Consider the following 230,686-nt stretch of genomic DNA (forward strand, 5'->3'; position numbering starts at 1 on the left):
CTTCGTCAGCAACTGGGGTTCCGCTGGATTGGCATGAATGAACCTTATGAGGAGTCCTCCACTTGGCCAAAAAATCATATCGTCATCGCAAACTTTAACGATGATCCTTTAATTGTGGATGTGGAAGCACCGCACTCTCCCGTATATGCCGCTTTTACAGGTGGAGAACCAAACCGTGTTGCCGATTCGCTGTCTGACTTTTTCAATGCACTAGCCATCCTCATTGAAGCGGCACGGAGCTATGCCGGAGAATTGAAAGATGAAGAAACCTATGAGACCAAGCCAGAGGTTCTGGAACAAGTGGAGCCTTTATTGCAGGATCTGTTGGGAGAAGAATATACTGCTCATCTCTTCGAGTATCTGTCATTTTGTTAAACCGTTGAATTGAAGAAATTGGAGGGGCATCCCTATGATCTATGTAGCCTTGCTGCGAGGTATTAATGTAGGCGGGAACAATAAAATGAACATGAAACAGCTAAAAGAAACGTTTGAACAAGCTGGCATGCTGGATGTCGTTACATACATCAACTCTGGCAATATTATTTTTGCTGATCATCAAGAACGTGCTGATGCGAATAGGGAGATATCCCTTACGTTGGAACAGGCCATCGCCGCTGATTTCGGCTTACAGATCAAGGTGATGGTGCGGAATATGGATGAAATCCAAAGCGTTATCGAAGCGCTCCCAGCGGAATGGGTTAATGACGACACGGCCAAAAGTGATGTGATGTTCCTCTGGGATGAGATCAACGAGCCCTCCGTGCTGGATCAACTGCCCATCAAACCCGAAATCGGCACACTGATGTATGTTCCCGGTGCCATTTTGTATTCAGTCAGCAGAGAGGATGCATCCAAAAGTGGCATGAACAAGCTTGTGGGTTCCAAAGTCTATGCTTATATGACCGTAAGAAACGTGAATACCACACGTAAGATATATGCGCTCATGCAGGCAGCGACCGAGAAATAAAGGAATCAGCAAAATGGATATTCAATCTGATGTTCAACGATCCCTCTTCTAATTCAGTCTAAATTAAAACATGCAGAAAACATCCTTATGGATGTCTCCTGCATGTTTTTCATCATATAAGGAAACAATTGATTTCAATTCTCTATGGTTTAGTCAATTTGAATGCGTCTGCGAGATGAATCATCACCAGGGCGTTTTGGAATCTCAAGCTTCAGCACACCATCTTCCAATCTGGCCTTGATATGCTCCTCATCAATATGATCTACATAGAAACGCCGGATAAATTCGCCTGAACGACGCTCCTGCCGAATGATCCGATTGGAGTCATCCTTCTGTTCCACCAGCTCATTACGTTTGGCACGAATAATCAATTCTTTACCTTCAACTTGAATGTCTATATTCTCTTTGGCAATGCCCGGAAGCTCGGCTTCTACCCAATATTTGTCTTCATCCTCACGAATGTCGGTGCGAAATGGCTGCGAGCCAGTCCCAAACGGGGAGAGAAATGAGTTCTCAACCATGTCATTGAAGGATTTCAACATGTGTCCGAACGGGTCTTCATTTCGTTTACGAAACGGAATCAGATCAAACATGAAAATCAGCTCCTTTTGTGTGGTTGGTTTATTGGTGTTGCTTACATTGATTATTATAATACTCGTGCAAACAAGGCTCAAAGTCCGTAAAAGACGAAAAAAACCGATCTTCTTTCACCATGGTTCATTATTATAAAATAGATCCTTTTTTCTTTTATTTTGACCTTCTTTGACTTTCTGACTTTGTCTGACTATAGCATATGAATGTTTTACATAACTTGCTGGCTTCTCTTATTTCTTTTTAACATTTCACCCCTATACTAGGCCATGTCTGAAAACAATTGCACACACCATCACAACACGAAACGATAAAGGGGATCTGGAACATTGAAAAAGAGAAATCAATGGCTTGCCGTTCTGTCGATGACCGCCATTCTTAGCGCAGGAGCAACCAGCTACACATCCATGATTCATGCCGCTGATGCAACTAAACCTGCCAACGATCAAGTTGCACTGCGTACAGCCATCCAAAATATGCAAGGTACGGTCACCTGGAACGGAAACAGTCGCAGTGTTGATATCCAGGTCGCAGATACTAAAGTCCAACTTCCTATAGGAACGTCCTCAGCAACCATTAACGGGGTAAAAACGCCTTTGGACAGTAAAAGCTACATCACCAAAGGTACAACGTATGTATCTTCCCAAACGCTAAAATTAATTACGGATCAACTGATCCTGAAACAAAATAAAACCGGTTTTGAACGAACCGCATCGTTTCAGATGCCCGGTGGCAAAGCAGAAATATCAGCCTCTACGCCAGATGGACAGCGCCTGCTCGTAACCGAAGCGGACAATGGCAGCATTTCTGTATTGGACATTGCTGACTTGAAAAATATCAGCGTATTGAAAACAGTCAGCTTCCATGAGCTCTCTGCCAAAGCTGAAGTCACCAGTGTAACCGTGTCCAAAGACGGCAAATACGGTCTGGCTGTTATTCGTACCGGGGATACGGACAGTGAAGCAAACAAAGGATTGCTTGCCATAGTGGATCTGACAACCTACAAAACTGTAAAAACATATGAACTCGGTATTGGTCCTGACTCGATTGCCCTGTCTCCTGACGGTCTGCATGCCGTGATTGCCATAGAAGACGAAGAGCTGAATAAAGCTGCCGATGAAATTGACTATGCCAACGCCAAACGTCCGGGTAGCATTATGGTTGTATCTTTTGCTGGTGGGAACGTATTGGAAGGTGAAATCACGAACTTGCCAGTATCTCTGGACCATGTTGAAGGCGCCATCTATCCGCATGATCCACAACCGGAGTATGTTGCCATTAGTCCGGATAGCAAAACTGCAGCCATCACGCTACAGGAGAACAACGTCGTTGCCATCGTAGATTTGGAGACCAAAAAGATCAGCTCCATCTTCGCTCTCGGTACCACCTCACATCAAGCGGATCTGAAAGATGATGGCTTGGTTCAGTTTAAAGAAACATTGACAGCTCGTTATGAACCGGATGGGATTGCTTTCTCAGCAGATGGTAAATACCTGCTGACAGCGAATGAAGGAGATTTGGGCAAGAATGAATTTGAGGATGGGGTAAAAGCAGGCGGACGTAATATTGCTGTCTGGGATCTGCAAGGCAAGCGGATGTACGATAGCCAAAACCTCATTGACACGGCAACCGCCATGGTTGGTTTGTACCCGGATGATCGCAGTCCCAACAAAGGCAGCGAAGTGGAGAATCTGACCGTGGCTACGGTGGACGACACAACGTATGCAGCGGTCGCTTCCGAACGGGCAGATGCCATTCTGTTCTTCGATCTTGCTGATCCGGTCAATCCGAACTATCTGGGTCTGATTCCTACAGCCGGAGAGTCACCAGAAGGCATTCATCGGGTTAACGGACGCAGCCTGTTTGTGAGTGCTGATGAAAGCACCGGAACACTTAGTTTTTTTGCCAAGAAATAGATGACGCATACGTGGCCCGCTAAGGCTGAAATAAACAGTTTCAGGCTGTATTGAGTAGGAAGGGGCAAAGAGCCCCTATCCTCTCTTACTATTGAACACGCTAATCCACGTATCTAGATATAGTACGTACAGACGGTTAACGAGACTTTATACTCTCCAATTCCCGCCTGTTCCGCTCTACTTCCTCTTGTAACACTCGCACTTCCATCCTTAATGCGGATACTTCCTCTTTCACGCCAGACCGCTTCATCACAAGATAGAAGATCAGATATAATACAAGACCCATCATGATAAAGAAAATTAATAGCGTTATAATCCCAGCAATTCCTATAGAGCTAGCTCCATCCATAATGTACACGTCTCCCCTCTCGATGTTATTAATTTATATTTACAACAATACCATATTTAAGCATGACGAACAGTACAAAAAGCCAAGAGAATAGGCTCCCTTGGCTTTCAATTTATCTATATACCTTTTATCTATATATCCCTTCCTACCCGGTGATCCTTATTCCCAGAAGAAACGGCCTGCAAACACTTTTTCCGTCAACAGTTTGTATGTTTCTTCAGACAATTCTTTTTTCATCTTCGCCATTACGGCTTCTTTGCCTTGATTATATTGTGTGGACATGCCAATCTCTGCCGTTGTATTACTTGCATCCAGACGCATGATCGGTGCTTGTGCATCTTTCGTCCAAGGTGTCCATGCCGCAAGATTAGGGGAACCACCCGTACCTGGATTGCCTGTGTACAGGAACTGCTTCAGGTATGCTGCCATCGCGATGGACAACTCATCACGTCCTGGTTTGTTCGTCTCGCTAAAGTATCCCTCAGGGAAATAGGCAGCAATGCCATCGGCGTGCCCTGTATAGAAGTCCATATCCGCACCATGTGGTGCGCCCAGTAACGTGAGCAAACGCTCAGAGATGACCCCAGGTTGTGTACCCCAAGCAAAACGATAAGCATATACCGGCGGCTGACCGGCTTCACTGGTCAATTGCTCCGCGACACGCTCTGCATTAAAGCCTGCATAAGCTTCACTACCGTATTTCAGAGCAGCAGCATATTGCTCCGCCTTGGTTTCATCGGTGAACAGCGTTCCATCCGCAATAGCTGGAGCGAAGTTTGGATCACCAAAGGCAAATCCGGAGAACTCCGTTTCCAGGCTGCCCAGTAATACAGGAACTTTCGTGTAATTGCCGTTCTGGATGGCTTCAAAGCCTTCTTTTGGAATCACGGTGCCGTCCCGGAACAGATGCGGGAATGGCTCCATACGGATTGCGGTTGCACCAAACGCTGTGACCAGCTTGTCCGCCGGCAGTGCACGCAGGTAGCTCTCCAGCTGTGCCGGAGATTGCTTGCTTATCCAGGCTTTTGCCTCTTCTGCATTAGCCGCTTTCCCCTCTTGTACAAGCAGCTTCACGAGTACATCCTGGGATTTTTGCTCACCTTCTCCCGGTGATGCTGTCGTCAATCCTCCGCTGAAAGCAACTGCTTTTTGATACAGCCCTTTGCTAAGCGGAGAGATCAGTGTTGCCAGCACATCACGCGCACCAGCAGATTGTCCGGCTAATGTAACTTTGCTTGTATCTCCGCCAAACCCTGCAATATTATCCTGTACCCACTCCAGTGCACGGAATGCGTCGAGCAGACCATAGTTACCGGAGTCATCCAGGGCATTGCCGGTTTTCAGCGCTGCATTCTCGAAGAATCCGAGGGCCCCCAGACGGTAGTTCACGGAGATGATGATACTGTTGGTGCTCCGCGCAAGCTGTTCACCCTGAAAATCTTTACCTGATCCGGTCATATTCCCGCCACCGTGCAGGAACACCATCACCGGAAGTTTAGAACTGGTTGTGTCAGGACGCCAGATATTGAGGTACAGTGAATCCTCACTGCCTACTGTATTCTTGCCGGAGATCTGCAAGCTGTTCGCTGCAAATTCCTTAGCCGATCTAGTTCCTGCCCAAGCTTCAGGTTCTTGTGGAGCTTTCCAACGCAGTTCACCTACCGGAGGTGCGGCGTATGGAACACCGAGCCAGCCGAGCGTGCCATATTGCTCATATTTTTTGCCCTCAATCGCACCATATTTGGTCTGTTGCAACGTTTGAGGTTTGAACGCGCCAGCTTCTTTATGTTTCAACCAGCTCTGCTCCAAGGTTCCATTGCCGTTCTTAAGCTGTGTTTGCAAAGCCTGTGCAGTTGCTTCGGCCATCAGTCGATTGGTAAGCTCACTCGCTCCCTTCCCTTGAAGTGCCTTGATTCCTTTCCCAGCCGCATAGGTGGAAGCCGCCCCTTGCTCATAATCCGTACCTACTTCATATCCAAGCACCTTCAACAGCATTGTGGCATAATCTTCCGCTGTAAGGGGTGCATTAGGCTCAAATTTCTCCGTTCCCGTTACGATCTCAGCCACATACGGATGCTGCTTCAAGTAGCCAACGACCGGTTGCAATACTTTTCCTGCCTGAGCCGCATCGTCATACGTTACCGATCCCTGATAGGTGAGTGCTTCTTTCTCCAATCCGGACAAACGCAAGTACAGTACTGCGGCTTGAATGCGTGTAGCTTTTTTATTCAAATAAGCCGCATTAACACCTTGACCGCTGCCACGAATAAGCTCCGATTGGATCAGCTTGTCCATCGCTGCTGAAGAAGAGGTTGCTGTATTTCCTGCTGCATATGCCGGTAACCCGGATACACATAAACCCAGAATGGTTGCTATGGCAATCGAACGTTTAATGCTTTTCATGTCAACAATCTCCTCGCTGTCAAATAGTGTGTGATGGGATAATTGCATTGGAAATGTGCATCTTTGAATCAGTATTCCAATGTCTGGATGAGTCTATTTCTCTATTTCAGAAAACTTAATCTGCCGCACTCCTTTCTGCTCGAAATATCCGCAACTGCGCTTGCGGTCATGCCTTCAGGCATTTTTTGTATAAAAAAACCTGAACCGAAGGCAAACAGACATCGCTTTAGCGTGATCTGCTGCCCTCAATTCAGGTTTTGCCTGCAATCAGTAACAACCCTGAGGAATGAGGCTCATTCCATATGATAATGTAAACGCAATCATTCATCTGATGAACAAAGAACCAACGAATGAACTGACACAGGTATTGCCCTTAACACGGTTACAATCCTGTTGTTATGGTGATGTTAGCACATAATGTAAGCGTTCGCAATATCTTTTTTATCATCTTCTTATTCTCCATACAAGGGCTAACCAGAAAAACCCGCACTTTTCATGCGGGCCTGAACTTAGCTTCCATCCTGATGATCCAGACAGCTAACTCCTAGTCATGAATATCGACCATCCTAGAGATCTGTTGTTTGCAGGGTACGTGCCAATTTCTCCAGCAGTTCCACCGCAGGGGCCAATACCGCTTCATCAATATCAAATTCGGGATGATGATGCGGGGCAGGTAACTCGCTGCCAACAATCATATACGTGGCTTTGCCACCTTGCTCTTGGACTCGCCGGATCATATAACTGGCATCCTCGCTGCCGAGAGCAGCACTATCCGAAATAGCCTCCGCATGGGTGAAACCAGCGATGCCTTCCGCTTGCTGAACCGCAAGCTCTGCAAGTTCCATATCACATCGAATCGGGATGGCACTTCCAACCACTTCAACGGAAGCGGTTAGTTCGTGCATGGCTGCGCTATGCTCAATGATGTTCCGCACGCGGCGCTCCAGCTCTCGATTCGTTTCTTCACTGGTCGAACGTGTCTCAATAACCATGCGGGCATGCTCAGCAATAATATTGGCCCCTGTTCCACCTTCCAGAATGCCTACATTAATCCGGGTATCTGCTGAGCTGAAGCGGGGAAGTGCATGAATGTTGAGCATGGCGGTCGCTGCGCCCAGCAGCGCGTTCCGGCCTTCCTCCGGTGTAGCCCCTGCATGGGAAGATACACCGGTGAAATGTGCTTCCAGCTTGGTCGTTGCCAGGAATCCGGCAGACGCACCTCTAATATGACCGGATGGCACACCGGTACCCAAGTGCATACAGAACAGGCGATCCACCTGTTCCAGCATTCCTTTTTCAACCATGGCATATGCTCCGCGCACACCTTCTTCGGCAGGTTGGAATAACAGCCGAATCTTGCCGGCAAACTTCCGGTTACTCAACCGTTCTGCAAGCGCCAGTCCGATCGTTGTATGCCCATCGTGTGCACAGGCATGCATAATGCCTTCATGACGGGAACGAAATTGTGCTGCTTGCGGTGCATGTTGTTCCAACTTGCTCTCACGGATCGGCAATGCATCCATATCGAAGCGGAACGCTGTCGTTGGCCCCTCCTGCTCCCCTTGAATTTCAGCAACTACGGCGGTGAATCCTCCTCGCATCTGTTCCACGATCACCGGATCTGCACCTTCACGGAGGGCACGCTGATATGCATCTTCCAAGACTTCGGGCTTCGGCAACCCGCGCCGTGATGTGTCATCAATTGCATCTTTTCCGTAAGTGACGCTATACCCCAGTTCCGTCAGGATTTGCACCACTTTGGTCGCCGTACGAAATTCCGTAAATCCCAGTTCAGGATGTGCATGCAGGTCCCGGCGAAGTGCGATAATATCCATCATATGTTATTTCCCCTCTCTCCAAGCTCTATCTATTTGATCGTGTATTCAGACCTACACGACTCATTCAACGTTATACGTCACTAAGCTTGCTCTGCTGATCCCCTACAATCTTGCGTTTACTCCCGGACCAAGTGGCAAGTTGAAGGCGTACCATAGAATGACCATAACCACCCACACCGAGAAGAATGCAATCGAATATGGCAAAATCAGTGAATAATACGTTCCCAGCTTCGCATCTTTACGGTACTCCTGCAGAAATCCTACGAACAGCGGTACAAAAGGCGATACCGGAGCCAATGGAATAACGACCGAATCCGATACCCGAAAAATAACCTGAGTGAATGCCGGATGGAATCCAAGCAGCATCATCATTGGAATAAATACCGGGGCAAGAATGGACCAGATCGCTGATCCACTTGCGATGAACATCGTCAGCAATGCCGACAGGAAAATCAATCCGATCACCACCGGAATGCCATTAATGCCTGTCTTTTCTAGCAAATCGGTAATTGTAAGTGCCAGAAATTTGCCCATGTTGCTCCAGTTGAACATCGCCACGAATTGGGACAACGGGAACACCATCACGATAAAACCAGCCATCGTTTTGATCGGTTCAATGAGCAGTTTTGGCAGATCGTTCTGATTTTGGATCACTTTCAGTTTAATGCCGTAAGTCAGCGCTACGGTAAAGAAGAACAGTAAAATGACAGGAACAATCCCGGCCAGGAAAGGCGAACCCATGACACTTCCCGTTTCCGGGTTACGAAGAACGCCATTCGAAGGGATCACCAGGAATGAAATGACTGCGATAAAAAGCAATGCAGCAATCCCCGATGCACGTAATGCCCGGTTTTCTTCAGGTGTCGGTGCTTCGAGCTTATACACTCGCTCCCCTTCGTAACGGCCCAGACGTGGTTCAAGGAATCTGTCCGTCATGAACCCGGCAACGAGAGTCAGCACAATAACCGAAGCGGACATAAAGTACCAGTTATCCAGAACCGTAACGCCCACATTGGGATCTACAGAGGTTGCAATCTCAGTACTAATACCTGACAGCAATACATCGGTGGTCACAATGAGCATATTGGCTGTAAAACCTGCGCCAACCCCTGCAATGGCGGCAATCAATCCGGCAACCGGATGTCTGCCTACCGCGAGAAAGATCAGCGCTCCAAGCGGAGGCATGATCACAAGCGCCGCATCCGAGGACACATGGCTGAAAAAAGCGATGAAAATGACGAGATAACTGGCGTAACGCGCAGGTACCCGAACAGCCATTTTACGCATAACCGCTTCGAGAAGACCCACCTTCTCCGCCAGACCAATGCCCAGCACCAGAGCCAGGATGGAAGCCAGTGGTTTGAAATCAGCAAAGTTCTTGACCACATTCGGCAACAGCCACTGAATTCCCTCCCTGCTCAGCAAGTTCTTAACATGTACCTGTTCCCCATCAATCGGGTTATGTGCCATCGCATTAAAGAGCGATAACACCAGTGTGGCAACCATCAGGGCGACAATGAGATAGATAAACAATAAAAACGGATTGGGAAGCTTGTTCCCTACTTTCTCTACCCAACCAAAAAGTCCTGTGTTCTCCTGTCTGTCCGCTTTGACCATGCAAACAACCCCCTGACTGTGTTGGAACTGCCTCTGGATAGACTGAACAAGTCTGATGAAGGTCTTGTCCCCGTTAGCAGATCATTAACGTACATTTAACGAAAATGTCGTAATTTTAGGACATTATATAATTATCCCTGCACAAAGTTCAATACCTGTGTTATGTATTTTAACACTTGAAATAAAAAAACCGCTGAGCCGGCCTTGTCATCTTGTCCTCTCCACACGGACAAGAGACATAAGGTTGCATCATCGGTTTTAGTAATTTGTTCTATGTTCGCTAACCTAACGCAAGAGACGATAACGGTTACTAGGCCTTCCGCGCCTTGTATTCAGCTCATTGCCAGCAATTTCGGCCAGTGCAAAAGCAGTAAGACTGCCCATAATACGTTGTACGTGCCTGATGGTCATGGAGAGCCCTGAAGCCAACTCACCGGCTGTAAATTCTTCTTTGCCCATTCGGCGTATGTAGGCCTTTATTTTCTGGAATGTACGAATACTGACGCCTGCCTTGTTCAATTGTTCCAGCAATTCAATATCACTTGAATAAGTTTCGTAGGATAATTCGTGGTCTTCTCCTGCCGCCTCGACAATGGTTCCATCCGTCTCATAGATAATAATCCGTCCAGCCTCATCATCCTTGGCGTACTGAATAGCTTTACGTGCATGTCGTTCGGCATCAAATGCCGTCTCCCCGAACCCAATCCCGCCGAAGGAAGGCAAGTCTGTATCCAGCTCCAACTGTTGCATGGTCGAATGCAGTGAATCCATACTACGGGCCATCACACCTCTCGAACCATACATCAGGTACCTTCCGGTGCCGTCCTGATGAAGTGATCCATCAATTTGTTCACAGTGTCGCAGCAGCACTCCCTTGATCTTCAGCTCCATATACTGCAACTGATACCGCTCCGTCGACAGTTCTCCCGCTTCATGTAATCGATCAATCTCAATCATGAGCACACCTATCTGACTATCCTTGAACGCTGAACTGCGAATCTGTTCTATTAACATACGTACGGCTTGAACCGTTTCCTGCTTGGTTGAATCAATTTTGAAGACGGGTACCCCGCGTTCCACCAGACCTTCATACACCGCGTACAGACAGGTAATCGCTGCTTTGGTAATCCCCTCTTGCCAATGCCGCACGTGAAACCCGATCATTTCTTCCACATCGTAATCGATGGAAAACACGTATTTACGTAATTGCTCCTGTGAGATATTCAGCTCTTCCAGACTGTCCATCAACCCCCAGCTCTCGTTGTCCGTCATATCAATGGAGATATCTTTCACCGGACTGTCCAAGGTGTAAATGGCCTGAAGCATCGCCTTATACAAGCTGGCCCCAGTAGGAGGGCAGTATATCGCATGTTCTTTTTCCGAAAGTTCAGCCTGAGCACTCAGATAAGGAATCGGCCCCGTAAATACCCATCCGTGTACATTCTCCCGATTTCGTCTAATGATGTCTCCCGTTTCTCTTGCATGTTCATAGGCATATGGCTCGTAGCTCGCCCCCAGATCGTGTCCCTGCAACGCACGCATGGTTCGCTCAATGGATGGCCTCGGCCCTACGATTCCGATTCGATACATCTACACCCCTCCTTCTCTCACACCACAATTCAACATAGATCATATCGCTCCGAATGTTCCGTGGGTTATAAGTTTTAATTATATACAGAACCGACGATATAACAAAACAGATTACAGTTCGCTTAAAATCTATCTTTTTTCATTTAATCGTAAATTTTACATATAGTTAATCCATTTCATACATTGGTTTAGCATTGGTTGTATACACTGGGCTCAGGATACAAAACAAACTATACATATATTCTAGGAGGATGCATTCATGTTAAACCGTTTTAATGTCCGTGCAGCCAAAATGATGCTCGCGGTGACAACAATTGTTACAGCTACACTCGGAGGAGGAAGTGCAGCGTGGGCTGTGGAAGACACCACCTCAACGACATCAGCATCACCGATTAAAAATGTGATTATTCTCATTCCCGACGGCATGGCTAACGATGCCACTGCTCTGGCTCGTTGGTATAAGGGCTCGTCCCTGACGCTGGATTCCATGGCAAGCGGCATGGTTCGTACACACTCTGCAGATGCGCCGATTGCGGACTCGGCTCCTGCTGGAACTGCTTTTGCAACAGGCTACAAATCGCATACCGGATTCGTCGGTGTACTGCCGGACAAAGCTACGATGCCTGGGCAAAAGGCGATTGCGCCTGGAGACGCAAGAAAACCGGTCGCTTCTGTACTGGAGGCTTCCAAACTAGCTGGCAAAGCAACCGGTATTATATCCACATCCGAGATTATGCACGCCACACCCGCGGACTTCTCTGCTCACTACCCGGATCGGAAAAACTATGATGCCCTCAGTAAACAACAAGTCTATAATGGCATGGATGTTGTGTTGGGCGGAGGTAGCAAATACCTTGAGCCTGCGGGTCGCCAAGACGGCGAGAATCTGGTTTCGTCCATCAAAGCACTGGGTTACGATTACGTCACTACACCGGCTGCAATGAAAGCATCCGATTCGAACAAGCTGTGGGGGATGTTCGCACCAGCGGGCATGGCTTACAATATGGACCGTGATCCAGCGAAGCAACCAAGTCTTGCTGAGATGACATCCAAAGCGATTGAAGTTCTGTCCAAAGACGAAGACGGCTTCTTTCTGATGGTTGAAGGTAGTAAAGTAGACTGGGCAGCTCATGCCAATGATCCGATTGGTATTATCAGTGATGTGCTGGCTTTTGATGATGCCGTAAAAGTAGCCATGGATTTTGCCAAAACGGACGGAGAGACTGCGGTTGTGGCTGTAACTGACCACCAGAACGGTGGACTCACAATCGGTAATACCTCCACAACTGGAACATATGATAAAGAGCCGTTGTCCACATTTATCGGACCTTTGAAAAAGGCCAAACTGACAGGTGAGGGTGTTGAAGCGAAGCTGAATGCCAAGCGTACAAACATCAAAGCAGTGATGAAACAATACTATGGCATTACCGATCTGACTTCCGAGGAGATTGCCACAATTAAAACGGCTGAGCCGGGTAGTCTTAACTATGCAATCGGTCCAATGATCAGCAAACGCGCAGGGATTGGTTGGACAACCGGTGGTCATACAGGTGGAGATGTCGTACTTTACACGTATGCTCCCAACAATGACCGTCCATTCGGGGTAATCGACAACACGGATGTCGCCAAATATATGGCACGTGTACTGGATCTCGATCTGGACAGCGTGAACAAACAATTGTTTGTACCTGCCAAACAGGCATTTACAGCCAAAGGCGCAACATATAAGCTGGATCTCACTGACGCCAAAAATCCAAAGATCCTCGTTACCAAAGGCAACACCAAGCTGGAACTGCAAATCTATAAAAATATTGCACTGGTGAACGGCAAAAAGAAAGCTTTGGAAGGTGTCATTGTCTATAACGGTGTAGAGGCATTTGTACCACAAGGTGCAGTGGATCTCATTCAATAATTGATAGAACCAACGGAACGAACGGAGATTACACGATTTGGCTGCCGAATATCTCGGCAGCTATTTTATTGTTTACTGATAAGGAGTAGGTTCCTGGTAGCACCTATCGTATAATGAACGTAACCAAAATACATATCATGCAAGAAAAAGGAGAAATTCACCCATGTTGATCAAATTAAACTGGATCACGCTGAGGGTCAGTAGTTTGGAAGCTTCGCTCAGGTTCTATCACGACATGCTCGGACTTCCCATTCAGCGCAGATTCGAAAGCCGCGGAAGGCAGATTGCCATGCTCGGCATGGAGAATGAAACCAAGCTGGAACTGATTGAGAGCAGTGAATCCGTTCTTAAACCAGAGGCTGGCGTGTCGATCGGGTATGAGGTGAACTCGCTGGATGAAGCGATGGAACGACTGGCAGAGCTAAATATTCCGATTGTACGCGGCCCCATCCAGCCCCATCCGCATCTACGGTTTATTTACATTACAGATCCAGATGGCTTCGAGGTGCAACTCGCAGAGCATGTCTAATTTAGGCGATTGTGATAGGAGTGTGCGTATCACGATAACCAGTTGTTTGTACATGTGTGCAGTCAAACCTGTATGCCCCCCTCCTAGGGCAGCGTAAAACGTTATTGTGTCTGTTTACAGCTTCATGCGGCGCATCAGCGGCACACCTATGCGATTCAGCAACCGATCAAGCAGCATCCAGCACCAGCGTCTGCCCCATGGAAGGTGGCGCTCATACACAGCCGAATACTCAAAATCCGCCACAGCACCCCGATTGCGCTTAAACTGAGCTGCTCCCGCGCTCTCATGCAACAGATGGCCGTTCTCCCGAGCCTGTCTGATCAGACAGGCGGATAACATGCGGTATAGTCCGACGGACTGGGACACCGCTGTATCGTAACCGAACAACGGTGTTGTCATGATTCCATTTCGGCAGAAATAACCCATGACCGCGTCCAAGCGCCCCTCCTTTCGCAGTCCATACAGCCTGAGTGTTCCTGATGCCATCGCAGCAGCAATGAACCGTTCGGTGAACTGCGGATTGTGATAGGAGTATTTTTCGAGATATAACCGCTTGTACAACTCCACGATTCGCGGAATATCTGCATCTGTCATTTCTACTTCGGAAACAAATTCATACTCGTGCTTGGCCAACAATTCGTAATCCCTCTTCAAGAGCCAGCGTGATTTTGAGTTACCAAAATTCGGATCATTCGCTTGGTACAGATAGATCTGTCGGCTCGGAATCAGTCGACACCCCACTTCGGTTAGCCTCGCCGTCAGATCGGGATGAAGTCCCGGACACAAGGAGCGAAATACAATGACGTGCTCCGGGTATCTCTCTTGTACTACTGCAAGCAAACATTCTGCCTGTTCACCGGACAGGGCTGGATAGAGATTGGTGGACAACAGCCAGTTGTTCACATGCACGACTTTGTTAATCTGTGATTGCTTCATTCCCCAACCGATTAGACTGAGCAGCGCACTAAGGCCTTTTTCCAACACGGGTTTCTGCAACATGCTCAATTCCTGCTTCGCGTAACTCACGTAATGCGTATATGGCGAACAGACGTAAGCATTATCATACTCTGCATCATTCACCGTCAGTGGAATAACGAGATCGTCGATCCGGGCGAGCAGCACTGTGGTCTCCACGTTGGACATATAACTCCGGGACCCTTGCTGCATGATGGGTTCCAGATAAGCTCTGGCATATCTGCCGTCCTCCGTATCGGGCCAGTCCATGTCTTTGAACGAATGCTGATCATAGAGACGCACACGTTCGATGCAATTGTCATTCCTAACCTCATATGTATGTACATCGCAACCCGATCTGTCGTTCCCTGCTTTATTCTTCAACCTTTTACTCCCCCATAAGGTAACATCATCTGTACACAAACCATATAGCTATTCATACTCCTTTTCGGTCGACAGAGCTGCTTCCCACTCTCAATCATATAGAAATGTTCGATACTTCCAGCCTGCAACTGATCCACTCTGGCTCTCTGGCTTATATACCTTTTACTCCATTGAATTCACTACTCAACCTTGGATTCTCTCATCTAGCCTCTTTGGGATAATCGCTCTGCCAGCTGACGATAAGCCAGACCATCTTCTCTCTCGTTGACTTCATCTTCATCCATCTTAAGCCAGTAGTCCGCATCCAGCAGTTCTGCCATGTCTAACCGCGTAATCTCTGCACATTCGGAATGTTCACACACTGCAATCATCGGCTCAGGACTGTCGTCCCAGTTGTACCCGTTCACGATGGCATGAAGGAGTACAGCTGAATTCAGTGCACGGATTTGGGCAGCCGCCTTGTCTGGAGACTCCTCGTACAAAATTTCATCGACAACACTTTGTTCCGCCTGGGTCAGCTTGAGTCTGACTGCTCCTTGAGTGTCCAGTAACATGTCTGCGATATCCGGGTTACGTCTGGCTGCGTTCCAGGCACTAGCCTGAATTCCATGGGGAGCATCCAGTTTGACTCCATGTTCAATCAATAACGGAATGGCTTCAAGCTGCTTGAACTTCACCGCTTTTTTCAGCGCGGTATCCCCAAGTTTGTCCTCTAGTTCCAAGTCAGGACCTGTTTCGAGAAGACAACGGATCGCTTCAATCGGCATACGATTTGTCAAAAAGAGCATCAGCGGTGTACGCCCGCGATCATCCTGTTCGTTGATATCCAAGACACCGACAGCTTCTCTGACTTGCTCCACATCTTTGGATTTGCTAATCTCCACCCAATTCATAGTTCGTTCTCCACCATCCTCTTCACACTCTACACAACACTGTATCGGAAAAAATTGTCGGCATCAACTTATACTCCAGATGAAAAAAGCCCGTCCAGCACGATAAATACGCACAGACGAACTTTCAACAATCTGGTATTAAAGTTTATTCTCCACGGAAGATGCCTGATGATCCGAGACTAACTCATTCAGATTCACAATCAGCTGCTCCAGTTCTCCGAAGCTCTCCACCATCTTCTGTGTTAAGTTACGCTGTTCTTCCATGCTCGCCAGGATCTCTTCTGCCGCTGCACTGGATTGCTCCGTTACACTCGAAATCTCGGAAACCTCATTCACTACTCTAGTAGAAGATTCCTTCATTGTTGCCGAACTCGTCTCAATATCTGTCGCTTGATTCAACACATGCTGAGAGTTGCTGTTGATCGTACGGAACACTTCGTCTGCCGTCTGAACGCTGTCTCTACCTTGTTGTAAGGATAGACGAATACGTTCGAAGCGATCTGTCAGTGCCTGCGTTTGTCCTTTTAACCGAGACAGGATGGTTGAAATATCACTCGCGGATTGACCCGAGCTCTCGGCCAGCTTGCGCACTTCCTCGGATACAACCGCAAATCCGCGTCCATGCTCGCCTGCACGAGCCGCTTCAATGGCTGCATTGAGCGCAAGCAGGTTGGTCTGAGTTGCGATATCCGCTATACTGTTCAGCATAAGCGTCATGGATTCACTTTCCTCATTGAACTTTTGCATGTCACTCGCCGTTTGATTGATCGTTTTATATAAGTCTTGCATCTGACTGTTCAGTTGGTTCAGATGTTCGCTTCCTGTTTGCGTGCTCGTTGCCATACTTGCAGACACCTCTTTCATCTGCTGGGAATACAGCGCAACATCCTTAATATGCTGATCCGATACGGATAAGGATTCCGAAATTTCCGCCACACTGGTCGCCTGGAACTCCACACCCTTGGCAACCTCACTGAATCCCAGGGTCACTTCATGGGTAATGGAACCTGTTGAATCCACCTTTTGCTTCAATTGATCTGTATAACGAGACAGCCCGCCAACAGACTCCTTGACCCGTTCAAGCATCGTTTCCACCCGGGTCCGCGACGCTTCGACCTCGCTCCATCTTTTTTCACTTTCATGAAAGAGCTTTTGGTTCAGATAGGACACCATCAACAAGATTCCACCCGCAACGGCGAATAGTCCTACATTAATTGCATTAGTTACGAACTGATCCTGAGTTGTTGTAGGAATAATCCAAAGTTGAAAAATATTGTTCGCGAGCATAACCGAAAATCCGATGATAAACCATTTTTTGTTTGGATAAATAAGCAAGATTGAAGAGATAAGCATAGCAAGCAGCGGTTCAACGCTTCCCCATCCGGCGAATACCCCGCACAACGAGATGAGCACCGTGTTCACCCAAGGAATGAGATGAATATGCTTCTTTTTGGCGTTTGCGTATGCGAGCCAGATTCCATACAAGATCACAATACCGTTGGAAATAAATAATTTGGGCTCAATTAAAGCTACTGAAAATCCTACAATTAACACAACCCACAAAATGATGCTGATGATCTTGTTCCGTTTCCATATAATTTCGTCAATACGATTCATGCATACCCCGTCCTTTAGATAAAATAAGTTTACGATTGTAGGGCATACTCGCACTCACATCGGCCTCTTAATGGTTTGCTTCCGTGCATATTTCAACGCAACGCTCAGGCCACCGCCATAGTACAATGTTACTTCACAAATATGAAAGCAGCGCTACATTATGTATATCGGTATTCCGAATACAAAATTAAATATTAACTTTTATTTAATACGCTTCCGTATAAAAAAAACATAAAAAGCCCCTCTTATACGCTGTTACGTACAAGAAAGGCTTCTTGGTTAATCGCTAATTAATTATCAAGATAATTTCTTATTTACCGAACACAAGTGTCGTATTGGAAGAGCCTGCATACTTGGTGACGAACTCACGCGCGTAGCTGGCGCTCTCTACCTGATAACTGTAATTGGAGCTTGGTCTCCAGTTCGTTTTAGGAGAAATCGGACTTGTCAGGGCTGGCGTACTGCCGCTATCCGTGAACTCCCCATTTCCCTTGTCATCCAGGATGCCGCCCTTTTCAGCGCCTGCACCAAAGTAGTTGTTTTCGGAATAAATCCGTGCTTTTTCACCAATGGTGATGGACTGATTAAAGTTGTTGGCATAGTTGTTTTTGAGATGGAAGTAACCGTATCTTAAAAGTCCAGGACCACGTACATACAAGTTTTCGAAGTAATTGTTGGACATCGTCACATGAGGGACGCCATTGTAACTGCTGTTACCATCATTCGGATGACCGAGGATAACGCCATACTTATGGTTTGCAAATTTGGAATTGCTAATCGTAATATAATCGGCGCGGTCACCGATATACAGCAGTTTGTCCAGATCACTACCGCCAGAGCTGTAGCTGTGACCAGCAAACGTTACATGATCGATCCAGTAATTGGAGCCTGAAGTGATATACATCTGGATATCATCATTGGCATTAATATTGGAAGCGTGTTCAAAAGTCAGATTCTGAAAAATTACATTGCTTGAACTGCTTGTGGATCTGAAATGAATATTCGTTAATGTATGTTTGCCAAAGGAACCTACCAGTGTCTTGTTCGCTCCAAACTCAACCTTTTGCAACGTAGAAGAGGAAATATTCTGTTCAACGACGACAATTTTGGCCGTAGAGCCCGCCATGTGTGTTCTCAGGTCATTGAGATTACTAACATAAACCACCTGACCGTTTTTACCACCTGTCGTAGCTGACTTGGATACACCATTTTCATTCTTGGCACTGCCTGCAAAACCAGTCAATCCGTTTGTACCTGTGTTTGGATAACTGGCCGCACCATATGTAGACGGGGCTGTGAAGACAGTTATCAACAATAGAGTTATAGCGAGTAACAGCATCGAAAATTTCTTCAAAATTTCACCATCCTTTATAATATTATCCTCAAAGACAAATCGATTATATCGTGTAACTTCGGCTGTGACAATACAAAAACTGCAAAAAGACAACAATTCTCACTTTTATGCAACAGCAGATCAGATATCGTGAAAAAACAAAAAAATGAGATGAAGTCATAACCATTGCCATGACTTCATCTCAACCATCGATCCTATTTTATTTATTTGATTTTGATCTCCAGTTCATCCTTCTGGGCTTCCTGTAAATCATCATAGACCTTATCTGGTTTGCCACGAATTTTTAAAACCATTGACTCCGGATTATCCAGAAAATTGCTGCTGAAAGAATACATCATTCCGTCTTCCGTTCCACTCCCGAATGTCGTGGATAAGTTGGTCTGCTTCCCGTCTTTAGCGGTAGTTACAATCTCGATAGGCTGGACGACCTCACTGATCAACAATTTCGTTTTGTAATCGATCTCTTGATCAGGTGCATAAACAAGCCTGACCCGAGTTAGAAGTGGAGATACTTCAACCTCGGACAACATGACCTCATAACCTCCAAGCGCAAAAGTCCGATTAACGTTAATGATTTCCGTTTTGGGGATAGAAAACTTGGGATCCAGTGGAAAAGAAAGATTCATTTTTTTGGAAAATTGATATTTTCGTTCTTTCTCCCCGTTGTCTGCATGATTCACCACATCTGGTACAACTGAGGACAACTGGAATTGTAGATTTACTTGCTTAGGTAATGGTTTGTCTCGATCTCGATCAATTGTACTTCGGCCATACACGATATGTTTATCCTTCGAAAAATACACACCACCTGAGCTGCCGTTGTCAAGCAAAACACCTGTCGATGCGTCCGTCATCTTCATATTGACAGTCGAATACATTTCCTGTGAAGCATCCGTTTGGGCAGTATACAATACCGTTATTCGATTCTCATCCGCCATAACTGCATTCACCGTAAACGTATATATGCCCGATGTAACCGTCTGATCTACAAGTTGCACATAACCGTTATTGAGCGTTGAAGTAATCGTAGCACTGTCCATATCCGAATTTAGCAGGCCACGAAAGGGTTCAAGTACGCCCCAGTTGGCTATAGGCTCAGTATATGTTGCCTGTTCTTGCCCATAACTCCCAAGCGGCCCCACAAGAAACCATCCTGCTACCAGGACCGTAACCAGAGCTCCCGTAATCCATTGGATACGAACGCTCCGACCTGATCGTCTGGTTCTGGCCTTCGCGAGACCACGTTGAATTGCCGCAGTTGTATCCGCCGAATTCCAGTGCTGTTTCTCTCTTTTCACCTGATATGCGTCTGCAAGAAGTGCTTTCTCCTCCGGGTTAGTGGTCATGCCAATCCCTCCTGTTCTTCATCAACTTGCGCAACTGCTGGAGTCCCTTGTGCTGCCAGGTCTTGATTGTCCCTTCCGGTTTGCCTAGGATGGAGGCAATGTCTGTCAGTGTCATGTCGTTATAATATTTCAGCAATAATACATGGCGATATTTGGGTTTCACCTTTTGCAAAAGAGATTCCATCGCAATTCGATTATCATCAACACTGATCATCCAAGAGGCCGGAATGCTGTCCTCCAGTTCCTCCTTGGCGAGAGGTGTCGCCCGCTTGCGGCGCCTCTGTTCATCGATGCAGACATAGATCAGTATCCGAATGATCCACGACTTGAACGCCTTCTCATTGTTCAGCGTACGACGTTTAACCCAAGCACGGCACGTCATCTCCTGCACAGCTTCCAGCGCATCTTGCCGATTACGCAGGTAACTGTAGGCAATGGAAATGAGCGTATCTTGATGTTCCATAATGGATTGCACAAATACCGTCTCATCTTCGGTCTGTACATAGATCCTCTGGTTCAGCTCTGCTTTTGTTTCCACCCCGCATCCCTCCTTCTCTCTCTTTCTATGGTATAAGACGGGTGAGTGAAGCAAACGGTTTTATTATTGGCTCATCAAAAAAAGCTCCGCCATCACCTGAGGGAGCTTTTTACATAAGAGTTTCAACGTCTAAATACCGAATGATGTACACGTATGAACAATACAAACAAGATTAACTCTTTTACAAATTACCGATTATGTATAAAGGGGATAATACAAATCCCACATTTCGCTGCGGACCCCGATACGGATAGATGAGCGATTGTTTAGCCATAGGATCACGCCTGTTCATGCAATTTCACTACTAATTAGACTTCAAACCAGGTTAAACCGCCATCTACCTGCCTGGTTTCTCGCTCCATCTGTTGCATCCAGCTCCGTGCCTCTTGGCCCCACACATGAAACAAACAGTAGATATACGACTCCCCGTCCGCAACCTCTTCCAACCCGGATGCCTCTTCTATCCACACTTCAAGGGCTGTAGGCCAGGACGAATCTTCACGTTTCAACACAAAGCCGTTGATTTGGTGTTCCAAACTATATACTTCGGTAAACGTTAGTGCACTTGCCAGACGTTCCACAACTTCAGGTAAAATCGCAGGTTCCGTTGTTCTTATCCCATATTCCCAGCCCATATGTACAACCTCCTTCAGACTTCGTTTGCTCCAGATGATTGCTTTTGTTCGTGCATTTGCTGGATCGAACGATCCAACCACAACTCGTACCAGTCCAGAAAATGCAGTCGATTCGTATTGCCCCAATACTGATCAGGATAAATTCCATTGCGGTTAGCCCGGTCATCAACCCAGATCTCTCCGTAGGAGGCTCCCTTAACGATCAGATTCATGGAGATGCCACAACCAAAATCACTGATGCGCAGCATGCCTGCCGACCATTTTGGATCAAAATATTCGTGTTCCAGAGCATACCATTCCTCTTCTTCCTTGCTGTCATCGAACCAGTCATAGTTCCAGTTCCATGCTTCCGTGAATTGAAAAGGGTCCGAGATCGCATTCAGCTCATCATCATAACCAAGCATAGCGTATACACCGTCATCCGGGTTCTCCAGACCATAATAAGGCCCTGCACCACTCGTCCCCATATGTAGAAGCCATACCTTATAGTCCTCCGGCAATTTAATTCGCCATTTCTGCTCGAACTGTGCAATATCCTCCTGTGTCCATACAGCTGACATCTCATATGCATGGCTCTCTGCGCCGAACAAGTCCAAATCCGAATCCAGACTTCGGAGATTGATTAACTTTTCACGCATACGTTCTAACTGTTCAGTGTACACGGCCTACCTACCTCCTTTGCTACTCCATCACGTTCGTTCCACGCCATACCCGCGGTGCTGCAACTCATCCAGTGCGGCTGCCACATTTCGTTCAGGACACAACTGCTTAATCAGGCTGGCAGTCACCGGTTTTTCTTCATATATCTCAGCTACAGCTTCCAACGGTAGGTCTGGCATATCATAGTACCCTTTGGCCCAATCCACGTAATCTTCCGAGTCTTTATTCAAGTACTCCAGCAAAAATTCTGCACCACCTCTAGCGTCCGCTTCACCTTCCTCGGCTATCGCCATCCGAATCCAGTTACCAACCTTCCATGACAAGTCGTCCCCTTCCTGCCATAGGCAAAAGGTCACATTCTCCAGATCCAATGTCTCCTCATGATCCCGCAGAACAGTCATCAATGTCTTCGGCGCTTCATCGTACATGCCCGGGTAGATCTCTCCATCCTCACGAGCATGCGGACTTAAAGGTGACTCATGATCAAATCCCTTGATCAATGTGCCTGAATTCGTAAATAATACATGCAGATGATCACCTGCGCCATTATCGATGCTTCCCCATGCCACACCTGGCTGAAGTTCTTTTTCATAATGATGTACACGCAGCCAGTCTTCCTCCGAAAATATGATATCCAGTGCGGCAAGTATTCTCATCCGTTGACGCAGGGTATCTGTGTCCAATAAGGGTGTCTCGTTCCAAACCTGCATATGAATCCCTCCTGTTCACCTATGTACATTAAATCCGGATTAATTCAGCCAACGTGTTCTTCCCCTGAATACTTGGAGTCATGACAATTGCGATCCGACTGGCTTCTCTGGAGATGATACAAGCATAGTTTCCGGGATTTAGCTGAAACATGACCCCTTCACACGTCTCATCCGGCTCCAGTTCCCCGCCAGTAACATCATCAGCCGCTCCCAGATAGACGTGCCCAGACGGAACTTGCAGATGATATACCTTTTCCCGTTTCGCTACGTCATCTGAATCTGATTCCACCTGTGCATCCTCCAAGCTCCACTCCACCTCATACACTCCATCCGCACCCAGATTCAGGAACAGACAATGGCCTGCATTCACCTCACTCAGCTCATCTTCCGGTATGGACCACCAATCCGAAGTATCCTCGAAACGGTGCTTTAACGCTGCCAGATCATACAGGCACAATGTTGCCGTATCTGTAACCATTTGAAATGTTCCTCTCATATTCCCCGTCCCTTCTGTGAGATTAAGACCTAACCTCAGAAATATATTCCATCATTATATCAAGCCTGATACACGTGTAAAAGGAACCTTGGACCATCTCTGCTTTCGCAACTCTTCATTTCTCGCTCCAAACGGTCGATATAAGCATAACTGACTTTTTTGAACTTGATGGAGGAAGCCAAGCCATGTCGATGAATAATAGAAAAGAACCCTTTCGCTACACACTAAAGGAACCAATCAACTTTGAGATCTATATTCTCAGCATCAACGGGGTCACTGCACCACCGAAACCCATTCAAGCTGAGTTATGTGATATCAGTCGGTCCGGCTGTCAGCTATCATTTCCACTATCCCTTCCTGTCGAGAATAACGATATTCGGATTGGCATGAATATGCTGCTATTCGAAGACCCTCTATATATGGAAGGCACTCTCCGCTGGGGTCAAGAAAAAAATACCTCATGGCACTACGGTGTCCAACTCGAAATGCAGGACGGTAACCAGGACCGACTCTCCCGAGAGATGCGAATGCTTGCAGGACAAGGCAAAATTATTGTGAAATAGCGAGTGGCCATATAGGTTGGTAACCAAAACAAAAAAACAGCCCAATCAAATTGGACTGTTACGAGATAAAACACATTATGCCGCTTTACTGACTGTCACTGGTTGTTCCATTTTGGACCAGTTCACGGTTTTTTCGAGAAGTAATGATACCACTACACCAATAACGAGACCATTGCTTATAATCGGAACTAGATACATGGGCAAGTTTTGAAAGGCTTCAGCAGGAATATTCATTACAGCAACTCCAGTGAGTACCGGTAACGCTACACGATAGATCGTTTTAGAGTTAAATGTCGTGCCCTCAAGTGTTCTTAATGCTGTACCGAACATCTGCAGATAGGCTACAAACAGAACAGCACTGCCTACGCTTGGTGGTATTTGTGCAAAAAAGGCAGTAACCGAAGGTGTAAGCCCCATCATACATAACAACCCCGCTCCAATAATAAAGGCAGCACGACGCAGAATGCGAGTGCTCTCCAGGAAGCCGATCGATGATGCAAATAAACCAAATGGCAGCACACCTACACAGGCCGACAACATCGAGAACAGACCCGTTAGCACGTATGAGCGTCGGTACTGCTGACGGGTCGTCTCTGCCTGATAAAGTTTCTCGACCGTGCTTAATGTGGTAATCGAATTCGTCATATTCACCAGTCCCACAAAAAATGCAGTAATGACGATTCCCGGTTCCCATCTTGGTGCTCCCCATGGAAACAGCGTTAGGCCTCCTACTATGTGGTTGGGCTGTCCACCATGTTGTCCCGGAAACAATAGACTATAGGCAATCCAGCCTGCCACAATTCCAATTAAGATCGCGTAGTTCCCCAGTTTCCCCTTACCCTTTAATTGAATCCATGCCACCAGAAATGCAATGACAACGGATAACGCGGCAACTGGCAGATCGAAGCGACCAAACTCCGTATATCCAATCATACCTTTAAAAAAGTTCATGGTTAATTGAATGGTCATCAGAAACAGCATGGCACTCTTCACCATCGGTGTAAACAGCTTCTGCAGCACTTGCGCCGCGCCTAGCCAGCCCAATATCATCATCGTCAGACCCGCTAACAGAAAACCTGCAGCCAGGCCACCACCAATGCGCTCCAGGCTCATACCTGCTGAGGAAGCCGATACAGTCAAGCTCAGCGTCAATCCCCACCATAGTCCTGAAGGACCATCCATGACTGCATAGCGGTGACCAAATACTGCTTGAAGAATACACACCGCTCCAGTAAGGATAAATGCGTGCTGCATGGTGGCAGCAATGGCATCCGGGGACAGATGAAAATTATGTCCGATAGATAGCGGAACCACAACAGTATTGGTAAACAGGAAGAAAAACCACTGTATGCCCGCTAAAATCATTGAAGATACGTCTTTCATATTCTTTTGTAAAAAATGCTCTTGATGTCTATTCATTTGTTAGCAATATCCTTTCACTCTTCTGTATCATAAACACATAAGTGCTTTTAGACTTCGGTTAATAACCGTTCCATCTCCGCATATTGATGCTGACGCGCATGTACGAGCGGTGTAATTCCGTCCCGATCCGCGATCTTTGGATCTGCACCATATTGCAAAAGCAAGGCAACAATCTGCTGATGTCGTGGACCGCCATCTCCCAAAATGACTGCTTCCAGCAAGGCTGTCCATCCCAGATTGTTGATATGGTTCACATCTACATCACTGCGTGTCAGCAGAAGCTCCACAATGTGCACATGGCCCCGATCAGCTGCTGGAATAAGGGCGGTACCGCCAAAACGATTTGTTAACCTTGTATCTGCACCTGCTTCAATGGCCAGTTCAACCATGTCATACATGCCCTCGGCACTCGCGTATAACAGCGGATTATCCAATCGTCTATCCTGGAGATTAATGTCTGCTCCGGCGTCCACTAGCATTCTTGCCGTGTCTATCTTATTACCGTGCACGGCAGCCATCAGAGTTGATCGCCCCAATGCATCCCGTTCATTCAACTGGCTACCCTGGGTGATAAACCGAATGACCTCATCGGTATGCCCTGCTTGAGCGGCGTCATGTATTGTTCTAACCACGTTATTTCATCCTCCAATTCAACGTCTTCTCATGCAGTAACTTTCATAGAAAAACCAAGCACTTTAGTCAGGTGTGCAAATCTAATGTATGTTAACATAAGAACGTAGTATATTAAAAATACATGTTTTGTTGGCTTTCCATACGAATTACATATAGTTTGAAGGCAAAGGAGACAACCACTTGGATATCAAACAATGTCGCTATTTCATTGCCATTGCTGAGGAGAAACAGATTACAGCAGCAGCCCGAAGACTTCACATGGCTCAGCCCCCCTTAAGCCAGCAGCTTAAGTTAATGGAAGAAGAGCTAGGCGTGATGTTGTTTGAACGCAAAGGGCGCATGATGGAACTAACGCAGGCTGGCCGTAGCTTCTACGATTATGCAGTCACCTTGACCAAATATATGGAGGAAGCTGTAATGGAGATGCAAAGTTTCCAGCACGGCATACGGGGTAAACTCGCCATCGGCATCAATACCATATCAGATCGCCTGATCCCGCAAGCACTACAGCAGTTCCGTACTACCCATCCACAGGTGACCTATAAAATTCAGCAAAATGAATCGGCACAATTATGCCGATTGCTGGAAGATGGCAAAGTTGAGCTTGCCTGTGTACGCATGCCTGTCCAGACCGCACGCTATGAGGTGCTGCACCTGCCACAGGAGCCCCTTTTCTATATCTCTGCAACACCGCTAGTTAACTCGACAGACCTGCTACCAGAAGCGGAGATGGGGACTTGTTTTGAGCAGCTCACAGGAATTCCTCTTTTACTTCCAAGTACAGAGGGACTCGGTATGTTCGAGTTAATTTTGGACAAATTCCGTGAGCATCAAGTCACCCCCTCCATCATGGGCGAGTGCTCAGACATTAATATGTTGCTGGAGCTGGTCCGACTCGGCTTCGCCAGTTCCATCGTGCCTCATACCGTTCTTCAGTTATACCAAGAGCACCCTTTCCATGTATACCGCCTTCAGGATCAGCATTCAACTGTCGGATCAGCGCTGGTCTGGTTGCAGAACCGTTATCTGTCCAAGCCTGCACAACACTTTGTGCAATTGGTACAGGGTATGCTTCCTGTGGTGTAACACAAGTAGAACAAAAAAAAAGCAGCAACTTCCCGGGTTTGAATCCGGCAAAGTTGCTGCTTTATTCTTTTGATTAAGCTTTCGCTGTGAACAACAAGTCTTTTTCTTTGATCGTCGTGCGACCAGCAGACTCAATGGACTCATATTGATGCATGTTTGTAATAATAACGGGTGTGATCGTTGTATAACCGGCTTTTTCGATCTGTTCCCGGTCGAACTCCATCAGGACATCACCTACAGCAACCTTTGCACCTGCTTGAACTTTAGGCGAGAAGAATTGACCTTTCAGCTTCACCGTATCAATCCCAATATGAATCAACATCTCTGCGCCTGTATCACTTACCAGACCAATAGCATGTCCGCTCTTTGATAACGAGAACACAGTACCGTTAATTGGAGAAACCACACGTCCTTCAGATGGTTGAATCGCAAATCCTTTACCCATAATCTCTTCAGAGAATGCAGGGTCCGGCACTTCGCTCAGCGGTTTAACTTCACCCGTGATTGGGCTGAAGATTTGCTCATCTTGTGCTTTTGCGTCTTCAGTTACACCAGCAGAAGTTGTTGCTGCTGTTGCAGGCTCAGCTACTGGTGCAGCTGGCTCCGATGCATTTTCTTCTTCGAATCCAAGAATATATGTCAGAACTGCCGCAGCTATGATAGCAATCAGACCACCAGCCAGTGCATAGAGCAGTGTGCTAATTGCCGGACTGATAAATGCTGCGATACTTGGCAGACCCACTAGACCTGTAAGTACATATGCTTTAACATTGACGATCCCCATGAATCCGCCTGCGATAGCTCCACCAATAAGAGCTGCAATAAACGGTTTTTTGAACTTCATGTTGATACCATACATCGCTGGTTCCGTAATCCCCATAATAGCCGTAAGACCTGTGGAATAGGCAAGGGATTTGGTTTTGCTATTTCTCGATCTGAGACCTACACCAAATGCTGCACCACCTTGTGCCAGGTTAGCTGCAAACATCAGTGGAATAATAAAGTCGTAACCCAGTGTTGTCATTGAACCGACAATGATTGGCAACAGTGCATAGTGCATACCTGTGATGATCAGCAGTGACATCGTACCACCAATCAGGATACTTGCGAAGATGGACATATTGTCGAACAACCATGAAATACCACCGGACAAACCATTACCAAGAACCGTACCCAATGGTCCAACAGTCATCAACGTCAGTGGAACCATAATCAACAGGGTAACCGTCGGAACAATCAGAAGTTTCAATGAAGCATGTGTAACACGATCAACAGCTTTCTCGACATAAGAAGCAATCCAGATGGCGAGAATGATCGGAATTACCGTAGAAGAATATGTCGCTGCTATAACCTTAATTCCCACAAATGTGGTGTCACCATTGGCAAGCAATGCTGTAATCGTCGGATGCATAATACCCGCTGCGAGCGCTGCAGCAATATACATATTACTACCCAGCTTACGTGCAGCACTAATTGCTAGAATGATTGGCAGGAAGTAGAAGGCACCATCCCCGATTGCAGACAAGATGATATAGGTTGAGCTGGTATCAGACAACCAGCCCAGGGCTACAAGGATCGCCACGATCCCTTTGATCATACCTGCACCCGTAATGGCTGGCAGGATTGGAGTAAATACTCCTGAGATGAAGTCGAACAGCGCACTTATTGGATTTCTCTTTTTCTTTTCTCCAGTTGAAGCAGCTGATGATGCATTATCTGCGGTTGGTGATTTGGACATGTTGCCAACAAGTGCGTTATACACGACAGGTACATCGTTACCGATGATAACCTGGAACTGTCCGCCGTTCTCCATCACGCCCATCACGCCTGGTGTATTTTTTAGCGTCGCTTTGTCCGCTTTTTGGTTGTCATTCAGGTTAAATCTGAGTCTTGTCATACAGTGAGTGACTTGATCGATATTCTCTTCGCCACCAACAAGCTTCAAAATATCCTTGGACAATTGTTGTTTATCCATTGTGTTTTGCTCCTTTTATGTGTAATGAAGGTTAAAAAAAACCTAAACACTGAATAATGACAAAGCAGAAGAGCTTATCATTATTCAACGTTTAGGTTTTGCCTTTTTAGCAGTAACAATCCTAATTTTATTCAATTGTTTGTTCATTTCTGACAATTCGTTCAATATGAATGGTCAGATACAGTATTTCTTCCTTGGACAACACCCGATTATAGATCTTACGCGTATAGTCACTGATCCGTACTGCACATGCGTGTGCTTCGGGATACTGCTTGCTCACCAAGTCATGAAGCGGATTATCTTCTTCTTTATCTTCAATTGCCGTCCCTTGTAACACACGTTGGGCAAAGAACTTCAGATGAGTTAAAAATCGATAATAACTCAATGAATCTTCATCAAGTTCAATCACAAAGCTGCGTCTTACGATATTAAGAATGTCCTTAACGATGTTTGTAATACTGATCGTTTCCCTCATCTCACCGTTCATCTGGGCATTAACCAGATGCATCGCAATGAATGCGCATTCGTCTTCGGGAAGCAGGACACCTAATGTTTCCTCAATGATCTGTAGCGCCTTGAGTCCAATGGCATATTCCTTCCGGTACATGCGCTTGATCTCCCAGAACAATGCGTTACGGATCTGCAATCCTTGACGATGTCGATCAATGGCAAAATGAATATGATCCGTCAGTGAAATGTAGATGCTCTCATGCAGCTTCTCACCTAACACCGTCTCGGCATAACGGATAATCTCATCCGAGCACTCGACATATTCAACCGGGATATCTGACAGAAGCGTTTTAAGTTTCTGTGATACTTCCTTACTTTCAAGCGAGAATATTTTTTCGACGAGACTCTCGTCTATCGATTCACCAGTATGCTTTTTGAAGGCAATTCCACGCCCCATAACGACCAGTTCGTTTCCTCCCGGATCAATTACGGTAACTACGTTGTTGTTCAGCACCTTCTCAATTTTCATTTCTTCACATCACCTTGCACCGTCAAAGTAGTAAAAGGCAAAACCAAAGCAGGTCACGAAATATGCCCCGCCTCTGGTTTTGCCTGATTGAACAGTAACAATCCAGTATTCATTAGCCTTAGGCCCATCTTACCATATAATTATCCATCTGACAATGTTTTTGTGAAAGCGGTTAATGTGCATTAATATGACATAAGAAGGTGCATAACAACCCTGCCTTAAGAACTACTATTTACTTATTGTTACGTTTAAGACTTGCGCCATTTGTACCAATAACTTCTTTGTACCAGTGGAAAGATTTTTTCTTGTATCGATCCAGAGTTCCTGAACCATCATTGTTGCGATCGACATAGATGAAACCATATCGTTTCTTCATCTCTGCTGTTGAAGCACTCACCAGGTCAATACAGCCCCATGACGTATAACCCATCACTTCCACGCCATCCTCAAGAGCTTCACCCACTTGTACCAAGTGGTCATTCAAGTATTGAATACGGTAATCATCGTTCACCGTTTTATTGCCATTTTCGTCGGTGATCAGCTCATCTACTGCGCCCAGACCATTTTCGACAATAAACAATGGTTTTTGATATCGGTCCCAGTATTTGTTCAAGGTTACGCGTAGTCCTTGCGGATCGATCTGCCAGCCCCACTCGCTCGCTTGGAGATAAGGGTTTTGTACCCCTGCAAACAAGTTGCCTTTTCCTTCAATACGTTTCTGGGGATCACCTGTCTCACAGATACTTACATAATAGCTGAACGAGATAAAGTCTACGGTATGCTTCAGAATTTCAGCGTCGCCGTCTTCAAACTTGATATTGATATTATTTGCTTTGAAATAACGATTAATGTATTTCGGATAGTAACCACGCGCATGGATATCAGCAAAGATATCATTGCGCTGTTCAGCATGCATCGCTGCAACCACATCATCCGGATTCGGAGTCAGCGGATACGTAGGCATGCTCAGTACCATACAGCCAATTTTGGCTTCAGGCATAATTTCATGTCCCAGTTTCACTGCTAACGCACTGGCTACCAATTCATGATGGATTGCTTGATACAGATCCTGTTTGGACAGTTCTGCTTTTGGCGTATAGATCCCGCCGCTCATGAATGGCTCCTCCAGAATGGAGTTAATTTCGTTGAACGTCAGCCAGTATTTCACTTTGCCTTTGAAACGGTTGAAGAGCACCGTTACATAACGCTCGTAGAACTCAATCATTTTACGGTTAACCCATCCATCATAAGTTTTGGACAAATGTAGCGGTGTCTCATAGTGAGAGATGGTTACGAGGGGTTCAATGCCGTACTTATGGCACTCATCGAACAGATCATCATAGAATTGCAGACCCTTCTCATTTGGTTCCAATTCATCACCTTTAGGAAAGATACGGGACCAGGCGATAGATGTACGGAACACTTTGAATCCCATTTCAGCAAACAGCTTAACATCTTCTTTGTAACGGTTATAAAAGTCAATCCCGATCAGTTTCAGGTTATCCTCAGTAGGTCCTTCCGTTCTGGGCGTTGTAATCCCGTGCGGCATTACGTCTTGAACAGAAAGGCCCTTGCCATCTGTATTATAAGCTCCTTCAAGTTGGTTGGCTGCTACAGCTCCGCCCCATAGGAAATCCTTCGGAAATGGTGTTGTCATGTCAATCCTTCCTCTCTAAGTAACGGTATTTTCATTCTTTGTTTAAATGCTTACCTCTATCCTTTTCCGACAGGAAAAAGCGGACAATCTCCAACCAAAAGGGCTGACAGGGACATTGGATTCCCTGCTTGCCAACTTTCGTGTTAGGTTTTGCCCGCTTCCTGTGCGGTAACAATCCTGTGAACGAGCGAGTTACAGTTGCTCACCATTGCTGGAGATTACGTTTTTGTACCAGTCGAATGAATCCTTCTTGGAACGTTTCAGTGTTCCGTTACCTTCGTCGTCCAGATCCACGTAGATGAAACCATAACGTTTGGACATTTCGGAAGTGGACATGCTCACCAGGTCAATCGGACCCCATGCTGTAAATCCAATCAGATCCACACCATCTTTGATGGCTTCTTTCATTTGTTCGATGTGTTTTTTCAGGTAATCCACACGATAGGAGTCATGGATCGAACCATCTTCTTCAACTTTATCATAGGCACCCAAACCATTTTCCACGATGAACAATGGTTTCTGGTAACGATCCCAGAAGTTGTTCAGGGTTACGCGCAGACCGATCGGATCGATCTCCCAGCCCCAGTCGGACGCTTCCAGATAAGGGTTTTTCACGCCACCAGTCAAGTTGCCGGATGTCTCTGCTTCGTTGGCAGAAGCAGATTTGGTCACGGACATGTAGTAACTGAAGGAGATGAAATCAACTGTATTGTTGAGCAGAATTTCATCATCGCCCGCTTCTTTTTGAATGACAATGTTGTTCTCTTCAAAATAACGAGCCATATAGTTCGGGTACTTACCACGAGCATGCATGTCCGTGAAGAAGAGGTTAATCTGATTCTCATGCTGAGCCAAACGAACATCTACCGGATTACATGTGGCTGCATAAGTTTCCATACGAGCAAGCATACAGCCGACTTGGGAACCAGGGATAATTTCGTGTGCAAGCTTCGTTACCATGGCACTTGCTACAAATTGATGATGAAGCGCTTGATACGTCGTCTGCAACTTGTTGTCCACTTTATCGATCAGAATGCCGCCACCAGTGTACGGGCTGAACAACATTACGTTAATTTCATTGAACGTCAGCCAGTATTTCACTTTATTTTTATAACGGTTGAACACCGTTTCTGCATATCTAACATAGTGCTGAATTACTTCACGACCAGCCCAGCCATTATATTTTTGCGTCAAGCCAAGCGGAGTCTCGTAGTGAGACAATGTAACGAGTGGCTCGATACCGTATTTCAACAATTCGTCGAATACTTCATCGTAGAATTTCAAACCTGCTTCATTTGGCTCTTGATCATAACCGTTCGGGAAAATGCGTGCCCAGTGAATGGATAAGCGGAATACTTTGAAGCCCATTTCAGCGAACAATGCAATATCTTCTCTAAAGTGATGGTAAAAATCAATACCAAAACGTTTCGGGAAACGTTCTTCAATTTTGCCGGAGAGAATCTCTTCAATTCGGGAAGAGGAAATTTCCATGGCATGTCCGCCTGTACGCTTCTCTTTGGGAACATGAGCAATCATGTCCGCTGTGGAGAGGCCTTTGCCGTCCTTATCGAATGCACCCTCCAATTGATTGGCAGCTGTAGCGCCGCCCCATAGGAAGTTTTCGGGGAATCCTTTTTTTGCCGTGGTCATGAACAACAACCTCTTTTCGAAATTTATTTTGGTTTTTCCAGATGAAAAATGGTGTGATTTAGAGCAGAAAACAAGAAAAACCTAAACTCAAGGTAAAATAGCACCAAAAAAAGGGGCCTTCATTTCACCATCAGTTTAGGTTTTGCCTGTCTTCACAGTTACAATCCATCAAAAGATGTTATTGCATATTCTGTTGTGTTTGCTCTTGTAATGTAAGCGTAACATATCTATTTTGCAAAATCAACTTCACTGGATCATAGGATCGCTCACCCATTCTTTCCATAACAAAAATTAACGTGGCATATGCATAATGGCTGCCCTTAATGCCTGCGCTCCCTCCTCGGTTTCCAGGTATGTAGCAGGACTTTGGTCCCCTAAAGCCGGGATATCTTTCATGATCCATTCAAAAGTGTACTCCCCCATTTCATACAAAAGTACCCGACTTATGTCCGCCGGAATCCCATGTATTCGCGCACGTTTTACCCACGCAGGGTCCAGTTTATTTTCAAATTCTTCAAACAGTTCGGAAAATGAGTCCCAGCTTGCCTGCTTAAACTCTCTGAAATACATATCTTTCATACTCATGTAAATTCACTCTCTGGATTGCTATTAATAACACCGAAGTCCTATCTGACACAATTCATCCTTAAGCCGCTTGAATCCGTTTCTGTAACAGGTAGACTTAATTTTAAATGTTTTTCGGGGGAAAGACTAGTACAGGAGGATTCAACAAATGACTTATGAAGAAAACACATCCGGTTGGGATGCAATTGATAAAACCATCGGTGAGCTATACGGTGAACAGGAGCCGCACCATTATGGAACATCCATTCCTTACATGCTCGGAGGTCCGGACCCTCTCGATGGCATCAGTGTTTATGCAGTGAATACACCCATGCCCCACTGGCATTTTGTCACATATGGTTTCTCTGAATTATATGAAAAAGAGATGCAGGATGCATCCAAAAGCGGGTATGGTTTTGAACTCACATTTCGCCTTACACGCAGTGAAGGAGAGACTTCTCCGCCAGCCTGGGCGCTGAATCTGCTTCAAAATGTAGGACGTTACGTGTTCACTAGCGGAAATATCTTTCAGCCAGGAGATTACATGGACGCCAATGGACCCATCTGTCTGGAGTCCGATACTTTGTTGACTGCTCTCTCATTTATTGAAGATCCGGATCTACCGGCGATCTCTACGCCTAACGGTTCCGTGCAGTTTATTCAGATGGTTGGTATTACAGGTCGGGAGCTGGAAATGATTCAAACATGGAATGCGCGCGGCTTCCTCTCGGCCTGCTCCAATTTCATGCCCAAATACGTGACCGATCTGATGAGAAATTCGTACGCAGATATTCCTTCTGTTGTACAAGCGGTTGAGCATGGAATGGAACAGGACGGATCGAGCACAGCATTTTTATTCATACAACAACTGGGCTGGGAGTCCCCGCGTAAAAAAATGCTGATAAAGACTGTTCCGGGCAAACTCCAGCTTGGAGCCAAACAGGCTATATTAGTCGGAACCATCCTTCGTAGCCGAATTTCGAAAGGCGAATCTCTGTCCTTGATCGGACCTGAGACCAATATTCTATTCGAAGCTGGAGAAGCTCCAGCAGTCGTGGAATCCGACAAACAAGTTACCCTGACGGTGAACACACAGATTGTTGAAGAGCTGGTGCAGAATCTTCGTCCGGTTGAAGGCACATTCGAGATCGCTTCATTGGATCATATGCTTGTTCAGATTGTTAAAACAGAAATTAAAAACCAGGAAGGGCACGTTATCAAAACGATTGGATGACGCACCTCAGATTCAATCAGATCCTACGCTTACTAGCGACTGTGCAGGAAGGAGGAATCAAACATGCCTGCCATTACACTTGCCTCACGGCACAAGGAGCCCGCCATGTGCAAGCATCTAACAGAAACGGCTCCGTTCGATTATTTACCTAAATCTCAACTGGACAGGCTTCGCAAAAGCAATCATTTCCTGATTCATGCATTCCAGAACAGCCTCTCACATATTAAAGAGAATTTAACGGGCACTTATCTTTTTCTACTCACAGATATGGACGGTGTGCTTCTCTCCATGGATTATAGTCCAGATCTGGAAACGGTAGTAGAAGGTTCTCCCATTCGTCCGGGCATGATCTTCACTGCACAGAGCTGTGGAGTCAACGCCATTTCTGTAACGATGGACAGCAATGAACCTGTGCTTCTGTTGCCCGAGCAGCATGAAAGCCCCTATTTTCAAAGCTGGCATTGCTACGCTGCCCCTCTATCCATGGAATCGCAGCATTTCGGCTATCTGGATGTGTCCACCATTAACGCGGATATGCAGGGCGAGCTTATTGCTATTGCCAAGCTGATTCCTGCATATATGCAGAACAGTTACCAAAATCAGCAGGCTACTGAAGCTTGTGACAAACCAGCGGTGGAGTTCACAGCGCGTCAGTTAACCATTCTGGAAATGATCGCGAAAGGGTTCACTGTGAAAGCTATTGCTTTGAAATTGAAAATCAAGGAATGCACTGTGAATCATCATAAAAAAGTGATTTTCAACAAATTAGGTGTGCAATCCAGCACGGAAGCTGTTTCAATTGCCAGCCGATTGTCTTATTTATAAAGGACCCCTATAGATTCCTATAGGTAGTAAATGGGAACGTTTGTGCTACAATTTAGGAAACAAGCAAGATGTAGAGAGAGAAAACACACACACACATTTCAGGAGGGTAATATGACAATTCCAAAGAAAGCTTCTTTATTCGCAATGCTCATGATGATTATGCTGGTTGCAGCCGCTTGCGGTGACAAGGCAGATAACACAGCCGCAACAAAAGAGCCTGCCGCAACTGAAACAACGACTGGCACTGATTCTGAGACAGCCAATACAGAAGAAACAGAGAACACTGAACCTGCAAGCGAAGAGTCCAAGGAAACGGATAATTCCCAAGACGTTGAGCTGGGGACTACACAAAAAGGCTCTTACACCAATGACTATTTCGGCGTATCTCTGAAATTCCCGGAAGCTTGGGAGTTCCAGGATGCTGCGGGTATGAATGAACTGACAAGCGCATCATCCGAAGCGATTGCTGGTGATGATGAAACGAAGAAAAAACAAATTGAACTGTCTCAAACCAAAACATTGAATCTGCTTATGGCTTCACAGTATCCATTGGACGGAGGTCAAGTTGGTCCTTCCGCTATGGCCATTGCTGAGAAAGTAAGCTTGTTGCAAGGCATTCGTACAGGTAAAGACTACCTGGAAGCAACCAAAAAATTCATGGTGGATAGCCAGTTCCCTTATGATTATAAAGAGATGACAACGGAAACCATCGGTGGTAAAGAGATGGATCTGATGCAAATTACGATGGATGCAGGTGACGGTTCAACGATTACTCAGGACTACTACAGCACCATTATTGAAGGATATGCTTTTAACTTCATCTTCACTTACATGGATGATGCAACCAAAGCAGAGATTGATACCATCAAGAAATCCGTTCAATTCAAATAATCGCTTTTGAGTATTGCCATCATATTAATAAAATCAAGTACATCCAACACAACCCCGACAACGATCTATAGTGATCATTGTCGGGGTTCTTTTTAGCTAAATTGAGTCACATCACTCTAGCTTGACATGGCCACCCAGTGGCCTTCCTTAACTTCTACCCACTTGGAATGTTCCAGATTATAACGGTCCTCTGCTTCAACAGGTGTTTCTTTGACAACATGCCTCTTTTTCTTCGCTTCGATCGCCGGATCAGGCACAGGAATAGCTGATAGCAATGCCTTGGTGTAGGCATGTTGCGGGTTGGAATACAGTTCTTCACTCTCAGCCAGCTCCACAATTTTCCCGTTATACATCACAGCCACTCGATCACTGATATGTTTAACCATGGACAAGTCATGCGCGATGAACAGATACGTCAATCCGAGTCGCTGCTGCAACTCTTCAAGCAATTGTACGATCTGAGCCTGGATCGATACATCCAGTGCAGACAATGGTTCGTCACATACGATGAATTCCGGCTCCACAGCCAGAGCTCGCGCTATACCGATCCGCTGTCGCTGTCCTCCCGAGAATTCATGTGGATAACGCTGCGCATGGGCAGGATCAAGACCCACCATCTCCAGCAATTCCTCCACCCGTTTCTCCCGCTGAGCGGCATTGCCTGCAAGTTGATGGATATCAAGCGCTTCTCCAATGATATCCATTATCCTCATTTTGGGATTCAGAGATGCATAGGGGTCCTGGAAAATAATCTGCATATGTCTGCGCATCGTTTTCATCTCCGAAGCGGACAGACGATTGAGCGGAACTCCCTTAAACAGCACATCCCCACCTGTTGGCTCATGCAATCGAAGAATGGCGCGCCCCGTGGTCGATTTACCACTGCCGGATTCTCCCACAACGCCGAGTGTCTCTCCTTGCCGAATATGGAAACTGATATCATTCACAGCCTTTAAAGTGTTGCCTTTGCCCAGATTAAAATGTTGTTTGAGCGACTTCACCTCAAGCAATGGCTGATCGTCTTCCAGATCTCTCGGAACCATGGATACCCGTTTTGGCTTTTTCTTCTGATCCAAACGTGGTAATGCATTCAGAAGCCTGATCGTATACGGGTGTTTGGGATTAGCAAAAATCTCCGCCGTCGTCCCAGTTTCCACAATCTGTCCTTCTTTCATCACAACAACCCGATCACACATGCCCGCTACTACGCCCAAGTCATGCGTGATCAGGATAATCGATGTGCCCAGTTGCTCTTGCATATCTTTCATCAAATTCAAAATCTGTGCCTGAATCGTAACGTCTAGAGCAGTTGTCGGTTCATCGGCAATGAGTAATTCAGGACGACAAGCGAGTGCAATACCGATCATGACCCGCTGACGCATGCCTCCGGAGAATTCGTGCGGATACTGGTTGTAGCGTATTTCGCTGCGAGTTATCCCCACCCGCTCCATCATGGCTATCGCCTGCTTCTTGGCTTCCCTTTTGGACACCTTCTGGTGTTTGATTAGACTCTCAGAGATCTGTTTCCCCACTTTAATTGTCGGATTAAGGGAACTCATCGGATCTTGAAAGATCATACCAATATCACGCCCACGGATGCTCTCCATCTCTTTCTGCGTTTTATTGGCAAGGTCGACACCCTTAAATAGAATTTCTCCCTTTTTCATCTGCGAAGGAGGCGATGCAAGCAGTCTCATAATGGAACGTGCGGTTACACTCTTTCCACTTCCCGATTCGCCTACAATGCCTAGTGTCTCCCCTTTTCGCACTTCAAAACTTACTTCTCGCACTGCCTGAAACTCACTCTCTCCGGAGTGAAAAGAGACAGATAACTCATTAACTTTCAGTAAAGGTTCCATGCAATCACCAGCTCTCATCCGTTTTTCTCATTCACTCATATGTATACCATTTAATTCCTTGACAATTGTTTAGACCCTAAATAATATATACTATATCAATCGGAATAATGCAATTTAAACCTGAATGAAAGGAGGTACACTTGGTTTGAATCTTGCAGATGGCAGTAGAATCTCACGGTTGGTACACAATTTAAGCTTTATTTATGGCAAAATGCTGCTTCATCCTTCCTATCGATACGTTCTGTTCATTCTTGGATTACCGATCAATCTGGTCGTGTTTCTAATATGGCGTTCGAATCGAAAAAATGACGGCTGGGTAGCTGCCAGACAGGCGGCTGAGCAAGAACTGCTCGCTTCTTCCTACCGGGACAGACTGAAGTTGGAAGTGGAAGAACAACTGCGTCGCAAACATCGTTTTTTCCAGCAGCAGGTCAGTGAGGGAGAATTCAAACGTCAGACCGAGGAATGGTTGGAGGAAAGCGTTCAGACGGAATTGAAGGAGCGGACATCCCGCATACTTCAGGAACAAGGAAATCAACGTCTTACAATGGCCGATACGTTCCACTCACTGATCGATAAACCATGGTTTTTGGCGATATCCATTATTCCAGGCTGTCTCATGTATAGCATCCTGTTCTTGTATGGTAATCCTTATCTAAAGTACATATTTGAAAGAATACTGATGACGGTATTTGTCATTCTGGGCGTAGCTACACTCGTATTTACAATTTTGTATCTGTCTCCGTTCAACCCGGCAGCTAACATTCTGGGAGAGACAGCAACGCAGGAACAGATTGCCGCGTTCAATCAGGTGTATGGCTTGGATCAGCCTTATCTTACACAGCTTTGGAACAATATCAAGGGCGTCGCCTTCTTCGATCTTGGCAAATCTTTTGCAGGAAATGAAGACGTAACAGCCACGATTGCAAGGAAGTTTCCCATTACCTTGACGCTTGCGGTCATTTCCCTGCTGTTAGCACTTGTCATTGCATTACCCATTGGCATTATCTCAGCAATTAAGCCTAATTCGTGGTTCGACTACACCTTCATGTTTATTGCTCTGATTGGATTATCCATCCCGAATTTCTGGCAAGGGCTTATTTTCATTCTGAACTTTTCGATCAAAATGCAGTGGCTTCCCGCCACCTTCAACCCGCAGAACTGGCTGTCGATCATTATGCCGACCATTGTGCTGGGTACGGGTCTCACGGCCGCGGTGGCTCGGATGACCCGCTCTTCTACACTGGAAGTCATTCATGAGGATTATGTCATGACCGCCCGTGCCAAAGGATTAAGCGAACGCCAAGTCATGCTGAAACATGCTGTGCGCAATGCATTAATCCCCATCGTAACGGTAGTTGGACTTCAATTCGGAGCCATGTTGGGCGGAGCAGCGGTAACGGAGAAAGTGTTTAATATCAGCGGTCTCGGCAGCTACATCGTGGATAAACAATTCATCCCCGATATTCCGAGTATCATGGGCGGAGTAATCTACACAGCCATTACAATCTCCATTATTAATGTAGCGGTTGATCTGCTGTATGCTTTTATTGATCCAAGAGTGCGCTCCAAGATGAAACAATATTAATGTGTGAACTTTTTGAACTACCTCTTAAAGCAGGTGTACTATGACAAACTCGTCTTTAACACAAGAAATGCGTTTCCGGCTTAAGTCTTCTCGCGAATACAGCCAGGCGAGCTTCGCCTGGGTCACGTCTCTTCTCTTGACTGCATTGCTGTTGTTCAACAGTTATGACTGGAGCGAGCAGACGTTCAAACCATTTCTGCTAACGATCCTTGGGATCTACGTATTCTTCACACTAGTGCAAACTGTCATTACGTTTCGGATTCGAAAAGACTTGATCCGCACCGGTACAGTCTCTGCTCTGACTCGCAGGCTTGCCTGGGTTCAACTACTTGCTATCATTTCAGGCAATATATTTATCGTAACGGCAGCCTTTCATCTGATTCGAAAATCCAGGAACGTGGAGTATACCTTTGCGGTGTACATGTTGTTAACCCAACTGTTCGTGATCGGTGTATCCGCATTAAATATCTTCAAACCTTATGTGGCTGACAACTTCCTGCCTGCCATGGCGATGCTGATCTTTATTCTGGTCATCGACCTGGTCGTTCTAATTATCGTATCCCGTTATAACGCGACCTCGATCCTCCCTCGCTGGATGATCGGTGTAAGTGTGGTACTGATTCTGACCTCGATCACAGGTAATGTATTCGCACTATTGCTCGGCATTTCCATTATTGGACGCATTCGCAGACAGGGGAAACAAAAATCAAACTTCTGGAACGATCTGTGGGAGCGCCTTGCTCCGAATATGACTGCGATGTCCGGTTTGTTTTTTATCATTTTTCTGTTCTCGATATCGATCTGCAGCTTCTTTACCTTTGACTACAGCATGGCTGTGGAGAATAACTATTCCGCTCTGCTACAATCGCCTTCCCTCGCGTATCCCTTGGGAACGGATGACTTCGGACGATGTTTATTTTCCCGGATTGTATTCGGTGCCCGGATCTCCTTGATCGTAGGTTGCATGTCGACGATCATTCCTGTGTTAATCGGTGGAGTCCTTGGAGCGCTCTCTGGCTTCTACGGTAGGCATACGGATAACATCATCATGCGACTGCTTGATATTCTCTATGCCATTCCGGGCATTCTGCTTGCCATTGCCATTATTGCGGCGTTCGGAGCGAATACGGTCAATCTTATTCTGGCGCTTAGTCTGGGTTCCATTCCAACGTACGCCCGTACGATGAGAGCCAGTGTACTCTATGTATCTACATTTGAATTTGTGGAAGCTGCACGTGCACTGGGGTACAACAATCGTACGATTATTTTCAAACACATTATTCCCAACTCCCTTGCGCCCATGATTATCAAGTCTACTCTCACGATTGGTGGAGCCGTTATTGCTACCAGCAGTCTGAGTTATCTGGGACTCGGCGTGGAGCCGCATATTCCGGAATGGGGTAACATCCTGAAGCTAGGCAGTACATACCTGGAGACTCACTCTTATCTGGCGATTTATCCAGGCTTGGCTATTATTCTGCTGGTTCTTTCTTTTAACTTTCTCGGTGATGGTCTGCGTGATGCGCTCGATCCCAAGCTGGAAAAGGCCTAAATGATTCGTTGAAATGAATGATATAGAAAAACAATCACACATCACACATTCAAGATATGGAGGGTAATCCCATGAAAAAACGGACACTGATCTCATTGCTATTAATTCTCGTCATTGTGATATCCGGCTGCAGTGTAAAAACGAAAACCGAATCACAGGCGGAGACCGCACCATCAGACACAACAGAAATCGCACAAAAACCGGCAGACATTGAGCTGCTTGCCATGAGTTCTTCCGAAAATGACGTGAATATTATCCGTGACCAGCTGACCAAAAACGGCTTTAATGTGAAGCTGAACCTGCAGCCAGATTACGGCAGCTTCAAATCCCAGCAGGATGCAGGGAATTATGATATGGCCTTGTCCAGTTGGACAACGGTAACGGGAAATCCCGATTATGCCGTACGTTCTCTTTTTAAAACAGGTGGAGATTACAGTATCCTCGCAGATGGGGAGATTGATAAGCTTATCGATCAGGCAGCTACCCAAACACCAGACCAATACAAAGATACGTACAAACAATTGGAAGATCGCTTGGTAACGGATCAGGCTTATATCGCTCCTCTGTACATTTCCCTGAAAAGTCAGGCTGTGAACAAAGAGATTCTGAATGTCGAAACCGTGCGTCTCTCCAAATCCCGCGCGATGGCTTGGGAACCGATTGAGTTCAAGGACAGCTCCAAGAATGCCAAAGATCCGTTGATTCTGACGCAGAGCGCATCCGTACTGACTTCCCTTGATCCAATCAAAGGAAACGACGGTTCCATCAACCAGTTGAACACCAATATGTATGTACGTCTCGTTAACTTGACGGATGACGATCAGCTGACAGCAGAAGGATCACTGTCCCATAATTTCAGCATTGCTGAAGGTAATTCGGACTATTACTTCATTCTCAGAGACGACATCAACTTTGCGAAGATTGATAACAAAAAAGCGGTAGATACAGGCGAACGTGTGGGTGCAGATGATGTCATTTTCTCCCTGGACCGTGCGAAAAACAAAGATTCCGTTCCGGATCACCGGACATACAGTCTGCATGAACACATCAAAGACGCTGAGGTTGTAACGGATCTGAATGCTTTGCAATCCATTAAACAATCCAGCGGTAATGGTACAATCCTTGAAGCATTGGAACAAGGACTTGGCAGCAAAATTACAGAACTCGTGACTGACAAAACCAAAGCAGATAATAGTGCAGGTAAATATCAGGTCGTTAAATTGACAACAACGGAACCTTTCCCGCAAGTACTGAACTACCTGGCTCACCAATCAGCCGGGATCGTGTCCAAAAAACAGGTGGAGAGCATCAACACTTATGATGTAGCTTCCTTTGACGTCAACAAAGATATTCCTTACGGTGATCAGAACACGGTGACTGAAGGCGCATCATACAATAACACCCTGTATACGAGCGGACCTTATATTTTGTCATATAAAAATGACTATGAAGCTGTATTCTTGCAAAATCCGGGATACCGCAAAGGCACTGAATATGCACCGAAAATTGCTCAGGTCAATGTCCGGTTCATCGCGGATGCAGACAGCGCCCTCTCTGCTCTTCGCAGCAGTGAAATTCATCTATACTACGGTGTGCCTGAAACCAAGTATGACATCATCAAAAATGACAGCAAATTGCATCTGCAAAGCATTCCGAGCAACGCTGTTTCTTATCTCTTGTTCAACACGGCCAACCGTGATGTGGCCAAGAGCAGTGATTTGAGAAAAGCCGTACTGTACTCCATTAATCAGGATGAAATTTTGAGCTTCTACAAGAATAACAAACTCAAAGCATACTCCACAGTAAGCCCGCTCGTTCCGACCGGGAATGAATTGAAAGCTGATCCTGCAAAAGTAAAAGAATTCTTGAGCAACTATAACGCCTCCAAATAAACGTATACCAAAAAAAGGCTGTCACTGGATCATCTACCAATCCTGGTGACAGCTTTTTTTATTCTTCCAGCACACGGCAATCTGCCAAAACATAGGGGTAATTGAGCATGCTGTCTGCTTCAGTAATTTTGCGAATCACCTTACACGGAACGCCTGCTGCAAATGAATGCGGTGCAATATCACGAGTCACGACACTCCCAGCTCCAATGACACATCCATCTCCAATGGTTACACCTCCGCACACCGTGACGTTCGCCGAGATCCATACATCGTTTCCAATCGTGACAGGTTTGGCATAACATAGCGACTTCACATCACCGTTCTGATCCACCATCTGTCTCCGCTCGCTGGCAATCATGGGATGAATGGGAGTAACAATCGTAACGTTGGGACCAAAACTGGTATAGTCCCCGATCGTCACTGGTGCATCATCTTGTATCGTCAGATTGTAATTACCGAAGAAGTGATCGCCTATCCGGGTATGCACACCATAATGAAAGAAGATGGGGCCTTGCAGGAATCCACCTTTACCGATCTGCCCCAATAGCTGTTGCAATATTTGTTCCCTTTCCTGCGTCTGTTCCTCAAATGTCTGACTGTAACGCTGACTGAGATTATGGGCCCGCCTTTTGATAGTCTTTAATTCCGGATCACTTGGACTAAACAATATGCCCTTCATGATTCTCTCTTCTTCACGCATGATGAATCCTCCTCTTCAACGCCTTAAGAACCATTCCCCTTAACCCAGCATCAAAATCATGTTGAAACGAGTCCTGATGTACGATCTCGGGCAATGCCGGCATGGGATGCTGCTCCCCGTACTGTTTCCACGCCAAGTCCAGTTCTTCTCTCTCCACACGTTCCTGATAAATGACAATCTGGTGCGGGGCGACGACGGCATTGATCGTTTGCAGAATATGACATACCTGCAATACAAAGTCGTTTTTGCTCATGTCACGTCTCCAATCTGGTGAATAAGGAAGATACTTAACCTCACCAAACATCCCGTTTTTCCCGCGGATCATCTGTCCATTCAACATCATGCCCATACCCGGCGGGTATCGGTTAGGAAAATAAATTCCTGCTACACTCTGTTCTTTCAGATCAGCATGCTGTGCACAGTACCCGCTAATCGCTGCATTCACATCATTCTCCACGAGAACGTTCAGCTGGAACTCGCTCTCGATCTCCCGTATCAGATGGGAATGAATAAGCTCTTCATGACTGCTCACCGTGATATTCCCGTCCACGGCTTGTCCTGGAATTCCGATGCCAATCATATCAATGGAGGGGTACTCCGCAACGAAACGCGCAATAAGTTGCAGCACATGTTGTTTATCAAAAGCAGGCAGGATGCTCTCTTCCTTCAACACAACCTTATTCTCCAGATTCATGACCGTTGCCGAAATCAACTCTTGGCCTTTCATCTCTTTGATGTAAAGAACCAAAGCAAGCTTGTAATTATAATTATATCGATATGCCTGAGCAGGACGCCCGCCATTCGAGGGAACCACTTTATCCTGGAACAACTCTCCGCCATCACATAATTCCTGGATCAGCGCATTGATCGTAACCACACTAAGATTGGTTAATGAGGCTAATTGCGGTTTGGTTGCCGTCTCGATCTGCTGCATGACTTCACGCACATTATTCAAATTGATGTATTTCATCATTGTAGCATTGGCTTTTTTCATAACCCTCTCGTTTCCACTCTGGTTCAATGGAGCCAAAGCAATGGTATGGATGTCATTTCACTCCATATCATAGCACAACGTAATACCTTACTCGAACCCACGAGTTCCTTCGTGCTCGCCAATAATCGGAATCGCCAAAGTTGCTCTGTTCACTCAAACAAATCATCCATCGACTTCACAGGTTTTACTTCAATCGGCTGTTTTGACAAGACCATATTTGCATAGGCACCAGCCCAAATTATAATTGCCATAATAACGTATACCATCCATGCACACCTCCCTGTTTCCTGCAAATTATGATTTTGCGATATTCATACATATGCTTATTCCTCATTAATAAATATACTTTATAAAGTTTATTACGTAAGTATGCGAGGATATCCGTTCTTTGTCAACTACAACAACATGTTTCCGCTCGAGGCCCATAACAAATAGCCGGCGAAAAAATCATTCAACGATTCTTTCGACAGCCGTTTGTTCCATATACAAGCAGTTTATTTCGAATATGTTCGCTGTACAGAAGGTAATAAAGTCACAACTTGAATACCCACTCCCCATGCAAAATAGACCAAGTGAATGATAGAGACATCCTGAATCCAATACACCTGCGCCATAATCCAGATGATGAGGGCAAACCCCGTGTATAAGGAAAAAGTCCAGGCCCAGTAGCGGTCAGGATAGAGATTCAGCCTTTCACCCAGCGCCCAAGGAGTGCAGCGTATGAGTGCAATAGCAATCATTATAGGCATCACACCAAGAACCAGCAATAGGATGATTCCCGGAAACAAAAAACTGGAAAACGGAGAATTCAGCAACAAAGATTCAGGCAAATTCACCATATTTCCAGTTGGGTTGATGATTAACATGCTTCCTCCAACGATCGCCCCAACCCCCAGAATTCCATGCATCAAAATGAGTAACCACGATCTACCTTCACTTTGCTTCATCATGAATTGCTCCTTTCTTCCTCTCGTTTCTCAGCCTCATACAGTCAATCTTAGAAGGATGATGATCGCCCCCTCTAGTACCATTCTCACACATGCCGTGCATTGTTCCTGTGCTTCTTTTCACTATATTGATCTCGAACATCATTCATAATGGTAAAACTTGATAAAAGAACGTACGTTCGGTATAATGAAATTATCCTGAATAAGCGAGAGGCAGATATGGACGACAAATTTATTAAAGAATTACGCGAGATTGGTCGGGATGACAGACGAAGATCGGAATTTATGATTCAAGGCTTGAAGGAGACACTGCAAGAACGCAAAGAAGAAGGTGTACTCAAACGCTGGATACGGCGTAAGAAAACAGAGAAGAAAATCTCTCAAAGATTTAATCAAGATCCTCATTCGGATCAAAAGTAACAACATAAAAAAGGAGGCGTATTGCGCCTCCCATGCTACTTACATATGTGGATCAGTTAATCTAGTTAATACCTGATTGATCTATTAGTGCGCGTTCAAAATGGTCGGTTTTCAGTATCAAGAAGATGGAATGATGCTTGGATCTACCCCGTTTCACGGTAGAATAGCAAAGGATCGAACCGGGAAGCCGGAGGCTTTCTCCGCCTTGGGTACAATATTGAAGATGACCGCGCCTTTAGCTGGCACCTGATCCAGATTCGTTAACAGCTCAACCTGGTATGTATCCTGAGCAAGCACATAATATTCTGCCAGGAGTGCCCCATTCTTCTGATAATCTACGGCTGAATCCGTGTCAAAGGTTTCGTGCCCAATGGCCTTTATTTTTCGTTCCTCAAATAAGAACATAAGTGCACTCACCGACCATCCAGGTGCATGACTGTTGCCCTCATCATCCTTGTTATCAAATGCTTCATGACTCGGCCAACGTTTGCTCCAATCCGTACGTAAAGCTACGAAGCTTCCTGCTTCAATCATGCCATGTTCTCTTTCAAATTCATGAATATGCTCTACATCCAGTGTAAAATCCGGGTTATTCGCCACTTCGGCTGACTGGTCAATGACGATAAGCGGGAGCACAAGCTCCTTCAAACCTAGTTCATCCAGATACCGGGTATCCCGAACAAAGTGAATCGGGGCATCAAGATGTGTACCATACTGACCAGGGAACTTGAAGCTCTGAGCAAAGAAACCTTGATCGTGATTAAACAGCGTATCAAATTGGGCTTCTTCAAAAGCTGAGAAATGTGGGGATTCCGGTCCAAATGTATGGGTCAGATCCACCCATTTCTTTTCTTTTAACAATTGAATGGCTTGAATGAGTTCGTTGGACATCCGTATCACCTCATGCACAGAATGGAATAAATTTCCCCTATTATATCTTATTACACCAGAAAATAAATGATTGATTAATCTCTGAGGTGAAATTAATGTCTAAGCTGGATAATATGTTGGCCATCCTATGGCTGCTTAACTCAGGCCGAAAAATTACAGCCCATCAAATATCTGAAAAATTAGAAATGAATATACGAACCGTTTACCGTTATATGGATGCACTTTGCGCCAGTGGTGTACCGATAATATCTGACACGGGTCATCATGGCGGGTATACTCTCTTGAATCAATTCATTAAAAGTCCTCTTCTTTTGGATGTAGGAGAGAAAACGACATTACTTCATGCTGCCATATTCGCCAAAGAAGCTGGGTATTTTTTAGGAGAGGCATTAGATAGCGCAACTTCAAAGCTTATGATGCACTCCAATCAAGAACAGGAGAATATGATAAAGCAACAATTTGAAGGGGTTGAAGTGATCGGTTCCCTTGGGAAGCCAAGAATAGAGCCCAGTACTGAGATCATATTAAAGACATTAGAGCAAAGTGTACTCCAAAAGTCGTCTGTAGAAATCGATTACCTAACCAGTCACGAAGAGCAATCCAAGTGTAGAATCGTGGACCCCTATGGAATAATCTATTGGAATCATCATTGGTATGTTATAGCCTTTTGTCATTTTCGGAATGACATTCGCAGTTTTAGAGTGGATCGAATCATTTGTGCTAACCAGACAGAAATGATGTTCAACCGACCACCTCATTTTTCGGCAAGTGAATTTTTCAGAGGCAGCCTCCTTCCGGAAGCACAAAATCCGACATCATTTATTCCTCTGGTGCTTACAGGTAAATCAAGCACACTGGATGGCCTATGCCTGCATTGGTTTTTGGGACACCATCTCCAAGAACGGACTGCTGAAAAAGCAACATTCTCACTCGACAAAGAAGACATCCTTCAATATGTTCCTATCTTGCTTTTATCCTATGGCAGATCTGTTCAGGTCATTGAACCTATAAGTTTGAAGCAAAGAATGGTTGAAGTTCTGCATGATCTCATTGATCATTATCAGGTTTGAAAACTTCACTGACGGTAAATGTCAGTGAAGTTTTTTTATAATACAAGAGTAATCCAACCAATCATGAATAACAAAAGGGGTGTGTATGATGCAAAAGAAGAACATATATCTTTATGTATTTAATACGATGTCAGACTGGGAGGTAGGTTATTTAACTGCGGAACTGAATTCGGGAAGATATTTTAAGAAAGATATTGAGCCTTTACAGGTTGTAACCGTAGGTGTAGATCAACATCCGGTAACTACCATGGGCGGATTGAACATCCTTCCCCATATTTCGATTGATGAATGTACGTTGAATGGTAACGACGTCATCATTCTTCCGGGAGGAAATACCTGGATGGACACCATCCATGATCCCCTATTAAAAAAAGTTACTGACGCTATAGAAAAAGGTACGGTTGTTGCGGCCATTTGTGGTGCCACAGTTAGACTCGCAAAGATGGGGTTACTGGACTCCATACAGCATACAAGCAATGATCTGCAATACCTGAAGATGATATGTCCAGATTATACCGGAGAAACTTATTATCAAACGGAGCCAGCAGTAACCGATGGAAATGTAGTTACTGCATCTGGAATAGCTCCGTTAGAATTTACGATGCATGTACTGAAGAAGCTGGATGTCTTCACACCAGAAACTTTACAGGCCTGGTACAATCTGAATCGGACTCAAGAGTCCACATACTTCTATGAGTTAATGAACTCTATTGCACCTGAATAACGAGTTTTCCACGCGTATGATGGGATTCACTTTTCTCGTGTGCTTCCCTTAATCCCTGCTCAGTTAACGGGTAGGTTCCATCAATAACCGATTTGAGTTTGCCTTCCGCAGCCAGTTCAGCCAACTGATCCAGTTGATCCCCTTTGGGCTCCATCATGAAGACGTTGGCCGTCACTCCAGCTTCCTTGGCAAGCTTCTCATCCGGTTGTTCCACCAAGGATACCAGATGCCCGCCGGACTTCAACACCTTGAAGCTGTCGCGCTGAATATCACCACCCATGGTGTCCAGTACAACATCATAACCGGAGAGAATCTCCGAGAAATCTTCTTTTTTATAGTTGATAAAATGATCCACACCTAGCGATCGAAGTAACGCTTCGTTTGAATCACTGGCCGTAGAAGCCACTTCAGCGCCGAGGGACTTGGCAATCTGAATGGCATACGTTCCCACACCACCTGACCCAGCATGGATGAGTACCTTCTGCCCTTTACCTAGACGTCCATGATCTACAAGAGCTTGCCAAGCCGTCATCGCTGCCAGCGGGATCGCTGCCGCTTCCTCGAAGCTTAAATTCTCCGGTATACGGGCAATAATGTCTGCATCAACTGCAACATATTCTGCATAGGTTCCGAATTCGCGCGGACGTGCAAATACCCTGTCACCTTCTCTGAACCTTGTAACATTTGAGCCTACTTCAGCCACAGTACCCGCAACATCTCCGCCCAGAATCAACGGAAAATTATCCGCTGCTTCTTTCATATAGCCTTGCCTAATCTTAAAATCCACCGGATTGACCGACGTGGCATGCGTTCGGATCAACACCTGATTCACTCCACATGCTGGCTTGGCTACTTCTTGTTCCTTCAATTGTTCCGCTCCACCAAATTCCTCAATCACAATTGCTTTCATTAGAGATCCCAGCCTTTCCATTGGATTATCTTTATGCTCTCTCTCCCTTCATTACCCTTTCCCAGCAGTCACTTGACCTATTCATTCAAAAAATCACAGCAATCAAGGGATTCACTATCCAGTTCAACAATCATGATATAATGTCGATTATCGATTATGTTAGTCCTTAATCCAATACTTGAACAAGTGAGGTAACAATATGGAAGTTGAAGTAAGTACATTACATGCATTTTCGGACAAGGCTCTTGGCGGAAACCCCGCAGGTGTTGTTTTACAAGCAGCGCATTTGTCTGAATCCCAGATGCAGGAGATTGCCAGACAAGTCGGTTTTTCAGAAACTGCATTTGTTATGCCATCGGAACAGGCTGATTTCAAAGTACGTTTCTTCACTCCAAGTGATGAAGTTGATCTCTGCGGGCATGCCACAATTGCATTATTTTATCTAATGAAAACACAACATCTCGTTGATGTTGGTACATATACACTGGAGACACTGGCCGGAATTCTTACAGTCGTTATTGAAGTCAATGGAGAAGTCTATCTGGCACAGACATTGCCGGAGTTTGGGGAGATCGTGGATCGTCAGCAGATTGCCGATTCATTACGTATTTCTACGGAGGATTTACATTCCGAACTTCCTGTACAGATTGTGTCTACCGGACTACCTGATATCATGATAGCTGTTAAAGATGTTGATGTTCTGACCAAAATTGATCCTGACTTCCAGCGTATCACGGAAATAAGCAAGGCTCATCATGCCATAGGTTATCACGTGTTTACACTCGAATCAGATGTTATGGACGTTCTGACCGAATGTCGTAATTTTGCACCACTGTATGATATACCGGAAGAGAGTGCAACGGGTACCTCCAATGGTGCCATGCTCTGTTATTTACACCATTACAACCAGCTTACAGATCCTCATCATCACACGTATACGATCAGACAAGGGTATACCATGAACCGCCCCTCCGAAATCCGAGCCAGATTAACTTTGGACAGCTCCAATGAAATTATACAGATTCAGGTTGGCGGTCGTGCAATTCATATCAAAAACATTCAAATTCACCTCCCTTAATGGGAGGTGTTTTCTATATTAAAGATATGAGAACTATGTATTTTAGAAGCCATATCATGACCTTATATCATTGGATTATTGAATCTCTTGTAAAAATCGTAACACCGCTACCTCCAACTGCTTCAGTCCTGGCTGTTCTATAGGAAAATGGCCTGCACCCTCCAAAATGATGCATTCCTTATCTACCACCAAACGATCAAAAAAAGGTTGGCTGAACCTGATCGGTGTCATGGGGTCCAATTCGGGGTGAACCAACAGGACCGGACACTGGCTGAACTGTTCGTCAATGAACATACTTCTTTTTATAACACCTTCGTATATCTGTCAATCCGAAAACTGGACATTGCCCGGTACGATGTACGCACCACCCGATCCATCATTAGGTAGAGCTGGGATCGTGTCATTTATTACCTGACCGCGAATATCGGTCATACGAACGTTTAGTTTTTCTTTGCCCAGTCCGGTTCCGAGGAAATGATTATAGTCCTGCTTTTCAAGATTGAGCCACGTACCATCCTTCTGTTTCACTTCGAACTTCAGCACCGGATACTTATGGTTGCGGACCTGAATGGCTGCCCACCACTGACTGCTGCCTTCCTTGATCCGATAGGAGACATTGCCTTGGGTGGGAGCTTTGACTACTTTCCAGCTGATATTGATTTTGCCTGCCTTTGGGTCACCAATCAGGTTAAAGGCATTTGGCGATAGATCGAGCGCTCCACTGGCACCCTCCGGATAGAGGTCTGTTACATAGACCGTTGTTTTGCCTTTCGGACCTTGGACTTCGAGGTAGGCTCCCGCTAGAGCAGCTTTGACACCGTTATAATTGAGCTAGATCGGATTAAGTGCAGTAATTTTCATGTCCGAAGGGATGGGATCAAGCAACAGCGCACCTCCCGAGTAACCTGAGCCCGTATACGTCGCATAACCCTCATATGTATCATTCCACGCGGCAGATGCAGGTAGAGCAAATAATACGAGACTGAGCAAAATCCCTGTACTGGCCCATTTTAACCGCTGAAATCTACTTTTCTTGTTCATGAGCTATTCCCCCTCTACATTCTCATGTAAATGGTACGTTCAACTGCTAGAATCAAATATAACATTATTTTACATAATAACTTTTTACTTTCAATCCATTTCTGCCAAATCACATCCAAAGTCCTGCCTCTGAATTTGAACATTCACGACCACGCACAAGATATGGATACATACGATAAATTGGTGTGTTAAGCATGATTTCAAGCCGATATTCGGTCCATTTCTATTAATAAAAAAACGCCACACCCCGGAGTGATTTCTCACTCCAACCGTGTGACGCTTATTAGGCCTTGCGGTCAGAATTCTCTGACTGTCCAAGGACAGCTACACCGCCTCATCCTGCCTCCCTTCGTTTCACCCGCTTCCTTAGTCGCTCATACTGTGCGTAGATACGCGGAGATTCTTTCGTTAGGATAGGCCCCAGCACAGCCAGAATTAACACATACAATACGGCAAAAGATTGAATGGATACCATCAGCCCTCCGGCCTTGCCGATGTTCGCCATGATAATGGAGAATTCGCCCCGGGAGACCAGGGTAAAGCCCACATTCAAGGAGGCCTTAGGACTCATTCCAGCCAATCTGCCAGCGATCATGCCTGCACCATAGTTACTGGCGATCGTCAGAATAACGGCAATGATCGTCATGCCAATTGCTCCGCCAAGTGAAGACGGCTCGATGGTCAGACCAAAACTGAAGAAGAAAATGGCACCAAAAAAATCTTTGAAAGGCATGATCTGGTGCTCAATCCGACTGACATGTCTTGATTCGCCCAGCACAAGACCCATCATCAATGCTCCAATGGCTTCCGCTACATGCAATGTTTCCGAGAAACCAGCTACCAGGAAGAGCAGTGTCATGACGGTAAGCAGGAACAACTCTGATGACTTGATATTCAGTGCCTTATCAATATATTTGATGCTTTTCCTGCCAATAATCAGGAACAGCACAATAAACAGCAGGGCAGACAGGGATACCAGCAGAACACTTAAGAATGAAGTTGCCCCGCTGAGCACAAGCCCGGTCAGGATTGAGATATGAATCGCGATGAACAAGTCATCGAACATGATCATGCCCATAATAATCTCTGTTTCGGGGTTTGCCGTGCGTTTCAGATCAACGAGCACTTTGGCTACAATGGCTGTAGAAGAGCTCGTCATGATCCCACAGACGACGAGAGTCTCCTGAAGGGGCAGATCCATGAACCACCCCAACAGTAATCCAGAGACAAAATTAAGCCCTACATAGAACATGCCTCCGGTCAGAATGGCTTTACCAGACTTTAATAGACGGGAGACAGAGAACTCCAGACCCAGGTAGAATAGCAAAAACAAAATGCCAAGCCTGCCCATAAATTCAATAAAGGTCGAACTTTCAATAAAACGCAAATCCACTATGCCGATCTGTGGTGCATGTGGTCCAACAGCCATACCAATCAGAATATAGAAAGGAATGACTGAAAATCGTAATCGTGAAGATATCAGCCCAGTAAGTGTAATCAGCGCAACGGCAATTCCCACTTCGAATATGAGCATATCCATAGGCTAAGTCCGTCCATCAGTCAACAATTGTTTAAGGTGTTTAATCTGATTCCGTTCACCGGCAACGACAACTGTAGCTCCCGCGGTAAAAGCATAATCCGGACCTGGATTAAAATGTTTCTCCTTCTCCTTGGTCACCACAGCAAGAATAACAGCGCCCGTAGCCTGACGGATATCCAGTTCACCAATCGTCATGCCTACGCTTGATGCGTGAGGTTCAATTCGTAGCCATTCGATTAACAACCCTTCAAGCATGACTTCACGCTCATCTTGAAACTTCGGTTTATAGGTCATACCCCCAACGATGGCGGCTACCGCCCGGGCTTCATCATCGTCAAGGGTGACAAGAGATACCATATCCCCCATCTCTTCAGGTGTATCCCCTGACTCCATATGGAACAGGTCACGCCTTTCGTCATTATGAATCACAATGACCAAGTGCTCACCACTACGGGTATGCAGCCAGTATTTACGTCCAATCCCTGGTAAGTCTGTCTCTTTAAAGTGCATGATCTGCACCTCCCAAGGCCGACTCGTTTAAGGTTTCGCCCCGCAGCTCAATGCCTGTGATGCGTATTCTCATGGAACCTGATGGTGTATGGACAGACCTAACTTCCCCTTTGCGGCCAAGCAGCAATTGACTCCCCACTGGAGAGAGGAAGGAAATGCGACCCTCATCCGGATCCGTATCTTCTGGCATGACAATCATGAATGAATCTGACGTATGAAAATCGATATATTCGAAATCAATATGACTGCCGATCAATACAGCCGAGTCCAGATCTTCATCAGGGCCCAGTAGCAGTTTTTCCACATATTCCGTATAGGCCAGCAGTTGTTTTTCCATTTGTATTCGCTCTGGATCACGCACGTCGAAATAGGCGTCGAGAAATGTTCTTTTCTCTTCACCGAATGTAAATAGCTGGCTCACCAGCTTCTCTCTGCAATTATGGCGGGAAGTCCTATGGTTCATAATAGATTTCACCCCCTATACAAGCCTTGTTCTCCATGTTGATTGGCATGTTTCTCTTCATCATCTTGTTGTCCTCCTTCTGATTGTTAAAAGGCCTCAGGATACGAGACCTTCTTACCATCTTACCAAAACTAATATTTTAATCCAGTATATTCGTCTAACTCGCTTTTATATTATCATTTGTGGTCATATCTTCCATTTAATAACTCCATTCTTCACATCATGTGGTAGATCCATAGAACATTTTAATTACTGCATAAAAAACATTTTATGAATTTATATCTCGTATTTTTATTTGCTTTACTGTATATTTAACTACAAACTTTTATTCAATTTATGCAAATAGGTATTCAAAGACTTTAACACGATAAAGGAGTGCATCGAAAAAGTGTCCACGATAACAAAAGAAACTACAGAGTCCGTTCAAGTTACTGCCGCAGAATATGTTCATTCCGTCTATGAGTCGGTTGTCGCCAGAAATCCGCATGAAGACGAGTTCCATCAAGCTGTCAAAGAAATTCTGGATTCCCTTATTCCAGTTATTGAAGCACACCCGAAATATCGGAACCATAGTCTGCTGGAACAGCTTGTCGAGCCCGAACGTGTAATCACATTCCGTGTCCCATGGGTAGATGATCAGGGCAAAGTTCAGGTTAACCGTGGATTCCGGGTGCAATTCAACAGTGCCATTGGTCCTTACAAAGGCGGACTTCGCTTCCACCCTTCTGTATACTCGGGCATTATTAAGTTCCTCGGCTTCGAACAGATCTTCAAAAATGCCTTGACCGGTCTGCCTATCGGCGGTGGTAAAGGCGGTTCTGACTTCGATCCGAAAGGAAAATCGGATCTGGAAGTTATGCGTTTCACGCAAAGCTTCATGACAGAGCTGTACAAATATATCGGCTCAGATACCGATGTACCGGCAGGTGACATTGGTGTAGGCGCAAGGGAAATCGGTTACATGTTCGGCCAATACAAACGTATCCATGGTGGGCATGAAGCAGGCGTATTGACAGGTAAAGGTCTGCTGTACGGAGGAAGCTTGGCACGTAAGGAAGCCACTGGCTTCGGATGTGTGTACTTCGTGAAGGAGATGCTGCAATCCAAAGACCTCAGTTTCCAAGACAGCACAGTCGTAGTCTCTGGGTCTGGTAATGTATCCATCTATGCTATTCAAAAAGCCCAGGAACTTGGAGCCAAAGTCGTGGCATGCAGTGACTCAGGTGGCTACATATACGATCCACAAGGCATCAACCTGGATACCGTGAAACGTCTGAAAGAGGTTGATCGTCTTCGCATCAGCGAATACATCAAAGAACATCCGCATGCTACATATACCGAAGGCTGTGAAGGAATCTGGTCTATCCCTTGTGATATCGCTCTTCCGTGTGCGACGCAAAATGAGATCGATGAAGAAGCTGCTGCCCTTCTGGTTAAAGGTGGCGTGAAAGCCATTGGCGAAGGCGCAAATATGCCTTCCACCCTGGCTGCCATTGATGTCTTCCACGGCGCGGGCGTACTGTTTGGTCCAGCCAAAGCGGCTAATGCTGGTGGTGTAGCCGTGTCTGCTCTTGAAATGTCACAGAACAGCATGCGGTTGTCCTGGTCATTTGAAGAAGTAGACGCCAAGCTTCATGACATCATGAAGAACATCTACAACAGCTGTGTGGAAGCTGCTGAAGAGTATGGCTGTGAAGGTAACCTCGTAGCCGGAGCGAATATCGCCGGTTTCCTCAAGGTCGCTGATTCCATGATCGCTCAAGGTGTAGTTTAATTTGAATACGTGATTCTCCACGATTAAAAGGCGTTCCCATCTTATTTGGGTAAACGTCTTTTTTTCATTGTCTCTAATTGCTCTAATCGCAGGGCAATGGTAAAGTGGTACAGACGTAATTCCATTTATTTGTACTCGTATAAGGAAGTGTTTACATTGTCTAACCAACCATTTGTCAGTACTGCGAGTCCTCATCTGAGTGCAGACTGCGAGCGATGTTTTGGCCTGTGCTGTGTTGCCTTGCCCTATGGCAAGTCATCTGATTTTGCTTTTGAAAAGGCCAGCGGCACACCCTGTCCCAATCTGCGCACGGACAATCGCTGCGGTATCCATACCCAGCTTCGGCAGAAAGGGTTCAAAGGCTGTACGGTATATGACTGTTTCGGAGCTGGACAGAAGCTGTCTCAAGTAACCTACGCGGGCAAGGATTGGCGTGATCATCCGGAGTCTGCAAAGGAGATGTTTGATTGTCTGCCTGCATTGCGACAAATTCACGAGTTGCTCAGTTATATGAAGGAAATGATGATGAGACCGGAGACATCAGCCCTTCACTCGGCATTCGGTGAGTTATATGAGGAGATCGAGCGCTTGAGCAATCTGGAGCCTGCGGCTCTCCTGCGTCTGGACATCGTTCATTATCGTTCCTCGGTGAATCAACTCTTGGTTCAGGCCAGTGAAATGATACGTGCGAATGTGCCAGCCGCCGCTCATGGACAAGGGAAGTCGAAGAAGAATAAAAAACGTACCGGAAGTGACTTTTTTGGTGCCAACTTAAAAGGGGCTGACCTGCGGGGCGCAAGCTTCCGAGGGGCTTTAATGATCGCAGCCAACCTCCAAAATGCAGATATACGAAATGCCGATTGGATTGGTGCGGACTTACGGGATACGGATCTCGGCGGTGCAGACCTGAGAGGTGGCATCTTCCTCACGCAATCGCAGATTAATGCAGCCAAAGGTAATGTTAATACCAAGTTACCTGATCATCTCAACATTCCCTCACACTGGGTGTAACACAACACAAAAAACAGCTCGTCCTATACATCTAGGGACGAGCTGTTTTTTATTGAAACTACAGAAATGAAGCAGAATTATAACAAGTCGCGGCGAAGATCTTCAGCCGATTTCGGGGACAGGTGACCGAGCGGAATATCAAATACCGTTTTCGCTCCCTTATGTCCTTCCACGCTCAAACGTTGTGCGGCTCTCGCATACGCTACAAGTACACTCGCTGTAAATTCAGGATTGCTGTCGAGTTTCAGACCGAATTCAATAATTTGCTTTTGACCGGCACCTGTAACACCACTGCGAATTACAAATCCACCATGCGGCATACCTTCATGCTCGGATTTTAATTCTTCTTCAGTAATGAACGTTACAGTAGTATCGTAATCCGCAAAGTAGTTAGGCATCGATACAATCGTCTCACGGATCTCATCCTGATTGGCGCCATCTTCAGCTACCACATAACATTGACGCAGATGTTTCTCACGTGTAGACAGCTCTGGTGTCTCTCCTGCACGAATACGGTTGATAACCTCTTCCACAGGTACAGTATACTGTACACCCGCCTTAACACCTGGAACACGACGAATAGCATCCGAGTGACCTTGGCTAACACCTTTGCCCCAGAACGTATACTCTTTTCCTTCTGGCAAGATGGACTGTGCAAGCAGACGGTTCATGGAGAACAAGCCTGGGTCCCAACCTGTGGAAATGACGCTTACATGACCGCCTTGCTCTGCCGCAGCATTCACTTCCTTGTAGAATTCAGGAATCTTGGCATGTGTATCGAAGCTGTCTACTGTATTGAACAACTTGGCGATGGCTGGTGTTTGCTCCGGAAGGTCCGTTGCCGAGCCACCACAGAGGATCATAACATCGATCTTGCCTATGTATTGCTCCGCTGCAGAGATATGCTCAAAGCGAACTTCTGTGCTTTCAGCGACCATCTGCTCCGGATTACGACGTGTAAACACAGCAATCAGTTCAAGATCCTCATTCTGGGAAATGGCTTTCTCTACCCCTTTACCCAAGTTACCGTAACCAACAATACCCACTCTAATCATGTTCAATCCTCTCCTGTCTTCTTCTATAGTTGTCTATTAATCTATTATAATGATATAACATACCATGTAACCTGTCAGGTTTCCAGTTCGAAATAAAAATACCTTGCAGCGGTGTAGCAATAATGCGGCTCCGCATGCAAGGTATTTTGGCGTTGATTCGTTATTATAGGAGGAAAGAAAGCAGAAGAGGACAATAGTCTTATATTCTCCCTATGATTCTGACCAGGTCAATGTCAGTTCAATGACGCCTTCCTGTGACGCTAATGCCCCTCCAATTAAGGACCAGGCATCCTGCGTTTCCGGGTCAGTTCCCTGAATAATAATATTTTTGTCATCAATCGTCTGACCCGCATCCGTCAACTTTTTGGCATCGAAGTAATCTTTGTACAGCTTGGATATGGTCTTCATATCTTGTTCCGTGGTGAAGATCACCATGGCCGATTGCTTGCCTTCATTCTCACCGGAATTGGCTAAACGAATGGTTGCATCTTCCGGCAGGGGGAAGTCACTTGGCAAATTCCCTGGCAACTCATTCGTTCCAGCAGTGACCTCCTCACTGCTATCTGAATCCGATTCGGCTGGCTCAGTTGTACCCTCCGTCTCTGTCACTCCACTTGTTGTTGCTTCGCTCACTTCTTCATTGGTCGCTTGTTCACCCGTTCCGGAGGAAACTTCGGTGTCCACCTTCTCTGCATCACCTGTCGGTTCTTCTGCTGCACTGCTGCAAGCACTCAAGGCCACCATCATCGCCAGTGCCGCACAGGCCAATATGTACTTCCTTCTCTTCACCATCCCGATACCACTCCTTATTATTCGTTTTATGTGCTAATCCCGCTCAAACGACTCAATTACAGGTACCGCATGAACGTTATTCTTGACCCATATCACAGATACAGATAATACACTTAAAGACAACAGACAACTGGCTATGAGAATGGACAGGAATCGGGTGATCACTTTAAACTTTTTCATCCAGCCCTCCTCCTCATCCTGTTCTTCATGTATTTGTGGAATCATGTTACTCATAGGTCACTCGACGTTGTCACTAATTTCATGATTTCGGCAGCGACAAGATCCGGCTGACTGTTATGAATATAATGCTCGGCGTCAGGAACAAGCCGCTGGTTTCCTTGTTTGGACCATGAAGCAAATTTTGCTTGATCTGCTTGCCATGCCCGGCTCCCCTTACTTGGTTGATCTGATCCGGCCGTCAGGATTGTCAGTGGAAAAGAAAATTGCTTTTTGTTCTCCAGCACACGTGATGCATTGATCTTGGCGTGACGCATCTCATCCATGACGTTATCATTGTAAGCATGCTTCAGTGTAGAAATGGTGGCGGCTTTTTTCATTGGGGTAGAAACCAACTTCGGGTCAATGACCAGCGTTGCCATCATCCGATCCGAATGAAGCAGTGTACGCGCTACGCCTGTTTTCACCAGGAATCGAGCTGAAGCAAAATACCATTCGGGCGTATCCATCTCCACCGTACTGTAATATTCAGGACTGCCTCCATCGATCATGACCATGCCAGCCACCTCATCAGGGTATCTTTGCGCAAACCGGAGTGTCTCCAAGGAACCCAGAGAGTGACCTACCATGATGTATGGTGGACGTTGCCCGGATGTTCGCAGCAATTGGTGGATCTCTTCCGAGATGGTATCGACATCACGAGGTTCATTCGTATAGTCGCTGTACCCGTACCCAAACCGATCGTATACCGCAATTTTCACCTTGGATTTCAACTTGTCATACAACGGACTGAAATCCACGTACGGATTGGGTGTACCCCAGCCTGAGGCAAAAACCACCGTAACTTCTCCTCTGCCAGCGGTGTAGAGATGCATGTTGCGACCACTCACTTCATAATACTTGCCTGGCGGGGGATAAGACTTCATATCCTGCGTGGATTGATACGCTTCATACGCTGTACCTGCCAGCAGTATAAGTCCTGTGGCAAGCATCATGCCTCCCAGCACCTTTAACCCTCTCCGTAACCCCTTCTTCATCTTCTCTACCCCTTATCCCAAAGGTTCATCTATATATGTATGCTTCAATCGTACCCAAGAAATAGCAGGATTGAAACAATCCAGAGTCCAGTCCTTTCCCCAACCAAAGTCCAGTTTCAATCCCCTACCCGTAACGCCAAAAAAACTGCAAATCTCCCATCTAGGAAACTTGCAGTTCATCTACACTTGTATTCTAAGTTTCTTAGCTCAATCCATCTCACGCCGATCCTTACCTATAGTTGCAATGTAAGACCCACCGGGCAATGATCACTGCCCATCACATGGCAGTCGATATGTGCATCCGCCACCTTGGGTGCCAATTGATTGGATACGAGAAAATAATCAATGCGCCAGCCCACGTTCCGTTCTCTGACTTTCGGCATATAAGACCACCAACTGTACACATCCGTACGATCCGGATACAGATGCCGGAAGCTGTCCACATACCCGGAAGCAAGCAAATCGGTCATCTTGCCACGCTCTTCAAGGGTAAAGCCGGAATTGCCCAGATTGGGCTTCGGATTCTTCAGATCGATCTCCTGATGAGCCACATTCAGGTCACCACAGACGATAACCGGTTTGATCTGCTCCAGTTGCAGAATATACCCCCGGAATCGGTCCTCCCATTCCAGACGATAGGGCAGCCGGGTGAGATCCCGCTTGGCGTTTGGTGTATACACGTTCACCAGATAAAACTCATCGTACTCCAGCGTAATCATCCGGCCTTCTGGCTCGCTGTCCTCCTCCATCCCGTAACGAACGGATATCGGCTTGATTCGGCTAAATACAGCCGTACCGGAATAACCTTTTTTGATCGCATAATTCCAATATTGATAAACGTCTTCCCCCAGGTCCATCTCAATCTGTCCGGCTTGTAATTTAGTCTCCTGAAGGCAGAAAATATCCGCCTGACTCTCCTGATAATAATCCATAAATCCTTTGGTCACACATGCCCTTAAACCATTCACATTCCAGGACACCAGCTTCATATCCTCATCTCCTCACATCTCTCCAATATAGCACGGGCTCATTCAGAGGGACAAGCCTTACGGATCTGGAATGAGATGGTGTCATTGGAATCCTTGTGGGCTATCTTGCCTATATTTCGCTTCGTAACTTGGAGAACACCGCAAGGTCAATATATCTGCCTTTCTCGAACTCATGCTGCCGAAGCAAACCTTCCTTCTGAAAACCAAGCTTGTGTAGCAGGCGAATTGATGCCTCGTTCTCCGGTTCAACCTTAGCTTCGATCTTATTGAGTTGCATATGCGTGAATCCAAAATGTAACACGGCATGGGCCACTTCCGTCATGACTCCGCGACCCCAGAAAGAGGAGCACAAGTCGTATCCGATCTCAGCACGGTTATGTACATCTTCATAGTTCAGGAACCCACAGGTTCCGATCACTTTACGAGTTTCACGGTCTTCAATCATCCAACGTAAGCCCGTGTGTTCCTTAAAAATCTTCTTATACCATTTCATCTCACCCTGTGCATCCTCCAAGGATTCAAAAGGAGTAAATGGCATATATTGAACCACAGCTTCATCCGAATATAACGCGAGCAGATCATGGTTGTCTCTAGCCTCTGCCGACCGGAGGATGAATCGTTCTGTTTGAATTAATGGAAATAGATCAAAACTGAATTGCTCACTCATGCTTGGTCTCCTTTGCAACATCCATTGTAGAAGTCCATTCTACTACACTTGCCACCATCTAGCTTTTACGATTAATATATTCTATTAAGGCATTACTGTAGAAAAGGATACATACGGAGAGGACGTGCCATCATCACATCATCATATGACGTTATTATCGTTGGAGCCGGTTCCATGGGCATGAGTGCAGGATACTATCTATCGCGCAGTGGATGCAAAACCCTATTAATAGATGCCTTTGATCCTCCGCATACGGAAGGAAGTCATCACGGAGATACAAGACTGATGCGCCATGTGTATAGTGGTGGGCCTGACTATATCGCTATGGCATTGCTTGCGCAGAAGTTATGGCATGAGCTGGAGGAAACGACTGGCGATCCACTGTTTGTTCCATCTGGTGTACTGAATATGGTTGATCCGGAGATTCATTCCTTCCACAACCGGTTGAGCCATGCAGACGATGCAGGCATTCGTTATGAAATATTGCATGCAGCCGAGGTGATGAAACGCTGGCCAGGGATTACCGTACCTGAACATTACGAGGGCATGTATGAGCCTGATGCAGGTTATTTATATAGTGAACCCTGTATTCGTGCCTTTCGCAAGGCAGCCGAGTCTCATGGTGCAACCTTGTTAACTCATACTCGCGTAGAACATATTGAATGCGGACCACATTCCGTTGCAGTTCAAACTTCGAGTGGTGAGACATACCATGCAAATCACATCATCCTAAGCGCTGGTGCCTGGTTCCAGACGTTGAAGCCCTTCGTGGATCTCCCGATTCAGGCTGTACGTAAAACGGTTGGATGGTTTGATGCACCTGAAGCCTTGTATGGCGAAGCACACTTCCCCGGTTTTACACTGGCAGGAAAAGAAGGTATATATTATGGATTCCCAAGCATTGGCGGATCAGGACTGAAGATGGGGCGTCATGATACGGGTCAGGTGTGGACACCTGGAAGTACAATGGCACCTTTTGGTACGGAAGAAACGGATGAGGGTGATCTTCGAAGATTGCTTCAGCTTCATATGCCGCAAGCAGCTGGAGAATTGAAGCGTGGCAGTGTATGCAAGTATGAATTCACTTCGGATGAAGATTTCATAATCGACCGACACCCTGCCCATGAACGCGTGTGGCTGGCAGGCGGTTTCTCCGGTCATGGCTTCAAGTTCGCAAGTGCCATTGGGCAAATATTATCCGATTTGGTGCAAACGGGGCACACGGATCAGGACATCAGCAGGTTCGCCCTATCCCGCTTTCGTTAAATACAAGTCAGGTGAATGAACATATATATATATATGTTTAAAATAGCTACTTTCCTGGAGGAAACAGTGTTACTTAGGACACTGCACCTCCAAGAAAGAAGGATACATAAGAACGTTATTTCATGACCACAAGTCTAATTCACTTTGACGAGTCTCCATTGCTGATTGGCTCCGCCATTGTCGGCCCACTGAATGGTAGAGGCACCTGCGGTCAGAGACCCCTGATTGATATCCACCGTCAGGCCGCTATTACGATTCGCAAGCATCACATATCCTCCCACATCAATGGGCAGCCATTGCTGATTGTCGCCCCCGTTATCCTGCCACTGAATCAGAGCGGCTCCACCTTGTGTGGAACTCGAATTCACGTCTAACAAGAGCCCGCTGCCTACATTACGGATGTTGTAATATCCATTACCAGCTGACTCCAGCTTCCATTGTTGGTTGGCTGCTCCGTTATCATTCCACTGAATGATCGTTGCCCCACCCGTAGTAGAAGCACCGTTTACATCAAGTGCAAGTCCGCTGTTGCGGTTGATTAATTTGTAGATGGCGCCGGCTTCATATCCTGTACCCCCATTATAAGATGCACCGGAAATGACGTAAGTTGTGACCGAGTTAGCCTTGGCCGTAGCCGTAAAGGTTTTGTTTTGCACCGAAATATTGGTCAGTTGCTGCAACTTCTCAGTCGAAGAGGTCCGATATACCTGAGCAGACGTGCCTGTGTTCGTAAAACGACTGAGATCATAGGTTACCGTTGTATCCGTCGATTCCGAATTGGTCGTGACCAACACGACTTTGCCGGAAGCTGCATCATAAGCCGCAAGGGTGTTGGTATCACTCATGCCGATAATCTTGTATCCGGGACGAATAAATTTGCTGTAGTTGCCCATGACATAATATTTTTGGTTCACGGTGTAGCTGGTCGTTTGCGTATTGTTCAACACGTTCTTGAAGAATCCCCATCCGTCAGCACTATCCACGGCTTGCCAATATACCCATCCACTTGCGCCCATATTGCGAATATCCTTGAGGATGGTACGTGACATCGTAAGTCCACTTGCATCCCCATCGCCATATTCCGAGGTCCACAGATGTTTGCCCGCAGAAGTCGCTGTGTTGCGCAAAGCCGTACGATTGCTTCCACCATACGTATGGGTATTAATTTGAGTAATCGCTGATTTAACCGCATTGCTGTAGCTGTTGAACGACACATTGGTATCATCGATACTGTATTCTTCCGGTGCGCTCAGCTTCGTGGACAGGCCCTTCGCATTCAAAGAAGCTTGTAGCTGACTCAAAATGGTGTTCTGATCCGCCCGGTCAAAGTGCATGCCCTCCTGGTCGTTGCCCTGCTTCCACCACGTCGAGATCGGTTCATTCAGTGGAGTTACACTATCAAATGTGATTCCCCAGTTATCCCGAAAATGCTTCACAACCTCGGTTAAGTAATCGGCAAAATCATCATAGTAATCGGGCTTGAGGTTGTTCCCACCACTCGCCGAACCGGATACATTGCCACTGATCGTCATCCAGTAAGGTGCGGAATTGGCAAAAGCTTCGATGATATTTACACCTTGCGCTTTGGCAGCCTGCAGCATATATCGTTGGTTTGCATCTGCATTCCAGTCATACACGCCTGGAGAAGGCTGGTAACCAGGAACGGCTTTGCGATATTCAAGAACATTGGATGATGGATTATCTCCGCCTCCAATGTTATACCGCAGGATGTTCAGCCCCAGTCCGGTATTCGCGTTGAACATTTTCTCTACATACTCATCCCGATTGGAATATTCTCCAACCACTTTGCCCCACCACGCGAGGGATGTTCCCCATCCTTCCATCGTCTGATATTGCTTCGATGGATCGGCAACAGCCGTGTATGCTCCGGCAGCAGACACTTCTGAACCCAGTCCCAGACTACTTGTTAGCAGACTTCCTGCCAGCAGCAGCGAGCTCATTCGTTTTAACCACTTCATCCACTTCACTCCTTGTGATTTACACTTGCACTCCGATGTCAGAACAACTTTCCGATCGCTGTTATCCCCAGATTTTTAATTATTCTTTAAAGGGAAAATCCGGGGATAGCGTATGCTTCCGATGCAGCTTTCTTTCAGAAAGCTTTTAAGCGCACGCTTCGCTTCTTCAAGTTATTTCTGACCTCTCCGTTATCGTGTAAATGTATAGTTTAACTTAGAAAACGAAGACCTATTATTGTGCGACCTCTCGGAAGGTCGCGTCTGACTTATCGAGGGCAGTAACGACAGCTTCTAATTTCAGCATATTGTTGTAATGTCTCAGATACAGGTTCGGGTTACTAAACGAGGCATACGATGTCCAACTGGTGTTAGCAAGTCCATTGACACGTTTGAACGTGGCGTCATTTCGGAAGGTAGCGCTGCCGTCATTTTTCACGAGTGTAATGTTGCCATTAGTATTGCGCAGGAAATAACCCGGATAATTCATGGACTCAAACGAAATGCCTGTTGCATTCGCCAGCCCGGGAACAATACGGAATTGTGCATCTTCCGCCGGACTCACATTGGCGTCGATTCGCGCCTGATAGTTGTAATGACGAATGAAGCTTCCCGGTACATTGAATGACTCCAACTTGCGGATATCACCCGGCTGTCCTGACTCTTTCAATACGGTCATATGTCGGACCAGTCCGGTAAGACCTGCAATCTCTTGTTTGGCACCCCAGGTCTGGAAGTTGTCAGCAGAGTCGCTGTAATAATATTTTTGTGTCGCATAGCCGTCAAAGTAGATTCGCCAGGAACCATTATCCAGCTGAACAAGCGCCGGACCTTCTACCCAAGATCCCCAACCTGCCCAATCTCCTGTACCTTTGAAGGTATAAGGACCCGTTAGCGAAGTGGCTATCGCATATTCAATGTATTTGGTGGTCTCATTCTTGGTAAAAGCATGATAGGTAGAGCCTGTCTTCACAATAAACGTGTCGATATAATTGGGAGCAATGCCTGCCAGTTCAGTAGGTGCAGACCATGCGGTAGATGTTAAATTGCTGCCTGCAGCGGTAATGACATAAGGTTTGAAATTCTCATAGTTGCCTGGTGAGAGGGACACAATAACGTTCAGACTGCCGTTGCTGTCTTTGAACCATTCCGGTGCCCAGGTGTGTGCGATTGTGGCAGGTGTGGATAAAGTAATGTTACGAACAAATGTCCAGTTCACTTTGTCGGGGCTGGAAGCGATGCCTATGGTGTTACCCGACCAATTCGTGGTGTAGACGACGTAATACAGACCATCGGTGTGTTTCATGATGCTGGGATCGCGAATCAGATTGGCCGGAGGTGTATAGGCTGGCCCTTTTAGCAAACCATAATGTGTTGCATTATAGGATTCGTAGATATACATATTGGACTCACTTGTGTTCGTGAAGGCGGATATCGTATAGACACTTGTCGCCGCTCTCGCTGTATTGGGGAATAACATCGTTAATAGAAGTAATGTTCCAAGCAGAAGGATCATTCCAGCCTTGAAAACGCTAGGTCCTCTTGCTCTGTCTTTCCTCTTCGTTAACATCAGGTCATCTCCTTATCCATGATCGAATGAAATAATGAATTAGACTTAACAACCTTACGGACTACTGTTCAAATTCCAATTACATGAAGCATCACTCCCTTCACAGATCATGGATGAACAATCATTTCATATGTAAACGGTTACAAAATTAAAGTTGCAATGTTTATCTCGCTTATTGTAAAAATCTGATAACCATAGTTCCCCAATTCCCTTAGCCTAATTCACTCAGAGGACTGAATCAGATGACTCACAAACTCAGGTAAATTGGGCTAAGAAAATGAGGTGGTATGGTTGCGATAAAAAGGTAAACTTATGCGGTATGTGATGCTGCTTTCTCGACCTAATTTACTTCTCTAAAAAATGCTCCAACTTGAACTCTTCCGGTTCAATTATCGTTCCCCGCCATAGTCCGATATGGGTAAGACAACTACCGACTAATACATGAACTACTCCACCATAACCCACGGATAACGGGATAATGCATCCAGCAGGAAACGTACATGTGTTGGTGTTCTGCCTTCTTCATCGAACAAAAGTAATTCATTCTCTTCCTGTAACCAAGCTACCGGGATCTTGTAATCCTCTTGTGGACCAATCTGCCAGTAACGGCCCAGATGATGGCCATTCAGGTGAATGGTTCCTTTGCTCATTCCGGTCAGACGAAGCATCAAGTTCACCTTATGATGCTCGGATACTACAGGCTTGGTGAAGTGCCAGCGGTACCAGACAGGCTGACCATGCAAGCCTTGTGCTTGAGGAGCATTAGATGTGGGCTGAGACTTCTCGCCCACCGCAGCACTTGAGCCTCCACCGTCTGAGGTATAGGTCACCGGGTTGGCATTCCCATTGCCACTTTTGGCGACACCAGACTGTGCCGTACGCAGGATTGACCCCTGTACGCTAAGTTGAGCCAGTTCTTGCCCTGTTTCAGTGCTCTCCCATTGTTCCGGAAGTAAGGCATCCGTTCCTGCCATACGCCAATCCTTCAGTTCTCCCTGACTTGGATACGTGATCAGTTCCAGTCGGTTCAGTGAGGAACGGCTATACGGCATTTCCAGTGTATTCGTCTCTCCGGGCTTGATATACAAGGAAATGTCTAGTGTCTGGAAGGCAAACCAATCCTGATATCCCTCCATCGGAACTTCAATGCCATTGATACGAAGGCCTTTACTCAAGGCACCCACCAGTATCGCCCGATCCCTACCATCCAGCGTAAAGCTTCTGCTCAGAAGTGGCGCCCCATGTATAGCGTTCACCTCATCGAGATGCACAAGTCTACTCTCCGTATGCCAATCCCGACGAATATCCTGAACCTGGCCACCCAGATACACCGCACCAGCCAGACCTTTGCTCTCACCCAAATACGGAGAGAAGTTCAATCTGCCCATATGCTGCACCAGAATCTGAAGTGTGTTCTTCCCTTGGACTACTTGCAACTGAACTCCTGCGGCACCTACCTGACGAACCAGTACCTGTTGTACTCCATTGACAATAATCCTGGCGGTATCCTGAATATCTGGCAAAATGAGACTGGTCATCCCTTCGGTTGCACTCTCGAAATCGCATTCGTACAATAGATAACCAAAATCTTGTCCATACCGGGAAAAGTCTTCCGGTTGTCCACTCGCCGAGCGTTGCTTCGCCGTTAACGTAATACGAGACAGCTCAGGCGAAGCAGATAACGTCGGCGCACTCGGTGATCTCCACGCAAGCTGCTGCTGTATATCTGCAATAGACTCCTCGCTGGCAAAGAATTCGTGACCTGTTAATGTCCGTTCTCCATCTGTCCAGTCACCAAGCAGCGTAATCGTGCGATCCGGATCCGTGATCATGCCCTTGACCTGACCCGATGGCAACACGTCCACGTCATCGAACCCGATTGCATAACGTAGTCCCTTCTGATTGGTTGCTTCCAATCGCCATGTTCGATTCATCATCTCTTGATCCAGAATGACGAAACGGATCGGTGTGCCGTTTGCTTCCAGTTGGATCATTCCCGGCTCCTGGAAATGGAACAGGTCGAAGCGGTGTACTTTCCTTGCTGAATCATGCTCGACCAGCACTTGCACCGAACTGTCCATGACGTTCAAGTTCACGGCTTCCAATTCAACTATGGAACGCTGCCCTGCTGAGGCCACGATGAACAGGTTCAATTCTCCGTTGATCATTTCATTGCCTGTAATCATCGTGCCCGCAGTCAGGTATACCTGATCCGCAATCTGTACTCGATCCAGCAATGGAACAATCTGTCCCGGATTCAGCGATACGGGAAGAGTACGCCCTTCTTCAAGCGTAATGTGCATCGTCTCGCGTTCATCCTTGTGACTCTCCAGGAACCAAATCTTCTGGTTGTCCGCCTGTCTGCCTCGTACAGATATGCCTTCAGGATGACGTACAACGATCTGTTCTTCTGGAATTTCCTCTGTTTCCATCAGAAAGGCCCCGAAAGCATGGACGAAGTAAGACAGATTTTTGGTTACCGCATATTTCGGTGTCACCCGACCATATTCGTTTAGCGGTGCATCATAGTCATAAGACGTAATCATGAAAATGTCACTGCTACCCATCGTTCTTCCGCCATATCCACCAAAGTTCGTGCCGCCGTAGAACATGTAATAGCTGATTCCGGTATACCCGGCACGCAGAATCTCCATGATGCGTCGTTCCAGCAAAGGCGCCGTCTTCTGAATAGCCGAAGGCCCTCCCCAATTCTCGAACCATCCGGTCCAGAATTCCGTGACCATCTTCGGGGTGTCCGGCTGTTTGGCTCGAAGTTTCTCATAATGCCCGTCAGCACCCGACCAGAAATTAGCCCCTTCAATCGTGCCTTCCGCCCCGCCAACGCATGTAATCAGCGTAGCGTCAATGCCACGTTGCAACAATCCATCCCTCAGCGTATTCATATGTTCACTTGCGGCGGCGTCATCCATCAGGTACTCATACTCATTCTCCACTTGGACGAGAATGACCGTGCCCCCGGCAGATAACTGGCGCTCCCGAATGATCGGCACAATCCGGTCAAAATACAAATTCACATAGTGCAGATACGTCTCATTATTCTCCCGGAACTTCACACCGTCCTTCGTACCAAGCCAGTATGGAAAACCGCCAAAATCCCATTCCGCACAGATAAACGGACCCGGACGCGCGATGACCCACATGCCCAGTTCTGCGCACAGATCCAGAAAAGCCCCACAATCGTTGTCCCCTTCAAAGGACCACTGTCCTTCTTCCGGTTCATGCACGTTCCACGCAAAGTAGGTGTCGATACAGTTCATGCCTGCCAGCTTCGCCTTCAGCAGAACCTCACGCCATTCCTCCTTCGGCATGCGGAAATAATGGATCGTGGCACTGTTCAGAAATACTCGCTCTCCGTTCAGGAAAAAACTGCGTGCATCATATGTTAATTCGGATTGAACACCATTCTCAGCCCTGGCGATGTTCTTCTCCTGTTCCTCAAGCAAAAGGGATGTGTTCTCTGTCAAAGATATCCCCTCCTTCTCTGTATTTATATAAATTGAACTAAAGCTTATTTACACTGCGCACTTCGATGGCAGAATAACCTTCTGATCGCTGTTATCCCCAGATTTTTTGATTTTCTTTTCTCAAAGGGGAAAATCCGGGGATAGCGTATGCTTCCGATGTAGCTTTCTTGCAGAAAGCTTGTAGGCGAGCGCTTCGCTTCTTCAGGTTTTTTCTGTCCTCTCCGTTTGGTGTAACTGTTTAATTCAATTTATATAGTTTCATATGTCCCATGACTTTTTTAAAAATATAAGGCAAATCAAATCCGTTGAACTAAATGACCCTTTACACTGGGTCTACGATGACCTAACAACTTTCCTATCGCTGCTATCTGTTCGCCTGCAACGTTACGCCTTCCAGTACAACTGTTGTGATGGAATTGTCGGCCGTAGGCACTTCAAGTCCGTTGGCATACACCGGAATGTCTTCAAGCTGTTCCATGTTCCGATCCGGCGAAGTCTGATACACCTGCGCGGTGGATGATTTTCCATACGCATACCCTTCCAGTTCAAACGCCGTTGTTCCAGCTGACAATTCATTACGAATCACCAGCACCAGTCGTTGACGTTCTGCGTCATAGGCAGCCAACGTGCGACCATCATCCGTTGGAATAATCGTTGCGCCAGGACGAATGAACTTCGTAAACTGGGCCATGCCATAGTACTGTTTGGTCATCTCATACTGCTCTTCTCCGTTAAAATTGGCGTGAATGAAGCCCCAGTTATTATTGGCGCCTTCATCTTCAACGGCCTGCCAGTATACCCAGGCGGATGGCTGCATGATTTTCAGATCAAACATGATGCGCTCTGCGAGTTCCTGCACTGAGGTCATGTCCTCATGACTGTGCGGCTCGCTGCCGCCTGTTCCGTACTCGGACATCCACAGCTTCTTGCCATGGCCTTCTGCCAGCGTGCGCAGCTCTTCCATTTTGCTACCATTATAGGAATGGGTATTGATCTGCTGGATTACGTCCAGTGTGTCCTGGTCATAGAGATTGAAATTGAACACCGTCTCATCAATGCTGTTATCGTCTGCGGCACTAATGACGGTTCCATCCAGCCCTTTGCTCTTCAGCGATGCAGCAACTTTTTTGATAATCTCGGCCTGCTTCTCATTGGTAAAATGACTGCCTTCCTGCATATTGCCTTTCTTCCACCAGTCGGAGGAAGGTTCATTGAGCGGATTCAGGGTGCGGAAAGTAATCCCCCACTCATCCCGATAATGCTTCACAACTTCCGTCAGATAATCGGCAAACGCATCATACTGGTCGTCACGCAGGTTATTGCCGCCATCCACGGCTCCAGTGACCGATCCACTAATAGTCATCCAGTAGGGTGGTGAATTGGAGAAGGCTTCCGCAATATTCACCCCGCGCTCCATCGATCTCTGTAATACAGCACGCTGGCCTGCATCGGCCTCCCAGTCCCACTCTCCAGGTTCAGGCTGGAAGCCGGGTACGTCCCCACCGGGACGAAGGGCTTTCATCTCCGGATTTTCCTCACCGCCGATATTGTACCGAACGATGTTCAGACCTAAGCCTTTCTCCGGATCAAAGACCAGATCCATCACTTCACTCACTTTCGCCTGATCCTTCCATCCCCCAAGATCGTTGGCCCACCAAGCAAGTGATGTGCCCCAACCTTCAAAATGATCGTAGGACTGATCCAACTTCAGACGTACAGGTTCCTCTTGGAATACAAGTGTTTTGGATGATTCATTGGCAAAATGATTGATAACAATTCCTCCTCCTGCCAGCAGGGCAACCAGGGCCACACCCATGAGGATGTAACTCCGTTTGCTCCTGCTGCGTTGTTCTTTATGCGCCATGGGCTAAACAATCCTTTCTCCATGTACGTTAATGACTTCATTCGCCTTGAACAACAGGTTCAATGCATACACACTACACACCTTCTGTTACTTGATTCCGCTGCTTCCGCCGCTAATGTTCGCTTCATAGACATAACGCTGTCCGAACAGATACACCATTACCATCGGAATGGTGAGGAACAGGGAGGCAATCATCACGAGGTTCCATGGCGGCATCTGTCCGCCACCTACTGTAGTCAACAGCTGCACACCGAGTGCAAGCGGCATTTTCTCCGGGTCATTGATATAGATGAGCGGCCCCATGAAGTTCCCCCAGTTATAGGAGAATGAGAAGATCGCAATAGCCGCCAGAATCGGATAAGTTAGTGGCATAATAATCTTCCAATAGATCCCCGGATGTCCCATGCCGTCAATCATGGCGGCTTCATCCAGTGATTTGGGGATACTCATGACAAACTGCCGAATCAGGAATACGTTGAACGCTCCGGCGAAGAAGCTCGGTACGATCAGCGGGTAGAATGTATTAATCCAGTCCAGATGACGGAAGATGATGAACTGCGGTACCATCGTCACCTCACCCGGAATCATCATCGTACTGAGCAACACGATAAACAGGAAACGGCTGCCTTTCGCTTTGATTCGGGCAAAGCCGTAAGACACGATGGAAGCTGACAATACCGATCCAACAATCGTAAAGATGGTAATAATGACTGAGTTTTTGAGATACGTTCCGAGATTGTTATTCGTGAAAATCGTATAAAAGTTCGACCACTGGAACTCCATTGGAACGAAGGTAAAAGCTGATTTGACGGTTGTTGCGTCACTTGCCAGTGCAATGGAGATCATGTACAGGAAAGGTGAAGCAAGCAGCACCCCGACCAGAATCAGAAAAATATAGGATATCGTCTTCTCCACAGTCGATGGATTACTCATTGGCTTTTCCCTCCTCGTAGTGCACCCATAGCGCCGATGAACGGAATACAACCAGTGTCAACGCCATGATGATGATGAATAGTACCCAGGCAATCGCCGATGCATATCCCATTTTGTAGAACTGGAATGCATTCTGGAACAGGTAAGGAACGACCATCTGACTTGAATTATCAGGTCCTCCGGCAGTGACGATGAAGACCTGCGCGAAGGTCTGGAGCGCCCCGATCATGCCGGTCACGAGATTGAAGAAAATAACGGGAGTCAGCATCGGGAATGTAATATGGAAGAACGATTGTGTGCTTTTCGCACCATCGATGGCTGCGGCCTCGTACAGTTCCTGCGGAATGCCTTTCATCCCTGCAAGCAGCAATACCACGCCGCCTCCTACACCCCATAAGGACATGAGAATCAATGCAGGCTTAACCCAGTTGGGATCAAGAAGCCAGGCAGGACCCTCAATACCAAAGATCGCGAGTGCCTGGTTGATCAATCCTTCCGTCGGTGCAAGCAAGTGAATGAAGAGTAATGAACTTGCAACCACCGGAACGACGGAAGGCAGGTAGAATAGAATCCGGAAGAAAGTAATCCCTTTGATCTTCTTGTTCAGGTAATATGCAATCCAGAGCGAGATCGACATGCCCAGTGGAATGGATATCAGCGCATAGAAGAATGTATTGCCGACGGATTTCCAGAAGATCGGATCATCGGTCAGCAACATTTTGTAATTGTCGATACCGATGAATTCAGGGGACTGGAACAGATCCCAATTTGTGAAGCTCATATAGATGGAAAACAGGATCGGACCCAGGGTCAGCCCCAGGAACCCGATCAGCCAAGGCGAGATGAAGATGTAGAACCATTTCCCGTCCTTTTTTCTCACGTTAAGCCCTCCCATGACGCAGAGAGCAGATGGAACCCGCAATCATGCCGAATTCCACCTGTCCTCCTGTCGATGCTATTTGAACAACCTCTATTTGTAGAGTCTTTCCAGTCCACTTTGGATTTCAGTAACGGTATCATCAAGTGAAGCTTTGTTGTTGAAGTACACACCCAGCTTGTCGTTAATCAGCTTCATCATTTCGTTCCATTGCGGATTGAACGGTTCTGCATAGATCGTTGATTCACTGAACGCAGCCATGTTGATTTTCTTGCCGCCATATTCAGCATTCAGGAATTCATCACTGGACAGACCGGCTTTGGTTGCGGGAGCATCCTGACCGGCTTTGACCATTGGCATCTGTGCTTCTGGTGTCGTCAGTGCTTCAATAACTTTGAATGCCTCTTCCTTGTGTTTGGAAGCGTTGGTAATCGTTAAACCGTTGAAGAATGCGTTCGTTTCGCCCCATACCGGTGAGATATCCCAGTTGATGCCTTCGACCTTAGCAAGTGAACCAATGTTCCAGAAACCGGTTGTTTCCATGGCGATCTTGCCTTGTGCAAACAGCGGATCGGCTCCGATATTCCCCATGTCGGCAATCTCGGTTGGCGTTGGTCCTGCACCGTGGGTGAAGGTCAGATCATTCATGAATTGCAGTGCTTTACGCACTGGCTCCGTATCGAAAGTTGGTTTGCCACTCTCATCGAACAACGAACCACCATTCTGGTAGATGAGCTGCATCCATTGTGGCCACCAGCTACCTGGATAGTAGCCCCACTGAACTGTTTTGCCATTCTCTTTCACCGTCAGCTTCTGAGCAGCTGCCATCAGATCGTCCTGCGTCCAATCTTTGGTTGGGTATTCCACCCCGGCTTTGTCAAACAGATCTTTGTTATAAAAGAGGACCATCGCGCCTGCACGATCCGGCAAACCGAATTGCTTGCCATCATACTTCATCAGGTTCGCAATATCATCGGAATAACGCTCTGACATGTTCACATTGTTCGCCTTGATCATGTCATCCAGCGGTATAATCTGATTCTTGGAGGCGTAGGCCTGATAGTTCTCGGCAATCATCATAATGTCAGGTGCCGTTCCTCCGGCGATCATGGTCTGTACCTTCTGGTCATAATCTCCTGCAACCACGTTGAGTTTCACACTAATATCAGGATACGTCTGCTTCACAATATCGAGTCGTTCCTGATAAATTTTCTTCTCATCCTCTGAGCCCCAGATCGTCATGCTCAAATCTACCTTGCCACCGGACTCGCCGGAGGAACCACTTTTACTGCTACAGGCTGTCAGACCCATTACCATGACCAACATCAATAACGAAATGACCTTTAAACTTCTTCTCATACGTTACGCCCCCTTGAACTAATGAATGGATGACCACACTGAAACCCGTTTCATGAAATGGGTTTCATTAAGCTGAAACATAAAACCCGTTCCACTTTATGAAAGGGGTTTCATTCACGCACTCATTATATTTCACCCTTCGAGGAAATGTCAACGCTTTCTTTTCCAATTACAGGCCCTTTATCTTGCAGCAGGTCCTGTACTTTGACGCACTATTAGCTCCGGTCGCAGAATAATCTGCTTCTTCGGTTTGCCTTGGTTAATCAGCTCATGCAGCACGTCCACAGCCTGTTTGCCAAGCTGATATGTGTTCTGGGATACGGTCGTCAGTTCCGGTATAACCGCACTGGCGAGAGGTGTATCATCAAAACCCACAATGGATATATCCTTTGGAATGGAGAGCCCGTGCTCAATCGTCGACTTGATCGCACCAATGGCTGTGTTGTCATTCACACATATGACCGCGGTTGGCGGATTGTCCCGATCCAGCAGTTTGGACATTTCCCTTTTGCCATCGTCGATGGAGAAACTTCCGAGCAGCTGCCGTTCTTTCGGTATTTCGAGCCCATGCTCCCGAAGTTTCTTCTGCACCGCTCTGACCTTGACCATGGTGGTGGATAACTCTTTCAGCCCGCCGACAAAGGCGATATCACGATGCCCCAGTTCAAGCAAATGCTCAGCTGCAAGGGCCGCCCCTGCTCCTTCATCGGTATATACCCGGTGGAATCCGCCTTTGGCAATATTGCCATTGACCAGCACGATCGGCATGCGTTTGCCCATATCAATCAATTCCTGCGCCATGTCATCCGGACAGACTTGCATGTTGATTCGCCCGCCGAGAAAAATAATCCCGTCTACCCGCTTTTCTCGCAAGATGGACAAATATTCAGATTCCCTGTTGTAGTCGCCTGCGGTATTGCAGAGAAAGAACGTGTATCCTAACCCGCGAGCTTCATTCTCCGCGCCCCAGAAGACTTCCGGGAAAAAGGGATTCGTAATGTCCGGCAGGATGATGGCGATGGTACCCGTCTCTTTCTTGATCAGACTGCGCGCTTGCGCATTGGGCTGAAACTGGTGTTTTTCGATGATGGACATAATCTTCTCTCGGGTGCTTGCACGCACAGGTGCCGTATCATTCAGCACTCGGGAGACTGTCGCTACAGATACGTTTGCTTCTTTGGCGATGTCGTATATGGTGATCGGTGTCATAGCGGAACCTTCCTTTTTCTCTAATTTTCCCTATTTTCCCTGCTTATCATACCAGATAAGGAATGGCGATGAAATGGGTTCCATTGAGGGGCGAATGATTTTATACTGGACCATTAGCACTTCGGGATATGACATTATGTGTGAGTTGTTGAATGCGTTACGCTTTAGCGTCATTATTTTTACAGGACATGTTTGCTTTTCTTTAATTCACCTTCTAATCTGCTTTTATGGCCCATATATTAAAATGTAAGCGAATTCAATGGGGATTAGAGGAGTGTGAACGACGTCATGATCATTCAAGTCAGTCCGCTGGCAGAAGCAAGACTTACTGAAAAGCTGGGAGATCGACCAGGCTATTTCAAATTGTTTTATGATACCGATGGATGCGGTTGTGACGGAATTGCGGTACTTCTGATCTTAAACGAACCGGATAGCGATGATGTTACTGTAGAAGCGGGTTCGCTTCCATTTGTCATCAACAAACAGCAGCAGATTTACTTCGAACCCTGTCTGCGTCTACAATCCGAGCACAGTTTCCCTTCGTTCCGACTTAGTAGCGATTCCATGATCTACGGCAGCAACGTCAAAGTCCATGATTTACGAGATACCGCAGACGTAACCCCTCAACCCACCGGATGGTTTATACGATAAACGTTGAATTAGCGCTATAATCAAAACCTCCCAATCCCATATACTCCGTGGGACGGGAGGTTTTTTATGAATTACGAATTCAGAATCTGGAATAAAATACCGTTTTCGTAGACATTTCATTTTGAGTTGACCTTCTCAATCCGTTCGATATTACCAAAATTACTTCACAAGAATTTCAATTGGATCCATGGTTAATTCGATATCCGCGGTCATATCCACATAGAGATTTTGTTTCCCTTTTTTGCTCACCATGAATTCATCTTCGACCTCAATCACTTGACCTGTCTTAAATTCAGTATAGTACCCCACATCCGCATAGCTGCGTTCCTCCTCACTACCGGAAAAGAAAAAACGAATGATTGGTTTTCCATGGGTAACTTCAACGGGTTTGATACCTGTATATTCTAATGTCCCTTTTACTTTCATTGTCTCACCCGTGCCTATAACAGTTGGTGTTGTGACTTCGAGAACAAAATCAGATGCGACTACACGTTTAGTAACTGTATCTTCAAGTTTCTCTGTTGATGAACAACCGGATAACATCATGAATACCACTGAGACCAACATTAAGATGCTATTACTCATTTTATTAATAGTAATCACCCCTCTCATACTCTAACGAATGATATATGGAGAGGGTTGCTCAATACGTTCATTGATTTCCCTGCAATATTGCTTACTCTTAGTTCAATCATGTATCACACGAATTCAATTAACTTCCTATCTATTTCTGCGATATCACCAATCTCGGATGTGCCATCCCAAAGGATTATTGAAGAAGCTTCATCGTTTTCAACAAAATATCAAGTTGGCACAGTTCACCCATGAACAGAGCTCCATACTCTGTCCTTTCCGGTCCATGAAAACTTGGCTGGAGTCTAAACTTCATTAGCCCTTTGAATTCAGCTGTATCCAGAATTTGATTGGTTTCCTCATACAATTCTCTAATTACACATTGCTCCGCATGCTCTCCGGCTTCAATAATCCCCCCAGGAAGTTCCCAGTTTTTTCTCCACTTATTATGCATGAATAGATACTTTCCTTGGCACTTTACCACAATTAGAGCATGTGTTAGTGGAGCATCCAGTTTACTTGTAATGACCTTTCGTACTCGATACGAATAAATTCCAAAAAAATGTTACCTCTTGAATCTGTCATGATTGCCATTTACATTCCTCCATTTCTTGTGAACAAAAATAAAAAAACGCGCAAGACCTAAGTCCTGCGCGTTCATAACACAGGATGGGAAGCGCGAATAGCATTAGACCATTCTCTTAATCATCGATATATGGAAATAATACCCACTATTACACTTTAGAGTCAAGTATATAATTTTGCTCATTTACCTATATCGTAACTCTTGGATAATCACATCGTTTAGCGAAAATCCAAAAAAAGCGACTTTCGATAAACCTAGGCTCAACAACATCCCGGGTCAAAGTTACGGGTATTTGTCTCATAAACGGGATGAATTACTAGAATACGTTTTTTTCATGTAACCTTTCATCTACCTACTCGATCTAATATATAAGTAACGTTACGAACATTCTAATACTTTTAGTAAGAAAGCAGGTGAACCCTTGCATACAGATTCTATTGTCGTCAAAGCCAAAGCTGGGGATCCTGAAGCATTCGTGCAGTTAATGTTAGAGATGGAATTACCTTTATATAGAACTGCAAGGTCCATCGTCAACAATGACGAAGATTGTGCAGATGCCCTGCAGGAGACAATGCTTAAAGCCTTTAAGTCCATCCACACACTCAGAGAGCCCGCTTTTTTCAAAACATGGATCTTCCGGATTCTGATTAATGAATGCAACAGAATGGTCAAAAGCAGCTCCAGAACGCTTCCTTACGGAGAGCTTCCCGAAGTCACTTCCAATTCCAAGGATTATGAGAAAATCGAATTATGGGATGCCGTTCAACATCTGGAGGAAAATCTGCGGACTGTGATTCTCCTTCATTACCTACAGGACATGCCGATCAGCCAAATTTCCGACATTCTCGAAATTTCTAAGGTAGCCGTGAAGACCCGGCTGCATCGCGCCCGTAAAAAGCTAAAACATTCATCTCTAATCAATCAAGAAAAAGGAGTTGCGACATCGTGAACACTAAGTTAGAAGAACAATTAAAGAGCTGCCAAAGCCTACTTCCCAATCAGTTATCGGATGTTGCCCGCTCCAAGATGAATGAGACTTACCAAATCATCAGAGAAACCAATAATTCCGTTTCCTCGATTGAGCGAAAAACAAATGGTTCAAGAACTTTTAATAAATGGTGGGTTTCCACTGCAGCCGCTGCATTCCTTGGAGTGACACTCATCGCTTCCGGCTTTGTATCGCCCGCAATGGCTGATGCTCTCAAGCAAATTCCGGTCCTAGGACAAATCTATTCATTATGGGGAAAAAACAACTTAGATCCTGGTCTTCAACAAGCTGATGATTTCATCACTAAGGTCAACCAAAGCGTGACCCATGGCAACGTGACTATGAATATTCCAACGTTGTTATTTGACGGAACCCGCATTCTTATGAACGTAACCACTCCTGGAAATCACCTGGATTCGGAGCCCAATTCGCTGTTTTCTGATGCCAATAGAGGGGCAGTGGATACGTTAGAGGTTCTCTATAAAGGCCAGCCTCTGAGCTGGAATTCCGATTTTATGGATGGTAAGGATGCTTCCAGCTTAATCGTTCAGGTTACCAACACTACTGTCACAGACCAGAATGTCCAGTTCCCTGATCAGTTTGACTTGAGTGTAAATGTAACGTTAAAGGGTTACGATGTCCCGTTCCAATTCGTTCTGCCTGTTACAAAAACTACGCCCGTTACCGTTCTCACTTCAAAGGAGACCAAGCATCATGATAACATTAACTTGCAGATCAGTAAGCTGGAAATTACCCCTATCACAACGCAGTTATTCGTTGAGTACAAAACCAATCCGGGCCAGAGCATAGAAAAGATGCTCGCTTCTATCCCTTCGGAATACAAGGGTGCTAACGGGGGAATCATCGCTCTTCAATATGATATTGTGGATGAACATGGCGTTCAACTGAAGCCCATCGGTTCTCACCCCATTAGCGAATCTTATAATATTCGCTTTGAACCCTTCAAGACGCTACCGCGTACCGTAACCATTAAACCTTACTTAGTCGTATCCGAAGGTCAAGCCCCAACTGGGGTTATAGGACAGTGGGAAGACAAAAGTATGGTGAAGAAATACATCCCTGAGCTAGAGACTGTACTTTCTGTGCAATAGTGCAGCTGTAAAAAGAACCTTTTTATCTAGGATTAAAAAGGGTTTGCAAACCCACAAAAGACGAAGCCGTAAATGGTTTCGTCTTTTTATTTAAATGAATTTAACCCTTGTTTGATTACTTTTATACTATGCTGCACTAACCTGTCCGTTATTTCAAAAAAAAAGCAGCCGATCACATGGATCAGCTACTTTTTATGTGTTAATAGTTAGATTAATTTAGAATCTCACCTTTATCTATTTTCGCCAGGCGTTTATGCCAAACTGCGAGTTGTTCAGGCGTTTGTCGCACCCAATCTTTCACTTCGCCAACAACTTTTAGTGGGGCTTTGCTGCGATATGATCGCGTCGGATTACCTGGGAATTTCTTATCCGTCACATTTGGGTCATTCTCCCATTCCCCTGTTGGTTCAACAAGATACACGCGCGGTTCACCACCGCCTTTTGCCAACTCCGCAGCTAACCCAGCCCCATCACGTAAAGCTGTAAAATAAATGTGATTCATCACAACATCCGGATTGTAATTTGAGCGAAAGCCAGCTGTGAGCAAGTCACCAATCTGCAAATCTGCTCGTGTCCCATGATAAAAAGGACCTTTGTCAAGAATTTCAGCCATCTCGCCACCACCCCCAAATTTAGTAAGATACTCTATTTTATCACGAACCTGCCTCTTAGATTTTTCTCGTGTAATACATCCATAGTGCCAAAAATACGATTAAAACAAATAATAAACAAGTTAGTAAGGTGTAAAATACCATGGGATTAAAGAAACCGGCAATCATGGAGGCTATGCCCAGACTAATAAGAATAATTGCTACGCTAAGTGTGCCTGCATTCTGGAGTATTGTAACACTCCGCTCGTCATTCTCCTCAATAAACTGCTTCTTCAACTCGGCTTCATTTTTGCTGGCTTTTATATACCTGACGAGAAAATAAGTGACGGCCACTTCAACCCCGATAAAAGCTCCTGTATGAAATCCCTTTATAAAACTAGGCAGAGCGGGCAGTCCACCTCTGTAAAATATAAGTCCTACATAGATCAATATCGTAGCAGCAGCTACCAGTGACAGTGCGTTTTTGCGAGTTTCTACTTTAATCTTGAACTTGTCCACTTATATCTCCTCCACTTCGCTGAAATCAAAAACTTCTTCAATAGCGAGTCCAAAAAAATTCGAAATTTTGTAAGCAAGAATAAGGGAAGCCGTATACTTTCCCCTTTCTAGAGAAGTGATGGTTTGCCGGGTAACACCTACAATTTGTCCCAACTCTTCCTGTGACAGTTTATGCTGCTTACGCAGTTCTGCAATTCTTGTCTTCATGTAATCACGTCCTTGCAATGTTTACTTTGCATTTTTAGCATAGTTGACTTTGCATTTTGTGTCAAGTTAACTTTGCATTCTATATGAATTAACCCGCCCTTTATTTGAAAAAAATAAAAATAAACAGCTGATCACATGGATCAGCTGCTTTCTGACATTTAAGGAGTGCTAATATGTTGTATTCTAATGTCTCTATTTTACACAGTGAAAAATAAAGGATCGACTTTTAGAATTTGCGTGTTTAAAATCCCAATCGCCATATGTTTCAATTTTCGAAAACCCTGTTTGTTTCAGCGACTCATCCAATTCTTCTTGATTTCGAAATCTGATCTGCATTTTTTCATGAACTAGGACTTCGTCTGTTTTTGTATTTTTCACAGTTTCATAGAAAGTATAGATATCTCCCTCAAACCCTTCATATTCTGTAGAGATTTCAAGAGGGTCTCCACTTCGCATATCTTTAGCTAAGTCCGGCGTCCCGTCCTTCTCCCACTCTTCCCACGCTTTAACCAACGGGTTTCTAATATCAAAAATAAAGTGGCCGCCAACGTTTAGGGATCGAAATACGTCTGAGATTACTTTCTTCCAACTATCATCAGTAAGAAATACCTGTGCCACATTGGCAGTCATAATAACCGCGTCATTGGTATTGGTTTGTAAATTTGAGCTATCTCCTACAATCCAATTCACTTTGCCTGCATTATCTTTAATTCTCGCTACTTCAATTGCTTCTTCATGGGGATCAATAGCTGTAATTTTATAACCGTACTGAACAAGATGAGTCGTCCATCTTCCTGTTCCGCAGCCTAAGTCAACGATAGACTCTACTTTTAATTTATTTAGTAAGGCAAGGAAAAACTCGTCGTCTTTTCCCCAATGGTTAATCTGGTCATATACTAATGGAATCATAGATGTTGTTCCCACTTTCTGTAGCATTTTTATTAGTTCATCAGATAAGAAAGGGTTTAGTCAATTAGTGTCCCAGCAATTCTTAATTGATTTATGTATTACCTTTCAACTTTGTTCGGATGATCCCCATACTTCCCCATCAACGCGATAACCGCCACCGTTCCATTGAAGCAAGTAGCCTCCAGTACTCATTCCCTGTGTGAAACCTTCTTTAACATTTATCCACTCTAAAGATTCCCCGGGAGCAATCGTTCTAGCGAAATACACTTTACTAGTATCTAAGTGCGTCAAACTAACATTGACTTCATGGCTACTATTGTTCTTCATAAGCAGTTTTATATGTACAAATTCCGGATTAATGGAAAAGGGTTGCTGCACCGTAGCGCCTCCAGAAGCAATAAAGTGGGAGGGTTTGCTCTCTTGTTCGCTTAAAGAATTAGAAAGGGTTGCACTTTGGGACTGACTTGATAACACACTAGATGTTTGAGTATCTAAATTCTCTTGAGTTGGACTTGTTGAATCACAGGCAGTTAGGGCCACTGTTGTTAAGGCTAATGTTACAACAATATAAAATAGTCTCTTTTTCTTCAATACTTCATCCCTCATATTCTTTTATTTAGTTATTCTTGAACCTGTAAAAAATCACTTGTGACTAACAACGCTATTAATTAGTCAAAAAGTTACACTTGTAATTCGCAAGATGACATTGAGTTAACCTGCCCGTCACCTGAACAAAAGCAGCCGATTGCTGTTTTCTGTGGTTTATTGAGCTATCGTATTCCCTTAGTGTAACAAATGACGACTGGGACTGATATCATTAACAATTCAGTATCATTTGAAACCGAAATGCCTTTCAACTTCTAATAACATCTGCTCTTTATTGGACTGAGATGTTCTTATAAAGCATTTTAATTGATACTGCTCTGCTTGTTGCAGATAATGATTCGATGCTCTAACCACTGTGTTTAATGTTTCGTCCCGTGCACGTTGTGGATCTGATAAATTAGGAAACAAACCCTCCATGCCCCTCAGATGATCTCGATCTAAATAATCCGCACGAATGAGGTCATCTTCTGCAAACATATAAATAACTCGGTTGGGGTCAGCAATCTCCCTTAGATAAGCAGGTTCCATAAAAGTATCTACTACGATTGGCTTCTCTTTCCCCATCTGTAACAAATCCAAGATGATAAATTCCACACTCTCGTCAAACACGGAATTTAACCAGTGACTTCTATCATTCCCTCGTCCTAAAAAGAACCATTCCCAATCAATAAAATGTCGTAATATGGCGGGATGATCCTGCGGATTAGCCTTTTTTTGATAATCAAACGTGTGATCATCTGAAGAATAATAATTCATATCCCATTTTGAAGAAAGTAACTCTGTCATCGTGCTTTTTCCGCCGCAAGGGCCTCCACATATCCAATAAACATGATCTAAATATTGTCTTAATAGTCGGTCTGAAATTTTCATAGTATGAACATCTCCTAGTATAAGATTATTTTCTTATAAGAGAGAATGTCTCTTGTCCTATTTGCACTAAATGTCCAAGTAGCTGGCATTTTTACACCGCCTTTCCTAACTTCCTTTTATGACAAATTTATTCCTCTGATTCGCTTTTCACAAAATAATTACCATGAGAAAAAATTTGTTTGGTATCGGCCGTTAAATGATCTAAGTTATCAACCGTTTCCTTCTCGGTAATGTAGGGATCTTTCTCGGTTACCCTTTCAAATGTTCCAAAAGAAGTCGTTATACCACTGACATTTTCTAAAGCTCTATTTATTTCCTCTTCTGATAATGTTACTGCTGGACCAAAATCTGGATAGTTTGGGTTATCCGCTGTAGCTTCATCATAAAAATTACTCGCATAAATACTTAAAGCAGTCACTGCCGAAACAGTCATTATCGATGCCGTACTAACCAATAATTTTTTCATTGGATGTCACTCACTCCTCAATCGTTTCTATAGTATGCATTCATATATCCATTGCCTTCTAGTTCAAGTGGGCCTATGTTTGGTAGAAGACAGGTACAACAACTAATGATCTGTATACTGCATAGCGTGAATCGGTGTACCTTTCGTGACTTCACCTGTCCATGTATTGATTTCTAGTGGCTCTACTAAAACCTTCCATCCATTTCCGCTTTTGAAAATTTTATATGGGAGTGGCGGTGACTGTTCATAGTCTTGTCCTGCATACTTTTGAACGACATAAAGTTGAACTTCATCCGTATTGATTTGTTTGCTCTCCACAATCTCATACCCTGTAGTTGGATTGGTCTTCAAGTCCTTTACATATCCTTCTTCACGACTCTTCTCATCCAAATAATTTGTATCTTTAGCATAGAACATCATCCCTTCTACATCCTTAGCAATGTAAGCATCAAAGTACTCAGTTGCGGCTTCCATCGGAGTTTGGGCTATGACTCTTTCCGCAGTTGTAGTCGATGCAACTAAAATAGAACTAGCAACAACACTGGCAAGTAGAAGCAATACTAATCCTTTTCCTTTCATGGATCGAGAACTCCTTTTTAGTGATAGAATTGTTAATAGTTATCAAATTTTCTTTATATCTATTTAGTATAACGCATTGAATTATTGGAAAGTTTTTATATTTATGAGAAATTTGTTTGCATTGGATTTCCGAAAGCTATCGACATCATTCGATGATCACCGAATCAGGCAACTGCTGATCCTCCTTATCTTATGTAACTTTACCTCACGCATTTTAATAGAAACACACCTAATCCACCTCAGCATTTTGTACAATCTGCTTAAAAAATCAATATCATTTAGCCTCTTTATCCAAACTTTTCTTTACGCCCACCTCACTTAATGTTAGATTTTATAACATATAATAACGAAAGCGAGTGGGTTGAAGATGGATCTGCAACAGTTATTGACTATCCCCATCCTATCCAAAGCGAAGGTAATTGCCGGACATCGCGGCCTAGATCGTTTGGTGCAATCGATTAATATTATGGATGCCCCAGATATTGTACAATTCCTGAAACCCGGAGATATGCTGCTGACCAACGGTTATATTCTGAAAGACCGCCCCGATGCTCATCTTGGATTCATTACCGACATGCATGCGATCGGTTGTGCAGCGCTTGCGGTCAAGACACAGCGCTTCTCTCTTGAATTATCTCCACAACTGCTTGAGACAGCCGACAGGCTGGGCTTCCCAATCATCGAGCTGTCGGAGATCGACAATACACTCGGTGAAATATTTCAACAATCGATTAGCGCCATCCTTCAGAACAAAACCCATGAGCTTCACTACGCCTTATCTATTCACAAACAATTTTCCACGATGATTATGCAAGGAAAAGGTATACCCAACATCGTAGATACGTTGTCTCAGTTACTCTCTTCACCCGTTCTTCTGCTTGGTTCCAAGAAACAGATTACGGCAAGCTCCCATTATGCACAACAGATGGATGACCAGTCTCTCGCAGGGCCCTTACTGTCATTTATAGATGAGCACCCTTCCTTCCATACCGCAATCTCGATCTGCCTGCTTACTGCTGATACATATCGACACGCCGAGCTTCATCCCATCTTCACGGATCGGCACGAGGGCTATTTGATCGCACGATACGATAGTTCCGCAAGTTCTAAACTCTCCACTCTGGCACTGGAGCAAGCCGTCAATGTAATCGGTCTGGAGTTAACCAAGAAGCAAGCGGTCAAAGAGCGTTCCCGTCGTTACAAAAATGAATATTTCTCCGATCTCATTCAAGGCTTCATTCGTTCGGAACAAGAAGCGTTGCATCGCGGCAAGAAATACGGGCTGCATGCAAAAGGAAGTTCCGTTCTCATCATCGCCAAGATGGATGAACCTTTACCGAACAAACCTAATCACATTCTCACTCCCTCAGGAGAAGAGCGGTTCATCTCGGAACGAGACGCTAATTACGAGTTGATTAAGCAGGAGTTCGCCAGACTGGATATCTCCTTCGTCATGTTCACCAAAAACGACCAGTTTGGTATACTCGTCTTTTTGAACGAATCGTCTTGGGACGAACACACCGTTACTCAGCAACTTGAGCGAATCGCAAGCAATCTGTATACGGAGTCGCAGCTCAGCTTATCCTTCGGAATAGGCAATCCCTATACGAATGTATTGGATATCGGACTCTCCTATAAGGAAGCAGTCAAGGCGCTTCAATCCGGCTATCAGATGCGAAAGACCCGCTTCGCCCATTCCTATCAGACGATGGATATAAGTCGCCTGCTGCGTATGATTCCCCACGATGAAATGTTGCAGTTCCATCAAGAAACCTTTAAACCCTTCGAAGGCCGAGATCCAAACGAGCGCAGCGAACTTATGAAGACCTTGTCCTCCTTCTATGAGAATCATTGCCAGATCGTCGATACAGCGAAAGAACTGTTTGTACATCGCAATACAGTGATCTATAGGTTGGAAAAATGCGAGAAACTAACCGGCCGAAACATCAAGGACCCGATGGAGAGCCTGCGCTTTCGACTTGCCTTTGCACTTGAGTCCCTTCTGAAGCTTAATCCACCTCCCAGTGAAGTTAATCATACGTCTTGAACCCAGAACGTGTCATATATAATGACACGTTCTTTTGTTTTTCTTTTCATATCCAATCTTCAATTGTTCATTTTAACTGATTTAATTGTATTTTTATGTTCAAAGTAACTAATGACAACAGAACCCACAGTCTATATGATTAGGAATATATTCATGAATGTCACGTTTATTAACATCAATTCACATCAAGAACCGAACAACCATCAGGCTGTAGGAAAGGGGCTACCTATCATGGCTATACAGATACAAGGCGTATCCAAATCATTTGTCAGTGCAACTGGCGAAGATATTCAAGTACTCGCTGAGGTTTCGATGCAAATCAAGAAGCAGGAGTTCTTCAGTATCGTGGGACCGAGCGGATGTGGCAAGAGTACGATCTTCAATATTATCGCGGGTCTGCTTAAACCAACGAATGGCAAGGTTATCGTCTGTGGCGAAGAGATTGATCAGACCACCGGGCATGTCGGCTATATGATGCAAAAGGATCTGCTGCTGCCTTGGAGAAGCATCTTGGACAATGTCACGCTAGGTTTGGAAGTGAAGGGCATGTCCAAAAAAGATCGCGGCGATATTGCCATGGATTATCTGGATCGTTATGGCCTAGCTTCATTCGCAGAAGCCTATCCCTCCACACTATCAGGCGGTATGCGCCAACGTGTAGCCCTCATACGTACCCTCGTTACCCAGCCCGATATTATATTACTGGACGAACCCTTCTCCGCACTTGATTATCAGACCCGACTCATTCTGGAAGATGAGATCTTGTCTATCCTGAAATCCGAGGGCAAGACAGGCGTGCTTATCACGCATGACATTGAGGAAGCCATCGCCATCTCCGACCGCATTGCTGTCATGAGCAAACGACCAACGACCGTGAAGCAGGTGTATGAGATTGGTCTCGCCTCGCAATACGGTTCAGCACTGAAAGCCCGCTCCGACCAGAAGTTTAAACAGTATTTTGAATCGATCTGGGCAGAGCTTGATATCCAAATGGGGAGGATCAGCTAATGAAGAGCACATCACCTGAAATTACCCTTGCCGGAAAGCCTGCTGGAGTTGTGAAGAGCAAACGCAGACAGTCCACCTTCTCCAAAGAATGGCTCATAACGATGCTGTGGCGGTTCATTATTGTAGCGGTCATCCTGGTGATCTGGGAATCCGCCGTTCGTCTGAAACTGGTTAACGGATTCCTCATGGGATCACCAAGCGCCATTCTTGATGCCGCCATCACGATGGCCAGCTCAGGGCAACTGCTTACAGACGCTTTTGCAACGGTGAATGCCACTGTTATCGGCTTCGTAGCAGGGAGCTTAATCGGCTCGTTGGCAGGATTACTCATGTGGTATTCCAAGTCCGTTGCCCGTGTGCTCGATCCGTTCATTGTAGCGATGAACGGTATTCCGAAGATCGCACTCGCCCCCATGATTATCATCTGGTTCGGTTCAGGCATCTTCTCCAAGATTGCTCTTGCCTCTGTCGCAACGTTTATCGTAGCGCTATTATCCGCCTACCAAGCGACGCATCAAATCGACGAATCCCAGATTAATCTGATGAAATCCTTCGGTGCAAAGAAATCACAGATTTTCCGCAAAATTATTGTTCCCTCCTCTCTGCCATGGATTATCTCAGCCTTCCGGATCAATATCGGTTTGGCATTGGTGTCTGTCGTAGGTGGAGAATTCATCTCTTCTGACAAAGGACTCGGACACATGGTATTCGTCGAAGGCAACCTGTTCAACCTTCCGGCCGTATGGGTCGGCGTGTTCATGCTTATGCTGGTCGCCATGCTACTCTACACCTGTGTCGGTTATATCGAATCCCGACTTCTTCCATGGAACGACAACAAGACCAGCAGCAAAACCACATCTGTCTAAACTGACCCGCAACGACTAACTTAACTACAACCATTAAAGGGGCCTGGTGACTAATGCGTACATTCAAAAAGATAGCTATTCTGGCAACGATGACGATGATCTTGACCACACTGCTCAGCGCATGCGGAAGCAATGCCGCAACACCTGCAAGTGGCGGTGGTGCATCCAGTAATGAGGGGCAAGATACTGCGAAGGTGGATAAAATCATGGTGTCCGAGGTGTATCACAATTTGCTCTACCTTCCGCTCTATGTAGCGAATAACCAAGGATTCTTAGAGGAGAATCGCATTGAGCTATCCTCCATCCGTGCTGCAGGAAGTGGACCAACAGCATTGTCATCGGTCATCTCGGGCGAGTCAGCGTTCTCATTTCATGGTCCTGAGCATGTAGCATTCGCGAATGCCAAGGGTGGAGATGCTCGCTCATTGGTCCTTCTGTCCGGCAGTGCTCCTGTATGGGCGGTTGCACGAGAAGGAGTAACGGTGGACACAACAGCGGATTTCAAAGGTAAGACCATTGTTGTAGGTTTGGCACCTACAAGCTCCAACAGTTTACTGCGGAAGCTTTTCGCCGACAATAACATCGATATCGACAAAGATGTGACGATCACCGAGGTTCAGAATGGCTCCGAACTTGGTGCTGTATTAGCCGGCAAAGCTGATATTGCTATCGTTTACGAACCCCAACTGGATCAAGGCGTTGCTGAGGGGCTGCACATTGTCCATGATTTCACGAAAGATTATCCTGACTTCGCCTTTGCAACGATGAATACAACCGCAAGCTTCATTGAGGAGAATCCTGATCTCACCCAGCGCTTCGTCACCTCTATCGAGCAAGCCCTGGACTATATTCAAACCAATCCTGATGGTGCCAAAGCAGTCGCTGTAAAAGAGTTCCCCAATCTGGACAAAGAAGTCGTGGAACAAGCCGTACAACGTATGATTGACAGCAAGGTATACCCTGCTGAGGGGCTCATCAACGAATCAGCTTTTAACACCGCAATCGATATGCAGCGCTTCATCGGCAATCTGAAGGAAGACCTCGCTTACGAGGACATTATCGATTCAAGCTTCACCAAATAGAGAGAGAAAGGGTGATTACTCTGAAACAGGACGACTATCTCACACACCGCCGTACGGAAAGTGCGAAATACACGAACGGAGTTATTACGAGTGAGGAGCTTGCTCTATTTACAGCCGACTTGGAACTGATTCGAGGTTTCAAGTTGTCAGAAGAAGTCGGCCCCAATGCGCCGCATAGGAGGGTACCTCTGCGATGATTACAAAACCACTAAACGAACTAACGATTATGGAAGCTGCAACATGGATTAAAAACAAGACGATATCTCCTGTTGAGCTTACAGAGTCCTATTTGACTCGCATTGAGCGCGTAGAGCCTGCTGTGCAAGCCTTTGTTACGGTCACCGCGGAACAAGCCTTGCAGGCCGCAAGAGAGTCTGAACGCAAGCTAATGAATGGCAACTATCTCGGCCCTCTGCATGGCATTCCTTATGGAGCGAAAGACATTATCCATACCGCTGGCATACCCACCTCGGCCGGATCTAGTACCTACCCTGACTTCATACCAGAGACGAATGCTACTGTCATTGATAAGTTGCAGGCTGCCGGCGCGATCCTCCTAGGCAAGACAACAACAACGGAATATGCCTTCCAGGGAGGAGAGCCGCCAACCCGCAATCCGTGGAATCTGGAACATACCCCCGGTGGTTCCAGTTCAGGCTCCGCCGCTGCTGTAGCGGCTGGCATGGCCTCCTTCACACTCGGAACACAGACCTTCGGATCTCTGCTCAGACCCGCAGCTTACAATGGATTAACCTGTATGAAGCCAACTTACGGCAGGGTTAGCCGTAATGGTGTCATCACAGCAAGTTGGAGCCTAGATCATATGGGTGCCTTCACTCGATCCGCACAAGATAACGCGATCGTTCTGGAAGCGATGGCGGGGCAAGATGAGCTGGACTCCTTCACGCTCCCTTATGGCAAGCCGGATTTAACCAATAAGCTTGAGCATCCTGTTTCAGGAATGGTGATCGGCCTGCCGAGCACTTTCTTCCAGACCGATGAACCGGCGATCTTGTTAGCGGTAGAGTCGGCCATCGCTGTACTTGAGAAGCTGGGCATGCAATGGAAAAAAGTCGACCTGCCTTCTTATATGGAAGAGACTATTGCCGCTCATCGTACAGTTATGCGAGCGGAAGCCGCTGCCTTCCATCAGGAACGCTTCGCAGAAGCCTCTGATCGCTACGGTCACACGATGCGGGAGCAACTTGAACTCGGCTTCCAAACGAGTGCTGTTGATTATTTGCAGGCACAGCGCATTCGAACGATATTCCGCAGCGAGATGATGATGCTTTTCGATGAAGTAGATGTGTTATTGACTCCATCAACGCCGTATGTGGCCCCCTATGGCTACAAGACCGGTAGTCCGATTTTCAACGGGCCTTTTACTAATACAGGACTACCTTCCATTACCGTTCCCATCGGATTTGATACTTCCTCAGGGAAGCAACTACCAATCGGCATGCAGCTTGCTGGTCCACTCATGCGAGAAGACCGCTTGTTGTCCATCGCCCATCAATATCAGCAGGCTACAAACTGGCATCAGTTAACAACCAATATACACCCTCACTAAGAAAGGAATGATAACTTCTATGTCTACCATCATACATGCGAGTACAGCACCCAAGTTCCCACTTCCTTTCTCCCACGCTGTCCGTGCAGGAGATATGGTCTACGTTGCAGGTCAGGTAGGCGTTGATCCACAGACCCTTGAGCCTATCGGCGGTATTAAGGAGCAGACTGAACAATGTATTCGTAATATTGAAGTGATCCTGCAAGAAGCCGGACTTACACTGGATCATATCGTGAAGGTAACGACTCATCTGGCACGAGTGGAGGATCAGCCCGCATACAACGAAGTATATGCGCGAATGATTAAGCAGCCCTATCCCGCCCGCATGACCGTATTCAGTGGGTTAGGCCCTTATTTAATTGAGATGGAAGTGCTGGCGTATGCACCATCCATTCGAGGAGAGTAGCGCATCACACACAAAAGCACCTGGACCATTAGATGGGTACAGATGCTCACATTGTCGGAGAAACCCAGTTCTCCTATGAGGAATGGGTTTCTTTCGTATTCATTTAACTGTGTAAACTGAAGAAATTCTACGCTGTGTCTCACAGACTAGCTATACTGCTTCTCACTACGCAGGCTGCTAGGCTACTTTATTTTGAAGCGGGATGATTCTTCGGCAAGTTGTTTGGTCAGTCCATCAATTCTCTGCACCATATCTGCCAGATGTTCTGTCATACCGGACTGCTCCTGCATCGTCGCAGTGACTTCTTCCACAGACGCGGATACTTCTTCCCCGGAAGCGGACAGATTCTGTGCAGCTCCAATGACGTCATCCTTATCACGTTCAATGGATTGGATCTCCGTGGCAATGGCCTGGACCTGGCTCATCATCTCATTCATATTCTGGGTGACGAAATTGAATGTCTCCTTGGTCTGGCTTACACTGCTCTTATGCTGTTCCGTAATCTCCTCAATGGCCTGAACACTTCGGTTATTCTGTTCCACGTGATTAATGGTCTGCATGACAATTCGATTGATATCCTCCGATTGCGCTGTCGTCTGCTCTGCCAGCTTGCGAATCTCGGAAGCAACCACGGCGAAGCCGCGCCCTTGCTCACCCGCTCTTGCAGCCTCAATGGAAGCATTCAGCGCAAGTAATTTCGTCTGATTCGCAATTTCGGTAATGGTACCTGTGATCTGGTGAATGCCCGAGGAGCTTTCAGCGAGTTGCACTGTAATTTTGGAGATGTTGCCAACTTCAATCTCGTTCTGTCCGTTCACCGCAATGAGCGCATCGATAACTTCATGATTATTTTTGAATGCATCCGTAATTTCATCTGCCTTGAGCATAACGGACTGCGACATCTCATTTACGTTCTCAATCTTGTTACCAACATTCATGAATTTGTCCACTATGGCTTCCGTATCGTTCGCCTGGGACTCCATAGCTCGTGAAATCTCAAATGCTGTTGTTGTTGTTTCAGCAATCGTGGTCGAGGTTTGCTGAGTGGAATTTTCTAGCTCCGTCGTACTTGTATTCAGGATGCCGATGGAATGGTTCATGCTGGAGATCAGCTGTTTGTTCCCTTCGGCCATCGTGTTAAAGCTGTCTGCCAGTTCTTTGAACTCTCCGGTATATTTGCCTTGTGCCTGAACAGTCAGGTCTCCGCCGGCCAACTGTTTGAACAACAGTGTAATTCGGCTAATCGGTCTGGTTACCAGTTGCGAGATCAGGATGCCTGCAATGATCGACACCACAATAGCACTGAACAGAACAATGTACATTTGATTCGCCATACCTGTCAGCGGCTTCTTCACATCTTCATACGTATCCTCCACAATGACAGTCCAATCAGACTTCGGAATTTTGGAGTAGAACACCACTTTTTCCTCCGTGCTCGCCTCCCCTTGTTGCAACTGCTCATTGGCAGGCAGATCAATCAGCGACTGATACTCAGAGGAATCCATCTTCTGACCAATCATTTTCTCATCTGCTGAATTAAAAATAACCAGACCTAAACGATCCAGTATAATAACTTTTCCTTCTTCGTTAATCTTGACGTTCTGTAACTGGTTGACGAAAAATGAGGTCGAGGCAGTCGTCGCAAGCACGCCTTTCACTTCCTTGTTATCACCGTAGATCGGCATTGCAAAGACGGTCCCCAGCGTTCCCAGAGATTCGGAGATCACACCTTCGCTGACATAGTTTTTCCCTTGAAGTGCCTGCTGAAAATACGTGCGTGTGGCACGTTCCCCGCCGACCACTTCGGGATTGTTTGCTGCAACCACAACGCCTTCCCGATCCAGGAGAATTAGAACGCTACTGCCCTCCATTCCTGTCAGGCTGTCTGCCAATATGCCATTGGCCTTGTTCACCAGTTCGCTATTTTCCGAAAAAAACGCGTCAGCACTCTGTCCTGCTGTATCTCTAATCTCCAGCAAGTCTTGGAATGTCCGATGTGTTGTGATTAGAAACGTGGACTGCTCCTGCAGACTTAGTGAAGTAAATAAACCTGCTCCAATCCGTTCAGAAGTCGACTGGATCTCATCTTTGCTTTTGTCCAGTGTGATCTCCTCTGCCACTTTGTAACACAGTACTGCCGTCACGGCCAGTACGATGCAGACCAGAATACTGATCATCATTGGCAATTTGAACCGAAAAGACATGTTGGTCAAGCGTTGCCTCGCTTTTGCAAATAACATGAATACATTCACCATCCATCCTCATTCTTGTTGTGTCCCATATAATATAGGTTAACTTTATATCGGTTGTTATTAAATAAACGTCCAGTATAGAAAACGATTTCAAAAATATTTTCCTTATTCTTTGGAAGCGGATAACTGTAGGTACAGGATCGGTGTTGACGATTGGAAAATGTAGACTTTGGGTTAATACAAAATATGACATCCCCATCATCGGTTAATGTATGAAATACATATCGTGAAAGAAAAGGACGATTCATTGAAGGGGAATAGGAATAGGAGTAGGAGTACAATCCATCATATGGGTTCGAAGTAGAAGAGGAGAAGTGATATGGTAAAAACAGCTTTACCCACACTTTTAAATGTCGTGCGCATTTTATTAAGTGTAAAATTGATCTACGTGATAGTGTCCTTTATTGTGTTCCTCATCGATTTTAACCAGAACATGGAGGCCTATCTTGCTTTCTCACGCAAAGGGGATGATCTGGCTTACGCCTCTGGCGTAATCGTAGGCAGAATGTTGTTTATGATTGGACCAAGTCTGCTCGCCGTTATATTCATCACCAAGAGAAAGTTCAAGCTCACCGTGACATTTCTAAGTTTGGCGCTACTTGTTGCTATTCCCAATGAAAGTAACCTGTTTATCCTGATTCATCTCTTCGCCCTGCTCATCGTGCTCTTGCACCGTCCAAGCAAGTTGTATCTGAAACGGATGTATACTGGTGGGAATGATGAAACGGTTGAACAATCTTAAAGTGCTCGCAAGATATGAATCTGGAATATGCCGTTGAACGTACAATAGATGGTGCTAAAATAAAAACAAGGACTTTCCTCAGTCGTACAGGAAGGTCCTTGTTAATTACATTCACTATATAAGTGAATTTCCAATTACAGTGCGGCTTGATAGATTTGCACGACATCTTCACGCTGCAATTTCTGGAAGAATCCGAACGGACCGAATCGCATCGCTTTATCAGCCATCACATCAATCTGACTGTCGTCGATGTCATAGTCAGCCAGACGGCTAGGAGCACCAATTGAAGTCCAGAATGTACGCAGGGCTTCGATGCCTTCTTCAGCCACTTGTTTGTCTGATTTTCCATTAGGATTGATATCAAATACATTAACGGCCATACGTTTGAATCGACTTACATCCACATCCAGATTATGCTTCATCCAGTGCGGGAACAGAATGGCAAGGCCACCCCCATGAGGGATGTCATACACGGCCGACACTGCATGTTCAATGTTGTGAGATGCCCAGTCTCCAGCAAGCCCCATATTCAGAACATCATTAAGCGCCATGGTTCCGCAGTAGAGAATGGTTTCGCGCAGTTCATAGTTTTCAGGATCTTTGATCAGGCGAGGGGCAGTATCGATGACAGTACGAAGAATCGTCTCACAGAATCCAAGCTGAACCGGTGTGTTCGTATCCAGATGGAAATAATGTTCAAACACATGCGACATCATGTCCACCATGCCGTATACAGTCTGATCCAGAGGTACCGTAAATGTGTTTACCGGATCAAGAATCGAGAACGCTGGGAATGAATACTCGCTGAACCATGCCCATTTCTCCTGTGTATCTTGATTCGTAATCACTGAACCGTTATTCATCTCGGAACCTGTCGCTGCCATCGTCAGAATTGTACCCAGTGGAAGTCCGCCCTGCGGAGTTGCTTCGCGCACAACAACATCCCACATATCCCCATCGTATTTGGCCCCTACGGCGATGGCCTTAGCGCAATCAAGTACACTGCCGCCGCCAACCGCAAGAACCAGATCAATGTGATGTGTTCTGCATAGTTCTACGCCCTTATGAACTGTAGATAGACGGGGGTTCGGTTCTACACCAGCGAGTTCCGTCACCTCTGCTCCAATCTCATTCAACTGGCCGATCACCTGGTCGTACAGGCCGCTGCGCTTGATACTTCCACCACCATATACAAGCAAAATACACTTTCCGTATTTTGGAACTTCGGTTTGCAGTGCTTGAAGCTGCCCTTTGCCAAAAATCAGCCGGGTCGGATTATAAAACTGAAAAGATCTCATTACGTATGTTCCTCCAAAAAAGTCTTAAATTTTGTGCATCCACCATTATAGTTCTCTTTATTCGTAAAAACAAATACAGGCAAGAAGGAGATAACAGATGAACATGGAGTCTATCACATTACAACAACTAATAAAACACACCATTCATCAATATGTATCCTCGGATGTTCACATTCAAAGTATTACAAGTAACCCTGTCGGGACGGGATCTCAAGCCGTTGAATTGCTTCGACATTATATTGAATTCCTTGTAAATGGAGTGAACAGGGATATTTCTCTCGTGACCAAGAAGGCTACGTTTATTGAACGCTCTGCCTTGTCCAGATTATTTTTACAAGGAGCAAATGTACCTTATAGCCTAACCAATGAACCTCATAACAAGGATCGCAGCCTGATCTGTATCCAGGATGTGGACTACCAAACCGATTATAGTCATTTGGATATAAATCTGCTTCAGAATAAAGAATTACGAGCATTGGCTTACATACATGGAACGAATATGGGGGCAAAAAAAGAATTGCCCTGGATATCTAATGTGGATCGATCTCATATCGTTGATATGATCGAAACTCGTTGGAGACCTTCTTGGAAAAACGCCATAGAAAGTCCATCATTCATTGAGGAATTTGGCTCAACGCTCATTGGGGAGATTGAAGCTGTAGCAAGTAGCATCGCAAATGATCTTGAAACTCTTATCGAGGACGAACATACGCATACGCTGATTCATAATGATCTGAATCCCGGCAATGTATTGGTACACAACAATGAGGACGTTTATTTTATCGATTGGGAGGAAGCAAGGTATGGCTCCCTGTTCTTCGACATCCCTCTGCGCTGTGCACATATGAGACAAGTTGAGATTTATCGGGAGGCTCTTAGTTCTCAAGGATACGATATTCCACAAAATCAATTTGAAAAGTACTTCTCCTCGGCATCCCGATATCTCGGAATTCGTTATATGAGTTGGAACCTTGGAGTTTGGCAACACTCCCCCCAAGCCAAAGACGACTTAAAAAAGTATATGAAAATGGTGACTGAACCCTTGTTCTCCTGATCACTTCATTTCAGATTAGACGTAAGATGAATTCACTCTCATCTTGAATCCAAACAGCTCCTGCCAATAAAGTGGCAGGAGCTTACATGGCAGGGATTTAGCGTGAACCTCGCATCTTCCATGAAAGACATACACGGATGATATCCCCTCAAATATTAAAGTTTCATTACTACCCTTTTAACCCAGATCGGCAATCCTCTGTTCAATCCGTGGAAATAGTCCAAAGGCATTCTCGTAGAACACCTTATCATGATGCTGCTCCGGTACAAGTCGGCGGACAAATTCGGCATATAGGTCGATAGGCGCAAGCGGCCAGTCCGTGCCAAACAGCATCTTCTCGTAATGATCCGAATAGACCAAGGCCCGGCGGAAATGATCCATGAACAAAGGCTCGTTCATGAAGCGTTCAAAATGAGGCCGATCCCCCACCACCAGACCAGACAAATCCGCATACACGTTCGGATTCTTCGCCACCACTTCAGCCGCATCCATCACCCAGGGATCACCCAGATGACAGATCATGAAGTTCACACCGCGCTGCTGAAAGGCCAATTCATCCACGGTCAGTGGATGCGAGTACTTAAGCAACCCGTTCATGGAGTACGTGTCTCCTGTATGAATGACGACAGGCAAGTTATACTTGGCTGCGAGTTCATAGACAGGGGTGTAGATTTTGTCATACACATAGTGATGATAGTAACCGGCATAGAGTTTGATTCCGGCTACCTCAGGGGATTGCAGTCTAGCTTCAATCCGGTCAAGCTCATCCTGAGCATTTTTTCCATCCAGCGCATTAGGATTAATGCCCACGCACTCCATGAGGAATGACGGAACCTTTTTCTCCAAATCAAGCCCCATCGGGTTGGGGGAACTGGAATCCGGGAACGCTCCCTTCGTCTGCTCCGTAACCCCCATTCCAATGCCCAAAATGACGTCGTTTTTATCGAATTCCGCTTTAAGACCTGCGGCTGAGTAATCCACTTTGGACAGATCGATTGCTGTTCGGTGAAAGCTCTCGATGTCCGACAGATGAATATGAATATCAATGATCGGCATGTGAAGCCTCCTTTTTATCGGTAGAAGTTGCAAAATTCAGTTTGAGAAGGTCATGCACATCCGCTGAACTCAGCGGGATGGGTCCCAGGACAAGATATGTTGGCTCCGTCCAGACCGTCTCCCCGTGATGGAGTGTCAGATGATGATTCACGTGCAGACCCGTCACCTGATTGTTGGCAAAAGCCCAAGCACTCTGATTCGGGTAACGATGGACCGCATGCAGCATGTTTTCACGCGAAACCGATCCGACTCGCAAGAGGTCTTCCAGTGGCAGGCCCACATCTACTTTGCCTAATGGGAATCGATCTTTGCCCGGTTGCTCTATCCATCCTTCCGCATATACAGATGAAGGCTGGAGGAAACGTTCCTCCGCAAGCGAGTAATCCGTCAGCGTCAGGCCACTTTCGTTTGTCACCGCAAGCAGCGTGCAGAGCACAGGAACACCCGGCAGCATCAAATAATGTTGGTGAATTGTGATTCCCCGATTCGCTTCATGCTTCTCAATCCGGGTGGTCAGTTTAATGCCCTTCCAGACGTTACCGTATTGATCCTTCTGCTCTGTCCAGGAAGCGACTCTCTGTTCCAACTGGCGGCTGAAACCATTCATGCCCGGGATCGCCACTCCCAACCCGCCGTACCACGGATTCCACCATGAGCGTGGAGCAGGTTCAGGGTACGAGCTGTCCAGCCATTCTTCGCCTGCAACTTTCAGTGAGTGTACGATACTGCCGAATTCTGGAGCAACGGCGATCGACAATACACCATTGTCTACAGTGTATACAGATCCCGAAGAACCTTCTTCAATCTTCTGCTTCACCTCTGTTCCGGTCTGCGGGAACCAAAGCGCCGTTCGCACCTGAATCCGATCTTCGCCTCGGTATAGCCCACGAACTTTCCAACCACTCACGTGCTGTTGGCGATCCACTTCGTCCGGTGAAAATGTCAGTTTGGCGGAGTTTAGATTCTGCTCCGGATTGAATTCCTTCGCTTTTGCCATAACCTCCGGTTCGCTACCCTGCTGTACATACAGCTCCAGGTTGCCCGCAAGCGGAACCAGTTTATGTTCAGTCAACGTTGCTTGCAGCACATCCGGGGCAAATGGATTCCCCTCACTGAGTGTCAGATCCAGATGACTGTCTAGCAAAGGAATGACCGGGTTACGCTGCTTCCTGGCAAATGCACGGAAATCATGCCATTTGGCAAACGTGTTCAGAGCAAACACCGTTTCCTTGGTTCGTGCTACAGCCCCTGCCTCCAAACGTCCCAGTTCATGCTGCAACCCCAGCGTGTATTCCGGACGAAGAAGCTTCAGGGAAGGGTCCCAATAGATGCCGCACGCCCCATACTCTTCTTTGCAGAACAGCCAGTTCTCCGTAATCTGTGAGCTATTCCAACGGTTCGGATCACCCGCATAATCATCACCCATGTCAACGAAGCGCCCCTGATAAGGAAGGATCAACCTGTTACCATAGAACCCGAAGTTATTCATTAGATACAGGTCCTCTTCCCAGGCAGTATCTCGTGTATTTTCAACTTCGTGGTGGAATTCGGCGATTCCATTCGCAGACAGCTTGACCACGGACTTAATCTGTAAGCCAGGGAAATCCTCCGAGTCATACAGCGCTTCAAGAACCTGACGTTCCCCTTCGGGATAAATATTCACTTCTTTGGCTTGTTTCTTGGATAACTCTTCGGCAAACGGCTTACCCAGCTTCGGATAAGTCCACCAGAATGAATGACGTGAACCGGGATATTCAATCCACATGACGTTATCATGCTTGTTCATATGGAGCGAGAATGCGCCATTGACGGCCACCCATTGATCCTCAATTTGCCCGCCATATTTGCCCTCGATCCCCTTCATCAGGACAGAAATTTTGCTTGTAAAAGAGATCGCATGGTTCCCCACGGGGACAGCTGTCACTTCTACTTCTTGGAAATATAGACCATATGAACGCAAGGTGAAGCGTACTGGCACAGACACTTTGCCTTTAGCAGGCACCGTAAAGCGTATCGAACGCTCCGCCCATTCAAGGAATTCATCCTCAGGCAGGTTCAGGCTGAACTCTGTTTCTGCATCCACATTATTTTCCACATTCAGAATTAACTCCGCCGGGATACCTGGAAAGAGCTCCTTCACGGGCAAAACGGTCTTGATCTTGGCCGGAAATTTCGGGGCAATACCTAACCTGAACTCCGCTTTCTTACCACCGATCAGCCATGTGCTGGCAACAACGGGATGGGTCTTATTGTTATTCTGTTCCTCTGTAATCGGATCAAGGTGAAACTCACCTTCCACGGTAATGGTTTCTCCCGGAGCCACTGTTCGTGCAACGTCTAGCGCAAATCGAATATTTTTGTTATCCTCACCCTTGATCTCAACCGCCAGATCGGACGCAGAAGTGTTCTTGATGCGATAGCGAACCTTGTAGCTGGAACCGAAAACCAGATCATGAGCATCGACCTCTGTAGCGATCTCGTAATCCGGTGTTTCGAGGGCCGTCAGCCCGCGACCCGACTTTTCAAATTCAGCCCGCAGGGAGACCTCTCCCTTTTTCCACGTATAGTCAAAGAAATCAAACCCACGCTCCCGTCGGCCATCCGGCTCGACGACGAGTTCACGCGTGCTGTCTGCATACCAATCCAGCTCCTCGAAATAAGGAGCAAGTGCTTCAGTCTGCAAGATGGTGGGAATGAAATTCATCAGATGCACATTCTCATCTTTTTTCTCCCAGAAGAATCCGCATTTCTTGTACATCGGCACAGCCTTCGTATTGCCTGCCCATGTGAACAGATCCAGACGGGGCCATCCGGCCTCTACGGTCTTGCGCACAGCATTCAGGATCAGGTTGCGTCCGACCTTGTACCCGTGATAGTCAGGGCGTACGTTAAGCAACGGTACATATAACGCTCTCTCGTCATAGCGGTAATGAGCAAAACTGCAGAAGCCAACTACCTCTTTCCCATGAACGGCTAGAAATGCATGAAGATTGGACGAACTCTCCATCTCGCGGCGAACCGTTTCCTCTGTTCTAAGGTTGGTGCCGCCTCCCCAGCTCTCATTACTGCGGTTCCACATATCCGCGAGTGCGGCAGCATAAGAGGGATCGTACTCAATAATCTGAATTTGATCGATAATCGAAGTTACGTTCATGTTCGGATCTCCTTCTCTTTATGTACAGGATGGTGAAGAAGCTAGTGATAGTCTTATCATACTATATTTGGAAGCATTTTCAGAGGATTAAAAATCTTTCTTATCAACTTATAAGTGCCTTTCGGAAGCTCTTATTCGAAGCGTCAAGGATGGATGAAGCTACTTAGATATGAAAGAAAAAATCCACGTCTTTTAGTTAGACGTGGATTTAGGAATATGATCAGCTACTAATTTTCAATTATGCCAATATAGAACGGACATTGCGTAGAACTGATTTCATAAATTCAGAGGTTGGTTCGGCATGTCCCGCAATTTGGATACGTCGTTGCCGCACATCAAGACTCTTCAACTGATCTGTCAAAACAACACCTGAAAATGGCAGGTCTTCTGGTAGTGTAACTTCAAAAGGATAATCCTTGGCTTGGCTCGTTATGGGACTTACAACGGCAAAACCCGTTATTTCATTGAATTCAAGTTCCGATAGAACAATAGCCGGTCGTCTCCCGGCTTGCTCATGACCCGCTTGAGGATCAAAGTCAAGCCATATCAGATCGCCTCGCTTGGGAATAATCAAAGTAACTCGTTCCCTTCAGTGCCAAAGTCTATTTCTTCATGTCTTGTATCCTGTTTCACTTTAGAGAGCAACGTCTTTAGATGGTTACGTAGTTCCTCATTGGACTCTACAGGCTTGATTTTTGGACGCAACAACAATTCATTATCTTCTGTCACCAAAATCTCGATTTCCGAGCCTTCTTCCAGATTAAGACGCTTAAGCAATTGATTAGGAATACGAATTGCACTGCTATTTCCCCATTTGCTAAGTGTGGCTGTAGTCATGGCAATCCCACGCCTTTCGTTTGATTGATGCTCCAATTATACCTCACCTCCCTACAGTTGTATATCTATATGATATACATGAAACAATAAAAGGATACATTGTATTCAACCATAATATGGATCTGGTCGATAATCGAAGTTTCGGTCATGTTCTGATCTTCTTCTCTTTATGTACAGGATGGTGAAGAAGCTAGTGATAGTTTTATCACGCTATATTTGGAAACATTTTCAGAGTGTTATATTGGTGTTAGGGGCAGGGTGATATGGAGTTCATCTTGTTCCAAGACCGACCGCCTGCTCAACGCATGTCGAATGAGATATCGCTTATGTATGACCTAACATATCCCGCCGTGACGGGCTTAATCGGATATGCGTGTGAGTTTTGACAAGCTCTATTCGCTATTGTTACTCTTGGTATAGGAGTGTTTCTAAACTATAAAAAATAGATAGATTTGTGGAGGGAAAGCATGACGGAGTGGATCACGCAATTTATACTTTTTTTCAAAGATTTGTCGTACGCAGGTCTCGTTATTGCCTTGTCGTTTGAATTCGTACCTGCTGAACTCGTGCTGCCCATGGCGGGATATTGGGTGTACCTTGGAGATATGAAACTGTGGCTGGCTATACTGGCGGGTACCATAGGTGGAACGTTTGGCCCTCTGACGTTATATGCCCTGGGACGGTACGGCGGCAGACCTATGGTCGAAAAATACGGCAAGTATTTCTTGATTAAACCTCATCATCTGGACGCCTCCGATACGTTCTTCGAGAAATATGGCAGCGGGGTCGCTTTCTATGGCCGTTTTGTACCTGGCATTCGGACCGTGATCTCCATCCCTTGCGGAATGGCGAAGATGAATGTGTTCAAATTCAGTCTCTTTACATTCCTGGCCATGCTTCCGATCACCTCATTATACATCTACTTAGGCTTCAAATTAGGCTCTCAATGGGAGCACGTGGATGAGATTGTTAAACCTTATATCGTTCCGGCAGCGGTGGTTTTCTTGGGCGCTTTTGGATTGTATGTGCTTTTGAAACGTTGGAAAAGAAGAGCGGCTTTGAACAAGTCATAGGCTTGGTGAGGTAATGCGGAGACGATATCTCGTACTAATTCAACTTGGTTATTCATATGCAAAGCCCCACCGATCATGGCGATCAATGGGGCTTTTATCTTTGCAATTGATTTCTAAATCAGTTCCTGCCTTCTTCTCAAATACACATACAACACTACACCCGATGCCGCACAGATCACCGCACATAATCCAATGAATCCATATCCCGCTTGAAGCCCACGCAGCAGTCCCAACTGAGTCGTTGAACCGTACATATTCTTCACACCTTCAATAACCCAGCCAATCACATAGTTACCGATGACACTGCCGACCCCCATCAGGGTAACTGTAAACGTAATCGCCGTGTCACTGCCGTTTGGATATCTGCGTGCGATAAACGCCATAACGGTTGGATAGATCATCGCTATACCCGCACCCGAGATGGCAAAGAAGATGGCGAGACCCTCTCCTCCGGCAAGCGCAATAAACGTACAAATGGCCGAGAACGCAGAGAAGATTATAAGCGACAGTACAAATCCGATCCGGTCCGTTAGAGGACCCAGCAGCAAACGTCCAAGCGAGAACGTAAGGAAGAATGCTGACAGTAACCCCGAAGCTTTCACCGTGTCCCACGTATAGGCTTTCTCCAGAAAGTTAACGAGCCAACCCCCAACCGCCAGTTCCGATACCACGCCAAAAGAAAGAATGAGCACCATCAGCCAGATGGCTGGATCACGTGTTAACGTCTTGAGCGAGGTCCGATCTTCATGAGGAAGATCATCCCCCGGAAATTTACTGCGCAGCGCCGCAATGATCGGCAGCAGACAGAGTGATAACATCACCAGATACATGCCGCGCCAGTCCAGTACATGTCCGAACACGCTCAACGACATCACCCCTGTCGCCAGCAATGGCGCTACCGTTGAACTAAGCCCATAGAAGAAATGGGACAGGTTCATCATCGTACCTGTATTTTTCACAAAGATCCGTGCACCCAGAATCGCCAAAGCAATCTCCAGCATGCCGTTACCGATGTACATGAAGAAGTATGATGAAGCAAAGAGCGGATAGTTATGAGACATGTAAATGAACACACCCGAGAGGATCATCGATGCAAACGATATGATGCTAACCGCCTTGATGCCCCATTTGCGAACCAGTATAGCCGTGAACGAGCAGGCGATCAGATAGCCCAGTGCATTCAGGGACAGTAACGTGCCGAGCTGTTTCTCATCCAGATTGAAGTCGAATTGAATACGCGGAATGGCCGGCCCCTTAATATTTTCCGATATCCCAAATACGATAAATCCCAAAAAGATTGTTGCCAGTTGCATGGCGTACAGCTTGTTGAACTTTCGTTTGTTGCCTTGTGTATCTGCTTGCTGATTCAAAATAAGTTCCTCCAGTGTGTTCAGAAAAATGAATGCACGTTATAACTACGATTGCAGTACCATCTTCCGACCGCTGTTATCCCTGTATTTTTTTGAATCGTTCCTAAAGGTGAAAATACAGTGATAAAGGCGTTCTTCAGATTGGTTCTGCCCTCTCCGTTGTCGTGTCAAAAATTTTGCTTAACTCCAATTCACAATAAGTAGTTCCTACCACTGCTTCTCAACCACCTGAATGCGGTAGGTCAGGCTCTCCAGTGTAACAGCGACTAGCCCCGTCACATATTCGCGCCGTGTGTCTCTTTGGATGATCAACTCCGGCATATGTTCCTGTGGGATCAGGTGATCCCGACAGCCTTGTAACAGGTCATCCCGCATAGCCGGGTCCATTGTATCGCCCGTAACGACGATCGCAGCCGGGTTGATAATCGCAATGATGGAGATCAGCGTCTTTGTGACGAGTTCCTGCAACCCTTCCGTCGTTTTCAACATGCTCAACTGCTCTTCCCGTGACACGCCAAAAGGTAAAAAGGACACTTCTCCCCCAAATTGCGTGTTCCCGGTCAACGGACGACCGTCAATGATAAAGCCTGCCCCCGGAAAATGGTTCTCCGGAAAAGTCACCACCGCGAAGTTCTTCTCTTCCTCAAATTGCTGCTGGTTGTAAAGTCCGTAGACCGTCAGGTTCATGTCGTTGCCAATGACCACTTCCACGTCTTCATATTGCTCCTTAAGCCTTGGCCCGAGTGGCTGATACATCAGCTCCGGTACATCGCAAATTCCAATCACTCCGTTGTGCGCCACCCCGGGTATGCCGATACCAATCGCCTGCACATTGTGGTGTTGTTCGATCAGGTTTGCAATCAGATCCTCTACCACACTTACATTAATCTCATCCAATATGAGTGTCTGTTCGTCCGCCATCTCTCCGTTCAGATTGGCATATGTATGTGTGATCGAGTGAATGCCGCCCTCTGTTCGAATAATCAGGCACAGTACACTGGCGTAGTCAGCATTAAACTGATACCGACTTGCAGGTCTTCCCCCACTCGACTCGTCTGGACCTAAATCGATAATCTCACCTGTCTGAAGTAACTCATTCAGTATCGTGCCGCATGTCGCTACGCTGAGTTTGGTAAGGTTTGCTATGGAAGCTTTTGTGCCTACGCCCATGGATCGGAGTGTATTCTTCACCAATTCAACGTTAATGCGCTTCACCTGTTGGGTGTTGTGTGATGTGGGTAACATCGTTAGTTATATGCCTCCTTTCGTTCATTTCGAACCATTCAATGAAAGTTTTTAAAAGTATTTTAATAATTGAAGTGTATGGCGATTTGGGAGGAAAGTCAATGCTTATTTTGGAACGAAAAACGTTTGGACGGGAAGGCAAAAAGACAGTTCAAGATCATCGGTTACGATCCTGCACTGTCCTTTAGTTAAAGTGGTTTTATGTAGACTGGCTCATTTGATTTGCCAAGATGCTCTTCTCCAGTCGGACTTTAAATAATTTTCGGTTTAGATCCTGCTCCATGGCATGAAGGTGATATGCTGCTTGTTTCACTGTCTCCATGTCTAGCACACCTGCCTGCCTCGCGATAATATCCATGGCGTCCAGGATGAGTTTGTTACATGTGACAAGTTGGTCGACGTAATCGCCTTCTTGTCGGACGAGTTGTACGTACTGCGAAGCGAGGTCTTCGCTGTTGGTACTTGTCATGTCACCACTCCTTTGTTAAGGACAGGGTAACATATCACTAGTAAAGATGTGGTACGTGAGAACGTACCATTGTATTCCTATTCGCATCATTGTTTATTAACAGTAATCATCTATTTGACTGAATGAATTTATAGTAATCTTTAAGTTTTGCCTGCTACACATGCGGCTTTATGAAGTATTATTATTATAGATTTCCAACATAAAAATCATTAATTCAATTTTTTATATAAATATGTTAAACATTTCTAGAAGTTCCACCGTCTAATTATTGGAAAGAACATAAATTTAGATTGGAGGTTAGCTTTATGAATAAAAAATTAGTTTTTTCAACAGTCATACTCTCTTTAATGGCAGGAGGAATGATTTACTCAGGTACACTTGATCAAAGGAATTCAGGGTCAGTCGTTAATGGGGATGCTCAGACTTCAGGACCTATTAATAATCAAGAAACGGATGAAAAGAAAACCTTCAAAGGTCAACTAGAGGTATTTCCCTTCGAGGATGGGGTTAAACAAGCAGATTTAATTGTCAAAGTAGTATTACGTGAAAACCTTGGTGAACTTACCGAACCCGTGCCTAAAAGTATATTTAATGCTCAAATTCTAAGTACACAAAAAAGTGACCCTACACTAGTATCAGAAACTATTAGTATCATGCAACAAGGTAATAGTGAAGTCTTGTTTAATGATAATCCGTTATTCCAAGAAAATGAAGAATATATTCTATTCTTGAAAAAAGCTGTTGGTTCTGTGGCAGAAGAATATCCAAACCTTTATTGGATACTGGGTGAAGAGACTAATATGTATAAAAATATTAGAAATAACACTGTTGAAAAATTAGGGTATATTGACAAAGAACTTTATGATGTTGAGAACAACCATACTTTAAATCTCAATGAAACGCCTAACACTCAAGTGCTCAACGAAGAAGAATTCATTAAGAAAATAGAATCAGTAACTAAATAATTTAACAAAGAGAAAGAAATGGGGTATAGATTATGAGAAAATTCCTAGTAAAATTGTCAATAACTTCTCTTCTTTTATCAACTCTTGTTCCTATAAATGCATATGCACATAAGTCTCCTAATACTTGTCACCCGAATGGAGAATCTTCTGGATACTCTGTTGATTGTAACAATCATCAAGGTTCTTCAAGTTTCACTTATAATCTCCAAAATGTTGACTCAACATACGCTGGATATGTCAGTAACGGAGCCTCAAGGTGGAATACTACTGGTGTAGTTAATATTACAAAAACTAATACTGAGTCTACTAACGGAAGAGTTATTAAATACACTGATCCTAACACGAGTACCATTGCTTACTTTGGTAATTATTATTCTGACGTTAACGGACATTTATATGCTTGGACTTTAGGAATGAACACATCAATTATGTCTTCTAGAACAGCTGCCCAAAATTCACATGCCTTAACACATGAACTCGGTCATGCTATTGGATTAAATGATCTTTATAGTGATAATAATCAAGGAAAGCTAATGTATGGATATTCGACTTCAACAGCATCTTTTCCAACCAGTAGAGATATTGCTGGGGCAACCGAAGCAATCAACGGAAGTTAGTCGTATTTTAATTTTGCTCTGATAACTTATAAATGAATCTCATAATTCAATCTAAACAATCCCCTTCTATACAAAGTAGATGTTTTGAAACAGTTCCCTAAGTAGCCTTGGTTCAATATTCGACTGAACTAAGGCTGCTTAATTTTTCTTGTATTCAAGTCCGACAATATAAAAAATATCCACTTAGCTACAACTTAGGTAGCATATTTGTTACATTACTGTTGGAATTTCCTCCCCGATTTGACACCCCCCACATAAAGGTCTATCCTAATAACGAACCAACCATTCACTATTAAGGAGTCGTTCTCGATGGTACAAGCCAAGAAAGACGAGGTCAGGAAAGAGATTGAATACGCGGCGCTCAAGGTCTTTTTCGAAAAAGGCTATGTGGATGCCAAGATGAGCGATATCGCGAATGAGATCAATATTTCTGTGGGCAATATCTATACTTATTTTAAGAACAAGAAAGAACTCTTCTACGCTGTCGTGCCGCCGGATCTGGTGGATTATCTGAAAAATGTGCTGGTGGAGACGATTCACTTTGATAATCAGACCTTGTTCGAGGAAACGGATAGTGAGCGAAAGTCGGCACTGTTGCAGGAACAGGTAGATGTATTACGGAAATACCGGAATCAGATTGTGATCATCTTCGAAAAGAATAAAGGAACGATCTACACCAACGCCAAGAATGAACTTGTTGAGCTGATGATCGAAACCAAGAAGGCCTATCTGAAGAACCAATATAAACGGTATGAGATTGGCACCGAGGAGAACTTGATCCTACTGAACATCCTCGCACACAACGTGATCGACATGAACCTGGATCTGTTGAAGCGGGATATGAGCGAGGACAGCCGGAAGCAAATATTCGAAGCGTTGTATGTATACAGACTGTACGGTATGAAAAGTCTCAATGAATAACGCTCCTTCTCATCAATTATGCTGGTTAGACAAAGCGTGCAGATCAGGTCATTTTCACTTGGTTTGCACGCAAAAAATATCTAACATTAAGCAGCTCTATTTTTTTGATCCAAAAATGAATTAATTATTCATTTTTTAAGTTGAATATTTACCATTTACCAAACTATTTAAGTTGAACCTACATTTACCCGATAACGGAGAGGACAGAAATAACCAGAGGAAGCGAAGAGTTCGCCAAAAGCTTTCTGAAAGAAAGCTACATCGTAAGCATGTGCTTATCACCGGATTTCCCCTAATAAGAGAGTATCAAAAAAATCTGGGGATAACAGCGATCCGAAGGTTGTTCTGTCATCGGAGTGATAAGTGTACATACCCATCATTCAACTTATATAGCTTCACCCACATTCTAAGGAGGAACACAACATGAACACCGCTTACGCATTAAAAAACGTCAATCTGATCCACGGAGATGCCAACAGCAATCTGCAAAAAAACATGACAATTCTCGTCAATGAACAAGGACTTATTCAGGATATCGGCCGAGATCATGAACTTATTATCCCAAGTCATTACAGAACAATCGACCTCTCAGGAAAATACGTAATGCCAGGACTGATCAACGCCCACGTGCACCTTTTTGCAGATGGTAAACCATTCAGTCTCTCGGTCAGCGAAGGTATGTTGAAGTTCGCATATGATCGAATCCTGAATACGAAATTCGGCAGAAACATATTGAAAAAACGCATGAAACGCAACGCGCTGACCGCACTCCATGCGGGTGTAACAACGATGCGCAGCGTGGGAGAATTCTTTTACACCGACGTCCAGCTGCGGGATGAGATTAATAACGGTGACTTTGTCGGTCCTAATCTGCTTGTCTCCGGGTTTTTCCTAAGTGTCACAGGCGGACACGGCGCTCCATTCCTGGCTCTGGTGGGCGATTCCCCGTGGGAAGCCAGAAAAAATGTACGCATCAATGTGAAACACAGTGTGGATCTGATCAAAATCTGTGTGACGGGCGGCGTGACGGATGCGAAAATGGTGGGCGAAGCTGGACGTCTACAGATGACGGTGGACGAAGTTGCAGCGATCTGCGATGAAGCGCATAAGATTGGCCTGCGGGTGGCAGCGCATGTGGAGAGCACGGAAGGTGTACGCGTTGCGTTACAGGGTGGCGTCGATACAATCGAGCACGGTTCGGAGATGGATGACGAAATCATTGGTTTGTTCAAAAATAATCCCAATGCCCTGAATGGCTATACCGCACTCATCCCCACCCTGCAAGCCGCCTATCCATCCGCGTCACTGGATAACAGCGTAACGAAGGTCAGTGCAACGGTAAAAGAAAATTCCAGACTCGTCTACGATTCCATGCTCAAAGGTGTAAAACAAGCGATCGAGAACGACATCACCATCGGGATCGGTACTGATGCCGCCATGCCTTACGTGACTCACTATGATATGTGGAGAGAGATGGACCACTACATGAGACAGGCCAACCTGAACAACAAACAGGTCATCGACATGGTAACTCGAACCAATGCGAAGATCCTCGGTGTTGACGATGTTACAGGGACGGTGGATATCGGGAAACATGCTGATCTGATTATGATGGAGCAAAATCCGCTGGAACATATCGGAGCCTTGTCAGACATCTCTATAGTCATGGTCAAAGGAAATCTAATTCAAACACCATCTGTCACAAGAATCAAAGAAGTCGACGATGTTCTAAACTCAGTTTGGTGAATTCAGAATTAAAAATAGGATCAGGAATGAAATCATGCTTGGTATATTTTCAATTGTTTTTCATTATATGCGGAAGTACCCGTGGGGCCCTCTCCAAGAGTTCATGAATGACGGATACAAGTCCATACTCAATCAAGTGATTGGAATCAGCGCGCTCATCATAGGCACGAGTACAACCATGAACAGCATATCCAACAGTCAATATCAGATTATGTTTATCATTTTCCTCACCATAGACGGGATCATTGGGCAACTGATTAATTTCGAGAACATCTTGTCCAACATCATAAATGATATTACTATGATTGGCGGCATCTTGGTGCTTTGTACAAGGTTAAATATTTTGAAGATTACGAAGATCAAGGTATTGAATCAACTGCCTGCCTTATTTGTCCCGATCTCTTATGCTTAAGTTCGGGTTGAGAATGAGATGTAAGAACGAAAGTAACTCATTCGTGTCTATAGCTTAAGACAAACTATCACAAAAACATATAAAAAGTCGACAACACTTAATTGTCGACTTTTTACGATAATTTGATTGGGTAATTCCATTGTATGAATGCTTATTAATGCAGTAAATGGTGACTTTCCCGTTCTCAACATGAATATATTTGGCTAAAACAGCTACTTTGGTTTCCCTATTTAAGGTATTCCAATAAAAATCAAGCGTTTCGTCGATATCGTCAAAGACGCTGACTATAAACGGCTCGCCCTCAAAAGAAGGAATGGGGGCTCCATTTGCCGCATAGGTTGTTATACAGTAGCCAAACCCATTCAAAAAAGCTAATTTATCCTCATTCAACTTCTTGATGTTATATAGATCAATCTCTAACTCTTTTGTATAAACACCCTCAAATCGAGTACTAACGAGACTCTCTAATCGATGTTGCCTGACAAATTGGATGACTCCCATTTTGTCCGTTTGAGGTAAAAGATTCGAGATGGCCTCCTTTATTTGTTCCACAGACTTAACCTCCTGCACCTTGATATTTATTCACGCTGAGCATCCACAGACGGTACCCAAGCAAATAAACCAGAGGACCTATCACAGGTACAATCCACATCGTCCATGATGACAACAGCGCGGTGCCTTTGGTAAGCAAGAATGCAGCAGGATAGAAATTGATGAACGCAAATGGAATGACAAACGTTAAAAGTACTTGTATGAATGTACCGAATACAGGGAGTGGATACGATATGAATTCCTTAAATTTGAAAAATAAGGTGAACAAAAAATTCGTTCTAATCCAAACAAAGGATACGGCTCCGATTACCGACATGAATCCAGCCTGAATCATGGCCCCGCCAATGATACAGAGAATAAGGTACAGCACTTCAGCCCCGGATAAATTCAGGTTTAACTTAAAGAGTGCCCAGAGCAGCACAGACCCTGATATCGCCACATGTGCAAGGTATCCCAAGTTGAATCCCCTGCATACCAAGTATAGGTATGGATTCACGGGTTTGATCAATATTGAATCAAATGTCCCATTCTTCACTTGATTCTCAAGGTCCCGCATTTGCACAAATGAAAAAGAGGCTCCTAGTGCGTAAGTGAACAGCCCCAGACTGTACAACAACGCAATTTCAGGCCAGGACCAACCGGCCAGAGTATCAAACTTTCTTAGAAACAGCCAAATAATAATATAATCTCCGGTATAATTAATGATTTGAGCAATAACTGCAAGGAAGAAGTCCCCGCGATATTCCATTCTTTCTTTAGTTAACAAAAAGACTAATTTCCCAAAAAGTTTCAATGTCATTTAGATCAGCCTCTCTACAGCTACATTATCCACCTTGGACCACCAGACGCTTGATCGCCCTATTCCATAACCAGCACACAAGAAGAGTCAGCCCCGCAGTCCATACTAGACCTGTAATAATAAAAGTTCCTATCTCCTGAATCGTGACCGCTCCCAAATAGATTGCAGCAGGAAGATATCCCAGGTACAGGAAAGGAAGCATTTTGGTTATGGTCACCCACGAATCCGGAAAAAACCATAAGGGTAAAAAGGAACCTGAAAAAATCGTGATGAATCCGCCCAACATCCAATTTAATGCAAAGTGATTCATGAGCCAAAAAGCCAATAAAGATATAAGGTACCCCAACAAAAACGAAATGGCCAATGCCAGGATTAAAGCAATCAAAAAAAACAGAAAATGAATTGCCGAAGCTGGAGGAAGAAAACCAAAGAAAAACCATGCGATGAATAAAGAAGGAATAGAAGTAAACACCAACTGATAGAATGAATTCCCTAGTCCCTCAGATAATAGATGTAGAGGATAAGAAAGAGGTTTAATAAGTTCCGAAGCGATTGAACCTGTTTTTAGACTGTTATCCACTTTTGCACTAATTCCGGTAAGTAGCAGGGCAGCAAGCAACGTGTTGATAATGCTATATGTAATCATTTGCTCTACACCTATGCCTTCAATCTCTCCATTCCCTAGAACTGCTCTCCAGATCTCAGTCAGAATCAAAATAGCCACAAAATTCCCGAGCAATCTTAGCCAAACTTCAGAACGATATGAAAGTTGATTCGAGAATGTTTTTACACCAAACATAATATACGTTTTCAACCCAGGCCCTCCTTTCACAACTCATTTGCTCTATCTTCTTCGTCCAATTTTCTATAGAGTTTCCGAATGACCGAATCTATGTCTGCGCTTTCAATAGAAGCATCTTCAACTGCATGTTCACTAGCGATCTGATTCACACAATCAAATACGGTCCTGTCGCTTTTTTCAAATAAGTACGTTTTTCTTAACCCTTCGTCCTTTATTAGTTTAATCCCGGGTATATCAATCACGCCTGGCTCTTCCCGGAAGTAAATGATAACCTGGCGCTGATCACCCAACGTTGTTCGAAGTTGTTCGACAGATCCGTCATAAACCATATTGCCTTTGTTCACAACAATCATTCGTTGGCAAATTTCCTCAATATCCTTCATGTCATGAGTCGTCAAAACAATGGAGACTTTCTTCTCACGATTAATCATCCTTAGAAATTCCCTAATCTGTTCTTTGGCAATGACATCCAGACCAATCGTTGGTTCGTCTAGAAATAAAATTTTGGGATCATGCAGTAAGGCCATTGCGATTTCCACTCGCATTCTTTGACCCAAACTTAATTGTCTAACAGGCTTTTCAATAAATGAGGATAACGCTAGGAGATCGGAATAGTAGTTCAGATTTTTTTGATATGTGGAGTCTGAGAGCTTATATATGTATTTATGAAGATCAAAAGAATCACGAACCGGAAGATCCCACCATAAATTACTCCTTTGTCCAAACACAACGCCAATATTTTGAGAATTGCTCTGCCTTGCTTCATGTGGGATCGAACCAAGAACCCTTAGCTGGCCAGAAGTCGGAACCAATATTCCCGTCATCATCTTAATCATGGTGGATTTGCCCGCACCGTTTGGACCTAGATAACCTACTGCTTCTCCTTCCTTTATCGAAAAAGTGATATCACGTACCGCTACTTCCTCCGTATACTGCCTAGTAACTAGACTTCTCAGAGAGCCAACCAATCCCGAAAATCTTTTGTATTGCCGATAAACCTTTGTGATACCGTTTACATCAATGATGCTCATAAATCACACCTCGTCCACTTCAGTTAATGTTACACAAACTTAATTTATTACAATTTACACCATTATTTTTAACATATTACCTTTTTGTAAAATGAAAAAATACCATGTTTATTAGATTATTTTTCATATTATAATTAGATGTTTTTTCATGCTGCAATTCTTACTATCAATAATATATATATCTACTCACTTTTTGTGATATCCTTCAACTCAAATCGCGTTAGCCTTTATCAAAGTCATCTCGGTAAAGCTAATAACGCTATAAGGTCGAAGTTCATGAAGAAATCCCCCTTGACGCCCCCTCCAAAAAGGGCTGTTTTAATAACGAACCAGCCATTCACTATTAAGGAGTCGTTTCCTATGGTATGCCTGGACTGATTAATGCCCACGTACATCTCTTTGCAGACGGTAAACCATTCAGTCTCTCGGTCAGTGAAGGTTTGTTGCAGTTTGCCTATGATCGAATATTGAACACCAAGTTTGGCAGAAACGTTTTGAAAAAACGAATGAAACGCAACGCGCTGACCGCACTCCATGCGGGTGTGACGACGATGCGCAGTGTGGGGGAATTCTTTTACACGGACGTCCAGCTGCGGGATGAGATTAATAACGGCGACTTTGTTGGTCCTAATCTGCTTGTCTCCGGGTTTTTCCTAAGTGTCACGGGCGGACATGGTGCTCCCTTTCTCGCTCTGGTGGGCGATTCCCCGTGGGAAGCACGAAAGAATGTGCGGATCAATGTGAAACACGGCGTGGATCTGATCAAAATCTGTGTGACGGGTGGCGTGACGGATGCGAAAATGGTCGGAGAAGCTGGACATTTACAGATGACGGTTGACGAAGTTGCAGCGATCTGCGATGAAGCGCATAAGATTGGTTTGCGGGTGGCAGCGCATGTTGAGAGCACGGAAGGCGTACGGGTCGCGTTACAAGGTGGCGTCGATACGATCGAGCACGGTTCGGAGATGGATGACGAAATCATTCGTTTGTACAAAAATAATCCCAATGCCCTGAATGGCTACACCGCACTCATCCCCACCCTGCAAGCACCTATCCATCCGCTTCACTGGATACTAGCGTAACGAAGGTAAGTGCAACGGTAAAAGAAAATTCCAGACTCGTCTATGATTCCATGCTCAAAGGTGTAAAACAAGCGATCGAAAACGACATCATCATCGGGATCGGTAATGATGCCGCCATGCCTTACGTGACTCACTATGATATGTGGAGGGAGATGGACCACTACATGAGACAGACCAACCTGAACAACAAACAGGTCATCGACATGGTGACTCGAACCAATGCAAAGATCCTGGGTGTTGATGATGTTACAGGGACAGTGGATATCGGGAAACATGCCGATCTGATCATCATGGAGCAAAATCCGTTGGAAATATTGAGGCCTTGTCCGACATCTCTATGGTCATGGTCAAAGGAAATCTAATTCAAACACCATCTGTCACAAGAATCAAAGAAGTCGACGATGTTCTAAACTCAGTTTGGCGAATTCAGGAGTGAAATCATGCTTGGTATACTGATCAATTGTTTTTCCATTATATGCGGAAGTACCCTTGGCGGCCTTGGTCCTGTTCATCAGGACTGAGGGCCTTTTATGTCCAACCTGAGACGGAGAACAGATTCAATCTGGCGTACGATTTGAATCAATGACGAATCACGTAAGATAGAGTTATGAGTTTATGAAAAATAATCACTTCAAGACATTGAACCAGAGGAGACATGACCTATGAACAAAATGAAGAAAACAGGTTTGTGGCTTGGTGTCACGACTCTAACCCTATCACTCGCAGTTCTTTACTTTCCAACATGGACACCAAAAATAAAAGCAACAAACCCTATTCATGTATTGGAACAAGTTAAAATCAATGGTACCGGACATGAAATCATGATCAGAGGACAGGATCTGGACAACCCCGTTATCCTGTATTTACACGGTGGACCGGGGGCATCTGAACTTCCGTACGCGAAAAAGGTCCAAGATTTGTTAGAATCTCAGTTTACGATTGTGAACTATGATCAGAGAGCAAGCGGCAAATCCTATCATTTTTTCGAGGACTATTCCAATCTCTCAGCTGATGTGCTAGTTGAAGATGCACTGGCTGTCACGGATTATATTACTCAACGTCTGGGGAAGAAAAAGGTAATCCTGATGGGCCATTCGTTCGGAACATACATAGGGACTCTTGCTGCGCATCGAGCACCCGATAAATATGAAGCCTACATTGGGATCGGTCAGATGGCAGATACACAACAGAGCGAGATGGACGGATGGAATTACGTTATGGAGCAAGCTCAACTGGCTGATAATTATGAAGACATAAACCAGTTGGAGCAGATCTATGAACCGATCCAACAAGGACAGGCATTCACGCCGCGAGATATCGTTAAACGTTATGGAGGCACATCAAGGTTGATGGACAGCCCTGACACCAGCTTTATGGGAATGACGTTCAGCCAAGAATATAATATGCTGGATGCCATTCGTTTTAATAAAGGGATCAATCATTCGCAAGAAATACTGATAAGTGAAGCCCTAAGCCGTCCTTTGCCATCCTTGATCACGAAGCTGAACCTACCCTTTTATTTTGTCATGGGAGATTACGACTTAATGACTTCATCCCATGCCGCCAAGATGTTTTTTGACCAGATTGAAGGAGATCAAAAGGAATTCATTGCCTATAAAAACTCGGCTCATTACCCACATTATGAAGAGAAACAAAGATTCTTTGATTGGATGGTAGATACCTTTATCAAGCAAAGACCTTAATCATTCAATCCTTTGCCCTCCAGGATCGGCTGCATGTACTTCTCAATTCGTGACACTTTTGTTTTGGATTGCTTCGGTTGTGAGAAATAATAGAGATAGGCCCGCTGCCGTCCGGGTGTGAGTGCTTCAAATGCATCTCGAAAAGCAGGATTTCCATCGAACTGCTGCTGAAGTTCCTCAGGGACGCTATATTCGGCAGTCTTTTTCATCTCCACTTGCAGTCCGGCCTGTTCCACTTCAATCGCTTGCTGAATATAGGTTTTGATCATAGCCTCCTGCTCCACAATCTGCTCCAGACTGGTGAAGCGAAGCTGGCGCTCTGCCTGTACATTCTCCGTCTGCTGAACCAAAATGCCGTGTGTATCCTTCAGCAGAGCACCTTTGAAGAACAGAATGGCCACGTACTCTTTGAATCCATGGATGAGAACGATGTTTTTTCCATCAAGCATATAACAAGGATGCATCCATTTCATATCCTCTGTCAGGTCAAAATCTCGAATAATCTCTCTCAGCTTCGCGGACTCTTCCTTCCACGATTTTAGTTTCTTAATATAGCCGTCAACTTTGCGATTCCCACTTGTATCCGTCATGGAGAAATACCTCTCTTTATCTCATGTTCTTATAGGTTCAATTGTACTGGTTTTCAGTGGATTGTACAGCGTTGCTTACAGAGCTTTTATTGACCTTTCCACTTGAATTTAAACCTTAATAACAAACACAGCCACCCTCTCAAGGTGCCCTATCATTCAATCCAATCTCATCTAATAAGTTTCAATCGACAGTTCACCATACCCATAGTAAAATAATGGAATGTCTATTTCCATAATTCCAACATATGAAAGGATGATCCAAATGAGAGAGTACACCGTCGTTCCAGGTCCCAAAAATGTTCAAGTAAACCGAGGTGATACCCAGGCTGCTGTTAATTTATTTGCCGATATCATCAATCACAAAGCACAATCCGGATGGATCTACCAATCCATGGAGTCGTTAGCCGTTACCGAGAAGCCCGGTTGTCTCCAGCAACCTGTTACAACGCATCATTATATGCTGATTTTCTACAGAGAGATGCATTAATCGCACAACAATCATGAGAAACTCAGAATCTGAGGAACTGATATATAATAACATGCCATCCGAAGAAGAACTTATTAGACTCTTACATACACATCATGAAGAAAACGATCCTCGAAGCAGTTTCTATATAAGAACTCATGTTATTCCAGAAATCGATTGGTTGAAGTCTTTACTCAACGTTACACTTGCACTATTCACAGGACTAGTCATCTCTATGATCTGTTTCTATCTTCTGAATCTATTCATTCCAGTAAATGCTTTGCTAGGTGCCCAGATTGTTTTCATAACAAGTATGTTCTTCATCGTTCTACAACGTGCTGGAGCAATCCTCATATGGAGTATTAGAATTTATCAACGTTTTGCCCCCATTGAGGTGAGGAACAAATGTCGCTTTGAACCAAGCTGTTCGGTATATATGATTCAAGCGATTGAGAAATACGGAACGGTCAAAGGTCTTTCCCTGGGCATCCAGCGTCTTCGCAAATGTAATATCAACGGTGGAGGATATGATTATCCATAAAGCAAAAAGGTCCATAGGCAATCTATGGGCCTTTTGGTTTGGTTAACATTTCTGGCTTGAGCTAATATCCAGTAGTGATTGTGTCTCACCTTCCAACATGGAGGAAGCTATCATCATGAAGTCTTCAGCCCCAATCTCAAAATGGCCTTTGCGAAATGGAAATCCCCAATTGCGATTGCCGCGTGTAAAAGTGAGTTGGTCTAACAAGGTTGCAATCTTCACTTCTCGGCATGGAAGATAACGGAGATCTCGGCGAAAGGGTACAAAGGTTTCCGACATCTGAAATTGGTAAACCCTGTTGTCGATAATCTGACCAATAGCGGTAAACGCCTGAAGTGGCTTCCCTGTTGATATCTCTGTACGTGGAGAATAGTATATCATCCAGTCACCTGGGGACATCTGTCTCAACATTGCGGACTTGCCATGGCACAGCTGCGCAAACCCTCCCTCTACGGCTACATTCACATGAGAAGCAGATACAACACCAATCCAATATCTGCTGTCCTTATTTGGTTTCATAGATACATCCCATCCCCTTCTCTCGGTTACATCTCCAGATTCGATTTCAATCGATCCAATTGTAAAAAATGATGTCTGTAGTGCATTTCTATCAACAAAAACCACTCCTGAGCGTTTAGAGCGCCAAGCCTTGGATGACCTATTTTGTTGTTTACCGATGCTTGGTATACAAGAGGTTCTGTACTCCTCATCCGTTCCACGACCATGTGAAGCCCATCAATCAAGGACTCCATACTCTCGGGTGGTTGCGGGGTGTACTGCGGGGAAGGAGGTACTTTAACGGGAACGGGAGGGAAGTGTCCTGATTCAAACACTTGCCTACCCAGTTCTGTTTTTTCCTCATCCGAGTTTAACGCCGAATCCTTGCTGCTCAAACACTGCTCAACATTATGAAGATGCATGAAAAGCGCTGATTGAATCAAATGTACATACATCTGTCCAATGGACCATTCCTCCTCACTCTGTTTTTTATGTAAGCTATCCATATCCAATTTGTTCAGTTCTGCCAAATATCGTTCTACTGCAGTTTCCAATGATTTCAATGCTTCCGTTGTACTTCTCATCCTTCAACCAACTCCAATTCCTCTTGATCTGTGATATATCAAAGTATAAAAAAACACTACTGACAGGTGTGTGTCAGTAGTGTTTTAAGATGTTTTTGGCGACTTCCTGCATTCGAAAGCGTAAAGAACCCGGCTCCAAGACCTCGATATCCCCACCCCAGCCAAGCAAATAATGTAATATTTCCTCCGGATGGCGGACACGAAAATGAAAAATCACACCATCCTCTTCCTCCTCAAATGCATCCATATAGAAATGAAGGGCCTCCATAATTTTGTCAGCAATCTCAGGTTTAGCCCGAATTAATACGTGTTCGTTACGGTCGTCAGGAGGTCGATAACTGTTCAGATCAAAATCTGGCGGCAAATGGAAGTGTTCCTCCAGCTCTGAAAGTTCAGTCATGCGTGACAAACGAAAATGACGAATGTCTTGCCTTAGATCACAACGTGCAATCAATACCCAATTCTCCTGGACAAGCGAGAGTCCATAAGGGGAAACCTCACGCATGTTATACCGAGTGCCATCCGCTCCCGGCATTTTCTTCAGGTACATAAAGCTGATCTTCCGTTGCTCCAAAATGGCATTACGAATCTGGTTAAGGTATGTCTTCACCCTCACTCGAGTTAAGGGTTCAAGCGTATGAAGCGTTCGCATCGTTTCCCGGACACGTGTGGACTCGTTACGAACGGATTCAGGTAAGATGGCTTCAATTTTCCGTTGAGCCGATTTAGCCTGCATCGCGTATTCCGTATCCAATCTCTGTTCAATAAAATCAGCTCCCATAAGCAGGGATACCGCTTCTTCTGCGCTGAAGCTTACCGGGGGCAGAAAATATCCTTCCATCAAGGAATACCCATGACCCGGGGCTCCCATGATCGGAACGCCAGCTTCACTTAATGCCTGGATATCTCGATATATCGTACGTACACTTGTCTCGAATTGAGCCGCTAAATCTTCTGCTCTTAACATCTTTCTTCGCTGCAATTCAAGCGTAATTGCAAGCTGCCGCTCCGTTTTGTTCATGTTCCAAGCCCCCACCGTTTCATCATCCAGATAACTTATTCTATCACAATAACTTGTCCTCTTAACTTCTGCTGAGAACTGGCAGAATTCAAGATAGCGAAAACACAAAAAATCACAAATTTCCGTTCCTGCTCAACATTAAGCCCGTACTTCCTCATAATTTTTTTCGCCCCCAATATATTGATTAGAGTGAATTTATGATAAAGGATGTGAAATACAGTGGCTTTCATTGAAAGATACGTAATCAATGATACCGGGGCTATAACTTTTACAGGAAATACGCTGGGGCTAAGCCGGTCCAATACGGTGGGTGTTCCCGGTACGGTGGACAGTATTGGAGGGTACATCATCACGGATCCCAACGTACAGTTCGGCTCCTATCCACCTGGAACCACCAACGTATTTCAGAACAACAGCTCAGCTGCTGTTCTCAATCTGCCTGTGGGAAGTACTGTTCTCTATGCGGAACTAATCTGGGGTGGAACATTCATTGATAATCAGGAGAACAATTCGGCTTTTATTAACAAAGACGTCATTCTGACCACACCCGTCGGTGTAACCACCGTCTCTCCCGATCCAGCCACAGCTAGAGAAGTTCTACTTTCAACGGCATCTGGATTTCCAAGAACCTTCGCTTACGTAAGATCATCGGACGTAACGGATTTAATTCGAGCTGGTGGGGCAGGTACATATGTGACAGGTGGCGTAGTCGGGACGTTGTCCATTCCTGATCCGACGTCGAATCATGCAGGCTGGACACTTGGCGTGGTTTACCGCAATCCAGCCTTGCCCCTGCGGAACCTTTCGATTCGGGTAGGTGCCGAAGTTATTCTTTCGACATCAGGCCCGGTTACTACACCGATTGAGGGCTTTGCAACACCATTTTCTGGCCCTCTGGCTGGCAGAGCCTTACTCGGAGCTCAAGAGGGAGATGCGAACAAAACGGGAGATCAGGCTTTGTTTGGTCCCACCGTCTCCAATCTAAGGGCATTATCCGGTCCGAACAATTTCGCAACGAATTTCTTCGCCTCCCAGATTAACGGAGATACCGGGGCATTGGACACCACAGGCACCTTCGGCAACCGGAATCAGATCAACGGTACGCCTGGGACGAATATTGTGGGCGGACGACAAGGATGGGACATTACTAACGTGGATGTCAGTACTACACTTGTGAACACCCAAACTTCCGCTTTACTGCGTTTAACAACTTCGGGCGACGGATACTTGGTTGATTCCTTTGCCCTGCAGATCAATATTAATACCCCTGTGATTACTGCCACGAAGACCGCGAGTGAACAGAATGCAATTGTCGGAGATACGATTACGTATTCGGTGCTTGTGGAAAATACTTCCGTTTCGGACGCTACGGATGTGGTGGTGTTCGACAACATTCCTGCGGGAAGCTCCTTTATACCCGACACAGTTACCATTAATGGGGTATCACAGCCGGGAACGGAGCCCCTAACCGGAATTTTTGTCGGCTCACTTCCGGCCGGCAGCTCGGTTATCGTTACATTTCAGGTGCAGGTGACCTCATTGCCTACACCACCTCGTCTGTTTGACCAAGCAAAAGTCGGTTATACAGCACCTACTGTTCCGGATGGCCCCATCATCTCCAATGAGGCTCCGTCCAATGCGGTCACTGTCCCTGTCTTTCAACCGGACATCACGATTGAGAAAAGCGCAGATACAGCCAATGCTCTAGTTGGCAGCACAGTGACATATACACTGGTCGTAACAAATGTCGGAAATATTGATGCAATCAGCACCGTAACGGACCCGATTCCGGAAGGTTCCAGCTTTGTACCAGGGAGCGTTACGGTTAATGGCACTGTACAGCCGACAGATGATCCCGTTTCTGGTATCAACGTTGGAAATGTCGCCATTGGTGATACGGTAACTGTCACATTCCAGGTACTGGTGTCTGGGCTGTTTCGGGGATTCGACTTAACGAACCAGGGGACTGTCAACTATACCTCCCAACTGCCTGATGGGCGTGTGATCACAGACACATCTGTTTCCAACATCGTAACCGTGACTGTATCCACTCCGCTGGTCAGTGTTACCAAAACAGCAAGTGCCACTGATGCTGTTATAGGAGATACACTAACCTACACCGTAGTTATCACCAATTCAGATACTGATCCGATTAACAACGTTGTATTTGCAGATGCCATTCCAATCGGATCGGCATTTATTCCTGGCAGTGTAACCATTGATGGAATCGTTCAGCCCACAGCAGATCCGGTTACAGGGGTAAGCCTTGGAACCATTGGTCCCGGCGTGTCTGTGACCGTCACATTCAGCACTAATGTTATTTTTTTACCCGATCCGCCCGAGCTTGCTGATCAGGCACAGGTTACGTTTACGAGCGGCCCGTTCGAGCAAGCATCTTTCTCGGATCCTTTAATCATACCCGTATATCAGCCTATCATTACAACAACCAAAAGCTCCGATCCTACCTTTGCAGCCGTTGGTCAAACGTTAACGTTCCAATTCAATGTCACGAATTCCGGCAATATCGCTGCAGACGCGACACTGACGGATATAATCCCGCCAGATGCCGCCTTTGTACCGGGGACCGTGATATCCAATGGCATTCCATTGCCTGCGGCTGATCCAAATGTAGGTATTCCTTTAGGAACGCTGGCTCCAGGGGAATCCCTGTTTATTACATTTCAGATTATCGTGAATACACTGCCTGCCAATCAGCAACTATCGAATCAGGCAACGACGGACTATACATTTAATCCACCGGATGGACGTGTCATTTCGGGAAGTTCCCCTTCCAATGAAATCATCATACCAATATCCACTGTTGACCCGATTGTAACTAAAAGCGCTGATGTTATTGATGCTGTGGACGGAGATGTGATCACTTACACCATCGTTATCGATAATATTGAAAGCTTCACGGTTAATGACATCCTCCTTACGGACTCGATCTCGGCCGGCTCCGAGCTTGTTCCAGATAGTGTAACCTTGAATGGGACGGTCATTCCGGGAGCCGATCCTTCTGCTGGTATTAATGTCGGCAGCATTCCTGGCAATAGTCAGGTTATCATTACCTTCCAGGTCAGCGTTACCGATCTACCCGTACCTCTGCCCAATCCTTTTTACTTGACAGATCAGGCAACCATCCAATTTACTGTCGGAACAACCACTTTAGAGAACTTGTCCAATATAGTAACTATCCCCGTATATAGTCCAATTATAAATATCGAGAAATCCGCCTCCGAATCAATTGCGGTTGTGGGAGACACCATTACGTACTCTCTACTCATCACCAATACGGGGAATCTGAATGCAGATGTCATATTGTTTGACCCACTCCCGCCGGGAGAGACGTTTGTGCAGAACAGTATATTCATTAACGGGAATCGATGGAGCGGGACCAATCCAGTGACAGGCGTTATTCTGGGCACGATATCTCGTGAATTCCCTGTAAATGTCACATTTCAGGCTGCAATCACTTCGCTTCCTGATCCGCCTGTACTGAACAATCAAACCAGAGCTGACTATATTGCCATTCTGCCAGATGGTCGCATTCTCAGTGACAGCGTATTATCCAATATCGTCTCCATCCCGGTTACGGCTGAGAATATTATATCCGTATTGAAATCAACACCTGCCCAGCATGTTCAGATAGGGGAAACAATCACTTATACGATTTTGATCGAAAACAATGTATCGACGCCCATTACCGATGTTTTGCTTACGGATCCGATCCCGGTCGGTACCACATTTGTTCCAGGAAGTGTTACTGTAGATGGCACCGTTACCCCTGACGCCGATCCGTCTACAGGCATAACGATCAGTTCGATCCTGCAAAATGACTCAGTAGCCGTCACTTTTCAAGTCATAGTTAATGATAGTGTTATTAACGAGCCTATGCCTGTCCTTGTAACCAATCAGGCGCAAGTCCGATTCACCACAGGAGATTTCACAGATACCGTGGAGTCCAATGCAGTGACAACACCTGTAGATCTCCCGATCATCACCATAGTCAAAGCGGCAAGTACTCAAAATGTACAGATTGGAGATACGGTTCAGTACCTGTTTACTGTCCGTAATTCAGGTCCAGTTCCAGCTCAAGTGACCTTGTTCGATATATTGTCAGCCAATACGACTTTTGTGCAGGGAAGTGTCGTATCCAATGGCAACCCTTTACCCTCAGCCAACCCTGTTACTGGCATTCCATTGGGAACGATTGCTCCGGGGCAGCAAATGGAAGTCGCATTCTCGGTGACCCTTACCTCCATACCTCCAAGTTTGGAGATTATAAATCAAGCGACTGCAAGCTTTACTTTCCTTACCGCAGACGGAAGAACACTAACGGACAACTCACAATCGAATTCCATTATCCTTTACGTAAACAATCCCAATGTATCTATTAACAAAACGGCGAACAGACCTGATGCCTTACTTGGTGATGTCATTACTTATAGCCTCCTTATACGCAATAATAACCGATCACTCATAAGTTCGGTTGTATTAACCGATCCTGTTCCTCAAGGAACATCATTGGTAACGGGCAGTGTAGTCGTTAACGGAGTAGCGGCACCGTTGGGAAACCCTGCGGCCGGAATCAATCTCGGCATTATTCCGCCAGGAGGCACCACCGTGTTGTCCTTCCAAGTCAGAGTAAACGCAAACACTACGCTTTCACTAATTACAAATCAGGCGAACCTTCGCTATACGTTGGGACAGACAATTTTTACACTCCAATCCAATCCCGTCAACGTACTCGTAACCGCCACTTCGCCAACACAGATTACCCTTCAAAAAACAGCAGATAAAACTTCAGTTGTTGTGGGCGACACCATCACATACCAGATCGTCGTTACCAATACGGGAAAACCAATCGTTCAGGTTACGATTACCGACCCAATTCCGACTGGAACCCGATTCGTTGAGGGTAGTGTAAGGTTGGACGGACAACTGGTTGCTGGAGCTCATCCAGCCGCGGGTATTTTCATTGCATCCCTTCAGCCGGGGCATAGCGCAAGTATTACGTTTGAGGTTATCGTCATTAACCAGCCCGTAAACGGAAGTATCCTTAATCAGTTTACAGCCAAATTTCAAGCTCAGGGTCAAGCAACAGTTGGGTCACTCCAATCCGAAACAGTGGTTATTCCGAGTCGTTTGCCACAGCTCACCATTGTCAAAAGTGCAAACAAATCTGAGGTCGAAGTCCATTCTCATCTCCGTTACAAAATTTTGATTCATAACGCAAGCTCATTGCCAGCGATAGATGTCATTCTGAAAGATGTACTCCAAGCGGAGTCCACCTTTATTGCTGGCAGCGTGGTGGTTAACGGACAGCTCCTACCCGATGGAGACGTTGTGAAGGGACTTTCACTGGGGACAATCGCCCCAGGAGGGACGGTAGACATTCAATTTAATGTGCTGGTGCACAGCATACCTGAACACTGTCGATTGCTTAATCAGGCGTTATTACATTTTAACATTGCACTGCCCGATGGCAGTCTGCTTCCTTCTTTCCTAGCCTCCAATAAAACCGATGTGGAGATTATAGAACAGGAAGAATAAGCTGCGCTGAGAGCAGACTTTTCATAACCTGTCCACATGCAAAATAAACAAAGGCCATCCTTGTCAGGATGACCTTCGTTTATTTTCATTAAATACTTTGCAGTTACACGTGAAGCGCCAAAAGCAGTTTGTAGATCATCGTCACAGCTTCCGCTCGAGTCGTTTCACTGCCTGCACGAACCGTATGGTCCGTATATCCGCTAACAATCTTCGCCTGCACCGCTGCATCCAGTGCTTCCTGTGCCCAAGACGGCGTCTGCGATGCATCATTAAAACTTGGTTTAACGGATGTATTGCCAGACATTCCGGCTTGTGCCTCCGAACTTGCTTTTAGTGCATTCGCCATCATGACTGCCATCTCAGCACGGGTAATCGTCCGATCGGGCTTAAATGTGTTATCGCCGTAACCTTTCACGATTCCAGCTTGCATGGCTGCGGTTATGTCTCTTTTCGCCCAGTCGGGCAGATTACCTTGATCTGCAAACGTTGTATCCGACTCGACAGACTTCAATGCCAGCGCCTTACTGAGCAACGTAACAAACTCTGCCCGGGTAATCTTCTTCGATGGTTGGAATGTTCCATCTGTGTAACCTTGAATCACGTTCATGCCCAACAAGCGATCTGCGTAGTCGGAAGCCCAGTGTCCATTCAGGTCAGGCAGATTCACTGGTATATAGCTTGACACAACGAATGTACCCAGATGATTCACATTGGTCGTTATGTTTCCTGCTGCATTCGTTTTGCCACCGATAAATACCCAGCTCTGACGAGCTTCATTATAATAGTAGATTGCAGGTTGGGTGCCATTCGGCAGTTCTGTCGAATCCACTTTCAAGCTCAATACGGCCTGGTCATTCAATGTTCTTCCGCCACTGCGACTAATCTGTACAGCTTGTCCAAGTACATTCAGGGAAGCTGTCTTCTGCAACTTGTCCTTGGCCACCAAGGACACTTGCAACGTATCCTTGGAACCAATGGCTCCCGCTGGAGCGTTGAATTGTACGATGTCTTTCAAACCGGCTTGAACTGGCTGATTCGCTTCCACCTCAACCTTCACTTCAGTGGATGAGTCTGATCCCGTTTCAGGGTTCGTTGGTGAGGTTGGAACGATAGGCGTGGTTGGCACACTTGGTGTACTTCCCCCTGAATTCCCACCAGAGTTGCCTCCATTGCCTCCACCTGAACCCCCGCCACTATTGCCTGAGCGGGCTTGTACAGTCACGGTACGGATAACTTCCTGTGCTGCATTACCAGCGATATCCTTCACGTTATACCGAAGGGTGTAGATTCCTGCTGCTTGTGTGTTCACCGTGCCATCCACATGCACGGAACCACGGATGCCGACATTATCAGAAGCCTGTGCTCCAGGCTCGTTGTACGTATCTCCCACGTTCAGCGTCATCTGGCTGCTACCTTGCAAGCTGATGACGGGAATCTCACGGTCCATTTTAATGACCAGAGGTAAAGTATACGTTTGTTCCAGATCATCGGTTGCCCGGAATAAAAGGTTGTGCTCCCCCGGCTCCGTTATCTCCAAAGGCGTATTCCCTGTATATGGTTCGTATGTCTGCCCTCCATCACGAGACAACTCGATGATCGCAGAAGTAGCAGGTGCGTATACTGCGCCGGTTACACTAACTGTTACGGACTGGTTCGTCCATGTATCCGTGTAATATGGCTGACCGTCAGCGGTAGTCATGTTGCTTTTCAACACCAGCGCCTGATTATTCGTACCTTCCACAATGACAGTGAACGTTTTGTTTTGAGATTCCGTGCCACGCTGCACAGTTGCCGTCAGTTCCAATCGCTCATTATTGTCAGGTTGTGTTAGCAGCTTGCCTTCGTTATTCATTCGTTCCGGGTTGGAGCTGGACCAACTAATGGTTGCACCATGCTTTCCTTCAACAGGAAGGGTAAGATCGGAATGGACCGCGCTCAGATCACCCAAATCGATTGCTTGAATTGTATCGGTTACCGCCTGTGCATCACTATAAGGTGTGGCACTCATGAAAATTGGGTTGGAGTAGAACCACAGGTCGCGGTAGTTGCTCTCATTAATTTGATTAAAACGGGTGGTTGCATCCGCAGTCGTATTTTTCGGATCAAGCTGCGGTTCGCCATTGACAGTCTCACCTGTCACGTTCATGCCCAGATTCGTCCCGCGCAGGCGGAAATACTTGTCCTGGTCTGCAGCTTGGATCTTGTACGTGATGACATTATAGCCTTCGGCATCTGTCGTCCAATCGTTGGACGTGAAAGTAGCCAGTACTTGGGTAGAGTCATTGGTGTCTTTGGTATATGCGGCTGTACCCTTCTCAGCCTTGGCTGTCACATCTCCGGCGATGAGATCAACGTGATCCACAACGGGTACTTGTCCGGCGGACGCACCATTGTTGATTGGATTTTCATAGTTGTTACTCGTCGCGGGACTCTTGAAGCGAATCTTCAGCTCTACTTCATCACCTTGGGTAACATTAAGGTCTTCGCCCATCTCAACCTGATTACCCGCTCCGGATGCCGTGAAGTCCAGTGCATTAATCAGGTCACCGAATACGGAAAATGATTTCCCCGAACGCAGTCCATCCAGAACAGCCTGCATCCCTGTACCCTCAACCCAGGAATACGTCTTGGCATATTCGCCCGGAAAATAACCACTGGAATTCGTGCCAATCGTCTTGAAATGGTAGTCCGAATTGCCATAGTTCCAGAAATGACGTCCTTCTCCAAGCAATGCATCCCATAATCCGCCAACCTTGGCGACCATGTAGTCTACGCCGCCATATGTACGGTATTTGTATCCATCATCAGCGGTCGGATTAGCTACATTGTAGCTTGTGTTGTACCCACCACGATCCGGTTCCATCTGATTGCCGAGCATGCCTTCGATACCGAATACCACTTGTGGAGCCAAATCGTTGAAATCACGGAAGTCCGCGATGGTATATTTGTTTTTGCCCCGTGAAGGGTGGTTGATCATCGCATAACTTGTCATTGGATAGTTGGTCGCGAGCCAATTGATGGCGGTTAAGGCATCCTGATGAGTCGTGTAGGCACGCCCCCCGTTCTGATCCCAATTCGCTACGTCTGCCGCATTAAACAGGTTCGCTGCCCGATTCGTGAAACGGTACTCGAATTCCTTGGCAGCGTTCAGCGCTTCGGTTGAGTTCGGCTCATCCGTGAGAATCCCCACTCCAACGTGTTCATGTGTAGGCATGTCCCATTCGAAACCGGAAAAGATCGTTTTACCTGTGTATTTGCCTGCATCCTGAAGTGCCTTGATCTGTGGTACCTGATATTCATTCATTCCTTGGGACATGGGTATTGGTCCATCCGAAATGTCGTTCCCATTGTGATCTCGCTTGGATAACCGCAAGTGATCCGTAAGCGCGATCCAGTCCAGCCCATATTTGGTTAAACCAGCATCAAGCACGTCCTCCAGTGAAACCTGTGCATCATCGGACTCAAACGTATGTACATGCAAATCTCCCGTTTGCCAAGAACCTGTTGCCTGGCTGTTGATTGGTGTGTTGTCTCCTGCATCTGCATATGTTATCGCAGCAGGGAAAGCTCCCATGACCATCCCTGTAGCCAAGGGTATAAGTGTAAGCATAGCGAGCATTTTCTTGCCTTTATGAATGAACAAAATCATCCCACCACCCGTTCTGAGTTGTTGTGTCGGGAGTAAATATAAGAGACTTTTGGGGGCAGGGTCAACGACCTGAAAGCATGTATTTAAAATTTTACATATGGCTGTATTCTTTCATATTCCGTTAAAGGTTTTTCTAACTTATCCTAACGAAGTTATACTCTATACTGCTCCATATTGGGGGAGTGAATCTAGGGATAACGCAGCAATTAGGAGGTGATGCAAAATTCAGAGATTGTTCACGATTCAGGAAAGTTCCACCACTGCTGTGGATCATTAGGAGGAGAATTGACATAGGCGGAATCATCAAGCGGAGAACATAGTGGTTTTTGTAAAAAGATCAGGGTTACGCATACGCCGAGTATAGAAAAAGCACCCACGAACCACAGGCATGATATGTCCTGAAGCCGCAGGTACTTTGGGTGGGTGCGATTTTGTTGCAGCCTTTACATCTTTACTTTTGTGAACTGGGTGCAAGTTGTTTGTAAGATTAAAGGTGTGATTGATGAACCTACTTCCATTATTAAATTTCCTACGGTAAGTGTTTGCTCATATCATGGATAAAACCATCATTACCATAAATGGCTACAACAAGGTATTTTTGTTGAATGGGTATTGGAATAACAAGCGCTTGCTTTCCATTAAAATAATAACGGTCCTTCCTCTCGATCCAATTTTCGTCCGTGTATATAATATTCACAAAATCCATATCATGAGGCACTGCTCTATCGTGAATAACGACACAGAGATAATCCCCTAATTTCTGGACTGAAATCCCTTCCTCATCTTCTTTCCATACATACTGATTTGGTTGCATGACAAGCTTGTTCTTGGGTGATTTGGTAAGTATGGACGCTTTGGCATCTTCCCCTTTTACACTAACCAAAAGTGCCGATTGATCATTCACGATTTTGACTTCTGCGTATTTCAAATGATGCATTTTGAGATAACTATGAATTTCTTCTTTGGTAATCGGTTCACCACTTGCGCCATTCGTTAACAGAAGCATGGATAACATTAATTCAAATAAAAATTTCATCTTATGTACTCCTTATCTACTAAAAACTTCGGTATTATGCTGTTGACCGATGTAACTGATAATATCAAAAATATGGAATTCTAACAATTCAATCACAGTATAACAAAAATCATTCTTAGTTCATTTTCCGTGTTTCAACCAGATACATACGTCTGTAAAACAGCAAACAGTCTTTCAGATCAGATCTGAAAGACTTTCACACTTCTCAACGATAAAACATTCAACCAAACCGGCCACTAATATAATCCTGTATACGTACATCCACTGGCTCAGCGAACATGCTCTGAGTAGCAGAACACTCCACCACTTCGCCGTTTAGGAAGAACACGCTCTGCTGGGATACGCGAGCGGCTTGCTGCATGTTATGCGTCACCATCACAATGGTATAACGCTCCTTCAATTCATGCGTCAGCTCCTCAAGCTTGAAGGTAGAGAGGGGATCCATGCTGTTTGGGGCCAAAGGTCACGTGATCATAGATGGATTTTGGAAAAAGATTCGGTTGCTGGAAGACCATGCCGATCTTCTTACCAAGGGTCTCCACATGAACTTCACCACTGTAGATATCGGATCCTCCTACGGCAACTTTACCCTCAATCCGTGTGTCGGGTATCCGGTCATTCATGCCGTGCCTGTTGTCTAATATGCTGCATGTATCATCCATATGAGAGCTTGTCTGCCTCATCCCCCTTAACTTCCACGTTCATAGTAAAAATAACTTATTACGTTGTAATTATAGGAGTCGAATCATTGCAGCTACTCCTTAACACTTCAAGCTTTAATCTGCTCATATAATCGTGTGCTCACTGAAGAAGGACGAATATGCAACTCACTTAAACGTTCTTCAAGATCGCGATAGATACGTAAGACATGGTCATGATTGCCCATGGACAAATATGCTTGCATGGCACAACGATACGCTTCTTCTTCATAAGGGGAATGCCGCATGGCACGTTCCGCTGCTTCTGCTGCCTTCTTGTCGTTATGCAGTTCCAGGTACTTCTCGGACAGCTTCAGCATCAGTTCCAATGCACCGCGCTCGATCTTCTGGCTAAGTTCAGACATCCAGAAATAATCTTCCTGCGGAAGCAGTTCATCCTGATACATATGTAAAGTCCGCTCCATTTGAGCCAGTGGAACATCTTCCTCGCGTTGCATTCGAAGCACAAGTTCCAGTACATCATATACATCAGCACGGATTCGCTTTTTGTCCAGCATGTAATGTTCATTCCTGTAGCTGACCATCTGCTCCATGCCCAACTTCTTCAGGTTTTTCCTCAGCAGACTCACACAGGTATGCATATAGATTTTGGCCTTTTCGTAACGCTCATCAGGCCACAGATGGTCAATAATGCGATCCCGGTGAACAACACCGGTGATCGGGTCATGCAATAGCAAATACGCAAACAGTTCCTTCTCCTTCGCTGTACGCCACATGACCATTTCACCATTCGTAGGCGTGACACGAAAATTCCCCAACATTTGTACAAATAATTGATTTGACTCACTGCTGTTCCCCGAAGATTGCCATGCTGGTTCCGCTTCAGATGACTTAGTCGCGTTTCCCTTATCCTTCAGCAGTCTGTCAATGGTTTTGGACAATCGGCCCATCTCAATCGGTTTGAGCAGATAATCCAGAGCCTCATGTTCAAAAGCAGAGACAGCATAATGATCATAAGCCGTTGTAAATACAATGACGGCATCCGGTTCGACCTCATGGATATTCGCTGCAAGCTCCAATCCGCTCATGCCCGGCATCTCAATATCGAGGAACCAGATATCCGGTCGTGTATGCTGAAGTGCCTCCAGTGCCTCGAATCCATTCACCGAACGCCCAGCAATGGCGACTTCTCCCGTTCGAGTTAGAAACATCTCCAGCATATTCAGCGCATGCGGCTCATCGTCCACCAAATAGGCCTGCAACACGGTCTCTCCCCCTCTGTATTATTGATATGGAAATTTAATGGTAACCTTGGTGCCCAGACCTTGTTCACTCTGAATCACAGGTGCTTGTCCGTTCATATGTTTCAATCGTCTCTGTACATTTTGCAGGCCAATACCTTGTTCTGTATGACTTCTATTCATAATAAAGGCAACCTGCTTACCAGACATGCCCACACCATCATCCTCAACCACCACTTGAACGCTATCCTCATATCTTCGAATGGTCAAGCGAACGGTTCCGCCGTCAATCTTCTTGGATACGCCATGACGAATGGCGTTTTCCACCAGCGGTTCAATCAGGAGCGGCATGACTTTACAGGAATATAACGAGCTGTCCACGTCCAGTTTAACCTGAAGCCGTGAACCGAATCGCTCCTGCTCTATCTCCACATAGGCTCGAATTAACTCCATCTCTTTACTAAGCGGAATCAACTCCTCCGTGTTATCCAGATGGAAGAGTATACGCAAATAACGACTGAAGCTGCCTAGCAATTCTCCGGCTCTCGGCCCATCCGTAAAACATAACGACATAATGGTGCCTAACGCATTATACAGAAAGTGCGGCTTGATTTGTGAACGTAAAAAGGCCATCTCGTTACTCGCCGCCTCTTTCACCAGTTGCTTCATGCCAAGCAAGGTATGTATTCGGACAAGAATTTCGCCAGCATCCAGTGGACGGGTAATAAAATCATTACCGCCGGCCTGAATGCATGCCTCAATATCTGCTGGTGTACTGCGCATGTTAATAAACAGAATTGGTAAATCTACCTGACTGAACTCCATCCGAACCTGTTTGCACAGCTCATACCCGGTCACCTCAGGCAACATCGCGTCGACAATCACAAGATCGGGCAACTTCCCACCAGCCAGAGCAGTCCGAACCTTGACATCAGAGTCAGCGAAGCTCAGATGAAAGCCTTCTGTAGCAAGCAATGTATTCAATTGTTCCATATCCACAAGATCAGATGTCGCAATTAATACGTGGGCTGAAATCACGCTTCCCACCTTTTTCTCCTCCTTCACATCAGTCTCCTGCGTTGCGGCTACCTCGGCCATATCGGGCTTGTTGGTGCTAACTGCGTGAGGAAGCTCAATCATGATTAATGCTGCTTCATCGTTCACCACGAGTTTCCCTCTCATTGCACTGACCATTTCCGCTGCAACAGCAACCCCCGCAGCAATCTCATCCCCTTGCTGTAGACCAGGGTCTACACCCTGACTTTGCAGAGTACTCCGATCCGAATCAGCTTCCAGATAAAGAGTAATTCGCACATGATCCAGATGCCTTTCGCACGCCAGTACCAGTTTCCCATTATGATGTTGTCCCATCATGTGGTAGACCAGGTTATACAGCACTTGCAGCAGCCGACTCTCATCCGCCATGACATAACGTGCTTCAGGCTCCAGTCTGCGAATCATAACAATTCCTTTGCCAGAAGCCAAAAATCCCAGCACTTCCGTAACCAGTGAAAGGCAGGATACCAGATCAACGCTTCCCATGGAGAGTTTTATGCTGCCATCCCTGAATCGTGATATATCAATCAGATCATTGACCAGATTGGACATTCGGTACGCCGTATTGCGAATAAGCTGAAGCTTGCCCTGAATTTCCAATTCATTGGTGCGTCTCAGTGACGTTGTGAGAAGGGAGCGGGACAGATGAATAATGCTATGGAGCGGCGAATTTAACTCATGCGAAGTGAGAAGCAAGAACTCATCCTTGGCTTTGTCCGACAGTTGAAGTTGATGCGTAAGTTGCTGCATCGAATCATATGCCTGCGTGTATTGATAGATCAGCAACATGGCAAAGGCACACAAAATCACAAGCGTTGTACAGTTTAGCAGCACCTGACTGATCGGGTACCATGTAACAATGATTCCAAGCACATAGTTGATCAGCATAAGCCAGATGCAGATGATAAGCAATTGCGCCTGGGAGCGACTCCGGTTACCGTACCTTGCCCGAACATACTGATGTATAATAACCATGAAAGCCACTGCATAGGCACACAGATTAATAGCGTACATACTCTCCTGGATATAGGAATAGACACGAAATGGTGCCAGCGCAATAAATGCCAGATAGACAGTCAGTACCATGCTGGGTACCTGAAGCCACCTTTTTAACACGGGCGCGAGATCGGGAGTAAGTCTCCAGGTAATCATGCTGACAATCACAGACACTCCGTATACCGACATGTATTTCAATTTATACGCCAACTCAAAAGGAATGTCCGGCAGCAACTGTAACAGCAAACGCTCCCCGTTAGTCACAACCGTCAATGCAAAACCGATGAAGAACAGCGCATACAACAGCTGATTTCCATCCCGATGCAGACGGATATACAGATACAGAAACAACAATCCCAAAATCACCACAATCCCTATAATCAATAGCTCAAGTCCGGATTGAATGATCGTTCTTGTTTCCATGTGACTGCCTGGTCCCAGATCCATTGAGTTATAGATGCCACCACTGCGGAAATCAAAATTGGCTACTTGCAGCACAACTTCAATCTCTGTACGTTCAGGGTAAAAATAGATCGTATAAGGTTCATTGCGCGGGACGTACGATGCGGCAGAGGTTCCCGGCTGACCGGAACGACTCATCAACTTGCCATCCACATACATTGCATCCGCAAAACGAACATAACGTTTGGCAATGGCCAGCAGCTCACCTTGCGGCACGTTTTGCACAATCAAGCGGTAGGTTCCATAACTTTTGCCTTTCATCGGATAGCCCTGGTTGTTTCTCTCGTCGTCCCAATTACCTGGCACTTGCATCATGACAGGTTTATTGTGCGTGGTATGAATCTGCTGGGGGGAGAGTAACTGTTCCGGATAGAACTCCCACTCTCCATCCAGTGGAATGACGGATTGGCTCGTCCACTTCATACCTGCCAAGTCCAGAATGCCCTGTCTGGCCACAGGCTTTTCGTGTCCACCTGAGATCTGCCATGTTACCACTAGCGCAATCAGCAGGGTCATGAGTCCGATCCCTAACATAAATCGATCCGTTCTGATGACTGTCATCTCTCTTTCTCCAGTAACGTCTATCTTGCAACATAGCGTTATTTTCCCACTCGCACCTGAAGCTGTCCATCCTTTTTGATAACTACCATATAACGATGAAAAAAAGGCATCCGCAGATGCCTCCTGGATTTCATCTGATCCTGCACTTCCCCAACTGAAGACAGGGAAGAGCAGGATCAGCAATCTACTTTTTAATTCTGGGATGCAGCCTGGATCGCGCCATAAGCCCAGTGATCTGCAGATACATCCTTCCATCTGGATGCACCGGACAGATCAGGCTCAATCTTCACCAAACGATTCAGCAAGGTAACGGCCTCTGCTCGCGTCACAGCATCGTTCGGACGGAATGCTCCGTCTTGCGACACACGCATGACTCCCGTTGCCAATACATGTTGAACCGCCTCTCGGGCCCAGTGCAGTGTAATATCCGTGGCTTCGCTTGACAAAGCTGCTGTTGCTTCAGATGCTTCTGTATTGACATCGGCAGCTGACTCTTGAATTGTCAAAATCCGCTCGATGATGACAGCCATCTCGGCACGTGTGATAGAGCGCCCTGGCATGAAATCACCCGCAGCATTACCACGCATATAACCTGCTGCTGTCGCCTTTGTAATGGCATCGCGGGCCCACTCCGCAACAGGCATATCCCGATACGATGAACTGAGCGTAGCTTCCTCGCTGTCTGAAGGTAATACGCGAGATAGCAATGCAGCCATTTCGGCACGTTGAACCGCCTGATTCGGTCTGAATGTACCGTCGGCATAACCTTGAATGTACGCTGAGGATTGGCTGCCATTCATGAGAATAATGGAAAATGTGCTGAACTTGGTGACTTCAAACTCAATTCCCGGTTGGTCTGTTCCATTAAACTTAACAAGTTTACCCTTAACGAGTTCCTTGGTCCCATCGCTATGTTCAATAAATACTTGCAGCTTGTGCAGTTCCTTCTGTGTCAGGTTCGTATCCCTGATCGGTAGCACTACTGTCACCGGACGACTGCTCATATTTGTCTCAATGGTCATTGGACGACCTATTAAACGGAAGTCGGAGGTATTGATTGGCTGTTCTACAATTAATGGATCCTTCTTAATTCGCTGCTCTACTACCTCACGCCCTGCGGCATCCTTGATCGGAACAAGGTGGAAAAATACGTCCGAGTCCAGTCCTTGCAAAGATTTCGCCGGAAGTTGCAGAGATGCGTTATCCGTTTCAATATACAGATTCATCTTCTCGTCTGCCATTAGTGCAGTAGACTTGGCAGGCAGCTTCACGTTCAGTTCAGATACCTCGTCCTTCTCATCCGGAATCATGATCCGGGCAATAGTCGAACCTGCCTTCTTCAGGGTTTCAATTGCACGAGAAGTCTGCTCGGCCGTCAGATTCACCTCGTCTTTTTTGCGTCCATCTGCCCCTGTTGTTCTTTCAATAATCGTTTCTGAAACAACGGCATTCGTGTTCCGTTCATTGGTCACATCTACGGTGATCTTCTCGGAAGTGCTTGCAGACGGTGATGGTGTTGACGAACCACCGGATGAACTTCCTGAACCGGACGAACCCGGATTGGATGGGGTTGTTGGTGTAACCGGTGAGCCCACGACTGTGATTTTGCCTGGTACAATCTGCTTGTTCATCTCAATTGCATCAGCATCCGTCACCGTAAAGTGTTCAGGCAGGGCCGTGTCGACAACCTGGACCGGATACTCTCCTGCAATAACATCGGAAGCCATCGTGAATTCGATGTTAAACAACTCCTGCGGGCTCTCGGATGCCGGAATGGGACTGAGCCCGCCATCCTCATCACTCCAGCCTACGATGAGTGATCCTGTTTCATTATTCACGTTATACTGTATTCCCGTTCTGTTACCTGTAACATCAGTAACCCGCATGGCTGCGGGATTGAACTTCAATCGTACCCCGTAAGAGCCGATTGGTTGATCAAGTGACACCGTATCGACCGATAGCGTTACCTTTTCACCTGCTTTTCCTTGTGCTGATCCAATGCCAACAGTTCCATTCCCGACTGGCTTTACATCTTCAAGCACAATGACTTGTCCAACTTGCCCGGTCACTTGAACCGGATCAATATCCCCTGTCCATACGCCCGTTTGCAGGGTTACTAAGCTTGGACCGATAACCGCATTTTCCTTAATCTTAAAATGAAGGGAATACAACTCCGTAGATTCATCGATGAATTGTTGAGTCATCATAGACACTTCAATGTAACCGGAAGCAGAGGTATCTTTGGTTAAATTTAATCCCTGATATTTTTCATAAGCCTGCTGGTTTACAACCTCGTCCCCTTCCACGAGTTCAAGCACAGCTGAATCGTAGGCAAAGGACAGCTCAGAGTGATAAAAAGCAAATGCTGAGCCTTTCGAATCATAAGACACAGGCACTTCGACGATATCTCCTGGTTTGCCAGATACTTCTCCGATATGAATGACAGGATCTACACTGGCCTGTGCCTGAGGAAGCCACGAAAAGATCATGGAAACCGTGAGCAGCATAGTCAGAAGCGCCTTCATGGATCGTTTGGATTTTACAGAAATTAAATGCCCCTTTTGGTTTGGCAAGATAGTCACTCCCTTCTAATATTATGAATTAATTCCCAAGTAAACGCCCATAATCAGCGCTGAATCCTTCGCATCGAGTACACCATCATCATTCATGTCCAACGCTTCAATCTGACCTGGTGTTAACGTGATTAAACCTTTGATATATTTATTGACCAATAAGGCGTCTGCCGGTGTGATTACACCGTCTCCATTGGCATCCCCTTTGATTCGCAACATGATCGTGACATCCACGCTATCCGAAAAGACAGTTCCATTCTTGGCCTGCCAGCCAAATGTTGTCTTGATCCCTGTAAAAGCTGAACCAGGAACAAAGGCCAATGTGTTCAACTCTGCTACAGGAATAACCTGATCCTTCACGACATCAACGCCGTTCAGCTGCAATTTGCCGTTGTCAGGCAAAGAGGAGATACGAATATCAGTCATGGGCCGAGTCTCTGGATCAGCATAATTACTTTCAAAATCCGCAGACGTAAAGCTTACTGGCAGCCCTTGTTTAACTGTTTTGGAAAATGTACCAGCAGCCGGTTTAGGCGTATTATCCTGGCTGAGACCCAGAGTACGAGCAGAGGTTCCGTCTGTACTGAATACAACAATCCGGTTTCTGGCCGTATCAGCCATATATACTTCGTCTTCCGGTCCGAAGGCAATTTGATTATTGAGGTCAATCGGATATGACTCGTTCCCACTCACCCACGTACTCAGTACAGGGCGATCGGGATAAACAAAACCTTCGTAACCTGCATGCATGATCTGGTTCTCACTCACGACGTATACTTGTTTGTTCACTGAATCTAACGTAAGGTCTCCAAGCTTGTCTGTTGAATTTATTATACTGATGAAGGGGTAGAGATTAACTCCGCTCATATGTGTATACCATTTCTGATTTCCATCTCCAAGAATTACGCTAGAGTATTCGGTGTATCCCCCACCCGAACTTCCTGTCCATCTCAAAGTATCCAACGAAATGCTACTTAATATGACAGATCTCGTTGAAGTACTGTAGAGGCTATACATCAGTTCCACATAAGAATAAGCGTCCCTTTTGTACATAATTATATTTCGGATATAAGGTTGCTTATCCGCATCTGAATATCCGCTATCTAGGGAAAGTGTACGCATAAGATCTATAGCGGGCGCGTGTACGGTACCATCAGGATTAAAAATATGCACTTGTGCTGTTGCGCCTGATGCAGCAGCATAGATCAGTCCGTCGCTTCCCATAGTGACTGCCGTCAGATGCGGGACATCCATGGTCGACAGCACTTCGCCTTCCGCTGTAGCCCGAAGAACCCGATTGTTGCCGCTGTCTGCGATCAGCATCTCTGTTTCACCATCAGCCGTCTTATAGAACTCAATGTCTGTAGGTTGACTTACTGAAATGGACTCTGTTGCAGCCAGGGCCGATGAAGATGGGAAACCCACGCTTATGAGTAATGTAATGACAAGAGCAAGCACACTCCATCGTTTTCTGTTGACTCTTGCACCCCTTTTAGTGTGTAGACTCAAACCGTCTCCTCCTTAAAACTTCTGATTATGTTCATTAGCAATATAACAAGTAGCTCTTAACAATCACTGAACAGAAACATGTTTGGATGCCGAATACAGGCATACCAAAAAACGACCAGACCAAACGGATGCCCGTTTAATCCAGTCGTTCTCTTTCATTCCTTTTCCCTCAGCATGAATTAGAAATCTGCAAATACCTGCTCAAAGCCTGCTTTCGACTTGGCAAACCGCGCCTCTACATCCATTTCTGATGCAGGTGCCAACACCTCCTGAGCCACGACACCGTTGTAGCCAATAACCTTCAGATTTGTCAGAAAACCTTTCAGATCTATTACACCTTCCCCAGGATACAAGCGTTCTCCATCCTTCAATTGCTCGATCGGCAAATCATAGGCATCGTTGATATGCACATGAACAATCTGCTCTTTCTTCAGCTTCAACAGATCTTCCATGGGTAGACCATTCGTATGCCAGTGATAGGAATCTACAAGCAAGCCTACGTTAGGCGCATGAATGGTTTCAATCCAGTCCAGCGTATCTTCCACACGCCAGATAAACGGATTCTTCCATTGCGTCCGCAAGTGATGGCAACCAACAAACTCCAGCCCTAACTTAATCCCGTAAGCGTCCAGAATATCTGCGCAGAGTCTCAAGCGTTTCGTAGCTGCCGCCATAAATTGCGCTGCTGGCTGATCCGTTGAGGGTAAAATATACGTACAACAGCTATAACAATTCAGCGAAGCAGAAGCTTCAGCCATCGCAACCAACGATTGTAATCCCTCACGGAATTGCTCATCTGTTGTCCGCCACTCCACCGTCAGACCCGATGAACCGATAATGACCTGATTGCTATCCACTATATGTTGCGCCCGCTCCTTGCCATACGTTTCAATCAATGAGAGCGGATTCAAATCTACAGATCCGAAACCATACTTGGCCGCCTCTATGATATATTGTTCATCAGACTCGATGTTGCCCAGTCCCGCATTCGTTAACCCTCTAATCATGCCAATCTCCTCCTATGACTCGTCTGGATTGCAGCTTGTTTATCATTTTATAATAACAGTACTCTCTCAAAAAGAAACCATCAAAAAGAGCAGCAACAACGTTAAATTAACGTCATTACCGCTCTATCTTTTCTATCTTACACTTTCTAACGTATACCGGTTACGCGGAATCTCAAGTCCCAGATTCTCCCTTAGCGTCTCATGCTCATACTCCGTGCGGAACAGCCCTCGTTTTTGCAGAACCGGAACAACTAGCTCCACGAAATCTTCCAAGCCATTGGGCACCACGGTACGAACATTGAATCCGTCTGCCGCTTCGCCTTCAAACCATTCCTGAATCTGATCTGCGATCTGATCCGGTGTACCAATGAACGATGTACGCGGGGTAGACGCCAGCAATGCTACTTGACGCAAGGTCAGCTCCTGTTCGCGTGCCTGCTGCTTAATCTTGTCTGTTGTACTGCGGAAGCTGTTGCTGCCGATCTCCCCAATCTCGGGGAAAGGTTCGTCCAACGGAAACTGGGAGAAGTCGTAATGATCGAAGTAACGCCCCAGATAATTCAGCGCCTGATCCATACTCACCAGTTCGGCAATCTCCTGATACTTCTGCTCAGCCTCTTCCGCTGTTCTACCCACAATGGGGCCGATGCCCGGGAAGATCAGGATATCCGTTGCCTGACGTCCATACGCCACTGCTCTTGCCTTCACATCCCGGTAGAACTCCCTTGCCTCCTCCAGCGTCTCATGTCCTGTATAGACGGCATCTGCCGAGCGGGCAGCCAGATCTTTGCCAGATTCGGATGAGCCCGCCTGGAAAATCACCGGATGACCCTGCTTCGAACGTCCCACATTAAGGGGACCCTGCACGGAGAAGTGCTTTCCTTTGTGATTCAGCGTATGCAGCTTGGCAGGGTCGAAGAATACGCCCTGTTCCTTATCTCCGATAAAGGCATCTTCCTCCCAGGAATCCCAAAGGCCTTTGACCACATTCAGATGTTCTTCTGCAATTTCGTAGCGCAGCGCATGGTTTGGATGTTCGCCTTTGCCAAAGTTCAGTGCCGATCCTTCCAGAGGTGAAGTGACCACATTCCATCCGGCTCTCCCACCGCTTAATTGATCCAGTGAGGCAAATTGCCGCGCAACCGTGAACGGTTCACTATAGGAAGTAGACAATGTAGCAACCAGCCCGATATGGGAAGTTGCCCCGGCGAGTGCGGATAGAAGTGTCAGAGGTTCAAAGCGATTGAGAAAATGAGGATTGGACTTCTCGTTGATGAAGAGGCCATCTGCAATAAAGAGCAGATCGAACTTGCCTTTTTCCGCGATACGCACCTGCTTCTTATAGAATTCCAGACTAACACTCGCGTTAGTGGGAATATCCGGGTGACGCCAAAAGGATATACTGTTACCCACTCCGTTCAGATTGGCTCCCAATTTCAATTGTCGTTGCGACATATATATTCCTCCCCATGTTGTAGTGATGATCATTCCGTTCGAATATCCTTTTATCTCTTAGAGTTGTTGCGTCGTTTTGTCATTTCTTTATGCTGTTTCCGCCCGCTTCTGCTATTGTCATTCTTAATCCGGGTTTACCTGCCTGTTTCACATCACTTACCCGCACTGCCCAAGCCGCTCCCAGCAGCACAATCCCTGTGAAGAGAAAAATAAACGGAATGCCGATCCATCCACCCAGAAAACCACCAATTATCGGTCCGAGTACAATACCGAACTGACTCGCCGTCTGACTCAGACTGACAGCCCTCCCACGAAAGTCGTGATCAGCATACTTGATAATCAGCGCATTAAGCGCCGGATAAACCGCGGCAAAGAACAGACCATAGACGAATCGCAGGCTGCCAAAATAAATCAGATTCGTTGCTGTCATTTGCAGCAGACTGCCAATTCCGCCGCCAATCAGACCGATAAACAGGGTTTTCTCGTATCCGATCCTGCCACCAATCTTCCCCCATCGCGGTCCCATAATGACAGTTGCCACACCAATCGCCGAGAAGACAATACCTGCACTAAGTGTTGCACTGCCGATATCTCCGCCAATCTGGACGACATAGAGTGTCAGCACCGGTTCAATGATGAGTACAGACGTTGAAACCAGCAGAATCAAACCGTAGATTCGCATCAACCCGGGTGTGGAAGCCGCTCTTTTCAAGTCCCCTATGATCTTCGTCGGAACCACCGTACGAGCTTGCCGTGACTCCTTAACACCGAGGACCATCAGAGCGGCAATCAATGTAATCACAGCCGATGCAATGAAACACCCTCGCAGTCCGATCCAGTGACTCAACACACCACCGGCAAGAGGACCAAGAATTCCGCCCGCGGCGCTGGCCGTGGAGATCACGCCAAGTGCGTAACCCACATGTTTCTCCGGAGTATTGGTGCCGATCAGTGTAATCGAGGCGGGATGAAAACCAGCCATAAGACCTTGAAAGACCCTCACTGCGATAAACGCATATGGATCGTAAACAAAGAAGTTAGCCATGTGTGCAATGCCTAGCCCAACTCCCGAGCGGACGAGCATCAGTTTACTGCCATATCGATCAGCTAGTGATCCCCAAAAGGGTGCGCATAATCCACTGATCAGAAAGCTGATGGAGATCGAAATACCAGACCAAGCCTCCAGGCCGCTCTGGATACCGAGATCATTTTGCAGGAATATAGGAAAGAACGGAACGGACAGCGAATACGCCATATGATTGAAAAACAGGCCGAACCACAGAATATACAGATTTCGCTTCCATTGTGGCATCTTGTCATTCTCCATACTATATAATTCCTATATAAAAAGTAGGTTATTATCCATATTAAGGTGCCGTCATCGGAAAGTATAATAGAAAAGTTCAATAGACCCATTCAAGAATTAAATGAATGGGTCTGTTATAGATGTACAGTAAAAATTACTGCAACTGAACCGACATAAATACGTCGACCTCATCTTCACTATCCAATATAAATCCAAATCGTTCATACAATCGCCGAGCAGGGCTTCCCTGCAATACATTTAAAGTAACTTGTCTGCCCTGAACTTCATCCTGTTCCAACAGCAATTTCAGCACCTGAGTTCCTATTCTCTCACCCTGATAATCGGGATGTATGTAGAAATGTTCCAATAGATATACCTCAGCCTTGGGCTTCAATGCTACACAACCTACCATTGAACCCTCCACTTCAATAATCCGCGTATGGACAGGATCGAATGTATTTCGGAAACGTTCACGTACGTTCACATCATCGTACCTTTCCAACCTGGTTAGATCATCGTATAATACCAACGCCCGTAAATCAGCGAGTTGCTCTTGGTCTGCCTGCACAGCTTGACGCATTGTTATTTGATTCATTGCTTGGATTCCTTTCCATTGAAGACACGCTAAATTTTGAATGTTCTTATTGCACGATAGAGATAGACACTCAAAATCATACCTTTGGCAGCTGACTTGAGCAACATCGGATTTAAGAACGTATTATATTTTTCAAACTTAATTAACTCCTCAAAAAATAAAAAAAGCCCAAAAAGGACCGTGCAGTCTTGCTTATACAAATAAGCAAATCAACAACCGTCCCTTTCGGAATGTACATTATTTAATAAAACTAAGAAGCATGTGAAACTTTTGCCGCATGTTGCCCTGCTTCCAGACCCAATGCGAGCGCACCACACAGACCTGCATGTTGGCCTAATCCGGGCTGGACGATATATTGGTCCATATGTTGTGTGATTTGGGCTGCATTCACATAACCATTGAGATTCCGGATAACCCTCTCCCGGATCAGTGGAAACAGATGATCTTGCTGCATTACACCACCACCCAAGATGATCTTCTGCGGCGAATGAAGCAGGATGGCCGTGGTGATCGACTCCGCAATGTAAAAGGATTCGATCTCCCACGCCGGATGATTTGCCGGCAGTTCACTGCCAGGGATCTGCCAGCGTGCCTCAATGGCCGGCCCTGCCGCCATTCCCTCCAGGCAATCGCCATGATACGGGCAACATCCGGCAAAGTGATCGTCCGGATGGCGTCTTGTGCGAATATGTCCACCCTCGGGGTGTAACAATCCGTGTACTCGTTGGCCCCCTGCCACAATTCCGACACCAACGCCTGTGCCAATCGTGTAATATACACAGTTGTCCAGTCCTTGCGCCGCCCCCCACGTCACTTCACCCAGCGCGGCAGCATTCACATCCGTATCCCATCCGATAGGAACCGGAAATTCATGCTTCAAGGTTCCAACCACATTACAGTTCTCCCACCCTGGCTTAGGTGTTGTTGTAATATAACCATAGGTGGGACTATCCGGTTGCATATCAATCGGACCAAAGGAGCCAATCCCCATGGCTTCCACACCTTTATCCCTGAAATAGTCGATTACCTTGGCCAGAGTTGTCTCCGGGTGTTCTGTTGGAAAGCTGATCCGATCTTCTATGTGTCCATGCTCATTCCCTACACCACATATGAACTTCGTTCCACCTGCTTCTATGGCTCCGATACGCATCGTTCTGGGCTCCTTTCCTTCATTACAATTCACCTTTAACCTTGGTCGGTGAGACCTCATAGAGTTGAAGTGAAGAGAATACCAGCTCCGTATTTTCGGCATGAGCAGAGATGCCCTTGGAATCCACATCAGGATAGATCAGATCCGTAATAACCGCCTGACCATCATTTGCAAATACCTCCACAGATGAATGATCTACAAAGATACGCAAAGAGTGATTCCCGCTCACCGCTTTTAACTCAGCTGTATGGCGGCCCAGGAAATGTTCATGAAACTCGCCGCTGCCCGATCGACTACGGTCAACATATACTTCACCTCGGATCGAGTCTACACCAACGACGGTCTCGTGATCTGCGCCGCTTCTTAGCGCAAAATGGAACGACTGATCCTGAGCCCACTCTGCATGGATCTCATAGTTCACTAGTTGCAAAGCGTTCAACTGCTCACTCACTTGCTGAATCGAAGCATCCTGTAGGGACAATACTGGCGTACGGGCTTGCTCAAGTTCACGTACAGGACGTTGAATCAGTATTACTTCTCCTGCTCTTGTCTCAAGTGTAAGCTCCCGGGCAATGGTCATGGCTCCACGGTAATCTTCGGTTGGCGTCTGGTTGGCATACATCCAGTTGCTCATCCAACCCATGAACAAGCGTCTGCCATCTTCAGTCGGAATGTCGGACCAACTCACGCCCGCGTAATTATCCCGGCCATGGTCAATCCAACGAATCATGTGGGATGCCTCATCTGGGACAAATGTACTTCCATCAAAATCCCCGGTGAAATATTGCGTTCTGGAGCCTTCTATACAAGCAGGATCTGCACCAATGCTGACGAGCATTACCCACTTCTCCTGCCCAATTTCTTCATCCACTGCAAGTGGGAACAGGTCCGGACATTCCCACACGCCATCGTGTGAACCGATCCCGGCGCCAAATTCACTTCCTAACGTCCAATCCTTCAGATTGGGAGAACGATACAGACATACCGTTTGACCACAAGCGATAATCATAATCCATTCCTTGCTCTGCTCATGCCAGAACACTTTGGGATCACGGAAATCGACAAAGGATTCGTGCGTTAATACCGGATTACCCTCGTACTTAGTCCAGGTTCTGCCACTGTCTTTGCTATACGCCAGACTCTGACGCTGAACAGGATGCTCATTCGGCACTTCCAGATGATGTGTGAAAATGGCAACCAACCCCGGCTCATCTTCGAAGAATCCGGAAGTATTGTTCCAGTCCACTACCGCACTGCCGGAGAAGATCATTCCATGTTCATCCGGTGCCAAAGCTACAGGAAGTTCCTCCCAAGTGACGAGATCTCGGGTCACGGCGTGCCCCCAATGCATCGGTCCCCATGTCGTACCAAACGGATGATACTGATAGAACAAGTGATACTCTCCATTGAAAAACACCATGCCGTTCGGGTCGTTCATCCACTTCTCTTTCGGTGAAAAATGGTATTTATTTCGGTAATCTTGTTGTAGAATCGTCGACATTATGGTTTCTCCTCCGTACTTTTCTTTATTGGTTATTACGGTCATATCCCGCCTGTTTAATCTGCAGCCATTCTTGCAATCCAAGGCGATCCAGCTCTTTCAGATAAGCATCCCATTCCTGATCTACTTTCCCGTTCTGATACCATTCTGTACGCAGACGCAGCACATAGGCGAACAAATCCGTCTCAATGGTGGAAAGGCGGTCAAGTTCATCGATTGAGAAGAACACGCTTGGATAGACGTTATCTGCTTTCATGTGTGGAACCATATATTTATCGAGCAGTTCCATACGCCATGCAGCATCTTCCGGTTTGGTTGTGTATTTGTCATAATAACTGTCGAGAATGGCCAGTGGTCCCGCGATACTTGTCTTTTGTCTGAGTTCCACAGGTGCAGAGCCTTCCAGCGGAAGATGCTTCAACATGCCCTTGGCTTCATCGAATTCAAATATATTTTGCTGACTCTCGTCTCCATACGTACCCCAGTTGTTCTGCACAGATTGGAGCGGATCGTACAATTGGTCTACCCACTTTGCTGTGGATTCGAGGTTTTTATTGCTGCTGGTAATGACCATGCGACCACGATCAAGACCGATGCCATTTGTTCTTGTGACATTAATCTCCCCATCAGGTCCGGCAATTGGAGGCAAAACATCATACGTATCATTCATGCCTGTAATGTTGGCTTTATCCCAGGTGAAGTACATACCGTACTTGTTATCCTTGCCTTTTGCCAGATATGTGTTCCAATCCTGCTGATACGATTCAACGTCGATCAGACCTTCCTGAACCAATTCATGAATGTATTTAACCGCGTCCTTGTAACCTGCATCAGCTGCTGTGAAGACGACTTTCCCTTCATTCGTTACTACGGTATGATCCCAGTTCTCCCCGAGTCCAAATGCAGCAAAGAGAAATGTCAGATCTTCTCCGCCTGGCTTGTTAATAAAAGACAATGGAATTTCGTCGGCCTTGCCGTTACCGTTGGGATCTTGGGTTTTGAACGCGATCAACACTTCTTTCAACTCTTCGGTTGTCGTTGGCATCTTCAGTCCGAGCTTGTTCAGCCATTCCACATTAATCCAGGGCAAGTTATCCACTGCCTGAATCCGTTGTTTGCCACTTCCGAGTTCTTCAATCCATGGGAATGAATAGATATGTCCGTCCGGAGCTGTAATCATGCTCTTGTATTCGGGAGCTTCCTCCAGCACCTTTTGCAGATTGGGCATATATTGTTCAATCATGTCCTCAAGTGGAATGATCGCCCCGTCCTTCGCCAGTTTCAGGAGATCATAATCCCCATAACCTGCATCAAATATGGCATCCGGCAAATCACCGCTGGCCACCGCCAGATTTCTTTTCTCCGCAAATACATCACTCGTATAGTTCTTCCAGTTGATATGCACATTGGTTTTCTCTTCGAGTCGCTTGTTAATCAGCTTGTCGTTCGGATCAGCGGGAGCCAGCGGAGAGCTCTGTGTGATAAAATTCAATGTCACCTTGCCATCAGGTGATTGCGCCTCACTTGCTGCGCCTCCTCCACCCCCGCCACAGGCGGTTAGAAAGAGCATTGCAGATAACATGGAAATGGATGCCGTTGTAACGGCTTTTCTGGACTTCTTGTTCACTTTTTTCATGATAATGACCTCCATGAGTTGGATTGGATCAACTTACAGTATCGCAGGCTGTTCACTATTTGAGGGAACCAACCATGACACCTTTTTCGAAATACTTCTGGAAGAACGGGTACATGATGATCAGTGGCAGACTCGAAATGACAATGGCTGAATATTTAATCATCTCGGAGAGCCTTTTCAGTTCCGCCATCGCGAGTTGGTCACTGATCATACCTGGTGCAGCCTGATTCTGAATCAGAATGGAGCGCAGGACGAGCTGTAACGGATGGAGATTCGGATTGTCCAGATAGATCATCGCATCAAAATAGGAATTCCATTGCCCAACGAACGCATAAAGGGCGAGTACAAATATGATGGGCTTCGACAATGGAATGACGATCTGGAAGAAAATCTTCATCTCAGAAGCGCCATCCACGTTTGCGGCTTCTTTCAGTTCTCGAGGGACTCCTTTGAAGAAGGTTCTGGAGAGAATGATGTTCCAGACGTTAACGGCTCCAGGAATGATGATTGCCCACACCGTATCCAGCATGCCGAGATTACGTATAAGTAGATAGGTCGGGATTAATCCCCCGCCGAAGAACATCGTGATGATAAAGATAATCATGAAAAATCCACGTCCCGCGAGCCTTTCATCCGACAATGCATAACCTGCAAATATGGATACGGTCACGGTGATCAGTGCAAAGGAGACCGAGTACAGTACCGCATTTGCAAACCCTCGGATCATGGCTGGATTGGACAGAATCATCTGATAACCGTCCAGACTCCAATCCGATACATTGAAGGACAGTCCACGATTCAGTAGCACAGTGGGGTCCATAAATGAGGCGATAACAATATAAATCAGGGGAACGACCACAACCAGTACAGCACAGGTGAGAAAGATGGCATTGAGTGTGAGGATCAATCGATCCATTCCCGTGTGTTTAACAACCATGGAACATACTCCTTTCCTAATAGAGGCCTTCGCCTTCGTTCAATTTCTTCACAATCAGATTCACTGTCACCAGCAAAATCACATTGATAACCGAGTTAAACAATCCCACTGCCGCAGAATAAGCGTAATCTCCAGACTGTAACCCCACCTTGTAGACATATGTGGCAATAATCTCAGAGGAAGGCAGGTTCATGGACGTCTGCATCAGATAGGCCTTCTCAAATCCAATGGACATAATGCCACCAGCTGCAAGAATAAAGACGATGGCCATAATCGGACGAATCGTTGGAAGATCAATGTGGCGAATACGCTGAAGGAGATTGGCTCCATCCAGATTAGCCGCATTGTGAAGCTCCGGATCAACATTGGCCAAAGCCGCAACGTATATGATGGAAGCCCACCCCGCTCCGGTCCAGATATCGGACAAAATGTAGATCCATCGGAAATATTCCGGTTCAGACATGAACATAATTGGCTGACCTGTAATCCAGGTTGCTAATTGATTAATTGGCCCTGTCGGTGAGAGGAAGATGAACAGCATACCCACCACCACAACAACCGAGATAAAATTGGGTGCATACAGAAACAGTTGGATATTTTTCTTCACGCCAGCTTTACGTACCTGATTCAGCATAAGTGCAAGTAAAATAGGCACCGGGAAACTGAATATCAATCCCAAAAAGCTGAGTTTAAGCGTATTCATTAAAATGATATCGAAATTGGGAGAAGCTATAAATTTCTCAAAATGCTTCAGTCCTACCCAATCACTGCCCATAATGCCTTTGATCGGACTGAAATCCTTAAACGCAATGATGGCTCCGTACATCGGAATGTACTTGAAAATAAGAGTCAAAATTAAGGCTGGTGCGAGCAACATATATAAAAAGTAATTTTTTTTGAGCTGCTGCAACCTCTGACCGCTTGTCGTCCTCACTTTCAGTACCCTTCCTTCGCCCTTTTTGCTGTCGGCTATGTTATCCAACACGATACCCCCGTTCCATTCTTGAAGTTGACAATTGTTTTCGGTAAGGGCTTTCAATATTTACAATTGCCTATTTAATAATTTACAATTTATCAGGTTTCAATGAATTTAGTCAATACATTTTGTAAAAAATATTTGTGCATTTGATCATTTCTTCTTTGCCTAAATGTAAATAAATCACACTGAAATTGCATATAATTAGCACCAATACGGTGATATCAACATAGATATTTCTTTGTCACCGCTGATATTCATCCAATCACATTACACTTGTAACCAAAATTTTGGAACAATTATGAAAATTAAATTTGTGTTCCGAATTGTAAACAGAATTGTGCATTTGTAAAGTAAAGATTGCTATTTGTGCCGTTCTATTATACATTTGACTTAGAGAAGAATATGGATGACTATTGATGAGTAGAGGTGAAGCATTAGATGGCAAAGGAAAAAGTCACGATACAAGACATCGCTGATGCTTTGGGGATCTCCAGGAATACGGCTTCCAAAGCATTGAATGATAGCGGAAACATCCCGGATGAGACTAGAAACCGTGTAATTAAAAAAGCAATTGAACTTAAATATAAACAGTTTGCCTATATGGAAAATGAACATGTTTTAACCAAGGCCCCGGGCAATATCGCCTTGTTAACTGAAAACCTGCCTAATACATCTCACTTTGGTTCTTTGTTAATCAGCGGTTTGGAGAAAAGAATCAGTGCGGAGGGATACAATCTCTCGATTCATATCGTGCGTGAAGAAGATCAAGACGCGCTTACACTTCCCAACAATTTTGATATCGCCAAAGTAGACGGCATCATTTGCATTGAATTATTTGATCTGGAATACACTCAGCTGATTACCGATCTGGGCATCCCTACGATCTTTATCGATTGCGCTTCCGACATATGTTATCCCGAATTCCATGCAGATTTGCTCCTTATGGAGAATGAACACAGCATCTATCAGATCACCACCAAATTAATTGAGAGCGGCTACACAAGTATCGGATTTGTTGGAGACTACAATCACTGTAAGAGCTTTAATGAACGATGGGTTGGATATCACCGGGCTATGCTTGAATCAGGGTTGCAGGTAGACCTATCTCATTGCATTCTAGATAATGATCGCCTATGCTTCTCCAAGCCAGGATGGTTGAACCAGCGGGTGGCAGAGCTGACTTCCTTACCTTCCGCTTACGTATGCGCTAATGATTTTCTTGCCGTCGATCTGATCCGTGCTTTGAAAGCCAGAGGTGTTTCCGTTCCGCAGGATGTTGTGATATGCGGATTCGATAATGCACCCCAATCCCGAATTATTGAGCCAGCATTAACGACCGTTCATATTTACAGCAATGAGATGGGGATTAAGGCTGCGGAGATGCTGTTATCCCGGATTAATAGCCCGACACAGCCGTATCAAGTCTCACATATTGTGACCAAACCCATCATCAGGGAGTCTACGCCAGCAATCATGGCCGATCATTCTCAGATGGTTCATGGTTCGGCAAAATAAAAAAACGTATGTCTCACGAGTAACAACTCGTGAAGCATACGTTTTTTGTGTTTTCGACTTGGCTGGCTGTATGGGAACTTTATCCTATCCAGCGCTGCCTAGAATAGAAATCATCTGGCGATTAGATTTCTTTCAAGATGCCTTTTACCAAACCAATAAAGGTTGTTTTCACTTGGGCAGCCACTTCAATCACTTCGTCATGACTTAACGGCTGATCCAAAATGCCACAGGCCATATTGGTCAGACAGGAAATGCCCAGTACCTTCATACCGCCATGGATGGCAACAATAGCTTCAGGTACCGTAGACATACCCACCGCATCCGCACCCATCGTACGAATCATGCGAATCTCTGCTGGTGTCTCATATGCCGGACCACTCCACCATGCATAGACACCTTGCTGCAGGCCAACGTTTTGCTCTTCTGCAACCTTAAGCGCAATGCTGCGCAGTTCGCGATTATATACCTGTGATACGTCCGGGAAGCGCACACCCAGTTCAGCATTATTCGGTCCCATCAACGGGTTGTTGCCCACCAGGTTAATATGATCTGTAATCAGCATCAGTTGTCCCGGCTCAAAGCTTGTGTTGATGGCTCCGCAGGCATTGGTGATAAGCAACTGCTCGACACCCAGCGCTTTCATAATGCGAACAGGGAATGTCACTTCGTCCAATGTAAACCCTTCATAGTAATGAAGGCGGCCTTTCATCGCTACAACCGTTTTGCCCATCAGCTCCCCAATAACCAATTCATTGGCATGACCGATTGCCTCTGATTGCGCAAAGTAAGGAATTTCTGTGTAGGGAATAACCTTCGCATTTTCAATCTCGTCGGCGAGCGCTCCCAGCCCCGAACCCAGAATCATGCCTATGGCAGGTTTGGAATGGATTCGGTTTAATATGTAATCTCTTGCTTCCTGAATATGTGCGGATTGATGCATAATGGTATCCTCCTGATGATCTCAATTGAGTTAATGAGGTCTTACTCATCAAGTGTAATGAACAATGGTCCTGATGTAAATGGAAGCTGTTGTCCGAATCATTGCAGGGAGAACCTAGTCAATCCCGGTCAAGGCTTTTGTCCGGACTCCCAAACCGTTACCTGACCGATGGCACACCCCGATTCATGTACGAATCCGGTAGAAGGATCGGGAATGATGTGGTCATCATGAACGGAATGCTCTCTCTGTTCCGTGGATATGTGAAGAGACTTCAGGCCATCTGCCTGTTGTTCAACCCATTGTTTGAATTGTTTCCGTAACAAATCACGGCCTCCCTGTTATCAGCCTAACATTCATTTTTCTTTTCATAAAAAAAAACGACCCTGTGTCACAGAATCGCTTAAGCTCATCGAATATGCTACTCCAGTGAATATGTGTTCCTGCTTTTCACGTAATCGATCAACATGATCAGTAACATCATGAGTGTGGCAAACATCATCGGCTTGGCCACTGTGCCCTCTTCAAAAATATAATAGGCTGCCACCAAGTTCCCTGCAAATGTCATCAGGTAGTTACGGATGGAATCCATATCCTCATCTCATTTCGATCAGAAATTTGAATCATTCTCTGATTTTTTTAACTTTCGTTATCTTTAATTATACGCCAAAATGATTCCTTTGGCTGCAACTGTTGATCAAATACAAAAGGCCAATTCTTACGTCCACGTACCGGGAAATGATCCAACCAGGTGTAATTGTCCGCTACTCCCCAGAAAGTCACTGAGGTAATGGATGATTTATATTCTCGGAACAGATCGAAGATTTCTTCATATCGACGCTCCTGCAACTCGGCCATTTCCGGAGTGGGCGCAGTAAGATCGGTTCGACGATCCTCATGACGAAACACCGACATATCCAGCTCCGTAACATGCAACTGTACATCCAGTGAAGCATAACGCTCAATCGCCATTCGGATCTCCTCAATTGAAGGACCATGAATATTCCAGTGCCCCTGCATACCGATTCCATGTACAGGCGCTCCCTTATCCAGCAAAGACCGAACCAAATTGTATATTTTCTCCCGTTTGACCGGATCGGTCTCATTGTAGTCATTATAGAAAAGAAGGGCATTGGGATCTGCTTCATGAGCCATGCTGAATGCTTGCTGCAGATAGTCTTCTCCCACGAGTTGCAGCCACTTTGTGTCCCGCATGAAGAGATCGGTCTTATCTTCAATCGCTTCATTGACGACATCCCATGCATATATTTGCCCCTTATACCGTCCTACCACTGTATCAATATGTTGCTTCAAGCGAGATAATAATAGTTCTCTGGACACGGGAGCACCTGAGCTATCCTCGAAAGCCCATTTCGATGTCTGATTGTGCCAGACAAGGGTATGTCCGCGAACCCCCATTCCTTGAGCAACAGCAAAATCAACAATTGCATCTGCCGCATCGAACACATAACGATTTTCTTCCGGGTGAATTTCTCCGAATTTCATCTGATTCTCTGCCGTGATGCTATTGAAGTGTTTCGCGATAAATTCCCCTTCGGACTGCAACATGCCTGTATGTACAGCAGCACCTATTTTGAACTTGTTGGCATAAGCAGCATGTAATGATGGAATTTCCGTCGACATTTACAATTCCCCCTACCCATTTTTATCCATCATATCTTTTGTTGAATACGCTTACAATGAACAAATTATACTTCTTCCCCCTCATATTTAACTATTTATGAATCTTGCGCCCTGTTCGCAAAACAAAAACACCTCCACATTCGTTCCGCTGCTTATAGCAACAAAACTATTTCGTGGAAGGTGCCATGTGATCGTGATGTTCCGTTTAATTCAACTCCAGTACGAAGAGGGGATGAAATGTTACAGCTTGTCCACCTGTAATAAGGTCACCTGTTTCACTGTGCATGCCGGGTTAATTTGCTCCTCGGACAGAATGTTCAGCTTGATGAGACTTTTCAGCTTATGGCTGTCTACCTTGGACAACAATCGCCAGATGTCAGGGTCCGGAAGAGAAGCATACAGCTTCTGATCATCATATTCTTTGCGGTTCTGAAGCACTGTTTTCACGGTGTAACCACCAACCTGCGTCTCATAGACTCCTTGTTCTGCACAATACGCAACAATCTCGTCTCGTAGCACAGACAACTGTTGCTCAATATCTTTTTGCTGCTGCTTCAATTCAAAATAGGATTGAACTTTCTGCTCCATATCGATCACGCTCCTCTATTAACATAGGTATGCGAGGATCGCTAATTTAGGACAGGCTGTTTATTTTATTCACACACATGTGGTCTTACTCTCATTCAATCGTATCCTGTCGTCGTTGATATTCCGTGACTAGGATTACAACAAGTGTTCATTCAAATATGGATTATGTACAGCTATGCTGCGAACCCTTTGCATGACATCCGGCCCCATGGGTACATCCCCAACACGTTTTAACAGAATCCAGCGCAGGCATGCCATGGCTTCAAAGACCTGCCCCTCTTCCTGCGTATACGTGTTGTAGCTTGCAGAACATGCAAATGCAGCCCGATACATCTCGCCGTAACTTCCCCCATTATAGATGGTGATAAGAAAAACAGACCATGCCATATCGTACCTTGGATCACCATACTGCCCATTGGTCCAATCGATGATGGTGTAATGACCGTCCATTTCAAGAATGTTTCCCAGATTATAATCGCCATGAATCAGACATTCCTGTCTGATCTGGACATGCTGAATCAGGTTTGCTAGAAGATTTTGTATATCTCCATGCGACTCAATCTGAGGAAAAAAGTATTCAACAAAATCATACTTGGATATGTATTCTTCATCTTCTCCAGCACCCACTCTATTCACCGGATAACGATGAACCTCCATTAATCGCTCAGCCAACCGTGTCAGTTTGGTTTGGGTTAATTGGGTAATAGGCTCTCCATCATAGCTTGTTAACAGCAGCTGATTCTGTTGGTCGTCTACTCCCCAACCGCAGGGTTTGGAAACACCAACTCCACTATGATAAAGCTTGGATAATAATTGATATTGTTTGGCGATATCCGGCTTGGAATCCTTGTCCCAGACCTTCAATACGTACCGCTGACCACCCATTTCAATTCTCATTACACTCGCTTCCAGTCCAGGTGACAAGGGAATGATCTGAACCTCCTGTTCAATCACCCGCTGGACACGATTATGCAGTTGTATCCAATCTATCTGGCTGAGTCCGGTAATCATTGTTACCCTCCATCCTTCCATGCCCTACCATGTCCTGCCGATCTCTCATTTAGTCAGGTAGAATAAGTCCTTTGCCAATGACATTGGCGGATACCGGCTGTTTGCCCAATTCTCGGGCCCATACCGATAGCTGTCCCATATGGTGGATCTCATGGGCGATCACATGTCGCATGACTTCTCCCCATGAATCTGTAGCGACATTGCCACCTGAGCGATGATCAATATAAGCTCTTTTTTCCATACTCGGCTCCCATGCTGTAACAAATGCCTCCACATCCGGACGTAATCTGCGATCCAATTGTCTTACCGCCTCAAGGTTCTGGTAATTTGCAAAATTTTCGGCATCATCCGGTTTACCCTGAAGTAACTGAAGCCAGCTCCACTCTACATCAATGATATGAAACAGCGTTTGTAATATGTTACCTACTCCGCCCGTACGAGACCTAAGCAGTTCTTCAAGCGGTACATCTTCACACCAGGCATACCATTGCTCACGCACGATCCAGTTGTAACGAAAGAAAGTTTCCATTGGTATATTCCCCTTTATCGGCTATATTTTCAGAGAGATTTGATCAATTCTGTATTGGCAAAGGTATCATTAGAATGTTCAAAATCTCCATAAATTCCGCTGATCTGATTGAATCCACATTTGATCCAGAAGCGTAAAGCAGGCCAATTTTTGAGCGCGACGTTAATTCGAATTTCCTTGTAACCTAGCTCGGAACAATGGAAAGTCAGTGCCTGAATTAATTCTTGTCCATATCCCTGCTTCTGGATTTCACTCTGAATATACAGAAACTCAAGATATAGCGAATCGTCAGAAGGATAACCGTGGTACACACTTAACAAACCAATGTTATGATCATCCTCAGCCGTACGAATGGATTGAATTCGATAGTTCTCCATTCTCCCTTCTGGAGGAAGGTGGCCTTCTTGAACACATTTTTTCACATAATCCAGATCATGCTCTCGTCCATCCCATTGATGTATGTATCGACTGGTATCATAAATCGACTGAAGTTCAGGAATATCGGACTCTTTCACATCTGAAATCATGAGCCTGTCTGAGTTCCATTCTACTGGAAGTTGTTTCATCGTCATCACCCCATCTTTACGTTCTAGTTAATCTCTTTTTAATATACAAGATTACATGAATACCTGCATAAATAAACAGGACATTGAACAAATATAGAAGTACATTTAAAGAGATGCCAGATATAAACCAGATTGTTCCGTCCGAGTTAGCATCATGATAATCTGTAAAGAATCGGATCGGAAAACCATACTCCGTTCGGAGCGGTCCATCATCTGTATATAAAGTTCCAGGAATACATATGATGGCTAATACAGCAAGCCAGGCTGATAGATTCATTATTCTTTTGTTAATCGCCAATACCTCTCCTCCTGACGAATCAGTTTAATTCAACTCTTTCTGCTTCGCGTCTGTAACCAAACTTCCAACCCCATATCAATCATTACAAATAAAATAGCAGCAAAAGCACCCAATAAGGTCAGAACTAACGTCTCTTTGAAATTCAGTATTTCTTCTCCTGCTCCCGTGAGCACATAATAGATATACATCCCTAGAACTCCAGCACATGCATAACCCAATATCCTCGTACTTAGATACAACATATGATTAACGAATTGTATTCGACGGAGCAGATCGTCCAGCAATATCGATAAAGGCAGCCCAATCAATACGATCAGTGGAGTTGCGTATACCAGATACATAATCATGTAAAAATCAAAACTGTAGGATTCATTCATTGATATGAGGCTTGCAGCCAAAGTAAAACAAATGATGGTTAGAATGGTTGTCATCAGCTTTCTTCCCATGTTCATCTCATCACTCCAATAGGGTTATCTCGATTCATTGGATGTGCTCATTGGATATCATTATGCATCAGATCTTGCCGGTTGCCATCCAATTTCTTGAGACCAAATATGCGCTCTCTGTAATATGCTCCACACCGTTGGTGCTTTTCCTTCAACATACTTGGGACGCTGATCTTTATACAATGACATGAGTCTGTGCTTTTCTTCCGCATATTCCAGACAATCTTCTGGATGCTCCCTTAAATAGTCTCTGAACAGCAAGGTCATTTGCTCGGAGAAACTGCCTGCCTGTCTAACGTGTACATGTATCCTTCTGCTTTCAGGTTCTTCACGAAAGTAACGTTTAGTCTGATCCGAATTTTCTGTTCTGAATACAAATCCGACGCTTTCGATCTCACGCTTGTAGTCCAACAGATTTTCAACATTTGAAACAGATACCTGTATATCGATAATGGGTTTAGCGTCCATTCCGACAATTGAAGTGGACCCCACATGATCAATCCGTACAGCCTTTTCGCCTAACGCTGCTCTTAATATCGAACCCGTTTCCAGAAACAAATCACGCCATGCCGGATCATACTTTGCAATTCTCCATTGATCCTCCATACAACTCCTCCTTCGTTATCCAATCAAGCTATATAATTAAATAACACGTTCTTTCAACTTTTTGTTACAGTTAGATTATTTAGTGATGCCATAAAGAGATCATGCAAAATCATCATTGTTTATCCCCAGTTCGATTTGTTTCCTGGATTCAATCATGTATTCGTACACATCATCAATTTCTGCTATACCTGTAATATTCTCTTTTAGCAGTTTAATAATTAGATTATTATCACACTCTCTCATCCTTATATCTTTCAAATAGTTATCATTATAGTCGTTTATAAAATCTGATTTATGCTTATAAAATTGAAATCTTTCCAAAATATATATTTCCTTAAGATTAATAAATAATGCTACAAAATCCTTAAAGTTTCTGGCCACTAAAGTTACTTGATTACCAAACGCCGTAGGTTGGATAAAGATAACTGGAGCTTCTTCCAAATCACTAATGGATCTATTAAACGTAAAAAAAGCAAAATGGTCACCATCTGCCCCTGTTCTTCCAAATATGATGGCATCATCTGGCGTACAATAGTATCTATCATCGTCATTGTTAAAACTAATATAAAAACCCATATAATCTTGAAGGGTTCCATCATGTTTTTTACGTAATTCTTTATCTATTCGAACGATGCCTTCTAAGGATTCTGGCATTTTATAATGTACTTCCATGTTTACATACCTCTCTTCTATTGGCATTTATTAATAGATCTATTTCTATATTTTGACACAAATTAAAAAAAAGAGAAGGACCCTAGGGCCCTCCTCTTCACTTCTTAGTGATATTCACACTTGAAATTGGTAAACTCCGCTGAAGCTTCTTCACCCGTCGCGTACAATCCAATAAGTACGCCTGTAAAACCTCCAGCCACTTCCGAGGATAGGTATCTCGTCTGTGCCGTGCCTAGCAGAATCTCTTCACCATCTGCTAGAAACAGGAAACTATATCGTTCCTGACTTGAGCGAATGACCAGCGTTGCATGCTGTTTATTTTCCAGATCCACTTCATGTGCTATCGATTTGATATCCCCGATATTCAGACGCTCGATCACCTTATAGCCGTCCTGCTCATCACGAATTGCTACTTCATAATGATGATTCTCATCCATATAAATGGTGATACCTGCTTCTCCACTGGTTAGACTAACATCGACTGAAATCGTGGCATTAAAGTCTTTCTGGCGTAACCCGATGAACGTCGGAGATGCCGGAATGTCCAGCGTTACATCGGTCCCTGTTAGCGTAAGCTTGTCACATTCAAGCTGATAATGCTCTGTATTCGGATGACGAAGGTAACACCAATCGAGATTCCAGTCGGTATTTTCAAACGTATAATGCTTCTTATCCTGCTGGATCACTGTGTCCGGGATACGTTTAGTCTCAAAACTCGTCAGTGTTGTACCTTCATTCCCGGCTGTAAACCATCCGTCTTCACCAAACGTAATCGGAGTCAGGAATACTTCTCGGCCCAGATGATGGTACGTAGCCCATCTGCCAATCTGTCGGAATCCCAGGTGAAAGAGCCACCAGTTCCCCCGATCATCCTGAACCAGATCACCATGCCCCACACCCTGGAGCTCATAACCGCCCAGATTGCGATTGGTTAGAACCGGATTGTGCTCATAAGCCTCGAATGGACCTGAAGAAGAAATGCCCCGAGCGTAAGTAACCATATGCCCATATTCGGTGCCACCTTCGGCTGCAAGCAGATAATAGTAGCCGTTCATTTTATACAGATGCGGACTTTCCAGATATCGTCCACCTGTTCCGTTCCAGATGGTCCGACCTAGCGTCAATTTCCGGCCAGTTTCAATTTCAATCTCACACTGGACAATTCCTCCAACGCCTTGATCATCAACCCCGTTACTCATAAACAAGGTCTTTTCATCTTCAAAATACAAATCCGGATCGATTCCACCTTGATCCACATAGATAGGTTCAGACCACTCTCCGTAGATATCGTCTGTCCATACATAAAAATTCTGATGCGTCGTATCGTTGGTTGTCACCATATAAAATCGTCCGTTATTGTACCTAATGGTGGGGGCAAATACCCCGCCGGAACTGTTCACGGTGTCCAACTGAATTTGGCTTTTACGAGTGAGGCAATGACCAATCTGCTTCCAATTCAGCAAATCCTTGCTTTCAAAGAGCGGTACGCCCGGAAAGTATTGAAAAGAACTGCACACCATGTAGTACGTGTCGTGCACCTTAATCACACTAGGGTCTGGATAGAAACCTTTTACAACAGGGTTATTGTATCTCATTACTCCACTCCATCTCTTATTTAAAATTCACAAATATAAGAATTCAACTTCGTAGCAACTAAAAAAATTAAACACTATTGGCGATTAACTTGCAATGAATCTGGATTGCATCTTCGGACTAATTTCATTAAATTAATATATATGTGATTTTAGTAGATTGAGAGTAGGGAGTTGTTGTACAGATGATCAAAGCAAATGGAGAGCCTCGGTTCATTCCTTTATATGAGGCGCTGGCAAGCGAAGTCAGATGGAGAATCATGGATATGATTGCAGATCGCGAGAAGAATGTGAAGGATATTGCCGCAGCATTAGAGCTTAGCCCCTCCATTGTCACGATGCACATTCGTAAACTGGAGGACGCGGGGCTCATTGGAAGTAGACGCGTTCGGATCAACGGAGGGACACACAAGTTATGTTACCTCAAGCAAAATCAGATTGAGATCGAGCTGCCATCCACTAGTCGAACTTCACGAACCAGAGAGCAGACGATATCCGTCGGGCACTATACTGCTTTTGATATCCAGCCTACTTGTGGGCTAGGGACACTTGAGAAAGAGATTGGCGTGTGGGACGATCCCCGCTACTTCCTGGATCCTGAGCGGGTACACGCTGCAATTTTGTGGTTTGGGAAAGGTTATGTTGAATATAAAACATCTAATTTTGTTCTTCCGGACGAGAATACAGATGCGATAGAGATCTCGATGGAACTGGCATCTGAAGCCCCGGGATTACGGGATCATTGGCTGTCAGATATTCAATTCACCTTTAACGGTGTTGCGCTTGGAACGTGGACGAGCCCTGCCGACTTCGGCAGGGCAGCGCGCGGCAAGTATACGCCAGAATGGTGGCATCGCAATGTGAATCAGTATGGATTATTGAAGACCATCCGCATTGATACCTCCGGTACTTACATGGATGGAGAGCGGATGTCTGACATTACACTTGCAGATATTAAACTGGACGAGCCGTTCTGGACGCTTCGATTTACAGTTGACGAGAAGAGCCCCAACGTTGGGGGATTAACGATCTATGGTGCCGGTTTTGGTAATCACGATCAAGATATTGTTATTCGTGCATTGGGTTGATTTTTTTCACCTAATCGATTAACTTGATTTTCTCAAAAACATTATATTTCTCCAGATCTGAAGTAATTGCATAAGGCAGGTAATGATATAATTCAGATCTGGTTGCCCACTTGTATTCACTATGTTCTTCTGAAAGATTCACTTGATGATCTTTGGTTCTGCACAAATACATTAGAAGAATGACCTGTCGATGAGGATGGGTAAAGAACGTACTAGTATCAGTTTATGTTTGGAACCACCTTCTCAATTGATTAATATGAGCTTGATGATAACGGTTATGGTCAGCCATGTGCCATAATCCCCAACGGATCGTAGCTTGCTTTTCGTTCTGATGTCCAAAAGTAACGACTCGGTCTAGATCAGCATCCGCTACATGTGCGCATGTCTCTTTTAGAAGGGTTAGTACACTCTCATGTTGAGAGATAAGTGTGTCACGTGCCACACCTTGAACCAGCGGGAGTCTATTATTTGCATCGATCATAGGGCCATATTGCTCTATTAAACGCTGAGGAAGGACTGCTCCCTTTATTCTATAAACCCAATTTATATCAACGAACGTAATATGTCGGATCAATTGAGCTGTACTATTAAACTGGTTGTGTTCCCCTCTGTAATCTACCTCTTCTTGCGACATACCTTCTGTAATTGATTTAAGTCGTTGGCTATTTTCTGTTACAGCGGATAATAACATCCCCACAACAGGTGCCATATTGGCTTTCCCTTGTAAATCATAAATCATACACATCCCCCTCCTTTACCTTCGCTCTTTCAATAAGTCCTTTATTTCTCTTAACTCTGATAATATTTCTTTTGTGTGCTGACTATTTTTTGAGTTATCCATTCCAACTTTCAAAACATAAATACCGAGGAACAGATAAACCACCAACATAATGATCATTCCCATGTGCATTTCTCCTTCCCAAAGTAGCAGCACATTGCTATGAACGATGACTACCGTCTATATTTTCTCTTTCCAACTGATTCCCGTGAAATGCCTTCAAAATAAAAGCTCGATCCGGAACGTTCAACCGTTCATACGATTGCAGATACTCCCTATTGTCATATGGAACGCCAATGAATTTCACATCAATGTTCCCCTCTTGGAGATCCACAATGCCATATCTGGCAATGGCAAGATCGTTACAGCCTAAGGCTCCCGGATTCATATAGATTCGCTGATCTGTCTTATAATAATGAAGAATATGATGATGACCAAAACAAACCAAATCATGGGCCGTCCCCTGATACTTCGCGTCCAATTTGGTTCCAGATGATTCTTTATCGATGGCATCCAGCTTGTCATTGCTCATATGATAGTGAGTCAAAAGGAACTGACGTCCTTCGACCTCTTTTTCAACAAATTTTGGTAGAGCCTGAATTCTCTTGATCGACTCTGCATTTAGATGTTGACATATCCATTCATGGTGTTCAGCCATGCCTTTGTGCCCTTCTAATGGTCCCTTATTTTGGAGCAAACTCAATATGGCCTCTTCGTGATTTCCTGAAATCGCTATCATATTTTTGCGGCTGTACAACATCTCAATCACTTCATTAGAGTAAGGGCCAATGCCGATCATATCTCCCAAACAAAATGTATGCTCTATGTCTCCTCTAGAATCCATATCAGCCAATACCGCTTGGAGCGCAGGAACATTGCCATGAATATCGGTTAAGATGGCCACCTTCATTGAGATTCCTCCTCTGGAATGTACATCGTCTGAATCTCCTGTACTCCCGGAATAAAGCCCAGATTCAGATACACGGACTCCGCATCATTTCCTTGCATCACATACAATCGCAGAACAGGATATTTACCCTTAAGCTCATTCAAAGCTCTTTGTAACATCAGTGTAGCAAGCCCTCTGCCTCTATACGTCGGTCGAACCCCTATACTATATACGGCAGCCTGATTATCCTGCAGACAAAGACGACAGTTGGCAATAAGCTGCCCCGTCTCCTTATCGTATACAAGTGTAGAGGCCTGAGTTAGGATCTCATTCGTATAATTAGGGTCATCACTAGGGATAAAATCTGCAAGAGTGGTATGTTTTCTTCGTGTAGCTTCAAGACTTCCTGCAAAACTCTCCAGGTCACATTGGGCAATTTCATCTTCATTTACATATGTTCTGGTGCCGATTTCACTTACAATAATCTCTGGACTCTTCACGGTTACCCGGCTGTCCCATTCGATGTCAAAATGATCTGTAGGCCGCTGCATCCAGCGACATCTGAACTCCACTGGCCAGAATCCGGCTCTTGCGTATAGATCGACTTGGTCTGGAAGAATCTCAAAGGTCAGAATTCGTTTCGTGCGATCCGACCACTGTACTAATGTATGCTTCAGCAGTTTCAATACCTCAAAGCACTGCTGGAATGGCGGGATAAAAAACAAATGATACATCCGGTTAGGCTCCATTCTCACGCCACCTATTTTGCTTTCCCCCTTGTAAATCCAGTACGCACTGATCTTGGAAGAACTAAACTCCTCTTCTCTGAAAAATCCGACATACCGCATATCATAATAAACCGTGCAAAATAATCCCCATTCGGCAAAATCAGCTCTGCGAATCGAATATTCATCCGACAGATCATATTGAAGTATATCTATGGACCATTCCGTTAAACTCATATGTCATCCCTCCTCAATTCTAATTACATGTACAGCAATTAAAGAACCTTTCTATATGCCACCCCGTGAACATGAATTAACAAATGCTCCGCTTCCAAACGTTCAAAGAAATCCAACATGTCCTTAAACGCATTCTCGAAATACGAAGTCAGGTGGGCAAGCTCTGGCGTTGTTTTGATAAAATTGTAAAAGAAGTAGGGGTCCATGTTACCCACATCCGCTGGACTACCAAGGAAAACCTCCAATGTCTGGCCCGTTTCTGTATTCTTGAACATACAGTGCTCGCCGTGGACATCAAAATACCAATTTCCTGTTAATTTTTCTTCACCATGGATTACATCCGCATTGGACAGCAGATGATACGCCCCTGCGAGGATTTCCTCGCGATCAGGCTGATCGGTTTCCAATATCAGTTGGTCGATCAATTGCCGCGCAATTCTCTTGTACATATCCATTGCCATTAATAATTCTTCCGTAATTTCCTGTGTTATTGATTTCATCATTTCAGATCCTTTGCCCTTTCCAATGGGAATTAACTGCTCGACCTTGAGGTTAGCAAAGATACGATAACGTATCCAAAAAGTTGAACCGTAAATACAATAGCGACAAATTCAACCATCATGCTGTTCGCTGCATTGAAATCATTCACAAGATCCACAAAGATCTTTCCCGGTCTGGATAATACATCCCATGAATTCCAACGATTAAATCTGCCAATGTAGACCCCTATACTGCTCAATAGCAAAATAACGCCTACAATTATCATGCTAATGTACTTATTTATTAATTTATTTAACATGCCTTGGATTTGAATGATCGAACATGTCGAGAGCAGCAATCCGATGATCGCTACGGCAAACGTCAGGGTGAGTCCATACCAAAAATCAATATTAACCCAAAATCTGACCTCCCCTTGAGCATCAAAATACCGGAATGAGTGCAGGATCTCTGTAAAAAGGTAGGCCGCATTGGGCAGAAAAAAGAGCCAAACTGCACACATCAACCACATACATATAACACTCGTTGTGGTTACTTTCTTATGAAATATGTATCTAATGCAGGATGAGATAATGAATGGCACCCATGCCAGGAGCATATCCCAACTTAAAAAGCGATACATATTCCTATCTGTTTGGGCCCGTAAATACATCACAACACCTAAACAACAACAAGTAGCCACAAGCAAGGTAACGATGAATCGGGGATCTTGCACCGGATGTTTGTTATCTTTCATTTCTTTGCTTCTACGTCCTTTTCCTTGATGATGTTATACGTTATAAATACTTTTTAAATGCCTTGCTGGATTCTCCGTCGTACCCCAATTTCGTATAAAAGTGATGTGCTTCATGTCTGGATGATCCACTGGTAAGAAATACCTTCATACAATTTTTCTGTACACATATGTTTTCCACATATTTCATCAATTCAGATCCATATCCCTTGCTCTGCACATGTTCCCTAATGATAACCCGCTCAACGACGCCGAATGGTCTATTTTCCACCAAAGCATCCAAACAAATATGTAAATGAGCCGTGCCGATCACCTGATTACCCAGTTCATATACGAACAAGAAACTATTCGGGTTATTCCGAACTTCTTCAATCCGTTCTGCCAGTACCTTTGTATTTAAGTTGTTCGGCAATAATTCTCTATACAGTCTCTCGATAACCTCTGCATCCCTAGCTTCTGCCTCTCTTATCATCAAGCTCCCCCTCCCTGTTACCTCACTTGATAACTTAAAATGATATCCCCGTTGTCCTCGAATTCACCCGTGTCCTGAAATCCGCAACGCTTATACAGCGCATTAGCCGCGATGTTATGAGGAACATGGGATACCCTGATTTGCTGGCAATCACTTCTATCTTGCAACATACGAATCACTTCTTGAATAGCAAGTTTACCGTAGCCCTTCCCCTGATACTTCTCATCAATCATGAAGCGCAGAATCCAGTAATACCCGTCATTGTAGACCTCATTATCAAATAAAATAAAACCGACCATCTGATCCTCTGCGAAAATGCCATATGGTTTGGACGTAATTTCCTTTGTCGCATGAATCAATGAATCCGCATTGCTAGCTACCAAATCCAGCTGATCTTCCCTTGGTTTAAGGTGCATGCACTCGAGTTCATTATCTTTGGTTATAGGTTGTAACTTCACTTGCTCCATACCTACCATCCTCTCTCCTTGAAGCTTATCACTAGATTTTCTTGATCAATATAATCTCCAAAGGTTGTGTATCCAGCAACAGAGCCCCTGCGTCAACATACCCCAGCTTTCGATAGAAATGTTGGGCATGTTCGTCTGACTGCGTTGAAGTCATTACGGTATCGAAGCCTTGTTGCTTCATTAGATTTTCCCAGTGATGCACCACTTTTTTGCCAATTCCGCCGTTTCGATAGGGCTCATCAATCCAGATCATATTCATAAAGGGAAGGTTGTCCCAAAAGTAACCGTACCTCATCCATCCAATTCTTGATCCCTCGTCCTCGTTCCAGAGGATGAATATTTCTTTTTCATGAATCTTCGTTTTCACAAGTGCCTGATGGATATGCCGATCTCGATCCATGATATAGTCGAAATCAGCTTCCGTTGCATATTCAATCTTCATTCGTTTTGCTCCCTTCATTAACTACGTCCATCATAACCCAAAATGTGGTAGTTGCGAACAGTTCCTTCCTCTTTTTTTCCCATGCCAAAAAACCACGGTTTCCCGTGGTTGCACCCGCTCTATTTTTCTCAATCCGATGTCGATCCGCTCACCAATTGTCCCTTGTACCATACGGCCTGCCGCGCAGATCGCCGCGCAACGGCTTCCGCCGAACAACTTGCATGGACCAATACAAAACTTGCTGTGTCCCCCACCTTCGGCCATACGTATTCCCCTTGTGAATCCAGCGGTGTCACACCGCCTGTTACGAACGCCAAAGATTGAGACAAGGACAATTCATCACTATATCCGTACAGTTCTGCGAAACGTCCCGCTTTCTCAAGCAGATCTCCACTGCCAAAAGGAGACCAATGATCCGTCAGGCTGTCTGTGGCCAGCTTCACGTTCACGCCCATACGATGGAGCATGGGAAGAGGCATCATCGTTCTGCCAATAGGCACCGTGGAAGCAATGCTCATCCCGAGCGAAGCCATTCGCTGCGCCATATCTTCCGCTTCCTGCTGCTCCGCGCGAGCGAACCAGAACGCATGACTTACCGTAACTTTACCCTGAAGCCCTGCTGCTTCGGTCAGACTCGCAAGTTCTAGCAACGTTTGTTTGCCGGCCTGCCCGCCATCATGCAGATGAATATCGATGCCCGCCTGATGCTGAACAGCCAGTTCGACCATGGCATTCAGTGATTTCTCGATGTCTTCGTCCACAGTATGGGGATCGAGTCCACCCACATGCGTTGCACCTTCCTGCATCGCTTGGCCCATAAGCTCCACTGAATGGGAGCGAAGCAGTCCATGCTGCGGGAAAGCTACAATCTCCGAAGAGATTTTGCCCGAAAATGATTCCAGAGCCTGCCGCGTTGCTTCCAGTCTTTTCAATCCACTGACGGGTTCGATATTGCAATGACTACGTACATGGGTGGAGCCGTACCCCTGAATCAAGGTTAGAATACTCTCCGCTTGACGCTTGGCATCTGGTAGCAGCTTGGGCAACAGAACCTTCTCTTCTTCAATACGTTCGAAAATACTGGAGATCCGTTTGACGGCTGTCCATGGTCCATCGTAGTAGGTTTTATCCAGATGAATATGTGCCTCCTCGAACGAAGGCAGCAATAAAAGTCCCTTGCCATCTACTTGTGGCAGATCGTTAGACAGCGGGTTGCTTCCTTCCACAATCGCCGCAATCCGTCCATCTTCAATCCGCAGATGAGCGAGGCTTGTCCGTGTCCCTGTCACCTGTTCCCCTTCCCAAACATAACGCTGTTCCAAAGTTACATTGGTTAACCAATAGGCCTGCTTCATTATGTCATCCCTCTTTTCTTACCCGGCATTACGTCCCCCGGATACCGATTGATCTATGATCTATGATCCATGTTACCATACGGTTTCACAGGGCAAAAATACGTAAAACGTTGGTGTTCCATATGCGGAACGTTTGTATTACTCTACCTTAATACATGCGAAAAAACAGGCACAATACGTGCCTGCCCTGTCCAATCACTTTAATCTTCTAGATTACGCCAAGCTACTAAAAATGAAACCGCGCATGCCCTCCATCGGTCACGCCTTCAATCTGTTCGATATCCAGCAGTCTGCGCTTCATCTCCAACCCTCCACGGAACCCGGTCAGCTTGCGATTAGCCCCAATAATACGGTGGCATGGTAACAGAACCGGAATCGGATTGGCCCCATTTGCAGCCCCAACCGCTCGCACAGCCGAAGGTCTTCCAATCGATGCAGCTATGTCGCCATAGGTCCGAATTTCACCGTAGGGGACGCGGCCCAGTTCTCTCCATACCTCCTGCTGAAAGTTCGTTCCGATCAAGTCCAGTGGAATTTCATCGGTATAAGCCATCGGTTCCCCTGCAAAATAGGACTGTAACCAATCCATCATGCCTGTTTGTTTCAGCGCATGCTCATTCTCTTCCAATTCCACGCCAGGTGCAACTTTCTGCATCCAGCCGTTCCAGTCCTCCAGTGTTTCGTTAGGCATGACCACTCGGCACAATCCCTGTTCTGTAGCGAGCAACACCCATGGACGACCGTCCAGTTGCATCGTGGTATACATTAACTTTTTTCTCATTCGTTTATCGTCCTCTCCCTGGTGGAATGCTTCATGCTAGGACTACGAGGAAATTCGCTTCTTCACCTTACGTTTCATACTGCGGATTATCTGCTTGCTCTCCGGATCAACGCGATACGATTCCGTGATTTTCTGAAGTGCCTTATTATACGTGAAATCGTCCAGGGTATTATGGTTCAGATAACGCATAGTAACCTCAGGTTGTTTCACATAAGCCATCGAGATGGCCCACGCAACCGCCATTTTCACATAATAAGCTTCGTGCCTGATCCGATCCAATGCGATTAGAACCCGATCAATATATCTCTCATCCAGATAAAAATTCAACAGCATCACCACGCCAAACCGAATCTCATATTCCTGCTCTGATCTCAGATACGGCTGCAAGAATGCCCACACCGGCTCCGAATGCACCTTCGTATATTTTAGTCCCGCACAGAAGCTGTCACATACCGACCAGTTATCGATCTTGGGTACAAATGCTTCAATGGCCTTCAGCAGCTCGTCCAGATCAGCCTGGACATGTCCAATGACCATTGCTTGCAGCATCACTTCTTCAAAGTATTCATCGTCTGCCGTCTCCAGATACGTGCGCCAGTCCCCGGCGGCGATCTGTTTGGCAATCTTTCGTAAGGCTGGCAATCTCACGCCTAACACATTTGTGATGTTGGGAATAAGCGCAGCCGAGAATTTCTGATACTCCGGCTCGGCCAGACTGAGCAATTGTGTTCTAATATTTTCTGCTTCCACCGCACACGTCCTCCTCGTCTGTTGCTGTACAACAAGTATATCCTTGCAACGCCCGTTTGTAAGCCCATATCGAATGTTTGAGCAAGATTACAATATCATTTTGGGTACTCTCTTTTCCTCCATTTGTTTAACTGCCAACCCATTTCGTTTAAAAATATGAAGCTGACCGTTTAGAAAGGAGTGTCGATATGAACGGACCTCATACCAAGAAAGATTTCTCCGTGGAGGAGATCACCGAACAACTCGTGCAACATGTGCAATCCCGGAACCTTCCCGATTTCTATAAATTGGTGAAAGAACTGCATCCCTACGACCTCTCACTCGTATATAAAAAGTTTCCTGAAGAAGAAACCAATCGGTTTCTGCTCCTGTTCAAACCCGATGCTCTGGCGGATCTCGCCGAGACCCTGAAGCTGCACGAACAGATTCAACTGTTTGAACGACTCGGGCCGGAACGAACGCTTGAAGTCATGCAGCAGATGGACAAAAGTGATCTGATCCGGTTCATGCACGATTTGCCTGCCAAACGAAGAGAAGAATTGCTGTCCACCATGAATCTGGACCACTCTACCATTATCCGGTCCCTGCTTAATTATCCGCCGGAGACGGCTGGACGCATCATGACAGACCGATATCGAACCCTGCTTGCCCATGAGACAGCCAAGGAAGCCTTGCGACAATCGCAAGGCACCATGCATATCTCCGCCTCCAGTTACCTTTATGTGACGGATGATGAAGGTAAACTGGTCGGAGTAGTGAGTTATCGATCCCTTGCCTTGGCTGACGACAAGACCCAGGTTGAAGAACTGATGACCCGACGGGTGATCCACGCAACGGTAGATATGGACCAGGAAGAAGCAGCACAGCTTCTGCAACGCTATGAGTTTATGGCGCTTCCAGTAGTAGATGAGAATCACAGGTTATGCGGGATTATCCAAATGGATGATGTCATCGATATTATTATGGATGAAGCCAGTGAAGATTTGGCCAAGATGGGTGGGGGCGGCAAGGATATCGACTTTGATACCAAACCACTCGTTGCCGTCAGACGCAGACTCCCCTGGCTCATTCTATTGCTGCTGATTGGCCTGATCTCGGGAAGCATCGTGGATTTTTTCGAGGATACATTGAATCAGGTTGTCGCACTGGCATTCTTTATGCCGATGATCGCGGGTATGACTGGTAACACAGGAACGCAATCTCTGGCTGTCGTGGTACGAGGACTAATCGGACGCAAACTCGACAAATCCACTGTACTCGCACTGATTGGTCGGGAGATCAAAGTGGGCATCATGATTGGATTGGTCTGTGGATTGCTGATCACCGTCATTGCTTATGTCTGGCAAGGGGACTGGCTGCTCGGCGCCATTATCGGGGTTTCTCTATTCTTCACTCTGGTGATCGGTACACTAACCGGTACATGCATTCCGCTTCTACTTAGTCGTTTCAAGGTTGACCCTGCTGTCGCTTCGGGTCCGTTAATCACCACATTGAATGATATCTTGTCCCTGTTTATCTATTTTGGGATCGCCACACGTTTCCTCGATGCATTGATGTAAACAAGTGGTGTATACAGCAAAACAGACCTGATCCTGAGATCAAGGTCTGTTTTGCATTTTATCCAGTTTTACGCCGATCTTTTATTTTTATTATAAATATCAAACGCCACAGCAAGCAGCAGTACCAATCCCTTAATTCCCTGCTGCCAGTCAATACCGAGACCAATCAAGGACATCCCGTTATTCAGCACACCCATAACCAAACCACCAATGATGGCTCCAAATACCGTACCTATGCCTCCTGAAGCGGAAGCACCTCCAATGAAGCAGGCCGCAATGGCATCCAGCTCAAAGTTGGTACCCGCCCTTGGCGTAGCGGCATTAAGACGTGCGGCGAAGATCAACCCGGATACCGCGGCAAGCGTACCCATGTTCACGAAAACCCAGAAAGTTACTTTTTTTGTTTTCACTCCGGACAGTCCCGCGGCCTTCTCATTACCTCCAAGCGCATACACATGCCGGCCCATAACGGTACGGTTCATCACGAAGGAGTATACGATGATCAGGACAAACAACAGAACCAGGATGTTCGGAATCCCCGCGTAACTTGCGAGTACAAATGTAAACAGATTTGTCACGGCAGCCACCACAATCAGCTTGAGCAGAAATAGCCCCTGTGACACCACCTCGAAGCCATATTTTCGCTGGGAACGACGTTCCCGCAGTTCATTAACAATGTACCAGACGGTGAGTACAAGTCCCACAATAATGGATACCAGACCGAAGCCTGAGAAGTGAATGTCCGGCAGGAAACCCGAGCTTATTTTCTGGAACCCACCCGGAAAAGGAGAGATCGACTGTCCCTCCAGCACAATCATCGTCAAACCGCGGAACAGAAGCATCCCTGCCAGCGTCACGATAAATGCCGGAATACGCACATATGCGATCCAGAAGCCTTGCCATGCCCCGATCAAAGCGCCTACCAGCAAGGATGCGATAACCGCAAGCCAGGCCGGAAGCTGCCAATCTACCATCATAATTGCGGCAACAGCACCAACAAAGGCTGCAATGGAACCAACAGACAAGTCAATATGTCCGGTAATGATGACCAGCACCATCCCGATCGCCAGCACCAAAATGTAGCTGTTCTGCAAGATCAGATTCGTTATATTAATCGGCTTGAGTAATAGTCCACCTGTCAGTACCTCGAACAAAAGCATAATTACAACCAGGGCAATAATCATGCCGTATTGACGAATATTATTTTTAAACAGTTTTGTTATCATTTCCATGCTTGCCGCCTCCAGACTTGGTCATATATCTCATCAACGTTTCCTGCGATGCTTGCTCCCGGCTGACTTCGCCGGTGATTCGCCCGGCATTCATCACATAGATCCGGTCACACAGGCCAAGAACCTCCGGCAACTCGGATGAGATTACCAGTACACCCTTGCCCTCAGCGGCAAGCCGATGAATGATGGTATAGATTTCGAATTTAGCTCCCACATCAATCCCGCGTGTAGGTTCATCCAGGATAAGAATATCCGGTCCAGCAAAAATCCATTTACTCAGCACCACTTTTTGCTGGTTGCCCCCGCTCAGATTACCGGTCTTCTGCAAAATACTTGGGGCTTTGATGTTCATGCTTTTCTTCATCTCTTCCGCTACCAGCACTTCTTCGCGCTCGTTCACTACTGCGTTTCGCGTCAGCTTGCTGAGACCCGTCAGTGAAATATTGCGCTTGATGTCATCCATTAGAATAAGTCCATATTCCTTACGGTCCTCTGTCACATAGGCGAATCCATTCTGGATGGCCTCAGTGACGGTATTGTTCTGGATCGGCTTACCATTCTTGATGAGCTGTCCCGAAATATTTCGGCCATAGGATTTGCCAAAGATACTCATGGCCAGCTCCGTACGCCCTGCGCCCATCAGCCCGGCAATACCCACAATCTCACCACGTCGGATATTCATATGGATCTGATCCAGTACTTTCCGCTCGGCATGATGTTCGTGATATACCGTCCAGTCCTTCACCTCAAGGATGATTTCACCTATGGTGGCATGACGCTCCGGGTAACGACTGGTGAGATCACGTCCTACCATCCCGCTGATAATCCGGTCCTCCGTCACTTTCTCCTTCTTCATATCCAACGTCTCAATTGTCTTGCCGTCCCGTAAAATGGTTACGGAATCAGACACCTTGGACACCTCATTCAGCTTGTGCGAGATCAGGATACAGGCGATGCCCTGCTTCTTGAATTCCAGCATCAATTGCAGCAGATTTTCACTATCATCCTCATTCAGCGCAGCGGTTGGCTCATCCAGGATGAGGAGCCGTACCTTTTTGGAGAGCGCTTTTGCAATTTCGACCAGTTGCTGTTTGCCTACCCCGATACTGGATACGAGTGTATTCGGATTTTCGCTCAGCCCCACCTTCGAGAGCAGCTCCCGTGTACCCACAAATGTTTCTTTCCAGTCCACAATGCCTCTGTTGGCACGTTCATTGCCCAGATATATATTTTCCGCGATTGAAAGGTAGGGAATCAGGGCCAACTCCTGATGGATAATGACAATTCCCAGATCCTCGCTCTGCTTGATATCCTTGAACTCACATTTTTTGCCCTGAAATAAAATGTCGCCTTCATACGTGCCATGTGGATATACTCCGCTTAACACTTTCATCAATGTAGATTTACCTGCACCATTTTCACCACATATGGAATGAATTTCGCCTTCACGGACTTTCAGATTGACATTTTCCAGTGCTTTAACGCCAGGAAAGGTCTTGGTGATGTTCTTCATTTCCAGAATGATTCCGGCCATGGGATGTGCTCCTTTCATTTATTATTTCAGTCCGATTTCTTCCTTCGTGTAATACTGGGTACCCACGATATCCTGTTCCACATTGGTACGATCCACGGAGACAGGATCCAGGAGATATGCAGGAATAACCTTAATTCCGTTGTTATATGATGTTTCATCATTAACTTCCGCCTGTTTCCCTTGCAAGATACTATTGGCCATCTCTACCGTCTTCTCGGCTAGCTTGCGCGTATCCTTGAACACGGTCTGCGTCTGTTCCCCGGCCACAATCGATTTGATTGAGGCAAGTTCGGCATCCTGTCCTGTAATAACGGGCAGCGGCTTGTTCGAAGTACCGTAACCGATCCCTTTCAAAGATGAGATGATACCAATACTGATTCCATCATAAGGAGATAACACCGCATCCAGATGATCACCTGAGTAATAAGCACTCAGCAAGTTATCCATCCGAGACTGGGCCAGTGCACCATCCCAGCGCAAGGTCGCAATCTGAGACATCGTCATCTGCTTGCTGCGTACGACCAGTTTGCCGGAATCAATGTACGGCTTAAGCACAGACATCGCACCGTCGAAGAAGAAATAGGCATTATTGTCATCTGGAGAGCCGCCAAACAATTCAATGTTATACGGTCCTTTTCCATCCTTGAGTCCAAGCTTTTGTTCGATGTAGGAGGCCTGAAGCACACCCACCTTAAAATTGTCGAACGTGGCATAATAGGTCAAATAAGGCGTATTGCGAATGAGCCGATCATACGAGATCACTTGGATTCCTTCGTCATGGGCCTTCTTGATGACATCCGTTAGTGTGTTGCCATCCACAGATGCGATGACCATCACATCCACACCTTTGGTGATCATGTTCTCAATCTGTGAAATCTGATTCTCGACCACATCCTCAGCATACTGGAGATCGGTTTTGTACCCCTGCTCCTGAAAGAGACGGACCATATTCTCCCCATCTCCCACCCATCGCTCTGATGATTTGGTTGGCATCGAAATACCGACATATCCCTTTTCCTTGCTGCCTGCACCACTCTCTGCCAGATTGCAGGCCGAGAGCATCAGAGTCATCACCAGAAGCCAGATGAGCACTGCTCCTTTTTTCATATGAAGTTCCCCTTTCCTCACGTCATACGGTTCTAAATGAGTTATAAGATAACGCTTACAATACATGTAGTGCATCCTGTTCCTTGCTGTCCCTGTCTGAGATCAATGGTAGCATTGCACGAGCCTCAAGGTCTTTGCACGTTTTGAACCTTTTTTATAAAAATTTAACTTTTGATGGAAACTCCCGTTGTGAGCCTGGTCCATCAAAATCAGATTAAAATCAAAAAAAAGGACATGCTCCGCTTCGCTTCACACGAAGTAGAGCACATCCATCTCATGTATCACATTGCTGAATGAACAACTGTACAACCATAATCAATTCGCCGAAGGACGATAAGCCGTTCCTCCGTTCTTTCGATACTGTACTGGCGAAATGCCCATTGTTTTTTTGAACGCGGTGCTGAAATAATGCTGGGTGTCGTAACCTACACGTTCGGCTATGGTGTGCATCGGCAATGTTGTGGAGTCCAACAACTGTATGGCCTTGCGAATGCGAGCGTGCGTGACAAGCGTCACGAAAGAATCATTCAGCTCTTTCTTCAGCACACGGCTAAGATATACGGCAGATACTTGCAGGCGGGAAGCAAGCGATTCCAACGTTAGTTCCCGCTCGGCATACTCTTCTTGAATAAGTTGTTTTGCCCGGCGAACCAGAGGGGACAACTGCACTTCTTCGTATACCTGTTCACGGCAATGACGGTACGTATCCGGCGTTTGTTCCAGTGTCCCTGCATGTATCTCCAGATGAGCATGAATGGCAATATTCAGGCATGAACTGATCTGCTGTTCCAGAAGGGACTCTATTTCTTCGGGAGCTTCTTGCCACAGACATATGCCAATCAATCCGCTTACGTCCCGAAACAGAACATGTGGCAGATCTGCCAGCAGTTCACTGATTATATTTTCCACTGCAAACAGAAACAACTGACGATCATTCTCTCTCAGTATCGTCTGACGAGCTTCGGCGGCAGGCCATCGCACAATCCCGATCTGCACAGGTGGAACCGCGGGTAGACGCAAAAACTCAAGCTGTTCCATCAGATCTTTCCCTGCAGCCTGCCCTTCCAGCCACTCCAGCATAAATCGCTGGCGAAGCAGAGGGATATTGCGTTCAATCTGATGGGCTGCCTGTTGTACATAAGCCGTCCTCTGGTGCTCTTCCGTAAGTCGCTGATGTAATCGCTCAAGCGCAGCATGTAATTGTTCTGATTGTACAGGTTTTAAGATGTAATCCTCTACGCCAAGCCGAACCGCCTCCTGCGCATATGCAAATTCATCATGCCCCGAAATGATTAGGTAACGACAGTCCGGGCACTTCTGCTGTAGAGCACGTATGAGTTCGATTCCGTTCAGGAATGGCATATTCATATCGACCAGAACAATATCCACGCCCAAGTCAGCAGCCCGTTCCAGTGCTTCCTCACCGTCTTCCGCTTCACCCACAACCTCCATCCCGAGTATCTCCCAGTCAATTGCATCCCGGATTCCCTCACGAATGATTGGCTCATCATCAGCGATGAGCACGCGATACTTCTTCGTGACGTGGCTATCCGGTGTAAGCTCCATTACCGTGTTTGATGCGGCTGTCCCATCTACCCCAGTGGAAGTTGTCGCGTTCGATTTTATGAATTTTCCCATTCACTCTCCTGCCTCTCTTTGTTATTGATTTGCGGGATGGGTGGCAGCTCTCGCATCAACGGATGAATGATGGTCACGCGAGTTCCTTGACCCTCCTCGCTCTCCAGCAGAATACCGTAATCATCGCCAAAGGACAGACGGAGACGGGCTTGCACGTTCAACATCCCATAACTTTTGCCTGTGATCCCAGGCGAAGACGCTTCCAGACTTGCCAAAGGAGCTTCGAGCAGATGCAGCATTTCGGCAAGCCGTTCGTTGGACATCCCTGCTCCATCATCCTGAACGGTCAGCAGCAGTCTGCCATGTTCCAATCTGGCCTCCACCCGAATGTGTCCCGGCCCACGCCTGCCCTTGATTCCATGATAGATTGCATTTTCTATCAAGGGTTGAAGCAGCAGCTTTAACACGAAAAGGTCCCGCAATTCCTCTGGAATATTCAATGTATACTGAAGCCGGTCGCGGTATCGTGTCTGCTGAATTTGCAGATAACTGGTCATATGCTCAAGCTCAGAGTGCAGCGGAATGTAATCTTGTCCTTTACTAAGCCCGATCCGAAATAATCGAGATAACGCGCCAACCATGCCGGATACATCGTCTGCACCCTCTTTGCGTGCCATCCAATGAATTGTATCCAGGGTATTGTACAAAAAGTGAGGTTTGATATGCTCCTGCAAGCTTCGCATTTCAGCATCGCGCTTCTGCCGTTCTCGCAATTCATTCAGCGATATCAGTTCTTGAATCTGTGCCAGCATTCGGTTATAACTGTTGCCAAGCATTCCAATCTCATCCGCCCGATCGCTCCACCGGCCTGGTCTGAGATTACCCGTCTCCGCCCTGCGCATATAGGACATGAGTCGGAAAATCGGTTGGGCAATGGAACGCGAGAACCATAAAGAGGCGCTAAGTCCGAATAAACACACCACAAATACAAAGCTAACCACATAAAACTGGATTTGGCGTACTTCGGATATCGAGTCTCTTGTGGGAAATACCCCTACCGTTCTCCAACCCGTAAAGGTGGACGACTGATACATGAATAATAACGCTCCACCCTTGGTTTCGGCGGTAAACGTGCCACTCTCCCCGGAGGGAAACCACTCTGCGGGGATGTGTTCGATTAACGGATGCTCCGGCTTGTATACACTTTGACCTTCGGCATCCGTCACCATCACATAACCAGATTTACCCAAGGTCACATTGCGGGCAGCCTGAGAGACGGACCTTAGTTTAAGATCAATCATAATAACGCCTCGCACACGCCCTGACGCTTCATCCGTGATGGAACGTGCAACCGATACAATCTCATCATCCTTATACCGTACATGTGTCGTGAGATTACGCTCTTTGGGCTGACCCAACACCATGAATATGCCCGGATTGGCCGCGGCTTCTCGGTACCAATTTTCCTGGATCAAGCTCTGCTCTGCTCGGGGATACATCTCGTTGCTAATATAGTCACCACTTCCATTGACGAGAACAATCCCGGCGATTTCAGGATACAACGTTGTGAACCCCTGCAAGGTTTGCTTGATGCCGTATAACTGATTTTGCTCCGTTTCGGCAATTGCGCCTTTATTCATCCGTTCACCGCTTGCATCATCATTCAACGGCATGTTGTCGTTCATAAACGCATCAATATCCGGGTCAAATGCAATCAGATACGTCATATTTTGCAGATTCTCCATCTTGCTGTTCAGGGCTTCATTCACTTTACCAATCAGTTGCATCGTATGCCCTTCAACCTGTCGCTCAACAACCCGCTCCACTGTCCAATTGACAAGCAGGCCGAGTCCTACAGAGGGCACAATGGCGAATAGCAAAAAAAGCAGCATTAGCTGGTAGCGAAGGGGCATATTACGCAAGCGCAAACGCCGAATCCCGTTCCTGAAAGTTGAGAGAATCGCTCTTCTGCCCCAAAACCTCTCACTCTTCAAATGCTCCTTGTTATTTGGCATAGTAATCATCCACATTTGAACGTGTCACGACAGAGATCCCCGTGTCCACCATCACGGGAAGCGGTGCATTTTCACCGGATGACGATGGAGCAGGAACCGTCAACTGGTGATGCAGATGGAACAAATATTGGAGTGACCAATACCCCATATTCCAGGTTCCCTGTGCAATTGTAGCCGAGATCGTCCCGTTCTTGATCATATCCAATGTAGCCTTATTCGTATCAAATGAAATAATCTGCATAGGATGTCTGCTGCCCCCGGCAGTTTGAACCGCTTCTCCCGCTCCTGCTCCTCCGGTGGCTTCAGTCACAAAAATACCCGCCAGTTCCGGACGTTCCTTCATCATTCTCAGTGTTTCGTCTCTGGACACCATCGCATCACCGTGCCCATCTGCAACTTCAACGACCTGCATGGAAGGATATCTCTCCTCGATCGTATCGCGGAAGCCTTTCGTTCGTTCTTCATGATTCTGTTGTCCAGGCAAGGTTAATACCGCAACCTCTCCTTCACGCCCCAGCAGTTCAGCCATTTCATCAGCGGCCATTACACCGGACTTGTAGTTATCTGTCCCCAGAAATGAATAGGCCTGGCTATCGGGTGCATCCGCATCAAATAATACAACAGGGATATCTGCATCGACTGCCTTGTTAATCGCTGGAACTAGCGATTGGGGATCGATCGCAGATATGGCAATGCCCGCGGGTTTACGAGCGATGGCCTGCTCGATCACCATCGTCTGCTCCTTCGCATCATACCGGGTAGCTCCGCGATATTCTACGGTCACTCCAAGCGCATCCGCGGCATCCTCGAATCCTTTAAGCGGGCTCTTCCAATACTCCAGCCCGGACTGGAATGTAATCATGATATACGTCTCTCCGATATCACCGCGCAGCCCCCGGTCCTCCCATGAACTGTTAACCTGACTGGTATATTCGAATCTCAACACATACAGCGCAAATGCCGAGATTAGCAAAATATAGACTAGCAGCATTTTCTTCATTACGTTCACTTCCTCAAGTGGTCTGATCATCCTATGCTCCGTCTAAATTGTAAACGCAATCATTCAAAAAGAAAACTACCCCTTATCTTTTAAACGGAAGCCGTGCTGCTATCCATGTACCTGCTGCAATAATGTACTATATGGTTTTTCGCTCTGGACGTATGATCATGGAACTAGACTACAACCAGAGGAGCGCTTCGTCATGAGTATTGCATCTTTTTTAATCTATTGCATCGTCGTCACCTTTACCCCCGGGCCTAGCAATATCGTCATTCTATCGTCCACCCAGAAGGTAGGCGCGCGACAAACGATGAACTATGTGTGGGGAGCTACGCTGGCATTTGGCCTGCTGCTTACGGCATCAGCTTTCCTTAATCACCTTCTTGCCGACGTGTTGCCCGGAATTCTGAAGGTGATGCAGATTGTCGGCGGCATCTATATGGTATACCTGGCCTATCAGATCTACAAGATGGGTACCACTGAGGATGCACCAACCCAAGTTACCGGATTTGGGAACGGTTTTATTATGCAATTTGTCAATCCCAAGGTGGTCTTGTTTACGTTCACGGTCCTTCCAAGCTATGTATTGCCCTTTTACCACAGCTCATTTTCATCGTTCCTGTTCGTATTGCTCATTACCTTCATAGGTTTTCTGGCCTACTCCAGTTGGGTCGTTTTTGGCACGGTTTTCAGAACGTTGCTGAATCGCCACCAAAAATTACTGAGTATTCTCATGGCACTTTTTTTGTTATACTCAGCCATTATAGTATCCGGATTGATCTAAAGCTTGGGAGGTGTGCTGCATGGAACGGTTCAACTATAAAAAGTCACAAGACGTGCTGGCACTATCCGCCAGCTTTACTGATTTTGCATACAAAAAACATTGCCACGAAGAGTACGCGGTTGGCGTAACCCTGCGCGGCATTCAACAATACAACCTGGACGGACAATATCAGGCATCTCACCAAAATGGTGTCATGTTGTTCAATCGTGAGCAGTCCCATGATGGTAGCTCCTATGATAGAGAAGGCATTGATTACGTGATGCTGTATCTGAAGCCGGATTTGGTAGAGGAGATTATAGGCAAAAAGGAATTGCGTTTTGGAAATCCCATCGTCTATGATCCCGAGCTTGCACGGAAGATCCTGATGCTGAACGATGCCGTTCAGCACAGACAGGACGAAGCCGAGTGCAGCGAACGGGTCTTCGATCTGGTTCACCTTCTGGCTCAGAAGGAGATGCATCCCAAGCTCTGGGTGCCTCAGGACAGCCTGGTTCGAAAAGCTAAGGAAATGATGTTTTGCAGCACCGAAGATGTGCTCAAGCTGGACAACCTGAGCGCCGAATTTGGCATGTCCAAGTTTCAATTTATCCGTGAATTCAAGTCACAAGCAGGTATTTCTCCCTACCAGTTTTTCTTAAACTGCAAGGTGGAGCGTGCCCGTCAGTCCATCGAAATGCAGAAGGACGTCTACGCTGCTGTTGCTGATTGTGGATTCGTGGATCTGACCCATCTGAACCGGCATTTCAAACGGGTATTTGGCGTCACAGCTTATGAATACATGTTGCAGTTAAACTATAAAAATTGAACTACAGAATATTTACACTGGCCACTCCGATGACAGAGTAACCTTCTGATCACTGTTATCCCCAGATTTTTTGATCCCTTATTATAAAGGTAAAATCCAGGGATAGCGTACGCTTTCGATGCAGCTTTCTTTCAGAAAACTTTTAGGCGAACGCTTCGCTTCTTCAGGTTCTTTCCGTCCTTGGGCAATCAGATTCTTTTCTTTCGTCTCCAAAACCACAAAACTGCCAATGCTGCTAATAAAATGACTGTACCGTATAAGATAAGATAGACAGGTCCACTTCGCCAGCCATCACTGGTTTCTCCAAAATCTTCTTTACTTACAACCTTGCCTGCGCCCAGCAATTTCAAGTCATCTCCGGCTTGTTCCACAAGAACGTTGCGACTGCACAGATTCGTATGCAGCTTTTGATCCAGTTCAGATTGATACGCATAGATCAGGTAGGACTGATTCTTTTCGAATTGAATACCACATGATTCAGACCCACCGTCACTCGCGATGATTTTCATCTTTTTGGCGTTAACCCCCTTCCATGCCGTATCTACATCAAAGGTATACTCTCTTAACATGCCATCATTCTTCGATTGCTGCGATGGTCCTTTCTTTACCACTTCTCCTGTAAATACCGTTGTGTTTGTCTTCAATCTCTCTTGGACACCACTCTCCACACAACTGCAAGCATACACTTTCTCTCCGGAAAATAGAGCTAACCCCGACGTAACCAACAGTAAGACCAACATGCACATCACCAACCGTTGTTTCATTCCGACCGCTCCCCTCCTACATTCTCTGCTTGAACAAACGTTGTAAAGGTTACATATTTTTATTGCTGCTATAATTATTGTAAAATTATAGCACAATACAAATATCGTTATGTCCAACATACGCAAGGAGCCAACATACGAAATTAACGTTCACGGAGGATCTCAACATTTGATGCACAACTGGAAAAAGAACTTCTCATTCCCGCTGCTCGTTGCAGCGTTATGCATGATCGCCTTTATAAGCATCGCCCTATCCATCAGCGATAACCAGATTCATCGATTTGATGATACGCTGATCGGCTGGATTCAGGGGTTGGAATCCCCTGGCATGACACAATTCATGCAGTTTTTCACCTGGATCGGCAGTGAAATGCCTGTAGTTTTCATTACAATCATTGCCATGATTGTGTTATACGTTTGGCTGCGACACAAACGCGAACTACTCTTCCTCGCTTGTGTGCTCGCCGGTTCAACCCTTTTAAATGCATTGCTCAAGCTGGTATTCCAACGTGCCAGACCTACCATTAACCGAATTATTGAAGTGAGCGGCTACAGCTTCCCCAGTGGACATTCCATGGCTGCATTTAGCCTGTATGGTGGACTAGCCTTTCTCATCTGGAAACATGTACCCACCGTCACCGGACGTGTACTGATGATCATGGCCAGTGCCGCCTTTATACTGACCATTGGCATAAGTCGTATCTACTTGGGTGTGCACTATCCAAGTGATATCGTCGGTGGATATTTCTTGAGTGGTTGCTGGCTCTCCGCTTGCATATGGTTTTACCAGCGGCATCTGGAGCGTATGTCCCAACTGCATAGCAGAAAACTGGCATAGTCTCTACGAGCGCATGCATATGGAAATACCCGGCTTTCCTTAACTCAAGGATTGCCGGGTATTTTTATATTCTTATATTTGATCCTGAATCCATCCTGAACGAATTCAGAAACCACAAGAACCCGCCTGTCCTATTTCAAGGAACAAGCGGGTATTGATTTTATACCAAATTACAACTCTTCACCATTGGATTCGATAACTTTTTTGTACCAGTGGAAGCTCTTCTTCGGTGTTCTGCTCAAATCTCCGTTACCGTCGTTGTCCTTGTTGACATGAATGAAGCCATAACGCTTCTTCATCTCTCCAGTGGACGCACTAACCAGGTCAATACATCCCCACATGGTGTAGGCAATCAGATCCACGCCATCCGCTACCGCTTCTTTCATCTGTTCAATGTGACCTTTCAGATAATCAATACGATAGTCATCCTGAATGGAACCATCTTCCTCTATCACATCGACAGCACCCAATCCGTTCTCAACGACCATCAGTGGAATCTGGTAACGGTCATACAGATGATTCAGCGTATAACGCAATCCTTTTGGATCGATCTGCCATCCCCAGTCGGAAGCTTCGAGATATGGATTTTTGATACCACCCAGCAGATTGCCTTCAGCTCTCTCCAGGGACTCATCCGCACTTTCTACCAGAGACATGTAATAACTGAAAGAGTAGAAGTCTACGCAACCTTCACGCAGTGTCTGCTCGTCTCCTGGTTGCATTTCGATTTTAATGCCCTCTTCGGCGAAGAAACGTTTGGCGAATCCAGGATACGCTCCACGAACCTGAACATCACCACAGATCATGTTGGACAGTTGGTCTTTCTTCTGTGCAAGCAGCATGTCGTCCGGGTTACACGTATTTGGATAGGTGGTCATGAAAGCAACCATACAACCGATCTGGAAGTCTGGGTTGATCTCATGTCCCAGCTTCACTGCTTTGGCACTCGCAACGAATTGATGATGTAATGCCTGGAATCGAGTCTGTGGATCATCCACTCCGTCGACCAACGTCTCTTTGCCTTCAAACAGAAGACCTCCAGCCATATAAGCACCCAACGGCATCGTCAGACAGTTGATCTCGTTAAATGTCAGCCAGTATTTCACTTGATCTTTGTAGCGATTGAAGAGAGTTGTACAATAACGAATATAACAATCGATGACTTCACGGGAAGCCCAGCCGTTATACTTCTGTGTCAGACCAAATGGCGTTTCGTAATGGGAGATCGTTACGAGCGGCTCAATATTGTACTTTTTCAACTCGGCAAAGACATTATCGTAGAACTGCAATCCCTCTTCGTTTGGCTCCAGTTCGTCACCGTTCGGATAGATCCGGGACCAGTTGATGGACATGCGGAACATTTTGAAACCCATCTCTGCCATCATGGCAATATCTTCTTTGTAATGTCCGTAAAAATCAACCGCTTCATGGCTCGGATAATACGTGCCCTCTTCCAATACAGGTGTAATCCGGCGTGGAATCGTGTGGGTTCCCCCTGTCATCATGTCAGATGTGCTTGGCCCTTTGCCACCCTGGTTCCATCCGCCCTCGAATTGATTGGCAGCCGTTGCGCCACCCCAGTAAAATCCTTCTTTCATTGTCATGACCAGTTCCTCCTTCATATTTAACTCAATTCGATATAAAATGCTTGATATTATGCGAGTAGCCGTTCCGGTCACGAATCGTTCTTCTGATCGCTGTTATCCTCGGATGATGAAGGCGAACACTTCGTTTCGTCAGAATCGATATCGTCCCCTTCACTACTTCGCAATAAATGAAGAACAAATTATAAGACTGAGTCAAAATGTTTTCGTAAGACGATATAACCAGTGTACCACCCATACCCTGACACCTATTGTCATGGTATAATCAGAGCATGGAAAATAACCGATTATTTCGAATGTTGCTTTTGTTATTGGAGAAAAAGAAAGCCACTGCACCCGAACTCGCCCGTATGTTCGAGATTTCGGTACGTACGGTGTACCGTGATATCGACCGGCTAAGCGCTGCGGGCATCCCCGTCTATACGACGACCGGCAAGCATGGCGGCATTCATCTCATGGACAACTATGTCATGGACAAGTCCCTGCTGTCGGAAGAAGACCAGAACGAAATTTTGATGGGACTATACAGCATCAGTGCAATCCCACACCTGAATAGTGCTCATATGCTGCAACGGCTGACCGCCCTGTTTGATCACAAGCTGGATTGGATCGAGTTCAATTTCTCACCATGGGGCAGCATTCCCCTGCAAGAGAGAGAACTTTTTAATCAAGTGAAACAAGCCATATTAACCAATCAACTGATTACGTTCCACTATGTTAATTCGGATGGAGAGAAGAGTGTTCCAACAGTGGAACCTCAGAAGCTTATATTCAAGAACAGTACATGGTACTTCAGAGGATATATTCATGATGATCCTGAACGGAAAGAATTCGAGACATTCAAGATGAAACGGATCACCCAATTGACCTTTCTAACGAGAAAACTCGATCCTGTTGATGTGGGGTCAGCCCACCCTGAATCAGAGGCAGCTCCTGTCCTGACTCCTCTGACGCTCTTGTTCACCAATAATATTGCTTACCGGGTGTATGATTTTTTCGAACCGTCCCTCATTAAAAAAGAGCCTGATGGCAGGCTCCGTGTGTCTCTCGAATTAAATGTAGGGGAATGGCTCTACTCCTTCCTGCTATCGTTCGGTTCAGAGCTGACCGTAATCGAGCCTGTACATGTTGGACAGGAATTGCTCAGACGCCATATCCAAGCCGTTGAACATTTACAGCATGTCATGAACAACCTTCCCAACAATGAATGATATAATATAGGCCTATACAACTTTTAATCACAGCTGACTCTCCGTCATCCATCTGACCGAAGGAGGTTTATCCATGCAAGACATTAGACGCAACAATGTGGAACGTTTCAAAGGTTTTGGTACGTTATACGATCAGAACCGACCAGCTGCTCCCACTGAAGTGGTGGATATTCTAACGACATATCTTGGAAGCACACCGCGCATGGTCGCAGATGTTGGCTGTGGCACCGGCTTATCCTCGTGGATCTGGCTGAATCAGGCAGAACGCATCATCGGCTTCGAACCCAGCGATGACATGAGGTCTGTAGCAGAATCCAAGTGGGAATCTGCCGGGAAGCCGGATAACCTGCGGTTTGTGTCCGGCTTGTCTCACGACCTTGGATTACCAGATGGCAGTGTGGATGTGCTGACCTGCTCCCAATCATTTCACTGGATGGAGCCGCAACCTACACTACGCGAGTTTGCACGTGTACTTCGTACAGGCGGCATATTTGCTGCCTATGATTGTGACTGGCCGCCAATGTTAGACTGGCAGTTAGAACAAGCTTATCTGAAGCTGAATAAGGAAGCAGATCAACGGGCAGCCAGTCTGGCTCCCCAGAATAGTCAGGCACACAAATGGAGCAAGGATGGGCATTTACAGCAAATTCAGGAGTCCGGTCTGTTCCGATATGTGCGGGAAATCGTGTTTCATCACCACGAGACCTTTGATGCAGACCGATACGTGAACCTGGCCTTGAGCCAAGGCGGCTTGCAAACGGCGTTGAAACTTGGAGCGGATGAACTATTAACAGCTGCCGATGAGTTCAGAGCGCTGGCTAATCGTGTATTTGACGGACAATCCAGAACAGTACTCTTTTCTTATCGCATGCGCCTTGGTATTGTCTGAAAGCAGTACGTTGTTTGCATCTCTTCTACATACCAAATGTAATAAGGAGGTCGTACACGTCATAATAATGACCTGTACGACCTCCTTATTATCTATATCCTCAGGATGAGAATAAGTCACTTAATTGTCGCTCCTGTACATTCAATGCCAACACCAATTTTGTCGGGTCTTGTCTTGAATAAATGACGTTAATGATATGGCCCTGCTGCACCTGCGGCAGCGCAGTAGATAAAATTTCTTTTTGCGTTGTCACAGTGAACGTTTCACCATTCGTCTTGGTTATGCTGAGTTTGAATTGAAGCTTGATCTTATTACTGCCTACATTGCCAAGTGGAGTGACATCGAGAATCTTGGCCATTGCTTTTTCGCCTGTTCGTGCAATATCCATCATCTCAGGGGATACCCCTTGTTGTACCATCTTTTCATTCAACAGTTGCTGCATATCCTCCTGTGATAACTGTCCTTTCATATCAAGACCTACCTTGCGTTCATCCTTCACAGAGACCACTAACGGAATGAAGCTGCCCGGCTGAAACTGAGCCATGGATGTCAGGGGAATAACAGTTTTCATCTCGGTATCGTATTTCTCACGCCCCTTACGCGACACCGTCAGAACCAATCGAACCTCCGGCTGTTCATTAATATACGTGCCAGTCTGTTGTATGCTCTTAATGACACCCACTGCCGGTAAACCTGTCTTGACTCGACCTACGCCGAAAATACTACTCAAAATCGCAGGAACAAAGATCAACCCGAACCCGGCAAAGATCGCCGGTTTATACCACCAGGCTTGCATGATGATAAATGGATCATCCCACATCTTCTGTGCCAGAAATGGGGAGAACCCCACTCCAAACACAGTTAATACGCCAATCAATCTCAGAAAACCTACCATATGGCCCACCCTCTCTTCATATCTCTATCCAAACCTCTAACGTTATGTCTGTAATCAGTTGTTATACGTATTTAATAAATGGAGTATCACTGTCCTACAAGCAAAACCTTCTAGATGGAAACTAGTCCCATATAGATCAGTTCAGTCGGATTCGCTGGATTCTGCCCCAATCCCACCCGATCTCCAACTCGTGGAATCTGCATTTTGGACACCAGTGTCTCCAAGGTTCGCTGATACTGGTTACCGTTTGTCTCTGTAACATCCAATACAAGCACAACAATCGGATCAAAGTTGATCAGTTTGCCCGTATCGGTGATTGTCACCACCGTTGCTGTTGCCGTTAATGGAAGCGAACCACTCGCAGCTAATTGTGCCTGTTTTGCCGAATCCAGACTTTGGTTGATCGCCTCCCGATGTTCCTTGGATACGAAACCTTTCATCATCATGCCAGTGAGCCCTTTATTCATCATTTTATCTGCTTTCGCAATCGCATCTTCCTGTTTGTTCTTTCTACCGAACCATCCCATAGTAAGCACCTCATTTGTTATATTTTATTTATAATTAAATTATAAACACCGCGGCTTGTCTTTGAATACCCTTCTGGCGGCATACAAAAAAAACGAAAAATCCGGTAATCGAATTACCGGATAATCATCTCTTTGGTAAGGCATTATGCAAATTCCGCAAAAAAGCAACTGCTAATGCGATCTTCATTTTACGTTTGGCAGATATTATTTGTGGTTAAAGCGGTGGCATTGCACCAAATCATATTCAATATACTCATTTTTGAATGTGTATCCATACTATAATCATCATTCTAACTCATTGCGGTTAACACTACGGCAATCGTATTAAACGCACCGTGAACAATCATGCCTGGCACAACCGATCCTGTCCGTTCATACGTCCATGCAAACACAACACCACTAATGAAATTTACGGGCATGGCATTAATCGTTGGAAAGTGAGCAAGAGTAAAGATTAGAGCACTAATCACAATCGCCCATTTCATCCTGATACGAGTCCTTAGCCAGCGATATATGAACCCGCGGTAAAAGATCTCCTCATAGAGAGGTGACACGAATCCAGCCGAAACGATACCGATAACGATAGTAAAAAGAGTGACATTTTGCTGAAGACTCTCTGTTTTGCTGTTGTCTACCGTATTTCCAAGAAAACTGGTAAGATATACTGCCATCACACTTAAAATGATGAGAAGCAGGAGCCACAGTACAATTCTCCACCAATCCCTTACGGAGAATCCCTTCACGCCCACCTCTCTCCACGACAGCTTCTTCGGTCGCAAAGCAACCAAGTACAGTCCCGTCAAAAGTGTAATTGCGATGGTAAGCCCTGTGAGCGTCCCAGAATAAAGGGTATTATCCAACCACTCCTCATATCCGGACTGTATCGGGTATTTAATCACGAATATTACAAATACAAATTCCAGCGTTAGCAATACTAGTAACTCACGCCATGTCCACTGATCCGTCTTTTTCCACATTACCGCTCTAGTCATTCTCGATCCCTCAATCCTCTATTATATATTATAATGATATTAGGTGACGTAACGTCACCTGCAAGCACTTTTTGGGAGGAAAAAAACATGCAGAGATGGACAACAGGACAAGTATCCAAACAGAGAGATATTTCCGTGAGAACACTACGTTATTATGATCAGATCGGTCTACTACAACCGAGTCATAAGGAAGACAACGGTCGCCGTTATTATTCAGAGGAAGATTTATTTGCGCTTGAAAAAATCACGTTGCTCAAATCACTATCATTATCGCTTGAAGACATACAAACTGTAATGAACAAACTATCTTATCGTCATATTCTGATCGCACATCATAATCATCTTCAGGAGCAATTAACTTCAATTCAGGGCAGTATTGAAAATACTACATCTTTGATCAATATGATTGATCTGGAAGGTATACTTTCCTGGGATCGGGTTTCACATCTGGTCCAAAACGTACAGCCCGTTGCTAAACAGTGGATGGATTACTTCAATGCTGAGGAAGTTGCCTTTCTACAGAAAGCATTACCGAAACTTAATAATAATGATAAGATTACTCAGCAATATGTCTCCTTGATACGCCGGATTGAGTGGTGCATACAACAATCTGTTCCTCCCCAATCGGATGAAGGCTATAACATTGCCTGTGAATTAATGAAGTTATCTCACGATACTTTTAATGGTGATGAGACATTGATCGAAAAGTTTTGGGAAGTGAGGAAGCTTCCTGCTACAGAGTCAGGACTATATCCCGTATCTGACGAAGTTCTGAACTTTGTGGAGCTTAGTACGGCTTATGCTCTTGAAATGGAATCAAATTTATAGTGGAATGAGAAAGAAAGCCGACTTGTCAGCCGGCTGTATCCAGGAAATATCCTTATATGGGACCCGTAGTGATCCATCTTTTCCAAACGGATGATATCGTGCTACCGCTCTATTTTTTGCGTAACAAATATACCAGCTTCCGATAATACATCGCCGCTTCCTTGTATTTGCGCTGATCCTCAGACACCACGGCCAATCCTTCGTATAATGGTTCAAGGCGCACGACATGCTGCGCGGATTCAAAATAAGGCAGACAGGCAAGCGCACGCTCCATGAAAACTTCGCGATCTCCATGCGCAAGAGCCAGCTGGCTCTTGTAGAAGGTTCCGCTCATCTGATGGTCCTGGGTTGTTGCACATTTCAAGAGTTGATCTACACTTTGTGCAAGTACGCCCCAGTTCTTCCGCGCCAGAGCCACTTCGCATTGATATATACAGACGAGCGGCCGCATCGCGAGCTGTGTTTCTTCCGTTTCCTGCTGCAATAGTGACTCAAATCGTTCAATCTCCGCCTGTGCCTGATCCAATTCACCTGTCATCGTTAACATAACAATCCGATTGTTGGCAATTGCGGTCACCAGATCGCCTTGGTTCCCCGCATATACGAGGTTCGCCTCCGCCATGGTTAATGCCGAGAGTGCCTCCTGAACCAGTCCCATTGCGAAACAATAACCACTATATGCCACATATAACCCGGACAATCGATGGAACAGCCGCTGATCATATACATGACGCATCGTAAGCTCGAATACCTGTTTCGCCTCTTCATACTGTTTAACCTGGATGTAGGCTTCCATCTTGATATTTTGCACAGACAGCCAGAATTCACTGCCAGGAAGCGCCAGCTCACTGAGCCTGGTTGCATGAGTTAGTACATCTACAAAGGCCATTTTGGAGCGATAATATTGTATTTTATAGAATAAAAGTGCCTTGACTAACGGGCGCGGCAGATCAATATCGTCTGGGCGACCATACTTCTCCAGGTAAAAATTAAGATAGGACGTATGTATATATTCATGTGCCGTTGCATCATTTAACTGTTGATAATATACCGCCTTCATCAAAGCCGTTGTCAGCTCAACAGTCAGTGTGTCATCCCGATCTGACAGCGCATGCACCGTCTCTTCGGATATCGACGACGCTGGAACAGACATTTGTTCGAAGATGACCTCTGCCCGTTCGAGTGTTTCCTCGTCCTGAGCCGCAGCCTTTAGAATATAGGAAGGGGATACCCCCAGACGTCCAGCGATAGCTTCTGCCAAATCCTCAGGGAGCGGATAACGATCCGCCAGAATATTGGCAAAGTGGGCCTGCGTGACCAGACCTTCCACAAGGTCTTTACGGGAGATTTGTTTTCTTTTGCTTAGCAGTTCAATGCGTTCCTTCAGCATGGCATTCCTGTCCTTTCTACCCTAACAAGCGAGTACATTATATGCACATCATCGCAAAATTAGAGATATAACGCCACCCTTCCGGCGAAATCAAACGAAACGGTTTCCGTTTCCGTAGTAATTGTTTTACAATAAGGAGGTATGTATACGAGCATTTGATCGAAATGCTGAAACATGAGCTGAATATGAAAGGATGCAAATAAATGATTATTAAACCAAGAACACGTGGTTTTATTTGTACCACTTCCCACCCTGTAGGTTGCGCTGCGCAAGTGCAGGAACAGATTGATTATGTGAAATCACAGCCGGAGCTCAAAGGCCCCCGTAATGTGCTCGTAATTGGTGCTTCCACCGGTTACGGTCTGGCGTCACGCGTTGTATCCGCTTTTGGAGCGGGAGCGAATACGATCGGTATTTACCGTCCGAGCAGTTCCACAGAAAAACGTACAGCCTCCGCAGGCTGGTACAACTCCGCTGCATTCGAAAAAGCCGCTGAAGAAGCAGGCCTCAAATCGTACAGCATCACAGGTGATGCATTCGCAAACGAAACACGAGACAAAGCCGTTGAACTGATTCGCAGTGAACTCGGTCAAGTGGATCTGGTCGTATACAGCGTAGCCTCGGCACGCCGTACCGATCCAAACACGGGTGAAGTGTTCAATTCTGTGCTGAAGCCTATCGGACAATCCTACACGAATAAAACAGTAAACTTCCACACAGGCGAAATCAGCTCCGTTACGCTGGAGCCGGCAACGGAAGAGGAAATTCGTCAGACCGTAACCGTAATGGGTGGAGACGATTGGGAACTGTGGATGGATGCCCTGCAACAAGGCGGCGTACTTGCGGATGATGCAACAACGATTGCTTTCTCCTACATCGGACCTGAACTTACCCATGCTATCTATCGTGATGGTTCCATCGGTCAGGCCAAGAATCATCTGGAAGCGACTGCACTCAAGTTGAATGATCGACTAAGTGCCAAGGGTGGACGTGCTTATGTAACTGTCGCCAAAGCGCTGGTGACTCAATCCAGCTCCGCAATTCCAGTCGTGCCGCTGTACATCTCAGCATTGTACAAAGTCATGAAAGAAAAAGGCTTGCATGAGGGATGCGTCGAGCAATTGCAGCGTCTGTTCGCTGATCGCCTGTATGCAGGAGGAGAAGTTCCAACCGACGCAGAAGGTCGCATTCGTATCGACGATTGGGAGATGAGAGATGACGTTCAGCAAGAAGTCGCGAAGCTCTGGAATGAATTGACTACAGAGAACATCTATGATCTGTCCGATCTGGAAGGTTATCGTCGCGAATTCTTCCAACTGTTTGGTTTTGAAACCGATGGTGTGGATTATGAAGCAGACGTTGATCCAAACGTTGAAGTGCCCCATCTGGTGAACTAAAAAAGTTTTGGCGAGTACGCAAACTTAGATTTACGTTAGCACTTCTAATGCCATGTTAAAGATCTGATTGTACAATCAATGAAGGGGAAACCACCGGGTTCTCCCCTTTTTTGTCTATTTTTTAGATCCTTTCATCCTAGATCCTTTCTACGCCATTTTAATTTCATATCCTTACATTCTTTCGTGTATCCCCTGATCAAATCGATTTAAGCTGTTTTTTCAACTCTTTCGGTACCGTCTTCTCAATAGTGATTGAATGCGCTCCATGCATGGACGCAAAGAATTGAAGGCCCTCCCGAAAATCGGCAATCCATTCCTCCACAGGTGGAGCAGTCTCTTCCATTGATAACAAACGAACGGTAAGCACTCCAGTTTTGCGATCAAGTCGCGGGTCCATACGTCCGATTAACCGATCACCATGAAGAATCGGCATGGCATAATAACCGTAGGTTCTTTTCACCTCTGGCGTATAGATCTCCCATTTATATTGAAAATCGAATAAATCGACAATACGTTCTCTTCTCCATAACAGATTGTCCAGTGACGGCAGGAAACGGACCGGGCCTGATGGATCATAGTGTGGCTCTTCCCTCTCCATATGCAATAACAAATCCTCGTCTTCAGCTCGAATATAATAAGGCGTCGCCACGTCCTCCACCTTAAGCGGGATCATTCGCCCATCTGACACACGGGCAGCAATATCGGCGCGTCGTTCAGCCGCTGTAGATTTTAGCCAACCCAGACGGGGATCACGGGCATCTATAACGCGATACGCATGAATGTATTTATCCAGCAGAGCCTGCTTCTGGGCTAACACATCCATATCTTCTTTCATCGGAAGTCCCTGTTGCTGCAATCCGGATTCGGTTATATGAAAATAACGTTCATTCCCTTGCCTCGCCACCACACGAATCACAGCAGAGTCTAACAGTAGATTCAGAGCAAGTGTGGTATCCTTCGTCTTTGGCACATCTGCACTGTCCCAATAACCACTTACCCGTTCAACAGCACGGAAGGCTCTTGAAGGTAAAGGTCCTTCCTCCTTCAAACGCTGTAAAACATGCTGCACTGTTTTCTCCAGACCTTGTAAGGATGGAGCCAGACGCTCCCTTAATCGGGCACGCACAGGTTCAAAGAGAGCATAATCCTCGATTGGAATGACACAGGCAGCATTTGCAAAATATTCAAACACCTTATGATCACTCAGCAGCGAATTTAAGCTGTCAGCCGTATAACCCGGGTCACGGGCACCCAGCACCAGATGCTGGTTTCCGGTTACAGCAGCTACAGGATCGATCTGCACGCAACCAAGGGAGCGAATCAAACTCAGAACTTGATCGGGTCCCGATGGTAAGGAAACTGCGGGCCAACGTTCCAGTAAAGCTTGCGTTTGCAGCAAGAAACGCCGAACGATTTTTTTATTCATGTGCAGCGCTGTTGTCATATGTTTAGGTTCTCCCCTTCATGATATGTACAGAATTTATAGCCAATTTATAAGATTGATTTTAACAGTCCACATGATTACTTTCCAACCAAAGAAAGGATTATAATCGTCTTACTTATCCAGCAATCCGTTTCTCATAGACAAAATAAAAAGAAGCACCACCATCCTGGATGATCTGCTTCTTGTGTTTGACCTTTTGCAATTTTTCCTGCTTCGTAGGCATGAGACGTACATGCTGGGATAATGCACCATAATCTCCGTTCACTCGTCGGCTCTGTTCCGAGCACCACTTGCCTGACCGCTCTGCTTTGCGTAATGCTTTTTGTGTTTGTGTACGTGCCATAATTACACACTCCTTTGGTTGATATACACTCAATATATCATGTGCAGCTACGCAAGTGAAGGTGCTTCCTGCTGGAATGGGCATATACATATTTTAAGAAGGCTTCCACCGTGTACTTAGCGGGATTGCCGCTTTCGCCGAGACTGCCACGTTTCGATTGGTTCATGATCATCTTCTTCGATCAGTTCCAATGCTTCCTCCACTCTTCTCGCCTTGAATAAAAGGATTAATTCCATCAGATCTTCCCGGTCCAGCAACTTCACTCCATTGACTGCCGCAAGCGTCCGGCAAGCTTCCGTGTAACGGGCGGACGTTAATACAATCGACCGGTCAGCTTCATAATAACGCATGGATGTATAGATCTCCTGCACTGCACTTAATCCTACCGGATGGTTCGCACCGTATCGCTTCGCTTGTATAACACTCCGCCGGCCGAGTCGATCCACAAATACAAGATCCGCACCGAAATCCCGGCTGCTCGTCGTTTTATGAACCTCATCGTACCCGAGTTCTTCGAATAGATGATAAAGATATAATTCAAATTCCGAACCATCCTCCATCTTGTCGATGTCCTTTATCGTAATCTTCCTGGGATTGGCTTCACTTCGTATCCGCTGACCGCGCCCGATAATACGCCGAATAATCCAGGCCAACAATAGTAATATGACAATAATTCCGATGACCCATAGGGTCACATTTTCACTCCAGTTCATAGCTCTTCTCCTTGTTCTTTTCCCTATGTTCTATCCAACGTCTTAATCAGATATGGCTTATCACCGCACTAAATATATCAGACTTCAACCTTGATCGAAAGAAGATGAATTCCCTGTAACCCTCAGACTTCTCCAAACATAGTTTTTTCGACAAATCCATGATAAAAGGTTACAGTGTGTTCGGTTGAATTGCACTTCACTTCAATGGTAAAATTCAACAATCGGTTCTCTTTTGAACCGAAGAAGAAAGGTGGTTTATCACTTGCATACATTGACCAAACACAAGTCCAAAACATGGGCTGCCCTCATTTTTAGCGGCATGCTCCTCTTCACCATGAATACAACAAGTTACGCTGCTGCCTCAACCGAATCCATGCCCAAACCAGCGTGGACGTCATCTTCCCTGATGTTATCTGAGGCCAATACCGAAAAAGATGTCCTGATCAAGGCAATCCATGCCGTGCCATCCAAAAATCTTGTATACGTACATGCCTCCCAGGCCGTAACAAAAACAAGCAGCAAAACTACACTGGACTGGCAACTGGACTCTCTCCAAGCATTCGATGCTACAACTGGGCAATTGAAGTGGAATACGATATTCCATGAGAAAAGCGGTCCTTACACCACATACTCCGATTCGGTATATGCCAGTAACGGTACAGCTTATGTGTATATGGAATATTCGGACAAAACCAAAAAATTGTACTCATTCAATACATCCGGTAAAACCAACTGGATCAAAACGGTGAACTCACCTGCAAGCATATCCCTTTTGGATAACGATACGCTGATGGTTGCTTCAAGTCAGGGCGTGCAGTCAAATGGTTCCGTTCGCTCAGCCATTTCGTTATATGACAAAAAGGGCAAATTAATTACCGAAAAGACCATTAACGGCAGCGTGCTCAAGGCTGATCATGGTCGAATTGTAGTGGATGCCAGCAAACATACCAAGGTAGGCAACTTCTGGCAGCAAGCTGCGAATCCCAAGGTGGAGATTTATGATCGTACGTTGAATCGTCTGGCCTTCTACCAATTCCCTGCCAATGCCAATACACTGGGAGATGGCGGCGGTGAATCGCTGGCCATTCTGGAAGATGGTTCCATCCTTATGCGTGCCAATTTCGAGAATACGGGTAACCGACTGATGGGCTTTGGCACCGACGGCAAGCTTGCATGGGGACGTGCCATTGCCGGTGATGCCTACATCCAAACGGCTGGCAACGGCTATACGGTCCTTACAGGGCAGAAGCTGGAACTGTATACGATGAAAGGCAAAGTGACTGAGCGTACATTCAAGGACGCACAGCCTGCATTAATGCATGTTGACCAGACACAGGATGGTCAGTACCAGCTTGATTTTGCCAAAACAGGATACATTCTTGATCCGCAGACACTGGAAGACGTGCATATCTACACGACCAGTGCCTCCGTTCCTTCATTAGAAGGTGTCTCTACCTATGTGGATGATGTCATCTATTCGATGAACGATGAGACATTGTCCAAATATGTATTAAAGGCTGCTGCAAAATAATGAACGGAGCGCTTCTGTATGACCGTCTAAACGGTTGACAGGGCGCTCTTTTATTTCAAATTCGCCTGGCTCCCCTTACTTGTCATTTCTTCTCATCCTGTTATACTAGTAACGTTCTCTTGCTTCACCCTAATCTTGATAGGCAAAAGGAGCTTAACCTTCCTATGATTATTCAGTTCATTCGATATAGATAACTTGGGGCATAGCCATAAACCTCTTTTTTTGAATTTCGTGCAGAGGTTTATTTGTTATGCCCTTTTCTTCAGTTATCCAAATCTGAATGAATGGGGTGTTATTCCATGTCAGTTCATCGCAGAGAACGTAGCGCTGCGCTTATTAATCCATACATCCATATGTTGAACTGTCCCATCTGTCATAGCCCTATGGCAACCATTAACTCAGGGAGCATTCAATGTGTGTCCAGGCATAGCTTTGATTTTGCAAGACAAGGCTATATCAATTTCATGACACGTTTTTTCAAGGGCAACTATGACAAACGTTTATTTACTGCCAAAAGGAATATCTTATCGGAAACCGGGATTTATGCTCCTTTGACCGAAGTACTACGCAGGTGGATCTCACGTTATTCGGTTGACATCAGCTATCCCGTGCATATTCTGGATGCCGGCACAGGAGAGGGAACATTTCTGCAGCAGATTACGCAGGATACTCCAGCCGTTGGCTGGGGCATCGACATTGCCAAAGAAGGCATTGCCATGGCTTCCTCTGCCTACAACCAGCAAATTTGGTTTGTCGGCGATCTGGCATGCAGTCCGTTTGCAGAAGGTCAGCTGGACATCATCCTGAATATATTTTCTCCTTCCAATTATGGAGAGTTTGGACGAATTCTGAAAGATGGGGGATGGATCATCAAAGTCATCCCCCGTGAACGATATTTAATTGAACTAAGAGAAATGCTGTTCCTGAATCGACCTGATCGAGCAGACGGCCGGGAACTTACGCTGGACCGATTCCGCAAACATCATCATCTCATCGCCAGCATTCCGCTGACCTACACGCTGCCCGTCACCGCAAACATGCTGGATTCACTCGTTCATATGACACCACTTTCCTGGCATCGGTCGGGATCATCCCTGGTGAGCATTCAAACTTCCTTGTCGAAGATTACCATTGACGTAGAAATACTGGTGGGAACAATCAGATAACTGTTATGGCTGATTTCAGCCTCCATACAGCCAAAAAGCCGGGCGAGTTCCAACTGGAACTCGCCCGGCTTTTCATGTGATCTGATGCATTATTTCCAGTTCTGGTCGATAAATTCGTCCCGTCCGGATAACGCACGGTCTTCCTTATAATGCTTCTCGTTTTTCTTGTGGTAATCCTGATGATAGTCTTCAGCCGGATAGAACACGACGGCATCCCGAATTTCCGTAACAATCGGTTGAGTGAATCGTCCGCTGGCTGCCAGTTCCTGTTTAGACTGTTCAGCAAGCTCACGTTGACGTTCATTATGCACAAATATTGCCGTACGATACTGTGTCCCCCGATCCTGGAACTGTCCTCCGTCATCTGTCGGGTCAATCTGAGGCCAGTATAGCTCCAGCAGTCGTTCATAAAGGAATACTTCCGGATCAAATGTAATTTCAACCACTTCGACATGACCGGTCTCCCCTGATTTGACCTGCTCATATGTTGGATTCTCGACGTGACCGCCAGTATAACCCGATATAATCCCATGAATGCCCGGTTGTTCTTCGAACGGTGTAACCATACACCAGAAACATCCGCCGGCGAATGTAGCTTTTTCCATTCCGTTCATCCCCTCTTATCTAAACTACGTATGAATATAGATAGCCATTACGCATACCTTCTTATATTCTAAAACAACAAGAGGTTGATTGAAAGCCATCGTTATGGCTCTCAATCAACCTCTTCATTGGTAATTTATTTTATTTATTAGGTAATGCAATGTAGCAACAACTTATTCAAGAACTGATCTTGAATGAGTTACCCGCGACTACGTCCCATCGAACGGAAGATCAAGCTTACGATGGCTACAAGAACGATCGCACCAATCAATGCAGGTACAATGTAGAATCCGCCCATCTCAGGACCCATATCACCCAAGATTACTCCACCTAACCATCCACCGATGAAACCCGCAACGATGTTACCGATAACACCACCTGGAATGTCACGACCAACGATCAAACCTGCCAACCAACCAATGATACCACCGATAATTAATGACCATAACCAACCCATATCATTCACCTCTAATTAAAGTTTTTGTTGTTGTCTGTCTACTATTAACCGCTACAGAAGCATTTAAACAATTGGCATAAAAATTTTTGCATATTACCGTTTGTCCCATGCATTCTTCTCTGCAAAATAGGCTGTGGCCCAGTATGAAACAGATCACGTCACTTTCCGGCATCTCACCAGCTCAGGGCTGCGTTATGTACCTCCCGAAAGTCATTGTATGTTAGAGCAGACAAGGTTAGTATCACCAATTGAGGTAGGATTATTTATAAATTTGCGTCATATTATAGGATTGATGGGTTAGATCTGATCAATAAAAGCCTGCACGGCCCTTACCTGGCTGCGCCAGCCACGTATGTTTGTGACTCTTATCCAGCTCGCCACGCATCGACTGAATGACTTTTACAATGTCGGTCTGTCCATTCTGATGCCATTCCAGCGCAGCGCTCACATACAACTCACCTAGCTGCGCAAGAGAAAACGTGTCGGTCAGACGAGCTGCTTCTACCGTGCCCTCTTCACCCGCGAATACGGTGAAGCCACGTTGGCGTAAATATTGCAGGCGCAGTGCTTCATCTGGCAACGGAATTTCGTAAGCCCGGTCAAACCGTCCAGCACGGTTCATAAGGCCAGGATCGATTTTCTCAGGATAATTCGTTGTCCCGATCAGGAAAATGCCTTCTTTCGACGTAGCTCCATCCAATGTATTCAGGAAAAAGGAACGAACTTCATCCGGCATCGAATCGATGTCCTCAATGATCAGTACCATCGGTGCGAGTCGCTTGGCAGCCTCGAACACTTCACGCACCGATTCACTGTTGGTATACTCCGTTATCTGCCAATACGCAGCCGGTCCCGGGATACTTCCTGCAATGGATTTCACCAATGTGGTCTTACCGTTTCCGGGGTGTCCATACAATAGAATGCCCCGTTTGTATGGGATATCGTAATCTCTGTAAAAGGAACGATCCGCTTCGAAGAACTGATCCAGCGAGCGGAAAATATCCTGTTTAATCTGTGCAGAGAGAACAACATCCTCTCTTCCCACGGAGCGAGTAATCGATTCGACATGACGGTCGCTGCCATTGCGGGCATCGGTATACACCGTCACTTTTTTCATATTTTGCTGACGTTCCCGTTCCCGGACACTTCCGAGAAATTGCTTCATCTCTTCATCCCCGACAGCAAATACAAAGTCTTCGCTATAGATCCCGTTCTCTCGGAAAAATGGAACCCGCACAAGTGCAACGCCCCATTTCGGATAGGCAAATACGTTGTTGCGGATGGAGTAGTGCACACCATACGTGGGCACATCACCATCATCATCGTAATGCAACGTCTGAAGCTCCAGATCCTCGAAAATGCGGGCTACCAATTCCACTTCGGTACTTCCATTTTGCAAGTCTTCCCGGAGTAACTCCCAATATTCATTGTTCGGGTCAGAACTGGCATACAGTTTGTATTCAACCCCATATCGCTGATGTAGCGCCTCGCTGATGCCACGAATCAGCCTTGAATAGATGGCGTACCCTTCCACTCGAATACGGGTATCATGTTGTTCGTCGTAGCTATAGATTGCCCGGGTAGGATCTACTTGTTGTTCGTGTATTGTCATTATTTCGCTCCCTTTACCGCGGCAAGCGGTTTGCATTTGGCTACAACTTGAGCCAGGCCTGCGCCGGTTACACTGTCTATGATTTCGTCTACATTTTTATAAGCCTGTGGTGATTCATCAATAATGGATTCAAGTGAGCGCTGGTTTACCACGATCTCATCTTCTGTGCCGACGCCAAGTGCCGTAGCAAAATCCTCTACAGTAACCAATCGTTTCGTTGCTGTTCGTGAACGTATGCGACCCGCGCCGTGACATATGGAATAATAATTATCAGCGCCCTGTGGCTGACCGACCATGATATATGAAGCAGTTCCCATCGAACCGGGAATAAGCGCCGGATGTCCAGTTGCCAGATAAGGCTTGGGATTGTCCGGGTGACCCGCCGGCAACGCACGTGTCGCTCCTTTTCGATGTACAAAAACGGAGTCTTGGTCTGCATGGGATTCCTCCCAGGCGTAGTTGTGCATCAGGTCGTATAACGTACGAAATTCACATTTGGGGCCAAACACATCCCGGAATGCTTCGCGAATAGCATACGCAATCAGGTGACGATTGACAACAGCGTAATTCAATGCAGAATACATCATGTTCACATAATGACGACCTTCTGCATGCTCCAGCGGCGCAAATACCAGTCTTGGATCGGATGTGCCCAAGTTAAGACGCTGCATGACTTTCGCAATCGCTGAAGAACTCGTCTGACTGACATATCCGCCCCATGCACGAGAGCCGGAATGAATCATGACCACGATCTGTCCATCGTACAATCCCCAAGCTTCGGCGATTTCACGATTCTCTTCGGCGATCTCAATCGCCTGGATCTCGGCAAAATGGTTCCCTCCGCCCAGTGTACCGAGCTGACGATGCGAACGATGCCACGTCATATCAGGAATGTGATTTAACACATCCTCATCGTAACTGAATTTGCTGCTTTCCACATGGGTTATCGAGGTTGATTTTTTCGGTGTATAGCTGTCAGGGATATATTTTTTGGGTAAACCATGCAGCCCTTTACGAACAATGTGCTCCAGTCTTATATCCGAGTAATGACCTCGCTGGTTCGCCTCCATTGGCAATACTTTCTCTATGGCTTTGACAAGTTTACGGCGAAGCTTGATGTCTTTCAATTCGTCCTTGTGCAAGTTCGTCATGTGCACTCGCATGCCACAGCCAATGTCACTGCCAACGATGGAGGGAGAAACGTATCCGCTCTGCGCATCCCAGACGGCTGTTGTTCCAATGCATGTACCTACACCGACATGCACGTCAGGTGTGTAACTCATATAAGAGATTCCCGGAATCTGCAGATTATTGTTCGCCATCTCGAATACCTTGTAATCGAGTGAGGAAAAGAGTTGTTGTGCTGCATACACGGTTAGGTCGCCTGCGGGCAACTTCACTTCATGGCGATAGCCACCTGCGTTTTCATTTGGATCAGTAAATAAATTAAAGTCTGTATTCATAAAAGTGTATTATTCCTTCCTGTACGTTCAGCAAATTCGGTTTGCTGATTCATCTATAAAATAAAACTAAAAAAAGCCATAGGCTAGTCGCCCATGACTTCTACTGAATGACAATAACGGAGAACAGAACAGCTTAAACATGCTTGTGTGTCTGTTATCCATCGCTATGATATAAGCGAAGAACGCATATCGATTATAAAACCCGCTAAACGATATGCCTATCCCCTATGTCGACCGTATGAGGCCAATGAGACGATGAGCCTGATATGCAGTTGTATCCACCTTGCGCCCTGTTAGATTCAGATCATAACCAAGCATCATGTCTCTCGGCCTCCCTTCGTTAATGTTAAGTCTTATAATAAAGGGACTGAAATTCATGTGTCAACCCTTTTCTTGGAAATAGGTCCATGGTGCAGACTTTATGTATAAACCATAAGAGGGGACCGTCCTAGGACAGTCCCCTCTTTTCTTAATAATAATGATGTTGTTAGCGTAACATGATCATTACAAACCTGCTTGTTTTTCCAACTCATCAACCGGATTTTCGTCTTCTTTTTCAGGAACTTTGGAAGACAGGAACCAACCACATACCGCAATGGTGATCAGTACAATATAGAATCCGAATTTCCAAATTTTATTTTCCGGGAAATGCTCATCCAGAACACCCAATGAAGGGTGTGCAAGTGTAATAACTGCCAGTTTAACCCCTACCCAACCTACGATCACAAAAGCCGCAACTTCAAGCCCTGGGCGGGAATGAAGCAACTTCACAAAATATGAGGCTGCAAAACGCATAATTACAAGCCCGATGAATCCACCGAGGAAAATAACGATAAACTGTCCTCCGTCAAGTCCCCCGATTGCAGGCAATCCACTTGGTGGCAACGCCACAGCCAAGGCAACCGCAGCCAGAATGGAATCGACTGCAAATGCGATATCGGCTACTTCGACTTTGAATACGGTCATCCAGAAACCAGATTGTTTTTTCGGTTTCTTTGGCGTCGAATCAGCAGCTTCATCTGTTTTATTGCGATTACCCAGTATCTTTTTAACAATGTGGTTAATCGAAATGTATAGAAGATACAGGGCACCGATCGCTTGTACTTGCCACACATCGACGAGGAAAGAGATCAGGAACAATGAACCTAAACGGAAAACAAATGCGCCCATCAGACCATAGAACAACGCTTTTTTGCGCTTCTCTTCAGGTAGATGTTTAACCATAATTGCGAGTACCAATGCATTATCTGCTGCAAGTAATCCTTCTAGAACTACTAAGACAGCCAACACCCACCCATATTCCAATAATAATGAAACTTCCAACGTTGACTCCTCCTTAATATCCTTATGATGTACAAAAAAAAGGACCTTTACCATCGCTGGTAAGGTCCTTTTATATCCACAAAAAGAGACCTTTACCGAGCATGAAAACTTGGTAAAGGTCTCGCTAACAACAAATTTGCTGCCAATAAAGCCGGGGATACGATCCCGAATTGACGACTTTACTGTAAAAGCTACTCCCCTTTAACAGGAATATGTAGTTTTAGTTGGAACGGGTTGTTAAACCTGTACTCATCATATTTCATAATCTTAAATAAAGTCAAGCTTTATTTCGTTGACGGTACAGCTTACGGAATACGACAACATCGTAAATCATATTCCCCAGTGGAATGAAAGAAATGAAGAAGAGGGCAATTGGACGACGCAGACGCCACTTCTGTGAGGTGTACATGCTCACCATAAATAACAAGTACATTAAAAATAAAAAACCGTACAAATTTCCAAACCAAGTGACAGCCTGCGGCATAACTCCGGCATCTCTCAACGGAAAAGCAACAAACAGTAACAATACATACGAAATTCCCTGCAACCACAACATCAGCCGGAAGCGTCCCAGCATAGAATGTAACATTATTTTCCTCCTGCTTTTATACATGTAACGAATTCAATTGTTCCCGTACAGTATATCACAAAAGCTGAAAATCTCCGCTTCATTCCACGCAGCAGATTATTCCTGCACGCTTATATGGGTGTTCACCTGCCTTTTTGCAGGAGCCAAATACCTCAGCTTCTCATAAGATATACGACGAAGATTGTTACCGATGTCGGACAAGGAGGAGCCAGTTAATGAAAATTGCTATGGTTGCACCCGAGAAATTACCTTTGCCCGGTAATGGTTCCGTGGAAATCTGTATATTAGGGATTGCCCGCGAACTTGCACACCGCCATCAGGTGACTATCATAACTCGTCAAATGGAAGGTCTCGCTGCCACAGAACAGATCGATGGCATCACCATTCAACGTGTCCCTGCATCGAGTCCTGTCAGATACACCAAAGCCGTCATACGCCAGTTATCCAAACAACCCTACGATGTAATTCAAGTGGACAACAGGCCACGAAGTATGGCGAACATCAAACAAGCTTTTCCACGCACTCCCGTTGTACTCTATCTTCACTCGTTAACCTTTGCTCAGCCCGGAACTTCCAGACTCAAATTAATGAGAAAAGCGGATTGGATTGCCGTTAACAGCCAATCCCTGCGACAAAGGCTAGGCCGCAGATTTCCGTTGGTAAAACGCCGGATGAGTGTGGTTCCATTGGGTGCGGATCTAAGCCGCTTCAGGCCTGCTGAATCCAGCGAAGAACAGATTCAACTGCGTACACAATTTGGAGTGACTAAACCATTCTCTATTTTGTATGTCGGCAGGCTCATCCCTGGAAAAGGCGTAGACGTATTAATTCGTGCGACTGCCCTCCTTCAGCGACAGATGCCTGTCCAACTGGTCGTTGCAGGCAAAGGCCCTCCGCATTACATGCGTAAACTTCGCGAACTTGCCCATAAACAAAAAGTGCATGTATCCTTTCGTGGTCAGATAAACCATGAGCATATCGATCAGTTGTATCGGGCCGTCGATTGTCTGGTGTGTCCCTCCCAAGAACATGAAGCTTTTGGTCTGGTCAATGTTGAGGCCATGGCTTCAGGATTACCTGTCATCGCTTCTGATAACGGAGGCATTCGTGAGATTATTGAATCAGGTATTAATGGATACCTTGTGAGTGATTATAAACGTCCCCAACGTTTCACCTCCTGCCTGTACAAACTTGCAAGCAACCCCACGTTTGCCGAGATGTTAGGGAAGGCTGGCCGAGACAGCGCAAAGGCACATTTCAGTTGGGCCAGAACAGCCATGCATCTGGAAGCCACCTATACCAGGCTCATCCGTCAATGAGCCTTCTTCTGTTATGAGCTTTTTGCCCCATGTAAACCTGCTCTTTAAAATGATCAAGCTTTTTCACGAAATTGCCATCCCGCAATCAAAGAATCCATCTGTGGAACAGGAATGTGACTCATCTCAATTAACTCCATAATAACCATATCTCTCATCATGAATCGTACTTTGGCACACGTTAGTTGATGAAATACATCGTAGAATGCCTTCCCGGTCCAACATCCATGAGGTACGACAAGCGGATCATTAACGATATAGCCTACCGCTCCAATCGGTGGAATAACGACCTTAATTGCTTGTTGATCCAATCGATTGTCTGGATCTTTGACGAGATACACGGTATCCCCCACATGTAAAACCTGTACTCCATGATAGTGGTCCATCCCATACATAGCTGCGAATAATTTAGTGCTCATACGACCTGCTCCTTCTCTTGTATTTGTCCATAATTAAAATTCACAAAGATACATCGGTCTCATAATGTTCCAACCACTCGACAAGTTGCCTGCGTATCTCTCTACGAAACTCCCGTGGTTCAAGTACCTCTGCCTCGGGTCCAAATTGATACAACCATTTCAAAAATTCTCGGCTGCTATTCAGTGTCACTTCAAATAACAATCCCCCATCCGACATATTCGTCATTCGCGGGCGAACAAACATCTCTTCTTCTTTTATGTAGGGGGCTATTTTCTCAGAGAATCTTACCTTGAAATGGATATGCTCGTCTCCACGGTCAATAGACCATGTGTTCTTCATATACTGTGTTATGTTGAAGTCACCCTTGTCGAAACCGGCATTGGTTCGTGTTACATCCAAAAAACGGCTAATTCGGAACAATCGAACTTTTTGCAACAAATGACAGTAGCCGATCAGATAAAAACGTTGATCACGCGGAATGAGATAATAAGGATCGATATCGCGAACTGTAATCTCATTTCTTGTCAGCGTATGATATTGAGTACGAATAGTTTGCTGGCTTAGAATAGCTTCGATGATGGGAATCAGCAGATTAGGGTCTTTTCCTTCCTCACGATAAGCTGGCGTGCCCATACGAATAATTCCCGCAATATTCTCTACAATGTCACTGTTTCTTGATTTTAATTTGGTATGAGCCGACATGACCTTGTCAAAAGCCGAATCGAACTCAGCAGGTAACTTGGAGGTATCAACTACGGACGGAAGCATGGAGAAGACCATTGCCTCCTGTTCAGTAAAATCTAATGGATACATGGCAAACTCACCAATAAATCGGTAACCTTTGCCATATCCTTCGTTCATAATCGGGGCAACCCTGTCCAAAATCCGGAGATCACGATATATCGTGCGTACAGTCGTACCGCATTTCAGCGCCAACTCTTTGGCCGAAATTCCAGGATTTGCTTGTATAGCCTGAAGTATACGCAGCAGACGAATTAATTTCTCTGTCATGTAGTTTCTCCCCTTCGATATTTTATCGGCAAGGAAAACTAGTTCCTTTAGTACAGAACTAAATCTTTAGTCCCAATATTATTTTTCGCAATTTCACCGTTTCAGTATAGTCCAATTGCACTCTTACCCCCTTTTAATATACATTCTCTTACTTGCTTGCGTAAAACATTAACCCCAATGACCTTAAACCTAAGCCTGAAAGCCTACACAAACTTTTAAAAAAATGCAAAAAAAAAGCCTAATCTCACCAAAGAGACAAGGCTTTTTTGGAATTACTGGTTATGCAACTCTAATAATTGATTCATCACATTCACCATATGCTCACATAGTTCAGGAATATCTCCCATCTGGTCTTCATTCACACTACGGTCAAAGTATACATGAGCCATGACGTTGTATGTGATTGGCTCTTCATCAAAGATATAGCGGATGTTCAGGCACATCCGCTGGTCAGGCCAGCCCATCTGCAATAATGAACGAATAGCCGAGCACTGTGTCTCGGTCTCCTTCACATCCATACCAAACCGCAGTTCCAATCGGCAACCCGGATGCGCTCCAGGCTTCTCCAATATCTCTGCTGCAAGTTCCTCAAGGGAACTGCTTAATATGACTTCTCCTGTTACTTCCGGACGATCCCTGAGACAGAACTGTATTGTGAGCTCTCTGGACATCACTGCCATCTCCAGCCGATCTTTACGCCCCGTAATCTGAATACGTTCATCCAGGTTATCCATATCATAGAGATAATTCTCAAACCCGACTTTCAGATTGTCATACACCGTTGGATCAAACATTGAAATATACCTACTTTCTTGCCCTTTAACATGTATTGTAGTACATTCTTTTCCTTCATGCGACTATCATAACTTCTCGTCCGGGAAATATAAAAAGCCCAGTCCGGGGACTGGGCTTCGGCTAAGCATGGGGTCTGATAAGATCACCAAGCTTGGCTTATTCTTCTTCAGCTTTTTCTTCAGCTGCTGGTTCAGCGGCTTCATCAGCAGAAGCTGTTGGCTCTTCCTCAGCCGCTTGTGGCGGCATGACGGACGCGATGATTGATTCAGGAGATGTTACGAGTGTCAAACCTTTATCCAGTTTGACGTCCGCTGCAGTCAAGCGGTCACCAATATCCAATCCGCTAACATCAACTTCAATGGACGTTGGCAGATCCGCAGGCAATCCTTCTACCTCCAGCTGTGTCTCCTGTGTCTGGAATACACCACCCGCTTTTGAACCGGCTGCTGTACCCTGGAAGTCGATCGATACACTTACGCTGATTGGCTTGTTCTTGGAAATCTGCAAAAAGTCTACATGCAGCAAACGTCCATTACGCTCTTGCTGATCCTTGATCAGTACAGGAATCGTTTTACCACCCTCAACATTCAGGTTGAACATTTCGGAGCGGCCTGTGCGTGCCACTTTCAGCATCTCTTTTTCATCTACATGTATTGAAGCACCTTCAAGTCCCGGGCCGTAAACGACTGCAGGAACTCGTCCGCCTTGTCTTAACAAGCGCAGTGCTGCACCTTTCTTTTCCGTTCTTGGCGTTGCTGTAAGTTGAGCCATTTTTCCGTTGGATTTCATGATTGAACATCCTCCTTCAAGGGATCACTACATTATATTTGTTGGAAAGCGTTAAAGCTTCGCTATAGACCATAATGGTCTTTTTTCCTTTGGCCGAATCGTGGGCCATATCTATATTTACCCCAATGATAGAGGATCTCAAACACGAAACAGGACAATTCTTTATTTTCGGCTAAGCTATTCTCCGTATATTCAGACCAAAAAAGCAGTCGGAATCTCTTCCAACTGCTGGTTTAGCAAGGGTTTGACGAACTACGTTCAAAGTTATAAATAAAGAAATTATGCGCTATCACGATCTTCCGTTTTTTCGCTTTCGCGAATGATCTGCATCTCGTCTGACCCGCTACGGACAATAATGTGCACGTCCCCATCTTCAGGTACAATGTCCACGTAACGGTCTCCGCACGTATCTTTGGCTTCCCATTCGTTCAATCGGATGATCAATCCCAGGTGATGCAGACCCGGAGCAACGCGGAAGCGGGCTTCTGCGGCATTACCGACTTGTTCCAACCTTACTGCTCCGTCTTCCATACCTGTGCCCCACACCCAGACATCCCAACCTTCATAATGCTGGTCTTCCCGTTCGTATCGAAGCGTGACGGTTCGCGAAATCTGTTTATGAATCGTCACGGCAAGAGATGCCCTTATTCCTCCAGCTTCAGCAATAATACGGGTTACTCCAGGTGTCATCGCACGTACGATCCCTGCCGCACTCACCGCTGCAAGTTCAGGGTGAGAAGAGCTCCAGCGTACATTCGAATCCTGTAGCGGCTGACCAAATTGATCAAGGACCAAGGCACGGAAGCGGCTGATGCGGGTCATGTACATGACGGGTTCGCCCACAATTTCAATTCGTTCAGCATGACGGTAATCCACTTGTAACATACAACTTGCCGTTATGTCCCCACAGTGGACTGTAATTGAAGCTTCCCCTCGTTCCAGTGCATGGATTGTTCCATCAGGCTGGATCTGAATAATATCCGGTTCAGAAGAAGTCCAGGTAACCGGGGCTTTTTCTACCACATTGCCAATGCTGTCCCGTACGATTGCTCGCAGTTGCGTGGTCTCCTTCGGACTGTATACCTGGCGAGGAAAACTAATCTCCACTGTTGACGGCTCAGCGCCTCCAGCACGCTCTGTGTCATACAGTACCATCAATGACCATCGTTCTATCTGCACAGTACCACGAACAGTCTCAATCCGATCTGTACCTGCCTGATGAGCATTGACTACGACATGCCAGTCACCTTCTCCCAGGTCCACATGCTGCTCATGTTCCGTTCCGTTATAAATGACCATTATCTGATTCCAGGTGTCCTGATTCGCACCATCCTGAAGCATATAGGCAACTACATTGCCATCCGCACGAATTACACGAAGGTGATTTCGTACCTGTTCAGCATCAATCATACGAAAAGCGGGATGTGTGCGACGCAGGTGAATAAGACCACGATAGTAGTCGAACACCGGTCTGAACCGTGATTTGTTGGCCCATGTGATGGCGTTCACCGCATCCCCGCTCCGATAACTGTTATGATCACCGGCTTTGGACCTGAGCAACTCATCCCCTGAATGCAGGAACGGAATGCCTTGAGAAGTCAGCAGAATGCCGGAAGACAGTAACGAGCGTCGAACCATCTCATCATCCAAAACATTATCTGCATCCACATACCGATAAGGATCTGCTGCTTTTACAGCGGACTCAGCACTCCCACCACCCACGGGCTGTCCGTCCTTCCATACGGGAAATCCTAATTCATGTCTTAGGTTCATGGTTGTTGCAATTTTATCCCACAGATTGAGGTTGTCGTGGGCAGATACATAATTGACAACTTCCACAGGTGAAGATGTAAAATCATCCAGTGCCCCGGCTAATCCTCTGAGAATCTCATATTCCTGTCCTCCGGCACTCGTGACAAACCCTCTGCCACTTCCATCACTATCCCCCTTGATTGCGCTGCGAAAATGATCATTAAATACTGCAAATCCCTGACCTCGCTGGGTTCCTTTTAATGTTTTGCGGTCCAAAGGCGAATCTCCACCCGTCCAAGGTTCCCCATAGATCAGAAATGCCGGATCGATCTGTTCCCGCAATTCGCGTGTCAATTCATTCATCGTTTCCGTATCTATTAGAGCCATAAGGTCAAATCGAAATCCATCCACATGATATTCTTCTGCCCAATATCGGAGAGAATCCACAATATATTTTCGCACCATTGGACGCTCAGTCGCCAGTTCATTGCCTACACCGGAACCATCACTGAGGGTGCCATCCTCCCGATAACGGTAATAATAGCCGGGTACGATCCGTTCAAACGGTCCCTCTTCCACGCTGTACGTATGATTATAGACAACATCAAGTACAACACGAATACCTTGTCTGTGCAGAGATTGTACGAGTGATTTGAGCTCCCGAATTCGAACTGCCGGATCACGAGGGTCGGTAGCGTAGGAACCTTCGGGAACGTTATAATGTTGCGGATCATATCCCCAGTTGTATGGTGCTCGGACATTGGAACCAACGTCAGCTGTAGCGAGTTCATTCACCGTCTGATAATCCGCCACAGGCAGAAGATGTACATGAGTGACTCCCAGTTCGGCAAGATGGTCTACACCAATACTATTGCCTGCTCTATCCGTCAGACCGGATGCTGTGAATGCCAGATATTTTCCCTTATACGGAATATCGGCATGTGGGTCTGAGGAGAAATCACGGACATGCAACTCATATAACACGGCATCGACAGGACGCAGAAAAGCAGGTTTGACATCCAGTTCCCAATCGACCGGATTGGTGGTGTCAGGATCTATAATAGCCGTTCGTTGCCCATTGGCCGTTACCGCTCTCGCGTAAGGATCAACAACGACTTCAATCCGCTGATCATTATGAGTGATACGGTACATATAATAATAACCTGCCCAATCGCCTGTAAGCTCTAAAGTCCATATTCCATCCGCATCACGTGTCAAGGAATGTTCCCTTTCACCCTTATGCTCTTGCACCTTACCTTCCTCGTTGTAATGCCCTTCATCTTCAAAAATCAATATATCAACCTGTTGTGCCGTAGGTGCCCACAATTTAAAAGTACTTGCAGCACGAGTATATGTTAAGCCAAGATCGTTGCCTTCGTAACGAAAAGAAGTCCATTCCGGCATCGTTCCCACCGCCTTTATATCCATTGTTTTCGTGTTGTCCCGATGTTACGGAGCGGGACGGGATTTGTCAACCCGGGGTTGTCTGTACTCATCATATCGGTTCAATTTGTGTATTCAATTAGCAATCGCTTTCAAAATATAGGATATGAAAACAAGTGCCATAGATTGACAGCATATGTACCTGTCCTGACAAAAAAAGTTTGAAAAATACAAGAATAAATTACAGGATGTCATCTGCTTTCCAAACAAATCTATACTTAGCTACGCATTGAACTGGCGGATGTTTTAGTATTTCCGAGTATAACAAACTCCTGTTTATGGTCGAGCCATCGCTCTTTAACTCGACAAAAAATCGCCCTTCCGATTGGAAGGACGACTCATTTTCATTTTTCACCCGATCTACAGGACAATTGAACATGTCCTTATTTAAGCACGCTCCCTTTTACTAGCACACTACATTCTCTTGCTTGAGGATTAGGGTCGATCAGGAATTGGAATACATCACTGTTATGGATAGCCCATTCACATGTACCTGTCCGTCCTGTACGGTGCGTATCGTATCAACGCCGGCTTGTCCTTTCTCAACAATTACATTCCATGTTCCTGCGGGAACAGAGATGTCACGGTTTTCCTTTGCCGCGTTATAGATGACAACAATGCGATTCCAAGGATCGCTGGCTGCTGTACCGTTCAATTCATACGCCAACAGCCCCTTACCTTTTTCGATTAGACGAACATGCTTCTCGATCTCTTCCCGTGTACGAAGCCGAAATACGGGATGCTCTCGCCGAAGAAGAATCAGCCCACGGTAATAGTCAAACACCGGCTTGAACAGCTGCTTTTGCTCCCAATGTATGGCGTTGACTGCGTCTCCACTCTGGTGGCTGTTGGCATCCCCATATTTGCTGCGAAGCAGCTCATCTCCAGCGGCGATCAGGGGTACACCCTGGGAGGTTAGAACAATACCGTTGGCAAGCAAACAACGCCTAACGGTCTCATTCTCCAGAATGTGTTCCGGATCAATCTGCAGGTAAGGCTTAGCCTTCTCTACAGCCTCTTCCACACTTTCGCAACCGCGAATACACCCATCCTCGTCATAGGTGAGGAAATTCAAGGTATCGTGGAGTCCTTGTGTACGTGCGACTTTGTCCCACAGGTTGAGATTATCATGCACCGTTACATAGTTGATCGTCTCGGATGGACCATCCGTAAAATCCTGAACGGCTCCCCGGACGCCAGTCCACAATTCGTCTTCTTTCCCGTCCGCCCCCGTCGCAAATCCCGTACCCACTCCATCGCTGTCTCCCTTGATCACGCCGCGGAAATTATCGTTAAACACAGCAAAACCCGCCCCGCGTTGCGTTCCTTTTAGGGTCATATCATCCCCAAGAGGCGAAACCAGTGCGCCCCATGGTTCACCATATAACAATATGGAAGGTGACACTTCGGCGTGTAATTCCGCTGCAAGCTGTTTCATCGTAGTGGTGTCGATCAGGCCCATTAGATCAAAGCGAAAACCGTCCACATGGTACTCCTCTGCCCAGTAACGGACCGAGTCGATGATAAACTTGCGAACCATGGCGCGTTCAGTAGCCACCTCATTACCCGTACCTGAACCATTGCTATAGGTCCCATCGGCGTTTTGACGATAGTAGTACCCTGGTACAAGTTTTTCAAAAGAGCTGCCTTCCGTATCAAACGTATGATTATACACCACATCCATAATGACACCTATTCCCTTGTTATGAAGGGCAAGCACCATGGATTTGAACTCACGAATTCGTGTCTCAGGGTCGTCTGCACGTGATGCATAGGAACCTTCCGGCACATTATAATGGAGCGGGTCATATCCCCAGTTATAGTTGGAGGCATCCGTCGTATCACCATCTACTCTGGATTCATCTACCGTCGCAAAATCAAATACGGGTAGCAAATGCACATGGGTAATCCCGAGTTCAACCAAATGATCGATCCCTAGTGTGTTGCCCTCCGAATCACGCAGACCCGTCTCGGTAAAAGCCATATATTTACCTTTATTCGTAATACCAGATGATGGGTGAATGGAAAAATCACGTAAATGCAGTTCATACAGGATTGCATCTACAGGACTGGTCAATTCCGGGCGTATATCCTCACTCCATCCCTTCGGATGTGTCTGCTCCAGTCTGACAATTACACCCATTTCTCCATTCATGGTCACGGCTCGTGCGTAAGGATCTACAGCATTGGTCGAATGTCCATCTTCGAAAGTAGGCTTGTACATGTAACGGTAGCCGCTTAAATCGCCCTCCAGTTCCAGAAACCAGGTGCCTTGTTCTTTCTTTTGCATAGGTATCGCCTGCTGTTTCCGTTGATTGGGCTCTTCCTCAGGGTTCCCTCCTGTCAAAGGCGGGTACAGAAGTAGTTCCATCTGAACGGCTAACGGTGACCAGACTTTGAAGCGACAGGCTTGTGCTTCTAAGGTGACACCTAAATCTCTTCCTCTGTATGTATCATCTGAAATCAATAGTTCCTGCTTACCCTCTTCAATCATATGTATTGTTCCCCTCTCGTTGAGAAAATTATGAATATGGATAGAACGAGTGCTCCTTACCCTTTATACCCGTTCTACTGCCCAACCATAATCCCAATTACACAAAAGAAGACAAACGTCATGTAGATTCACATAACGTCTGCCTTCTTAATGGATCGATAACCTCTCTCTAATGCGGTACCTGGGATTGGAAATCATTACGGCTGGATTGATCGGCGTGGTACCAAACCACGTCCCCATCTTGCATCGGCCAGCTTCTCCCCTGACTATCTACCGGGCTGTAATCGAAACCTTCCATTTGCCATTGATTCATCAACGGTGCATGAATATATTGCAGATGGGGTGCATTCGTATTGCCACTGCGCAACGTTTCGATATTGAAGTTCACTACAATGTAACCGTCCCTCAGAAATACTGTTGCCTTCTCATCCAACTGGTTTTGTCTGGCAAGTAATTCGAGATCGGTTCCTTTGGGCACTGCATATACATCCGCTGGCAAGCTATATTCCCCATACCAGCGCTGAATCGCTGCATTCGCCCGATCCACATTAACACTGGCGGGAATATCTGTTTTTGGGCCAATGAGTGTGCGGATCTGTGAAGGAAGAATCATCCAGTTATACCGACCTACCCACGTTTTATGATGAGAGGTCTGATCCACGAAACGAACCATATGTTCGGCGAGTGACCCTTGAATACGTTCCTCCTCCGACAGTTCATAGGTATACTGGTAGCGCGCCGTATCCCCCAACTCCGTACCGGGAACATTCCGCAATCGTGAGTTCAGGACAACAAAACGTTTTTCTAAATCTTGTGCTGATCCAATACGAATGAGTCGTTCCTGTCCCCGATGGTAGTATAAATCCACTTCTTGCCGGGTGGTGCCATCTTTGCTCACAAAAGAGAACGTTGGCGTGATTCGGATACCATCCTGTTTCCCAAACATATTACCTTTGGTCTTCAGATCAAACTTGAAATGGTAACCCGTCTTCACCGCTGCATTTCGGAAGCCTTGTACCGGATGACTGCCGGGACGAATAGGCAGGACATAGGGAGCCAAATTACCTCGGGGATCTCCGTCGATACTGTTTCCTCCGGTCCAGTAGCTCACACCCGTTGGTTCCGGGCTGCCCATCCGCTTGCGGAACACATTCTCCCAGTTGTAGTCCGAAATATCCGTGATATGAAAATCATACAACCGTCCGATAACCTCTACAGCAACGGTATCTGCTGCAACATGATGGGTCAGATTTGTGTTGGCATCCTGTTGTTCTGTAAAGTTTGCAGGTGCATTTTCGGCAATATTACGAAACTCTATCTGATAGTTTCCTTCATCTATCCATACAGGAAGATAAAAAGGGGTATCTAATTGATTTACAGGAATATCCACCCAAGTCATGGCCGGGATGAACTGGCTTCTGGCTGCATTATAAACATCGAATGGGAAACGAACCTGTTTGATCCGGAAATATTTCGCATAATCACGGTTTCCATAACCAGGGTAACTCCCTATATCCAAATGTTGACCTGAAGTTGGGATTCGTACAACAAATGGACGCTCTAGAATAAGTGCAGCTCTGGTCGGATCAGGCGTAGTCTTCTGGTTATGCAGCTGATCATCGGATACCCAGGCATAGTTCACAACTGGAGTATGTACTGTCACCGAGTTGATGCCCAGAATGGGGAACTTCTGATCCTGCCCACCGTTAACATTGCCAGGGAGCAAATCGTAAGAAATTTCACCAGTGGTCGGCTGGTTGGCTTTGTTCACCAATGTGTTCTTGATCGTCAGTCGGTTCTGGTATAGAACAAGATCCCCAATCATGCCCGGCTGGGGGATCGTTCCCGGTTGCGGAGCTGATTTTGCTACTGGAGCGGGGTCCATAATCGTCGCCCCATTAAAGGTTACCTTGTCGTTATTGACCGTGTTCTCTCTAACCTTCGCTTCAGCTTCAGATTGAAACAATGACGTTTCATCTGGCGTAGGCGGTTCATCGGAACCACCTGGAACCCCTTGGATGCCAAGATCAATTTCTTGACATGGCGCAGGTTTCACATGAGTGTTAACCACAGTATCCATAGCCGATTGCAAAGTCGGTGGAGTATATGCATTGGGCGTCAGGGTCACGGTGTCACCATAACCACCTAGCGCATAGTTAGATACCTTTGCCTCATTTAACTTGTATACCTCCAGATTATCGATCTGCCAATAGCTATATGTCCTTGTTACTTGCATGGTTTTATCCCCAGGGACGTCAAGTTCTCTGGGCTCAGGAGGTGTTCCTGGATCCCCCTCACCACTAGAAGCTCTTCCCGGAATCGTCCAGGTTTTATGATAAACCCTTTTCACAGGAACCTTGTAAGTCACCGTTCCTGTCATGTTAACCCAACGGTGCTGAAACAGATATTCCTTGGCCAAGACATTGGCATAGAGATCTTCCGAGGTCGGAATACCACGGGTAACATCGAACTTCTCAGATCCCCGATCGTCCGCCTTCAACACACCTCGAACAGATGGGTCTATAACCGATGCTTCGATAACCGTGCCTCTACTAGGTGGGCTGATGGTCACAGAGCAAGCGTTCACAGGATCGCCCCCCGGATCACCATCATTCCCCCCTTCTCCATTATCCGTACAGTCCTTCACCTCAAGCACCTGAGTCCCTTGTTCATCCAGTCGCTGAGCAGTATCAAGAAAATGGGCTTTGATGGTAGTGCTGCCCACGATCCCTTTTGTTGTAATTTTGCCGTCTGCGCCAATCGTTGCCACAGTTGGATTCGAACTCTGCCAAGTCAATTTGGGATGAGCCGTCAGCTTATGAACAGTGCGATCCGGTTTGGTTAGAACGGCTTCTGCCTGTAGAGCTGTCGTATTGGCTTTACAAGCATTCGGCAGATTCACAACGAGTCCTGGCTCCGACGTGACTGTTATGGTCGCAGTATCCGAAATCAGGTATGTACCGTTGTTCCAGATCGCACGCACAGTGACTGTGCCCGGACTTTCGGCTTTCAACATCCCGGTTTTCAACTCTATACTTGCAATCGACTCGTCAGAAGAAAACCATTTGATCTCCGCTTCTCGTCGGGATACGTTGATGTCCTCACCAAAGGCTGTCGCACCATAGCCCTTAGTCTTCACCAAGGCTTCCATCTGCTGGGTTTGACCTAGGGTAAGAGTTTTATTTGGAGTTACATCGATTTCTTTCTCTTCGTGAATCTTACCTTCCCAGAAGATGCTAACAGGGGTGTGGTATACCATCTTATATTTGGGTTTATTGCCTGGCCTAGTCCCATAAGGTTCTCTTTCAAAGAACTCAAACCCTTTGCCAGTATATGTTCTAAGATCCGCATTTTTTTCACTTGTAACTCTTGGACTACCTATTCCTTCATAACTATTTACCTGCTGATATTTTACGCCATCAGGATCGTTCTTTAGCTTAATATCAGTTACCATTTCCTTATCAATTCCTATTCCTCTATATGGCTTCCAACTTAGTGGCGGCCATTTACTCATATCAACATTATCAGGAATTTCTGTTTTCACAGGGTATGCATCATAGTCAGTTCCTCCGTTATCCACATCTTTGTGTGTGCCTTGATATTCTGCCCTAAATTCTCCTGAATCAAGTTGATACCAGTAAACTCCCGGTGTTCCTTGAGTTGGGTTTGCATCAACTGTTACTGCTGGCCCTTTCATGGATTTGGGACCATATTGTTCTTCTAAGGCATTAGCTTTAGGAGTATCAGAAATGCAGTAATAGACTGGTATCATCATTAGTATTATTACTAAGACTCTAAATAAATTTCTTAAGCCATCTAATAGATAACGTTTAATATTAAATTTAAACACCACCAAAAGTTCTATTGATAGATTTGAACTTCTTTACCAGCATCATTCTTCAACATATATCCGCCTTTCACAGGATCCAGAGTATGTGATGACCAAAACTTGGTAGGCACTCCTTGCTTCAACATTGCATTCGAATCGTCTGGTAAAGTACTAAACCCTTTTTCTTTCAAATAGCTCACATTAAATAATCGTTGAATTGGAATAGCTATATTATCATTCGCTCTAGCAATAGTTAAAAGATTTGACTTATCAAATTTAGAATTAAACGTTATCTCGGCGTAGGTAGAGAAGCGACCTCCTTGTGCCCTAGTCAAGTTCTTTGGATCTATAAATAGCGAGGCGTACAGTCCCAAGGGCTTAGTCCCTCGAGTATCCACTACGATAAATCTATGGTACCTTACGACCCCCACATTATTTTTCAAGGTGTAATCTGTGTTAACTATATCTCCGAAGTTACCCTTGATATATTTGTAATTTGTTACTGTCGTTAAATTCGTACCCGTCGTGCCGACCTCTCTCATTTCATTCAGGTCACTATACTTCCCTGCATCCGTTCCCTCTACGTCCATATAACGCAGCAAAATGGCTGATACTTCTGCACGTGTGGTGGAATCCGCGGGTTTTAATGTGCCGTCCTGGAAGCCACCGACAATGCCTGTCCCGCGAACAAGGGCAAGATACGGAATCTGCTCGCTACGAATGGTGCCACGGTTTACTTCCGGTGTGGGCAGCAGCGTGTTTTTCGTATCGTTAAAAGCGTCTTGGAAGCTGCTGCCGGACTTGATCAGTCCATTGGCAATCCACTTCATCATCTCATAGCGTGTTAGCTCCGCATTTGGATTGAAACCTTTTGTGTAATCGCCAGCGTTAATGAACCCTTGTCCGACAAGCTGGCTAACTGCCGCTTCAGACCAATGTCCCTTGAGATCAGCAAAGGGATTATGCCCCTCTACCTTCTCCAGTCCAGTCGCGCGGGCAAGTATAGTCGCATATTCTCCACGTGTGATTTTGCCATTAGGACGAAACGTTCCGTCTTGATAACCAGAGATCAGATTTTTTTCGTAAGCTTTGGCAATCGTCGCTTGAGCCCAGTGATCTTTAATATCCTTGAATTTGCTCAGAGCCGTGTCACTTGTGCCCGATGCAGCATTTGCTGTTGACGTACGATGTACGGTTCCAACTGGCAAAAGTGTTGCTGCCAATACAGCTGTCGTTAACAACCCGACGATCCAACCGTTCCTTTTTTTCTTCTCGTGTCCTTCAATCTGCTTCTTCAATCTACTCACGCTCCTATGTACCTTAGTATGGGGATGCTTTACTTGGTCAACCTAGTCACTTCTCTTCATAACCAAAACCTAAATTTGCCATAATAATCAATATTCTACCATGTTGTACTAGGCTATTGGTATTATTTTTCGTCCATCCCCATCACTTCAAGGCTTGCAACGCTCCTTCCATAGACCCACTTGATTCGCTTAAAACAAAAAAAGGCCATGAATCCGCAGATTCATAGCCTTATGCTTTAAGGGTGTGGTCTTTCTTATGATATTGGAAAATGAACTCACTCATAGAATAAACCATATCATTCCAAATGATCAACCTTTTTTTCTCACTAAGCTTTATTTTCCGTTTAATTCCTTATAGGATGCTTCCAATTCCGTGATCAATTGATCACCACCGGCTTTTCTCCAGCTTGCAATTTCCTGCTCCCAACCTGCATCATCGATTTTACCCATAATGTACTTGGTCTGCGCATCCCAGATCATCTGATCCAGCTCCTGACCACGCTCGGTATAGATCGCCGAAGACAAGGTGAGCGCGGGATTGGGAATGGCGTACTGCTCATTTTCACGCGCCATCTTTGTACCTTTCATACCAATGGGAACATCGACCAGTTCAGCCACGTTATAGCCTTCAATGCTTAACAAATTATCCCGATATGGCTTCACTTCACGCTGATAGGCGTCGAAATCCTTGAGTTCGGTTTTCCCATCCGCAGTCTTGGTATAGTGAACATCGAGTAATCCGCGGAGCTGCAACGTGCTCAGTTCCTCATCCATCAACTGATCCAGGAACGTAAGAACCTTCTTCAGCTGCTCCTCATCTGTAACGGATGCTTTCGGAATGACCAGCATTCCGTAGTTCCCAGGCTCTCCGGCGATGCGAATACCATCGGGTCCCTGGAAAGGAGCTACATCAATCTCTCCATCCGGAGCATTTGGCGTAAGCCGTTGCTGAGAAGATTTTCCGTTCTGAGCCACACCGTTCAGCTTCATGCCAACGAGGCCCGAATCCATTTTTTTGTCTGCATCTGAAGGATCAAGGGCAGGGAAGTCACTGTTAATCAGACCCTCGCTGAACAATCGCTTGAAGAGTTTCATCGTATCCACATATTCGGGAGTCAAGAACTCCGGGGTCAGTTTCCCAGCATCATCCACACCCCATTTGTTGACACCGCCAATACTTACAGCAATACGCGTCAGTGGCGAAGAGACTCCCTCGTTATATTTCTTAAATAACAGTGCACCGTACGTATCTTCCTTACCATTTCCGTCCGGATCATCCTTACGAATAGAGCGCATCACTTCATACCAGTCATCCAGCGTTTTGGGTATATCCAGCTTCAATGTATCGAACCAGTCCTTGCGATATACGATCGCAGTCCGTCCAATATCCCGGAAGTTCGGAATACCGTAGACCTTGCCTTCAATTTTGATATTGTTAAAATAAGCCTCGGATTGGGCCGACAGGTTTTTATAATCCTTCAAGTAAGGCCCCAGTTCCCAGAACAGTCCCGTTTTGGCGGCATTAAACGTTGTCGGTACATAATTCACACGCATAATGGTCGGCATCTCGCCCGATGCAACCATCACGTTCACTTTATCATCAAAAGCAGACTGCGGAATCCACTGTACATTGACATCCGTATTGGTATATTCCTCAATCTTCTGTTCAATCCCGTTCTCCTTGGCCGGTATATCACCTACCTGCATTAAAGAGATGGAAATGGGAAGTTTACCTTCCCCTGCAGCAGGTGCTTTTTCTCCCCCGCAACCTGCAAGCAATCCAGCGGACATTGCACCAATTACAACGATTCCGCCTAAACGGGACATTGGACCTTTTGGACTCATGAACCATCTCTCCTTTTGGATAGCCAATTTGTTCAGCAAACTTGCCTCATTTCACTCATACCAACCATGTATGCGCTATCATAAATAATTTAGAGAGAAGAACCAGCATTACGCCAGTTCAATCTCCACCCCTGCCAAAATGAACGGAGCAACCGATTTCGGATCATTGATCCGAATGGACTCGGTCACATAATACTCATAGGACCCGTCACGATACGGGCTTCCTCCAAGACCGGCTCCGCCATTACACTGCGTCAAGGACAGTACGCCATCACGATCCGTTTGCAGCAGATGCTGCAGCAGACCCTGATACCCTTTTTCCGCAACCGCTTTGAACTTGCCGCTCAGATATCCTTTACGCACACCCTTGGCCAATGCATAGACAAACATTGAGGTGCCTGAAGCCTCCAGATAGTTCCGCTCTCTTCCCGGCTGATCCAGCAGATGTGGCCATAGTCCGGTCTGTTGATCCTGAACATGTACTAATGCGTTTGCTACCCGTTCGAAGATGCCCACGATCTGCCCTCGCTGCGGATGATCTACCGGCAGATGATCCAGTGTATCCACAACCGCCATCACATACCAGCCCATCGCCCGGCTCCAGACATGTGGAGAACATCCCGTCTCCCCCGAACTCCAACGCTGCTCTTTGCTCTCATCCCAGGCATGGTACAAAAGACCACTACGCGGATCACGTGTACGTTGCTCCACCAGTAAGAGCTGCAGAGCCGCCTTGTCGAACCACTTCTCTTCACCCGTTACCGCGCCATACTGGGTGAGATATGGAGTAGCCATATACAAACCATCCAGCCACATCTGGAAAGGGTAAATCTTTTTGTGCCAGAATCCGCCTTCACTCGTATATGGCTGTCCCTTGAGCTGAGTCATAAGCAAATCCGCAGCTTTGCGGTACTTTTCTTCACCCGTTTTCTCATGCAGCAGGAACAGTGATTTTCCCTGATTGATCTGATCCAGGTTATATTCCTCAACCGTATAGGAACGAATCGAGCCATCTTCCTGAACAAAATGATCCATTAGCTCACGGATGTAGTCAAAATACTTTTGCTCCCCGGTGTGCGTGTACAGCTCCTCGAGTGCTTTCAGAAAGCAGCCATTCTCATAATGCCAAGTGGAGTACAGCTCATGGTTGCGATAACTTTCCATGAATTGCTGTGCCGTGCGCACCGATGTGAGTTGCAATGTTTCCTTCATGATCAAGCCTCCGCTTCCGGCTCTTTATTGAGCCTGTTTTTTATAATCTTCGGCATATTCCTCACGAATCTTGTTTCCACCCGCATTGCCCCAATTCTCAATTTCCTTTTCCCAGCCACTTCGATCGATCTTGCCCATGATATATTTGGTTTGTGCATCTGCAATGACCTGATCCAGATCCGCCCCGCGGTCACCATATGTTGGGGAATATAACGTTAGCGCAGGGTTTGGCACAGCGTGCTCCGCCAGTTCCTTGGCAAGTGCTGTACCTTTTTCACCCAGTTCCGTATCCTTCAACTTCGGTACGTTATACCCTTCGACATAAGGAAGGTTGTCACGGTAAGGTTTCACTTCACGCTGGAATGCATCGAAGTCACTCATCTCCACCTGATCTTCGCCCACTTTGGTGTAATGTTTATCTTCCATGCCACGCATCAACAGGGTAGCCATCTCAGGGTCCATCAGTTTATCCAGGAAGGAGAGCAGGTTCTTGAGTTCTTCTTCCGATTTCACCGTCGATTTAGGGAATGCCAGAATGCCCGAGTTACCCGTCTGTCCTGCAACACGATCTCCATTGGGTCCGAGCAAACCAGCGATGTCTACCACACCATCCGGATTGTTTTTGGACAGACGCTCTTGCTGACTTTTTCCATTCTGAGCAACACCTACACGGATACCCACAACACCGGAATCATACTTTTTCTCTGCTTCCGTAGAATCGAATACGGCAAAGTCCTGGTTCAGCAGTTTCTCATCATACAACCGTTTCAGCAGATCCAGCACCTGCATATATTCCGGCGTCATGAATTCAGGCGTGAAGCTGCCATCCTCCTCAGCTTTCCACTTGTTAGGTGCACCAAAACTTACGCCCAGACGCGTCGTGAAGGAATATTGGTCCTCATTATATTTTTTGAAAAGCATCAATCCAAACGTATTATCCTGACCATCTCCATCCGGATCGGAGGTTGCCAGTGTTTTAATCGTTTCATACCATTCATCCGGTGTGGTTGGCACCTTCAGATTCAGCTTCTCGAACCAGTCCTTGCGATAAATCACCGTGGCCCGCGCGATATCAGAGAAAACTGGAACTCCGTAGATTTTGCCCTCTACCTTGATGTTGTCAAAAAAACGCTCGTTCTGAGCCGACAGATTTTTGTAGTCTTTCAGCAAAGGCCCCACTTCCCAGAACACATCATTACGCATAGCGCTGGTCACGGTCGGATTATACTGCACCTTCACAATTTTTGGCATATCGCTTGAAGCGATCATCACGTTAATTTTGTCATTATAGGCCGAAGCCGGTATCCACTGGATATCCAGCTTGGTGTTGGTATACTCTTCAATCTTTTGCTGAACTTCATTGCCTTTGCTTGGCACATCACCCACCTGTGCAATGGCTATGGATACATTTTGTACGCCGCCCTCGGCAGCCTGACCCTCGTCTGATCCGCATCCTGCCAGCAACCCTGTCACCAGTGCCAGTGTGCTTAAGACAGCTACGGCTTTCTTTTTTGTTGCTTTCATAACATGAAAACCTCCCTTTTTTATGCAGTTAAATTGTCATATTGAACTGACTTTGAAGCATGTGAAGACTCAACCTTTCACCGAACCCAGCATTACTCCTTTTGCAAAGTGCTTTTGCAGGAATGGGTACACCAGCATAATCGGGATCGTGGAGAATACGATAACCGCCATGCGAATGGTCAGCGGCTGGATCTCGGTCTCTTCGATACTCGTGTCTCCGATTCGGCTCTGTGCCAGAATGACAATCTCACGCAGCCAGACTTGGACAGGCCATTTCTCACTATCGTTGATATAGATTACAGCGCTGAAGAAACTGTTCCAGTGGGCCACTGCATAAAAAAGTGAAAATGTCGCCATGGCTGGCATGGACAACGGCAGTACAATCCGGAACAATACGCCGACATCGTTACATCCATCAATTTTGGCTGCATCCTCCAGTTCATCGGGAATAGCCTGGAAGAAGTTTTTCAGTACAATCAAGTTAAACGCACTAATAGCGGTAGGCAGCATCAGCGACCATAATGTATCCGTCAGGTGCAAAGATTTCACGACAAAGTACGTTGGAATCATTCCGCCGCTGAAGAGCATCGTGAACAATACACCCAGCAAAATGGGCTGGCGTCCACGCAAATATCTTCTGGAGAGCGGATACGCCATAAGTGACGTAAACAACAGGTTAATAAAGGTACCAATCACCGTAATGTAGACCGATACACCCAGACTGCGAATCAAGGTATCCGTTGAGAAAATGTAGCGGTATGCAGCCAGAGAGAACTCTTTTGGAAAAAGAATAAATCCTCCCTTGGCCACTTCATGTGGACTGGTAAACGATACGGCCAAAATATAAATGAACGGTATGACCGTCACGATACCAATCAACAGCAGCAAGCCGTGATTGAGAAAATCAAAGATCCGGTTGCCCCACGTTTTATCCTGTTGCATCTTAATGTTCACTCCTGTCTGGTGAAGAACGTCTGCTCCCGAGGGTTAGTAGACGCCTTCCTCCCCGAATTTTTTGGCCAGCGTATTGGCACCAAGGACAAGCGCCAGCCCGACAACCGATTTGAACAACCCGACAGCAGCACTATAACTGTACTGTGCCTGGGTGAGCCCCTTCGTGTACACGTAGGTATCAAATACCTCGCCCACATCCCGGTTCGTCGGAGTCAGCATCAGGAAGATCTGTTCAAAGCCTGTATCCAGGAAATTGCCCAGACGCAGAATAAGCAAAATGACGATTGTACTGCGAATGGCCGGCAACGTAATGTGCCAGGTTTGGCGCCAGCGATTGGCACCATCAATCCGTGCAGCTTCATAGAGTTGTGTATCAACACCGGAAAGAGCAGCAAGGAAGATAATCGTGCCCCAACCGACTTCTTTCCAGATGGATTGTCCAACAATCATCGTACGGAACCATCCGGGTTCAAGCAGGAACGCCACTTTTTGTCCAGTCAGGTTATAGAGCAATTCATTAATCGCACCGCCCTCGGTTGTGAACAGCATGTAGAACACACCGACAACAACAACCCAGGAAACAAAGTGCGGAACATAAACAAGCGTTTGTACAAATCGTTTGAAGCGTTCACGGCGAACCTCATTCATCATGAGTGCCAGTACAATCGGCAGCGGGAAAAAGAACACAATGTTATAAATGGCGAGTAAAAACGTATTTCGAAACAATGTCCAGAACTGGGGTTCTCCGAAGAAACGCTGGAAATGTTTGAACCCTACCCAGTCACTCCCCAAGATGCCCTTGTAAGGTGTGTAATCTTGAAAAGCCATCGTGATGCCATACATGGGTATGTATTTGAAAATAACAAAGTAAAGCACACCCGGTATTAACATGATATACAGCCACCGGTTTTTGATAATGTCCCTCCACAGCAGGTTTTTGTCACTGCGGGTAGCGGGCCGTGTTCGAGCCGCCGTTTCGGCTTTCATAGTGTCTTCCTCCCCACATTGGAAACGATTACAAAAGATCACTTCCTGAATTCATATCTTCATTGTGGAGGATAAACCTATGACTGGCTATCGTCTCGTTTTAGCCTTTTGTTATTCCTTATGCAGCAAGGGTTTATCTGATTTCATTCACAGAAATGAAAGGCGCAATGAACTGCTTTTAACCTCCATATTCCTGTCTTAACTTCATGGATAAGTGTGGCCTTTTCCCTACACCTGAACATGAAAAAGCCTGCCTCCATGGCAGGCAGAACAGGCTTGTTTTATCGCTGCTGCTCCCGGTACTTGCCGGGGGTAGTTCCTGTGATTTTGCGAAACGTACGGATAAATGCGGTCGGATTGGTATAGTTTAATTTCTCCGCAATCTCCGATATTTTAAGATTGGTTGTTTGCAGCCAGGTCTTCGCTTTTTCCATACGGTATTCTGCGAGATACTCCGTAAAATTGACTCCCGCTTCCTTCTTGAATACCCGACTTAGGTAGACAGGGTGAAAATTAAGCTCAGCGGCACAGGCCTCCAGCGATAATTCACGATCATAACGTTCCTCGATCAAACGAATCATGCGCCTTGCAATATTCATGTATTGAGATTCTTCCTGCTCTCGCCAAAAACGAATGACAGGCTGGAACAGCCGCTTGCGGAACCAATTGGTCATTTCGTCCAATGTGGACAACTTTAGCAGATGTGACATGGATGCTTTTTCACCCAGTACTTCAGCCACATCTCCACCTTGCTCCTGAACAAGCTGATATACACGAGACAGCAACTGAACCATAATGACGGGGTATTCACTGAAATGAAGCTTCTTATCTGCAAGCAACCCCAAATATTGCGTAAAATAGGCGTCTGTCTTCTCTTCATCTCCTTGCTTGAGCGCGGAAGCGAGCTGATCTTCAATCATCCGTAACTGGGTATACAACGCAGCCTCCATCTGACCACGTGGCTGTATATCCTCGTAATGCAAAATAATACGGCTGCCCAGACTTACCCGGCCTTGCAGAGCCTCGCGGCTCTCCTGGACCGCTCTTGGCGTATCACCAATACAAGTGTACGAACGACTGATGCCAATACTTACGGGCAGATTCAGATAGGTCACGACACGTTCGCGAATCCAGTCTGCCTGGGTGTGCATCCATTCCTTCAGCTTCACCTCATCCGTGAGTTCAGAGGCAAGTACGGTGACTTGGGCATCATCCAGCATGACCGGGGTGAACCGAACTGCAGAAGGAAGGAGTTCACCTACCATATTGTTGACAGCAAACAGCAGCAGGTCCCGATCCTGCTCCTCATATCGGGTCCCTTCCAACGTATCCATCTGGAGCATGAGTACGCCAAGACTTGCCCACCCGGTCGGGAAGTCATACAATTCTCCCTGATATCTGAAATCTTCTTCCGAGATTTTGCCTGTTAGCAGTTTGGTCATAAAAAACTCTTGGAGATGCACATGCTGACCCTTCATCTGCTCACGCATCGTTTTCTCCGAACTGAACAAGGTTGACAATTGCTCCTCAATATAGATAAATTCATCCTGACGGCGTCCTGATGGAATAACTGGGGAATCCAACCCTTTCGTAAATTGCAGCAGTCTGGAGATCGGTGAATACATCCGCCGACTGCCGTATATGGCGACCAATCCCGTTACACATAACATGACCAGTGTAGCGACACCGGTAACCAATGCAATTTTCTGTGATTGGGCCGTGATCTGCCCAAGGGATACAACGGACACGTATAACCAGCCATTAAGTGGAGATTGCCTATAGCTAACCGCCACTTGGTTACCTTCCACCTCTGAGCTGAAGAACCCCTCTGGCTGGCCTGTCGTTTGCACCATTTCATCAATTTCCTTATTGAGCATGTCATATTTCCCATCTTGCTGCACATCGTTTAGAAAATACTTCTGCTCCCGATCCAGAACGTACATATCTCCGGAATTCGCATTTCGGCTCAAGAATGTACTTATTTCCGTATCGGCGATATCAATCACAAGAAATCCCTTTGGTTTCACATTCGTTGGCATCATCGGGATTTTGAATACCATACTGACCACATTATCCGATGAAATGAGAGTAGGTGCCTGTTCGGGTGTCAGTTCCCCCATGCCAGCTGACACGGGTACACTTTCTTTGGCTGAACTGGCATTTTGAGTGACCCAGAACAGGCTGTTAGTGTAGGTCAGATAAGAACCAATCCGGTCCCGAATGCTGAAATCATCCAATTTGCCAAAAGAACGCATCGAAACAACCCAATCTTCGTCCAGATTAACCAGATAGGCTTGGTCAATGTTCGTAACCGCTTGCAAGTTGTTAAAGCCCGACGTAAGGTCACGAATCTCCTGAAAATCGCTGCTGTCCAGCGGTTTCTTCATCGCCTGAAGTACCAGGGGTGAATTGACATACTGAATGGATGATAATTGCAGGCTGCGCAGAACTTGTTCTACCCGCATTTGGGTCTGATGCAATATCTGAAGGTTGCTTTCACGCACTTTCTGCTCAATGTCACGTGATGCAATCGTGTACGAGACCGAACCAATAACAATAACGGGAAGGGCTCCGAGGATCAGGGTAAAGCAGAGCAAACGCAGTAAATACTTAGGCAAAAAGAGCATCCTCCTTTAATATGTATGTTTATTATATTAAATCGCTTTCATTGGATTATTTTACTATTGTTATTTTAAAACCCATTCTTATTCAAGTCCACTCATTTATTCTAAGGTTGACTTCAAACCAATTTCCAGTTTATATTGGTTGCATATTCCTCAATCAAAGGAGAGATTTTTAATGTCGGTGAATGTTCTTAACTAACCAAGTTTCATATTCAGGAGTTTGGCCTTTCATTGCGCTTGTGCCCACATGGCATACGTGTATTTCATGATGCGCCAGATCCCTGTACTTAGTTAAGAACAGCGGATATCATAAATCGCCTCCGGGATTGTCATTGTCCGGGTCTATTTCCGCGCTGAGTTCAGCGCGGATTTTTTAATATAGATCTGTAGTGGACTTTGCTTTCCCATATATTTAGGGCGGAGAATGACGTTTGTTCATTCTCCGCCCTTTTTGCGTTTTCCAGGAATATGTTTCGCGTGTCAACTGCAATCCCAATTCAAATTCAAGGAGAGATTACGCATGAATGAGAACACATTAAACAGTCTAGGTTATCCACAAATTCAAAAAAATGTTGCAGACTGCGCCCTGTCTTATCTGGGCAAACGTTATGCCAGAGAACTAAAACCGATGGTAGATGCTCGCCTGATCCAGCTGCGCCTGGAAGAAACAGCAGAAGCGACTGCGTTGATTCGTTCCGGGGCCAGTATCCCCCTCCCTTCACTCGACGGAATGGAAACGATTATGGATCTGCTTGGCACCGGTTATCTATTCAGTGAACGTGACTTCAGTCATCTTGCTCAGTTCCTGCGGAGCTGTGCACAACTCATGAAGTACATGGAGGGCAAATCTGACGCCGCTCCCACCGTTAGTCGCTATGCAGCATCCATGATTCTGATCGAACCTTTGCTGCGTGAGATCGAGCGCTGCATCCATAGTGGACGCATTCAGGATCAAGCAAGCAAGGAGCTGACTCGTATTCGCAAAAAAATGACGGTGAATGAGGAGCGTATGAAACGAAAGCTTGATTCTCTGGTGAGTAAACATCGTTCCATTATGCAGGAGCATGTCATCAGCCAACGCGGAGGAAGAACCGTTCTGCCCATTAAGAAAGAGTTCCGCAAACAGGTGAAAGGCAGTGTGCTGGATGAATCCGGAAGCGGGCAAACCGTATATATTGAACCTGTTGAGTTAGTA

The 230,686-nt window shown here is 45.8% G+C and carries 206 protein-coding genes and 2 pseudogenes (2 of these 208 cut by a window edge); 58 read left to right on the forward strand and 150 right to left on the reverse strand.

Features of this window, described 5'->3' with window-relative positions; all coding sequences use genetic code 11:
* Together MKZ12_RS21835 and MKZ12_RS21840 are read left to right on the forward strand one after the other, a co-directional pair.
* Positions 1–375, forward strand: partial view of a hypothetical protein gene (locus tag MKZ12_RS21835; protein ID WP_339256642.1) — the 3' portion only. 276 nt of this gene lie to the left of the window's left edge; the window shows 375 of its 651 coding nt (coding positions 277–651); the start codon falls outside the window, past its left edge; its stop codon occupies positions 373–375.
* Positions 376–409: 34 nt separating this feature from the next.
* On the forward strand, positions 410–967 hold the full coding sequence (locus MKZ12_RS21840; RefSeq protein WP_339256643.1) for a DUF1697 domain-containing protein: 558 nt from the start codon (positions 410–412) through the stop codon (positions 965–967).
* 149 nt (positions 968–1,116) lie between these two features.
* Here the strand turns inward: MKZ12_RS21840 and MKZ12_RS21845 are convergent, their stop codons facing one another.
* The gene (locus MKZ12_RS21845) at positions 1,117–1,560 is read right to left on the reverse strand and encodes an Hsp20/alpha crystallin family protein (RefSeq protein WP_339256644.1); all 444 of its coding nucleotides are present in this window, start codon (positions 1,558–1,560) and stop codon (positions 1,117–1,119) included.
* A 327-nt stretch (positions 1,561–1,887) separates the two neighbouring features.
* Between MKZ12_RS21845 and MKZ12_RS21850 the strand changes: the two genes are divergently transcribed.
* Complete coding sequence (locus MKZ12_RS21850; protein ID WP_339256645.1) at positions 1,888–3,474, forward strand: stalk domain-containing protein; 1,587 nt, start codon at positions 1,888–1,890, stop codon at positions 3,472–3,474.
* Positions 3,475–3,610: 136 nt separating this feature from the next.
* Here the strand turns inward: MKZ12_RS21850 and MKZ12_RS21855 are convergent, their stop codons facing one another.
* The 5 genes from MKZ12_RS21855 to MKZ12_RS21875 all read right to left on the reverse strand — a co-directional run bounded on the left by MKZ12_RS21855 (position 3,611) and on the right by MKZ12_RS21875 (position 11,271).
* Complete coding sequence (locus MKZ12_RS21855) at positions 3,611–3,823, reverse strand: hypothetical protein (RefSeq protein WP_339236462.1); 213 nt, start codon at positions 3,821–3,823, stop codon at positions 3,611–3,613.
* 159 nt (positions 3,824–3,982) lie between these two features.
* On the reverse strand, positions 3,983–6,226 hold the full coding sequence (locus MKZ12_RS21860; RefSeq protein WP_339256647.1) for a carboxylesterase family protein: 2,244 nt from the start codon (positions 6,224–6,226) through the stop codon (positions 3,983–3,985).
* 566 nt (positions 6,227–6,792) lie between these two features.
* Positions 6,793–8,064: an amidohydrolase gene (locus MKZ12_RS21865; RefSeq protein WP_339236468.1), complete on the reverse strand. Its 1,272-nt coding sequence runs from the start codon at positions 8,062–8,064 to the stop codon at positions 6,793–6,795.
* Between the two features lie 102 nt (positions 8,065–8,166).
* A complete protein-coding gene (locus MKZ12_RS21870) occupies positions 8,167–9,681 on the reverse strand; it encodes an AbgT family transporter (protein ID WP_339256649.1) in 1,515 nt (504 codons plus the stop codon).
* Between the two features lie 285 nt (positions 9,682–9,966).
* Positions 9,967–11,271, reverse strand: coding sequence for a hypothetical protein (locus tag MKZ12_RS21875; protein ID WP_339256651.1), 1,305 nt, complete (start codon positions 11,269–11,271; stop codon positions 9,967–9,969).
* A 292-nt stretch (positions 11,272–11,563) separates the two neighbouring features.
* On the opposite strand from MKZ12_RS21875, the gene MKZ12_RS21880 reads away from it, so the two are divergent.
* Both MKZ12_RS21880 and MKZ12_RS21885 read left to right on the forward strand, forming a co-directional pair.
* The gene (locus MKZ12_RS21880) at positions 11,564–13,183 is read left to right on the forward strand and encodes an alkaline phosphatase (protein WP_339261486.1); all 1,620 of its coding nucleotides are present in this window, start codon (positions 11,564–11,566) and stop codon (positions 13,181–13,183) included.
* A 163-nt stretch (positions 13,184–13,346) separates the two neighbouring features.
* Complete coding sequence (locus MKZ12_RS21885; protein WP_339256653.1) at positions 13,347–13,712, forward strand: VOC family protein; 366 nt, start codon at positions 13,347–13,349, stop codon at positions 13,710–13,712.
* Positions 13,713–13,826: 114 nt separating this feature from the next.
* Here MKZ12_RS21885 and MKZ12_RS21890 read toward each other — a convergent pair whose 3' ends face one another.
* The 10 genes from MKZ12_RS21890 to MKZ12_RS21935 form a co-directional block, all read right to left on the reverse strand.
* The gene (locus MKZ12_RS21890; RefSeq protein WP_339256655.1) at positions 13,827–15,050 is read right to left on the reverse strand and encodes a GNAT family N-acetyltransferase; all 1,224 of its coding nucleotides are present in this window, start codon (positions 15,048–15,050) and stop codon (positions 13,827–13,829) included.
* A gap of 203 nt (positions 15,051–15,253) precedes the next feature.
* Positions 15,254–15,943 carry a DUF4274 domain-containing protein gene (locus MKZ12_RS21895; RefSeq protein ID WP_339256657.1) on the reverse strand — a complete coding sequence of 230 codons (690 nt, stop codon included), beginning with the start codon at positions 15,941–15,943 and terminating at the stop codon, positions 15,254–15,256.
* A 138-nt stretch (positions 15,944–16,081) separates the two neighbouring features.
* Positions 16,082–17,560, reverse strand: coding sequence for a methyl-accepting chemotaxis protein (locus MKZ12_RS21900; protein ID WP_339256658.1), 1,479 nt, complete (start codon positions 17,558–17,560; stop codon positions 16,082–16,084).
* 310 nt (positions 17,561–17,870) lie between these two features.
* The gene (locus MKZ12_RS21905) at positions 17,871–18,899 is read right to left on the reverse strand and encodes a pectate lyase (protein WP_339261487.1); all 1,029 of its coding nucleotides are present in this window, start codon (positions 18,897–18,899) and stop codon (positions 17,871–17,873) included.
* 218 nt (positions 18,900–19,117) lie between these two features.
* Complete coding sequence (locus MKZ12_RS21910; protein WP_339256659.1) at positions 19,118–20,260, reverse strand: DUF4179 domain-containing protein; 1,143 nt, start codon at positions 20,258–20,260, stop codon at positions 19,118–19,120.
* Entirely contained in the window at positions 20,250–20,798 is a 549-nt protein-coding gene (locus tag MKZ12_RS21915; RefSeq protein ID WP_339256661.1) for a sigma-70 family RNA polymerase sigma factor, read from the reverse strand. Before MKZ12_RS21915 ends, MKZ12_RS21910 begins: the two co-directional genes overlap by 11 nt.
* A 308-nt stretch (positions 20,799–21,106) precedes the next feature.
* Positions 21,107–21,433, reverse strand: coding sequence for a hypothetical protein (locus MKZ12_RS21920; protein WP_339256663.1), 327 nt, complete (start codon positions 21,431–21,433; stop codon positions 21,107–21,109).
* 14 nt (positions 21,434–21,447) lie between these two features.
* Entirely contained in the window at positions 21,448–22,095 is a 648-nt protein-coding gene (locus tag MKZ12_RS21925) for an SMI1/KNR4 family protein (protein ID WP_339256665.1), read from the reverse strand.
* Between the two features lie 27 nt (positions 22,096–22,122).
* A complete protein-coding gene (locus tag MKZ12_RS21930) occupies positions 22,123–22,803 on the reverse strand; it encodes a hypothetical protein (RefSeq protein WP_339256667.1) in 681 nt (226 codons plus the stop codon).
* Positions 22,804–22,831: 28 nt separating this feature from the next.
* Complete coding sequence (locus MKZ12_RS21935) at positions 22,832–23,299, reverse strand: DUF6386 family protein (protein ID WP_339256669.1); 468 nt, start codon at positions 23,297–23,299, stop codon at positions 22,832–22,834.
* A 185-nt stretch (positions 23,300–23,484) separates the two neighbouring features.
* On the opposite strand from MKZ12_RS21935, the gene MKZ12_RS21940 reads away from it, so the two are divergent.
* The gene (locus tag MKZ12_RS21940; RefSeq protein ID WP_339236504.1) at positions 23,485–23,862 is read left to right on the forward strand and encodes a PilZ domain-containing protein; all 378 of its coding nucleotides are present in this window, start codon (positions 23,485–23,487) and stop codon (positions 23,860–23,862) included.
* Positions 23,863–23,937: 75 nt separating this feature from the next.
* Here the strand turns inward: MKZ12_RS21940 and MKZ12_RS21945 are convergent, their stop codons facing one another.
* Positions 23,938–25,281 carry a uracil/xanthine transporter gene (locus tag MKZ12_RS21945; RefSeq protein ID WP_339256671.1) on the reverse strand — a complete coding sequence of 448 codons (1,344 nt, stop codon included), beginning with the start codon at positions 25,279–25,281 and terminating at the stop codon, positions 23,938–23,940.
* Between the two features lie 50 nt (positions 25,282–25,331).
* The gene (locus tag MKZ12_RS21950) at positions 25,332–25,916 is read right to left on the reverse strand and encodes an ankyrin repeat domain-containing protein (RefSeq protein WP_339256672.1); all 585 of its coding nucleotides are present in this window, start codon (positions 25,914–25,916) and stop codon (positions 25,332–25,334) included.
* Between the two features lie 181 nt (positions 25,917–26,097).
* On the opposite strand from MKZ12_RS21950, the gene MKZ12_RS21955 reads away from it, so the two are divergent.
* Entirely contained in the window at positions 26,098–27,003 is a 906-nt protein-coding gene (locus MKZ12_RS21955; RefSeq protein ID WP_339256674.1) for a LysR family transcriptional regulator, read from the forward strand.
* Between the two features lie 73 nt (positions 27,004–27,076).
* Here the strand turns inward: MKZ12_RS21955 and MKZ12_RS21960 are convergent, their stop codons facing one another.
* The 5 genes from MKZ12_RS21960 to MKZ12_RS21980 all read right to left on the reverse strand — a co-directional run bounded on the left by MKZ12_RS21960 (position 27,077) and on the right by MKZ12_RS21980 (position 33,849).
* Positions 27,077–28,978 (reverse strand): beta-glucoside-specific PTS transporter subunit IIABC, encoded by a 1,902-nt coding sequence (locus MKZ12_RS21960; RefSeq protein WP_339256676.1) that lies wholly within the window; start codon positions 28,976–28,978, stop codon positions 27,077–27,079.
* 127 nt (positions 28,979–29,105) lie between these two features.
* Complete coding sequence (locus MKZ12_RS21965; protein ID WP_253439676.1) at positions 29,106–29,957, reverse strand: PRD domain-containing protein; 852 nt, start codon at positions 29,955–29,957, stop codon at positions 29,106–29,108.
* Positions 29,958–30,189: 232 nt separating this feature from the next.
* Entirely contained in the window at positions 30,190–31,620 is a 1,431-nt protein-coding gene (locus MKZ12_RS21970) for a glycoside hydrolase family 1 protein (RefSeq protein WP_339261488.1), read from the reverse strand.
* A gap of 186 nt (positions 31,621–31,806) precedes the next feature.
* The gene (locus tag MKZ12_RS21975) at positions 31,807–33,264 is read right to left on the reverse strand and encodes a glycoside hydrolase family 1 protein (protein WP_339256678.1); all 1,458 of its coding nucleotides are present in this window, start codon (positions 33,262–33,264) and stop codon (positions 31,807–31,809) included.
* Positions 33,265–33,555: 291 nt separating this feature from the next.
* Complete coding sequence (locus MKZ12_RS21980) at positions 33,556–33,849, reverse strand: hypothetical protein (protein ID WP_339236520.1); 294 nt, start codon at positions 33,847–33,849, stop codon at positions 33,556–33,558.
* A gap of 148 nt (positions 33,850–33,997) precedes the next feature.
* Here MKZ12_RS21980 and MKZ12_RS21985 point away from each other — a divergent pair, with 148 nt between their 5' ends.
* From MKZ12_RS21985 to MKZ12_RS21995, 3 genes are all read left to right on the forward strand, one after another.
* Positions 33,998–35,062, forward strand: a complete 1,065-nt coding sequence (locus MKZ12_RS21985) for a suppressor of fused domain protein (RefSeq protein ID WP_339256679.1) — start codon at positions 33,998–34,000, stop codon at positions 35,060–35,062.
* Positions 35,063–35,125: 63 nt separating this feature from the next.
* Complete coding sequence (locus MKZ12_RS21990; RefSeq protein ID WP_339256681.1) at positions 35,126–35,887, forward strand: LuxR C-terminal-related transcriptional regulator; 762 nt, start codon at positions 35,126–35,128, stop codon at positions 35,885–35,887.
* Positions 35,888–35,998: 111 nt separating this feature from the next.
* The gene (locus MKZ12_RS21995) at positions 35,999–36,778 is read left to right on the forward strand and encodes a hypothetical protein (protein WP_339256683.1); all 780 of its coding nucleotides are present in this window, start codon (positions 35,999–36,001) and stop codon (positions 36,776–36,778) included.
* A gap of 116 nt (positions 36,779–36,894) precedes the next feature.
* On the opposite strand, the gene MKZ12_RS22000 is transcribed toward MKZ12_RS21995, so the two are convergent.
* Positions 36,895–38,637, reverse strand: a complete 1,743-nt coding sequence (locus tag MKZ12_RS22000) for an ABC transporter ATP-binding protein (protein WP_339256685.1) — start codon at positions 38,635–38,637, stop codon at positions 36,895–36,897.
* 124 nt (positions 38,638–38,761) lie between these two features.
* On the opposite strand from MKZ12_RS22000, the gene MKZ12_RS22005 reads away from it, so the two are divergent.
* From MKZ12_RS22005 to MKZ12_RS22015, 3 genes are all read left to right on the forward strand, one after another.
* Positions 38,762–40,225, forward strand: coding sequence for an ABC transporter permease subunit (locus tag MKZ12_RS22005; protein WP_339256687.1), 1,464 nt, complete (start codon positions 38,762–38,764; stop codon positions 40,223–40,225).
* A 40-nt stretch (positions 40,226–40,265) separates the two neighbouring features.
* On the forward strand, positions 40,266–41,777 hold the full coding sequence (locus MKZ12_RS22010) for an ABC transporter permease (protein ID WP_339256689.1): 1,512 nt from the start codon (positions 40,266–40,268) through the stop codon (positions 41,775–41,777).
* A gap of 71 nt (positions 41,778–41,848) precedes the next feature.
* On the forward strand, positions 41,849–43,669 hold the full coding sequence (locus MKZ12_RS22015; protein WP_339256691.1) for an ABC transporter substrate-binding protein: 1,821 nt from the start codon (positions 41,849–41,851) through the stop codon (positions 43,667–43,669).
* 58 nt (positions 43,670–43,727) lie between these two features.
* On the opposite strand, the gene MKZ12_RS22020 is transcribed toward MKZ12_RS22015, so the two are convergent.
* The 3 genes from MKZ12_RS22020 to MKZ12_RS22030 form a co-directional block, all read right to left on the reverse strand.
* Positions 43,728–44,369, reverse strand: a complete 642-nt coding sequence (locus tag MKZ12_RS22020) for a sugar O-acetyltransferase (RefSeq protein ID WP_339256693.1) — start codon at positions 44,367–44,369, stop codon at positions 43,728–43,730.
* On the reverse strand, positions 44,362–45,363 hold the full coding sequence (locus tag MKZ12_RS22025; RefSeq protein ID WP_339256695.1) for an ROK family protein: 1,002 nt from the start codon (positions 45,361–45,363) through the stop codon (positions 44,362–44,364). Before MKZ12_RS22025 ends, MKZ12_RS22020 begins: the two co-directional genes overlap by 8 nt.
* 494 nt (positions 45,364–45,857) lie before the next feature.
* Positions 45,858–46,313 (reverse strand): hypothetical protein, encoded by a 456-nt coding sequence (locus MKZ12_RS22030; protein WP_339256697.1) that lies wholly within the window; start codon positions 46,311–46,313, stop codon positions 45,858–45,860.
* A 216-nt stretch (positions 46,314–46,529) separates the two neighbouring features.
* Here MKZ12_RS22030 and MKZ12_RS22035 point away from each other — a divergent pair, with 216 nt between their 5' ends.
* Entirely contained in the window at positions 46,530–46,730 is a 201-nt protein-coding gene (locus MKZ12_RS22035) for a hypothetical protein (protein WP_339236546.1), read from the forward strand.
* Positions 46,731–46,883: 153 nt separating this feature from the next.
* Here MKZ12_RS22035 and MKZ12_RS22040 read toward each other — a convergent pair whose 3' ends face one another.
* The gene (locus tag MKZ12_RS22040) at positions 46,884–47,621 is read right to left on the reverse strand and encodes a cyclase family protein (protein ID WP_253439702.1); all 738 of its coding nucleotides are present in this window, start codon (positions 47,619–47,621) and stop codon (positions 46,884–46,886) included.
* 95 nt (positions 47,622–47,716) lie between these two features.
* Between MKZ12_RS22040 and MKZ12_RS22045 the strand changes: the two genes are divergently transcribed.
* Both MKZ12_RS22045 and MKZ12_RS22050 read left to right on the forward strand, forming a co-directional pair.
* Positions 47,717–48,691, forward strand: a complete 975-nt coding sequence (locus MKZ12_RS22045) for a YafY family protein (protein ID WP_339236549.1) — start codon at positions 47,717–47,719, stop codon at positions 48,689–48,691.
* A gap of 88 nt (positions 48,692–48,779) precedes the next feature.
* Positions 48,780–49,415, forward strand: coding sequence for a type 1 glutamine amidotransferase family protein (locus MKZ12_RS22050; RefSeq protein ID WP_339261490.1), 636 nt, complete (start codon positions 48,780–48,782; stop codon positions 49,413–49,415).
* Here MKZ12_RS22050 and MKZ12_RS22055 read toward each other — a convergent pair.
* Complete coding sequence (locus MKZ12_RS22055) at positions 49,399–50,325, reverse strand: NADP-dependent oxidoreductase (protein WP_339256700.1); 927 nt, start codon at positions 50,323–50,325, stop codon at positions 49,399–49,401. The two genes, MKZ12_RS22050 and MKZ12_RS22055, sit on opposite strands and share 17 nt — an antisense overlap.
* Before the next feature lie 199 nt (positions 50,326–50,524).
* Here MKZ12_RS22055 and MKZ12_RS22060 point away from each other — a divergent pair, with 199 nt between their 5' ends.
* Positions 50,525–51,403 carry a PhzF family phenazine biosynthesis protein gene (locus tag MKZ12_RS22060; protein WP_339256702.1) on the forward strand — a complete coding sequence of 293 codons (879 nt, stop codon included), beginning with the start codon at positions 50,525–50,527 and terminating at the stop codon, positions 51,401–51,403.
* 75 nt (positions 51,404–51,478) lie between these two features.
* On the opposite strand, the gene MKZ12_RS22065 is transcribed toward MKZ12_RS22060, so the two are convergent.
* The 5 genes and pseudogenes from MKZ12_RS22065 to MKZ12_RS22085 form a co-directional block, all read right to left on the reverse strand.
* A complete protein-coding gene (locus MKZ12_RS22065; RefSeq protein ID WP_339256703.1) occupies positions 51,479–51,697 on the reverse strand; it encodes an alpha/beta hydrolase in 219 nt (72 codons plus the stop codon).
* A 30-nt stretch (positions 51,698–51,727) separates the two neighbouring features.
* Positions 51,728–52,444 (reverse strand): annotated as a pseudogene (locus tag MKZ12_RS22070) (expansin EXLX1 family cellulose-binding protein).
* 334 nt (positions 52,445–52,778) lie between these two features.
* The gene (locus MKZ12_RS22075; protein ID WP_339256705.1) at positions 52,779–53,984 is read right to left on the reverse strand and encodes a cation:proton antiporter; all 1,206 of its coding nucleotides are present in this window, start codon (positions 53,982–53,984) and stop codon (positions 52,779–52,781) included.
* Between the two features lie 3 nt (positions 53,985–53,987).
* Entirely contained in the window at positions 53,988–54,494 is a 507-nt protein-coding gene (locus tag MKZ12_RS22080; protein ID WP_339256707.1) for a cation:proton antiporter regulatory subunit, read from the reverse strand.
* A complete protein-coding gene (locus tag MKZ12_RS22085) occupies positions 54,484–54,957 on the reverse strand; it encodes a GreA/GreB family elongation factor (protein ID WP_339236567.1) in 474 nt (157 codons plus the stop codon). The genes MKZ12_RS22080 and MKZ12_RS22085 overlap by 11 nt, the downstream gene beginning before the upstream one ends.
* A 388-nt stretch (positions 54,958–55,345) precedes the next feature.
* Here MKZ12_RS22085 and gdhA point away from each other — a divergent pair, with 388 nt between their 5' ends.
* Entirely contained in the window at positions 55,346–56,731 is a 1,386-nt protein-coding gene (gene gdhA, locus MKZ12_RS22090; RefSeq protein ID WP_339236569.1) for an NADP-specific glutamate dehydrogenase, read from the forward strand.
* Positions 56,732–56,887: 156 nt separating this feature from the next.
* Positions 56,888–57,742, forward strand: a complete 855-nt coding sequence (locus MKZ12_RS22095) for a pentapeptide repeat-containing protein (RefSeq protein WP_339256709.1) — start codon at positions 56,888–56,890, stop codon at positions 57,740–57,742.
* Positions 57,743–57,819: 77 nt separating this feature from the next.
* Here MKZ12_RS22095 and MKZ12_RS22100 read toward each other — a convergent pair whose 3' ends face one another.
* The 6 genes from MKZ12_RS22100 to MKZ12_RS22125 all read right to left on the reverse strand — a co-directional run bounded on the left by MKZ12_RS22100 (position 57,820) and on the right by MKZ12_RS22125 (position 62,459).
* Positions 57,820–58,803 carry a diaminopimelate dehydrogenase gene (locus MKZ12_RS22100; RefSeq protein WP_133385759.1) on the reverse strand — a complete coding sequence of 328 codons (984 nt, stop codon included), beginning with the start codon at positions 58,801–58,803 and terminating at the stop codon, positions 57,820–57,822.
* 204 nt (positions 58,804–59,007) lie between these two features.
* Entirely contained in the window at positions 59,008–59,589 is a 582-nt protein-coding gene (locus MKZ12_RS22105) for a hypothetical protein (protein WP_339256711.1), read from the reverse strand.
* Positions 59,590–59,622: 33 nt separating this feature from the next.
* On the reverse strand, positions 59,623–59,769 hold the full coding sequence (locus MKZ12_RS22110; RefSeq protein WP_339236578.1) for a hypothetical protein: 147 nt from the start codon (positions 59,767–59,769) through the stop codon (positions 59,623–59,625).
* A 50-nt stretch (positions 59,770–59,819) separates the two neighbouring features.
* On the reverse strand, positions 59,820–60,803 hold the full coding sequence (locus tag MKZ12_RS22115) for an alpha/beta hydrolase (protein WP_339256713.1): 984 nt from the start codon (positions 60,801–60,803) through the stop codon (positions 59,820–59,822).
* A gap of 233 nt (positions 60,804–61,036) precedes the next feature.
* On the reverse strand, positions 61,037–61,792 hold the full coding sequence (locus MKZ12_RS22120; RefSeq protein ID WP_339236583.1) for an exodeoxyribonuclease III: 756 nt from the start codon (positions 61,790–61,792) through the stop codon (positions 61,037–61,039).
* Between the two features lie 109 nt (positions 61,793–61,901).
* Entirely contained in the window at positions 61,902–62,459 is a 558-nt protein-coding gene (locus MKZ12_RS22125; RefSeq protein WP_339256716.1) for a GNAT family protein, read from the reverse strand.
* A gap of 132 nt (positions 62,460–62,591) precedes the next feature.
* Here MKZ12_RS22125 and solA point away from each other — a divergent pair, with 132 nt between their 5' ends.
* The gene (gene solA / locus MKZ12_RS22130) at positions 62,592–63,725 is read left to right on the forward strand and encodes an N-methyl-L-tryptophan oxidase (RefSeq protein ID WP_339261491.1); all 1,134 of its coding nucleotides are present in this window, start codon (positions 62,592–62,594) and stop codon (positions 63,723–63,725) included.
* A 134-nt stretch (positions 63,726–63,859) separates the two neighbouring features.
* Here solA and MKZ12_RS22135 read toward each other — a convergent pair whose 3' ends face one another.
* The 8 genes from MKZ12_RS22135 to MKZ12_RS22170 form a co-directional block, all read right to left on the reverse strand.
* Complete coding sequence (locus tag MKZ12_RS22135) at positions 63,860–65,704, reverse strand: RICIN domain-containing protein (RefSeq protein WP_339256718.1); 1,845 nt, start codon at positions 65,702–65,704, stop codon at positions 63,860–63,862.
* Positions 65,705–65,936: 232 nt separating this feature from the next.
* Positions 65,937–67,271, reverse strand: coding sequence for a glycoside hydrolase family 43 protein (locus tag MKZ12_RS22140; protein ID WP_339256720.1), 1,335 nt, complete (start codon positions 67,269–67,271; stop codon positions 65,937–65,939).
* A gap of 446 nt (positions 67,272–67,717) precedes the next feature.
* Positions 67,718–70,756: a beta-galactosidase gene (locus tag MKZ12_RS22145; RefSeq protein WP_339256722.1), complete on the reverse strand. Its 3,039-nt coding sequence runs from the start codon at positions 70,754–70,756 to the stop codon at positions 67,718–67,720.
* 364 nt (positions 70,757–71,120) lie between these two features.
* The gene (locus MKZ12_RS22150; RefSeq protein ID WP_339256724.1) at positions 71,121–72,620 is read right to left on the reverse strand and encodes a glycoside hydrolase; all 1,500 of its coding nucleotides are present in this window, start codon (positions 72,618–72,620) and stop codon (positions 71,121–71,123) included.
* An 87-nt stretch (positions 72,621–72,707) separates the two neighbouring features.
* Positions 72,708–73,553, reverse strand: a complete 846-nt coding sequence (locus tag MKZ12_RS22155; protein ID WP_339256725.1) for a carbohydrate ABC transporter permease — start codon at positions 73,551–73,553, stop codon at positions 72,708–72,710.
* Positions 73,546–74,433: a sugar ABC transporter permease gene (locus tag MKZ12_RS22160; protein ID WP_339256727.1), complete on the reverse strand. Its 888-nt coding sequence runs from the start codon at positions 74,431–74,433 to the stop codon at positions 73,546–73,548. The genes MKZ12_RS22155 and MKZ12_RS22160 overlap by 8 nt, the downstream gene beginning before the upstream one ends.
* A 90-nt stretch (positions 74,434–74,523) precedes the next feature.
* Positions 74,524–75,789 carry a sugar ABC transporter substrate-binding protein gene (locus MKZ12_RS22165; RefSeq protein WP_339256729.1) on the reverse strand — a complete coding sequence of 422 codons (1,266 nt, stop codon included), beginning with the start codon at positions 75,787–75,789 and terminating at the stop codon, positions 74,524–74,526.
* 180 nt (positions 75,790–75,969) lie between these two features.
* Positions 75,970–76,998: a LacI family DNA-binding transcriptional regulator gene (locus tag MKZ12_RS22170; RefSeq protein WP_339256731.1), complete on the reverse strand. Its 1,029-nt coding sequence runs from the start codon at positions 76,996–76,998 to the stop codon at positions 75,970–75,972.
* Between the two features lie 288 nt (positions 76,999–77,286).
* On the opposite strand from MKZ12_RS22170, the gene MKZ12_RS22175 reads away from it, so the two are divergent.
* Positions 77,287–77,649 (forward strand): iron-sulfur cluster biosynthesis family protein, encoded by a 363-nt coding sequence (locus MKZ12_RS22175; RefSeq protein ID WP_339256733.1) that lies wholly within the window; start codon positions 77,287–77,289, stop codon positions 77,647–77,649.
* Positions 77,650–77,808: 159 nt separating this feature from the next.
* On the opposite strand, the gene MKZ12_RS22180 is transcribed toward MKZ12_RS22175, so the two are convergent.
* Together MKZ12_RS22180 and MKZ12_RS22185 are read right to left on the reverse strand one after the other, a co-directional pair.
* Positions 77,809–78,252: a hypothetical protein gene (locus tag MKZ12_RS22180; RefSeq protein ID WP_339256735.1), complete on the reverse strand. Its 444-nt coding sequence runs from the start codon at positions 78,250–78,252 to the stop codon at positions 77,809–77,811.
* Positions 78,253–78,418: 166 nt separating this feature from the next.
* Positions 78,419–78,706 (reverse strand): NUDIX hydrolase, encoded by a 288-nt coding sequence (locus MKZ12_RS22185; RefSeq protein ID WP_339256737.1) that lies wholly within the window; start codon positions 78,704–78,706, stop codon positions 78,419–78,421.
* 523 nt (positions 78,707–79,229) lie between these two features.
* Between MKZ12_RS22185 and MKZ12_RS22190 the strand changes: the two genes are divergently transcribed.
* Together MKZ12_RS22190 and MKZ12_RS22195 are read left to right on the forward strand one after the other, a co-directional pair.
* Positions 79,230–79,757, forward strand: a complete 528-nt coding sequence (locus MKZ12_RS22190; protein WP_339256739.1) for a sigma-70 family RNA polymerase sigma factor — start codon at positions 79,230–79,232, stop codon at positions 79,755–79,757.
* Positions 79,754–80,908: a DUF4179 domain-containing protein gene (locus MKZ12_RS22195; RefSeq protein WP_339256741.1), complete on the forward strand. Its 1,155-nt coding sequence runs from the start codon at positions 79,754–79,756 to the stop codon at positions 80,906–80,908. Before MKZ12_RS22190 ends, MKZ12_RS22195 begins: the two co-directional genes overlap by 4 nt.
* Positions 80,909–81,119: 211 nt before the next feature.
* Here MKZ12_RS22195 and arr read toward each other — a convergent pair whose 3' ends face one another.
* From arr to MKZ12_RS22235, 8 genes are all read right to left on the reverse strand, one after another.
* Positions 81,120–81,521 (reverse strand): NAD(+)--rifampin ADP-ribosyltransferase, encoded by a 402-nt coding sequence (gene arr / locus MKZ12_RS22200; RefSeq protein WP_339236610.1) that lies wholly within the window; start codon positions 81,519–81,521, stop codon positions 81,120–81,122.
* Positions 81,522–81,576: 55 nt separating this feature from the next.
* Positions 81,577–82,017 carry a hypothetical protein gene (locus MKZ12_RS22205; protein WP_339256743.1) on the reverse strand — a complete coding sequence of 147 codons (441 nt, stop codon included), beginning with the start codon at positions 82,015–82,017 and terminating at the stop codon, positions 81,577–81,579.
* Positions 82,018–82,224 carry a helix-turn-helix transcriptional regulator gene (locus tag MKZ12_RS22210; protein ID WP_339236614.1) on the reverse strand — a complete coding sequence of 69 codons (207 nt, stop codon included), beginning with the start codon at positions 82,222–82,224 and terminating at the stop codon, positions 82,018–82,020.
* Positions 82,225–82,416: 192 nt separating this feature from the next.
* Positions 82,417–83,133 carry a class I SAM-dependent methyltransferase gene (locus tag MKZ12_RS22215; protein ID WP_339256745.1) on the reverse strand — a complete coding sequence of 239 codons (717 nt, stop codon included), beginning with the start codon at positions 83,131–83,133 and terminating at the stop codon, positions 82,417–82,419.
* A 105-nt stretch (positions 83,134–83,238) separates the two neighbouring features.
* Positions 83,239–83,724, reverse strand: coding sequence for a hypothetical protein (locus tag MKZ12_RS22220; protein ID WP_339256747.1), 486 nt, complete (start codon positions 83,722–83,724; stop codon positions 83,239–83,241).
* A gap of 240 nt (positions 83,725–83,964) precedes the next feature.
* On the reverse strand, positions 83,965–84,609 hold the full coding sequence (locus MKZ12_RS22225; RefSeq protein ID WP_339256749.1) for a hypothetical protein: 645 nt from the start codon (positions 84,607–84,609) through the stop codon (positions 83,965–83,967).
* A 127-nt stretch (positions 84,610–84,736) separates the two neighbouring features.
* The gene (locus tag MKZ12_RS22230) at positions 84,737–85,075 is read right to left on the reverse strand and encodes a hypothetical protein (RefSeq protein ID WP_339236622.1); all 339 of its coding nucleotides are present in this window, start codon (positions 85,073–85,075) and stop codon (positions 84,737–84,739) included.
* Positions 85,076–85,177: 102 nt separating this feature from the next.
* Entirely contained in the window at positions 85,178–85,654 is a 477-nt protein-coding gene (locus tag MKZ12_RS22235) for a hypothetical protein (RefSeq protein WP_339236624.1), read from the reverse strand.
* 367 nt (positions 85,655–86,021) lie between these two features.
* Here MKZ12_RS22235 and MKZ12_RS22240 point away from each other — a divergent pair, with 367 nt between their 5' ends.
* The 7 genes from MKZ12_RS22240 to MKZ12_RS22270 all read left to right on the forward strand — a co-directional run bounded on the left by MKZ12_RS22240 (position 86,022) and on the right by MKZ12_RS22270 (position 92,633).
* Complete coding sequence (locus MKZ12_RS22240) at positions 86,022–87,701, forward strand: PucR family transcriptional regulator ligand-binding domain-containing protein (RefSeq protein WP_339256751.1); 1,680 nt, start codon at positions 86,022–86,024, stop codon at positions 87,699–87,701.
* 231 nt (positions 87,702–87,932) lie between these two features.
* Complete coding sequence (locus MKZ12_RS22245; RefSeq protein WP_339236628.1) at positions 87,933–88,709, forward strand: ABC transporter ATP-binding protein; 777 nt, start codon at positions 87,933–87,935, stop codon at positions 88,707–88,709.
* Positions 88,709–89,575, forward strand: a complete 867-nt coding sequence (locus MKZ12_RS22250) for an ABC transporter permease (RefSeq protein WP_339236631.1) — start codon at positions 88,709–88,711, stop codon at positions 89,573–89,575. Before MKZ12_RS22245 ends, MKZ12_RS22250 begins: the two co-directional genes overlap by 1 nt.
* A gap of 53 nt (positions 89,576–89,628) precedes the next feature.
* Positions 89,629–90,657 (forward strand): ABC transporter substrate-binding protein, encoded by a 1,029-nt coding sequence (locus MKZ12_RS22255; protein ID WP_339256753.1) that lies wholly within the window; start codon positions 89,629–89,631, stop codon positions 90,655–90,657.
* Positions 90,658–90,668: 11 nt separating this feature from the next.
* Positions 90,669–90,854 carry a hypothetical protein gene (locus MKZ12_RS22260; protein WP_339236635.1) on the forward strand — a complete coding sequence of 62 codons (186 nt, stop codon included), beginning with the start codon at positions 90,669–90,671 and terminating at the stop codon, positions 90,852–90,854.
* Positions 90,851–92,227, forward strand: coding sequence for an amidase (locus tag MKZ12_RS22265; protein WP_339256755.1), 1,377 nt, complete (start codon positions 90,851–90,853; stop codon positions 92,225–92,227). Before MKZ12_RS22260 ends, MKZ12_RS22265 begins: the two co-directional genes overlap by 4 nt.
* A gap of 19 nt (positions 92,228–92,246) precedes the next feature.
* Positions 92,247–92,633, forward strand: coding sequence for a Rid family hydrolase (locus tag MKZ12_RS22270; protein ID WP_339256757.1), 387 nt, complete (start codon positions 92,247–92,249; stop codon positions 92,631–92,633).
* 182 nt (positions 92,634–92,815) lie between these two features.
* On the opposite strand, the gene MKZ12_RS22275 is transcribed toward MKZ12_RS22270, so the two are convergent.
* Entirely contained in the window at positions 92,816–94,873 is a 2,058-nt protein-coding gene (locus MKZ12_RS22275; RefSeq protein WP_339256759.1) for a methyl-accepting chemotaxis protein, read from the reverse strand.
* A 331-nt stretch (positions 94,874–95,204) separates the two neighbouring features.
* Here MKZ12_RS22275 and MKZ12_RS22280 point away from each other — a divergent pair, with 331 nt between their 5' ends.
* Positions 95,205–95,627 carry a hypothetical protein gene (locus tag MKZ12_RS22280; RefSeq protein WP_339256761.1) on the forward strand — a complete coding sequence of 141 codons (423 nt, stop codon included), beginning with the start codon at positions 95,205–95,207 and terminating at the stop codon, positions 95,625–95,627.
* A 134-nt stretch (positions 95,628–95,761) separates the two neighbouring features.
* Here MKZ12_RS22280 and MKZ12_RS22285 read toward each other — a convergent pair whose 3' ends face one another.
* Positions 95,762–96,925 carry an iron-containing alcohol dehydrogenase gene (locus tag MKZ12_RS22285; RefSeq protein WP_339256763.1) on the reverse strand — a complete coding sequence of 388 codons (1,164 nt, stop codon included), beginning with the start codon at positions 96,923–96,925 and terminating at the stop codon, positions 95,762–95,764.
* Positions 96,926–97,022: 97 nt separating this feature from the next.
* Between MKZ12_RS22285 and MKZ12_RS22290 the strand changes: the two genes are divergently transcribed.
* Entirely contained in the window at positions 97,023–97,979 is a 957-nt protein-coding gene (locus tag MKZ12_RS22290) for an aminoglycoside phosphotransferase family protein (protein ID WP_339256765.1), read from the forward strand.
* 177 nt (positions 97,980–98,156) lie between these two features.
* Here the strand turns inward: MKZ12_RS22290 and MKZ12_RS22295 are convergent, their stop codons facing one another.
* The 4 genes from MKZ12_RS22295 to MKZ12_RS22310 all read right to left on the reverse strand — a co-directional run bounded on the left by MKZ12_RS22295 (position 98,157) and on the right by MKZ12_RS22310 (position 103,062).
* A complete protein-coding gene (locus tag MKZ12_RS22295) occupies positions 98,157–99,035 on the reverse strand; it encodes a TatD family hydrolase (RefSeq protein ID WP_339256766.1) in 879 nt (292 codons plus the stop codon).
* Entirely contained in the window at positions 99,022–102,189 is a 3,168-nt protein-coding gene (locus MKZ12_RS22300; RefSeq protein ID WP_339256768.1) for a GNAT family N-acetyltransferase, read from the reverse strand. Before MKZ12_RS22300 ends, MKZ12_RS22295 begins: the two co-directional genes overlap by 14 nt.
* 238 nt (positions 102,190–102,427) lie before the next feature.
* The gene (locus MKZ12_RS22305) at positions 102,428–102,763 is read right to left on the reverse strand and encodes a type II toxin-antitoxin system PemK/MazF family toxin (RefSeq protein WP_339256770.1); all 336 of its coding nucleotides are present in this window, start codon (positions 102,761–102,763) and stop codon (positions 102,428–102,430) included.
* The gene (locus MKZ12_RS22310) at positions 102,760–103,062 is read right to left on the reverse strand and encodes an AbrB/MazE/SpoVT family DNA-binding domain-containing protein (RefSeq protein WP_278298676.1); all 303 of its coding nucleotides are present in this window, start codon (positions 103,060–103,062) and stop codon (positions 102,760–102,762) included. The genes MKZ12_RS22305 and MKZ12_RS22310 overlap by 4 nt, the downstream gene beginning before the upstream one ends.
* A 431-nt stretch (positions 103,063–103,493) precedes the next feature.
* On the opposite strand from MKZ12_RS22310, the gene MKZ12_RS22315 reads away from it, so the two are divergent.
* Positions 103,494–104,099 (forward strand): DedA family protein, encoded by a 606-nt coding sequence (locus MKZ12_RS22315; protein WP_339256773.1) that lies wholly within the window; start codon positions 103,494–103,496, stop codon positions 104,097–104,099.
* A 113-nt stretch (positions 104,100–104,212) separates the two neighbouring features.
* On the opposite strand, the gene MKZ12_RS22320 is transcribed toward MKZ12_RS22315, so the two are convergent.
* The 3 genes from MKZ12_RS22320 to MKZ12_RS22330 all read right to left on the reverse strand — a co-directional run bounded on the left by MKZ12_RS22320 (position 104,213) and on the right by MKZ12_RS22330 (position 107,183).
* On the reverse strand, positions 104,213–105,412 hold the full coding sequence (locus MKZ12_RS22320; RefSeq protein ID WP_339261493.1) for an MFS transporter: 1,200 nt from the start codon (positions 105,410–105,412) through the stop codon (positions 104,213–104,215).
* 264 nt (positions 105,413–105,676) lie between these two features.
* Positions 105,677–106,714, reverse strand: coding sequence for an ROK family protein (locus tag MKZ12_RS22325; protein WP_339256775.1), 1,038 nt, complete (start codon positions 106,712–106,714; stop codon positions 105,677–105,679).
* A gap of 199 nt (positions 106,715–106,913) precedes the next feature.
* Positions 106,914–107,183, reverse strand: a complete 270-nt coding sequence (locus MKZ12_RS22330; protein WP_339256777.1) for a hypothetical protein — start codon at positions 107,181–107,183, stop codon at positions 106,914–106,916.
* Between the two features lie 305 nt (positions 107,184–107,488).
* Here MKZ12_RS22330 and MKZ12_RS22335 point away from each other — a divergent pair, with 305 nt between their 5' ends.
* The 5 genes from MKZ12_RS22335 (at position 107,489) to MKZ12_RS22355 (ending at position 111,844) form a co-directional block, all read left to right on the forward strand.
* On the forward strand, positions 107,489–108,148 hold the full coding sequence (locus MKZ12_RS22335) for a hypothetical protein (RefSeq protein WP_339236670.1): 660 nt from the start codon (positions 107,489–107,491) through the stop codon (positions 108,146–108,148).
* Between the two features lie 32 nt (positions 108,149–108,180).
* Positions 108,181–108,765 carry a hypothetical protein gene (locus MKZ12_RS22340; RefSeq protein WP_339256779.1) on the forward strand — a complete coding sequence of 195 codons (585 nt, stop codon included), beginning with the start codon at positions 108,181–108,183 and terminating at the stop codon, positions 108,763–108,765.
* A gap of 309 nt (positions 108,766–109,074) precedes the next feature.
* On the forward strand, positions 109,075–109,686 hold the full coding sequence (locus MKZ12_RS22345; RefSeq protein ID WP_090903820.1) for a TetR/AcrR family transcriptional regulator: 612 nt from the start codon (positions 109,075–109,077) through the stop codon (positions 109,684–109,686).
* 423 nt (positions 109,687–110,109) lie between these two features.
* Positions 110,110–111,432: an amidohydrolase family protein gene (locus MKZ12_RS22350; protein ID WP_339256785.1), complete on the forward strand. Its 1,323-nt coding sequence runs from the start codon at positions 110,110–110,112 to the stop codon at positions 111,430–111,432.
* Positions 111,433–111,466: 34 nt separating this feature from the next.
* Complete coding sequence (locus MKZ12_RS22355) at positions 111,467–111,844, forward strand: DUF554 family protein (protein ID WP_339256787.1); 378 nt, start codon at positions 111,467–111,469, stop codon at positions 111,842–111,844.
* A gap of 54 nt (positions 111,845–111,898) precedes the next feature.
* Here the strand turns inward: MKZ12_RS22355 and MKZ12_RS22360 are convergent, their stop codons facing one another.
* Genes MKZ12_RS22360 through MKZ12_RS22375 form a run of 4 tightly spaced genes read right to left on the reverse strand, consistent with a single transcriptional unit; the run spans position 111,899 to position 115,028 of the window.
* A complete protein-coding gene (locus MKZ12_RS22360; RefSeq protein WP_339256789.1) occupies positions 111,899–112,396 on the reverse strand; it encodes a hypothetical protein in 498 nt (165 codons plus the stop codon).
* A 4-nt stretch (positions 112,397–112,400) separates the two neighbouring features.
* Positions 112,401–113,195, reverse strand: a complete 795-nt coding sequence (locus tag MKZ12_RS22365; protein WP_150365926.1) for an ABC-2 family transporter protein — start codon at positions 113,193–113,195, stop codon at positions 112,401–112,403.
* Positions 113,196–113,220: 25 nt separating this feature from the next.
* Positions 113,221–114,009, reverse strand: coding sequence for an ABC-2 family transporter protein (locus MKZ12_RS22370; RefSeq protein ID WP_124115778.1), 789 nt, complete (start codon positions 114,007–114,009; stop codon positions 113,221–113,223).
* Positions 114,010–114,023: 14 nt separating this feature from the next.
* Complete coding sequence (locus MKZ12_RS22375; RefSeq protein ID WP_124115777.1) at positions 114,024–115,028, reverse strand: ATP-binding cassette domain-containing protein; 1,005 nt, start codon at positions 115,026–115,028, stop codon at positions 114,024–114,026.
* 365 nt (positions 115,029–115,393) lie between these two features.
* Here MKZ12_RS22375 and MKZ12_RS22380 point away from each other — a divergent pair, with 365 nt between their 5' ends.
* From MKZ12_RS22380 to MKZ12_RS22390, 3 genes are all read left to right on the forward strand, one after another.
* Complete coding sequence (locus MKZ12_RS22380) at positions 115,394–116,110, forward strand: amidohydrolase family protein (protein WP_339256791.1); 717 nt, start codon at positions 115,394–115,396, stop codon at positions 116,108–116,110.
* 50 nt (positions 116,111–116,160) lie between these two features.
* On the forward strand, positions 116,161–116,472 hold the full coding sequence (locus tag MKZ12_RS22385; RefSeq protein ID WP_339256793.1) for an amidohydrolase family protein: 312 nt from the start codon (positions 116,161–116,163) through the stop codon (positions 116,470–116,472).
* A gap of 300 nt (positions 116,473–116,772) precedes the next feature.
* Positions 116,773–117,813 carry an alpha/beta hydrolase gene (locus tag MKZ12_RS22390; protein WP_339256794.1) on the forward strand — a complete coding sequence of 347 codons (1,041 nt, stop codon included), beginning with the start codon at positions 116,773–116,775 and terminating at the stop codon, positions 117,811–117,813.
* Here the strand turns inward: MKZ12_RS22390 and MKZ12_RS22395 are convergent.
* On the reverse strand, positions 117,810–118,403 hold the full coding sequence (locus MKZ12_RS22395; protein ID WP_339256796.1) for a YdeI family protein: 594 nt from the start codon (positions 118,401–118,403) through the stop codon (positions 117,810–117,812). The two genes, MKZ12_RS22390 and MKZ12_RS22395, sit on opposite strands and share 4 nt — an antisense overlap.
* Positions 118,404–118,665: 262 nt before the next feature.
* On the opposite strand from MKZ12_RS22395, the gene MKZ12_RS22400 reads away from it, so the two are divergent.
* Together MKZ12_RS22400 and yidD are read left to right on the forward strand one after the other, a co-directional pair.
* On the forward strand, positions 118,666–118,890 hold the full coding sequence (locus MKZ12_RS22400; protein ID WP_091020237.1) for a hypothetical protein: 225 nt from the start codon (positions 118,666–118,668) through the stop codon (positions 118,888–118,890).
* A gap of 160 nt (positions 118,891–119,050) precedes the next feature.
* Positions 119,051–119,410 (forward strand): membrane protein insertion efficiency factor YidD, encoded by a 360-nt coding sequence (yidD, locus tag MKZ12_RS22405; RefSeq protein WP_339256799.1) that lies wholly within the window; start codon positions 119,051–119,053, stop codon positions 119,408–119,410.
* 42 nt (positions 119,411–119,452) lie between these two features.
* Here yidD and MKZ12_RS22410 read toward each other — a convergent pair whose 3' ends face one another.
* From MKZ12_RS22410 to MKZ12_RS22420, 3 genes are all read right to left on the reverse strand, one after another.
* Positions 119,453–119,929, reverse strand: a complete 477-nt coding sequence (locus MKZ12_RS22410; RefSeq protein WP_339256801.1) for an EVE domain-containing protein — start codon at positions 119,927–119,929, stop codon at positions 119,453–119,455.
* 26 nt (positions 119,930–119,955) lie between these two features.
* Entirely contained in the window at positions 119,956–120,492 is a 537-nt protein-coding gene (locus tag MKZ12_RS22415; RefSeq protein WP_339256803.1) for a DinB family protein, read from the reverse strand.
* Positions 120,493–120,565: 73 nt separating this feature from the next.
* Positions 120,566–121,513, reverse strand: coding sequence for a YafY family protein (locus MKZ12_RS22420; RefSeq protein ID WP_339256805.1), 948 nt, complete (start codon positions 121,511–121,513; stop codon positions 120,566–120,568).
* Between the two features lie 219 nt (positions 121,514–121,732).
* Here MKZ12_RS22420 and MKZ12_RS22425 point away from each other — a divergent pair, with 219 nt between their 5' ends.
* Positions 121,733–127,069 carry a hypothetical protein gene (locus MKZ12_RS22425; protein ID WP_339256806.1) on the forward strand — a complete coding sequence of 1,779 codons (5,337 nt, stop codon included), beginning with the start codon at positions 121,733–121,735 and terminating at the stop codon, positions 127,067–127,069.
* A 103-nt stretch (positions 127,070–127,172) separates the two neighbouring features.
* Here MKZ12_RS22425 and MKZ12_RS22430 read toward each other — a convergent pair whose 3' ends face one another.
* The 16 genes and pseudogenes from MKZ12_RS22430 to MKZ12_RS22505 all read right to left on the reverse strand — a co-directional run bounded on the left by MKZ12_RS22430 (position 127,173) and on the right by MKZ12_RS22505 (position 151,275).
* Positions 127,173–130,712, reverse strand: a complete 3,540-nt coding sequence (locus tag MKZ12_RS22430; RefSeq protein WP_339256808.1) for an S-layer homology domain-containing protein — start codon at positions 130,710–130,712, stop codon at positions 127,173–127,175.
* A 535-nt stretch (positions 130,713–131,247) separates the two neighbouring features.
* Positions 131,248–131,754, reverse strand: a complete 507-nt coding sequence (locus MKZ12_RS22435; RefSeq protein WP_339256810.1) for a hypothetical protein — start codon at positions 131,752–131,754, stop codon at positions 131,248–131,250.
* 220 nt (positions 131,755–131,974) lie between these two features.
* A pseudogene (pstB, locus tag MKZ12_RS22440) lies at positions 131,975–132,401 on the reverse strand (phosphate ABC transporter ATP-binding protein); the annotation flags it as partial.
* Between the two features lie 122 nt (positions 132,402–132,523).
* A complete protein-coding gene (locus tag MKZ12_RS22445; RefSeq protein ID WP_339256812.1) occupies positions 132,524–133,678 on the reverse strand; it encodes a response regulator in 1,155 nt (384 codons plus the stop codon).
* Between the two features lie 18 nt (positions 133,679–133,696).
* Entirely contained in the window at positions 133,697–136,729 is a 3,033-nt protein-coding gene (locus tag MKZ12_RS22450) for a histidine kinase (RefSeq protein WP_339256814.1), read from the reverse strand.
* A 191-nt stretch (positions 136,730–136,920) separates the two neighbouring features.
* Entirely contained in the window at positions 136,921–139,302 is a 2,382-nt protein-coding gene (locus MKZ12_RS22455) for an S-layer homology domain-containing protein (RefSeq protein ID WP_339256816.1), read from the reverse strand.
* Between the two features lie 21 nt (positions 139,303–139,323).
* Positions 139,324–140,811, reverse strand: a complete 1,488-nt coding sequence (locus MKZ12_RS22460) for a dockerin type I domain-containing protein (RefSeq protein WP_339256818.1) — start codon at positions 140,809–140,811, stop codon at positions 139,324–139,326.
* 179 nt (positions 140,812–140,990) lie between these two features.
* Complete coding sequence (locus tag MKZ12_RS22465) at positions 140,991–141,818, reverse strand: sugar phosphate isomerase/epimerase family protein (protein WP_339256819.1); 828 nt, start codon at positions 141,816–141,818, stop codon at positions 140,991–140,993.
* 132 nt (positions 141,819–141,950) lie between these two features.
* Positions 141,951–143,273, reverse strand: coding sequence for an LLM class flavin-dependent oxidoreductase (locus tag MKZ12_RS22470; RefSeq protein WP_339256821.1), 1,323 nt, complete (start codon positions 143,271–143,273; stop codon positions 141,951–141,953).
* 79 nt (positions 143,274–143,352) lie between these two features.
* The gene (locus tag MKZ12_RS22475) at positions 143,353–144,585 is read right to left on the reverse strand and encodes an MFS transporter (RefSeq protein ID WP_339256823.1); all 1,233 of its coding nucleotides are present in this window, start codon (positions 144,583–144,585) and stop codon (positions 143,353–143,355) included.
* A 148-nt stretch (positions 144,586–144,733) separates the two neighbouring features.
* Positions 144,734–145,174 carry a GNAT family N-acetyltransferase gene (locus MKZ12_RS22480; protein ID WP_339256825.1) on the reverse strand — a complete coding sequence of 147 codons (441 nt, stop codon included), beginning with the start codon at positions 145,172–145,174 and terminating at the stop codon, positions 144,734–144,736.
* Between the two features lie 250 nt (positions 145,175–145,424).
* The gene (locus MKZ12_RS22485) at positions 145,425–146,324 is read right to left on the reverse strand and encodes an ROK family protein (RefSeq protein WP_339256827.1); all 900 of its coding nucleotides are present in this window, start codon (positions 146,322–146,324) and stop codon (positions 145,425–145,427) included.
* 22 nt (positions 146,325–146,346) lie between these two features.
* Positions 146,347–147,825, reverse strand: a complete 1,479-nt coding sequence (locus tag MKZ12_RS22490; protein ID WP_339256829.1) for a glycoside hydrolase family 32 protein — start codon at positions 147,823–147,825, stop codon at positions 146,347–146,349.
* 25 nt (positions 147,826–147,850) lie between these two features.
* The gene (locus MKZ12_RS22495) at positions 147,851–149,461 is read right to left on the reverse strand and encodes an ABC transporter substrate-binding protein (RefSeq protein ID WP_339256831.1); all 1,611 of its coding nucleotides are present in this window, start codon (positions 149,459–149,461) and stop codon (positions 147,851–147,853) included.
* Between the two features lie 55 nt (positions 149,462–149,516).
* Positions 149,517–150,398, reverse strand: a complete 882-nt coding sequence (locus MKZ12_RS22500) for a carbohydrate ABC transporter permease (protein ID WP_215076232.1) — start codon at positions 150,396–150,398, stop codon at positions 149,517–149,519.
* 16 nt (positions 150,399–150,414) lie between these two features.
* The gene (locus tag MKZ12_RS22505) at positions 150,415–151,275 is read right to left on the reverse strand and encodes an ABC transporter permease subunit (protein ID WP_339243173.1); all 861 of its coding nucleotides are present in this window, start codon (positions 151,273–151,275) and stop codon (positions 150,415–150,417) included.
* A gap of 540 nt (positions 151,276–151,815) precedes the next feature.
* Between MKZ12_RS22505 and MKZ12_RS22510 the strand changes: the two genes are divergently transcribed.
* The gene (locus MKZ12_RS22510) at positions 151,816–152,892 is read left to right on the forward strand and encodes a LacI family DNA-binding transcriptional regulator (protein ID WP_339256832.1); all 1,077 of its coding nucleotides are present in this window, start codon (positions 151,816–151,818) and stop codon (positions 152,890–152,892) included.
* Between the two features lie 121 nt (positions 152,893–153,013).
* Here the strand turns inward: MKZ12_RS22510 and MKZ12_RS22515 are convergent, their stop codons facing one another.
* From MKZ12_RS22515 to MKZ12_RS22570, 12 genes are all read right to left on the reverse strand, one after another.
* Positions 153,014–153,832: a purine-nucleoside phosphorylase gene (locus MKZ12_RS22515; RefSeq protein ID WP_339256834.1), complete on the reverse strand. Its 819-nt coding sequence runs from the start codon at positions 153,830–153,832 to the stop codon at positions 153,014–153,016.
* Between the two features lie 128 nt (positions 153,833–153,960).
* Complete coding sequence (locus MKZ12_RS22520) at positions 153,961–154,155, reverse strand: hypothetical protein (RefSeq protein ID WP_339256836.1); 195 nt, start codon at positions 154,153–154,155, stop codon at positions 153,961–153,963.
* Between the two features lie 95 nt (positions 154,156–154,250).
* Complete coding sequence (locus tag MKZ12_RS22525; protein ID WP_339256838.1) at positions 154,251–154,421, reverse strand: hypothetical protein; 171 nt, start codon at positions 154,419–154,421, stop codon at positions 154,251–154,253.
* A gap of 47 nt (positions 154,422–154,468) precedes the next feature.
* Entirely contained in the window at positions 154,469–155,473 is a 1,005-nt protein-coding gene (locus MKZ12_RS22530; protein ID WP_339256840.1) for an endo-1,4-beta-xylanase, read from the reverse strand.
* A 240-nt stretch (positions 155,474–155,713) separates the two neighbouring features.
* Positions 155,714–156,061, reverse strand: coding sequence for a hypothetical protein (locus MKZ12_RS22535; RefSeq protein ID WP_339256841.1), 348 nt, complete (start codon positions 156,059–156,061; stop codon positions 155,714–155,716).
* 135 nt (positions 156,062–156,196) lie between these two features.
* Positions 156,197–157,072 carry an aminoglycoside phosphotransferase family protein gene (locus MKZ12_RS22540; RefSeq protein ID WP_339256843.1) on the reverse strand — a complete coding sequence of 292 codons (876 nt, stop codon included), beginning with the start codon at positions 157,070–157,072 and terminating at the stop codon, positions 156,197–156,199.
* 49 nt (positions 157,073–157,121) lie between these two features.
* Positions 157,122–157,601 (reverse strand): DinB family protein, encoded by a 480-nt coding sequence (locus MKZ12_RS22545; protein WP_339256845.1) that lies wholly within the window; start codon positions 157,599–157,601, stop codon positions 157,122–157,124.
* Between the two features lie 29 nt (positions 157,602–157,630).
* Positions 157,631–158,167 (reverse strand): GNAT family N-acetyltransferase, encoded by a 537-nt coding sequence (locus tag MKZ12_RS22550; protein WP_339256847.1) that lies wholly within the window; start codon positions 158,165–158,167, stop codon positions 157,631–157,633.
* 327 nt (positions 158,168–158,494) lie between these two features.
* Complete coding sequence (locus MKZ12_RS22555; RefSeq protein ID WP_339256849.1) at positions 158,495–158,917, reverse strand: hypothetical protein; 423 nt, start codon at positions 158,915–158,917, stop codon at positions 158,495–158,497.
* Positions 158,918–158,971: 54 nt separating this feature from the next.
* Positions 158,972–159,517, reverse strand: coding sequence for a GrpB family protein (locus tag MKZ12_RS22560; RefSeq protein ID WP_339256851.1), 546 nt, complete (start codon positions 159,515–159,517; stop codon positions 158,972–158,974).
* A gap of 99 nt (positions 159,518–159,616) precedes the next feature.
* On the reverse strand, positions 159,617–160,189 hold the full coding sequence (locus tag MKZ12_RS22565) for a hypothetical protein (RefSeq protein WP_339256853.1): 573 nt from the start codon (positions 160,187–160,189) through the stop codon (positions 159,617–159,619).
* 104 nt (positions 160,190–160,293) lie between these two features.
* Complete coding sequence (locus tag MKZ12_RS22570) at positions 160,294–161,784, reverse strand: glycoside hydrolase family 43 protein (protein WP_339256855.1); 1,491 nt, start codon at positions 161,782–161,784, stop codon at positions 160,294–160,296.
* Positions 161,785–161,966: 182 nt separating this feature from the next.
* On the opposite strand from MKZ12_RS22570, the gene MKZ12_RS22575 reads away from it, so the two are divergent.
* Positions 161,967–162,869, forward strand: a complete 903-nt coding sequence (locus MKZ12_RS22575) for an ArsR family transcriptional regulator (protein WP_339256857.1) — start codon at positions 161,967–161,969, stop codon at positions 162,867–162,869.
* Positions 162,870–163,092: 223 nt separating this feature from the next.
* On the opposite strand, the gene MKZ12_RS22580 is transcribed toward MKZ12_RS22575, so the two are convergent.
* The 12 genes from MKZ12_RS22580 to MKZ12_RS22635 all read right to left on the reverse strand — a co-directional run bounded on the left by MKZ12_RS22580 (position 163,093) and on the right by MKZ12_RS22635 (position 170,996).
* The gene (locus tag MKZ12_RS22580; protein WP_339256859.1) at positions 163,093–163,608 is read right to left on the reverse strand and encodes a DinB family protein; all 516 of its coding nucleotides are present in this window, start codon (positions 163,606–163,608) and stop codon (positions 163,093–163,095) included.
* Positions 163,609–163,623: 15 nt separating this feature from the next.
* Positions 163,624–163,773: a hypothetical protein gene (locus tag MKZ12_RS22585; protein ID WP_339256861.1), complete on the reverse strand. Its 150-nt coding sequence runs from the start codon at positions 163,771–163,773 to the stop codon at positions 163,624–163,626.
* A gap of 34 nt (positions 163,774–163,807) precedes the next feature.
* A complete protein-coding gene (locus MKZ12_RS22590; RefSeq protein WP_339256863.1) occupies positions 163,808–164,557 on the reverse strand; it encodes a metallophosphoesterase family protein in 750 nt (249 codons plus the stop codon).
* Entirely contained in the window at positions 164,554–165,498 is a 945-nt protein-coding gene (locus MKZ12_RS22595; RefSeq protein WP_339256864.1) for a GNAT family N-acetyltransferase, read from the reverse strand. The genes MKZ12_RS22590 and MKZ12_RS22595 overlap by 4 nt, the downstream gene beginning before the upstream one ends.
* A 38-nt stretch (positions 165,499–165,536) precedes the next feature.
* Positions 165,537–166,001: a hypothetical protein gene (locus MKZ12_RS22600; RefSeq protein ID WP_339256866.1), complete on the reverse strand. Its 465-nt coding sequence runs from the start codon at positions 165,999–166,001 to the stop codon at positions 165,537–165,539.
* Between the two features lie 29 nt (positions 166,002–166,030).
* Positions 166,031–166,732: a DUF1361 domain-containing protein gene (locus tag MKZ12_RS22605; protein ID WP_339236779.1), complete on the reverse strand. Its 702-nt coding sequence runs from the start codon at positions 166,730–166,732 to the stop codon at positions 166,031–166,033.
* Positions 166,733–166,772: 40 nt separating this feature from the next.
* The gene (locus MKZ12_RS22610) at positions 166,773–167,201 is read right to left on the reverse strand and encodes a GNAT family N-acetyltransferase (protein ID WP_339256868.1); all 429 of its coding nucleotides are present in this window, start codon (positions 167,199–167,201) and stop codon (positions 166,773–166,775) included.
* A 17-nt stretch (positions 167,202–167,218) separates the two neighbouring features.
* The gene (locus MKZ12_RS22615) at positions 167,219–167,668 is read right to left on the reverse strand and encodes a GNAT family N-acetyltransferase (RefSeq protein ID WP_339236783.1); all 450 of its coding nucleotides are present in this window, start codon (positions 167,666–167,668) and stop codon (positions 167,219–167,221) included.
* Between the two features lie 31 nt (positions 167,669–167,699).
* Positions 167,700–168,110 carry a GNAT family N-acetyltransferase gene (locus MKZ12_RS22620; protein WP_339256870.1) on the reverse strand — a complete coding sequence of 137 codons (411 nt, stop codon included), beginning with the start codon at positions 168,108–168,110 and terminating at the stop codon, positions 167,700–167,702.
* A 128-nt stretch (positions 168,111–168,238) separates the two neighbouring features.
* Positions 168,239–169,465 (reverse strand): amidohydrolase, encoded by a 1,227-nt coding sequence (locus MKZ12_RS22625; RefSeq protein WP_339256872.1) that lies wholly within the window; start codon positions 169,463–169,465, stop codon positions 168,239–168,241.
* 226 nt (positions 169,466–169,691) lie between these two features.
* Complete coding sequence (locus tag MKZ12_RS22630) at positions 169,692–170,246, reverse strand: methylated-DNA--[protein]-cysteine S-methyltransferase (RefSeq protein ID WP_339256874.1); 555 nt, start codon at positions 170,244–170,246, stop codon at positions 169,692–169,694.
* A 42-nt stretch (positions 170,247–170,288) separates the two neighbouring features.
* Positions 170,289–170,996, reverse strand: coding sequence for a DNA alkylation repair protein (locus tag MKZ12_RS22635; RefSeq protein WP_339256876.1), 708 nt, complete (start codon positions 170,994–170,996; stop codon positions 170,289–170,291).
* Positions 170,997–171,184: 188 nt separating this feature from the next.
* On the opposite strand from MKZ12_RS22635, the gene mgtE reads away from it, so the two are divergent.
* Positions 171,185–172,555 carry a magnesium transporter gene (gene mgtE, locus MKZ12_RS22640; protein WP_339256878.1) on the forward strand — a complete coding sequence of 457 codons (1,371 nt, stop codon included), beginning with the start codon at positions 171,185–171,187 and terminating at the stop codon, positions 172,553–172,555.
* Between the two features lie 68 nt (positions 172,556–172,623).
* Here mgtE and mmsB read toward each other — a convergent pair whose 3' ends face one another.
* From mmsB to MKZ12_RS22670, 6 genes are all read right to left on the reverse strand, one after another.
* The gene (gene mmsB, locus MKZ12_RS22645) at positions 172,624–173,787 is read right to left on the reverse strand and encodes a multiple monosaccharide ABC transporter permease (protein ID WP_253439968.1); all 1,164 of its coding nucleotides are present in this window, start codon (positions 173,785–173,787) and stop codon (positions 172,624–172,626) included.
* Positions 173,762–175,321 (reverse strand): multiple monosaccharide ABC transporter ATP-binding protein, encoded by a 1,560-nt coding sequence (mmsA, locus tag MKZ12_RS22650; protein ID WP_339256881.1) that lies wholly within the window; start codon positions 175,319–175,321, stop codon positions 173,762–173,764. Before mmsA ends, mmsB begins: the two co-directional genes overlap by 26 nt.
* Positions 175,322–175,342: 21 nt before the next feature.
* A complete protein-coding gene (gene chvE / locus MKZ12_RS22655; RefSeq protein ID WP_339256883.1) occupies positions 175,343–176,428 on the reverse strand; it encodes a multiple monosaccharide ABC transporter substrate-binding protein in 1,086 nt (361 codons plus the stop codon).
* Between the two features lie 315 nt (positions 176,429–176,743).
* Entirely contained in the window at positions 176,744–177,994 is a 1,251-nt protein-coding gene (locus tag MKZ12_RS22660) for a response regulator (RefSeq protein WP_339261494.1), read from the reverse strand.
* Between the two features lie 56 nt (positions 177,995–178,050).
* Positions 178,051–179,919, reverse strand: a complete 1,869-nt coding sequence (locus MKZ12_RS22665; RefSeq protein ID WP_339261495.1) for a sensor histidine kinase — start codon at positions 179,917–179,919, stop codon at positions 178,051–178,053.
* A 91-nt stretch (positions 179,920–180,010) separates the two neighbouring features.
* Positions 180,011–181,021: a substrate-binding domain-containing protein gene (locus MKZ12_RS22670; RefSeq protein ID WP_339261497.1), complete on the reverse strand. Its 1,011-nt coding sequence runs from the start codon at positions 181,019–181,021 to the stop codon at positions 180,011–180,013.
* A gap of 202 nt (positions 181,022–181,223) precedes the next feature.
* On the opposite strand from MKZ12_RS22670, the gene MKZ12_RS22675 reads away from it, so the two are divergent.
* Complete coding sequence (locus MKZ12_RS22675) at positions 181,224–181,805, forward strand: LysE family transporter (RefSeq protein ID WP_339256885.1); 582 nt, start codon at positions 181,224–181,226, stop codon at positions 181,803–181,805.
* Positions 181,806–181,824: 19 nt separating this feature from the next.
* Positions 181,825–182,610, forward strand: coding sequence for an AraC family transcriptional regulator (locus tag MKZ12_RS22680; protein ID WP_339256887.1), 786 nt, complete (start codon positions 181,825–181,827; stop codon positions 182,608–182,610).
* A gap of 188 nt (positions 182,611–182,798) precedes the next feature.
* Here the strand turns inward: MKZ12_RS22680 and MKZ12_RS22685 are convergent, their stop codons facing one another.
* Positions 182,799–183,374 (reverse strand): hypothetical protein, encoded by a 576-nt coding sequence (locus MKZ12_RS22685; protein WP_339256889.1) that lies wholly within the window; start codon positions 183,372–183,374, stop codon positions 182,799–182,801.
* A 172-nt stretch (positions 183,375–183,546) separates the two neighbouring features.
* On the opposite strand from MKZ12_RS22685, the gene MKZ12_RS22690 reads away from it, so the two are divergent.
* Entirely contained in the window at positions 183,547–184,212 is a 666-nt protein-coding gene (locus tag MKZ12_RS22690; protein WP_339261499.1) for a phosphatase PAP2 family protein, read from the forward strand.
* Between the two features lie 170 nt (positions 184,213–184,382).
* Here MKZ12_RS22690 and MKZ12_RS22695 read toward each other — a convergent pair whose 3' ends face one another.
* Entirely contained in the window at positions 184,383–185,816 is a 1,434-nt protein-coding gene (locus tag MKZ12_RS22695) for a glycoside hydrolase family 1 protein (RefSeq protein ID WP_339236817.1), read from the reverse strand.
* 272 nt (positions 185,817–186,088) lie between these two features.
* Here MKZ12_RS22695 and MKZ12_RS22700 point away from each other — a divergent pair, with 272 nt between their 5' ends.
* Both MKZ12_RS22700 and MKZ12_RS22705 read left to right on the forward strand, forming a co-directional pair.
* Positions 186,089–187,027, forward strand: a complete 939-nt coding sequence (locus MKZ12_RS22700; RefSeq protein ID WP_339236819.1) for a YafY family protein — start codon at positions 186,089–186,091, stop codon at positions 187,025–187,027.
* Between the two features lie 73 nt (positions 187,028–187,100).
* Positions 187,101–187,916, forward strand: a complete 816-nt coding sequence (locus tag MKZ12_RS22705) for a class I SAM-dependent methyltransferase (protein WP_339236820.1) — start codon at positions 187,101–187,103, stop codon at positions 187,914–187,916.
* A 100-nt stretch (positions 187,917–188,016) separates the two neighbouring features.
* Here MKZ12_RS22705 and MKZ12_RS22710 read toward each other — a convergent pair whose 3' ends face one another.
* The 3 genes from MKZ12_RS22710 to MKZ12_RS22720 form a co-directional block, all read right to left on the reverse strand.
* Entirely contained in the window at positions 188,017–188,811 is a 795-nt protein-coding gene (locus MKZ12_RS22710; protein WP_339256891.1) for a hypothetical protein, read from the reverse strand.
* 110 nt (positions 188,812–188,921) lie between these two features.
* Positions 188,922–189,338, reverse strand: a complete 417-nt coding sequence (locus tag MKZ12_RS22715; RefSeq protein ID WP_339256893.1) for a hypothetical protein — start codon at positions 189,336–189,338, stop codon at positions 188,922–188,924.
* A 290-nt stretch (positions 189,339–189,628) separates the two neighbouring features.
* The gene (locus MKZ12_RS22720; protein ID WP_339236824.1) at positions 189,629–190,330 is read right to left on the reverse strand and encodes a type II CAAX endopeptidase family protein; all 702 of its coding nucleotides are present in this window, start codon (positions 190,328–190,330) and stop codon (positions 189,629–189,631) included.
* 87 nt (positions 190,331–190,417) lie between these two features.
* Between MKZ12_RS22720 and MKZ12_RS22725 the strand changes: the two genes are divergently transcribed.
* Complete coding sequence (locus MKZ12_RS22725; protein WP_339256895.1) at positions 190,418–191,158, forward strand: MerR family transcriptional regulator; 741 nt, start codon at positions 190,418–190,420, stop codon at positions 191,156–191,158.
* 109 nt (positions 191,159–191,267) lie between these two features.
* Here the strand turns inward: MKZ12_RS22725 and MKZ12_RS22730 are convergent, their stop codons facing one another.
* Entirely contained in the window at positions 191,268–192,548 is a 1,281-nt protein-coding gene (locus tag MKZ12_RS22730) for an XRE family transcriptional regulator (protein ID WP_339256897.1), read from the reverse strand.
* 203 nt (positions 192,549–192,751) lie between these two features.
* Here MKZ12_RS22730 and fabV point away from each other — a divergent pair, with 203 nt between their 5' ends.
* Positions 192,752–193,945, forward strand: a complete 1,194-nt coding sequence (fabV, locus tag MKZ12_RS22735) for an enoyl-ACP reductase FabV (protein ID WP_339236832.1) — start codon at positions 192,752–192,754, stop codon at positions 193,943–193,945.
* A 196-nt stretch (positions 193,946–194,141) separates the two neighbouring features.
* Here fabV and MKZ12_RS22740 read toward each other — a convergent pair whose 3' ends face one another.
* From MKZ12_RS22740 to MKZ12_RS22750, 3 genes are all read right to left on the reverse strand, one after another.
* A complete protein-coding gene (locus MKZ12_RS22740; RefSeq protein ID WP_339256899.1) occupies positions 194,142–195,389 on the reverse strand; it encodes a crosslink repair DNA glycosylase YcaQ family protein in 1,248 nt (415 codons plus the stop codon).
* A 115-nt stretch (positions 195,390–195,504) separates the two neighbouring features.
* Entirely contained in the window at positions 195,505–195,732 is a 228-nt protein-coding gene (locus MKZ12_RS22745) for a hypothetical protein (protein WP_339236837.1), read from the reverse strand.
* Positions 195,733–195,848: 116 nt separating this feature from the next.
* On the reverse strand, positions 195,849–196,445 hold the full coding sequence (locus MKZ12_RS22750; protein WP_339236839.1) for a restriction endonuclease: 597 nt from the start codon (positions 196,443–196,445) through the stop codon (positions 195,849–195,851).
* Between the two features lie 262 nt (positions 196,446–196,707).
* Here MKZ12_RS22750 and MKZ12_RS22755 point away from each other — a divergent pair, with 262 nt between their 5' ends.
* On the forward strand, positions 196,708–197,976 hold the full coding sequence (locus MKZ12_RS22755) for a hypothetical protein (protein WP_339256901.1): 1,269 nt from the start codon (positions 196,708–196,710) through the stop codon (positions 197,974–197,976).
* Between the two features lie 353 nt (positions 197,977–198,329).
* Entirely contained in the window at positions 198,330–199,142 is an 813-nt protein-coding gene (locus MKZ12_RS22760; protein ID WP_339261500.1) for a putative RNA methyltransferase, read from the forward strand.
* Between the two features lie 89 nt (positions 199,143–199,231).
* Here MKZ12_RS22760 and msrA read toward each other — a convergent pair whose 3' ends face one another.
* The 6 genes from msrA to MKZ12_RS22790 all read right to left on the reverse strand — a co-directional run bounded on the left by msrA (position 199,232) and on the right by MKZ12_RS22790 (position 205,189).
* A complete protein-coding gene (gene msrA, locus MKZ12_RS22765; RefSeq protein WP_339256903.1) occupies positions 199,232–199,747 on the reverse strand; it encodes a peptide-methionine (S)-S-oxide reductase MsrA in 516 nt (171 codons plus the stop codon).
* Positions 199,748–199,944: 197 nt separating this feature from the next.
* The gene (locus tag MKZ12_RS22770; protein ID WP_315938471.1) at positions 199,945–200,202 is read right to left on the reverse strand and encodes a GlsB/YeaQ/YmgE family stress response membrane protein; all 258 of its coding nucleotides are present in this window, start codon (positions 200,200–200,202) and stop codon (positions 199,945–199,947) included.
* A gap of 307 nt (positions 200,203–200,509) precedes the next feature.
* Positions 200,510–201,814 carry an AAA family ATPase gene (locus MKZ12_RS22775; protein ID WP_339256905.1) on the reverse strand — a complete coding sequence of 435 codons (1,305 nt, stop codon included), beginning with the start codon at positions 201,812–201,814 and terminating at the stop codon, positions 200,510–200,512.
* The gene (locus MKZ12_RS22780) at positions 201,814–203,277 is read right to left on the reverse strand and encodes an RtcB family protein (RefSeq protein ID WP_339256907.1); all 1,464 of its coding nucleotides are present in this window, start codon (positions 203,275–203,277) and stop codon (positions 201,814–201,816) included. Before MKZ12_RS22780 ends, MKZ12_RS22775 begins: the two co-directional genes overlap by 1 nt.
* A gap of 504 nt (positions 203,278–203,781) precedes the next feature.
* Positions 203,782–204,600 carry a TerC family protein gene (locus tag MKZ12_RS22785; RefSeq protein WP_339256909.1) on the reverse strand — a complete coding sequence of 273 codons (819 nt, stop codon included), beginning with the start codon at positions 204,598–204,600 and terminating at the stop codon, positions 203,782–203,784.
* A gap of 277 nt (positions 204,601–204,877) precedes the next feature.
* Positions 204,878–205,189, reverse strand: a complete 312-nt coding sequence (locus MKZ12_RS22790; RefSeq protein ID WP_339236856.1) for a DUF3817 domain-containing protein — start codon at positions 205,187–205,189, stop codon at positions 204,878–204,880.
* A 215-nt stretch (positions 205,190–205,404) separates the two neighbouring features.
* Here MKZ12_RS22790 and MKZ12_RS22795 point away from each other — a divergent pair, with 215 nt between their 5' ends.
* Entirely contained in the window at positions 205,405–206,508 is a 1,104-nt protein-coding gene (locus tag MKZ12_RS22795) for a glycosyltransferase family 4 protein (RefSeq protein ID WP_339236859.1), read from the forward strand.
* A 53-nt stretch (positions 206,509–206,561) separates the two neighbouring features.
* Here the strand turns inward: MKZ12_RS22795 and MKZ12_RS22800 are convergent, their stop codons facing one another.
* The 14 genes from MKZ12_RS22800 to MKZ12_RS22865 all read right to left on the reverse strand — a co-directional run bounded on the left by MKZ12_RS22800 (position 206,562) and on the right by MKZ12_RS22865 (position 229,485).
* Positions 206,562–206,924 carry an HIRAN domain-containing protein gene (locus tag MKZ12_RS22800; protein ID WP_339236862.1) on the reverse strand — a complete coding sequence of 121 codons (363 nt, stop codon included), beginning with the start codon at positions 206,922–206,924 and terminating at the stop codon, positions 206,562–206,564.
* A 40-nt stretch (positions 206,925–206,964) separates the two neighbouring features.
* Positions 206,965–207,936 carry a WYL domain-containing protein gene (locus MKZ12_RS22805; protein WP_339236864.1) on the reverse strand — a complete coding sequence of 324 codons (972 nt, stop codon included), beginning with the start codon at positions 207,934–207,936 and terminating at the stop codon, positions 206,965–206,967.
* A 272-nt stretch (positions 207,937–208,208) separates the two neighbouring features.
* On the reverse strand, positions 208,209–208,730 hold the full coding sequence (locus MKZ12_RS22810; protein WP_339256911.1) for a hypothetical protein: 522 nt from the start codon (positions 208,728–208,730) through the stop codon (positions 208,209–208,211).
* Positions 208,731–208,887: 157 nt separating this feature from the next.
* A complete protein-coding gene (locus MKZ12_RS22815; RefSeq protein ID WP_339236868.1) occupies positions 208,888–209,520 on the reverse strand; it encodes a 50S ribosomal protein L25 in 633 nt (210 codons plus the stop codon).
* A 279-nt stretch (positions 209,521–209,799) separates the two neighbouring features.
* Positions 209,800–212,676 carry a type I pullulanase gene (pulA, locus tag MKZ12_RS22820; protein WP_339256913.1) on the reverse strand — a complete coding sequence of 959 codons (2,877 nt, stop codon included), beginning with the start codon at positions 212,674–212,676 and terminating at the stop codon, positions 209,800–209,802.
* Between the two features lie 484 nt (positions 212,677–213,160).
* Positions 213,161–215,209 carry a type I pullulanase gene (gene pulA, locus MKZ12_RS22825; protein WP_339256915.1) on the reverse strand — a complete coding sequence of 683 codons (2,049 nt, stop codon included), beginning with the start codon at positions 215,207–215,209 and terminating at the stop codon, positions 213,161–213,163.
* 169 nt (positions 215,210–215,378) lie between these two features.
* Entirely contained in the window at positions 215,379–218,984 is a 3,606-nt protein-coding gene (locus MKZ12_RS22830) for a DUF5704 domain-containing protein (protein WP_339256917.1), read from the reverse strand.
* Positions 218,985–219,070: 86 nt separating this feature from the next.
* Positions 219,071–220,336: an S-layer homology domain-containing protein gene (locus tag MKZ12_RS22835; RefSeq protein WP_339256919.1), complete on the reverse strand. Its 1,266-nt coding sequence runs from the start codon at positions 220,334–220,336 to the stop codon at positions 219,071–219,073.
* A gap of 342 nt (positions 220,337–220,678) precedes the next feature.
* Complete coding sequence (locus MKZ12_RS22840) at positions 220,679–222,190, reverse strand: extracellular solute-binding protein (RefSeq protein WP_339256921.1); 1,512 nt, start codon at positions 222,188–222,190, stop codon at positions 220,679–220,681.
* Between the two features lie 108 nt (positions 222,191–222,298).
* The gene (locus tag MKZ12_RS22845; protein WP_339256923.1) at positions 222,299–223,402 is read right to left on the reverse strand and encodes a glycoside hydrolase family 88 protein; all 1,104 of its coding nucleotides are present in this window, start codon (positions 223,400–223,402) and stop codon (positions 222,299–222,301) included.
* A gap of 24 nt (positions 223,403–223,426) precedes the next feature.
* Positions 223,427–224,926 carry an extracellular solute-binding protein gene (locus MKZ12_RS22850; protein ID WP_339256925.1) on the reverse strand — a complete coding sequence of 500 codons (1,500 nt, stop codon included), beginning with the start codon at positions 224,924–224,926 and terminating at the stop codon, positions 223,427–223,429.
* 69 nt (positions 224,927–224,995) lie between these two features.
* Positions 224,996–225,868 (reverse strand): carbohydrate ABC transporter permease, encoded by an 873-nt coding sequence (locus MKZ12_RS22855; protein WP_124115652.1) that lies wholly within the window; start codon positions 225,866–225,868, stop codon positions 224,996–224,998.
* 45 nt (positions 225,869–225,913) lie between these two features.
* Positions 225,914–226,867: a sugar ABC transporter permease gene (locus MKZ12_RS22860; RefSeq protein ID WP_017686861.1), complete on the reverse strand. Its 954-nt coding sequence runs from the start codon at positions 226,865–226,867 to the stop codon at positions 225,914–225,916.
* Positions 226,868–227,148: 281 nt separating this feature from the next.
* Positions 227,149–229,485 carry a helix-turn-helix domain-containing protein gene (locus MKZ12_RS22865; RefSeq protein WP_339256927.1) on the reverse strand — a complete coding sequence of 779 codons (2,337 nt, stop codon included), beginning with the start codon at positions 229,483–229,485 and terminating at the stop codon, positions 227,149–227,151.
* A 526-nt stretch (positions 229,486–230,011) separates the two neighbouring features.
* On the opposite strand from MKZ12_RS22865, the gene MKZ12_RS22870 reads away from it, so the two are divergent.
* On the forward strand, positions 230,012–230,686 hold the 5' end (the start) of the coding sequence (locus MKZ12_RS22870; RefSeq protein ID WP_339256929.1) for a DNA mismatch repair protein MutS. The gene runs 1,338 nt beyond the window's last position; 675 of the gene's 2,013 nt are visible here — the first part of the coding sequence; it begins with the start codon at positions 230,012–230,014; its stop codon lies beyond the right edge, outside the window.

It is taken from the genome of Paenibacillus sp. FSL R5-0713, from assembly GCF_037973325.1.
Classification (GTDB): domain Bacteria; phylum Bacillota; class Bacilli; order Paenibacillales; family Paenibacillaceae; genus Paenibacillus.

Excerpts from the sequence above, each read along its gene's own strand:
- MKZ12_RS21900 (WP_339256658.1), bottom strand. The coding sequence starts at position 17,560 with ATGAATCGTATTGACGAAATTATATGGAAACGGAACAAGATCATCAGC.
- MKZ12_RS22085 (WP_339236567.1), bottom strand. The coding sequence starts at position 54,957 with ATGAACCATAGGACTTCCCGCCATAATTGCAGAGAGAAGCTGGTGAGC.
- MKZ12_RS22150 (WP_339256724.1), bottom strand. The coding sequence starts at position 72,620 with ATGGCGCATAAAGAACAACGCAGCAGGAGCAAACGGAGTTACATCCTC.
- MKZ12_RS22075 (WP_339256705.1), bottom strand. The coding sequence starts at position 53,984 with ATGGATATGCTCATATTCGAAGTGGGAATTGCCGTTGCGCTGATTACA.
- MKZ12_RS22290 (WP_339256765.1), top strand. The coding sequence starts at position 97,023 with ATGAACATGGAGTCTATCACATTACAACAACTAATAAAACACACCATT.
- MKZ12_RS22055 (WP_339256700.1), bottom strand. The coding sequence starts at position 50,325 with ATGAAAGCAATTGTGATTGAGGAATTTGGTGGAGCGGAACAATTGAAG.
- MKZ12_RS21985 (WP_339256679.1), top strand. The coding sequence starts at position 33,998 with ATGACTTATGAAGAAAACACATCCGGTTGGGATGCAATTGATAAAACC.
- MKZ12_RS21980 (WP_339236520.1), bottom strand. The coding sequence starts at position 33,849 with ATGAGTATGAAAGATATGTATTTCAGAGAGTTTAAGCAGGCAAGCTGG.
- MKZ12_RS22270 (WP_339256757.1), top strand. The coding sequence starts at position 92,247 with ATGTCTACCATCATACATGCGAGTACAGCACCCAAGTTCCCACTTCCT.
- MKZ12_RS22050 (WP_339261490.1), top strand. The coding sequence starts at position 48,780 with ATGCAAAAGAAGAACATATATCTTTATGTATTTAATACGATGTCAGAC.
- MKZ12_RS22015 (WP_339256691.1), top strand. The coding sequence starts at position 41,849 with ATGAAAAAACGGACACTGATCTCATTGCTATTAATTCTCGTCATTGTG.
- MKZ12_RS21990 (WP_339256681.1), top strand. The coding sequence starts at position 35,126 with ATGCCTGCCATTACACTTGCCTCACGGCACAAGGAGCCCGCCATGTGC.
- MKZ12_RS22350 (WP_339256785.1), top strand. The coding sequence starts at position 110,110 with ATGAACACCGCTTACGCATTAAAAAACGTCAATCTGATCCACGGAGAT.
- MKZ12_RS22035 (WP_339236546.1), top strand. The coding sequence starts at position 46,530 with ATGGACGACAAATTTATTAAAGAATTACGCGAGATTGGTCGGGATGAC.
- MKZ12_RS22450 (WP_339256814.1), bottom strand. The coding sequence starts at position 136,729 with ATGACAGTCATCAGAACGGATCGATTTATGTTAGGGATCGGACTCATG.
- MKZ12_RS22175 (WP_339256733.1), top strand. The coding sequence starts at position 77,287 with ATGATCATTCAAGTCAGTCCGCTGGCAGAAGCAAGACTTACTGAAAAG.
- MKZ12_RS21840 (WP_339256643.1), top strand. The coding sequence starts at position 410 with ATGATCTATGTAGCCTTGCTGCGAGGTATTAATGTAGGCGGGAACAAT.
- MKZ12_RS22415 (WP_339256803.1), bottom strand. The coding sequence starts at position 120,492 with ATGAGAAGTACAACGGAAGCATTGAAATCATTGGAAACTGCAGTAGAA.
- MKZ12_RS22365 (WP_150365926.1), bottom strand. The coding sequence starts at position 113,195 with ATGACATTGAAACTTTTTGGGAAATTAGTCTTTTTGTTAACTAAAGAA.
- MKZ12_RS22775 (WP_339256905.1), bottom strand. The coding sequence starts at position 201,814 with ATGACAATACACGAACAACAAGTAGATCCTACCCGGGCAATCTATAGC.
- MKZ12_RS22705 (WP_339236820.1), top strand. The coding sequence starts at position 187,101 with ATGCAAGACATTAGACGCAACAATGTGGAACGTTTCAAAGGTTTTGGT.
- MKZ12_RS22535 (WP_339256841.1), bottom strand. The coding sequence starts at position 156,061 with ATGGAGCAGAAAGTTCAATCCTATTTTGAATTGAAGCAGCAGCAAAAA.
- MKZ12_RS21940 (WP_339236504.1), top strand. The coding sequence starts at position 23,485 with ATGTCGATGAATAATAGAAAAGAACCCTTTCGCTACACACTAAAGGAA.
- MKZ12_RS22830 (WP_339256917.1), bottom strand. The coding sequence starts at position 218,984 with ATGATGATACCAGTCTATTACTGCATTTCTGATACTCCTAAAGCTAAT.
- MKZ12_RS22700 (WP_339236819.1), top strand. The coding sequence starts at position 186,089 with ATGGAAAATAACCGATTATTTCGAATGTTGCTTTTGTTATTGGAGAAA.
- MKZ12_RS22590 (WP_339256863.1), bottom strand. The coding sequence starts at position 164,557 with ATGAAGGTGGCCATCTTAACCGATATTCATGGCAATGTTCCTGCGCTC.
- MKZ12_RS22695 (WP_339236817.1), bottom strand. The coding sequence starts at position 185,816 with ATGACAATGAAAGAAGGATTTTACTGGGGTGGCGCAACGGCTGCCAAT.
- MKZ12_RS22355 (WP_339256787.1), top strand. The coding sequence starts at position 111,467 with ATGCTTGGTATATTTTCAATTGTTTTTCATTATATGCGGAAGTACCCG.
- MKZ12_RS22315 (WP_339256773.1), top strand. The coding sequence starts at position 103,494 with ATGACGGAGTGGATCACGCAATTTATACTTTTTTTCAAAGATTTGTCG.
- MKZ12_RS22380 (WP_339256791.1), top strand. The coding sequence starts at position 115,394 with ATGCCTGGACTGATTAATGCCCACGTACATCTCTTTGCAGACGGTAAA.
- MKZ12_RS22230 (WP_339236622.1), bottom strand. The coding sequence starts at position 85,075 with ATGAAAAAATTATTGGTTAGTACGGCATCGATAATGACTGTTTCGGCA.
- MKZ12_RS22790 (WP_339236856.1), bottom strand. The coding sequence starts at position 205,189 with ATGTTACATTCTATGCTGGGACGCTTCCGGCTGATGTTGTGGTTGCAG.
- MKZ12_RS22550 (WP_339256847.1), bottom strand. The coding sequence starts at position 158,167 with ATGAAACAACTTCCAGTAGAATGGAACTCAGACAGGCTCATGATTTCA.
- MKZ12_RS22030 (WP_339256697.1), bottom strand. The coding sequence starts at position 46,313 with ATGATGAAGCAAAGTGAAGGTAGATCGTGGTTACTCATTTTGATGCAT.
- MKZ12_RS22020 (WP_339256693.1), bottom strand. The coding sequence starts at position 44,369 with ATGCGTGAAGAAGAGAGAATCATGAAGGGCATATTGTTTAGTCCAAGT.
- MKZ12_RS22400 (WP_091020237.1), top strand. The coding sequence starts at position 118,666 with ATGAGAGAGTACACCGTCGTTCCAGGTCCCAAAAATGTTCAAGTAAAC.
- MKZ12_RS22815 (WP_339236868.1), bottom strand. The coding sequence starts at position 209,520 with ATGAAATCCAACGGAAAAATGGCTCAACTTACAGCAACGCCAAGAACG.
- MKZ12_RS21905 (WP_339261487.1), bottom strand. The coding sequence starts at position 18,899 with ATGCTGTTACTCGCTATAACTCTATTGTTGATAACTGTCTTCACAGCC.
- arr (WP_339236610.1), bottom strand. The coding sequence starts at position 81,521 with ATGGCTGAAATTCTTGACAAAGGTCCTTTTTATCATGGGACACGAGCA.
- MKZ12_RS22465 (WP_339256819.1), bottom strand. The coding sequence starts at position 141,818 with ATGATTAGAGGGTTAACGAATGCGGGACTGGGCAACATCGAGTCTGAT.
- MKZ12_RS22855 (WP_124115652.1), bottom strand. The coding sequence starts at position 225,868 with ATGCAACAGGATAAAACGTGGGGCAACCGGATCTTTGATTTTCTCAAT.
- MKZ12_RS22720 (WP_339236824.1), bottom strand. The coding sequence starts at position 190,330 with ATGACTAGAGCGGTAATGTGGAAAAAGACGGATCAGTGGACATGGCGT.
- mmsB (WP_253439968.1), bottom strand. The coding sequence starts at position 173,787 with ATGGAAATGATAACAAAACTGTTTAAAAATAATATTCGTCAATACGGC.
- MKZ12_RS22795 (WP_339236859.1), top strand. The coding sequence starts at position 205,405 with ATGAAAATTGCTATGGTTGCACCCGAGAAATTACCTTTGCCCGGTAAT.
- MKZ12_RS21910 (WP_339256659.1), bottom strand. The coding sequence starts at position 20,260 with ATGACCACTAACCCGGAGGAGAAAGCACTTCTTGCAGACGCATATCAG.
- MKZ12_RS22505 (WP_339243173.1), bottom strand. The coding sequence starts at position 151,275 with ATGTTGCTCGCACCAGCCTTAATTTTGACTCTTATTTTCAAGTACATT.
- MKZ12_RS22660 (WP_339261494.1), bottom strand. The coding sequence starts at position 177,994 with ATGGAGCTTACACCGGATAGCCACGTCACGAAGAAGTATCGCGTGCTC.
- MKZ12_RS22770 (WP_315938471.1), bottom strand. The coding sequence starts at position 200,202 with ATGGGTTGGTTATGGTCATTAATTATCGGTGGTATCATTGGTTGGTTG.
- fabV (WP_339236832.1), top strand. The coding sequence starts at position 192,752 with ATGATTATTAAACCAAGAACACGTGGTTTTATTTGTACCACTTCCCAC.
- MKZ12_RS21845 (WP_339256644.1), bottom strand. The coding sequence starts at position 1,560 with ATGTTTGATCTGATTCCGTTTCGTAAACGAAATGAAGACCCGTTCGGA.
- MKZ12_RS21960 (WP_339256676.1), bottom strand. The coding sequence starts at position 28,978 with ATGGATAAACAACAATTGTCCAAGGATATTTTGAAGCTTGTTGGTGGC.
- MKZ12_RS22250 (WP_339236631.1), top strand. The coding sequence starts at position 88,709 with ATGAAGAGCACATCACCTGAAATTACCCTTGCCGGAAAGCCTGCTGGA.
- MKZ12_RS22845 (WP_339256923.1), bottom strand. The coding sequence starts at position 223,402 with ATGAAGGAAACATTGCAACTCACATCGGTGCGCACGGCACAGCAATTC.
- MKZ12_RS21935 (WP_339256669.1), bottom strand. The coding sequence starts at position 23,299 with ATGAGAGGAACATTTCAAATGGTTACAGATACGGCAACATTGTGCCTG.
- MKZ12_RS22005 (WP_339256687.1), top strand. The coding sequence starts at position 38,762 with ATGAAAGGAGGTACACTTGGTTTGAATCTTGCAGATGGCAGTAGAATC.
- MKZ12_RS22610 (WP_339256868.1), bottom strand. The coding sequence starts at position 167,201 with ATGATAAGAGAGGCAGAAGCTAGGGATGCAGAGGTTATCGAGAGACTG.
- MKZ12_RS21855 (WP_339236462.1), bottom strand. The coding sequence starts at position 3,823 with ATGGATGGAGCTAGCTCTATAGGAATTGCTGGGATTATAACGCTATTA.
- MKZ12_RS22495 (WP_339256831.1), bottom strand. The coding sequence starts at position 149,461 with ATGAAAAAAGTGAACAAGAAGTCCAGAAAAGCCGTTACAACGGCATCC.
- MKZ12_RS22840 (WP_339256921.1), bottom strand. The coding sequence starts at position 222,190 with ATGAGTCCAAAAGGTCCAATGTCCCGTTTAGGCGGAATCGTTGTAATT.
- MKZ12_RS22225 (WP_339256749.1), bottom strand. The coding sequence starts at position 84,609 with ATGAAAATTTCAGACCGACTATTAAGACAATATTTAGATCATGTTTAT.
- pulA (WP_339256915.1), bottom strand. The coding sequence starts at position 215,209 with ATGATTGAAGAGGGTAAGCAGGAACTATTGATTTCAGATGATACATAC.
- MKZ12_RS22390 (WP_339256794.1), top strand. The coding sequence starts at position 116,773 with ATGAACAAAATGAAGAAAACAGGTTTGTGGCTTGGTGTCACGACTCTA.
- MKZ12_RS22235 (WP_339236624.1), bottom strand. The coding sequence starts at position 85,654 with ATGAAAGGAAAAGGATTAGTATTGCTTCTACTTGCCAGTGTTGTTGCT.
- MKZ12_RS22040 (WP_253439702.1), bottom strand. The coding sequence starts at position 47,621 with ATGTCCAACGAACTCATTCAAGCCATTCAATTGTTAAAAGAAAAGAAA.
- MKZ12_RS22595 (WP_339256864.1), bottom strand. The coding sequence starts at position 165,498 with ATGAGTTTAACGGAATGGTCCATAGATATACTTCAATATGATCTGTCG.
- MKZ12_RS22265 (WP_339256755.1), top strand. The coding sequence starts at position 90,851 with ATGATTACAAAACCACTAAACGAACTAACGATTATGGAAGCTGCAACA.
- MKZ12_RS22065 (WP_339256703.1), bottom strand. The coding sequence starts at position 51,697 with ATGTTCATTGACGAACAGTTCAGCCAGTGTCCGGTCCTGTTGGTTCAC.
- MKZ12_RS22285 (WP_339256763.1), bottom strand. The coding sequence starts at position 96,925 with ATGAGATCTTTTCAGTTTTATAATCCGACCCGGCTGATTTTTGGCAAA.
- mgtE (WP_339256878.1), top strand. The coding sequence starts at position 171,185 with ATGAACGGACCTCATACCAAGAAAGATTTCTCCGTGGAGGAGATCACC.
- MKZ12_RS22515 (WP_339256834.1), bottom strand. The coding sequence starts at position 153,832 with ATGCATCAATCCGCACATATTCAGGAAGCAAGAGATTACATATTAAAC.
- MKZ12_RS22710 (WP_339256891.1), bottom strand. The coding sequence starts at position 188,811 with ATGGTAGGTTTTCTGAGATTGATTGGCGTATTAACTGTGTTTGGAGTG.
- MKZ12_RS22240 (WP_339256751.1), top strand. The coding sequence starts at position 86,022 with ATGGATCTGCAACAGTTATTGACTATCCCCATCCTATCCAAAGCGAAG.
- MKZ12_RS22545 (WP_339256845.1), bottom strand. The coding sequence starts at position 157,601 with ATGGAAACTTTCTTTCGTTACAACTGGATCGTGCGTGAGCAATGGTAT.
- MKZ12_RS22565 (WP_339256853.1), bottom strand. The coding sequence starts at position 160,189 with ATGGAAGTACATTATAAAATGCCAGAATCCTTAGAAGGCATCGTTCGA.
- MKZ12_RS22500 (WP_215076232.1), bottom strand. The coding sequence starts at position 150,398 with ATGGTTGTTAAACACACGGGAATGGATCGATTGATCCTCACACTCAAT.
- MKZ12_RS22715 (WP_339256893.1), bottom strand. The coding sequence starts at position 189,338 with ATGGGATGGTTCGGTAGAAAGAACAAACAGGAAGATGCGATTGCGAAA.
- MKZ12_RS22490 (WP_339256829.1), bottom strand. The coding sequence starts at position 147,825 with ATGTCGACGATTCTACAACAAGATTACCGAAATAAATACCATTTTTCA.
- MKZ12_RS22420 (WP_339256805.1), bottom strand. The coding sequence starts at position 121,513 with ATGAACAAAACGGAGCGGCAGCTTGCAATTACGCTTGAATTGCAGCGA.
- MKZ12_RS21975 (WP_339256678.1), bottom strand. The coding sequence starts at position 33,264 with ATGACCACGGCAAAAAAAGGATTCCCCGAAAACTTCCTATGGGGCGGC.
- MKZ12_RS22780 (WP_339256907.1), bottom strand. The coding sequence starts at position 203,277 with ATGAATACAGACTTTAATTTATTTACTGATCCAAATGAAAACGCAGGT.
- MKZ12_RS22750 (WP_339236839.1), bottom strand. The coding sequence starts at position 196,445 with ATGAACTGGAGTGAAAATGTGACCCTATGGGTCATCGGAATTATTGTC.
- msrA (WP_339256903.1), bottom strand. The coding sequence starts at position 199,747 with ATGGAAAAAGCTACATTCGCCGGCGGATGTTTCTGGTGTATGGTTACA.
- MKZ12_RS22805 (WP_339236864.1), bottom strand. The coding sequence starts at position 207,936 with ATGACAGAGAAATTAATTCGTCTGCTGCGTATACTTCAGGCTATACAA.
- MKZ12_RS22850 (WP_339256925.1), bottom strand. The coding sequence starts at position 224,926 with ATGAAAGCAACAAAAAAGAAAGCCGTAGCTGTCTTAAGCACACTGGCA.
- MKZ12_RS22135 (WP_339256718.1), bottom strand. The coding sequence starts at position 65,704 with ATGAAGTGGTTAAAACGAATGAGCTCGCTGCTGCTGGCAGGAAGTCTG.
- MKZ12_RS22575 (WP_339256857.1), top strand. The coding sequence starts at position 161,967 with ATGATCAAAGCAAATGGAGAGCCTCGGTTCATTCCTTTATATGAGGCG.
- MKZ12_RS22345 (WP_090903820.1), top strand. The coding sequence starts at position 109,075 with ATGGTACAAGCCAAGAAAGACGAGGTCAGGAAAGAGATTGAATACGCG.
- MKZ12_RS22685 (WP_339256889.1), bottom strand. The coding sequence starts at position 183,374 with ATGAAACAACGGTTGGTGATGTGCATGTTGGTCTTACTGTTGGTTACG.
- MKZ12_RS21995 (WP_339256683.1), top strand. The coding sequence starts at position 35,999 with ATGACAATTCCAAAGAAAGCTTCTTTATTCGCAATGCTCATGATGATT.
- MKZ12_RS22000 (WP_339256685.1), bottom strand. The coding sequence starts at position 38,637 with ATGGAACCTTTACTGAAAGTTAATGAGTTATCTGTCTCTTTTCACTCC.
- MKZ12_RS22680 (WP_339256887.1), top strand. The coding sequence starts at position 181,825 with ATGGAACGGTTCAACTATAAAAAGTCACAAGACGTGCTGGCACTATCC.
- MKZ12_RS22060 (WP_339256702.1), top strand. The coding sequence starts at position 50,525 with ATGGAAGTTGAAGTAAGTACATTACATGCATTTTCGGACAAGGCTCTT.
- MKZ12_RS22375 (WP_124115777.1), bottom strand. The coding sequence starts at position 115,028 with ATGAGCATCATTGATGTAAACGGTATCACAAAGGTTTATCGGCAATAC.
- MKZ12_RS22540 (WP_339256843.1), bottom strand. The coding sequence starts at position 157,072 with ATGATTACCGGACTCAGCCAGATAGATTGGATACAACTGCATAATCGT.
- MKZ12_RS22475 (WP_339256823.1), bottom strand. The coding sequence starts at position 144,585 with ATGCCACAATGGAAGCGAAATCTGTATATTCTGTGGTTCGGCCTGTTT.
- MKZ12_RS22335 (WP_339236670.1), top strand. The coding sequence starts at position 107,489 with ATGAATAAAAAATTAGTTTTTTCAACAGTCATACTCTCTTTAATGGCA.
- MKZ12_RS22800 (WP_339236862.1), bottom strand. The coding sequence starts at position 206,924 with ATGAGCACTAAATTATTCGCAGCTATGTATGGGATGGACCACTATCAT.
- MKZ12_RS22325 (WP_339256775.1), bottom strand. The coding sequence starts at position 106,714 with ATGTTACCCACATCACACAACACCCAACAGGTGAAGCGCATTAACGTT.
- MKZ12_RS22810 (WP_339256911.1), bottom strand. The coding sequence starts at position 208,730 with ATGTTTGATCCAACGGTGTATGACAATCTGAAAGTCGGGTTTGAGAAT.
- MKZ12_RS22320 (WP_339261493.1), bottom strand. The coding sequence starts at position 105,412 with ATGCAACTGGCAACAATCTTTTTGGGATTTATCGTATTTGGGATATCG.
- MKZ12_RS22295 (WP_339256766.1), bottom strand. The coding sequence starts at position 99,035 with ATGCCGATCATTGATATTCATATTCATCTGTCGGACATCGAGAGCTTT.
- MKZ12_RS22745 (WP_339236837.1), bottom strand. The coding sequence starts at position 195,732 with ATGGCACGTACACAAACACAAAAAGCATTACGCAAAGCAGAGCGGTCA.
- MKZ12_RS22580 (WP_339256859.1), bottom strand. The coding sequence starts at position 163,608 with ATGATTTATGATTTACAAGGGAAAGCCAATATGGCACCTGTTGTGGGG.
- MKZ12_RS22530 (WP_339256840.1), bottom strand. The coding sequence starts at position 155,473 with ATGTCGACGGAAATTCCATCATTACATGCTGCTTATGCCAACAAGTTC.
- MKZ12_RS22625 (WP_339256872.1), bottom strand. The coding sequence starts at position 169,465 with ATGAAGCAGGCCTATTGGTTAACCAATGTAACTTTGGAACAGCGTTAT.
- MKZ12_RS22860 (WP_017686861.1), bottom strand. The coding sequence starts at position 226,867 with ATGAAAGCCGAAACGGCGGCTCGAACACGGCCCGCTACCCGCAGTGAC.
- MKZ12_RS22300 (WP_339256768.1), bottom strand. The coding sequence starts at position 102,189 with ATGAACGTAACTTCGATTATCGATCAAATTCAGATTATTGAGTACGAT.
- MKZ12_RS22510 (WP_339256832.1), top strand. The coding sequence starts at position 151,816 with ATGGCAAAGGAAAAAGTCACGATACAAGACATCGCTGATGCTTTGGGG.
- MKZ12_RS22675 (WP_339256885.1), top strand. The coding sequence starts at position 181,224 with ATGAGTATTGCATCTTTTTTAATCTATTGCATCGTCGTCACCTTTACC.
- MKZ12_RS22110 (WP_339236578.1), bottom strand. The coding sequence starts at position 59,769 with ATGAAAAAGTTTAAAGTGATCACCCGATTCCTGTCCATTCTCATAGCC.
- MKZ12_RS22385 (WP_339256793.1), top strand. The coding sequence starts at position 116,161 with ATGCTCAAAGGTGTAAAACAAGCGATCGAAAACGACATCATCATCGGG.
- MKZ12_RS22620 (WP_339256870.1), bottom strand. The coding sequence starts at position 168,110 with ATGAAGATTGAATATGCAACGGAAGCTGATTTCGACTATATCATGGAT.
- MKZ12_RS22480 (WP_339256825.1), bottom strand. The coding sequence starts at position 145,174 with ATGAATCAAATAACAATGCGTCAAGCTGTGCAGGCAGACCAAGAGCAA.
- MKZ12_RS22170 (WP_339256731.1), bottom strand. The coding sequence starts at position 76,998 with ATGACACCGATCACCATATACGACATCGCCAAAGAAGCAAACGTATCT.
- pulA (WP_339256913.1), bottom strand. The coding sequence starts at position 212,676 with ATGCCGGAATGGACTTCTTTTCGTTACGAAGGCAACGATCTTGGCTTA.
- MKZ12_RS22025 (WP_339256695.1), bottom strand. The coding sequence starts at position 45,363 with ATGAAAAAAGCCAATGCTACAATGATGAAATACATCAATTTGAATAAT.
- MKZ12_RS21885 (WP_339256653.1), top strand. The coding sequence starts at position 13,347 with ATGTTGATCAAATTAAACTGGATCACGCTGAGGGTCAGTAGTTTGGAA.
- MKZ12_RS22525 (WP_339256838.1), bottom strand. The coding sequence starts at position 154,421 with ATGGATTCCATCCGTAACTACCTGATGACATTTGCAGGGAACTTGGTG.
- MKZ12_RS22115 (WP_339256713.1), bottom strand. The coding sequence starts at position 60,803 with ATGAAGAAGGGGTTACGGAGAGGGTTAAAGGTGCTGGGAGGCATGATG.
- MKZ12_RS21880 (WP_339261486.1), top strand. The coding sequence starts at position 11,564 with ATGATGCTCGCGGTGACAACAATTGTTACAGCTACACTCGGAGGAGGA.
- MKZ12_RS22120 (WP_339236583.1), bottom strand. The coding sequence starts at position 61,792 with ATGAAGCTGGTGTCCTGGAATGTGAATGGTTTAAGGGCATGTGTGACC.
- chvE (WP_339256883.1), bottom strand. The coding sequence starts at position 176,428 with ATGAAAAAAGGAGCAGTGCTCATCTGGCTTCTGGTGATGACTCTGATG.
- MKZ12_RS22485 (WP_339256827.1), bottom strand. The coding sequence starts at position 146,324 with ATGCGTATCGGAGCCATAGAAGCAGGTGGAACGAAGTTCATATGTGGT.
- MKZ12_RS22560 (WP_339256851.1), bottom strand. The coding sequence starts at position 159,517 with ATGGAGGATCAATGGAGAATTGCAAAGTATGATCCGGCATGGCGTGAT.
- MKZ12_RS22255 (WP_339256753.1), top strand. The coding sequence starts at position 89,629 with ATGCGTACATTCAAAAAGATAGCTATTCTGGCAACGATGACGATGATC.
- MKZ12_RS22670 (WP_339261497.1), bottom strand. The coding sequence starts at position 181,021 with ATGAAGAAAATGCTGCTAGTCTATATTTTGCTAATCTCGGCATTTGCG.
- MKZ12_RS21920 (WP_339256663.1), bottom strand. The coding sequence starts at position 21,433 with ATGGGCTGGGAATATGGGATAAGAACAACGGAACCTGCGATTTTACCT.
- MKZ12_RS22615 (WP_339236783.1), bottom strand. The coding sequence starts at position 167,668 with ATGGAGCAAGTGAAGTTACAACCTATAACCAAAGATAATGAACTCGAG.
- MKZ12_RS22555 (WP_339256849.1), bottom strand. The coding sequence starts at position 158,917 with ATGAACATGGGAAGAAAGCTGATGACAACCATTCTAACCATCATTTGT.
- MKZ12_RS22605 (WP_339236779.1), bottom strand. The coding sequence starts at position 166,732 with ATGAAAGATAACAAACATCCGGTGCAAGATCCCCGATTCATCGTTACC.
- MKZ12_RS22340 (WP_339256779.1), top strand. The coding sequence starts at position 108,181 with ATGAGAAAATTCCTAGTAAAATTGTCAATAACTTCTCTTCTTTTATCA.
- MKZ12_RS21875 (WP_339256651.1), bottom strand. The coding sequence starts at position 11,271 with ATGTATCGAATCGGAATCGTAGGGCCGAGGCCATCCATTGAGCGAACC.
- MKZ12_RS22080 (WP_339256707.1), bottom strand. The coding sequence starts at position 54,494 with ATGCACTTTAAAGAGACAGACTTACCAGGGATTGGACGTAAATACTGG.
- MKZ12_RS22215 (WP_339256745.1), bottom strand. The coding sequence starts at position 83,133 with ATGATTCCATTAGTATATGACCAGATTAACCATTGGGGAAAAGACGAC.
- MKZ12_RS22140 (WP_339256720.1), bottom strand. The coding sequence starts at position 67,271 with ATGTTAACGAAGAGGAAAGACAGAGCAAGAGGACCTAGCGTTTTCAAG.
- MKZ12_RS22280 (WP_339256761.1), top strand. The coding sequence starts at position 95,205 with ATGGTAAAAACAGCTTTACCCACACTTTTAAATGTCGTGCGCATTTTA.
- MKZ12_RS22690 (WP_339261499.1), top strand. The coding sequence starts at position 183,547 with ATGCACAACTGGAAAAAGAACTTCTCATTCCCGCTGCTCGTTGCAGCG.
- MKZ12_RS22410 (WP_339256801.1), bottom strand. The coding sequence starts at position 119,929 with ATGAAACCAAATAAGGACAGCAGATATTGGATTGGTGTTGTATCTGCT.
- MKZ12_RS22570 (WP_339256855.1), bottom strand. The coding sequence starts at position 161,784 with ATGAGATACAATAACCCTGTTGTAAAAGGTTTCTATCCAGACCCTAGT.
- MKZ12_RS21930 (WP_339256667.1), bottom strand. The coding sequence starts at position 22,803 with ATGCAGGTTTGGAACGAGACACCCTTATTGGACACAGATACCCTGCGT.
- MKZ12_RS22330 (WP_339256777.1), bottom strand. The coding sequence starts at position 107,183 with ATGACAAGTACCAACAGCGAAGACCTCGCTTCGCAGTACGTACAACTC.
- MKZ12_RS22210 (WP_339236614.1), bottom strand. The coding sequence starts at position 82,224 with ATGAAGACAAGAATTGCAGAACTGCGTAAGCAGCATAAACTGTCACAG.
- MKZ12_RS21965 (WP_253439676.1), bottom strand. The coding sequence starts at position 29,957 with ATGAAAATTGAGAAGGTGCTGAACAACAACGTAGTTACCGTAATTGAT.
- MKZ12_RS22470 (WP_339256821.1), bottom strand. The coding sequence starts at position 143,273 with ATGTCGCAACGACAATTGAAATTGGGAGCCAATCTGAACGGAGTGGGT.
- mmsA (WP_339256881.1), bottom strand. The coding sequence starts at position 175,321 with ATGGCCGGAATCATTCTGGAAATGAAGAACATCACCAAGACCTTTCCT.
- MKZ12_RS22600 (WP_339256866.1), bottom strand. The coding sequence starts at position 166,001 with ATGATGAAATCAATAACACAGGAAATTACGGAAGAATTATTAATGGCA.
- MKZ12_RS22760 (WP_339261500.1), top strand. The coding sequence starts at position 198,330 with ATGTTGAACTGTCCCATCTGTCATAGCCCTATGGCAACCATTAACTCA.
- MKZ12_RS22275 (WP_339256759.1), bottom strand. The coding sequence starts at position 94,873 with ATGTTATTTGCAAAAGCGAGGCAACGCTTGACCAACATGTCTTTTCGG.
- MKZ12_RS22435 (WP_339256810.1), bottom strand. The coding sequence starts at position 131,754 with ATGAAATTTTTATTTGAATTAATGTTATCCATGCTTCTGTTAACGAAT.
- MKZ12_RS21870 (WP_339256649.1), bottom strand. The coding sequence starts at position 9,681 with ATGGTCAAAGCGGACAGACAGGAGAACACAGGACTTTTTGGTTGGGTA.
- MKZ12_RS21865 (WP_339236468.1), bottom strand. The coding sequence starts at position 8,064 with ATGATGGATATTATCGCACTTCGCCGGGACCTGCATGCACATCCTGAA.
- MKZ12_RS22155 (WP_339256725.1), bottom strand. The coding sequence starts at position 73,553 with ATGAGTAATCCATCGACTGTGGAGAAGACGATATCCTATATTTTTCTG.
- MKZ12_RS22010 (WP_339256689.1), top strand. The coding sequence starts at position 40,266 with ATGACAAACTCGTCTTTAACACAAGAAATGCGTTTCCGGCTTAAGTCT.
- MKZ12_RS21945 (WP_339256671.1), bottom strand. The coding sequence starts at position 25,281 with ATGAATAGACATCAAGAGCATTTTTTACAAAAGAATATGAAAGACGTA.
- MKZ12_RS22725 (WP_339256895.1), top strand. The coding sequence starts at position 190,418 with ATGCAGAGATGGACAACAGGACAAGTATCCAAACAGAGAGATATTTCC.
- MKZ12_RS22165 (WP_339256729.1), bottom strand. The coding sequence starts at position 75,789 with ATGAGAAGAAGTTTAAAGGTCATTTCGTTATTGATGTTGGTCATGGTA.
- MKZ12_RS22585 (WP_339256861.1), bottom strand. The coding sequence starts at position 163,773 with ATGGGAATGATCATTATGTTGGTGGTTTATCTGTTCCTCGGTATTTAT.
- MKZ12_RS22665 (WP_339261495.1), bottom strand. The coding sequence starts at position 179,919 with ATGCCCCTTCGCTACCAGCTAATGCTGCTTTTTTTGCTATTCGCCATT.
- MKZ12_RS22630 (WP_339256874.1), bottom strand. The coding sequence starts at position 170,246 with ATGAGAAAAAAGTTAATGTATACCACGATGCAACTGGACGGTCGTCCA.
- MKZ12_RS22045 (WP_339236549.1), top strand. The coding sequence starts at position 47,717 with ATGTCTAAGCTGGATAATATGTTGGCCATCCTATGGCTGCTTAACTCA.
- MKZ12_RS22740 (WP_339256899.1), bottom strand. The coding sequence starts at position 195,389 with ATGACAACAGCGCTGCACATGAATAAAAAAATCGTTCGGCGTTTCTTG.
- MKZ12_RS22730 (WP_339256897.1), bottom strand. The coding sequence starts at position 192,548 with ATGCTGAAGGAACGCATTGAACTGCTAAGCAAAAGAAAACAAATCTCC.
- MKZ12_RS21895 (WP_339256657.1), bottom strand. The coding sequence starts at position 15,943 with ATGAATTGGGTGGAGATTAGCAAATCCAAAGATGTGGAGCAAGTCAGA.
- MKZ12_RS21860 (WP_339256647.1), bottom strand. The coding sequence starts at position 6,226 with ATGAAAAGCATTAAACGTTCGATTGCCATAGCAACCATTCTGGGTTTA.
- MKZ12_RS22245 (WP_339236628.1), top strand. The coding sequence starts at position 87,933 with ATGGCTATACAGATACAAGGCGTATCCAAATCATTTGTCAGTGCAACT.
- MKZ12_RS22395 (WP_339256796.1), bottom strand. The coding sequence starts at position 118,403 with ATGACGGATACAAGTGGGAATCGCAAAGTTGACGGCTATATTAAGAAA.
- MKZ12_RS22125 (WP_339256716.1), bottom strand. The coding sequence starts at position 62,459 with ATGAGTGAGCAATTCAGTTTTGATCTATTTCCATTAATTCAAACAGAA.
- MKZ12_RS22105 (WP_339256711.1), bottom strand. The coding sequence starts at position 59,589 with ATGGTGAAGAGAAGGAAGTACATATTGGCCTGTGCGGCACTGGCGATG.